Origin of the sequence: Paenirhodobacter hankyongi (assembly GCF_003664585.1) — a bacterium.
Lineage (GTDB): Bacteria > Pseudomonadota > Alphaproteobacteria > Rhodobacterales > Rhodobacteraceae > Rhodobacter > Rhodobacter hankyongi.
Genome location: NZ_RCHI01000003.1, coordinates 55755 through 276602, shown reverse-complemented (window position 1 = coordinate 276602; position 220848 = coordinate 55755). Strand labels below are relative to the sequence as shown.

Genomic DNA, 220848 nt, shown 5'->3' with positions numbered 1-220848 from the left:
GTCGATATAGCCGCGCGCGGGGGGCTGCGGGCGGGGCGGAACGGGCCGTGACGGGGGCTCGGTGCTGGCGGCTCCGTCGCCGGGCCAAGTCCCGTCGCCGCCCCTGGCCTGCCAAAGGCAGTCGGGCCGGGTGGTGTCGAAGGGCAGCGCGCCACCGATCACCGCGCCATCGGCGGGGCCGGCAAAGAAGGGCGCGAGGCGCTCGGCCAGGCTGTCGCGGGTGCCGCGGGCAAGGGCGTGGGCGGGCCCCATGGCGCAGACGCGTCCGGCGGCGTTGCGGAAGGCGAAGGGCTGGTTGGGTCCCGGGAGGGCGCCGGCATCGGCGTGCGAAGCGGGGGAGGGCAGGGTCATGCAGCGGACTCGGCGTTGCGCGCGAGGGCGTCGCTCGCGCCTGGGTTGTGCCCTCGCGCCGCAAAAACGCCGATCGCGCAGGGCGATGCGGTGCGGGGATGTCATGGGAAGGTCGCTCCTCGCTCCGGGGCACCCGTCGCGAGCCTGCCCCTGAGGGCCTTGCTGCCTGCGCAGACCATGTCAGAGCGGGGGGTGGGTTTCAAGATTGAAAATTTACTGAAAGACTCGGACATTCGCCCCGGGGCGCGCCGACAGACTGCGGCGCCGCGGCAACATCTTGATAATTTAAATCAGGAATTGTTGTAGTGACTCACGAAATCGTCAGAACGGGGAGGATGCCTGACGCGCCGCGCGCCGAGGCACGGACACCATCGCCAGCCGTTCCACGCCAGCCAGACACAACTTGAAGGATGAAACATGGAACAGCGGCACATCATCCGCCTTCTGGGCGGGGTGAGCATGGTTGCGCTTTGCGCGCTCTTTCCCGTCGCCGGGCAGGCGCAGGAAAGCTCCTCGGACGGCTATTTCCTCGGCACGATCATCGTCACGGGCGACAAGATGGCCCGCAGCCAGCAGCGCACCGCCTCTTCGGTGACCGCGGTCACCGAGGGCGAGATTGCCTCGGCCAAGGGCGCGAATTCGGTGACCGACGTGGTCAGCGAGATGGCCAACGTCACCTATCCGGCCGAGGGCGGGCAGGGCGGCACGCCGACGATCCGCGGCCAGGACGGCGAGGGCCCGAGCTCGGGCGCGACCGCCTTCTTCGGCGGCACCAGCCCGCGCGTCGCGGTGAATGTCGACGGCCATTACCTGAGCTATTACGAACTCGTCTATTCCAGCGCCTCGATCTGGGACGTCGACACCATCGAGGTGTTCCGCGGCCCGCAGACGATCAGCCAAGGCGCCAACAGCATCGCCGGCGCCTTCGTCGTCAACACCAAGGACCCGACCTTCGAGCGCGAGGGCTCGATGCAGTTCGAATACGGGACGGGCAACCGGCGCCGGGCCTCGCTGATGGCCTCGGGCGAGATCGCCCCTGATCTCGCCGCGCGCATCGCGCTCGATTACACCGGACGCGACAATTACATCGATTACGTCAACCCATCCTTCTCGCTCGGCAAGACCGATCAGGACCTGTTCTCGCAGACGGCGCGGGCAAAGCTGCTGTGGAAGCCGTCCTCGATGCCGCAGTTCGAGGCGATGCTGACCTTCTCGCATGTCGACGGCAACCGCCCGACCTGGGAGGCGGCGACCGCGCCCTATGACGACTATGACAGCACCGCGCCCTCGAATCCGAGCTGGCGCAACATCTCGAACACCACGATCGCCGATCTGAGCTATGCCTTCGACAATGGCGTGACGCTGACCAACCAGCTGCAGTATTCGTCGCTCTTCACCCGACGGACGACCTCGCCGGTGACCTCGGGCAGTGCCGTGGTCGATCAGGAGACGGTGTCGAACGAGACCCGGCTGACCTTCGGCGACGAGCTGAGCGAATGGAGCGGTGTCGCGGGCCTGTACGCCTCGCATGTCGACAGCGACGAGCAGCTTCAGGCGGGCGGGGTGTCGAGCTTCGGGGACACCAAGGACAGCTTCGCGCTGTTCGGCGGGCTGAACTACCGGATCGACGATCGCTGGACGCTGAGCGGCTCGATGCGCTATCAGCGCGACCGGGTGCAGCGCAGCGGCACCAGCCCCTACACCAGCGCTGCCGTCGACTATGACGAAAGCTTCGACGCCTGGCTGCCCAAGCTGTCGCTGTCCTATGACGTCAACGCCGACACCACGGTCGGCGCGATGGTGTCCAAGGGCTACAACCCGGGCGGCGTCAGCCTTGGCCTGAGCTCGGGCGAGTGGATCACCTATAAGCCCGAAACCTCCCTCGATTACGAGCTCTTCGCCCGCACCCGCACGCTTGACGGCCGTCTCGGGCTGAGCGCCAACCTGTTCTACACCAAGTACCGGAACATGCAGCGCTATGTGACCTCGGAGCCGGTCGACGGCATCTTCGAGGCGGTGACGGTCAATGCCGAGAAGGCGAAGTCCTACGGGCTCGAGCTGGGCTTCGACTTCGAGGCGACCGAGGCGCTGAAGATCCGCGGCAGCATCGGTCTGCTCGAGACCGAGATCGACAAGTTCACGCAGGCGACCACGGACTACACCGGCAACGAATTCGGTCGCGCGCCGGGCCGCACGATCAGCCTTGCGGCGGACTGGAAGGTGCGCCCGGACGTGACGCTGAGTGGTGTGGTCCGCCATTCCGGGTCCTATTACTCGGACGACGCGAACCTCGCGGCGACCTTCGTGCCGACTTACACCGTCGCCAATGCGCGCGTGGTCTACGAGCCGCGCGACAATCTGCAGCTCTATGCCTATGTGAACAACATCTTCGACGAGCGGGCGGTGACCTCCTTGCGCGCCAGCCGCACGGTGTCGAGCGGCTATGAGGCGACGGTGGTCGAGCCGCGCGTGGTCGGCGTCGGCGTCAAGCTGGACTTCTGAGCAGGGTCAGAAAACCGCGTTCCGGGAAGCCCCGGGGCGCGTGCTCGTCGGCGTGGCGGCTTTGCGAATGTCTTGGGCCTTTCAGCTTAGTTCTGCGGATCTGGCCCGCGGTTATGAAGAAGCGGATCGGACCCGGCGGCATCGGTGATTGCATGAGACTTGGTGTTCATGGTGCCTTTGCTTCGTCCGATCAGACACCGCCTTTGGGGGCTTTTTCACATGTCGGTGAGAGGGATTCAGTTTGGGAATCCTAAGGGTTAGATCGTTGGGATGGCAAAGCTCTACGCCACCCGCTACCCTACGATGAATTGGTCTGACTATAACGCTTCGCTGAAACGGCGCGGTTCGCTGTCAGTCTGGTTCGATCAGAAGATGACCTGATACGCGAGGAGAAGCGGCAAGCGTGGCCATCCCGAGACTTCTTCTGACAGCACCATCCAGACCCGCCGCACGTTGAAGGCCCTGTTCGGCCTCCCGCTTCGCCGGAGTGAGCCAGTGAGGCGCCACTGGTCCGAGGCCCATGGTGAAGGGCATACGTTTCCGTGGGACGGCGAATGGCTGGCATGTAAGCACGACTCGACGCGCAGGTGCGAATGTCGCAAGGCCCACCTGGCAATGGACACGGTCACCGGCGATATTCGCGCGGTCGAGTTCACCTCGAGCAGACAGGGCGATAGCTCCATCCTGCCGGAGCTGTTGTCGCAGATCCCTGACGGAGAAAATATCGACACGGTCACAACCGATGGGGCTCACGATACAGGCCGTTGCCATGCGGCGATCCTCGAGCATGGTGGGGAGCCAATCATTCCTATCCGTCGCCATGGTGGAGCCTGGAAACCCGATTTCCCTGTGACCTGCGCCCCGTTCGTCCCTCGCTCATGACGAGAGCCCCGGGGTTTGAGAGTGGTCGGTTTCGGGTTGGGCAACCGCGCCGGGTGCACAGCATTCAGATTGCTCAAGTACTGGGCGCGCGTCTGCCGGGGTCTGATTGCCCAGCCAGGAATGGGACCTGACGTTGTTGTCGTCTTGGCGCCAAAGGGGCAGTCTGCAGCGAGCATGTCGGCTACGACATCGCCAGTTTCGCGCCGGACGGTCGTCCGCGCCTGATCGAGGTGAAGACGACGAATGGCTGGGAGCGTACACCCTTCCACATCAGCCGCAACGAGCTGGCCGTGGCCGAGGAGCGGCGTTCGGCATGGAGCCTGTTCCGGCTCTGGAACTTCGCGCGAGAGCCAAAAGGGTGCGAACTTCACCCGCCGCTCGATGCGCATGTCTCGCTGACCGCGACCGCCTTTCAGGCAAGTTTCTATTGAACCGTGTGAACGGCCCGCAGTCTCCCGGGCGCTGGCCCCGTCATGCGGCTTTGCGGATGGGCCCCTTTGCTGTGCCGTGGCCGGATCCATTCGCCCGCACCCGTTCGATGCTCCACGGCCTCCGTGATCTTCCCGGCCCTTGCGAGCCGGGAAGCGGGGCCGGGGTCAGGACAGGTGATGGACCTCCTGCAGCCCGTAGACCTGGGTGTCGAGCCCTTCCATCCGCGCCTTGAGCTGCAGCGCCAGATACAGCGAATAGTGCCGCGACTGGTGCAGGTTGCCGCCCATGAACCACAGGTTCTCCTGCTGCGTCGGTTTCCACATGTTGCGCTGTTCGCCCTCCCATGGGCCCGGGTCCTTCGTCGTGTCCGAGCCGAGCCCCCAGACCTTGCCGACCCTGTCGGCGACCTCCTGGCTGATCAGATCCGCCGCCCAGCCGTTCATCGAGCCATAGCCGGTCGCCAGCACCACCAGATCGGCGGGCAGGCGGGTGCCGTCGGTCAGCACCACCGCGTCTTCCTCGAAATGGTCGATGCCGCCCTTGGCAAGCTTCACCTCGCCATCGATGATCAGCTGGCTTGCGCCGACATCGATGTAATAGCCCGAGCCGCGGCGCAGGTATTTCATGAACAGCCCCGAGCCGTCATCGCCCCAGTCGAGATCGAAGCCCGCCTTCTCGAGCCCGGCATAGAACGCCGCGTCGCGTTCACGCATCTTGTCGTAAAGCGGGATCTGGAACTCGTGCATGATCTTGTAGGGCAGCGAGGCGAAGATCATGTCGGCCTTTTCGGTGGTCACGCCATTGGCGAGCGCGTCTTCGGAATACAGCGCGCCAAGGCCGATCTCCATCAGGCTGTCCGAGCGTACGATATGGGTCGAGGAGCGCTGCACCATCGTCACGTCGGCGTCCCCCTCCCAAAGTGCTGCGCAGATGTCATGGGCCGAGTTGTTCGAACCGATCACGACGGCCTTCCTGCCGGCCCATTCATCCGGCCCCTTGTGCTGCGACGAATGCTGGATCGTGCCCTTGAAGGTCTCCATCCCGGGGAAGTGCGGCATGTTCGGCTTGCCCGACATGCCCGTGGCCAGCACCAGCTGCGTCGGGTGCAGCGTGACCGGCGTGCCGTCGCGGTTCACCTCGACGGTCCAGGTGCCCGCCGCCGGGTCGAAGCGCGCATGCGTCACTTCCGAGCGCGACCAGTAGGGGATTTCCATCACCTTGGTGTACATCTCGAGCCAGTCGCCGACCTTGTCCTTCGGCGTGAACACGGGCCAGTTGTCGGGGAACTTGATGTAGGGCAGGTGGTCGTACCAGATCGGGTCGTGCAGGCACAGCGACTTGTAGCGCGACCGCCACTGGTCGCCCGGCCGGTCGTGCTTGTCGAGAACGATGGCCGGCACGCCCAGCTGGCGCAGCCGCGCCCCGAGTGCGATGCCGCCCTGACCGCCGCCGATGATCACCGCATAGGGCTGGGTGGTGGTGCCAAGGCTCGCCTCCTCGGCCTCGCGCCGCTCCTTCCACGAGCTGCGGTTCTTCTGCGCCCCGTGCTCGGCTCCCATCGGCCGGCGACGGCCGCGCGGCTCCTCGAACCCCTTCAGTTCCTGCAGCGCGGTCAGCAGCGTCCAGATCCGGCCATCGCGCAGCCGCATCAGGCCCCAGCCGCGCCCGGCCTGTGTCTCGAAGGTGATCCAGGCGGTGGTCACGCCGCCCTCCTCGGCGGGGAGCTCTCCGGTCTGGATCTGGAAATTGCCGATGCGGGTGTGGTCGAGCTGGCTGCGCAGCATGTCGGCGACGCCCGCCGGGCCCTCGACGGTCTTCAGGTTCCAGCTGACCGCGACGAGATCGCGCCAATAGCTGTCGGTGGCAAACAGGGCCGCGGCGCGGTCGATGTCGCCGCCCTCCAGCGCGGCGTTCAGGCTGTCGAGCATCTCCTGGGTCTGGTTGGCTGCGGTCGTATCAAGCATCGCGTCTCCTCCTCTGCGCGTGTCTTGAAGCGACTATCGGCGCGGGACGGACCTCCGATCCACGGGTTTGCGCGCTGTGGGGCCGGAAAAGCACGCGCCGCGCCGCGGCATGTTGCGCGCGCAACGGGGCTGCAACGGATCATGCCGGAGGGTGCAACCCGGCCGCCCGGATCCGGCGCAGGATGGTCGAGCGGTTGACCCCGAGGCGCCGTGCCGCCCGCGCCATGTTCCAGTCACAGGCCGCCAGCACCTGTTCGAGCGACTCCCGCGGTGCGGTGGCGGCGGGCGCGGCGTCGGCGCCGGGGTCGATCGCGGCGGGAAGGTCTGGCAGGTCGATCACCGGCCCGACACACAATGCCGCCGCGACGTCGAGCACCTGCTCGAGCTCGCGGATATTGCCCGGCCAGCTGCGTCCCATCAGATCGGCCCGCGCCGAGGGCGAGAGCCGGATCGTGTCGGCCGCGTGCCGGCGCAGATGGCGCGTCATCAGCCAGTCGAGGTCGCGCCGCAGCCGGAGCGGCGGCACCGTCAGAACGCAGCCCGCGAGCCGGTGAAAGAGCGGGCGCGGCAGCCCGATCCGGGCGGGCTCGAGACAGCTCGTCGACAGCGGGCGCAGCTGCGGTCGGCGATCGAGCAGCCCGCTCAGCGCGGTGGCGGTCTCGGGGCTCAGATCCTCGATCCGGCGCAGCACAAGGGTCGTCGGGCCCGCGACATCGAGACAGGCCTCGGCCAGCGCCTGCGCGCTCAGCCCGGCGCATTCGAGGCTGAGGAAGCCCTGCGCCTTGCTGGTCATGTGGATCGCGCGGGCAAGCCGGGTCTTGCCGGTGCCGGTCTCACCGGTGATCAGCAGCGGCACGGCGCCGGGCGCCAGCCGCTCGGCCTGATCGAGGAGCCGCATCATCCCCGGATCGCCGCCGGTCAGCCCCGCGAGGGCACCGCCCTGACGCATCCGCTGGTGGGGCTGGCGCGGCGCCTTCGGCGCGATCGCATGGCCGAACAGCGCCCCGCCGTCGGGCATCTCGATGATCCGCTCCTCGGTCGGGCGATCGCGCATCAGGTCGGGCAGGTCATCGACGCTGACGCCGAGCACCTCGTCGATCCGGTGGCCGAGGATCGTGCTGCCGTCCGGAAACAGCCGCCGCGCGGCCCGGGTATAGCCCAGCACCCGCCCCGCACCATCGAGCCGCACCGCCGCCTCGGGGTCGACATCGAGGAATTCGGGGCTCGAGGACAGCCGCAGCACCCAGTCCCGCGGGCTTTCGGCCATCAGGTTCGCCATCTCGACCCGCCGCGCCGCGGTGGTCACCAGGCTCATCGCGAGGTTCTGGCTGGTCTTCGGCGCGGGCGAGCGCAGCAGCGAGATGTCAAGGACGGCCGCCAGTTGCCCGAGGCTGTCGAAGATCGGCGCGGCGGTGCACGAAAGCGCGATATGCGCGTTGCCGAAATGGTCGTCCTGATGCACCGTCACTGGCTCTTGCGTGACGATGCAGGCACCCACGCCGCAGGTGCCGGCCAGATCCTCGGACCAGTTCGAGCCGAGATAGAGCCCCGCCGAGCGCAGATCCTCGGTGAAGAGATCGTCGCCGAAGAAGTCGACGCAGACCCCCTTGGCATCGGTCAGCAACAGCACGTAATTCTGCCCTGCAACCTGGCGGAACAGCGACTGCAGCCCCGAGCGGGCGGCGGCGATCATCCATTCCGCCTGCTTGCGATGGTCGCGCAGCTCGGCGTCCGTGACGATATGGGCCGGGTCGGCGCGCATCGGGTCCATGCCGTAAAGCTCGACACAGCGCCGCCACGAGGCGGAGACGAAACTGTCCCGCCCGGTCTGGCTGCCCTCCAGGACCCGTCCGATCTCCTCGACATGCCGTGCGGCTTTCATGGCGCGTCGCCTCCCGCGGCGACCATAGCACGGGATGGCACCATCGCAGATGGGACAATGGTCGCAAGACCGCGGGCGATCTTCCGCCGCGGGGCGGTGAACGCTATACCACGCGGATGCAGCGCAACCGCTATCACCACCTGGGCTGGCTTCACGGCATCGAGCTTTTCGAGGCCGCCTTCAGCACCCAGACCTTTGCCCGCCATGCGCATGAGGGCTTTGCCATCGGCGCGATCGCCGAGGGGGCGGGGGGCTATCTGTGCCGGGGCGAGAGCATGGTCCTGCCGGCGGGGTCGCTCTCGCTGATGAACCCCGAGGAGCCGCACACCGGCTATGCCGCGTCCGGGCAGGTGCGCTACAACATGCTCTATGCCTCCGAGGCGGCGGTGCGCGCGATGCTGGGTCTGCGTGACCTGCGCGGCTTCGGGGACATCGCGCCGCGCGATCGCGGGCTTGGGCTGACGCGGGCGCTTGCCCGGCTTGCACTGTGCCTGACCGCCCCGCAGGTGACCGACCGGCGGCTGGTGACCGGGGAGGCGGTGCATGCGGTCCTGGCGCAGGCCTTCGGCCATTACGGCCGCGCCGACCTGCGGCAGCCGGGGCGCGAGCCCGCCGCCATCCGCGCCTTGCTCGAGCAGATCGAGGCGGGCGTCGCGGCCGGTGCGGCGCTGGGGCTGACCGAGCTTGCGGCGGCGGTCGGGCTGACGCCCTCCTACCTGATCCGCGCGACCACCCGCGCCACCGGCCTGACGCCGCATGGCCATGTTCTGCGCGCCCGTGTGGCGCAGGCCCGCCGCCTGCTCCTGGACGGCACCCCCGCGGCCGAGGCCGCCATCGCCGCCGGGTTCTGCGATCAGGCGCATCTGATCCGCCAGTTCCGCCGCCACTACGGGGTGACGCCCGGGGCGCTGATCCGGCACTGAAGGTCAATTTCGTCCAAGACCGGGGCGCGGGCAGGATGGCAGGGAAGGGGCCGAAAGGACCCTGTCATGACCCTCAAACCCGTTCTCATTCTCGATGAAACCCTGCCCGTCGGCCTCAAGGCCAATTTCGCCGCCGTTCTGGGCATGAGCCTCGGGCAGCTGCGCCCCGATCTGGTCGGCGCGCCGACGCCCACGCAGGACGGCGTGGCGCTGGCCGGGATCACCACGGTCGCGCTGCCGGTCCTTGGCGCCCCCGGTGCCGCCCTGCCGGCGCTTTTCGCCGCCGCGGCCGAGCTGCCGCTGCGGCTGGCCTATCTGCGCGCGGCCTTCGAGGCGCGCGATTACGCCGATTACACCGCCCGCATCGCGGCCGCGCCGCTGCCGGAGCATGCGCCGCAGGCGATCCTGCTTGCCGGGCCGCGCAAGGCGGTGGACCGGATCTGCGGCCGTCTGCCGCTGCTGCGCTGACGTCATCAGGCCGTGTCATGGCCGCCGCGGCCCGCGGGCCGGGGAGGGGGCCGCCTGTCGCCCGGCTGCGCTGGCACCTCGATCACCGGGTCCGCGCCGGCCTGCGGTGTGAACCAGCCCACGCCCTCCTCGCACAGGCCGATGAGATAGCGCCCCGTTCCGAACCGGTCGGCGGGCAGGGGGGCACTCACCTCGAGCGTCTCGCCCGGCGCAAGCCGCGCCGGCAGGGGGATCATCCGATCCGGCACGCGCAGCGGGCGTGTGTCGGCCTCGCCGATGTCGAGCGCATGGATCGCCAGCGCGATGTGGCTGTCGGCCCCGGCCTCGAAGGCGATCCCGGTCGGGTTCCGCAGCCGGATGCAAACCCGCCGGTCGGGTTCCGACACGAGCTGCGCCGACAGCTCGGCCCGGCGGGCGCGGGCGGGAAGGAGGCCCGTTGCCGCGGTGGCGTCGATCTCGGCGCGCAGCGCGCCGGCGAGCGAGGCCACATTCCCCGGTGCGAAGAAGTCGCCATGACTGCCCTCGATGATCGCGCAATGACCGTCACGCAGATAGCTCCCCCAGGCCGCGGTCGGATCGGCGAACTGAAAGGCGGGATTGTGCGTGCGGCTGTCGCGCCCGAACAGCATCAGCATCCGTCCGCCATAGGGCACCGGCAGCATCCGTTCGAGCAAGATCAGCGAGGCGACGGCATAGCCTTCAAGCGACAGCGCGGTGGCGATCTGGAAGGCGAAGGGGGCCGCCTGGCAATTGCCGCCGACCGCCACGCGCAGCGGCAGATCCCGCGCCAGAAGGATCTGGATGTAGCGCTCGGCGACCTGACGCGCGGCGCCCGGGGTGGGGGGCGCGCCGCCGTCGAGACCGGCAAGGGAGCGCATCGCCAGCAGCGGCTGGTCCGGGCCAAGCGCGCGCGCGAGGGCCGTTGCCTCGCTCACCTGATTGACGCACCACAGCAGCGGCATCCGTTGCCCGCCGTGATTGTGAAGCCGCACCAGCCCGTCCGGATCGAGGGGGATGCCGGGAGAGGGGGCCATCAGCGCGGCAAGCGCGTGCAGCCGGTCCGCGGCCGGGTGTGCATCCGGCACGCCTTGCCCGGAGGCAGGCCCGGCGGCGGCCCAGATGCGGCGGGGCGTCGCCTGCGGCAGCAAGAGCCCCCGGACCGAGATCTTCAGATCCCGTTCGAGCAGCAGTTCAAGCTCCAGCAGCTCGAGCGAGTCGGCGCCGAGCGCCTCGAGCGTGGCGTCCGGATCGACGGGCCGCTTGAGGATCTTCTCCCACCGCGACAGATAGTCCGCCCGCAGCCCGGCCCGCGGCACGGGATCGGTATCGGCGGCTTCGGTCAGCGCCTGCAGCGCCTTCACGTCGAGCTTGAAGTTGCCAAGCCGCGGCAGCCGCTCGAGAACCACGACGCGCTCGGGGTGCAGCTGCGGCGGCAGGCTTGAGCAGAGGCTGCGGCGCAGGGCGCCGGCCTCGGGCTGTGCGCCCGCATCCGGTTCGACGAAGGCGATCAGCCGGGTCCGGCCCGCCTCGGTGCGGGGCACGATCACCGCCTCGGCGACGCCCGCCATGCGGCGCAGCGCGGCCTCGATCTCGGCGGGCTCGATCCGGAAGCCGCGGATCTTGATCTGCCGGTCTGCCCGGCCGAGAAAGTCGAGCAGCCCGTCCGGGCGCAGCCGGCCGAGGTCGCCGGGCTGGAAGCTGCGCCAGCCCGGCCGCGCCGGATCCTCGACAAAGCAGCTCTGCGTCAGGGCGGCGTCATTCCAGTAGCCGCGTGCGACATGGGGGCTGGTGACGCGGATCTGGCCGATCTCGCCCGCCGCGACCTCTGCGCCCTGCGCGTCGACAAGCCGCATCTCGCGCGCCTCGACCGGGTAGCCGACCGGCACCAGCTCGGAATCGGCGGTGAAATCCCTCGGCACGATCCACTGGCGATAGAGCGTCGCGCATTCGGTGGAACCGATGCCGGTGTAGATCTCGCAGGCCGCGGGCAGGTTGGCACGCAGCGCCTGCAGGTCCTGGGTCAGGAAGCGGTCGCCCGCGGTGTAGAGCAGCCGCGCCTCGGGGCAGATCGGCCCTTCGGCACCCCGGATCAGGCTGCGCAGGACGGGGGGCATCGCGTGCAGGATCGTGACGCGCCGCGCCGCGAGGTCGTGCAGCACCTTGTGCAACCCCTCGCTGCGCAGGTCGGACATGCACAGCGTCGCGCCGTTCAGGATGGCGCCGAAGATGTCGCGCAGCGCACCGTTCACGCAGGGCGAATAGAGCAGGCTGTGGCGGTCGTCGCGGCCCGGGTGCACCATCTGCGTGTATTGCAGGATATCGTGCAGCAAGCCGCGCTGGTCCTGCCAGACCCCCTTCGGCGCGCCGGTCGAGCCCGAGGTGTAGATCACATAGGCGGGGCTTTCGGGGCGGCCCTCGCCGCGAACGGCGATCGGGGCTTGCAGCACCTCGGCCGCGCGCACCGTCTCGCAGGGACCGCCCGCCTGCACGGCAAGCGGCGCAAGGTCGTCGGAACTGTCGCCGATCAGCAGCCGGGCCGCGCTGTGGCCGAGGATGCGGCGCAGGTGATCGGCAGGATAGCCGGGGTCGAGCGGCACATAGGGCCGGCCGGCGAAAAGCGCGCCCAGCATCGCGGCAACCACATGGCGGCTCGTCCTCAGGCACAGGGCGACCGGCGCGCCGGCCGGAACGCGCGCCGCAATGACGCCGCCGTAGCGCAGCGCAAGGCTCAGCAACCCGGCGTAGGAAAGCGCCCCGTCGGCGTCGAGAAGCGCGGGATGAGTGGGGAGTGCCGCCGCGACGCGGGCAAAGCGATGCCACAGCGGCCGGGCGAGGTCGGCCGGGCCAAGCGCGGCAGGGCCAAGTTCGGGGGGCGTCTCCGGCGCGCCGCTCACCGGACGGCTCCGCGTGCGGCCGAGATCGCAGCCAGGACCGCGCGATCGGGGGTTGCCTGGCGCAGGGCGCAGCCCGCGCCGAGGGTGAAGCGGCGCCCCCGCATCCGCCCGAGGAGCTGCGCGGTTTCGCGTGCCACCGCCTCGGCGGGCAGGGTGGCAAGCCGCGCCGGCGCCATCCCGCCGCTCAGCCGCACCTCGGGCCCGGCCCGCCGCCCCTCGTCGAGCGTCGGGTTGGCGTCGAAGGAGAAATGCACGGTGGTGCCGGGGAAGGCATCGAGCAGCCGGGCGGGGATCGCCTCGCCGTGCAGATGGACGAAGTTCAGGCTGTCCGGCCCGGCGGCCGCAAGGCAGCGCAGCCCCTGCGGCAGGCCCATCGTGGCAAAGCTGTCGCCGGGGCTTTCATGCGCTGCGGCATGCTGCACGGCCAGGAAGATCCCGTCCACGCCCGTCTCCATGAACTCCCCGACGATGCGGCAGGTGCGTTCGGTCAGCACCGTGAGCGCGATCGCAAGGACCTCGGGGCAGTCCCGCAGATGGGCCTGCCACAGCTTGCCCGCAAGGATGCGCAGCTGGAAGAGCGGATCGAAGATCGACTGCAGGACCGGGATATGCGCGGGCACCCGGGCGCGGACCAGCCGGGCGGCGATCAGATGCTCGGACAGGTGCCGGTCCTCGACCCGCATCTCGGCGAGGCGCAGCCAGTCGTCGGGCCCGGTCACCGGACCGGGGCCGAAGTCCCGCCGCCCGATCGGATCGCCGGTCCAGGCGTCGGTCTGCCCGAGGTCGCGCAGCTGGAAGCTCGAGGCCGGGGTGATCTTGACCAGATCGCAGTCGAAGCGCGCCTGAAAGGCGCAGGTCGCATCGGCGAGCCGGTCGCCGCGCTGATCGGCAACGGGATGGTGCTTCCAGAAGGCGACCGGCACCGCCGCCCCGTGCCGGCCCTGTGCGGCCTGTTCAACCAGGTCCAGGTAGCGCTGTCTTGCCAGCATCGTTCAGCTGCTCCTGTCGGTGGTCTTGCAAAGGAATGGCCCGCCGCGGCGGAAATGCAGTGTTCCGAAACTCGCATGAGGGGGCGGCGGGCACAACCGCCTCGCGCCGCCGGGAGAGAGGCGGACGGCGGGTGCGCCGGGGGCAGAGGCAGAACTGCCGGTTCCGGTGGCATCCTTGCCGCCGCTGCCGTCCGTCCGGGGGCGATCGCATGGCCGGGGGCAGGCGGGGCGACCTCGGGCAGGGCCCCGGGCCGGTGCGGCGCGGACCGACCCGGGCGACCTCCGGTCAGGAGGGCCGGCTGCCGGAGGGGCGGACGCGCAGCAGGCGCAGGGCGTTCAGCGTCACCAGCACGGTGGCACCGGTATCGGCGAGGACCGCAAGCCAGAGGCCGGTGATGCCCAGCACCGTCGTCACCAGGAAGACCGCCTTCAGCCCGAGCGCGATGGCGATGTTCTGCCGGATGTTGCGCATGGCCGCGCGGGCAAGGCGGACCATGCCGGCCACATCCGTGACGCGGTTGCGCAAGATCGCGGCATCGGCGGTCTCGAGCGCCACGTCGGTGCCCGACCCCATGGCCACGCCGACATCCGCGGCGGCAAGGGCCGGGGCGTCGTTGATCCCGTCGCCGATCATCATCACCCGCGCCCCGTCGCCCAGATCGCGGATTGCCGCGACCTTGTCCTCGGGCAGCAGCCCGGCACGGTGGTCGATGCCGAGGCCCGCCGCGATCGCCTGCGCGGTGCGCGCATTGTCGCCGGTCAGCATCACCGAGGAGATCCCGAGCGCGTTCAGTTGCCGGACCGCCTCGACCGCATCGGCGCGCGGCTCGTCGCGCAGCGCAATGAGCCCCTGCGGCGCATCCGCACGCAGCACGACGACCACCGTCTTGCCCTCGGCCTCGAGCACCGCGATGTCGCCGCGGATGTCTTCGGTCAGCGCGCCGCGCTCCTGGGCAAGCCGCGGGGAGCCGACGCAGACGGTCACGCCGCCGATCGAAGCTTCCGCGCCCTGGCCCGGAAGCACCCGCCCGAGGCGCGCCGGGGCGGCGGCCACGCCCTGCCGTTCGGCTTCGGCACAGATCGCCCGGCCGAGCGGATGGCTTGCGCCGGCCTCGACCCCGGCGGCCAGGGCCAGCAGATCCGCTTCGCTCCCCGTCACAACGATGACGTCGGTGAGGCGCGGGCTGCCCTCGGTGAGCGTTCCGGTCTTGTCGAAGGCGACGCGGGTGACCTGTGCGGCCGCCTCGATCACCTTGCCGCCCTTCATCAGCAGCCCGTGGCGCGCCCCGGTCGCCAGCGCCGAGGCGATCGAGGCCGGGACCGAGATCACCAGCGCGCAGGGACAGCCGATCAGCAGCAGCGCCAGCGCGCGATAGGTCCAGTCGCTCCAGGCCTGGCCAAGCGCCAGCGGCGGGACGATGGCCACCACGAGCGCGATGCCGACGACGGCGGGCATGTAGACCCGGCTGAAGCGGTCGATGAAGCGCTCGGTCGGGGCGCGGGCGCTCTCGGCCTCGGCCACGAGCCGCACGATGCGGGCGATGGTGTTGTCCTCGGCTGTCTTCATCACCCGGATGCGCAGCAGCGCCTCGGTGTTGATCGAGCCGGCAAAGACCCGGGATCCGGGCTCCTTCACGCTCGGAACGCTCTCGCCGGTCACCGGGCTCTCGTCGACGCCGGAGGTTCCCTCGATGACCTCGCCGTCGCACGGCACCCGGTCGCCCGGGCGCACCTGCACGACCTGGCCCAGACCGAGCCGGTCGGCGGAGACCTCGCGGGTCTTGCGGCCGACCTCGAGTTGCGCGGTCTTCGGCACGAGGTTCGAAAGCGCGCGGATGCTGTCACGCGCCTTTCCGGCCGACAGGCCCTCCAGCAGCTCGCCGATGGCGAAGAGGAAGACGACCAGCGCGGCCTCTTCCGGGGCACCGATCGCCAGCGCGCCGCCGACGGCGATGGTCATCAGCATCTCGATGGTGAAGGGCATGCGGGCCCGGGCCATGGCAAGCGCGCGCCGGGCGACCGGGGCGAGCCCGATCAGGGTGGCGAGGACGAAGGCCCAATGCGCCACCTCGGCCGAGAAGGCGAGGCGCGCGCCCCAGGCGACGGCCAGCAGCGCCCCGGTGCCGATCACGAGGCGCCCCTTCGCCCCGAGAAGCCACGCCGCGGCCGGGACCGCCTCGGCCGACGCCGTCTTCGGCGGGGGCATGTCGGTCGCCGGCAGGGCGCCGGCCGCGGGAAACGCCCCGTCGGGCAGGATGAAGCCCGCCTTCGGGCGTTCGGGGCGCGCACCCTTGGGGGCAATGCCGAAGCCGACCTCGCGCACCGCTTTCTCGATGCTGTCGGGAGAGGTCAGGCTGAGGTCCAGCGTCAGGGTCAAGCGCTCGGCCATCAGCCCGACATCCACGTTCTCGACGCCGGGCAGACGTTCGACCGCGCCGCGGACCTTCGCGGCGCAGGAGCCGCAATCCATGCCCGTCACGCGCCATTCGCACTCTGTTCCGTTCCCAACCGACATGCTGCGGCTCCGTTACGATTCCCGATCGGAGCCCGATATAGGAGCCGCTGCCGCCGCAGGTTCAAGCGCTTTCGAGATTTGCGTGGCCTCGAGCCCGGTGATCCTCTCCGCGTGGACTGGGGGCGGCGCTGATGTGCAAATCCTGGAAGGGATTCATCTTGTGAATCCAAAATGATAGAGTGGCCGCATGAGCAGAGTGATCCTTCCTGCCAGCAAGCTCGGGAATTGGCCGGCTGATAATGATGCGCTCCGCCGTCAGGGGCGCTGACGATCTGGCCAGACCCCGAGATGAGCCGGGAGGCAGCTCTGACGGGCCGGCGTGGCCGCCAGCCGAGCAGCTGCGATGCTGCGCCGCAGACGTGTCTCGCGACGAAAGTGCTGTTCGGCAGGGCGTTTTGCGCCGCTGGATGCGAGAGCTGACTGCTGCACCGGGCCTGGCATTTCCCGGGAACGGGCAGATGCGGGCGGATCAGGCCGAGATTGCAGCGCCAAGGAAAGAGGTCGCGCGCTTGCGTGCGGAGCGTGACATCCTCAAGAAAGCGGCAGCTTTTTTCGCGCGCGAGGCGATATGAGGTTCGCCTTCATCGCAAAGCTTGCCGCATCTGGCCTGTCAGCTGGCTGTGCGACGTGCTGGATGTGTCGCGATCCGGCTTCCATGCCTGGCTCAATCGTCCGGCCAGCGGCCGCGAGATCCATGATGCCAAGCTCGTCACGGCGATCGAGACGAGCTTCAAGGCCAGCGACCGGACCTGCGGGGCTCGCCGCGTCTGGCGCGACGTGCTGGACTGGGAGCGTAAAGCAAACGGTCCGGCGGACCGTTTGTAGCGAACAAGGGCTGGTCTGCGGCCTTCACCGGATCGAACGCCTGATGCGGATCAATGCCTTGCGGGCACGCCCCAGACGCCGCGGAAAGCCAAAGGATGATGGGGAACGGTCGGTCATCGCGGACATCGAGCCGGTGAACGCCACCGGTTCGAGTGAACCGGCGAGGCCTCGACCGCGACTTCCAAGTTGATCGGCCGAACCAGAAATGGCTGAGCTGACGTGGATCGGGCCGTGCAGCGCGCTTGCATCCGTCTTCTGCAGGCGGCCGTAATCTGGCAGGAACCGGCAAGCTTTGGCCTCGTTTGCCATTATGTTGGCGGACGCCGCCAATGCTCCGGCACGCCTTGCAGTCTCGCTTGGCACCAGCGAACAGAAGGTGCCATGATGAACAACCGCTCCCGTCTCACCGCCCTCGAGACTGGCGCATCCTCGGGCATAGGCAAATCCATTGCCAAACGCCTGATCGCCGACGGCTATCTCGTCTATGTCGCCGCCCGGAGCACCGACAAGATGGCCGATCTGGCCCAGCTTGGCGCGGTGCCGCTGACGATGGATATCTCGAAGGAGGCCGGGATTCTCGCCGCGGTCGCGACGATCACCGAGCGCTCGGGGGGCGTCGATGTGCTGGTGAACAACGCGGGTTACGGGCCTTATGGACCGGTCGAGGATATCGCGTTGGACGAGGCCCGCTATCAGTTCGAGGTCAATGTCTTCGGCCCTGACCGCCCGACCCAGCTGCTGCTGCCCTCGATGCAGGCCAGAGGCAAGGGCACCATCGTCAACATCACCTCGATGGGGGGGCAAGGTCTATAGGCTTCTGGGGGTCTGGTATCATGCCACCAAACATGCGCAGGAGGGCTGGTCCGACAGTCTGCGGCTCGAGGTCGATCCCTTTGGCATCCGTGCCATCGTGATCGAGCCGGGCCAGATTGAAACCGGGTTCGGCGAGGCGGCCGGGCGCGGCCTTGCGGAGCGGTCACGCAATACCGCCTATGCCAAGCTCGCCGAACGTGTTGCCGCTGTGATGGAGCGCACCTATGGCCATGGCAGCGGCACCGATCCCGAGGTCATCGCCGACGTGTTTGGCGATGCGGCGAAATCCTCCAAGACCAAAACGTGCCGAGCAGCCGGGAAATATGCCAAGAGAGATGATCTGGGTGCGCAAGTGGCTGGGCGACCGCATGTTCGACCGGCTGATCAAGCGCCAGATGTGACGGATCGCGACGATGACCCGATCCACCGCCGACAGATGCAGGCTGCCGCAGGCCTTCTGGCGTGCGGCAGAGCAGATGGGCCTGTCTGCTCCTGCGCTGCTGCGTCAGGCGCGCCTGCCGGCGAACCTGCATGTCTCGCCGGACACATGGCTGACCACCGCGCAGTATTTCGCGCTGTGGCGGGCGGACGAGGCACTGTCGGGCGATCCTGCGATCGGGCTTCTGATGACGATCCGGACCTAAAATGCCGCCCCCCCCGCCGGCGACGATGTCGGCCTTCTTCGCGCGGGACTACCGGACGGGCTGCACCGGATGGCGCGGTTCAAGCGCCTGTGCACCCCCGAGGAACTTGTGATCGAGGAGCCAGCTCCTTCTACGGGGCGTTCAGAGGCTGGGCGGGGGTGCCACCGGCACACTGGAAGGAGCTGCACTGAGGAAGACCTGTCGGACCCCGCGAGGGCCCGGAAGGCCGCAGTGTGTCCGTGTCGCCTGATTGGTCAAGGGGCGCCCATTGCGCCCCGCCGATGTCGCCCTTCCGCAGCGCCGAGTCATCGAAACGGTGGTCCCGCCGTGTTGCAGCATGCTCTGGTGCGCGTGTCTGCCCTGCGGGCCACGCGGCTGATCAGCGCAGCCACCCGTTGAAGATCCGCTCGCCTTCAGGGGTGAAACTGAGGACGCGGGAGGCCGGTAACCGGCGCGCCCATGACCGGGCCAGAAGCTGGTCCAGGATGGCCTTGCCCAACCGCCCGGCCAGATGCTGTCGCCGCTGGCTCCAGTCGAGGCAGGCCCGGCACAGGGGGCGATTGCTTGACGGCAGTTTCTCGAGGTCCAGACCGATCTCGGCCAACTTTTCACGGCCGCGGGTGGTCACGGTCAGATCATCCGCCAGCCAGTGATCCGCCTGCATCCGCTCGAAGAGCCGGACGCCCATCTCTCCCGCCAGATGGTCGTAACAGATCCTGGCCTTGCGCAGCGCCGGATCGCGCGGACCTGTCCGCAAGGGGGGCGCCGCATCGCTGGAAAACACCATCAAGGCTTCAAGCAGGCTGGCGACATGGGGGCCCGCCAGGCGGAAATAGCGGTGCCGCCCCTGCGCCTCGACGACCAGTACCTCGCCCTCCACCAATTTGGCAAGGTGAGAGCTGGCGGTTTGCTTCGTGATCCCGCCAAGGCCCGCCAGTTCGGTTGCGGTCAGCGCGCGTCCATCCATCAGCGCGATCAGCATCGCACTGCGGGCGGGATCGGCCACAAGGGCGGCGATGCGGGCGATATCCGGGCCTTCTCTCATGGTTCGATCCTAACCGAACCATTCGGTGCCTCCAATCGGCCAAGTCCTGTGTCAGCAAAAGAAAGGCAAAGACACATGATCACCTGCGTCATCACCTATGACATCGACCCGAACCGGCGTGAACTCTTCGCGCAATATGCCCGCATCTGGGGGGAATGCAGCCCGCGTTGCGGGGCCGATCTGATCGGCTATTTCGCCCCGCATGAGGGTTCGACCTCCACGGCCTATGGCATCTACTCGCTGCCGACGCTGGCAGAATATGAAGCCTATCGCGCGCGCTTGGCCGTGGACCCGCTCGGGCGCGAGAACTACGAATTTGCGAGACGCGAGGGCTTCATCCGCCGCGAAAGCCGCCTGTTCGTCAAGCTGGCCTCTGCCCCGCATGGGGGTCGCGCATGATCGCCGTCATCTTCGAGGCCTGGGTTCCCGGTGAGGCACAGGCCGACTATCTCGATCTGGCGGCCAGGCTGCGCCCCCTGCTCGCAGACCTCGATGGCTTCCTCTCCATCGAGCGTTTCCAGAGCCTGACCTCCCCGGGCAAGGTTCTGTCGCTGTCCTTCTGGCGCGACGAAGCGGCGGTTGCCGCCTGGCGAAACCTGCCCGAACACCGGCGCGTGCAGGCCGCGGGCCGCGATCACGTCTTTGCCGATTACCATCTGCGCATCGCGGCGGTGACGCGGGACTACAGCATGACCTCCCGCGCCGAGGCCCCGCGCGACAGCCGCGCGATCAACGACGAGAGCACCGATCGTGTTTGACCTCGAGTTTCATCTGGAAAACCGTCCCGGCGCTCTTGCCGAACTGGGCGAGGCGATGGGGCGTGCCGGGCTGTCCTGCGAGGGCGGCGGGGTGTTCAGCCAGGGCGGCCGCGCCATCGCGCACTTCCTGTTTCGCGATGGCGAGGCCGCCGCCCGTGCCGCAAAGGACACCGGGATCGCGGTTTCCGCGATCCGCAGACCGATCATCCGCAAGCTGAAGCAGGGTACGCCCGGCCAGTTGGGCGCGATCTCGCGCGCATTGGCCGAGGCAGGCGTGAATATCCTGGTTCAGTATTCCGACCATCAAAACCGGCTTGTTCTGGTCTGCGACACCGAAGACCTGGCGAGACAGGCGACCGTGGAATGGTTCGCCGGCGAGTGGGCGGTCAGGTGTTCAGTCCCGGCATCTGGTGGATCGGGTTCATCATGAATCTGTCAGGCTCCGAAGTCCAGATCTTGCAGCTGTATTCGTAGGGCGTGAGGCCGCTGAGGGTTTTGAGCCGTCTGGCGAAGGTGTCAGCGGCCATGAAGTCGGCCAGATGCGTGCGCACCTGATCATGGCTCTCGTCATGGTATCGTTTGACGCTGTCCTCTTTGATTGTCTGGTTCATGCGCTCGACCTGACTGTTGGTCCATGGATGGTTGGGCCTGGTCAGGCGGTGCTCGATCCCGTTCGCCTCGCAGATCATGTGAAAGCGCATTGGCCGGGAATGGGCGGCATTCCGGTTCCTGGGCGGGTCGGCGAATTGGATGCCGTAATCAGTCAGGATCGTATGGATACGGTGAGGAACCGCCTGCAACAGATGCTCCAGGAACTCCCAAGCCGTCCGCCTGTCGGCCGTGTCGACGAGTTGGGTCACAGCGAACTTGCTGGTCCGGTCGATGGCAACGAAGAGATAGAGTTTGCCTTCAGCGGTCAGCACCTCAGCACATATCCATGTGGAAGAAGCCGATGGGGTACCGCTTGAACTTCGCTCGTTTCGGCTCGCCACCTTCAATGCCGGCAAGCGTGATATGCCATGGCGCTGAAGGCCCCGATGCCGCGCTGATCTGGTCAGGTGCGGGATCGAAGGCTGCAGGGCATAGAGACAGTCGTCGAGCGGCAACAGCGTGTGTCGCCGGAACGCGACGACCATGGCCTCTTCGGATTCTCAGGGAACGGACGAGTATGGCTCCTTTCGACCGGTCTTGCGATCTTCTACTGTCTCGCGCTTCCGCCACCTGGCGACCGTCTTCGGGTTGATCCCGAACTCCCGGCTCAGCGCCGCGGTCGTCACTTGCGATCATTCGGGCCTGCCCGCGAACCGATGGCGGGCTGGCCCTCATTATTGTTGCTCGGATGGCGTGTGTTGTCGTGGCGCAGCCGTGACGAACTTGTCCCATGGCGCTTCCTTCCATTTCAACGAATGGATCGCACCATCAAACCTTGGGATCAAACAGCAGCGGGGAAATGGGGAACAAGGATTGACGAAACCTCCCGGCCGGTTCGTCAGAAATGATGGCAATACTCTGATATAAAAAGGGGAATGATGGAATTTGGTAGGCCCGGAGGGACTTGAACCCCCAACCAAGGCGTTATGAGCGCCCTGCTCTGACCATTGAGCTACAGGCCCCCAGAGTGGCTTCGGATTACGGGGGAATGCGGGCGTGGTCAAGATTTTCGGCACGGTCGGGGACCGCGGCGGTCGATCGGCCGGCGCGTGTCAGCGCCGATATCGAGCAGGTGATTTCGGCAGTCCGTTCATGGCGAAAGGCGTTTTCGGTGGCCGGGTGCCGTCTGCGGCGCGCCCGCATGGGGCTGCCGGCATGGCAGAAGGCTCCGCGCCGGCCGAAACGCAAGCCGAAGCCTTGCAGGAATGATTGCCTGCCTGCGCCCTTTGCGCTAGGGCTTCGCGCGACGGAATCCCCAAGGAGAAAGCGATGAGCGAGGGCAAGAACGGGCTGACCTATGCCGATGCGGGGGTCGATATCGACGCGGGCAATGCGCTCGTCGAACGGATCAAGCCGGCCGCGAAGCGCACGACCCGGTCGGGCACGATGTCGGGGCTGGGCGGTTTCGGCGCGCTCTTCGACCTGAAGGCGGCGGGGTACACCGACCCGATCCTCGTTGCCGCGACCGATGGCGTGGGCACGAAACTGCGCATCGCCATCGACACCGGCAATGTTGACACGATCGGCATCGACCTCGTCGCGATGTGCGTCAACGACCTCGTCTGCCAGGGCGCCGAGCCGCTGCTGTTCCTCGACTATTTCGCCACCGGCAAGCTCGATGTCGATCAGGCCACCCGGATCATCGAGGGCATCGCCGAGGGCTGCGCGCAGTCGGGCTGTGCGCTCATTGGCGGCGAGACCGCCGAGATGCCCGGCATGTATGCGAAGGACGATTTTGACCTTGCCGGTTTCGCCGTCGGCGCGATGGAGCGCGGCGCGGATCTGCCGGCGGGCGTGACCGAGGGCGATGTGCTGCTGGGCCTCGGCTCGAACGGGGTGCATTCGAACGGCTACAGCTTCGTGCGCAAGGTGGTCGAGCTTTCGGGCCTTGGCTGGGAGGCAGAGTGCCCCTTCGCCGAGGGCACGCTCGGCGCCGCGCTGCTCGCGCCGACCCGGCTTTACGTCAAGCAGGCGCTTGCCGCGGTGCGCGCGGGCGGCGTGCATGCGCTCGCTCATATCACCGGTGGCGGCCTGACCGAGAACCTGCCGCGCGTGCTGCCCGAGGGGCTGGGCGCGACCATTGATCTGTCGTCGTGGCAGCTGCCGGGCGTGTTCCGCTGGCTGGCCGAGACCGCGCAGATGGCCGAGCCGGAACTGCTCAAGACCTTCAACTGCGGCATCGGCATGATCGCCGTGGTCGCGGCCGACCGCGCCGCCGAGCTGAAGGCGCTGCTCGAGGCCGAGGGCGAGACGGTCACCGTGATCGGTGCCGTCACCGCAGGGCAGGGCGTCGCCTACACGGGCGCGCTTCTGTGAAACGCGTCGCGATCCTGATCTCGGGGGGCGGGTCGAACATGATCCGCCTCGTCGAGACGATGCAGGCCGAGGGCTATGCGGCGCCGGTGCTGGTCGCCTCGAACGACCCCACCGCGGCGGGGCTCGCGAAGGCCGCGGCGAAGGGGGTTCCGACCGTCGCCGTCGACCACCGCCCCTTCGGCAAGGATCGCGCCGCCTTCGAGGCCGAGCTGCTGAAACCGCTGCTGGCGGCCGAGCCCGACGTGCTGTGCCTTGCGGGCTTCATGCGGGTGCTGACGCCCGGCTTCGTCACCCGCTTCTCGGGGCGGATGCTGAACATCCACCCCTCGCTTCTGCCGAAATACCCCGGGCTGCACACGCATCAGCGCGCCCTCGATGCGGGCGATGCCGAGGCCGGCTGCACCGTGCACGAGGTCACGCCGGTGCTCGATGACGGCCCGATCCTCGGTCAGGCGCGGGTGCCGGTGCTGTCGGGCGACGATGCCGACACGCTCGCCGCGCGGGTGCTGACGATGGAGCATCAGCTTTACCCCGCCGTGCTGCGTCGCTTCGTGGCGGGGGACCGGACGCCGGTTCTGCTCTGACGCCGCCGCGCCCGGCCGCAAGCCCGGCGCCTCCGGCGGAGGTATTTCCGGCAAGATGAAAGCCGATGGCCCGGTCCTTTCGCGACCGGGCTTTTTCTTGGGCCGAATCCTTCCGCCGGAGGCCCCGGGCCGCGCCGCGGGCCCTGCCGGAGCAGGTATTTGCATGCCGGGTCCCGCAAGCGGCTTTTCTTTCCGCTGACGACTCCCTAAAGGTCGGAAAACAACGGAGTGCGGGATGACCCCGCGGACAGGACGCCGATGCAGACCATCACCACCACCGAAGCCCTCGCCGAATTCTGCGCGAAGGCGAAAGCCCAGCCCTACGTCACCGTCGACACCGAGTTCCTGCGCGAGCGCACCTACTGGTCGAAGCTGTGCCTCGTGCAACTCGCGATCCCGCCGGCCAAGGACGGCGAGGCGGTGCTTGTCGATCCGCTGGCCGAGGGGCTCTCGCTCGAGCCGCTCTACGACCTCTTCCGCCACGAGGCGACGGTGAAGGTCTTCCATGCCGCGCGTCAGGATCTCGAGATCTTCTTCGTCGACGCGGGCCTCTTCCCGAAGCCGCTCTTCGACACCCAGGTCGCCGCGATGGTGTGCGGCTTTGGCGAGCAGGTCGGCTATGAGACGCTGGTGAAGAAGATCGCGCGCCAGGCACTCGACAAGACCTCGCGCTTCACCGACTGGTCGCGCCGGCCGCTGACCGACGCGCAGAAGGTCTATGCCGTTGCCGACGTCACCCATCTGCGGGTGATCTACGAGTTCCTGTCGAAGGAGCTGCAGAAGTCGGGCCGCCATGTCTGGGTCGAGGAGGAGGAGGCGATCCTGCTCTCGCCCGACACCTATACCACGCTGCCCGAAGACGCCTGGCTGCGGGTGAAGACCCGCACCACCTCGGGCCGGTTCCTCGCCGTGGTGCGCGAGCTGGCGCGCTTCCGCGAGGGCTATGCGCAGAACAAGAACATCCCGCGCTCGCGCATCTTCAAGGATGACGCGCTGCTGGAGCTTGCCTCGACCCGGCCCACCACGCTCGACGAGCTGGGCAAGTCGCGGCTTCTGCTGCGCGAGGCGCGGCGGGGCGACATCGCCGACGGGATCATCACCGCGGTGAAGGCTGCGCTCGAGATGGAGCCGGAGAACTATCCGCATGTGCCCGACGAGCAGCATCAGCTGCAGGTGAACACGGCGCTGGCCGACCTGCTGCGCGTGCTGCTGAAGGCGAAATCCGAGGAGACGGGGGTGGCGGCCAAACTGATCGCCACCTCGTCCGATCTCGACCGCATCGCCGCGGGCAAGCGCGACGTGCCGGCGCTGACCGGCTGGCGCGCCGATGTCTTCGGCCGCGATGCGCTGCGTCTGGCGAAGGGCGAGATCGGCCTCACCGCCTCGGGCGGCGCGGTGCGCGTCGTCGTGGTGTAAGACCTTTCGGGCCCGGCTTTCCCGGGCCCGAGTGCCGCTCAGGCGGCGGTGATCGCGTCGATCCCGGCCAGCAGCCGGTCGCAATCGTCGGCGGTGCCGATCGAGATCCGCAGCCAGTCCCGCGTCCGCCCCTTGGCGAAATGCCGCACCAGGATGCCGCGCTCGCGCAGCGCCTGCAGCATCTCGGCCGCGCCGAGGCCCGAGGGGGAGGCAAAGACGAAGTTCGCGGCCGAGGGCAGCACCGCAAAGCCGCGGGCCTGAAGCCCCGCGGTCAGCCGCGCGCGGTCGGCCATCACCTTGTGCCGCGTCTCGTCGAACCAGGCCGTATCCTCCCACGCCGCCAGCGCGCCCGCGAGCGCCAGCCGGTCGAGCGGGTAGGAGTTGAAGCTGTCCTTGATCCGGGTGAGCCCCTCGATCAGCGCGGGCTGGCCGAGCGCAAAGCCCACGCGCAGCCCGGCAAGGCTGCGCGATTTCGAGAAGGTCTGCACCACCAGCAGGTTGTCATGCCGCGCCACCAGCGGCGCCATGCTGTCCGCGCCGAAATCGACATAGGCCTCGTCGACCAGCACCACGACATCGGGATTGGCCCGCAGCACCCGCTCGATCGCCGCCGGGGGCAGGGCGATGCCGGTCGGGGCATTGGGGTTGGCGATCACGATGCCGGCGCAGGGGCCCGAGAGCGCCGCGGTGTTCAGGCTGAAATCGGCATCGAGCGGCACCTGCCGGAACGGGATGCCGTAAAGCATGCAGTAGGTCGGATAGAAGCTGTAGCTGACATCGGGGAACAGAAGCTCCCCCTTGCCGCGGAAGAAGGCGTGGAAGGCATGGGCCAGCACCTCGTCCGAGCCGTTGCCGGCAAAGACGTGATCCGCGTCCAGGCCGAAGCGCGCGCCGATCGCTGCGCGCAGCGCCGCCGCCGTCGGGTCGGGGTAAAGCCGCAGCCCGTCGCCGGTCGCGGCCCGGATCGCCTCGATGGCGCGGGGCGAGGGGCCATAGGGGTTCTCGTTGGTGTTGAGCTTGACGAAGGTGCGGTCCTTCGGCTGCTCGCCCGGCGTATAGGGGACAAGCGCCTCGACCCCCGGGCTCCAGAACCTGCTCATGCTGTGCCTCCGCTTGTGGCCGTTCCGGGCCGCAACCTAGCGCAGGCCCGGCACCGCCACCATGGCGAAAGCGGCACTCAGCGGCTGATCGAGCGCTCGTTCTGCGCGCCGACCACCACGATCTTGCGGGTGTCGGCAAGGCGCACGTTGTTGATGAAGGCGGCCGCCGTCACCGTGCGCGAGCCTGCGTTCATCACCCGCTGCGCGGCGGGCGAGCCGGGTTCGGGCGGGGCCACGACGAAGCGGTAGGTGATCACGCCATCGACCGGGCGGGCATCGTCGTCGGCCTCGAGAGCCGCGCCCCACCAGCCCTGCGTCGGCGGCAGGCCGGTGACCGAGACGATCGCGCCGGTCGGCGTGCGCTTGATCTCGAGCGTGCTGACCTCGGCGACGAGAACGCGGTGGTCTTCCTTGGCCTTGAGGTAGCCGCCCTTCGGTTCGAGCGTGGTCGCGGCCGATTGCGAATGCCCGAACCAGTTCCGCGGGTTGACCCGGCTTTCCTTCCAGCCGCCGCAGCCGGCGAGCGCGACGGAAAGGGCGAGCGGAAGGACAAGGGCGGGGCGAAGCGGTTTCATGGCGTCTCCGGTCTGGTGCGTGCGGCAGGCGCGCGCTTTGCCCTTGGGTAGCCGATCGCGGGGCTTTTGAAAAGCCGCCACTGGACCCTTCCGGCGCACGGGGGTAGGCAGGGGAAAACCCGTGCAAGGAGGGGACCATGGCCAGCGCCGCATTCGAGGAGATCGCCGAAACCTTCGACTTCCTGGATGACTGGGAAGACCGCTATCGCCACGTCATCGAACTGGGCAAGGCGCTGCCGGACATGGACCCGGCGCTGAAGGTGCCGGCCACCAAGGTCGAGGGCTGTGCGAGCCAGGTCTGGCTCTTGCCGCGGATCGAGGGCACCGGCCCCGCCGCGCGCTTCGACTTCGAGGGCGAGTCGGATGCGATGATCGTCGAGGGGCTGATCGCGATCCTGCACGCGCTCTATTCCGGGCTGACGGTGTCCGAGGTGCTGGCCGTCGACGCCAAGGCCGAACTCGGCCGGCTCGGGCTGAACGAGCATCTGAGCCAGCAGCGCTCGAACGGGGTCGCCGCGATGGTCGAGCGGATCCGCAAGCTTGCGACCGAGGCTGCGGCGGGCTGAGCGGTGGCCCGCTGAGCGGGCAGGGGCCGTCACCGATCTGCGGAACGAAAACGGGGGGCCTGCGCCCCCCGGTTTCATTTGAAGTTGCGGCTGTCCTTGAGCTGGTCCCAGGCCCAGACCACTTCCTGCAGCATCTCCTCTTGGCTGCGGTCGCCGCCGTTCATGTCGGGGTGCAGCACCTTGATGAGCGCCTTGTAGCTCTTGCGGATCTCGGCCTTGGTCATGCTGTCCTTGGCATCGAGAATATCGAGCGCGCGCCGCTCGGTCGGCGGCAGCTTGCGGCCGATGACGGTGCGGCCGGGGTTCTGCGTGGCATTCTCGCCCAGAAGCTCCTGCGGGTCCGAGATCCCGTGCCGGGCCCAGCCCATTTCCTCCTTCGAGCGCCCGAAGGGCTTCGTCGGCCGTTCCCAGACCGTCGCATTCTCGAGGAAGCGCTGGAACTCCTCTTCCGACTGACCCTGGAAATAGTTCCAGTTCAGGTTGTACTCGCGCACGTGGTCCTTGCAGAACCAGAAATAGTCGTCGAGCACCTTCGGGCTTTTCGGCGCCCGGTACTGGCCGGGCTCGGTGCAGCCCTCGTGGTCGCATTTGCGCGTCGAGGTCTCGAATGCGCCCGACATCCCGCGCTTGCCCTTGGTCCGGCGCTTCTTGTCGGCTGCCGCCGATATGTTGAAGCCGAAGGGATCGGTCCCGCTCATGTCTGCCTCACGTCCTGTTCGCATTCCCTTGTGGCGGCCCGCTTGACGGGGCCGGCCGACTCGGGCCACGCAGTCTAAGCAATTTGGCACGATCCGAAAGGGGCGCAGCACGATGACGGGCGGAAAATCACCGGTGGCCGACGAGATCCGGGCGCGGCTTGCGGCGCTGGCGCCGAGCACTCTCGAGATCATCGACGAAAGCGCACACCACGCCGGCCATTCGGCCGCGGCGGTGGCGGGGGAAAGCCATTTCCGGCTGCGGCTTCGGGTGCCCTCGCTGGCCGGAGCCTCGCGGATCGCGCGGCACCGGGCGGTGCATGCCGCGCTCGGGCCCGAGCTGCTGGCCCGGGTCCATGCGCTGGCGATCGAGTTCGAGGATTAGACCTCTTCCTCTTCGGCCGGGCCGAGTCGCGGCGCCTTGCCCTCGGGCGCATAGACCGAGAGCATGCGCGCGCGCCGCTCGGCGGCACTTTGCGCGGCAAGCGCGGGGGCCTCGCCGGCGGCATCCGGACCGCGGAACGGGCGACGGAAGACGAGCAGGTTGTGGAACACCGTCGTCTTCGAGGTCAGGCCCGCGCGCTCCTCGGCCGGAAGCGTCTCGGCGCGCCAGTATTCCCAGCCCTCCGCCGCGAACTCGTTCATCGTGAGCGTGAGCGCATGGGCGAAACGTTCCGCCCCGGTCTTCAGCCCGCGTTCCTTCTCGCCCCGTTGCGGGGCGGGGATCACCTTGTATTCATAAGCCTGCATGACGCACCTCTTTGCGGGGCCGTTGTTACCGAGTTGTGCGGGACGGTCAAGGAACGAAGGGGTGAGCCGCGAAAAAGCGGGGCTGCGGTGCAGCACCGCCGCGGCGAACGCCCCGACCGGGAAGGGGCGACCGGGGCGAAAAATCGGCCGCCGGGCCCGGACGGCAGCAGAAGCGGCGGAAAACCCCACTTGCGCTTTTGCCGCGGCAGCGTTGAGCATGGGGTCTGCAAGGCGAGGGGGGCCGGCAATGGAAGAGATGCCGCTTGGCAAGGCGTTCACCCTGCTCGAGCCGGGGCCGGTCACCTGGGTGGTGACCCATGACGGCCGGCGGGCGAACGTGATGACGATCAGCTGGACGATGGTGCTCGATTTCGACGCGCGCTTCGCGATCTGCACCGGGCCGTGGAACAGCTCCTATGCCGCGCTCGAGGCGACGCGCGAATGCGTGATCGCGATTCCCCCGGCCGAGCGGCTCGATGCCGTGGTGGGGGTGGGCACCTGCTCGGGCAAGTCGGTCGACAAGTTCGCCCGCTTCGGCCTGCATACGCAGCCCGCGCGCCATGTCCGCGCGCCGCTCATCACCGACTGCATCGCCGCCGTCGAGTGCCGGGTCGTCGACATCGTCGAGGCGCACAGCATCGTTGTGCTGGAGGGCGTGGCAGCCTGGACCAACCCCGTGCACAAGGGGGCGCGGATGCTGCATGCCGTGGGCGACGGCACCTTCGTCGCCGATGGCGAGCATTTCGACCGCCGGGTGCGGATGGCCTCGAAACTGCCGCCCGGGCTCTGAGCGGGCGCGGAACGGAACAGGGCGCCCGAAGGCGCCCTGACCCAGGTGCGAGGAGGCCGGGATCAGATCCCGAGCTTCTGCGCCACGATTTCCTTCACCGCCGCCGGGTTCGCCTTGCCGCCCGAGGCCTTGATCACCTGGCCGACGAACCAGCCCACCAGCTTCGGGTTGGCCTTGGCCTTCTCGACCTCGGCCGGGCTTTCCGCGATGATCTTGTCCACCGCCGCCTCGATCGCGCCGAGGTCGGTGACCTGCTTCATGCCGCGCGCGGTGACGATCTCGGCCGGATCGCCGCCCTCGGTATAGACGATCTCGAACAGGTCCTTGGCGATCTTGCCCGAGATGTCGCCCGACTTGATCAGGGTGATGATGCCGCCAAGCTGCGCCGGGCTCATCGGGCTTGCATCGATCTCGGCGCCATCCTTCTTCAGCCGGCCGAAGAGCTCGTTGATGACCCAGTTCGCTGCCAGCTTGCCGTCGTCGCACACGGCCACGACCGCCTCGAAGTAATCGGCATTCTCGACCTCGGCGGTCAGCACCGAGGCGTCGTATTCGCTCAGGCCCAGGGCATCGACGAAGCGCGCCTTCTTCTCGTCGGGGAGCTCGGGCATCGCCGCGGCGATGTCATCGACCCAGGCCTGCTCGATCTCGAGCGGCAGCAGGTCGGGGCAGGGGAAGTAGCGATAGTCATGCGCCTCTTCCTTCGAGCGCATCGAGCGCGTCTCGTTCTTGTCGGGGTCATAGAGGCGGGTCTCCTGCACCACCACGCCGCCGTCCTCGAGAATGGCGATCTGGCGGCGCGCCTCGTAGTCGATGGCGGCCTGGATGAAGCGCATCGAGTTCATGTTCTTCAGCTCGCAGCGCGTGCCGAGATGCGAGAAATCCTGCGTTTCCTGGTATTTCTCGTATTGCCCGGGGCGGCAGACCGAGACGTTGACGTCGCAGCGCAGGTTGCCGTTTTGCATGTTGCCGTCACAGGTGCCGAGATAGCGCAGGATCTGGCGCAGCTTGACCACATAGGCCGCCGCTTCCTCGGGGCCGCGGATGTCCGGACGCGAGACGATCTCCATCAGCGCGACGCCGGTGCGGTTGAGATCGACGAAGGACATCGTCGGATCCATGTCATGGATCGACTTGCCGGCATCCTGCTCGAGGTGGATGCGCTCGATCCGAACCTTGCGCGCGATGCCCGGGCCCATGTCGACCAGAATCTCGCCCTCGCCCACGATCGGGTGATAGAGCTGGGAGATCTGATAGCCCTGCGGCAGGTCGGGGTAGAAGTAGTTCTTCCGGTCGAAGGCCGAGCGCAGGTTGATCCCCGCCTTCAGGCCAAGCCCGGTTTTCACCGCCTGGGCGATGCAGAACTCGTTGATCACCGGCAGCATGCCGGGCATCGCCGCATCGACGAAGGCGACGTGGCTGTTCGGTTCCGCGCCGAAGCCGGTCGAGGCGCCGGAGAAGAGCTTGGCATTCGAGCTCACCTGCGCGTGCACCTCCATCCCGATCACCAGTTCCCAGTCGGCCTTGGCGCCGGCGATGACTTTCGGTTCGGGGGTCTTGTAGCTGAGATGGTCGAGCATGGTCCGCTTCCGTATCAGGGTCTGGCTCGCGTTCTAGGACGTCGGCGCCGCCGGGGCAAGAACCCCGGGCGTTTCAAGGCCGGTTCCGTGTGCAAGGGGGCGCTGCCCCCTCGGGCTTCGCCCTCACCCCCGGGATATTTGAGGCAATTGGAAGCGAAAGCCCCTTTGCGCTTTCTCCTTGCCCGAAATACCTCGGGGGTGAATTGGCGCAGCCAAGAGGGGGCAGCGCCCCCTTCTGTCCGCCGGGGTCAGCCGGCGCGGAAATGCTTGGCGAGTTTCAGGCCCTGGCCCTGGTAGTTTGAGGCGATGCCGGTGCCATAAAGCCGTTCCGGGCGGGCGGTCATCCGCTCGTAGACCAGCCGGCCCACGACCTGGCCGTGTTCGAGCACGAAGGGCGCCTCGTGGCAGCGCACCTCGAGCACGCCGCGCGAGCCTGTGCCGCCCGCCGCACCATGGCCGAAGCCCGGGTCGAAGAAGCCGGCGTAATGCACCCGGAACTCGCCCACCATGGCGAGATAGGGCGCCATCTCGGCGGCGTAATCGGGCGGGATCGTCACCGCCTCGCGCGAGACGAGGATGTAGAAGGCGCCGGGGTCGAGGATGATCCGCCCCTCGCGGGTGCGCAGCTCCTCCCAGAAATCGGCGGCGAGGTAATGACCGATGCGATCGAGGTCGATCACCCCGGTGTGCGGCTTGGCGCGGTAGCCGACGAGGTCGCCCGTCTCGGGCAGCAGGTCGACGGAGAAGCCGAGGCCGGCGTCGATCACCGCTTCGCCGGTGACGAGCGGCTCGGCCGCGTGCAGGGCGGTCAGCTCGGCATCGCTCAGCACCGCCTGGCCGCGGCGGAAGCGGATCTGGTTGAGCCGCATCCCGGGCCGCACCAGCACCGAGAACGAGCGCGGGCAGATCTCGGCATAAAGCGGGCCCGTGTACCCTTCGGGGATGCGGTCGAATTCGGTGCCGCCATCGGTGATCACCCGGGTCAGCAGGTCGAGCCGGCCGGTCGAGCTTTTTGCATTGGCGACGGCGGTGATGCCCTCGGGCAGCGCCAGCCCCTCCATCAGCGGCACGAGATAGACGCAGCCCTTTTCCAGCACCGCCCCATGGGAAAGATCCATCCGGTGCATCTCGAAATCGGCGAGCTTGGTCTCGACGCGGGTGCCGCGGCCGGCGAGGAAGGAGGCGCGGATGCGGTAGGCGACGGTGCCAAGGCGCAAATCGAGGCTGGCGGGCTGGATCTGGCCGGAGACGAGGGGCAGGGCGGCGGCAATCTCGCCGCGCTCGACCATCGCGCGGATCGCGCTGTCGGGCAGAACGCCGTGGGTCATCGCAGCCTCCCTCGCATAGACGAACGCCCACCCCGAAGGGTGGGCGTTTCTCGTGATGGTCGGGCCGGAGAGATTCGAACTCTCGACCTTCCGCCCCCCAGACGGACGCGCTAACCAGGCTGCGCCACGGCCCGACACGAGGCGCATATAGAGGCATCCGGGCGGCGTGCGCAAGCGGCAAAACGCAACTTTTTGCAACGGCCTGCCGGAAGCCCGTCGCGGGCCTTCCGGGGCGTGGGAGGGCTCAGCGCGGCAGGGCGCGCGGCGGCTGGCCCATCCGGGCCTGCAGTGCCGAGAGCCGGTCGCAGGCGGCCAGCAGCCGCATCCGGTCGGCGGTGCCGAGCATGGCAAGGTCGAGCCCGGCGAGACCGCGGGCGAGGGCGGCCAGCGGCGCTTGGGTGATCTCGGCGGGCTCGGGCGCCGGTTCGGGCTCGGCCGTGCGGGTGCTGCCGGCGACCAGGAGACTCACCACGCGGGCAAGCGCCTCGGGTGCCTCCTCCTCCTCCTCGACGTCGAGGGCGATCGGCGCCTCGGGCACCTCCTCGGTGAGGTCGGGCCGGGCGAGGTCGGGCGAGTCGTCTTCGATCTCGACGAGCGAAAGGCTGTCGATCTCGGCGATGATCTCGGTCGTCTCCTCGGCCGGCGCGTCGAAGAGCGAGGCCTGACGCCAGGAAGCGACGCGCGGGGTGAGCAGGGTGCCGGTGGGGTCGGCGGGCGGCTCGGCCGTGTCGGCTGCGTCCGTCTCGACCGCGTCGGGGGGCTCTGCCATGATCGGCTCGGCGGGCGCGTCGACAGTGTCGGGCGCCGCGGCGGTGTCGGGCGTGTCGTCGGGGGCAGGCTCGGCCGGGGCCGCGTCGAGGCTCAGCTCGACCCGTGCGGCGATCTGCTTCGCGCCCTGTTCGCGCAGCATCTTCTGCACGCCGCGGATGGTCATCCCCTCGTCATGCAGCAGCTTCTTGATGCCGGCGAGCAATTGCACGTCATCGGGGCGATAATAGCGTCGCCCGCCCGCGCCCTTGACCGGCTTCACCTGCGGGAAACGGCTTTCCCAGAAACGCAGCACATGAGTGGGCGTCTCCAGAAGCTCGGCCACTTCGGAGATCGTGCGGAAGGCATCGGCGGACTTGCTCATCTCGCGGTCCTGGTCGCGGCGCGTCACTTCGCGTTGCCGGCCGCGACGCGATCCTTCATCAGGTGCGAGGGCCGGAACGAGAGCACGCGGCGCGGGCTGATCGGGACTTCCTCGCCGGTCTTCGGATTGCGCCCCATGCGCGAGCTTTTCTCGCGCACCGAGAAGGTGCCGAAGGACGAGATCTTCACCGTCTCGCCCGAGGCCAGCGCATCGGACATGTGGCGCAGCACGCTTTCGACAAGCTGCGCGGATTCGTTGCGGCTCAGACCGACTTCGCGGAACACCGCTTCGCTCAGGTCCATGCGCGTCAGGGTCTTTTCGGACATCGTGTCATCCCCCCGGATGTGACTGCGCCCACGATGGGCGCAAATCCATGCCGGAGTCAATAAGAACGGCTTGTCAACGGCTTGCGCGGCGCTCTGACGCAGCCACAACGCCCGTCTGAGCAGCGCTTACCAGCGCAGCACCACCGAGCCCCAGGCGAGGCCGCCGCCGATCGCCTCGGTCACGACGAGGTCGCCGGTCTTGATCTGACCGCGCTGCTTGCCGACCGAGAGGGCGAGGGGAATCGATGCGGCCGAGGTGTTGCCGTGATCCTGCACGGTCAGCACGACGCGTTCCATCGGCACCTGCATCCGCTCGGCCGTGGCCGAGATGATGCGCAGGTTGGCCTGATGCGGCACGATCCAATCGACATCCTCGCCGCTCATCCCGATCTTGTCGAGCGCGGTATGGGCGGTTTCGGCAAGCTTCTGCACGGCATGCTTGAAGACCGCGTTGCCCTGCATCCGCAGATGGCCGGCGACGCCATTCGTGGAAACGCCGCCGTCGACATAGAGCAGCTCGCGATAGCGGCCGTCGGAATGCAGATCGGTCGACAGCACGCCGCGATCGCTGTTCGCGCCGCTGCCCTCGGCCGCCTCGAGCACCAGCGCGCCGGCGCCGTCGCCGAAGAGCACGCAGGTGCCCCGGTCGGTCCAGTCCATGATCCGCGAGAAGGTCTCGGCCCCGATCACCAGCACGCGTTCGGCCTGCCCCGAGACGATCAGCCCGTTCGCATTCGCCAGCGCATAGACGAAGCCCGCGCAGACCGCCTGCACGTCATAGGCAAAGCCATGCGTCGAGCCGAGCCCGGCCTGCACCATGGTGGCGACGGAGGGGAAGGTGAAATCGGGGGTCGAGGTGGCGACGACGATCGCATCGATGCGGTCGGCGGGGATGTCGGCATCCTCGAGCGCCGCCTGCGCGGCCTTGATCGCGAGCTGCGAGGTGGTCTCGCCCTCGGCGGCGAAGTGGCGCCGCTCGATGCCGGTGCGCGCCCGGATCCATTCGTCCGAGGTCTCGAGCGTCGTCTCGAACTCGCTGTTCTCGACGACGCGCGCCGGCAGGTAATGGCCGACGCCGCGGACGACGGATCTGATCTTCATAGTTCGTTCTCGCTGGATGCCTCTTCCGAGGGCGCATCCTGCCTTGCCGCTGACGCAGAGGCAACCCGTGCCGCGAGCCTTTCGACGAAACCGGAGCGGGCGAGGCGGGCGGCAAGCTCGATCGCGGCCGCGACACCGGTCGCGTCGGCCGAGCCGTGCGACTTCACCACGGTGCCGTTCAACCCGAGGAAAACGCCGCCATTGGCGCGTCGGGGGTCGATCTGCGCGCTCATCCGCTTCAGCGGACCCATGGCGAGCAGCGCGCCGAGCTTGGCCAGCGGTGTCGCGGTCAGCGCTCCGCGCAGCAGTTCGGCCGCAAGCTTCGCCGTGCCCTCGGCGGTTTTCAGCGCAACGTTGCCGGTGAAGCCGTCGGTCACGATCACGTCAACGCGGTCCGAGGGCAGGTCATTGCCCTCGACGAAGCCGACGAAATCGAAGGCACCGGCGTCCTGCGCTGCGCCGATCATCTCATGCGCGAGCTTGAGCTCGGCGTGGCCCTTGTGTTCCTCGGTGCCGACGTTGAGCAGCCCGACGCGCGGCCGGGCAAGGCCGAGCGCGTTGCGGGCATAGGAGGTGCCCATCAGCGCATAGGTCAGCAAATCGGGGGCCTCGGCCTTCACGTCGGCGCCCATGTCGAGCATGACGTTCCAGCCGGTCGGATTGCGCGAGGGCCAGAACGAGGCGATGGCGGGGCGGTTCACCCCGGGCAGCTTGCGCAGCCGCAGCATCGACACCGCCATCAGCGCGCCGGTGTTGCCGCAGGAAACGGCAACCGCCGCCTCGCGCTCGCGCACCGACTCGATCGCCGACCACATCGAGGTGTCCTTGCCGCGCCGCATCACCTGCGACGGCTTGTCGTGCATTGTCACCACGCCCTCGGCATGGTGCAGCACCGCGCAATCGGCAAGGCCGCGCGCGGCGATCAGCGGGGCAAGCTCCGCCTCGCGGCCGTGCAGGATGAAGCGCAGGGCCGGATTGGCCTGATGCGCGATCAAAACGCCGTCGAGCACCGCGACAGGGCCGCGGTCGCTGCCCATGGCATCGATGGAAATGACGATGGCGCCGGACTCGGCCGGCGCCTTGGCCGCGACTTCGCGGCCTTCCGTCTGCGCGGCATCGGTCCGGCCTTCGGCCCGCGTCTGCTCTTGTTCAGGCAGCATGGATCAGAGGCTCGGCCGACGCGCTTACGCGGCGTCGTCGTCCAGATCGACCTCGGCGGCCTGCGCGACGACTTCGCGGTCGTCATAGTGACCGCAGGCGCCGCAGACGTGGTGCGGACGCTTCAGTTCGCCGCAGTTCGGGCATTCAGCCGGATTGGCGGCAACAAGAGCGTCATGCGCACGGCGCATGTTACGACGGGAGCGCGTGACTCGGTTCTGCGGGACAGCCATGTCTAATCCTCGATTGTTCGCGGGCACAGGGCCCTGATTTCCTTGAGTATCGTCACTGGCGCCGGAGAGCGGACCGGGTGCGAACCCAGACTTCGAATGAGGCCGGGAACATACTGCGATTCCGCTCCGTTGCAAGCCCTTTCTTGCACTGCCGCGCCGTGCGGGCGCCGATGTGCAAAAGCCGGGCAGGCGGCGCGCAAACGGGCGCTCACTCGTCGCCCGTCTCGTCCTTCTTCGCCATCAGGTCGCGCAGATTGGCGAAGGGGCGGGTGTCCTCGTCGCGCATCGGCACGGCGCCCGGCTCGGTCACCACGGTCTCGTCGAGCTCGGCACCCGGCGCCCGCGGATAGAGCGGCAAGGCAAGTTCGAGCACCTCGAGCGCCACCGCGGCAAGGTCGACCACCGCGGGCAGCGGCTCGCTGGTGTCGTCCTCGGGCATCTCGACCTCGTCGCCCTCGGGTTCGGGCATCTCGGCGAGGTAGTGGCGCTGCACGCCTTCGCTCAGCTTGGTGGTGACCGGGGCGAGGGTGACGACGCAGGATTGCACCACCTCGGCCTCGAATTCGGCCTGAAGCGTCCAGTCCGTGCGCCCCTGCGGCGTCAGCGTTCCGTTCAGTCGCAAAGAGTTGAGCGCCTCGAGTCCGGCCCAGTCGGCGATTGCCGCGCGGGTCTCGGCATCGGGGCGCAGGTCGAAACGATTGGGCTTGCGGCTCGCCAGTTCGGCGGGGCGGAGCGGCGCGCTCCAGGGAAGGGGGGCATCGGTCATGGCAGCTCCTGGGTGTCTGGTCCGGCCGCCTCTGCATCGTGCTTGAGGGCCGGGCCGGGTTGTTGTAAGCGGGATAAAAGGCCGCAGGCCATGAGGCAAGAGGGGGTAACAGGTGAGCACCGGAACCGTGACGCGGCGCATTGCGCTGGCGATGGCCCTTGGCGCGAGCCTCTTGGCGGCTGGCTGTACGGCGATTTACCAGAATCACGGCTATGTCCCGTCCGACGAGGACCTGTCGCAGGTCCAGGTCGGCAAGAGTTCGCGCGATGACGTGGCCTCGGCCGTGGGGCGGCCCTCCGCCTCGGGCGTGCTCGAGGGCTCGGCGTGGTATTACGTCGGCTCGCGCTGGAAATACTACGGCGCCCGCGCGCCGCAGGAGATCGACCGCCAGGTCGTCGCGGTCAGCTTCGACAAGAACGGCACCGTCGCCAATGTCGAGCGCTTCGGCCTCGAACGCGGCGAGGTGGTGGTGCTGTCGCGGCGCGTGACGAAGTCGAACATCAAGGGCATCGGCGTCGTGCGGCAGCTTCTGGGCAGCCTCGGCCGGGTGTCGGCGACGCAACTCACGCAGTGAGTTTCCCTGGCCCGCGGCGGTTTTTCTTTCGCCGCGGCCCCGAGTCGCCTATGCTTCTCCCCGTTCGGGCCAACCCGGGGAGCCTCCATGTTTTCGCTCGCAAGGGGTCGTTACGCGGCGCGTTTCGCCGCGACCCCGTCCGACCTTCGGGCTGCGCAGGCGCTGCGCTGGCGCAGTTTCCTCGGCGCGCGTGGCGCGGCCGGCGCGGGCTCCGTCCCTCTCGATGCCGATGCGTTTGATGCCGTCTGCCAGCACGTTCTGGTCGAGGAGCTCGTCACGGGACGGCTCGTGTGCTGCTTCCGGCTGCTGCCTTTGAGGGACGGCAGCGAGATCGGCCGCAGCTATTCCGCGCAATATTACGAGCTTTCCGCGCTGCAGGGATTCGCCGGGCCGATGGTCGAGATGGGGCGCTTCTGCATGGAGCCCGGGGTGCACGATCCCGACATCCTGCGCGTCGCCTGGGGCGCGATGACGCGCTTCGTCGATGCCGGGAAGGTCGAGATGCTGTTCGGCTGTTCCTCCTTCACCGGCACCGACTGGGAATATTTCGCCGATGCCTTCGCCGTGCTGGCCGAGCGCCATCTGGCGCCGCGGCGCTGGTGGCCGCGGGTGAAGGCGCCGAAGGTGGTGCGCTATGCCCGGGCGCTGATCGGCCGGCCGGGGAACCCGAAACAGGCGATGCTGCGGATGCCGCCGCTGTTGCGCAGCTATCTGACGATGGGCGGCTGGGTCAGCGACCATGCCGTGGTCGACGAGGATCTGGGCACGCTCCATGTCTTCACCGGGCTCGAGATCGGCGCGATTCCGCCGGCCCGGGCGCGGGCGCTGCGGATGGTGGCGGGGTAGGGGGCTTGCCCCCTCTTCGGCTGCGCCGAATTCACCCCCGGGATATTTGGGGCAATTGGAAGCGGGACGCAGGGCGCTTTGCCTGGGGCGATTCTCTGCGCGGTTCGGCGCAGGATCTCGCGCTGTGGAACGCTTTGGGGGCGCGGTTTTCGGGGGGTGGAAGAATATCCTGAAAACCCGACAAATTTTAGCGTGATTGTTTGCTTGAACCCGGCGCGCGGATCTGGCGTAACACCCGGGACGGGGCGCATCGGGTGTCCCGGGCCCCGGCGCGGGGTTGTATCTGCCGGCCGCTTCCCCTTTATGGGCGGTCAAATCGAGTCCACAGCCATATCGGACACAGGGATGCAACGGGATATCACCAGCGGCGCGGCCATCACCTTCGACGGGGTCGGCAAGAGCTATCCGAAGGCAGGTGGCGGCAGCGTCACGGCGCTCGAGGGGATCACCTTCGAGGTGCCGGCCGGCTCGATCACCGGCATCATCGGGCGGTCCGGTGCGGGCAAGTCGACACTGCTGCGGATGGTCAACGGGCTCGAGCAGCCGACGGCGGGCACGATCACCGTGGCCGGGCGCGACGTCGGCCGGGCCCGCGGCGCGGCGCTGCGCGAGATCCGGCGCGAGGTCGGGATGATCTTCCAGCACTTCAACCTGCTCTCGTCGCGCACGGTCGAGGACAACGTGGCGCTGCCGATGGAGATTGCCGGCATTCCCGCGGCGAAGATCCGCCCGCGGGTGCGCGATCTGATCGCACGTGTCGGGCTTGAACAGCTGGCCGGGCGCTATCCGGCCGAGCTTTCGGGCGGGCAGAAACAGCGCGTCGGCATCGCCCGCGCGCTCGCCACCGATCCGAAGGTTCTGCTGTCGGACGAGGCGACCTCGGCGCTTGATCCCGAGACGACGCAGACGGTGTTGCGGCTTCTGGCCGACATCAACCGCGACCTCGGGCTGACGATTCTTCTGATCACCCACGAGATGGCGGTGGTGCGCGACATCGCGAGCCATGTCGCGGTGATCGAGGGCGGGCGGATCGTCGAGCAGGGGCTCACCTATGACGTCTTCACCGCGCCGCAGCACCCGACGACGCGCAGCTTCCTGGCCGGTGTCACCGGCGTCACCCTGCCGCGCTTCATCGCCGACCGGCTGCAGACCGACCGCCCCGAAGGACCGGCGCGCGAGGTGATCCGCATCACCTTCCTCGGCGACAATGCGACCGACCCGCTGCTGGCGCGGATGAGCGCGACGCTGGGGCTCGATGTCAACATCCTCGCCGGCGCCATCGAGGAGATCGGGCCGCGCCCCTTCGGCAATCTGCTGGTCTCGATCGACGCGGCCCGGGCGGCCGAGGCGCGGGCCTATCTCGAAAGCCATCAGCAGCGCACGGAGGTTCTGGGCTATGTCCTCTAATCTGATCAACCTGCTGATCTCGGCCACCTGGCAGACGCTCTACATGGTCTTCCTGTCGACGCTGATCGGTGCGGCCATCGGCCTGCCGATCGGCGTGTTCCTCGCCTGTTCGCGGCGCGGCGAGCTGTTGTCGGCGCCGGCGGTGAACAAGGTGCTGGGCATCGTCGTCAACGCGACCCGCTCGATCCCCTTCATCATCCTTGTCGTGGCGATCATCCCCTTCACCCGGCTGATCGCCGGCACCTCGATCGGCACCACCGCCGCGATCGTGCCGCTGACCATCGCCGCCGTGCCCTTCATCGCCCGGCTGATCGAGAACGCGATCCGCGAGGTCGATGCGGGGCTGATCGAGGCCGCCCGCGCCATGGGCGCGACGCCCCTGCAGATCATCCGCAAGGTGCTGATCCCCGAGGCGCTGCCGGGCATCACGCTCGGCCTCACCCTCGCCGTCGTCAGCCTGATCGGCTATTCGGCGATGGTCGGTGCGGTCGGCGGCGAGGGGCTGGGCGACCTTGGCATCCGCTATGGCTATCAGCGCTTCATGCCCGACGTGATGGCGGTGGTGGTGGTCATCCTGATCGTTCTCGTCCAGCTCGTGCAGACCATCGGCGAATGGATCGCACGTCGGGTGGACAAACGCGCGCCCGGCAACCGCGGCGCATAATTTTTCAAGCTCAGAGGGAAAATTCCGATGAAAAAGCTGATGACGCTGATCTCCGTGCTCGCGCTCACGGCCGGGACCGCGATGGCCGAGGACATCAAGGTCGGGGTCTCGCCGGGCGAGCATGCCGAGATCATGGAAGAGGTGGCGAAGGTCGCCAAGCCGATGGGCCTTGATATCAAGGTGATCGAGTTCTCGGATTACGTGGTGCCGAACCAGGCGCTCGCCGATGGCGACATCGAGGCGAACTCGTTCCAGCACAAGCCCTACCTCGACAACCAGATCAAGGACCGCGGCTTCAAGCTGGTGCCGGTGGGGACCACGATCACCACGCCGATGGGGCTCTATTCGAACAAGGTGAAGTCGCCTGCCGACCTGAAGGACGGCGATACCGTCGGCATCCCGAACGACCCGACGAACGGCGGCCGTGCGCTTCTGGTGCTGCAGGACTTCGGCCTGATCAAGCTCGCCGACGGCACCGGCCTGACCCCGACCGTGCTCGACGTGACCGAGAATCCGAAGAACCTGAAGTTCCAGGAACTCGACGCCGCGCAGCTGCCGCGTTCGCTTGCCGATCTCGACGCAGCGATGATCAACACCAACTATGCCATCGCCGCCGGTCTGAACCCGAAGACCGACACGATCGCGATGGAAAAGGCCGACAACCCCTATGTGAACATCATCGTGGTGCGCGAAGGCGACGAGACCGCGCCCTGGGTGAAGACGCTGGTCTCGGCCTATCACTCGGACGAGGTGAAGAAATTCATCGAGGACAAGTATCACGGCACGGTGCTGACCTCCTGGTGAGCCGTTCCGGGATCCAATCGGCGGGCGCCTTTCGGGCGCCCGTTTGCATGTGCGGCCCCTGCACGCCCCCGTTGACCTTTCGCCGCCGCCCGGCTAGCGGAGAGCCATGGCACGCGCACCCCTTCTCCAGCTTTCCGGCATCTCCCTCACCTTCGGCGGCGACCCCGTCTTCGAGGGGCTCGATCTCACCGTTCAGGAGGGCGACCGCATCGCGCTCGTGGGCCGCAACGGCTCGGGCAAGTCGACGCTGATGAAGGTGATGGCGGGGCTGGTCGAGCCCGACCAGGGCTCGCGCGTGGTGCCGAGCGGCACGCGCGTGGGCTACATGGAGCAGGAGCCTGACCTGTCGGGCTTTGCGACGCTTGGCGATTTCGCCGGATCGGGCCTCTCCGAGGCCGAACACTACCGCGTCGAGATGGTGGCCGAGGGGCTGAAGTTCCGTCCCGAGACCCCGGTCGCAACCGCCTCGGGCGGCGAGCGGCGGCGCGCGGCGCTGGCCAAGCTTCTCGCCGAGGCGCCGGAACTCATGCTGCTCGACGAACCCACCAACCACCTCGACATCGAGGCGATCGGCTGGCTCGAGAACGAGCTGAAGACCACCCGCACCGCCTTCGTGCTGATCTCGCACGACCGCGCCTTCCTGCGCAACCTGACGCGGGCCACGCTCTGGCTCGATCGCGGCGCGCTGCGCCGGCAGGAGCGCGGCTTCGAGGCCTTCGAGGACTGGCGCGAACAGATCTGGACCGAGGAGGACGAGGCCCGCCACAAGCTCGACCGCAAGATCAAGGCCGAGGCGAAATGGGCGGTCGAGGGGATCTCGGCACGGCGCAAGCGCAACATGGGCCGGGTGCGGGCGCTCCAGGCGCTGCGCGCCGAACGCGCGGGCCAGATCCGCCGCCAGGGCACCGCGGCGATGGAACTTGAAAGCTCGGGCACCTCGGGCAAGCGGGTGATCGAGGCGAAGGGCCTGTGCAAATCCTTCGGCGACAAGGTGATCGTGAAGAATTTCGACCTGCGCGTGCTGCGCGGTGACCGTGTCGCCTTCGTCGGCCCGAACGGCGTGGGCAAGACCACGCTGCTGAAGATGCTGACCGGCGAGATCGCGCCCGACGCGGGCACGGTGACGCTCGGCACCAATCTCGAGATCGCGGTCTTCGATCAGGCGCGTGCCACGCTCGACCTCGACCAGACGCTCTGGGACGGGATGGTGAACGATCCCGACATGCGGGTCTCGGGGCAGTCCGACCAGGTGATGGTGCGCGGCCGGCCGAAGCATGTGGTGGCCTATCTCAAGGACTTCCTCTTCGACGAGAGCCAGGCGCGCGCGCCGATCGGCTCGCTCTCGGGCGGCGAACGGGCACGGCTGCTGCTCGCGCGGATCATGGCGAAGCCCTCGAACCTGCTGATCCTCGACGAGCCGACGAACGATCTCGACGTCGAGACGCTGGATCTGCTGCAGGACATCCTTGGCGAGTATGACGGCACCGTGCTGCTGGTCAGCCACGACCGCGACTTCATCGACCGTGTCGCGACGACGACGATCACGATGGAGGGCGACGGCCGCGCCACGGTCTATGCCGGCGGCTGGAGCGACTATCAGGCGCAAAAGGCGCTGAGCGCCCCGGCGGCGCCGGCCGTCGTCGGCGCCCCTGCCGCGAAGAAGGCCGAGTCCGCCGCCGCCCCGAAGGCCGCGCCGAAGAAGCCGGGCCTCAGCTTCACCGAGAAACACCGGCTCGAGGAGCTGCCCGGTGTCATCGACAAGCTCGAGCGCGAGATCGGCAAGCTCTCCGAACTCCTCTCCGACCCCGAGCTTTTCACCCGCGAGCCGGTGAAGTTCAAAAAGGCCACCGAGATGCTGGGCGAGCGTCAGGCGGCGCTGAGCGCGGCCGAGGAGGAATGGCTGACGCTCGAGGAAAAGGCGCAGGGCTGAGCCCGGCCCGCGGTGACGCTGCGTCACGGCGCGGCCGCCTTTACCCCTTCATCTTGCCGGAAATACCTTGCGGGGGTCCGGGGGTGCAAAACCCCCGGCCGCGCCACCAGAGGCCCGCAGGAGACCAGATGACCACATCGCCGCAAGGCCCGCTTGCCGGGCTCCGCATCGTCGAGATTTCGGGCCTCGGCCCCACGCCCTTCACCGTGCAGCTTTTTGCCGACATGGGGGCCGAGGTGATCCGCATCGCGCGGCCGAACTCGGGCGGCGCGGCGAACCACGTGCTCGGCATCGCGAATGACCCGATCGAGCGCGGCCGCGACGTGCTGGAGCTCGATCTCAAGGCGCCCGCAGACCTCGCCATCGCGCGGCGGCTGATCGCGCAGGCCGACGCGCTGGTCGAGGGGATGCGCCCCGGGGTGATGGAACGCCTCGGCCTCGGCCCCGCTGATTTCCCCGAGAACCCGCGCCTCGTCTATGGCCGGATGACCGGCTGGGGGCAGAGCGGCCCGCTCGCCCAGACCGCGGGGCACGACATCAACTTCGTCGCGCTCTCGGGGGCGCTCGGTGCGATCGGCACGCCCGAGACGCCGACGATCCCGCTCAACCTGGTGGGCGATTTCGGCGGCGGCTCGATGTGGCTGGCCTTCGGCATGATGGCGGCGCTGTGGCATGCGAAGGCGACGGGGCAGGGGCAGGTGGTGGATGCCGCGATCACCGACGGCATCGCCGGGCTTCTGGGGATGATGCACGGGCTCAGGGCCAGCGGGCTCTGGTCCGATCGGCGCGGCGAGAACCTGCTCGACGGCGGCGTGCCCTATTACGGGGTCTATCCCTGCAAGGCGGGCGGCCATTTCGCCATCGGCCCGATCGAGGAGAAATTCTGGGCCGAGTTTCAGCGCCTGATGGGCTTTGCCCCGGGCGAGCTGCCCGACCGCGCCGACCGCGCCCTCTGGCCCGAGCTGCGCGCGCGCATCGGCGCGCGGTTCATGGAAAAGACCCGCGCCGAATGGGAGGCGATCTTCGAGGGCACCGACGCCTGCGCGACGCCGGTTCTGACGGTGTCGGAGGCGGTGACCCACCCGCACAACGTCGCCCGCGGCGCCTATCTGCGCCATGAGGACATCGTGCAGCCCGCGCCCGCGCCGAAGCTGAGCCGCACCCCGGGCGCGATCGGGGCGGGCTCGACGCTGGCCCGGATCGGGCGCGAGGAGGCGCTCGCCCGCTGGCAGGCCTGAGGCGGGCCGCGCAAGAGCCTTGACTTGCGCCCCCCGATCTCCGATAAGCCGCCAACCCGGCAGAGGACTCCCTCTTGCGGGGGGAATCATATGCAACAACGCCCCGGGAGGGGCGCGCTGCCCGAGGCGGGCCCGCAAGGGCCGTGAAACTCCGCAAGGGGCCACAGGGCGCGGCTTGGAAAAGGAAGAACGCATGTTTGCGGTCCTCAAGACTGGCGGCAAGCAATACAAGGTCCAGGCGGGCGACGTGCTCCGCGTGGAACTGATCGCTGCCGTTGCTGGCGACAAGGTCCAGTTCAACGAGATTCTGATGGTTGGCGGCGACACCCTGACCGTTGGCGCCCCGCTCGTCGAAGGCGCTGCGGTCGTCGCGGAAGTCATCGACACCATCAAGGCCGACAAGGTCATCACCTATCACAAGCGCCGCCGCAAGCATTCGTCGCAGCGTACCCGTGGCCACCGTCAGAAGCTGACGCTGGTGCGCGTGACCGAGGTTCTCGCCTCGGGCGCCGCTGCCTCGGGCGTGAAGGAAGCCGTCGGCACCGCTGCTGCGCGCGTCGCCGCGCACGAAGCGAAGTAAGAGGAGACTGACAGATGGCTCACAAGAAAGCAGGCGGTTCGTCCCGCAACGGCCGCGACTCTGCCGGTCGTCGTCTTGGCGTCAAGCTCTACGGCGGTCAGGCCGCGGTTTCGGGCAACATCATCGTGCGTCAGCGCGGCACCACCTGGTGGCCGGGCGAAGGCGTGATGATGGGCAAGGACCACACCATTTTCGCCGTCACCGAGGGCAAGGTCACCTTCAAGAAAGGCCTCAAGGGCCGCACCTTCATCTCGGTTCTCCCGGTTGCGGAGGCGGCCGAGTAAGCCGAACCGCACTCCGGACAGGAACAGGGGGATCGGCTGCAAGGCCGGTCCCCTTTGTCTTTGCTGCGATGCGGCATTGTGATCTCGAAGAATTCATCGAATTTTCAAACGGGTAGGGTTCAAATTGTCATCGTCCCGCCCCATTTCAGGACCAAAGTGAACAGGCCCGCGTTTCGAGGAGGAGCGCAGATGTTTCAGGAAACCCTCACCGCTCAACCCGTGATCGAGGCCGGCCGCTTCGTGCTGCGCCCGCTGCGCCGCTCGGACGCCGGGCTGATCTCGATGTACACGGCCGACCGCCGCGTCGCCGAGGGCACCCGCGCCATCCCGCATCCGCTGCCGCCCGGGGCCGCCGAGAACTTCGTCGCCCGCGCCATGGCCGAGAAGCGGTCGGAAGATGTCTGGGCGATGGACGGATCGGCGAACGGTCTGGCCGAGGTGCTGGGCATCGTCTCGCTCACCCGCGTCGAGCCCGACCAGTCCGAGGTCGGCTTCTGGGTCGGGCCGGGGTTCTGGAACACCGGTTTCGCCTCCGAGGCGGTGGCCGCACTCGTCGCCGCGAACCCGCACAATTCGCGCACCCTCTTCGCCGAGGTGTTCCAGGATAACCCGGGTTCGGCCCGTGTCCTGACGAACTCGGGCTTCGAATATCTGGGCGATGCCGAGAGCTGGTCTGTGGCGCGCGGCGGCCGGGTGCCGACCTGGACCTACCTGCGCAAGATGGGCTGAGGGCAGACGGGAGGGCGCCGCCCTCCCGGACCCTCCCGAGGTATTTATGGCAAGATGAAGGGTGGGTCTCTTTCATCTTGCCATAAATACCTCGGGGGTGTGGGGGCGGCGCCCCCACGCGTGGCTTGAAGAATGCGGCGTGCCGGCGTAAACGGACGCCTTGCAAACAGGGACGACCGCCGATGAAATTCCTCGACCTCGCCAAAGTCTACATCCGCTCCGGCGCCGGTGGCGGCGGCTCCGTCAGCTTCCGCCGGGAGAAGTTCATCGAGTTCGGTGGACCTGACGGCGGTGACGGCGGCAAGGGCGGCTCGGTCTGGGCCGAGGCGGTCGAGGGGCTGAACACGCTCATCGACTTCCGCTATCAGCAGCATTTCTTCGCGCAGAACGGCCAGCACGGCATGGGCAGCCAGCGCACCGGCGCGGATGGTGACGACATCGTCCTGAAAGTGCCGGTCGGCACCGAGATCATCGACGAAGACGAGGAAACCGTCCTTGCCGATCTGACCGAGCCCGGCAGCCGGGTGCTGCTGGCGAAGGGCGGCAACGGCGGCTGGGGCAACCTGCGTTTCAAGAGCTCGACGAACCGGGCGCCGTCGCGGGCGAACCCGGGCCAGGAAGGGGTCGAGCGCACGCTCTGGCTGCGGCTGAAGCTGATCGCCGACGCCGGGCTGCTGGGCCTGCCGAATGCCGGCAAGTCGACCTTCCTTGCCGCGGTCTCGAACGCGCGGCCGAAGATTGCCGATTACCCCTTCACCACGCTGGTGCCGAACCTTGGCGTTGTCGGCATCGACGGCAAGGAATTCGTCATCGCCGACATCCCCGGGCTGATCGAGGGCGCCTCCGAGGGGCGGGGGCTGGGCGACCAGTTCCTCGGCCACGTCGAGCGCTGCTCGGTGCTCCTGCATCTGGTCGATGGCACCTCCTCGACCCTGACCAAGGATTACCGCACCATCATCGGCGAGCTCGAGGCCTATTCGCCGGACCTCGCCGAGAAGCCGCGGGTGACGGTGCTGAACAAGATCGACGCGCTTGATCCGAAGACGCTGTCGAACCGCAAGCGGGCGCTCGAGAAGGCGTCGGGCGGGCCGGTTCTGCTGATGTCGGGGGTCTCGAAGCAGGGCGTGAACGAGGTTCTGCGCAAGCTTTGGGCCGAGATCTCGGAGGATCGGGCCGGTGAGGAAGAGGTGACGCCGTGGCGTCCCTGAAGCCGGATGTGCGGACCGCGTCGCGGCTGGTGATCAAGATCGGCTCGGCGCTGCTGGTGGGGGAGGGCGGTCTCAAGACCGACTGGCTTGTCGCTCTGGCCGAGGACGTGGCGGCCGCGCGGGAGCGGGGCACCGATGTGGTGCTCGTCTCCTCGGGCTCGATCGCACTTGGGCGGCGGGTGCTTGGCCTGCCCGCGGGGGCGCTGGCGCTCGAGCAGAGCCAGGCCGCGGCAGCGGTGGGGCAGATCCGCCTTGCCCGCGCCTATGAGCAGGTTCTGGCCCCGCATGGGGTGACCACGGCGCAGGTCCTGGTGACGCTGGAGGATACCGATGACCGGCGCCGCTATCTGAACAGCCGCGCCACGATGGAGACGCTGCTGTCGCTGGGCGTCGTGCCGATCGTGAACGAGAACGACACGGTGGCCACCGACGAGATCCGCTTTGGCGACAACGACCGGCTGGCGGCGCAGATCGCCGTCACCGTGGGCGCCGATCAGCTGATCCTGCTGTCGGATGTCGACGGCTTCTATACCGCGAACCCGAAGGAAGACCCGAGCGCCGAGCGCTTCGAGATCGTCGAGCATATCTCGCCCGAGATCGAGGCGATGGCGGGTGACCCGATCTCGGGGCTGTCGAAGGGCGGCATGAAGACGAAGCTTCTGGCGGCCAAGACCGCGGTGGCCGGCGGCTGTGCCATGGCGATCATGGAAGGCTCGGTCGCGCGGCCGCTCTCGGCGCTGGCCCTGGGCGCGAACAGCACCTGGTTCCTGCCCGAGGGCGACCCGCAGGTGGCACGCAAGCGCTGGATCGCGGCGATGAAGCCGCGCGGCGAGATCTTCGTCGATGCGGGCGCGGTCGAGGCGCTGATGTCGGGGAAGTCGCTGCTGCCGGCGGGCGTCACCAAGGTCGTCGGTCAGTTCGGCCGGGGCGAACCGGTGGCCGTTGCCGGCCCCGACCGGGCGATCCTGGCGAAGGGCCTTGTGCGCTACACCGCCGAGGAGGCGCACAAGATCGCCGGTCACCGCTCGCGCGAGATCGAGGAGATTCTCGGCTATCCGGGGCGGGCGGCGCTGATTCACCGTGACGACATGGTGGTGGGCTGAGCCGGCCCTGCCGGCCGCGAGGGGCGATGACGTGCCCCTCTCCCGAGCGTGATTTGCAGCGCCCGCCCCGGTGGCGGGCGTTTCGCTGTCAGGGCCTTGGCGCGGCACGAAATCCGGCCCGCGGCGCGGCCGAGGAACGCCGCGCAACACACCGAAATCACGTGGAATTCATTGCTTTCACCAGGGCCGATCACGGTCGATCAAATGGCGAGGCCCCCCCTGCCGGCACGGCCGGAGGACGGCTAATCTGTTCGCCGAAGCCTGGGTCTGTCGGGTGGCGCCGTGCCATTGACGCGACCGGCCATGAAGGTTTCGTCCCACCGGCCCGCAGCAAAAGGGGCCGGCTTCACGGAGCAGATCATGCGTTCCATCCTTCTTCCCGTCGTCACCGTTCTTGCGCTCGGCTCGGCCTCGCTTGCCATGGCCGCGGGCGCGACCACGACCGACGGCACGATCAAGACGATCGACAAGAAAGCGCATTCCGTCACGCTGTCGGATGGCAGCACCTACATGATGCCGAAGACGGTCAAGCTGAAGGAGTTCAAGGTCGGCGAGAAGGTCGCCGTCACCTGGGAACAGAAGGGCAAGGTGAACGAGGCCACGGCGCTCGTCGCCGTCAAGGGCTGAGGCCCTGTGTCGGGGCGGAGACCGCGCGGCCTCCGCCCCCTTTGCTCACTTGGCGATGCGGTCGAGCACGCGGGCCCAGCTGCGGATGCCCTTGTGGAACGACTTCACGTCGTATTTCTCGTTCGGCGAATGGATCGCGTCATCGTCATTGGCATAGCCGATCAGCATCGCGTCCATGCCGAGGATCGACTTGAAGTAATAGGCGATCGGGATCGAGCCGCCCATGCCGACGATCACCGCCTCGCGGTTCCACTCGTCCGACAGCGCCTGACGCGCCGCCTCGAACTCGGGGCGGGCGGTGTTCATCACCGCGGCCGGCGCACCGTCGAGATCGCTGTCCCAGGTGACGCGCGCGTCGACGGGCAGATGCGCCTCGACATGGCGGCGCACCGCGGCGCGGACCTTCGCCGGGTCCATGTCGCCCACCAGCCGGCAGGTGATCTTGCAATGCGCCTCGGCCGGGATCACGGTTTTCGAGCCCGCGCCCTGATAGCCGCCCCAAAGGCCGTTGATCTCGAGCGTCGGACGCGCCCATTGCTGTTCGAGCGTCGAATAGCCCTTCTCGCCATGGGCGACGGTCATGCCGGCATGGGCGAGATACTCGGCCTCGTCGAAGCCGCAGTTTTCCCACTGCCGTTTCAGCTCTTCGGGGACCTCGTGCACGCCCTCGTAGAAGCCCTCGACCGCGACGCGGCCGTCCTCGTCATGGAAGCTCGCGATCAGTTTCGAGATCTCGCGCAGCGGGTTCAGCGCCGGGCCGCCGTAATGGCCCGAATGCAGGTCGATGCGCGGGCCGTGCAGGGTGAATTCTTCCTTCAGCATGCCGCGCAGCTGGCCGGCGATCGAGGGCACGCCGGGCGAGACCATCGAGGTGTCGCAAATGAGCGCAAGGTCGCAGCTCAGCTCGTCCTTGTTCGCCTGCAGGAAGGGGATGAGCGAGGGCGAACCCGATTCCTCTTCGCCCTCGAAGAAGATCGTCAGGTTGCCGGGCAGGGTGCCGTTCACGTCCTTGTAAGCGCGGCAGGCCTCGAGGAAGGTCATCAGCTGCCCCTTGTCGTCGGAGGAGCCACGGCCGCGGATCACCGGGCCGTTCGCGGTTTCCTCGATCGCCGGGTCGAAGGGCTCGCGCGTCCACAGGTTCAGCGGGTCGACCGGCTGCACGTCATAATGGCCGTAGAACAGCAGGTGCGGGCCCGGGCCCTCGTGCCGCGCCACCACCATCGGGTGGCCGGGGGTGGGCCGGATCTCGGCCTTGAAACCGAGCGAAGTCAATTCCTTGACCAGCCAGTCGGCGGCGCGGGCGCAATCGCCCTTCCACGCCGGATCGGTCGAGATCGAGGGGATGCGCAGAAGCTCCATCAGGCGGTCGATCGCCTGGGGCAGCTCTGCGTCGATGCGGGTGAGAACGGCGTCAATGGTCATGCGTGCCTCCTGTATCGGCGCACCCTAGCACCGGGGGCGGCACTGTCCAGTGCGCCCGGGCAGAGGCCGGGGGCTCTCCACCTTTGGTCGGGCTTGGCCGGGCGGGACAAGAGGCGCGACAATTTTTCGCTCCCATCCGGGCTGTTTGACCTCTATCAATGCGCCCACGCGATACAGGCCGCTAAGGCAAACCCAGCGAACCAGGCAAGGGAAACGGAAATGGACTACGATCTCGCGCTCGATCAGGCGATCCAGAAGCTGCACGACGAGGGCCGCTACCGGGTCTTCATCGATATCGAGCGTGAAAAAGGCGCCTTCCCGAAGGCGGTGTGGACGCGCCCCGACGGCTCGAAGAAAGAGATCACCATCTGGTGTGGCAACGATTATCTCGGCATGGGTCAGCATCCGGTGGTGCTTGCGGCGATGCACGAGGCGCTCGATGCCACCGGCGCGGGCTCGGGCGGCACGCGCAACATCTCGGGCACCACGGTCTATCACAAGCGCCTCGAGGCCGAGCTTGCGGACCTGCACGGCAAGGAAGCCGCGCTGGTGTTCTCGAGCGCCTATATCGCCAATGACGCGACGCTCTCGACGCTGCGCGTGCTGTTCCCCGGCCTCATCATCTATTCGGACGCGCTCAACCACGCCTCGATGATCGAGGGGATCAAGCGCAACGCCGGCCCGAAGCGGATCTTCCGCCACAATGACGTCGCCCATCTGCGCGAGTTGCTGGCGGCCGACGATCCGGCGGCGCCGAAGCTCATCGCCTTTGAATCGGTCTATTCGATGGACGGCGATTTCGGCAAGATCACCGAGATCTGCGACCTTGCCAAGGAATTCAACGCGCTGACCTATCTCGACGAGGTGCACGCGGTCGGCATGTATGGCCCGCGCGGCGCCGGCATCGCCGAGAAACTGGGCGAGATGGGCCGCATCGACATCTTCAACGGCACGCTCGGCAAGGCTTTCGGTGTCTTCGGTGGCTATGTCGCGGGCACGGCGAAGATGATGGACGCACTGCGCTCCTATGCGCCGGGCTTCATCTTCACCACCTCGCTGCCACCGGTGATCGCCGCGGGGGCCGCCGCCTCGATCGCCTTCCTCAAGACCGCGGCCGGGCAGGAGCTGCGCGACAAGCAGCAGCTGCACGCGAAGATCCTGAAGATGCGGCTGAAGGCGCTTGGCATGCCGATCATCGACCATGGCAGCCACATCGTGCCGGTGGTGATCGGCGATCCCAAGCACACCAAGGCGCTCTCGGACATGCTGCTCGAGGAATTCGGCGTCTACGTGCAGCCGATCAACTTCCCGACCGTGCCGCGCGGCACCGAGCGGCTGCGCTTCACGCCCTCGCCGGTGCACGATCTGAAGCAGATCGACCACCTTGTGCGCGGCATGGACACGCTGTGGTCGCGCTGTGCGCTGAATCGCGCTGAGGCGAGTGCCTGAGGCGTTTTCTGCGGGTGCACAGCTCTCCGCCTTGTGATAGGAAATGCCCATGAATCGCGGGCGGGGATCGCGATTCGAGAAACTCAGGAACTTGAAGGCAGGATCGGGCACATGATCGGGCGGAGGATTGCTCCTTCGACGCAGGAAGAGGACAAGCCGAAAGGCTTCGACGACTTCGAACTGCGGCTTGGCGACGTGATGCGGGGCGAGCGCGCGACGCTCGCCAAGTCGCTTCTTGATGTGCAGCGCGAGCTGCGCATCAAGGCGGCCTATATCGCGGCGATCGAAAGCGGCGATGTCGCGGCCTTCGAGACGCCCTCCTTCATCGCGGGCTATGTGCGCTCCTATGCGCGCTATCTGGGCCTTGACCCGGACTGGGCCTTCCGCCGCTTCTGCGCCGAGGCGGGGTTCCAGCCGACGCATGGCATGGCCGCCGCCGCCTCCGGCCCGAAACCGCAGCGCCGCCCGGCCGATGTGGCCGAGGCGCTCGCCAATCCCAACGCCACCTTCGTGCCGAAGACCGAGGCATTCTGGAGCAAGATCGAACCGCGGGCCGTGGGCTCGGTGCTGGTTCTGGCGCTGGTCGCCGGCGGCATCGGCTATGGCGGCTGGACCGTGCTGCAGGAAGTGCAGCGCGTGCACCTCGCTCCGGTCGACCAGACCCCCGGCGTGGTCGCCGAAATCGACCCGCTGCAATCGGTGACGCCGGTGCAGACCGCCGACAACGACATGCCGCCCTCCGCCCCGTCGCCCGAGGCGCTCGACCGGATCTATCGGCCGCAGACGCTCGACGTGCCGGTGCTGATCGCGCGTGACGGCCCGATTGCCGCGATCGACCCGAATCAGGTCGGCGTGCTGCCGGGCACCGGCATCGTCTCGTCGCAGACTGCCGTGGCCCAGGCCCAGCCGGGCGAGCCCGCTCAGGGCGTGCAGATGGCCGCCGCGGCCCCGGTGCAGTCCGGCCCCAATGGCGCCGTGGTGCGCACGCTCGGCGCCGATGTGCCGGCGGTCGAGGTGCTGGCGGTGCGCCCCTCCTGGGTGCGGATCTCGGCGGCCGACGGCTCGGTCCTGTTCGAGAAGGTGATGGACGCCGGCGAGCGCTACACCGTGCCGAAGCTGGAAGAGGCGCCGGTGATGCGCACGGGCGAGTCGGGTGCGATCTATTTCGCAGTGAACGGCATCGCGCATGGCCCCGTCGGCAAGCGCGGCGAGGTGACGAAGAACATCGTGCTTTCGCCCGAGGCGCTTGATCAGAAATACGCCGTGGCCGACATCAAGGCCGATGGCGATCTGGCGAAGATGACCGCGATGGCCGATGCCAGCGCCCTGGTGCCTGCCGCGGCCGATCAGGCCGGCGAGTAAGCGCCGCGCACATCGGCTCCCCCTTCGGCCGTTGCCCTCGGGCAGCGGCCGCTCTATGTCTGGGGCAGCAATCGGAGGTCCGACATGTCGCTCAATCCCATCCGTCCCTGGCGCAACATCGAACGCCGCACCTCGCGGCAGATCATGGTGGGCAAGGTCCCGGTGGGGGGCGATGCGCCGATCTCGGTGCAGACGATGACCAACACCGACACCTCGGATGTGAAGGCGACGCTCGATCAGGTGCTGCGCGCGGCCGAGGTCGGCGCCGACATCGTCCGCGTCTCGACCCCGGACGAGGCCTCGACCCGGGCGCTGAAGGAGATCTGCCGCGAAAGCCCGGTGCCGATCGTCGCCGACATCCATTTCCACTATCGCCGCGCGATCGAGGCCGCCGAGGCCGGCGCCGCCTGCCTGCGCATCAACCCCGGCAACATCGGTGACGAGCGCCGGGTCAAGGAAGTGATCCGCGCCGCCAAGGACCATGGCTGCTCGATCCGGATCGGGGTGAATGCCGGCTCGCTCGAGAAGCATCTGCTCGAGAAATACGGCGAGCCGTGCCCCGACGCGATGGTCGAAAGCGCGCTCGAACATATCCGCATCCTCGAGGACAACGACTTCCGCGACTACAAGGTCTCGGTGAAGGCCTCGGACGTGTTCCTTGCCGCCGCCGCCTATCAGGGCCTCGCCGAGGCGACCGACGCGCCCATTCACCTTGGCATCACCGAGGCGGGCGGGATGATCGCCGGCACGGTGAAATCGGCGATCGGGCTTGGCAACCTCTTGTGGATGGGCATCGGCGACACGATCCGCGTCAGCCTGTCCGCCGATCCGGTCGAGGAGGTGAAGGTCGGCTTCGAGATCCTGAAGTCGCTCGGCCTGCGCACCCGCGGCGTGCAGATCATCTCCTGCCCGAGCTGCGCGCGGCAGGGCTTCGACGTGATCAAGACGGTCGAGATCCTCGAAAAGCGGCTTGATCACATCAAGACGCCGATGAGCCTCAGCATCATCGGCTGCGTGGTGAACGGGCCCGGCGAGGCGCTGATGACCGATATCGGCTTCACCGGCGGCGGCGCGGGGGCGGGCATGGTCTACATGGCCGGCAAGCAGAGCCACAAGCTGTCGAACGAGCAGATGGTCGACGAGATCGTGCGCCTCGTCGAGGAGCGCGCGGCGCGGCTCGAGGCCGAGGCACAGGCGGCCGAAGCTGCGGCCCAGTGAAGGGGCAGGTGACGGCAAATCCCCGCCGGTTCCTGTGAAGCACCTGAAATCATTGTGACGGCCGTCTCCGGAACGGGGGCGGCCGTTTGCCGTTTCTCCTCCACATCGCGGCGGGCACGGCGCCCCGCCGCCAGACAGGAGGACAACAGATGTTCAACCGTTCGACCGCGATCCTCGCCCTTGCGGGCTTCGGCCTCGTCACCGCGGCGGGCTCGGCCGCGGCGTTGCAGGCCGTCGTTGCCGCGCCCGTCACCCTTTACGCCGCCCCGATGCCGGGGGCGCAGGCGGTGGCCGATGCGCCGGCCGCCACCGCGCTCACCGTCGAGGGCTGTCTCGCCGACGCGCCCTGGTGCGAGGTCACCTATAACGGCGTCGCGGGCTGGGCCCCGGCGGGCCAGCTCGGCGTGCAGAGCGGCGAGAAGATGGTGATGCTGTCCGAGCGTCCGGCGGGCATCACGGTGAAGACCGTGACCTATCAGACCGGCACCAAGGACGGGCAGGGCGCCGCGGCGCTGGCCGGGGTCGGCTCGGGGGCTGCCGCGGGGGCGGCGATCGGCGGGCCGGCAGGCGCCGTGGTCGGGGCGCTTCTCGGCGGCGTCGCCTTCGGCGAGGCGGCGAAACCCACGACCGAGACCGTGACCTTCGTCGAGAGGAACCCGGTGCCGCCGGTCTATCTCTCGGGCGATCTCGCCCCGGGCGCGGTGCTGCCCGACACCGTCGCCCTCGTCCCGGTGCCCGACAGCCCCTATGCCTATGTGAACGTGAACGATCATCCGGTGCTGGTGACCCCCGAGAACCGCCAGATCGTCTACATCGTGAACTGACCGCCGGCCTCCCCGGCATGACATGACAAAGGGGCGCAAACCTGCGCCCCTTCTGCCTGCTTCCAATTGCCCCAAATATCCCGGGGGGAGCCCGGAACACGGGCGGGGGGGGCAGCGCCCCCCCCCCTTCGCCGTCTCAGCCGCGCTGCTCGGCGACGATCTTCGCCATCGCCTCCTCGGGGGCATAGCCGCGCAGCATCTCGTTGCCGATGATGAAGGTCGGCGTGCCCGAGATGTTCATCCGCTCGGCGAGCTGGTGGTTCGCACGCAGCACCGCCGTCACCTCCTCGGTGTTCATCGTCTTGATGATCGCATCGGCGTCGAACTTGTTGTCCTCGGCCAGACGCTTCAGCCCCTCGAGGCTGATGTCGCCGCGCATCCCGATCAGCGCGTCATGCACGGTCTTGTAGGCCGCATCGCCCGCCACCTGCTTCGTCGCCACGGCAAAGCGCGCGCCCAGTTCCGACTGCTGGCTCAGGATCGGGAATTCCTTCACGATCAGGCGGATGTTGCCGTCCTTCTTGAGCAGGTCCTCGACCTCGGGGAAGGCCTTCTTGCAGTAGGTGCACTTGTAATCCATGAACTCGACGATGGTCACATCGCCCTCGGGATTGCCGCCGATCCAGCTGAAGCCATCCTCGAAGATGTCCTTGGCATTGGTGTCGACGAGGGTCTTGTCATTCTCGACCGCGGCGGCCTGCTGACGCTCCTCGAGCACGTTGATCGCCTCGACCAGAACCTCGGGGTTCTGCATCAGATAGTCCTTCACCGCCTCGCCGAAGGCGGCCTTCTCCTCGGTCGTCATCTTCGACAGATCGAGCGCGCCCGCCGGTGCGGCAAGCGCCGTGGAAAGGGCAAGGGCGGAAAGCAGCGTGCGGGTCATCGGATCATCCTTTGTGTCGCCCCGGGGAAGGCGGGGCAGGTCGCGGCCACACTGGCCAATCGGGCGGGCAGGCGCAAGGGGGCGGGCGCGCCGGCGCGGGGGGCAAGGGCAGACCCCAAGGCACCGGCCATTGACCCCGGGCCCGGGCCGTCCTATCGCCCCTCAAGGATTTTCAGGATGGAGCAGGGACATGCGCTTCTCAACCCGTGGTCAGGTCGATCCCTTCATTGTGATGGACGTGATGGAGGCCGCCCGCGCCGCCGAGGCCGCCGGCCGGCGCATCATCCACATGGAGGTCGGCCAGCCCTCGACGCCCGCACCCGCTGCGGCGCGCAAGGCGCTTGCCGCCGCGCTCGATGAAAACCCGCTCGGCTATACCGTGGCGCTCGGCCTGCCCGATCTGCGCGCGGGCATCGCGGCGCTTTATGCCCGCTGGTATGGCGTCGATCTCGACCCCGGCCGGGTGATTGTCACCGCGGGCTCCTCGGGCGCCTTCCTGCTGGCCTTCTCGGCGCTCTTCGATGCGGGCGACCGCGTCGCGCTCGGCGAGCCGGGCTATCCGAGCTATCGCCAGATCCTGCGCGCGATGTCGGTGACCCCGGTGGGCATGCCCACCAGCGCCGAAAACCGCTATCAGCCGGTGCCTGCCGACATCCCCGAGAACGTGCAGGGGCTGATCGTCGCGTCGCCCGGCAACCCCTCGGGCACGATGCTCGGCAAGCCGGAACTTTCCGCGCTGATGCAGGCGGCCTCGGCGCGCGACATCGCCTTCGTCTCCGACGAGATCTATCACGGCCTCGATTACGAGGGCCGCGCGATCAGCGCGCTCGAGGTCTCGGACGAGGCCTATGTGATCAACTCCTTCTCGAAATACTTCTCGATGACGGGCTGGCGCGTGGGCTGGATGGTGGTGCCCGAGGATCACGTCCGCACCGTCGAGCGGCTGGCGCAGAACATGTTCATCTGCCCGCCGCATGCGAGCCAGGTGGCGGCGCTCGCCGCCCTTGGTGCGATCGACGAGCTCGAGGCGAACCGCGCGGTCTATGCCGCGAACCGGCGGCTGATGCTCGAGGGGCTGCCGAAGGCGGGCTTCACCAAGATCGCCCCGCCCGATGGCGCCTTCTACATCTATGCCGACGTGTCCGACCTGACCGGGGACAGCCGCGCCTTCGCCGCCGAGATCCTCGACAAGGCCGGCGTCGCCGTCACCCCGGGGCTCGACTTCGACCCGGCGCGCGGTCACCGCACGCTGCGCTTCTCCTATGCGCAGGGCACCGCGGAGATCGAGGAGGGGCTCGCCCGGCTCACCGCCTTCATGGCGGCGCGCTGAGCGGTTTCGCGCCGCCCCGGCCCGCGCTATAGTCGCCCGAAAAACGGAGCAGGCATGACACGCATCCTTCGGCTTTTCGCGGCGCTCTGGCTCGGGCTCGCGGGGCTCGCCACGGCGCAGGAGACCGGGCTTTCGGCGCTGGCCCGGCTCGAGCCCGCGCGCAGCGCGGTCACCACCTCGGGCGAGGTGACCGAGGTCGCGCTCGGCCTCACCCAGGCGGTGCCGTTCCGCGCCTTCCTGCTCGACGCGCCGCCGCGCCTCGTCGTCGATTTCCGCGAGGTCGATTTCTCCGCCGGCCGCGCCGAGGCGCTCGCGGACAAGGGGCTGATCGGCCCCGTCCGCTGGGGCCGGTTCCGGCCGGGCTGGTCGCGGCTGGTCGCGGATCTGTCGGCCCCGGCGAAGATCGACACCGCGGTCGAGGAGACCGGCGAGGCGCCGCGCGTCGTGCTGCGCCTCTCGCCCGTCGCCGCCGGGGAGTTCGCCGCCCGCGCCGGCGCGCCCTCCTCGGCGCTGTGGGATCTGCCGCAACCCGCCCCGACCGAACCGCCGCACCGCCGCCAGGACGGCAGCGCGCCGTTGAAGGTGGTGCTCGATCCGGGCCACGGCGGCATCGATCCGGGCGCCGAGGCCGACAATCTGAAGGAAGCGGTGCTGACGCTGACCTTCGCGCGCGCGCTGAAAGAGGCGATGACGCGGGCCGGCATGCAGGTCATCATGACCCGCGAGGAGGACGTCTTCGTGCCGCTGGAAACCCGGATCACCGTCGCGCGCGCGGCGGGGGCCGACCTTTTCCTGTCGCTCCATGCCGATGCGCTCTCCGAGGGCGATGCCACCGGCTCGACCGTCTATCTGCTGGACGACAAGGCGTCGGACGAGGCGTCGCAGAAACTCGCCGAGCGGCACGACCGCGCCGACCTGCTCGCGGGCGTCGATCTTGATGGCCATGACGATGCGGTGGCGGGGGTCTTGATGGATCTTGCCCGCACCGAGACCCAGCCGCGGGCGCTGCGCGCGAGCCAGGTGATTGCCGGCGCGATCAAGTCGGCGCATCTGCGCATGCACAAGCACCCGGTGCAGACGGCGGATTTCTCGGTGCTGAAATCGCCCGACATCCCCTCGCTGCTGATCGAGCTCGGCTTCCTGTCGTCCGAGGCCGACCGCCAGCGCCTGCTCGATCCTGCGTGGCAGGCACAGATGGCGCAGGCGATCACCCGCGGCGTCGCGACCTGGGCGCAGGCCGACGCGGCCGAGGCCCGGCTTTTGCGCCAGTGACGGGCCGGTCAGGGGGCGCTGCCCCCTGCCTTGACCGTCATTTCGCGCCGTAAAGCGGCACCGTCGAGATCGACATCTTCGCCGAGCCTTCGACCACCTGGTTCGCATGGGTCAGATAGATCAGCGTCTGGTGGTCCTCGTCATAGACCCGCGTCACCCGCAGGCTCTTGAAGATCAGCGACCGGCTTTCGGAGAACACCTTTTCCCCCTTCGGCCCGCGCGCGATGTCGCCAAGCGTGATCGGTCCGGTCTGGCGGCAGGCGATCGAGGCATTCGACGGGTCCTCGAACCAGTTGCCCTGTTTCAGCCGGTCGAAGAGCGAGCGGTCGAAATAGGCGATGTGGCAGGTCACGCCCTGCACCTTCGGGTCCTCGATCGCCTCGATGACGATGTCGTTGCCGGTCCAGTCGACGCCGACGCGGCCGACCTCCTCGGCAAGGGCGGGGGACGCGGCGCGGCCCATCAGGGTCGCGGCGATCAGGGCGGCGGTCAGGGCACGCATGGAAACCTCCTTGGTTTTCCCGAAGATGGGGGCGCGGGGGCGGGGGCGCAACCGGTTCAGCCGTCGGGGCAGAGGTTCTCGCAGGGCACGCCGTCCCCGTCGCGGTCGAGCTTGCCGCCCCAGGAGCAGTTCTCGAGCAGCCAATAGGCCTCCTCGCAGCTTTCGACCGTCTTCGAGCAGGTCTTGCGCGGGCTGCACGACCATGACTGCGCCAGCCTGGGCGCGGTGTGGAAGCTGCCATCCGCGGGATCGGGAGCCAGCCCGAGGGCCAGTGCCGCCGCCAGTGCCGTCATCATCGCCAGACCCTCCGTCCTTCCCCTTTCAACGCCTGCCGCGCGCCTTCGGCAAGGCCCGCGCGATGGGACGCAGCGTCGCGGGGGCTTGACGCGAATCGCCGCCTCCCCATAAATGAACGAGTGTTCAATAATCGGAGGGGAGGCCGATGTTCGCAGGTTCCATGCAGTTCGATCTGGGCGAAGACGTCAACGCGCTGCGCGAGATGGTGCACGGCTGGGCGCAGGAGCGGCTGACGCCGATCGCCGCTGCCGTCGATCGCGACAATGTCTTTCCGGCCGAGCTTTGGGCCGAGATGGGCGCGCTTGGCCTGCTGGGCATCACCGTGCCCGAGGAATACGGCGGCTCGGGGATGGGCTATCTTGCCCATGTCATCGCCACCGAGGAGATCGCGCGGGTCTCGGCCTCGATCTCGCTCAGCTACGGCGCGCATTCGAACCTCTGCGTGAACCAGCTGAAGCTGAACGGCTCGGCCGAGCAGAAGGCGAAATACCTGCCCGATCTGGTGTCGGGCGCCAAGGTCGGCGCGCTGGCGATGTCGGAATCCGGCGCGGGCTCGGATGTCGTCGGCATGAAGCTGCGGGCCGAGAAGCGCAACGGCTACTATGTGCTCAACGGCCACAAGTACTGGATCACCAACGGTCCCGACGCCGACACGCTGGTCGTCTATGCCAAGACCGACCCGGAGGCAGGCTCGAAGGGCATCACCGCCTTCATCGTCGAGAAGGGGTTCAAGGGGTTCTCGACCTCGAAGCATTTCGACAAGCTCGGGATGCGCGGCTCGAACACGGCGCAGCTGTTCTTCGAGGATTGCGAGGTGCCGTTCGAGAACGTTCTGGGCGCCGAGGGCAAGGGCGTGCGCGTGCTGATGTCGGGGCTCGATTACGAGCGCGTCGTGCTGTCGGGCATCGGCACGGGCATCATGGCGGCATGTCTGGATGAGGTCGTGCCCTATGCCAAGGAACGCCAGCAGTTCGGCCAGCCGATCGGGAATTTCCAGCTGATGCAGGCGAAGATCGCCGACATGTATGTCGCGATGAACACCGCGCGCGCCTATGTCTACGAGGTGGCGAAGGCCTGCGATCGCGGCGCGGTCACCCGGCAGGACGCAGCGGCGACGGTGCTTTATGCGTCCGAGCAGGCGATGGTGCAGGCGCATCAGGCGGTGCAGGCACTCGGCGGGGCCGGCTTCCTGAATGACTCGGTGGTCTCGCGGCTCTTCCGCGATGCGAAGCTGATGGAAATCGGGGCCGGCACCTCGGAAATCCGCCGTATGCTGATCGGACGTGAAATCATGGAGAAAGCCTGATGCGTTCGATGCTTGCCGCCGTTCTTGCCCTGACCCCCGCCCTTGCCGCCGCGCAGGATCTGCCGCCGTCGGCGACCGAGGGGCTCGAGGAAACGGTGCGTGCCTGCTTCGCCGACTACAATCCCTACGCCGGCGGGCCGAGCTGCCTTGGCCAGGCGGCGCAGGGTTGCACTGCCGCCGCGGGCGACACGACGGTCGCCATCGTCGCCTGCATCGGCGCCGAGACCCTGGTCTGGGACGACCTGCTCAACACCGAATACAAGGCCCGCCGCGCCGAGCTGACGGCGCCAGGGCTGAACGACAAGCTGCTCGCCGCACAGCGCGCCTGGATCGCCTTTCGCGATGCCGAATGCGGGCTCGAGGTCGCGCGCTGGGGCGACGCCTCGGCCAGCCGGATCGTCGGGGCGAATTGCATGATGGAAATGACCGCGGCGCGTGCGGCGCAGCTGCGAGACAAGAAGGCACAGGAATGAAGCTGACCTCCTCCGTCCTGCCCTCCTCCGAGGGCTTCCGCGCCAACCGCGCGGCCCATCTCGAGATGCTCGAAACCGTGCGCGCGGCGGCCATGGCCGCGGCTGCGGGGGGCGGGCCCGAGGCGACGGCGCGCCATGTCGCGCGCGGCAAGATGGCGCCGCGCGAGCGGGTGGCGGGGCTTTTGGACCCCGGCTCGCCCTTCCTCGAGATCGGCGCGACCGCCGCGCATGGCATGTATGACGGCGCCGCGCCGGGCGCGGGCGTCATCGCCGGCATCGGCCGGGTGATGGGGCTTGAGGTGATGGTCGTGGCAAACGACGCCACGGTGAAGGGCGGCACCTATTACCCGATGACGGTGAAGAAGCACCTGCGCGCGCAGGAGATCGCCGAGGACTGCAATCTGCCCTGCGTCTATCTTGTCGACAGCGGTGGCGCGAACCTGCCCAACCAGGACGAGGTCTTCCCCGACCGCGACCATTTCGGCCGGATCTTCTACAACCAGGCGCGGATGTCGGCGAAGGGCATCCCGCAGATCGCGGTGGTGATGGGCAGCTGCACCGCGGGCGGCGCCTATGTGCCGGCGATGTCCGACGTGACGATCATCGTGAAGGAGCAGGGGACGATCTTCCTCGCCGGCCCGCCGCTGGTGAAGGCGGCGACGGGCGAGGTGGTCACGGCCGAGGACCTCGGCGGCGGCGACGTGCACACGCGGCTTTCGGGCGTCGCCGATTACCTCGCCGAGGACGACGCCCATGCCCTGGCGCTCGCCCGCCGGGCGGTGGGCAACCTGAACCGTGCGAAGCCCGCGACGGTGCAGTGGCAATCGCCCGAGCCCCCGGCCTATGACCCCGAGGAGATCCTCGGCGCCGTGCCGGCCGATCTGCGCACCCCCTACGACATCCGCGAGGTGATCGCGCGGGTGGTCGACGGGAGCCGCTTCGACGAGTTCAAGGCGCGCTTCGGCGAGACGATCGTCACCGGCTTTGCCCATCTCGAGGGCTGCCCGGTGGGCATCGTCGCGAACAACGGCGTGCTCTTCTCCGAGGCCGCGCAGAAGGCCGCGCATTTCATCGAGCTCTGCTCGCAGCGGGGGATTCCGCTGATCTTCCTGCAGAACATCACCGGCTTCATGGTCGGCCGCAAATACGAGAACGAGGGCATCGCGCGCCATGGCGCGAAGATGGTGACCGCCGTCGCGACCACCTCGGTGCCGAAGATCACCATGCTGGTCGGCGGCAGTTTCGGCGCCGGCAACTACGGCATGGCGGGGCGCGCCTATTCGCCGCGCTTCCTGTGGAGCTGGCCCAATTCGCGGATTTCGGTGATGGGCGGCGAGCAGGCGGCAGGGGTGCTTGCCACCGTGCGCCGCGAGGGGATCGAGCGCAAGGGCGGCACCTGGTCGGCCGAGGAAGAGGCCGAGTTCAAGCGCCCGACGATCGAGATGTTCGAGCGCCAGAGCCACCCGCTTTATGCCTCGGCGCGGCTGTGGGACGACGGCATCGTCGATCCGCGCAAGACCCGTCAGGTGCTCTCGCTCAGCCTGCAGGCGAGCCTGTGCGCCCCGGTCGAACCGACGCGCTTCGGCCTGTTCCGCATGTGACTTCAATGCCTCCGGCGGAGGTATTTGGAGCAAGGTGAAATTGCATTCATCTTGCCCGAAATACCTCGGGGGGCTCCGCAGGAGCGGGGGCAGGGCCCCCTCCGACATCCAAGCTTGGGAGGAGCCGATGTTTCGCAAGATCCTGATCGCCAACCGCGGCGAGATCGCCTGTCGCGTCATCGACACCGCGCGCCGCATGGGCGTGGCGACCGTTGCCGTCTATTCCGAGGCTGACGCCGGTGCGCGCCATGTCGCCCTTGCCGACGAGGCCGTTCTGATCGGCGGCCCGGCGCCGCGTGACAGCTATCTGCGCGGCGCGGCGATCATCGCCGCGGCGCGGGCCACGGGGGCCGAGGCGATCCACCCGGGCTATGGGTTCCTGTCGGAAAACCCCGAGTTCGTCGACGCGGTCGAGGCGGCGGGGCTGGTTTTCATCGGCCCTTCGGGCGATGCGATCCGGGCGATGGGGCTGAAGGACGCGGCGAAGGCCTTGATGGCGCAGGCGGGCGTGCCGGTGGTGCCGGGCTATCACGGCGCGAACCAGGACCCCGAGCATCTCTCCGGTGCGGCCGAGGCGGTGGGCTATCCGGTGCTCATCAAGGCGGTCGCGGGCGGCGGCGGCAAGGGGATGCGCCGCGTCGACCGGCCCGCCGATTTCGCCGCGGCGCTGGCAAGCGCGCAGGGCGAGGCGCTGACCGCCTTCGGCAACCCCGCGGTGCTGATCGAGAAATACGTCGAGAAGCCGCGCCATATCGAGGTGCAGGTCTTCGGCGACGGCACCTCGGCGGTGCATCTCTTCGAGCGCGACTGCTCGTTGCAGCGCCGCCACCAGAAGGTGATCGAGGAGGCCCCCGCGCCGGGCATGACGCCCGAGATGCGCGCCGCGATGGGGCAGGCCGCCGTGCGCGCGGCCGAGGCGATCGGCTACAGTGGCGCCGGCACGATCGAGTTCATCGTCGATGCCTCCGAGGGGCTGCGCGAGGATCGCTTCTGGTTCATGGAGATGAACACGCGCCTGCAGGTCGAGCACCCGGTGACCGAGGCGATCACCGGCGTCGATCTGGTCGAATGGCAGCTGCGCGTGGCGGCGGGCGAGCCGCTGCCGCGCCGGCAGGACGAGTTGACGATCACCGGCCATGCCTTCGAGGCCCGCCTTTACGCCGAGGACGTGCCGGCGGGCTTCCTGCCGGCGACCGGCACCCTGGCCCACCTCAGCTTCGGCGCGGCGCGGATCGAGACCGGCGTGCGCCCCGGCGACACGATCAGCCCCTGGTATGACCCGATGATCGCCAAGGTGGTGACGCATGGCCCGACCCGCGCGGTGGCGCTGGCGCAGCTTGCGCGCGCGCTGGAACAGACCGAGGTCGCGGGCACGGTGACGAACCTCGGCTTTCTGGGGGCACTCGCCCGCCATCCGGGCTTTGCCGCGGGCGATGTCGATACCGGGCTGATCGGGCGCGAGATCGACGCGCTGACCGCGGCCTGCGAGCCGCCCGCGGCGGCGCGTGCGCTTGCGGTGATCGCCGCGGCGGGGTTGGCCGGGGGAACCGGACCGGGCTTCAGCCTCTGGGCGCCGCTGATGCGCGCCGTGCCCTTCGAGGAGCCCGCGAGCCTTGCGGTGACCGGGCCCGGGCGGGTTGCGGTGACGGTGGCGGGCACCACGCAGGACTGCGTGCTGCGTCCCGACGGCTGGTGGGTCGAGGGCGCGAAGACCGGCGCGCGTTTCCATGTCGGCACCGACGAGATCACCGTCTTCATGGGCGCGGCCTATCGCTTTGCCCGGCCCGATCCGCTCGCGCGCCGCTCGGAAGGGCCGGCCTCGGGGCTGACGCTCGCGCCGATGCCGGGGCTGGTGAAGGCGGTCTTCGTCGCGCCCGGCCAGATGGTGGCGGAGGGTGACCGGCTTGCCGTGCTCGAGGCGATGAAGATGGAGCACACGATGCTGGCCGCCCGCGCCGGCACCGTGGCCGAGGTGCTGGTCGAACCCGGCGCGCAGGTCGAGGCCGGCGCGGCGCTGATCCGGCTTGCCGACGAGACCGAGGAGGAGGCCGCATGATCCGGCTGCATTACGTTCCGGGCTCGCGTTCGTTCCGCGTTCTGTGGCTGCTCGAGGAGCTGGGCGAGCGCGCCGATCTGAAGATCTGGTCGCTCACCGACGGCGGCCTGCGCAGCCCCGAGTTCCGTGCGCTTTCGCCCGCCGGGCGGATCCCCGCGCTCGAGATCGACGGGCGGGTGATCTTCGAGTCGGGGGCGATCGTCGAATATCTGACCGAGACCCGCGGCCGGCTGGCGCCGCGCCCGGGAACCCCCGAACGGGCCGATTTCCTGCAATGGCTGCATTTCGCCGAGACGCAGGCGAACATCTTGCAGAACCTCAACATCCACCACATCTTCCTGCGCCCCGAAAGCGCGCGCTCGGCGGCGCTGACGAAGCTCGACACGAAGCGGCTCGAGGTGACGATGCGGGGGATGGAGGCGCATCTGGCCGGCCGCGACTGGCTGCTTGACGGGTTCTCGGCCGCCGATGTGATGTTCGGGTTCAACCTCGAGGCGATGTTTCGCTTCGTGCGCCCCGAGGCCTTCCCGGCGCTTGCCGTCTGGGCCGACTGCTGCAAGGCACGTCCGGCCTATCGCCGCGCCGTGGCGAAGGGCGGGGCGAGCGCGATCTACACCCAGGATTTCTACGAGCTGAACGATGGCTGAGACGGTCGAGATCTTCGAGATGGCCCCGCGCGACGGGCTGCAGAACGAAAAGCGCCTGATCCCGACGGCGGAGAAGATCGCGCTGGTCGATTGCCTGAGCCGCGCGGGGTTCCGCCGGATCGAGGTGGCGTCGTTCGTCAGTCCGAAATGGGTGCCGCAGATGGCCGACGGGGCGCAGGTGCTGGCCGGCATCGCGCGGGCGCCCGGCGTGCGCTATGCCGCGCTGACGCCGAACCTGAAGGGCTATGAGGGCGCGCGGGCGGCGGGCGTGGACGAGGTGGCGATCTTTGCCTCGGCCTCGGAGGGGTTCTCGCGCGCGAACCTGAACTGTTCGATCGCCGAAAGCCTCGATCGCTTCCGCGCGGTGATGCAGGCGGCGCAGGCCGACGAGATGCCGGTGCGCGGCTATGTCTCGGTCGTTACCGATTGCCCCTATGACGGGCCGACCCCGCCCGAGGCGGTGGCCCGTGTCGTCGCGGCGCTGCGCGAGATGGGCTGTTACGAGGTCAGCCTGGGCGACACCATCGGGCAGGGCCGGCCCGAGACCGTGGCGGCGATGCTCGATGCGGTGCTCGAGGAGATGCCGGCCGACCGTCTGGCCGGGCATTTCCACGACACTGCGGGGCGCGCGCTCGAGAATATCGAGGCGGCGCTCGCCGCCGGGCTGCGGGTCTTCGATGCGGCCGTCGGTGGCCTTGGCGGCTGCCCCTATGCGCCGGGGGCGAAGGGCAATGTCGCGACCGAGAAGGTGGCCGCGTGGCTTGCCGGGCGCGGCTACGAGACCGGGCTCGACATGGAGGTGATCGGCGCGGCGGCGGCGCTTGCGCGGGAAATGAGAGGGCAGGGGCAATGACCGAGACGATCCGGATCGAGATCGACGCGCGCGGCGTCGCGCATCTGTGGCTGGCGCGCGCCGAGAAGCACAATGCGCTCTCGGCGCAGATGATGGACGAGATCACCGCCGTCATCGGCACGCTTGGCGCCGATCCCGCGGTGCGGGTGGTGGTGCTGGCGGCCGAGGGGGCAAGCTTTTGCGCCGGCGGCGATCTGAAATGGATGCAGGCGCAGATGACGGCCAGCGCCGAGGAGCGCGCGGCGGGCGCGCGCCGGCTTGCCGGCATGCTCAGCGCGCTCGATCGCTGCCCGAAGCCGGTGATCGGCCGGGTGCAGGGCAATGCCTTCGGCGGCGGCATCGGCATGATGTCGGTGTGCGACGTGGCCGTCGGCGTCAGCGGCGCGCGCTTCGGGCTGACCGAGACGCGGCTCGGCCTGACGCCGGCGACGATCTCTCCCTATGTTGTCGCCCGCATGGGCCCGGCGAAGGCGCGGCGCGTCTTCATGTCGTCGCGGCTCTTCGAGGCGGACGAGGCCGAGGCGCTGAACCTTCTGGCCCGCGTCGTCGCGCCGGCGGACCTCGACGCCGCGATCGAGGCCGAGGTCGAGCCCTATCTGAGCTGTGCGCCGGGCGCCGTCGCCGATGCCAAGGCGCTGATCCGGAGGCTCGCGCCGCCGATCGACGCCGCGGTGCAGGAGGCGACCGTTGCCGCCCTCGTCGCCCGCTGGGAATCCGCCGAGGCAGGGGAGGGAATCGCCGCCTTCTTCGACCGGCGCAAACCGGGCTGGTGCGCCTGACGAAACGCGCCAGACCCGAGGGATTCTCTCGGGTTTGCCAAGGCTTCGGGCCCGTGCGCAACCGCGTGCGGGCCCTTGTTCTCTTGCCCGCGGGGCAGGGGCGCCCGGTTTGCCGAAGCGGTGTGCAGCGGTATACAAATCGCACTTTTCACAGGCGAAACCGGCGGCACTCGGTTGACCCGGCCGGGAGGCGGCGATATTGCTCGCTCAGCCGGAACCTGCGCGACACTCGGTCGCGTCACAAGGGAGCCAACCAGTGCACGACATGCTGCGTGAATATCTTCCCATCCTCATCTTCCTTGCATTGGCCATCGTGCTCGGGCTTGTCCTGGTCCTTGCCGCGGTCGTGCTGGCCGTGCGCAACCCGGACCCGGAAAAGGTCTCGGCTTACGAATGCGGTTTCAACGCCTTCGACGATGCGCGCATGAAGTTCGACGTGCGGTTCTACCTCGTCTCGATCCTGTTCATCATCTTCGACCTCGAAGTGGCCTTCCTGTTCCCCTGGGCGGTGGCCTTCGGGTCGCTGAGCATGGTGGGCTTCTGGTCGATGATGGTGTTCCTCGGCGTGCTGACCATCGGCTTTGCCTATGAATGGAAGAAAGGGGCGCTGGAATGGGCGTGATGACCTCTGCCAATACCGCGGGAGCCGACAAGGAAGCCGCGACCCAGGCCCTGAACAAGGAGCTGCAGGACAAGGGCTTCCTGCTGACCTCGACCGAAGACCTGATCAACTGGGCGCGCAACGGTTCGCTGCACTGGATGACCTTCGGTCTGGCCTGCTGCGCCGTCGAGATGATGCAGGTCTCGATGCCGCGCTATGACCTCGAACGTTTCGGCACCGCGCCGCGCGCCTCGCCGCGCCAGTCCGACGTGATGATCGTCGCTGGCACGCTGACCAACAAGATGGCCCCCGCGCTGCGCAAGGTCTATGACCAGATGCCCGAGCCGCGCTATGTGATCTCGATGGGGTCCTGCGCGAACGGCGGCGGTTACTATCACTACAGCTACTCGGTGGTGCGCGGCTGTGACCGGATCGTCCCGGTCGACATCTACGTGCCGGGCTGCCCGCCCTCGGCCGAGGCGCTGCTCTACGGTATCCTGCAGCTGCAGCGGAAGATCCGCCGCACCGGCACGCTGGTCCGCTGAGGGGAGAGAAGAATGAGCGACGAAGCCCTGAAGGAACTGGCCGCCCACATCGAGCACAAGCGCTCGGCCGACGTGCTGAAGACCGAGATCGCCTTTGGCGAACTCTGTGTCACCGTCACGCCCGGCTCGATCCTCGAGTTCGTGGAATTCCTGCGCGACGATCCGAACTGCCGTTTCTCGACGCTGATCGAGCTGACCGCCGTCGACTGGCCGGAACGTCCGGCGCGCTTCGACATGGTCTGGCTGTTCCTGTCGATGTGGCGCAACCAGCGCATCCGCGTGAAGGCGGCGCTGCGCGAGGACGAGATGTGCCCCTCGATCGTCGAGGCCTTCCCGAACGCCAACTGGTGCGAGCGCGAAGTGTTCGACATGTACGGTATCCTGTTCTCGGGTCACCCGGACCTGCGCCGCATCCTCACCGACTACGGTTTCCGCGGTCACCCGCTGCGCAAGGACTTCCCGACCACGGGCTATGTCGAAGTGCGCTATGACGAGGTGCTCAAGCGCGTGGTCTACGAGCCGGTGAAGCTTGTGCAGGAATATCGGCAGTTCGATTTCCTCTCCCCCTGGGAAGGCGCGCATTACATTCTGCCCGGCGACGAGAAGCAGGGCTGATCCTCGCGTCGGGCTCCCGTGGCCCGGCGGACAGGACAAGACAGAGGTTGGACCATGGACGGCGACATCCGGCAGAATTCCTACGATGACGGTTCGCACGATGTGCTGACGGGCGAACAGCGCATCCGCAACTTCAACATCAACTTCGGCCCGCAGCACCCTGCCGCGCACGGCGTGCTGCGCATGGTGCTGGAGCTTGACGGCGAGATCGTCGAGCGCGCTGACCCGCATATCGGCCTGCTGCACCGCGGCACCGAAAAGCTGATGGAAAGCCGCACCTACCTGCAGAACCTGCCCTATTTCGACCGTCTCGACTATGTCGCGCCGATGAACCAGGAACACGCCTGGTGTCTCGCGATCGAGCGGCTGACCGGCACCGAGGTGCCGCGGCGGGCGCAGCTGATCCGCGTGCTCTACTCGGAAATCGGCCGTATCCTGAACCACCTGCTGAACGTCACCACGCAGGCGATGGACGTCGGCGCGCTGACCCCGCCGCTGTGGGGCTTCGAGGAACGCGAGAAGCTGATGATCTTCTACGAGCGGGCCTGCGGTGCGCGGCTCCACTCGAACTACTTCCGCCCCGGTGGCGTCCATCAGGACCTGCCGCCGAAGCTCATTGACGACATCGAGGAGTGGGCGAAGGAATTCCCCCAGAAGCTCGACGACATCGACGGGCTGCTGACCGAGAACCGGATCTTCAAGCAGCGCAACGTCGACATCGCGATCATCACCGAGAAGGAAATCTCGGACTGGGGCTATACCGGCGTGATGGTGCGCGGCTCGGGCTTTGCCTGGGACCTGCGTCGCAGCCAGCCCTACGAATGCTATGACGAGTTCGACTTCAAGGTCTGCGTCGGCAAGAACGGCGACTGCTATGACCGCTACCTCGTCCGCATGGCCGAGATGCGCGAGTCGACCAAGATCATCCTTCAGGCGATCGCCAAGCTGCGCCTGCCCGAGAACCAGGGCGACGTGCTGGCGCGCGGCAAGATGACCCCGCCGAAGCGCGGCGACATGAAGCGCAACATGGAAAGCCTGATCCACCACTTCAAGCTTTACACCGAGGGCTTCCACGTCCCGGCCGGCGAGGTCTACGCCGCCGTCGAGGCGCCGAAGGGCGAATTCGGCGTCTTCCTGGTGTCGGATGGCACCAACAAACCCTACCGCGCCAAGATCCGCGCCCCGGGCTATTCGCATCTGCAGTCGATGGATGAGATCTCCCGTGGCCACCAACTCGCCGATGTTTCGGCCATCATCGGCACGCTCGATATCGTGTTCGGGGAGGTTGACCGCTAATGCTCCGTCGTCTTCATCACGAGCAGCCCGCTTCGTTTGAGTTCTCGCCCGCGAACCTCGCCTGGGCGCAGGCGCAGATCACCAAATATCCGGTGGGCCGTCAGGCCTCGGCGATCATCCCGCTGCTGTTCCGCGCGCAGGAACAGGAGGGGTGGCTGTCGAAACCGGCGATCGAATATGTCGCGGACATGCTGGGCATGCCCTATATCCGCGCGCTCGAGGTCGCGACCTTCTACTTCATGTTCCAGCTCGCTCCGGTGGGCTCGGTCGCCCATATCCAGGTCTGCGGCACGACGTCATGCATGATCTGCGGCGCCGAGGACCTGATCAAGGTCTGCAAGGAAAAGATCGCGCCGCATGCCTTTGAACTTTCGAAGGACGGCAAGTTCAGCTGGGAAGAGGTCGAGTGCCTCGGCGCCTGCGCAAACGCACCGATGGCGGCGATCGGCAAGGACTATTACGAGGATCTCAGCGAAGAGAGCCTCGCGAAGCTGATCGACACCATGGCCGCCGGCCAGACGCCGCGTCCCGGTTCGCAGACCGGCCGCTTCTCGTCGGAACGGGCGGGCGAGCAGGTCGCGCTGCTGGACAGCAAGGGCGACCGCGAGGAGTTCAACGGCACCGTGGGCCTTGCGGTCGCGATCGGCGACACGATCAAGCGCATCGACGGCACCGAAGTGCCGCTGCGTGCGCCGTGGCAAATGTCGGGCCAGCGCGCGCCGATCGGCGTGATGGGCACCGAGCGGCCGAAGTCGGCCGTGCAGCAGGTGGCTGCGGAGAAGGCGGCGAAGGCCGCGACGGAGTGAGACCCGGGGCCCGCAGGGGCCCGGGAGACGGCGCAAGGGCCGGAAGGAGACGATGAGCGGGTTCGAGGCGGGCTGCAGGATCAGGGCATGGACATGGGGCGCGATCACGGGCCTTCTGACCGGGCTCCTCGTGCACTCCTCGCTTGGCACCGCGGCGGCGCTCTTTCTCGGCCTGATCGCCTTCCTGCTTGCGGGGGCGGTTTTCGTCTGGGGCTTTTGCGACGGGCTCGACCGTCGCTTCGCCCTGCCGCCGGCGGCGCTTGAACGGGCGCGGGCCGCGGCCGAGAGGAAGACGGCGGACGGGGAGCGGATCGCTCCTCCCGCTGCCGCGACGGGCAAGGACCGCTGAGGCTTCGGCCCGCGGTGACAAGGGATTTCGCGCCGGTTCGGGCGCAACGGGGGCCGGGACACCGGCGGCCGCGCAACTGAGGGAAGTGACATGCTGAAAGATCAGGACCGGATCTTTACCAACCTTTACGGGATGCACGACCGCTCCCTGAAAGGCGCGATGATGCGCGGCCACTGGGACGGCACGGCGAACATCCTGGCCAATGGCCGCGACTGGATCATCGAGCAGGTGAAGGCCTCGGGCCTGCGCGGGCGCGGTGGTGCGGGCTTCCCGACCGGGCTGAAATGGTCCTTCATGCCGAAGCAGTCGGACGGCCGCCCCTCGTTCCTCGTCATCAACGCCGACGAATCCGAACCCGCGACCTGCAAGGACCGCGAGATCATGCGCCACGATCCGCACACGCTGATCGAAGGCGCGCTGATCGCCGGCTTCGCCATGGGCGCGAGCGCCGCCTATATCTACATCCGCGGCGAATACATCCGCGAGAAGGAAGCGCTGCAGAAGGCGATCGACGAATGCTATGAGGCGGGGCTGATCGGCAAGAACGCCTGCAAGTCGGGCTTCGATTACGACGTCTACCTGCACCACGGGGCCGGCGCCTATATCTGCGGCGAGGAAACCGCGCTGCTCGAAAGCCTCGAGGGCAAGAAGGGCATGCCGCGGATGAAGCCGCCGTTCCCGGCGGGCTCGGGCCTCTATGGCTGCCCGACCACGGTGAACAACGTGGAATCGATCGCCGTCGTGCCGTCGATCCTGCGCCGTGGCGCGGCCTGGTATGCGTCCTTCGGCCGCCCGAACAACACCGGCGTCAAGCTGTTTGCCATGTCGGGCCACATCAACACCCCCTGCGTCATCGAGGAATCGATGTCGATCTCGATGAAGGAACTGATCGAGAAGCATGGCGGTGGCGTGCGCGGCGGCTGGAAGAACCTGAAGGCGGTCATTCCGGGCGGCGCCTCGTGCCCCGTCCTGCCGGCGGCGCTGTGCGAAGACGCGATCATGGATTACGACGGCATGCGCGAGCTGAAGTCGTCCTTCGGCACCGCCTGCATGATCGTGATGGATCAGCAGACCGACATCATCAAGGCGATCTGGCGTCTGGCGAAGTTCTTCAAGCACGAGAGCTGCGGCCAGTGCACGCCCTGCCGCGAAGGCACCGGCTGGATGATGCGGGTGATGGATCGTCTGGTGACCGGCGAAGCCGAGATCGAGGAAATCGACATGCTCTTCAACGTGACGAAGCAGGTCGAGGGCCACACGATCTGTGCGCTTGGCGATGCGGCCGCCTGGCCGATCCAGGGTCTCATCCGGCACTACCGCGAAGAGATCGAGGATCGCATCAAGGCCCGCAAGACCGGTCGCATGGGCGCGATGGCGGCGGAGTGAGGCAACGATGAACGCGGCCCTTCCCCTTTCTCTCGGCGCGCTGGCCCTTGCGGCCTGCACCGCCCCGCAGGCGCCGGAAGCGGCACCTGTCGTGGCGGGCTATGCCGCGTCGAAAGGGGAGATGGGGGCGCTTGTCGTCACTCGCAAGGCCCGGGCCTTCGATTATTCCGAGGGCGCCGAGGCGCGGCGTGCGGCAGATGCGCTGTGCGGCGGCCGCGTGAATTCCTCGCCCGAAGACAATTTCCAGGGTGGCGCCTGGGTTTTCCCGGGGGGCTGCGCATGAGCCTCCAACCGAAACACCGCGCGGGTGCCCGCGCCCTTGGCAACTGACGGATCAGAGCATGTCGAACACGCGCAAAATCATCATCGACGGCCACGAGGTCGAGGTTGATCCGAACCTGACGATCATCCAGGCCTGTGAGCAGGCCGGCATCGAGGTGCCGCGCTTCTGCTATCACGAGCGGCTCTCGATCGCGGGCAACTGCCGCATGTGCCTTGTCGAAGTCGTCGGCGGCCCGCCGAAGCCCACCGCGTCGTGCGCGATGCAGGTCAAGGACCTGCGCCCGGGCCCGAACGGCGAGCCCTCGGTGATCAAGACCAACTCGCCGATGGTGAAGAAGGCGCGTGAAGGGGTGATGGAGTTCCTGCTCATCAACCACCCGCTCGACTGCCCGATCTGCGACCAGGGCGGCGAATGCGACCTGCAGGACCAGGCGATGGCCTATGGCGTCGACTTCTCGCGCTACCGCGAGGCGAAGCGCGCGTCGGAAGACCTGAACCTCGGGCCGCTGGTCAAGACCTGCATGACCCGCTGCATCAGCTGCACCCGCTGCGTGCGCTTCACCACCGAGGTGGCCGGCATCACCCAGATGGGACAGACCGGGCGCGGCGAGGACAGCGAGATCACCAGCTATCTGAACCTGACGCTCGACAGCAACATGCAGGGCAACATCATCGACCTGTGCCCGGTCGGTGCGCTGACCTCGAAGCCCTACGCCTTCACCGCCCGCCCCTGGGAACTGACGAAGACGGAATCGATCGACGTGATGGACGCGCTCGGCTCGAACATCCGCATCGACACCAAGGGCCGCGAAGTGAAGCGCATCCTGCCGCGCAACAATGACGCGGTGAACGAGGAATGGATCTCGGACAAGACCCGCTTCATCTGGGACGGTCTGCGCCGGCAGCGGCTTGACCGCCCCTACCTCCGTGAGGGCGGCAAGCTGCGCAAGGCAAGCTGGGGCGAGGCGCTTTCCGCTGCCGCCGCGGCGATGACCGGCAAGAAGGTGCTCGGCCTCGTGGGCGATCTGGCCCCGGTCGAGGCGGCCTTCGCGCTCAAGCAGCTGGTCGAGGGCCTTGGTGGTTCGGTCGAGTGCCGCACCGACGGCGCGCGCCTGCCGGTGGGCAACCGCTCGGCCTATGTCGGCAATGCCGCGATCGCGGATATCGACAGCGCCAAGCAGATCGTGCTGATCGGCACCAACCCGCGCGACGAGGCGCCGGTGCTGAACGCGCGCATCCGCAAGGCCTGGTCGCATGGCGCCGTGGTCTCGCTGATCGGGCCGGCGGTCGATCTGACCTATGACTACACCGCGCTCGGCACCGACCGCGCGGCGCTGGCGAAGGCGGTGGCCGAGGCCACTCCGGTCGAGGGCGCGCTGGTGATCGTCGGGCAGGGCGCCGTCTCGGAAGCCGATGGCAAGGCGGTGATCGCCCATGCGATGGCGCTCGCCGAGAAGCTCGGCGGCAAGTACATGATGCTGCACACCGCGGCCGGTCGCGTCGGCGCGATGGACGTGGGCGCGGTGACCGAGGGCGGGCTTCTGGCCGCTGTCGAGGGCGTGGAGGTGATCTACAACCTCGGCGCCGACGAGGTGGAAATCACCCCGCGCTCGGAAGGCGGCCCCTTCGTGATCTATCAGGGCAGCCACGGCGACCGCGGCGCGAACCGGGCGGATATCATCCTGCCGGGCGCCGCCTACACCGAGGAAAACGGCCTCTTCGTCAACACCGAGGGCCGGCCGCAGCTCGCCTTCCGCGCGGGCTTCGCGCCCGGCGAGGCGAAGGAAAACTGGGCGATCCTGCGCGCGCTGTCGGCCGAGCTGGGCCGCACGCAGCCGTGGAATTCGCTGGCCGGTCTGCGCAAGGCGCTGATCGCGGCGGTGCCGCATCTCGCCCAGGTCGACACCGTGCCGGCGAATGGCTGGACCCCGGTCGCGGCTCGCGACATGGGCGCCGCCACCTTCCGCCCGGCGATCCATGACTTCTACTTCACCAACCCGATCGCGCGGGCCTCGGTGGTGATGGCCGAATGCTCGGCCCTCGCCAAGACGCGCGCGGCCGGTCCGGCGCTTGCGGCGGAGTGACACGAATGGCGCGGCTTTCCACCCTTGCGCGCGTCGCCCCCGGCCTTCTGGCCGGGCTGGCGGCCTGTGCGCCGGCGGAAGGGGCCGCGCCCTCGAAGATCGTCTACGAGGGGGTCGAGACCCGTCTCCTCGAAGGCGATCTGGTCGATTTTCGCGTCGCGCTGCGCGGGGCGAAGGACGATACGGCGGTGGTCGATTATGCCACCTGTGCGGCGGCGCAATATGCGCTGATCCGCGGCTACGGCTTCGCGCGGCACATCCGCACGAAGATCGACCATGAAAACGGAACTTGGCAGGCGGATGCGGTCTATCTGATCTCCGCCGCTCTGCCCCGCGGACTGAAGACGATCGACGCTCAGGTGACGGTCGGCGACTGCGCGGATCAAGGTATACCGACGGTTTGAAAGACAAGGCGGTCTGAGGGACAAAATGGCTGAGTTTCTTGCAACACCTTTTGGCACTTTCCTGCTCATCCTCGGGCAGTGCCTTCTGGTCACGGTCTGCATCCTCGTGGCGCTGGCCTTTCTGATGTATGCCGACCGCAAGGTCTGGGCGGCGGTGCAGATCCGTCGCGGTCCGAACGTGGTGGGCCCCTTCGGCCTGCTGCAGAGCTTCGCCGACTTCCTGAAGTATATCGTGAAGGAAATCGTCGTGCCGGCGGGCGCCGACAAGGCGGTCTACTTCATCGCGCCGATGCTGAGCTTCATCCTGCCGGTGATCGCCTGGGCGGTGATCCCGTTCAACACCGGCTGGGTGATCTCGGACATCAACGTCGCGATCCTCTACATCTTCGCGGTCTCGTCGCTTGAAGTGTACGGCGTGATCATGGGGGGCTGGGCGTCGAACTCGAAATACCCGTTCCTCGGCTCGCTGCGCTCGGCCGCGCAGATGATCTCCTACGAGGTCTCGCTCGGCCTGATCATCATCGGCGTGATCATCTCGACCGGCTCGATGAACTTCGGCGCGATCGTCGAGGCGCAGAAGACCAGCTATGGCATCTTCGGCTGGTACTGGCTGCCGCACCTGCCGATGGTGGCGCTGTTCTTCATCTCGGCGCTGGCCGAGACCAACCGTCCGCCCTTCGACCTTCCCGAAGCTGAATCGGAACTCGTCGCCGGTTATCAGGTCGAATACAGCTCGACGCCGTTCCTGCTGTTCATGATCGGCGAGCTGATGGCGGTGGTGCTGATGTGCGCGCTCGTGTCGCTGCTGTTCCTCGGCGGCTGGCTCAGCCCGATCCCCGGCCTGCCCGACGGCGTGCTGTGGCTGGTGGGCAAGATGCTGCTGTGCTTCTTCATCTTCGCGATGGTGAAGGCGATCGTGCCGCGCTACCGCTACGACCAGCTGATGCGGATCGGCTGGAAGGTGTTCCTGCCGATGTCGCTCGCCTGGGTGGTGATCGTGGCATTCCTGGCGAAATATGAGGTCCTCGGCGCCTTCTGGGCCCGCTGGACGATGGGGGGCTGATCCATGGCTTTCGATTACGCACGCGCGGCCAAATACTTCCTGCTGTTCGACTTCTTCAAGGGTTTCGGCCTTGGCATGAAGTACTTCGTGGCGCCCAAGCCCACGATCAACTACCCGCACGAGAAGGGGCCGATCAGCCCGCGCTTCCGCGGCGAGCATGCGCTGCGCCGCTATCCGAACGGGGAAGAGCGCTGCATCGCCTGCAAGCTGTGCGAGGCGATCTGCCCCGCCCAGGCGATCACCATCGATGCCGAACCGCGCGAGGACGGCTCGCGCCGCACCACGCGCTACGACATCGACATGACGAAGTGCATCTACTGCGGCTTCTGCCAGGAAGCCTGCCCGGTCGATGCGATCGTCGAGGGGCCGAACTTCGAATTCGCCACCGAGACCCGCGAGGAGCTGTTCTACGACAAGGCGAAGCTTCTCGATAACGGCGCCCGCTGGGAATCCGAGATCGCCCGCAACCTCGAGCTGGATGCGCCCTACAGATGACCGAGGAATTCTCGAAACTGTTCTCGGCGATGATGGAGCAGGGGGCCGAGATGGCCCGCCTGTTCAACCCGGCTTTGGAAAGTTTCAATCCCGTCGCCTTCGAAAAGCTCATCCCCACCATGTCGAAGGACATGATGGAGATGTGGTTCGGCAAGACCTTCAACCGCGAGGGGCTGGACGCGCGCACGCGCCTTCTGGTGACGATCGCGGCGCTCACCGTGCTGGGCGCGCAGGCGGATGCACAGCTGCGTCTGGCCATCCGCCACGCGATGGAGGCGGGCGCCTCGCAGCGGGAGATCGCCGAGGTGATCTTCCAGATGAGCATGTTCGGCGGCGTTCCCGCCATGACCCGGGCGCTGGAGATCGCGCGTTCGGTGTTTGACGAAAAATCGGGGGAAAACACATGACGGTGTTTGCATTCTACCTCTTCGCCGCGGTCGCGGTGGTCGCGGGCCTGATGGTGGTCCTGTCCAAGAACCCCGTGCATTCGGTGCTCTGGCTGATCCTGACCTTCCTCTCGGCCTCGGGGCTGTTCGTGCTTCTGGGCGCGGAATTCGTCGCGATGCTGCTGATCATCGTCTATGTCGGCGCGGTCGCGGTGCTCTTCCTCTTCGTGGTGATGATGCTCGACGTCGACTTCGCCGCGCTGAAGGGCGAGCTGGTGCGCTACATGCCGCTCGGCCTGCTGATGGGCGTCATCATGCTGCTGATGCTCGGCATGGGCTTCGGCGCCTGGCAGTCGGCCGACGGCGCGCAGGCGCTGCATGCGGCGCCCACCCCCGAGGGCGTGCAGAACACCGAGGCGCTCGGGCTGCTGATCTATGACAAGTACATCTACCTCTTCCAGGCGGCGGGTCTGATCCTGCTCGTGGCGATGATCGGGGCGATCCTGCTGACGCTGCGCCACCGCACCGACATCAAGCGGCAGAACGTGCTCGCGCAGATGCACCGCGATCCGGCGAAGTCGCTCGAGCTGGTGGATGTGAAACCGGGGCAGGGGCTGTGATGAGCTGCTGCGACGAACGAAACGGGCAAGGGAAAACGGGGCGCGCGCTCCGGAGGGACAGCGATGATCGGACTTGAACATTATCTGGGCGTGGCGGCAGCGCTGTTCGTCACCGGGATCTTCGGGATCTTCGTGAACCGCAAGAACGTCATCGTCATCCTGATGTCGATCGAACTGATGCTGCTTGCGGTGAACATCAACCTCGTCGCCTTCTCGTCCTTCTCGGGCGATCTGGTGGGGCAGGTCTTCACGATGTTCGTGCTGACCGTGGCCGCCGCCGAGGCGGCGATCGGCCTCGCGATCCTCGTGGTCTTCTTCCGCAACCGCGGCTCGATCGCCGTGGAAGACGTCAACGTGATGAAGGGGTAAGTGCTCATGGAAACGATCATTCTTCTGGCACCCCTTCTGGGGGCGGTCGTCGGCGGCTTCGGCTGGCGGCTGATCGGCGAGAAGGGGGCGATGGCACTGACCACGGGCCTCCTGTTCCTCGCCTGCGCGCTGAGCTGGGTCACCTTCCTCGGCTTCGACGGCGTCACCCGCCACATCCACCTGTTCGACTTCATCCGCTCGGGCGCGCTCGATGTCAGCTGGGGCATCCGGCTCGACCGGCTGACCGCGATCATGCTGATCGTCGTCACCACGGTCTCGGCGCTGGTGCACCTCTACAGCTGGGGCTACATGGCGCATGACCCGGCCTGGGGCCATGACGAGGCCTACAAGGCGCGCTTCTTCGCCTATCTGTCGCTCTTCACCTTCACCATGCTGTCGCTGGTGACGGCGGACAGCCTGGTGCAGATGTTCTTCGGCTGGGAAGGCGTGGGTCTCGCGTCCTACCTGCTGATCGGCTTCTACTACAAGAAGCCCTCGGCCGGCGCCGCGGCGATCAAGGCCTTCGTGGTCAACCGCGTCGGCGACTTCGGCTTCCTGCTCGGCATGTTCGCGATCTTCTACCTGACCGGCACGCTGAAGTTCGACGAGGTCTTCGCGGCCGCGCCGACGCTGGCGCAGGAGAACCTGCACTTCCTGTGGCGCGACTGGAACGCGGCGAACCTGATCGGCTTCCTGCTGTTCATCGGTGCCATGGGCAAATCGGCGCAGCTTCTGCTGCACACCTGGCTGCCGGACGCGATGGAAGGCCCGACCCCGGTGTCGGCGCTGATCCACGCCGCGACCATGGTGACCGCGGGCGTGTTCCTCGTTTCGCGGATGTCGCCGCTTTACGAATTCGCCCCGCAGGCGAAGATGTTCATCGTCTACATCGGCGCCACCACCGCCTTCTTCGCGGCGACCGTGGGCCTCGTGCAGAACGACATCAAGCGCGTCATCGCCTATTCGACCTGTTCGCAGCTTGGCTACATGTTCGTGGCCGCGGGCGTCGGCATCTATTCGGCGGCGATGTTCCACCTGCTGACCCACGCCTTCTTCAAGGCGATGCTGTTCCTCGGCGCGGGCTCGGTGATCCACGCGATGCACCACGAGCAGGACATGCGCAACTACGGTGCGCTGCGCAAGAAGATCCCCTTCACCTACTGGATCATGGTGATCGGCACCCTCGCCATCACCGGCGTCGGCGTGCCGCTGACCTCGTTCGGCCTCGCGGGCTTCCTGTCGAAGGACGCGATCATCGAGAGCGCCTTCGGATCCGGCTCGGGCTATGCCTTCTGGATGCTGGTGATCGCCGCGGGCTTCACCTCGTTCTACTCGTGGCGTCTGATCTTCATGACCTTCTTCGGCAAGGAGAAGGGCGATCACCACACCCACGAGCACGCGCATGAAAGCCCGATGGTGATGCTGGTGCCGCTTGGCGTGCTGGCCATCGGCGCGATCTTCGCCGGCATGGTCTGGTACAACAGCTTCTTCGGTAATCACGACAAGATGCTCGCCTTCTTCGGCATGCCGCAGCACGAGGCGCAGATGGCCGAGGCCGGGACCGAGGCGATGCCGGAAGGCGTCGCGACCGAGGCGCCGGCGGCCGAGGGCCATGCCGTTGCCGCGACCGAAGGTCATGCGGTGGCCGAGGGCCACGCACCGCAGGGCGCGATCTACATGAGCGAGGAGAGCACCAAGGTGATGGAAGACGCCCATGCGGCGCCGACCTGGGCCAAGGTCTCGCCCTTCATCGCGATGCTGATCGGTCTGACGCTGTCGTGGCTGTTCTACATCGTCAATCCGGCGCTGCCGGCGAAACTCGCCAAGGCGCAGCCGGTGCTCTACCGCTTCCTGCTGAACAAGTGGTATTTCGACGAGCTCTACAACGTCATCTTCATCCGTCCCGCCAAGTGGCTCGGCGCCTTCTTCTGGAAGAAGGGTGACGGCGCCACCATCGACGGGGCGATCAACGGGGTCGCGCTTGGCATCGTGCCGGCGCTGACCCGCCTCGCCGGCCGCGTCCAGTCCGGCTATCTCTTCCACTACGCCTTCGCCATGGTCATCGGCATCGTGGTGCTCATGTTCTGGGTCGTCCTGACCGGGGGGTCTCACTAATGGAAAACCTTCTTTCCATCATCACGTTCACTCCCCTGGTATCGGCGGCGATCCTGGCGCTGGTGCTGAAGGGCGGGACGCCCGCGGCGGACCGCAATGCGAAATGGGCGGCGCTGCTGATCACCTCGGCGACCTTCCTGATCTCGCTCTTCCTGCTCGGCGGCTTCGACGCCTCGAACACCGGCTTCCAGTTCGTCGAGGACCGCGACTGGATCATGGGCCTGAAGTACAAGATGGGCGTCGACGGGATCTCGATCCTGTTCGTGCTGCTCACCACCTTCATCATGCCGCTGACCATCGCCTCGGCCTGGCACGTCGAGAAGCGGGTCAAGGAGTACATGATCGCCTTCCTCGTGCTCGAGGGGCTGATGATCGGCGTGTTCACCGCGCTTGATCTGGTGCTGTTCTACCTGTTCTTCGAAGCCTCGCTGATCCCGATGTTCCTGATCATCGGCATCTGGGGCGGGCCGAACCGGATCTACGCGACCTTCAAGTTCTTCCTCTACACCTTCCTCGGCTCGGTGCTGATGCTGGTGGCGATGGTCGCGATGTACATGGAAGCGGGCACCACCGACATCGTCACGCTGCTGACCCACAAGTTCCCGACCGACAGCTTCGCCGTGCTGGGCTTCCACGTCGTGGGCGGCATGCAGACGCTGCTGTTCCTGGCCTTCTTCGCCTCCTTCGCGGTGAAGATGCCGATGTGGCCGGTGCACACCTGGCTGCCCGACGCGCACGTTCAGGCGCCGACGGCGGGCTCGGTGATCCTGGCGGCGGTGATGCTGAAGATGGGCGGCTACGGCTTCCTGCGCTTCTCGCTGCCGATGTTCCCGGTGGGCTCCGAGGTGCTGACCCCGGTGGTGTTCTGGATGTCGGCGATCGCCATCGTCTACACCTCGCTCGTCGCGCTGGCGCAATCCGACATGAAGAAGCTGATCGCCTATTCGTCGGTGGCGCACATGGGCTATGTCACCATGGGCATCTTCGCGGCGAATCAGCAGGGCGTCGACGGCGCGATCTTCCAGATGCTGAGCCACGGCTTCGTCTCGGGCGCGCTTTTCCTTGCGGTCGGCGTGATCTATGACCGGATGCACACCCGCGAGATCGACGCCTATGGCGGGCTTGCGGTGCGGATGCCGCGCTATGCGCTGGTCTTCATGTTCTTCACCATGGCCAACATCGGCCTGCCGGGCACCTCGGGCTTCATCGGTGAATTCCTCACCATGATGGGCACCTTCCAGGTCAACACCTGGGTGGCGCTGGTGGCGGCGACGGGCGTGATCCTCTCGGCTTCCTACGCGCTGTGGCTCTATCGCCGCGTCGTCTTCGGCGAGCTGATCAAGGAGAGCCTGAAGACGATCCAGGACATGAGCACCCGCGAGAAGGCGATCTTCGCGCCGCTGATCGCGGCGACGCTGATCCTCGGCTTCTGCCCGAACCTGATCCTTGACATCATCGGGCCTTCGGTGGCCCAGCTGATCCAGAACTATCACGCCAGCCTGCCCGCCGATCTCGCGGCGCTCGCCGGTCACTGAGGGAGAAAAAACGATGACTTCTGCGGATTTCTCCACGGTCCTGCCGGAGTTCCTGCTGGCCGTCTATGCGATGGCGGCGCTGCTCTTCGGCGTCTGGACCGGCAAGGACAAGACCGGCCCGGCGATCCTGTGGGCCACCGTCGCGGTGATGCTGGTCTTCGGGTTCTGGATCGGGGTCAGCGGCTCGGGGGCGCGTGACGCCTTCGGCGGGCTCTTCATCGACGATCCCTTCGCGCGCTTCTCGAAGGTCGCGATCCTGTTCTCGGCTGCCGCCATCCTCGCGATGAGCGCCGATTACCTCGTGCGCCGCGGCCTGCTGCGCTTCGAGTTCCCGATCCTCGTCGTGCTGGCCACCATCGGCATGATGATGATGGTCTCGGCGGGCGACCTGATGTCGCTCTATCTCGGCCTCGAGCTGATGTCGCTGTCGCTCTATGTCGTCGCCGCCCTGCGTCGCGACTCCGAGCGCTCGTCGGAAGCCGGTCTGAAATACTTCGTGCTGGGCTCGCTCAGCTCGGGTCTGCTGCTCTATGGCGCCTCGCTGACCTACGGCTTTGCCGGCACCACGAACTTCGCCGGCATCATCTCGGTGGTCGAGGCCGGTCACCTGCCGCTCGGCGTGCTGTTCGGCATGGTGTTCATGATCGCGGGTCTCGCCTTCAAGGTCTCGGCGGTGCCGTTCCACATGTGGACGCCCGACGTCTACGAAGGCTCGCCGACCCCGGTGACCGCCTTCTTCGCCACCGCGCCGAAGATGGCCGCGATGGCGCTGATCGCGCGGCTTGTCTATGACGCCTTCGGCCATGTGCCGAGCGACTGGGGCCAGGTGCTCGCGATCGTCGCCGTGGCCTCGATGTTCCTCGGCGCCGTCGCCGGGATCGGGCAGAAGAACATCAAGCGCCTGATGGCCTATTCCTCGATCACCCACATGGGCTTTGCGCTGATGGGCGTTCTGGCCGGGACCGAGGCGGGTGTCAGCGCGACGCTGATCTACATGTCGATCTACATCGCGATGAACGTCGGCGTCTTCTCCTTCATCCTGGCGATGGAGCGCGACGGCCAGCCGGTGACCGACATCTCGGCGCTGAACATGCTGTCGAAGGCGGAGCCGCTGAAGGCGCTGGCGCTGCTGGTGCTGTTCTTCTCGCTGGCCGGTGTGCCGCCGATGCTCGGCTTCTTCGCCAAGTTCGCGGTGATCAAGGCGGCGCTCTTCGCGGGCTACACCTGGGTTGCGGTGCTGGGCGTCGTCGCCTCGGTGATCGCGGCCTTCTACTACCTGCGCATCGTCTACTACATGTACTTCGGCACCGAGACCGAGGCGCTCGACAGCCGGATGCCGGCGGTGCAATGGGTGCTGCTGATGGCCTCGGCGCTGGTGATGGTCGCAGGGGCGATGAACCTCTTCGGTCTCGAGGGCGCCGCGCAGGCGGCGGCAGCGGCACTTGTCCACTGATCGCACCGAATGGCCTGAGGGCGTGGCGCGCCACGTCCTCGGCCGGGTGGACAGCACCATGTCCGAAGCGGCCCGGCTGGCCCCGCATCTTGCGGGGCCTGCGTGGATTCTGGCCCTTGACCAGACCGGCGGCCGCGGCCGCCGCGGCCGGCCCTGGCGGATGCCCGCGGGCAATTTCGCCGCCACCTATGTCTTTCATCCGCAGGTGAGCCCGCAGCAGGCGGCGCTTTACTCCTTCGTCGCGGCGCTCGCGCTCGAGGAGGCGCTGTCGCGCGTCGCCGGGCCGCATGCGCGGCTGACGATCAAATGGCCGAACGATGTGCTGCTGAATGGCGGCAAGATCGCGGGGATCCTGCTTGAAAGCCTGGGGCAGGGCGGCCGGATCAGCCAGCTTGCCATCGGCATCGGCGTGAACCTGGCCGAGGCGCCCGATCCGGGCACGCTCGAGGCGGGCGCGATGGCGCCGGTGAGCCTGCGCGCCGAAACCGGCCTGGTGATCTCGCCCGAGGAATTCCTGACCCATCTGGCCGTGGCCTTCGACCGGCTGGCGCGGCAATTCGCGACCCAGGGCTTCGCGCCGATCCGCGCCGCCTGGCTCGCCCGCGCCGCGCGTCTTGGCGAGCGGCTGGTGGCGCGCACCGGAACCGAGACGCATGAGGGCGTCTTCGAGACGATCGACGAGACCGGCGCGATGATCCTGCACACGGCGGGCGGGCGGATGGCGATTTCCGCCGCCGAGATTTTCTTCTGAGGGGGGAGTGATGCTTCTCTGCATCGACTGCGGCAACACGAATACGGTGTTCTCGATCTGGGACGGCGAGAGCTTCGTCTCGACCTGGCGCATCGCCACCGATCACCGCCGCACCGCTGACGAATATTTCGTCTGGCTCAACACGCTGAAGAAGCTGCACGACATCGACGGCAAGGTGACCGAGGCGATCATCTCCTCGACCGTGCCGCGGGTGGTGTTCAACCTGCGCGTGCTGTGCAACCGCTATTACGACTGTCGTCCGCTCGTCGTCGGCAAGCCGGGATGCGAGCTGCCGGTGGCGCCGCGCGTCGATCTCGGCACCACGGTCGGGCCCGACCGGCTGGTGAACACCGTCGCGGGCTATGACCGGCACGGCGGCAATCTGGTCGTCGTCGATTTCGGCACCGCGACCACCTTCGACGTGGTCGATGACGACGGCGCCTATATCGGCGGGGTGATCGCGCCCGGTGTGAACCTCAGCCTCGAGGCGCTGCACATGGCGGCCGCGGCGCTGCCTCATGTCGACATCACCCACCCCGAGCGGGTGATCGGCACGAACACGGTTGCCTGTATCCAGTCGGGCATCTACTGGGGCTATATCGGCCTTGTCGAGGGCATCGTGCGGCAGATCCGGGCCGAGCGCGATCGTCCGATGCGGGTGATCGCCACCGGCGGTCTGGCCTCGCTCTTCGATCAGGGCTTCGATCTCTTTGACAAGGTCGAGGATGACCTTACCATGCACGGGCTGCGGCTCATCAACGATTACAACAAGGGGCTTGGCGCGTGAGTGACCGTCTGATCTATCTTCCCATCGGTGGTGCCGGCGAAATCGGCATGAACACCTATGTCTACGGCTACGGGCCCGAGGGGAAGGAGCGGCTGATCGTCATCGACCTTGGCGTGACCTTCCCGGACATGGACAGCACCCCGGGGGTGGATGTGATCATGGCCGACAGCGCCTGGCTCGAGCAGAACGCGGCGCGGATCGAGGCGATCTTCATCACCCATGCGCACGAGGACCACATCGGCGCGCTGCCGCACCTGTGGCCGCGGCTGAAGAAGACGATGTATGCGCGCAAGTTCACCGCCCGCATCGGCGCGCTGAAGATGGAAGAGGCGGGGCTGCCGAGCGACGTGCTGAAGGTCGTCGAGCCGCGCCCGCAGGTGATCGAGGCCGGCCCCTTCAAGGTGCAGTTCGTGCCGCTGAGCCATTCGATCCCGGAAAGCTCGGCGCTCATCATCGACACGCCCGCGGGGCGGATCGTGCACACCGGCGACTTCAAGCTCGACGGCTCGCCCGTCGTCGGCGAACCCTTCGATCCGATGGTCTGGCACGAGATCGCGCATGAGGGGCAGGGGGTGAAGGTGCTGGTCTGCGATTCGACCAACGTCTTCTCGCCCTCGCCGGGCCGGTCCGAGGCGACGCTGGTCGAGCCGCTGCGCGAGATGATCGCGGCGCAGAAGGGGATGGTGGTCGCCACCACCTTCGCCTCGAACGTGGCGCGTCTGAAGACGCTCGCCGAGGCCGGCAAGGCCGCGGGGCGCTCGGTCTGCCTGCTCGGCCGCGCGATGAAGCGGATGGTCAGCGCGGCCGAGGAAACCGGCGTGCTGATCGGCATGCCCGGCACGATCTCGGCCGAGGATGCGGTCGAGGTCGGGCGCGAGAACCTGATGCTGATCGTCACCGGCAGCCAGGGCGAGCGGCGCGCGGCGACGGCACAGCTCAGCCGCGGCAAGTATCTGGGCCTCGAGATGAAATCGGGCGACAGCTTCCTGTTCTCGTCGCGCGTGATCCCGGGCAACGAGCGCGGCGTGATCCGCATCATCAACGCCTTCTCCGAGATGGGCGTCGACGTGATCGAGGATCACAACGGCCGCTATCACGTCTCGGGCCATGCGAACCGCCCCGATCTCGAGGCGGTGCATGACCTGCTGCGGCCGCAGATCCTGATCCCGATGCACGGCGAGCACCGCCACCTGCGCGAACATGCGAAGCTCGGCACGGCGAAGGGGATCGCCTCGGAAGTGGCGACGAACGGCATGATGATCGACCTGACCGGCCCGGCGCCGAAGGTGGTCGAATATATCGAGACCGGGCGGATCTATCTGGACGGGTCTGTGCTGATCGGCGCGATGGACGGGGTGATCCGCGACCGCATCCGCATGGCGCTGAACGGCCATGTGCTGATCACCGTGATCGTCGACGAGGACGACGCTCCGCTCGGCGATGCCTGGGTCGAGCTGATGGGCCTGTCGGAAACCGGCCGCAACGGCGCCGATCTGGTCGAGCGGCTGGAGGACGAGCTGGCCGAATTCCTCGAACGCGCCTCGGCCAAGGTGGTGGCGAGCGACGACAAGATGGACGAGGCGCTGCGCCGCATCGTGCGCCAGGTGACGATGGAAGAGATCGGCAAGAAGCCCGAGGTGACGGTCGTCGTCTCGCGGCTGATGGCGGAGTGAGGCGGGGGGATTCGCCCCGTCTCGCGCCATGAACTCTGCCCTTCCGGCCGCTTCAGGGCAACCGGAGGGGCCATGGATCGGAGTGCATTGCCCGCTCCGAGCTCTTCGTCTCTTTCGACAGCATACTTCACGCGTGTTTGATATTATCTTATTGTCTTTACTGTGAGCTAAGAGTTTTTGGCGAGCAATAGGTGCGATCATAAGGCTCTTCAGTAGGTATTTGGGGGCGCAAGTATGTGCGTGAATAATATAGATTTTCGCCGGGGAGACTTGTTTCCAAATTTGGTGTTTCTTGGTGCCTGCCCCGGACAGGAGGAAGAGAATGCCGTCCCACAACGCCCATTTGCCGGACGCTCTGGCGCGAACCTATCTATCCTCCTTCAAGTTCTTCACGATTTAGAAAATAAAGGAATCTTTGGGCTTCGCGCGAGTGACTTCAGCACGACGAATGTTGATCATTATACCCTGATGAATTCTCATGCAGCTGCTAGGTGGCCTGCCAGAGACGGAAGATCAATTCCACGGATGTTAGAGGTTCAGGACCCCGAAAATATTCAAAGGCTCACAAGACAACTAAGATTTGTCAACGCGAGAGTCATTATCGGCTTGGGGAGACCAATCGATAATAGACATCTGGCTCAACGTCGCAGAGATAGCGCTCCGATGAGGGCCATTCGAATGTTGGCGGAGAGCAATGCGAATATCTCGTTTCTTGTCACCGGACACCCTTCCCCTAGGGCAATCAATCGCTTCGCTCAGGGAAATGCCGCGCAATGGTTTAGAACAATGTTGCACCGGTTTCCGTGACAATGATCGCCGGCTGCGTCCACTAAGCCGACCTTTATGGGCATGCGGCGGCTCTGTCCTCATAAGCGTCCGGAACGAACGGACCTTCTCAAATGAAAACCCCGGGCGATGGCCCGGGGTCTTGTGTTTTCGCGCTGTGGAAGGGATCAGCCTTCCGAGGTTTCCTCGACCTCCTCGGTCACCGTCGCCGGTTTCGAGGGGCGGAAGGGGCGCAGCAGGAAGTCGGGGACGTGATCGCCCATGCCGACGACGACGGGCCCGGTGTCGCGGTCGCGCGGGCGCGAACGATCCCGCTCGCGGCGGTCGTCGCGACGCTCATCCCGACGCTCGTCGCGGCGTTCCTCGCGCTTCGGCGCCTCGGCCACCGGGGCCTCGACGACGGCCTCGACCACCGGCTCGGCGATGACGACGGGGCGGGCCTCGTCACGGTCGCGATCGCGCGAGCGCGAGCGGGTGCGCGTGCGCGAACCCCCGCGGGCCGAGGACCGGCCGTCCTTTTCCTCGTAGACTTTCGGCTCGCGATGCGTGGCATCGCTCAGCGTGAAGCCCTCGGGCGCCTCGGCGCGCGGAATGGTGATCTTCACCAGATGCTCGATGGCGCCGAGGTATTTCTCGTCCGACGGCGTCGCGATCGAATAGGCGGTGCCCAGACGGCCGGCGCGGCCGGTGCGGCCGATGCGGTGGACGTAATCCTCGGCATGGCTCGGCAGGTCATAGTTGAAGACGTGGCTGACCGCCGGAATGTCGAGCCCGCGCGCGGCGACGTCGGAGGCGACGAGCAGTTGCAGCTTGCCGTCGCGGAACGCATCAAGCGTCTTCGTGCGCACGCTCTGCTCAAGATCGCCGTGGATCGGAGCGGCATCGAAACCGTGCGATTTCAGCGATTTCGCGACGATGTCCACATCCGACTTGCGGTTGCAGAAGATGATCGCGTTGGTGCAGGCCTCGCCCTCGGCCTCGATCAGCGCGCGCAAGAGCTCGCGCTTGGCCTTGGCGGTCTGGTCCTTGCGCGGCGGCACGATCTCGACCAGCTTCTGCGTGATGGTTTCCGAGGTCGTCGCCTGGCGCGCCACCTCGACGCGGGCGGGCGCGTGCAGGAAGGTGTTGGTGATGCGCTCGATCTCGGGCGCCATGGTGGCCGAGAAGAACAGCGTCTGCCGGGTGAAGGGGGTGAGCTGGAAGATCCGCTCGATATCCGGGATGAAGCCCATGTCGAGCATCCGGTCGGCCTCGTCGACGACCATGATCTGCACGCCGGTGAGCAGCAGCTTGCCGCGCTCGAAATGGTCAAGCAGACGGCCGGGCGTGGCGATCAGCACGTCGACGCCCCGGTCGATGAGCTTGTCCTGCTCGGCGAAGGACACGCCGCCGATCAACAGCGCCTTCGTCAGCTTGGTGTATTTCGCGTAAAGGTCGAAGTTCTCGGCCACCTGCGCCGCCAGTTCGCGCGTCGGCGCCAGCACCAGCGAGCGCGGCATCCGGGCGCGGGCGCGGCCGGTGGCGAGGCGGGTGAGCATCGGCAGGGTGAAGGAGGCGGTCTTGCCCGTGCCGGTCTGGGCGATGCCCAGCACGTCCTTGCCCTCGAGCGCGGGAGGGATCGCCCCCTCCTGAATCGGCGTCGGCGCCTCGTAGCCCGCCTCTGCGACGGCCTTCAGCACATTGGGATCAAGGTTCAGTTCAGAAAACTTCGTCATTTGCGTCCTTGCGGCGTGATCGCTTCACGCGGTGGGGGGGGACGCAAATCTCCGGGCGTCCCGGGCGAGAGCCGCCGGGGTGCGGCTGAAAACCCCCTACTGCAAAGCGCGGGAAAGGTCAACAAACTGCACGAAAAATGCGTCCTTTGCGGGGCGGGGCTGCGGGGGCGGCGGTTGACGGCGCGCGCGGGCTCTGGCAGGGGAAGAGGCAACAGAGGAAACCTGAAAATGAACCTGTTTGCCGAGATGCGCGCGGGCGTGATCGCCGCGCTGGACCAGATGACCGCCGAGGGCACGCTGCCCGAAGGGCTCGACTTCGCCGCCGTGACGGTGGAGCCGCCGCGAGATGCCGCGCATGGCGACATGGCGACGAACGCCGCGATGGTGCTGGCAAAGGCCGCAGGCAAGAAGCCGCGCGAGATCGCCGATGCGCTCGCCGCGAAACTGGCTGCCGATCCGCGGGTGAGTGCGGCCGAGGTCGCCGGGCCCGGGTTCCTGAACCTGCGTCTCGCGCCCGCCGTCTGGGCCGACGTCACGCGGGCCGTTCTGGCCGAGGGCACCGCCTATGGCCGTTCGGACCTCGGGCAGGGGATCAAGGTCAACGTCGAATTCGTCTCGGCGAACCCGACCGGGCCGATGCATGTGGGCCATACCCGCGGCGCGGTCTTCGGCGATGCGCTCGCGGCCCTTCTGGCCTTCGCAGGCTATGACGTGACGCGCGAATATTACATCAACGACGGCGGCGCGCAGGTGAACGTGCTCGCGCGCTCGGCCTTCGAGCGCTACCGCGAGGCGAACGGGCTCGAGCCCGAGATCCGCGAGGGGCTTTATCCGGGCGATTACCTGATCCCGGTCGGCGAGGCGCTGAAGGCCAAGTATGGCGACAGCCTGCTGAACAAGCCCGAGGAGGTCTGGCTCGCCGATGTGCGCGAATTCGCCACCGCCGAGATGATGGCGATGATCCGCGAGGATCTGGCGCTTCTGAACGTGAAGATGGATGTCTATTCCTCGGAAAAGGCGCTTTACGGCACCGGCAAGATCGAGGGCGCGCTGAAGCGGCTCGAGGATCTCGGGCTGATCTACGAGGGCGTGCTCGAACCGCCGAAGGGCAAGCTGCCCGAGGATTGGGAGGAGCGCGAGCAGACCCTCTTCCGTTCCACCCAGTTCGGCGATGACGTCGACCGGCCGGTGAAGAAGTCGGATGGCAGCTGGACCTATTTCGCCCCCGACATCGCCTATCACTGGACGAAGATCGAGCGCGGCTTCGAACAGCTGATCGACGTCTTCGGCGCCGACCACGGCGGCTATGTGAAGCGGATGAAGGCGGCGGTCGCGGCGCTGAGCGAGAACAAGGTCTCGCTCGACATCAAGCTGATCCAGCTGGTGAAGCTGTTCAAGAATGGCGAGCCCTTCAAGATGTCGAAGCGCGCGGGCACCTTTGTCACCCTGCGCGACGTGGTCGAACAGGCCGGCGCCGACGTCACCCGCTTCCACATGCTGACCCGCAAGAACGACGCGGCGCTCGATTTCGACTTCGACAAGGTGCTCGAGCAGTCGAAGGACAACCCGGTCTTCTACGTGCAATATGCCCATGCCCGGGTCTCCTCGGTGCTGCGCAAGGCGCGCGAGCTGGGCTTTGACGTCTCGGATGCGGCGCTGGCCGCGGCGGACCTCTCGGGCAACACCCACGAGGCGGAGCTGGTGCTGGCGAAGAAGATCGCCGAATGGCCGCGTCTGGTCGAGATCGCGGCGCGCGCGAACGAGCCGCACCGCATCGCCTTCTACCTCTACGAGATCGCCTCGGACCTGCATGCGCTGTGGAATCGCGGCAATGACGAGACCTCGCTGCGCTTCGTGCAGGAGGGCGACGCCGCCGCCACATCGGCGAAAATCGCCCTTGCCCGGGCCTGTGCCGTTGTCATTTCGGCCGGTCTTGGTATTCTTGGCGTGACCCCGGCGGAAGAGATGCGCTGAAGCGCGCCGCGCCGGGAGAGGCAACATGCCGGGTGAACCGGCGGCGAGGCGAGCATGGCAAGCAATTACGACCGCGACAGCGGCGGATATGGCTATGAGGGCGGCGGGCACGAGCCCGGCGCCCCGCATGGCATTGCCGAGCCGGTCTCCCGCTGGGTGCAATATGCCGGTGCCGCGACCTCGATCGCGCTGATCCTCGGGGTCGTGGTATGGGGCTACAGGCTGGCGGTGCGCGATGTCTCGGGGGTGCCGGTGATCCGCGCGCTCGAAGGCCCCGCCCGCATCGCGCCCGAGGATCCGGGCGGCGATCTGGCCCGCCATGTCGGTCTGTCGGTGAACGAGGTTGCGGGCACCGGCCTTGCCGCGCCCGCGCCCGAGCGCGTGGTGCTTGCCCCCGATCCGGAGCGACTGACCGATGACGACGGCCCGATGTCGGCGCTGCGCCCGCTGCCCGATGTGACGCGGCCGGCGCGTGCCGCCGCGCCGGAAGACCCGGTGCCGGCCGCCGCGCCGGTGGCCGAGCTGCCCGAGGGCAGCGCCGTCGCGATCGATGCCGAGGCGGTGCCCGATCCGGCCGCCGAGGCTGCGGAAGCGGATATCGTCGCGGGTGTTGCCGCGCCCGCCGCCGTGATCCCGCCTGCCGCCAAGCCCGCCGCCGCACCGGCCCCATCCGCCAGCGCGGTGATCCCGAAGACGGTGCCCGGCGTCGCCCGCTCGCCGCGGCCAATGAAGCGCCCGGCGAAGGATCTTGTCGCCAGCGCCGCGGCGAGCGACACCCCGGGCAACCGCCCGACGGCGAAGCCCAGGGCCGTGACCGAGGTCGAGCCGGCGAAGCTGGCCGAGGGCACGCGCGTGGTGCAGATCGGCGCCTTCGACAGCCCCGAGATCGCACGCAAGGAATGGGACCGCATCGCCGCCCGCTTCGACCCGCTGCTTGATGGCAAGCAGCGCATCGTGCAGAAGGCGACCTCCGGCGGGCGCGATTTCTGGCGCCTGCGCGTCGCGGGCTTCGGCAATGTCGACGAGGCGCGCCGCTTCTGTGCGGCCCTCGTCGCCGAGGGTGCGAACTGCATCCCGACGCTGGCGCGCTGATGGCGAGCGGAGCGACGATCCTTGGCTGCGCCGGCGCGCAGCTTGACCGCGACGAGGCCGCCTTCTTCCGCGAGGCGGACCCGTGGGGCTTCATCCTCTTTGGCCGCAATGTCGAGACGCCCGAGCAGATCCGCCGCCTGACCGGCGATCTGCGCGCCGCCGTCGGCCGCGAGGCGCCGATCCTGATCGACCAGGAGGGCGGGCGGGTGCAGCGGCTGCGCGCGCCGCACTGGCGCGAATGGCTGCCGCCGCTCGATCAGGCCCTTGCCGCCGGTGCCGCCGCCCCGCGCAGCTTCTGGCTGCGGGCGCGGATCATGGCGGACGAGCTGCGCGCGCTTGGCATCGACGCGAATTGCGCGCCGACCTGTGACATCGCCGGCCCGCGCACGCACCCGTTCCTGCGCAACCGCTGCTTCGGCACCGACCCCGCGACGGTGATCGCCAATGCCCGCGCCACCGCCGAGGGGTTCCTTGCCGGCGGCGTGCTGCCGGTGATGAAGCACATGCCGGGCCATGGCCGGGCCGAGGCCGACAGCCACCTGCATCTGCCGGTGGTCGACGCCCCTGCGGCCGAGCTGGCCGAGACCGATTTCGCGCCCTTCCGGGCGCTCGCCGACCTGCCGATGGGGATGACCGCCCATATCCGCTTCACCGCCTTTGACGATGCGCCGGCGACGCAATCGTCGCGGATGATCGGGCTCATTCGCGACGAGATCGGTTTCGACGGCCTCCTGATGACCGACGACATCGGCATGGAGGCGCTGGCGGGCAGCATGGGCGAGCGTGCCGCCGCCTCGATCGCGGCGGGCTGTGACCTCGTGCTGCATTGCAAGGGCGACCGGGCCGGGATGGAGCCCGCGGTTGCCGCCGCCGGCCGGCTGTCGCCCGCCGCCGCCGCCCGTGCCGAGGCGGCGCTTTCCCGGCGCCTGCCGCCCGAGCCCGTTGACATCCGCGCCCTTGAAGCCGAGCTTGAGGCTTTGCTGGGCGGCACGGCACATGGCTGAGGATCCGATCCACCTGTTCGAGGCGACGAGCGTTTCCGAGCGGCTGGCCGCCGAGGCGCTGATCGTCGATGTCGACGGCTTCGAAGGGCCGCTCGACCTTCTCTTGATGCTTTCGCGCACGCAAAAGGTCGATCTGCGCAGGATCTCGGTCTTGCAGCTGGCCGAGCAATACCTGCGTTTCGTCGAGGAGGCGAAGGCGCTGCGGATCGAGCTTGCGGCCGATTATCTGGTGATGGCGGCCTGGCTCGCCTTCCTGAAATCGCGCCTGCTGCTGCCGCCCGACCCGACGGCCGACGGCCCCTCGGCCGAAGACCTTGCCGCGCACCTCGCCTTCCAGCTCGAACGCCTCTCGGCGATGCGCGAGGCGGCGGCAAAGCTGATGGCGCGCGACCAGCTCGGTCGCGACTTCTTCGCCCGCGGCGAGGAGGAAAGCGTCGAGCGGGTGCGGCGCGTGACCTATACCGCCTCGCTTCTCGAGCTGATGCAGGCCTATGCCCGGATCCGCACCCGCGACGAGTTCCGCCCCTATGCCTTCGACCGCAAGGACCTGATGACGATGGAGCAGGCGCTAGAGCGGCTGCGCCCGATCCTTGGCGAGGTGGTGGACTGGACCGACCTCATGCACTATCTGCCCGAGGGATGGCAGCTTGACCCGAAGCGGCGCCGCACCGCCGCCGCCGCCACCTTCGCGGCCTCGCTCGAGCTGGCGAAACAGGGCCGGATCGAGATCCGTCAACGAGAGACCTTCGCGCCGATTTCGATCCGCGCAAGAACCACGCCGAGGCAGGGATGACCGGGACACCGCAGGAGAAATCGCTGTTCGAGGCGCCGCCGATCGCCGAGCAGGAACGGATGGTCGAGGCGATCCTCTTCGCCGCGCCCGAGCCCGTGACCCTGCGCGAGATGGAGGCGCGGATGCCGCATGGCTGCGACGCGGCCGAGGCGCTCGCCTATCTGCGCCGCCGCTACGAGGGGCGGGGGGTGCATGTGGTCAGGGTCGGCGACGCCTGGGCCTTCCGCACCGCGCCCGATCTCGGCTTCCTGATGCAGAAGGAGACGGTCGAGCAGAAGAAGCTCAGCCGCGCCGCGATCGAGACCCTCGCCATCGTCGCCTATCACCAGCCCGTCACCCGCGCGGAGATCGAGGAGATCCGCGGTGTGGCGGTGTCGCGCGGCACCATCGACCAGCTTCTGGAACTCGACTGGATCCGCTTCGGCCGGCGCCGGATGAGCCCGGGGCGCCCGGTGACCTTCGTGGTGACCGAGACCTTCCTCGACCATTTCGGCCTCGAAAGCGCGCGCGACCTGCCCGGGCTGAAGGAGCTGCGCGCGGCCGGGCTGCTTGACAGCCGGCCGATGCCGGGCACCGATGAGGAAGACGAGGAAATCACCGGCCAGACCGAACTCTTCGAGGAGGAGTGACGCGATGAACATGAACCAGCTGATCAACATGGTGATCCGGATGGTGATGCAGAAGCTGATGAATTTCGGCATCCGCAAGGGCACCCAGCTTGCGGCCGGCAAGGGCAAGCCCGCGGCCCGGATGACGCCGGCCGAGCGCAAGGCGGCGCAGGACATGCGCGCCGCAGTCAAGCGTGCCCGTCAGGCCGCGCGCATCACCCGCCGCATCCGCTGAGCCCAGGGCCCCGAAAAGCCCCGGCCTTCAGCTTCCAATTGCCCGCAATATCCAGGGGGTGAATTTTGCGCGCAGCGCAAAAGAGGATGAGACGCATTCCCATCGAATGCGCCCCCTCTTTCTCGTTTAGCCCAGCAACCGCGCCGTCATCTCGCTCAGATCCCGGCTCAGCCCCTCGACCGCCGCGATCCGTTCGAGCTCGGCGCGGATCTTCGCCTGCCGCCCCGCGTCATAGCGCGCGCGGGTCTCGAAGGCGGTCGACATCCGCGCCGCGGTCTGCGGGTTCACCGGATCGAGCCGGATCAGCCAGTCGGCATAGAAGCGATAGCCCGCGCCATCGGCGCGGTGGAAGCCCGCGTGGTTGGCCGACAGCCCGCCCATCAGCGCGCGGAAGCGGTTCGGGTTCTTCCAGGTGAAGAGCGGGTCCTCGGCCAGCCGCGCCGCGCGGTCGGCGGCCTCGGCAGGCGGGCAGAGCGCGAGCTGGGTGGTAAACCACTTGTCCATCACCAGCGCATTCTCCTGCCAGCGGGCGCGGAAGGTGGCAAGCGCCGCCTCGCCCTTGCCCTGCGCCACCAGAAGGCCAAGCGCGCCAAGGCTCTCGGTCATGTTGGTCGCACTGTCGAAGAGCGCCGCCGCCCGCGCTCCGCCATCGAGTGTGCCCAAGAGCGCCAGACAGGCCAGGCGCAGCGACCGCCGCCCGGCATCGGCCGCCTCGGGCCGATAGGCGCCGGGCAGGGCGCAGGCGTCGAAGGTCGCGGCAAGCGTGGCCTCGTGACGCGCCGCCAGCGCCTGCATCAGCGCCTCGCGCGCGGCATGGATCGCGTCGGGATCGGCGACCTTGCCGGACGCGGCGATCGCCTGGGCGATCTCGTCCTCGGTGGGCAGGCGCAGCACGAGGGCGCGGAAGGCCGGGTCGGCGCTCTCGTCGGCGATCAGCCCGCCCACGGCGTCGAGATATTCGACATCGGGCGCCGCGCCCGTGGTCATCGCGATCAGCGTCTCGCGCGCCAGGCTGCGACCGGCCTCCCAGCGGTTGAACGGGTCGGTGTCGTTCGCCAGCAGGAAGGCCTGCTCGGCGGGCGAGGTCTGGCGCTCCAGCACGACGGGCGCCGAGAAGCCGCGCAGGATCGAGGGCACCGGCTTCGCGCCGAGCCCCTCGAAGGCAAAGCTCTGCCGCGCCTCGGTCATCTCGAGCACGCGGGTCGGCACCACCTCGTCGCCATTCGGGCCGATCAGCCCGACGGCAATCGGGATCAGCCGCGGCGGTTTCTCGGCCTGACCCGGGGTCGGCTTCGTGTCCTGCGTGAACTCGAGCGTGTAGGTGCCGTTCTCGAAGGTCTCGGTCACCGTCAGATGCGGCGTGCCGGCGTCGGTGTACCAGCGCTTGAACTGGCCCAGATCGCGGCCCGAGGCATCCTCGAACACCTTGATCCAGTCCTCGATGGTGCAGGCCTGGCCGTCGTGGCGCTCGAAATAGAGATCCATCGCCGCGCGGAACCCGTCAGGCCCCAGCAGAGTCTGCAGCATCCGCACCACCTCGGCGCCCTTTTCATAGACGGTCGAGGTGTAGAAGTTGTTGATCTCGCGGTAATGATCGGGGCGCGGCGGATGGGCGAGGGGGCCGGCATCCTCGCGGAACTGGCGCGCGCGCAGCGCGATCACGTCCTCGATCCGCTTCACCGCGCCAAGCCGCATGTCCGAGGTGAAGGACTGGTCGCGGAAGACGGTCAGCCCTTCCTTCAGGCACAGCTGGAACCAGTCGCGGCAGGTGATGCGGTCGCCGGTCCAGTTGTGGAAATACTCGTGGCCGATCACCCCCTCGATGCGCTCGTAATCGAGGTCGGTCGCGGTCTCGGGCGAGGCGAGGACGAGCTTGGAGTTGAAGATGTTCAGCCCCTTGTTCTCCATCGCGCCCATGTTGAAGTCATCGACCGCGACAAGGTTGAAGACATCGAGGTCGTATTCGCGCCCGAACGCCTCCTCGTCCCATTTCATCGAGCGCTGGATCGCGCCAAGCGCATAGTCGGTGCGGTCCTCGTCGCCCGGGCGGACCCAGACGTTCAGATCGGCCTTGCGCCCCGACATCGTGGTGAAGGTGCCACTCGTCGCCACGAGTTCGCCCGCGACGAGGGCGAAGAGATAGGCGGGCTTCGGCCAGGGGTCGTCCCATTCGGCCCAGCCCTTGCCCGCGCCGACCGGGTTGCCGTTCGACAAAAGCACCGGTGCCTCGCCCTCGATCCGCACGTGGAAGCGCGCCATCACGTCGGGGCGGTCGGGATAGAAGGTGATCTTGCGGAAGCCCTCGGCCTCGCATTGCGTGCAATACATGCCCTTCGACATGTAGAGCCCTTCGAGCGCGGTGTTCGCCTCGGGCGCGATCTCGACCTCGGTCTCGAGGGTGAAGGGGCCTTCGGGCAGGGCGGCGGGGTGGATGGTCAGGCCGGTCTCGGTGAGAAGGTAATCGGCTGGCGCGAGCGCCGCCCCGTCGAGGGCGAGCGAGATCAGCTTCAGCTCCTCGCCGTCGAGATGCAGCGGCGCCCCCGCCGCGCGCGGGGCCAGCGCCAGCCGCGCCGTGACCCGCGTCGCGCGCGGCGCCAGCCGGAAGGTCAGCGAGACCGTGCTCAGGGTGAAGGGATAGGGGCGATAGTCGGAAAGATAGGTGGTGCCGTCCATGGAAAGTCTGCCTCCGCAATTGGCGCCAAAGCTAGGCCCCGGGGCCGGCAGGGGCAAGGGGGCGGGCGGCGGGGCGGGCGGTTGCCGCGCTGCCCGGCAATCCGGCACGATCCGGCCGAGCCTGTGCAGGGGGATCGGCCAGACCTCGCGGAAGCGCGGAGGTCACGGCATTTTCGCTGGACAGGGGGGCGGGGCGTGGCAAAAGGTGACGCGCAAAGAAGGAGGCCAGAATGACGGCACGGGTGGAACGCGAAGGGTTGCAGGTGGCGGCGGAGCTGGCCGCCTTCGTCGAGGAACGGGCGCTGCCCGGCACCGGGATCGATCCGGCGCGGTTCTGGGCGGGCTTCTCGGCGCTGCTGCACGAACTTGGCCCGAAGAACCGTGCGCTTCTGGACAAGCGCGAGGCGATCCAGTCGAAGATCGACGACTGGCATCTGCACCACCGTGGCAAGGGCCATGACGCGGTGGCCTATCGCGCCTTCCTCGAGGAAATCGGCTATATCGTGCCCGAGGGCGAGGATTTCGCCATCGAGACCGCGACGACCGATCCGGAATTCGCCAGCATCTGCGGCCCGCAGCTGGTCGTGCCGATCACCAATGCGCGCTATGCGCTGAACGCGGCGAATGCGCGCTGGGGCTCGCTTTACGATGCGCTTTACGGCACCGATGCGCTCGGCGCGGCGCCGGTCGCCAAGGGCTATGATCCGGCGCGCGGCGCGCAGGTGATCGCCTGGGCAAAGGACTTCCTCGACCAGAGCTTCCCGCTGGTCGCCGGCAGCTGGGCCGCGGTCACGCGGCTCTGGGTCGAGGATGGCGGGCTCTTCGCCGAGACCTCGGAAGAGACCGGTCTGCGCGGCCCGGCGCAATTCACGGGCTTTGCCGGCGAGGCGGGCGCGCCGGTCTCGGTGGTGCTCAAGCACAACGGGCTGCATGTCATCGTCGACATCGACCCCGCCCACCCGATCGGCAAGACCGATCCCGCCGGCATCAGCGACGTGCGGATGGAGGCGGCGATTTCCTCGATCATGGATTGCGAGGATTCGGTCGCCTGCGTCGATGCCGAGGACAAGGTTCTGGCCTATGCGAACTGGCTGGGCCTGATGCAGGGCACGCTGGCCGAGGAGGTGACGAAGGGGGCTGCAACCTTCACCCGGGCGCTGAACCCGGACCTGAGCTTCGTCGACCCGGACGGCATCGATTTCACGCTGAAGGGCCGGGCGCTGATGCTGGTGCGCAACGTGGGCCATCTGATGACCACCCCCGCGATCCTGACCCGTGACGGCACCGAGGCCTTCGAGGGGCTGATGGACGCGATGGTGACGGTTCTGTGCGCGATGCACGACCTGAAGAAGGAGACGGGGGCGCGCAACTCGGTCACCGGCTCGGTCTATGTGGTCAAGCCGAAGATGCACGGGCCCGAGGAAGTGGCCTTCGCCGCCGAGATCTTCGACCGGGTCGAGGAGGTGCTGGGCCTGCCGCGTCACACCGTCAAGCTCGGCATCATGGACGAGGAGCGGCGCACCTCGGTCAACCTGAAGGAATGCATCCGCGCCGCGACGCATCGGGTGGCCTTCATCAACACCGGCTTCCTCGACCGCACCGGCGACGAGATCCACACCTCGATGGAGGCGGGGCCGATGCTGAGGAAGGGCGAGATGAAGTCTCAGCCCTGGATCCAGGCCTATGAGGACCGCAACGTCGATATCGGCCTGCGCTGCGGGCTCGCGGGCAAGGCGCAGATCGGCAAGGGCATGTGGGCGGCGCCCGACAAGATGGCCGACATGCTGGCGCAGAAGATCGGTCATCCGAGCGCCGGCGCGAACTGCGCCTGGGTGCCGAGCCCGACTGCCGCGACGCTGCACGCGACGCATTACCACCGCATCGACGTGACGGCGCGCCAGCGCGAGATCGCGGCGATGAACCGTCCCGGCCGGCTCGAGGATCTGCTGACGATCCCGCTGGCGGCCGGGCGGAACTATTCCGAGGCCGAGATCACCGACGAGATCGAGAACAACGCGCAGGGCATCCTTGGCTATGTCGTGCGCTGGGTCGATCAGGGGGTGGGCTGCTCGAAGGTGCCCGACATCCACGACGTCGGCCTGATGGAAGACCGCGCCACCTGCCGGATCTCCAGCCAGGCGCTGGCGAACTGGCTGCACCATGGCGTGGTCAGCGAGGGCCGGGTGATGGAGGCGCTGCGCAAGATGGCGGCGGTGGTCGACCGGCAGAACGCCGGCGATCCGGCCTATCGGCCGATGGCGCCGGGCTATGACGGGCTTGCCTTCCAGGCGGCCTGCGATCTCGTCTTCCTCGGTTCGGTGCAGCCCTCGGGCTATACCGAGCCGGTGCTGCACGCGCGCCGCGCCCAGGTGAAGGCGGGCGGCTGAGCCCCACGGAGGGAGAGGGGGCGCTGCCCCCTCGCCCCCGAGGTATTTCGGGCAAGGAGAAAGCAGGGGGCCGGTTTTTGCCCGGCAACGGGGTGGATTTCCCGGATGCACAGCCCCTGCGCGGTGATGCGTCTTTTCCGGCGCGGCGGGACCGACTAGCTTTTTCCGCGAAGGGAGTTTCATCATGACGAGACCAGTTGTCGGCATCATCGGCAATCGCGGCCTGCTAAACGGGCGCTATCCCGTGCACGAAGGCGGGCAGATGAACTCCTGCGCGGTGAGCCATGTGGCACAGTGCATCCCGCTGCTGATCCCGGCCGACCCGGCCTATCTGTCGGTCGAGGAGCTGCTCGAGGTCTGTGACGGATTCCTGCTCACCGGCGGGAGACCGAATGTGCACCCGAACGAATATGGCGAGGAGGCGACCGAGAAGCACGGCACCTTCGACCGCGCCCGCGATGCGATCACCCTGCCGCTGGTGCGCGCCTGCGTCGAGCGCGGCCAACCGTTCCTGGGGATCTGTCGCGGCTTTCAGGAGGTGAACGTCGCCTTGGGCGGCACGCTCTATCCCGAGATTCGCGAGCTGCCCGGGCGGATGAACCACCGGATGCCGCCCGAGGGCACGCTCGAGGAGGCCTTTGCGCTGCGCCACCGGGTGAAGCTGACGCCGGGCGGGCGGTTTGCGCGGCTGTTCGGTGCGAGCGAGGTGATGACCAACACGCTGCACGGGCAGGGCATTGCCGAACCGGGACCGCGGGTGGTGATCGAGGGGCGGGCAGAGGATGGCACGCCCGAGGCGATCTGGGTGCGCGATGCGCCGGGCTTCACCCTGGCGGTGCAATGGCATCCCGAATGGAATGCCGAGGCCGATCCGGTCTCGCGCCCGCTCTTCACCGCCTTCGGCGATGCGGTGCGGGAATGGGCGGCGGGCAAGGGGCAGGCGACGAAGGTCGCCTGAGCCCTAGAGGTATCTCGCCGCTTCCTTGCGTGCGAAGGGCTTGAGCATGTCGCCCTGCGCCGCGAGCCAGGCGCGCACGCGGGGCGCGTCGTGTTTCGCGAGTTCCCGCAGCCACCAGCCGATTGCCTTCTGGATGAACCAGTCGCGCTCGGGCGCCAGCCGCGCGGCCCAGCCGAGCACACGCTCGCGGATCGCGGCCTCTTCGGCGGTGGGATGGTTCGACTTGGTGAAGGGCAGGGTGATCACCAGCGCCGCGCGGCGGGTCCACATGTTGGGGCTGTCGATCCAGCGCTCGACCCGGTCGAGCCGGGCGGGATCGGCGATCAGGCGACGCGCCCCCGCGGCGCAGGCGGTGTCGGCCACCGCCCAGGCGTCGAACCCCTCGGCCCAGCCGGCGATCATCTCCCAGGCGGCCTCGTCGGGGCGCATCCGGGCCTGGGTCAGCAGCTTCGCCGCGGCGATCATCGCCTCGTGGATGTTGCTGTCCCACAGCCCCTGGGCGAGGGCGAGGCGTTCGTCGAGCGTCGCCTGGGCCCGCCACAGCCGCGCGCAATCCTCGATCAGCGGCACCGGCACGCCCAGATAGCGGCGCTCTGCCTTGTGATAGGCCGCGGCGCCCTCTGCGCGGCCGGCATCGCCGCAGGCCTCGAGTGCCGCGATCGCATCCGCGACACCGGGCGGCGGGCCGAGGTCTTCGGCCGCCTCCGGCTCGGCGTATTGCTCATAGGCGGCGTCCGAGGCGGCATAGGCCGCGGCCTCGGCGGCCAGCTGCGCCTCCTCGGCGGTCATCTCGCGCTCGGGCCCCTGACGGATCAGTTTCGGCTTGCGGCTGCGCCCCATCACTCCACCGTCACGGATTTCGCCAGGTTGCGCGGCTGGTCCACATCCGTGCCCTTGGCGATGGCGGTGTGATAGGCCAGCAGCTGCGCCGGCAGCGCATAGAGGATCGGCGCGAAGGGCTCGGCCACGGCGGGCATCTTCAGCGTCGCCCAGGTGCCCTCCGCCGCCTCGGCGATGCCCTTCGCATCCGAGATCAGCAGCACCATGCCGTGGCGCGCCATCACCTCCTGCATGTTCGACACGGTCTTGTCGAAGAGCCGGTCATGCGGCGCCATCACGATCACCGGGACGGTCCGGTCAATCAGCGCGATCGGGCCGTGCTTGAGCTCGCCCGAGGCATAGCCCTCGGCGTGGATATAGCTGATTTCCTTGAGCTTCAGCGCGCCTTCGAGGGCCAGCGGGAACATCGGGCCGCGACCGAGGAACAGGATGTCCTGCGCCTCGGCCAGCCGCTCGGCGAGCTTCACGATCGGCTCGGAGGTCGCCAGTGCGGCGTTCATCAGGCCGGGCAGCGACCGCAGCGCCTCCAGATGCGCGGCCAGCGCCTCGGGCCCGATCCGGCCGCGGTCGACGCCCGCCTTCAGCGCCATCACCGCCAGCACCAGCAGCTGGCAGGTGAAGGCCTTGGTCGAGGCGACGCCCACTTCGACGCCGGCCAGGATCGGCAGCGCCACATCGCATTCGCGTGCGATCGAGGAGGTGGCGACATTCACCACGGCGACGGTCTTGCGCACCTTCTCGGCGCAATAGCGCAGCGCGGCGAGGGTGTCGGCGGTCTCGCCCGACTGGCTGACGAAGACGGCGAAGCTGTTTTCCGGCAGCGGCGGCTCGCGATAGCGGAACTCGGACGCCACGTCGATCTCGCAGGGCAGGCCGGCGAGGCTCTCGAACCAGTATTTCGCCACGGTGCAGGCGTAGAAGGCGGTGCCGCAGGCGACGAGCGTCAGCCGGTCGAGCCCGGTGAAATCGAGCGTTTCCGGCAGGTTGACGGCATCTTCGCCCAGATAGTGGCGCAGCGCATCGCCGAGCACCACCGGCTGTTCGGCGATTTCCTTCGCCATGAAATGCTTGTAGCCGCCCTTTTCGACGCGGGTGGCGCCAAGGTCGATGCGGGTCTCGTCGCGGTTCGCGCGGCGGCCCTCGGCGTCAAAGATCTCGGCGCCCTTGCGGGTGACGAAGGCATAATCGCCCTCGGCCAGATAGGTGATGCGGTCGGTGAGCGGGGCCAGCGCGATCGCGTCCGAGCCGACGAACATCTCGCCGTCGCCATGGCCGATGGCGAGCGGCGAGCCCTTGCGCGCGGCGATCAGCAGGTCGTCCTCGCCCTCGAAGATCCACAGCAGCGCGAAGGCGCCCTCGAGCTTCTTCAGCGTCGCGACGGCGGCCTCGCGCGGGGGCAGGCCGCGGTCGATGAACATCCGGGTGATGAGCGCGACGGTCTCGGTGTCGGTCTGGGTCTCGGCGGTCAGGCCGGCGGCGGCGGCTTCCTCGCGCAGTTCGCGGAAGTTCTCGATGATGCCGTTGTGGACCACCGCAACCGGGCCCGAGCGGTGCGGGTGGGCATTGCCCACCGTTGCCGCGCCATGCGTCGCCCAGCGGGTGTGGCCGATGCCGGCCTTGCCGGCGAGCGGTTCGTGCACCAGCAGGTCGGAGAGGTTCACCAGCTTGCCCACGGCGCGGCGCCGGTCGAGCCGGCCGCCGTTCACCGTGGCGATGCCCGCCGAGTCATAGCCGCGATATTCCAGCCGCTTGAGGCTTTCCACCAGCAGCGGCGCCACTTCGTGACTGCCAAGAACACCAATGATCCCGCACATTTACGCGCCTTTCTTCAGGCTGGCTTTTTGCGCCCGGAGGCGCTCGAACAATTTCGTGGCAAGGCCCGGTTTCGACACCTGCTTGGCGCGGCCAAGGGCCAGCGCGCCCGGGGCCACGTCATTGGTGATGACCGAGCCCGAGGCGGTCAGCGCGCCGTCACCCACCGTCACCGGGGCGACCAGCATCGTGTCGGAGCCGATGAAGACATTCGCGCCGATGGTGGTGCGGTGCTTGAACACGCCGTCGTAATTGCAGGTCACGGTGCCCGCGCCGATGTTGGTGCCCTCGCCGACGTCGGCATCGCCCAGATAGGTCAGGTGGCCGACCTTCACCCCCTCGCCGAGGATCGAGTTCTTCACCTCGACGAAGTTGCCGACATGCACATCCTCGGCCAGTTCCGCGCCCGGGCGCAGCCGCGCGAAGGGGCCGATGGTGGCGCCGCGCGAGATGTGACAGCCCTCGAGATGGCAGAAGGCCTCGATCGTGGCGCCGCTCTCGATGGTGACGCCGGGGCCGAAGACGATGTTCGGGCCCAGCACCACGTCGCGGCCGATATAGGTATCAAGCGCGAACCAGACCGTCGCCGGATCGGTCATCGTGACGCCGTTCTCCTGCGCCTCGGCGCGCATCCGGGCCTGGAAGAGCGCCTCGGCGCGCGCGAGTTCGGCGCGGGTGTTGATGCCCAGCGTCTCGGCCTCGGGGCAGGTCACGACCTCGGCCGAAAGCCCCTCGGCGCGCGCCGCGGCGACGACGTCGGTCAGGTAGTATTCGCCCGCCGCATTGTCATTGCCGAGCCCCGCGACAAGGCGGGCCAGCACCGCGGCGTCACAGGCGAGAACCCCCGAGTTGCACAGGGTGATCGCCCGTTCGGCCTCGGTCGCGTCCTTGAACTCGACGATCCGCTCGAGCGTCGCACCCTGCGCCACCAGCCGGCCATAGCGCCCGGGATCGGCCGCCTCGAAGCCCAGCACGGTGACATCGGCGGGGCTTGCGGCCAGCGCCTCGAGCGTCTCGGGACGGATGAAGGGGGTGTCGCCGTAGAGCACGATCACCCGGCCCTCGAAGCCCGCAAGCGCGGGCAGGGCCTGCGCCACGGCGTGGCCGGTGCCCAGCTGTTCTTCCTGCAGCACGACCTCGGCCTCGGGGTCGAGCTTGGCCACCGCCTTCGTCACCGCCTCGGCGCCATGGCCCGCGACGACGATCACCCGCTCGGGTTCGAGTGCGCGGCCCGCGGCCAGCGCATGGGCGACCAGCGGCGTCGCGCCCAGCCGGTGCAGCACCTTCGGCAGTTCGGAATTCATGCGGGTGCCCTGTCCCGCGGCGAGAACGATCAGCGCAATGGCCATGAGAGTGCCTTTTCTTCTGCTCGTCCCCGTTTTACCCATAGCTTGCCCCGCCGCAAGTCCGTGCTCTTCACGCTCTCTTTCGCGGTGTTACGAGAAGGAGGCAGGAATGCGCACGGTGGTTTTCGATCTAGACGGCACGCTGGCCGACACCTCGGCCGACCTGATCGCGGCGGCGAATGCCTGCTTTCGCGCCCGCGGGCTGGGCGATCTGCTCGATGCGGGCGCCGATGCGCTGACCGCCTTTCACGGCGGGCGCGCGATGCTGCGGCTTGGCTATGGCCGGATCGGCCACCCCGAGGCCGAGGCCCTGACCGAGGCCGATTATGCGCCGCTTCTGGCCCATTATGGCGCGAATATCTGCGAAAGCACCCGCCTCTACCCGGGCGCCGCCGAGGCGGTCGAGGCGCTGCGCAGCGCGGGGTTCGCCACCGCGATCTGCACCAACAAGCCCGAGGGGCTGGCCCGGCGGCTTGTCGCCGATCTGGGCATCGCGGGGCTCTTCGATGCGCTGATCGGCGCTGATACGCTGCCGGTGCGCAAGCCCGACCCCGCGCCCTATGCCGCGGCCGTCGCCGGCGCCGGGGGCAGCGTGGCGCGGTCGCTCCTTGTCGGTGACACCGCGACCGACCGCGAGACCGCGCGCGCCGCGGGGGTGCCCTGCGTGCTGGTCACCTTCGGCCCCGAGGGGACGGGGATCGCCCGGCTTGCGCCCGAGGCGCTCCTTGACTATTACCGCGATCTTCCTGCGCTCAGCGCGCGTTTGATAGTCTGAACGAGTTTTCCGATGACCGCCGTTTCCGCCTCTGCGCCGGCCCCCGCCGCCGCCCGTCGTGCCACCCTCTTCGCCCTTGCCGTGGTCTTCATCGACATGGTCGGTCTCGGGCTGATCCTGCCGGTCATGCCGCGACTGATCGAGGAGGTGGGCCATATCGGGCTGGGCGATGCCGCCACCATCGGTGGGGCGCTGTTTGCCGTCTATTCGCTCGCCCAGTTCCTGCTGGCGCCGATGCTCGGCGCGCTCTCCGACCGGATCGGGCGGCGGCCGCTTCTGCTTCTGGCCGTGGGCGGGCTCGGGCTTGACTATGTGCTGCATGCGCTGGCGCCCAGCCTCGGCTGGCTGTTCGTCGGGCGGATCATCGCCGGCGGCTGCGGTGCCTCCTTCGTGATCGCCAATGCCTGCCTTGCCGATGTCTCGACACCCGAGAACCGCGCCCGCGTCTTCGGCCTGATGGGGGCGGCCTTCGGGCTGGGCTTCGTGCTCGGGCCGGGGCTGGGCGGCATGCTCGGCACGCTCGGCACGCGGGTGCCGTTCTGGGTGGCGGCGGGGCTGGCGCTGGCGAATTTCGTCTTCGGCCTGATCGCGCTGCCCGAGACCCTCGCGCCCGAGAAGCGCCGCGCCTTCGTCTGGCGCGAGGCGAACCCGCTCGGTGTGCTGACCGTCTTCGCGCGCTACCGTGGCGTCTTGCCGATGGCGGCGGTGGTCTTCCTCTATTTCTTCGGCTCGGCGGTCTATCCGGCGATCTGGTCGTTCTGGGGGATCGCGAAATTCGGCTGGTCCGAATTCACCGTGGGCATCAGTCTTGCGGGCTTTGGCGGCGTGATGGCGCTCGCGCAGGCGACGCTCGTCGGCCCCGCGGTCGCCCGCTGGGGCGAGGCGCGGGTGGCGCTCTTCGGCCTGTTCGTCGCGGCGGTCGTCTGCCTGGGCTACGGGCTTGCGCCCGGGCTTGGCGTGGTACTGGTGCTGCTGCTGCTGCACGCGCCCGAGGGCTTCGTGCATCCGATGATGAGCGCGCTGATGTCGCGCGCCGTGCCCGAGGACGCGCAGGGCGCGCTGCAGGGCGGCATCTCGGCGCTGATGAGCCTCGCGATGCTGCTGGGCACGCTGTTCTTCACCTGGATCTTCGGCTATTTCCTGTCGGGCGCCGCGCCCTGGCGCAGCCCGGACGCGGCCTTCTTCACCGCGGCGGCGGTGCTTGTCGTGCCGCTCGGGCTGTTCGCGGGGCTGATGCGACGCCACAGGATCTGAGGCGGACATGGACGAGATCTTCACCGGAAACTTCACCCAGCAGGAGCCGATCCCCGAGGCGGCGATCGAGGCCGCGGTCGCGGTGCTGCGCACCGGGCGGCTGCACCGCTACAACACCGTGCCCGGCGAGGCGGGCGAGGCCGCCCTCCTCGAAGAAGAATTCGCCGCGGCGATCGGGTCGAAATACTGCCTCGCAGTCGCCTCGGGTGGCTATGCGCTTGGCTGCGCGCTGCGCGCGGTGGGGGTGAGACCCGGCGACACGGTGTTGACGAACGGCTTCACCCTGGCCCCGGTGCCGGGGGCGATCGCCTCGCTTGGCGCGGTGCCGGTCTTCGTCGAGGTGACCGAGGATCTGGTGATCGACCTCGACGATCTCGCCGCCAAGGCGGATCAGGCGCGGGTCTTGATGCTCAGCCACATGCGCGGCCATATCTGCGACATGGACCGGCTGATGGAGATCGCCCGCGCCCACGACCTGACCGTGATCGAGGATTGCGCCCATACGATGGGGGCTTCCTGGGCGGGGGTGCCGTCCGGGCGCCACGGTGCCATCGGCTGCTATTCGACGCAGACCTACAAGCACATGAACTCGGGCGAGGGCGGGCTGATCGTCTCGGACGATCCCGACCTGATGGCGCGGATGATCCTCTTGTCGGGCAGCTACATGCTCTACCCGCGCCACCGCGCCGCGCCGCCCGCCGCCCATTTCGAGGGGCTGAAATACGACACGCCGAATGTCTCGGGGCGGATGGACAATCTGCGCGCCGCGGTGCTGCGCCCGCAGATCCCGACGCTTCCCGAGCGGGTCGCACGCTGGAATGCGCTCTACCGGGTGATGGAGGCGGGGCTTGCGGGCGTCGCGGGGCTGCGCCTCGTCGCCCGTCCGCAGGCCGAGGCCTATGTCGGCTCGTCCTTCCAATTCCTGCTGCCGGGCCACGGCCCCGAGCGCATCGCCGCCCTCGTCGCGCGGCTCGCCGCACGCGGGGTCGAGCTGAAATGGTTCGGCCCGGCCGAGCCCGCGGGCTTCACCTCGCGCTATGACAGCTGGAAATACGCCCCGGTGCAAAGCCTGCCGCGCACCGACCGGGTGGTGGCGGCGCTGCTTGACCTGCGCCTGCCGCTGACCTTCGCCGAGGCCGACGTGGCCCAGATCGCGCGCATCATCGCGCAGGAAGTGCCGCGCTGAGGCCGGGGCAAGGGGGCGCTGCCCCCTCGCGGCCAGGGCCGCTCACCCCCGAGGTATTTCGGCCAAGATGAAAGCAGGGGCCTCTTCCGCTTCCAATTGCCTCAAATATCCCGGGGGGAGTCCGCAGGACGGGGGGCGGCGCCCCCCTGATCCGCGAGGTCCCAGGCGCGCGCGCGGGCGGGAAGATCGGCCATCACCGCGCGCCGTTCCGCGGGCGTCATCCGCGCCCAGCGGCCGATCTCCTCGAGGCGGCGAAAGCAGCCGGTGCAGACTTTCGTCTCGGGATGAAGCGCGCAGAGCTTGCGGCAGGGGCTTTCGATCGCCCCGCGCTCAGCCATCGGCGCGACCGAGATAGCCGAGCCGGTCGAGCGCGCCTTGCAGGATGAACCCCGCCGCGACATGGTCGATGCGCTCGGCGCGTGCGCGGCGCGACAGATCCGCCTCGAGCATCGCGCGCTCGGCCGCGACGGTCGAGAGGCGCTCGTCCCAGAAGGTGATCGGCAGCGGCGTCAGTTTCTCGAGGTTGCGCGCGAAGGCGCGGGTCGACTGGCAGCGCGGGCCCTCCGATCCGTCCATGTTGCGCGGCAGGCCGAGCACGATGCCGGTCAGCGCCCGCCCGGCGATGATCTCGAGCAGCTTCTCGGCATCGAGGGTGAATTTCTCGCGCCGGATCGTGCGCAGCGGCGTCGCGACCGAGCGCAGCCCGTCCGAGACCGCGACCCCGATCGTCTTCGTGCCGAGGTCGAGCCCGGCGACGGCGCCGGCGCGGGGCAGGGCGGTGGCGAAGGCCTCGATCGTGTCGCAGATCACGGCGCCACCTTCGCGGCTTCGGCCGCCTGCTGCACCATGGCAAGTGCCGCGGCATCGCCCGCGAGCGCCACCTGCGCCTTGCCGTAGATCTCCTTCGCGCGCCCCGTGTCGCCGAGCATCGCAAGCGAGCGCACGGCGCGCGCCCATTCCTGCGCCGAGCCGCCCTCGGTCGTCAGCCGTTCGACCAGCCCGTCGACCATGCCGCGGATCATCTGCTGGCGCTCCTCGGGGCTCATCTCGGCGGCATTCTGCACGTCCTCGGCGCTCGGCCCCGGCATCGCGCCGGCCATCGGGGCCCCGGCCGCGGCGCCGCCGCCCATCGGTCCCATCGCCGCACCGACCGGTGCCTGGGTCGCCGCATCGATCTTCGCGAGCGCCTCCTTGTCGGAGACGAATTTCGACCGTGCCTCGGTCGCGATCGCATCGGCGCGCCCGGTGTCGCCCAGCATCCTGAGCGAGGAGACGAGCTTTGCCCAATCCTCGACCGGGCCGCCCTCGGAGGCGAGGCGGTCGTTCAGCTGCTCGACCATGCCGCGGATCATCTGCATCCGCTCCTCGGGCGTCATCTGCGCCGCATTCGCCATGTCGGCGGCCGAGGGGCCGCGCGCGCCCGGCGGAGTATAGTTCTGCTCGCCCGCAAGCCAGGCGAGTTCCTCGATATTCGCCCGGATCGGCGCGTTCCAGGGCGCTTCGGCGGGGGTGTTGCGCAGCAGGCCGTCCCAGAGCAGGAAGGCGCGGTCGGGCCGGCCGTTCTGCCCCATCATCAGCCCAACGTAGTAAAGCGCGAGGCCGTTCTTCGGCTCCTTGTCGAGGGCGGTGGCAAAGGCCGCCTCGGCGTCGCGGGTGACAAGTCCGCCCGCCGCGACCACCATGTCCTCGCCAAGCTGGGCGTAATCCTCGCCGGTCGCCGCGTCGCCCTTCGCCGCGATCAGCCGCTTCTGCGCCTCGTAGCCGGCGCGGAAGTTCCCCATCGCCATCTCGTTGCGGGCAAGCAGGGTCAGGCCTTCGAGGTCGGTCGGCCGCGCGGCCACCGCCTGGCGCAGCTTTTCCATCAGTTCGGCGAATTTCGGATCGACCGCCGGGGCCGGGCCGCGGCTTGCGGCCGCCTGCTTCTCGGCCTCGTCCTGCGAGGGGCGGCTGGCATAGGAGGTGTCGGCCTCGGCCAGACGCTGGCGGATCGGCATGTCGCCATAGCCGCGCGCGCCGAGCACCGCATAGCCCGCGAAGGCCGCGCCCAGAAGCACCACCACCACACCGAAGGCGGCAAGGGTGGCGCCGCGCGGCGCCTCGCCCGCCCGCCGGCCCAGCTCCTTGCCGGCGCGCTCCTGCCGGTCGGCCTCGAGCATCCGGCGCGAGATCTCGATCTTCGTGCGCTCGGCCTCCTCGGGCGAGATCACGCCGCGGGCGCGGTCCTTCTCGAGATCGGAGAGCTGGTCGCGATAGACCTGCACGTCATAGCTCGCGGTCGAGGTCTCCTCCTCCGGGTGCCGGCGCAGCAGCGCAAGACCGAACAGCAGGGCGATCATCGCCACGAGGGCGGCGGTGAGTATCCAGAACAGCATGGCGTCTCCTATCCTCGCCCCCGTTTAGGCGATGTGTCCGGGGCACGAAAGAGACAAGCGCGTGAGGGGGCGCCGTGTCGCATGAGGCGATGTCGCTTTTTTCCCTGCGATGCCGCTTGAGGGGGGCTTTCGCGACAGGGGCGGGTCCATCAAGGTGGGGGAGGGCGGCAGTGACTCGCCGCTTTCGGACAGTCGACGGGCGAAGGAAACGCGATGAGACGGTATTCGATGTTCGCGGTGGCGCGCGAGGCGCTGCGCTACCACGCGGGCTGGGAGCGCGCCTGGCGCTCGCCCGAGCCGAAGAAGCGCTATGACGTGGTGGTCGTGGGCGCGGGCGGGCATGGCCTTGCCACCGCCTATTACCTCGGCAAGGTGCATGGCATCACCAATGTCGCGGTGATCGAGAAGGGCTGGCTTGGCGGCGGCAACACCGGGCGCAACACCACGATCATCCGCTCGAACTATCTGCAGGATGCCTCGGCCGCGATCTTCGAGAAGGCGCTGCAGCTTTACGAGGGCCTGTCGCAGGATCTGAACTACAACGTCATGTTCAGCCCGCGCGGTCTTCTGATGCTGGCGCAGTCCGAGCACGAGATGCGCGGCTACAAGCGCACGGTCTATGCCAACGCCCTGCAGGGCGTGCAGACCGAGTGGATCTCGCGCGAGCGGGTGAAGGAGCTGGTGCCGATCATCAACCTCGACGGGCCGCGCTATCCGGTTCTGGGCGCGCTCTATCAGGAACGCGGCGGCACCGCGCGCCACGACGCCGTCGCCTGGGGCTATGCCCGCGGCTGCTCGGCGATGGGGATGGACATCATCCAGCAATGCGAGGTCACCGGCATCCGCACGGTGAACGGCAAGGTGCAGGGCATCGACACCACCAAGGGCGCGATCGACTGCGGCAAGCTCGCGATGGTCGTCGCCGGCCACTCGGGCGTTCTGGCCGAGATGGCGGGCTTCCGGCTGCCGCTCGAATCCGTCGCGCTGCAGGCCTGGGTTTCCGAACCGATCAAACCGGTGATCGACGTCGTCGTCATGGCGAACCTCGTCCATTGCTACATCAGCCAGTCCGACAAGGGCGAGCTGGTGCTGGGCGGCGGCATCGACCATTGCAACAACTACACGCAGCGCGGCTCGTGGTACACGCTCGAGGAGACCACCCGCGCCCTGGTCGAGACCTATCCGGTGGTGTCGCGGCTCAAGATGCTGCGGCAATGGGGCGGGATCGTCGACATCACCGGCGACCATTCGCCGATCATCTCGAAGACGCCGGTCGAGGGCATCTTCGTCGATTGCGGCTGGGGCACCGGCGGCTTCAAGGCGATCCCGGGCTCGGGCTGGGCGATGGCGGAACTGGTGGCGAAGGGCCATTCGCCCTTGGCCGAGGGCTTTGGCCTGAACCGCTTCCGCGAGGGCCGCTTCATCGACGAATCGGTCGCGGCCGGGGTGGCGCACTGATGTCCGCGCAGCTTTCCGGACCGGCGCTGACGCTGGTGTTTCTCGAGGATGCGATGGTGCTGACGAAGCGTACCTTCGCCGACTGGCGTGCGGTGCAGGAGCATTTCCCGCGCTACAAGGCCAGTCTCGAGCCCGACGTTCCGGCGCATCTGGTCGAGTATCTGAGCTTCGATTACCCCGACATGCCCGAGGCAACCGGGCATGACTGGTCCGAGGTCGTGGCCGCCTTCGTCGCCTCCGGCGCGGAGGAGATGCCGCTCGCGCGTGACGGCGCATGGGTGTGCCGATGCTGACCCTCTCCCTTTCATCTTGCCCGAAATACCTCGGGGGTCCGGGGGCAGCGCCCCTGGCACTCTCCATCAGGAAGGCCCGCTGACATGCTGACATTCACCTGCCCCTACTGCGGCGTTGCCGCCGAGGAGAGCGAACTCACCGGCGGTGGCGAGGCGCATCTGAAGCGCTTCGGCCCCGGCTCGTCGGACGCCGAGTTCGAGGCGTATCTGTTCACCCGCAAGAACCCGAAGGGCGTGCATTTCGAGCGTTGGCGCCATGCCTATGGCTGCGGCAAGTGGTTCCTCGCCGCGCGCGACACCAACACGCTCGAGGTCTTCGGCTCCTATCCGGCGCAGACGACCGAACCGCCGGCCGATCTGATCGCCGCCATCAAGAACAAGCGCCCGGGCTGGGAGGGCTGGAAATAATGAGCACCCGTCTTGCGAAAGGGGGGCGGCTTCTCGACCGCTCGAAGCCCCTCAACTTCACCTTCAACGGCACGCCGCTGCGCGGGTTTCTGGGCGACACGCTCGCCTCGGCGCTGCTCGGCTCGGGCAAGACCCTGCTCGGCCGGTCGTTCAAGTATCACCGCCCGCGCGGCCTTGTCGCCTCGGGCGTCGAGGAGCCGAACGTCCTGGTGAACCTCGGCCGCAACGCGCGGCTCGAGCCCGATCAGCGCGCCACCACCACCGAGCTTTTCGAGGGCGCCGAGGCGGCAAGCCAGAACCACTGGCCCTCGCTCGAGTTCGACATCGGCGAGATCAACGACAAGATCAGCAAGCTGTTTCCGGCGGGCTTCTACTACAAGACCTTCATGGCGCCGAAATGGGCGTGGAAGCACCTGTTCGAGCCGGTGATCCGGCAGGCCGCGGGCCTGGGCGCCGCGCCGAAGGAGGCCGACCCCGACCGGTACGAACAGACCTATGCCTTCTGCGACGTGCTGGTTGCGGGCGGTGGTGTCGCGGGTCTTGCCGCGGCGCTGGCCGAGGCGAAGGCCGGCAAGCGCGTGATGGTGATGGAGCAGACCGCCTTCTGGGGCGGCCGTGCGCCGGTCGACGGCGGCACCATCGACGGGCTGGCCCCCGACGAATGGGTCAGGAACGCCATCGAGGCGCTTGAAAAGATGGAGAATGTCCAGCTTTTCACCCGCACCATGGTGTCGGGCCTCTATAACCACGGCTATGTCATCGGCTATCAGCGTGTGGCCGATCACACCCCGGGCGACGGCCGTCCGCGCCATCGTCTGTGGCGCATCCGTGCGGGTCTCGTCATCACCGCGACCGGTGCGCTCGAGCGCCCGCTCGCCTTTGCCGGCAATGACGTGCCGGGCGTGATGCTGGCCTCGGCGGTGCGCGACTATCTGGTGAACTGGGCGGTGAGCCCGGGCGACCGCGTGGTGATCGTGACCAACAACGACGACGCCTATCGCACCGCGCTGGCCGTCCTCGACGCCGGGCTCAGCGTGCCGGTGGTGATCGACGCGCGCGACAGCGTCACCGGCGCGCTGCCGATGGCGGTGAAGGCGCGCGGCGTGCGTGTGCTCGAGGGCCGCGGTGTCGCCAAGGTGCTCGGCCGCAAGGCCGTCACCGGCGTCGAGATCTGCGCCCAGGCGGGCGAGGGCGGGGTGATCGAGACCGTCGCCTGCGACTGTGTCGCGATGTCGGGCGGCTGGTCGCCGGTGGTGCACCTGTTCTCGCATGTCGGCGGCAAGCTGATCTGGGACGAGGCGGGGGCGATGTTCCGCCCCGACGCCACCCGTCCGCCGATCAAGGCCGACGGCACGGCGCTGGCCCGGGCGGTCGGCGCGGCGAATGGCGCGCTCACCCTCGACGCGCTCTGCGCCGAGGCCGGGCTCGCCGCTCAGGTCGAGCCCGAGGCGCCGCTCGCGCCGGTCTGGGTGATGCCCGCGGGGGCGAAGGAAGCGCTCAAGTTCAAGGCCTTCCTCGACTACCAGAACGACGTGAAGGTTTCCGACGTGCAGCTGGCGGCGCGCGAGGGCTATACCTCGGTCGAGCATACCAAGCGCTATACCACGCTCGGCATGGCCTCGGACCAGGGGAAGCTCTCGAACATCAACGGTCTCGCGATCCTGTCGGATGCGCTCGGTCAGGCGATCCCGCAGACCGGCACCACCACCTTCCGCCCGCCCTACACCCCGATCAGCTTCGGCGCCGTCGCGGCCGAGGCGAAGGGCGAGATCTTCCAGCCGCTGCGCCGCACCCCGATGCACGGCTGGCACGAGGCGAAAGGCGCGCATTGGGAACCCGTGGGCCTGTGGCGCCGGCCCTATTGCTACCCGCGCTCGGGCGAAAGCCACCGCGATGCGGTGAACCGCGAGATCACCAACACCCGCACCAATGTCGGGCTGCTCGATGCCTCGACGCTGGGCAAGATCGTGGTCAAGGGGCCCGATGCCGGCCGCTTCCTCGACATGCTCTACACCGGCATGATGTCGACCCTGCCGGTCGGCAAGTGCCGCTATGGCATCATGTGCAACGAGAACGGCTTCCTGATGGACGACGGGGTCGTGGTGCGGCTGAGCGAGGACAGCTGGCTGTGCCACACCACCTCGGGCGGGGCCGAGCATATCCACGCCTGGATGGAAGACTGGCTGCAATGCGAGTGGTGGGACTGGAAGGTCTACACGGCCAACCTGACCGAGCAATATGCGCAGGTCGCGGTGGTCGGTCCGAAGGCGCGCGCGGTGCTCGAAAAGCTCGGCGGCATGGATGTCTCGAAAGAGGCGCTGCCCTTCATGAGCCTCGCCGAAGGCACGCTCGGCGGTTTCCCCGCGCGGGTGTTCCGGATCTCCTTCTCGGGCGAGCTCTCCTATGAAATCGCGGTGCCCGCGAACATGGGGCTGGCCTTCTGGGAGGCGCTGAATGCCGCGGGCGCCGAATTCGGCGCGATGCCCTATGGCACCGAGGCGCTGCATGTGATGCGCGCCGAGAAGGGCTTCATCATGATCGGCGACGAGACCGATGGCACGGTGATCCCGCAGGATCTGAACCTCGGCTGGGCGATCTCGAAGAAGAAGGACGATTATCTGGGCAAGCGCGCACAGGCGCGGGTCGAGATGGCGCGCCCGGACCGGTGGCGTCTCGTCGGGCTCGAGACGATCGACGGCACGGTGCTGCCCGATGGCGTCTATGCCGTGGCCGAGGGCCACAACGCGAACGGCCAGCGCAACACGCAGGGCCGCGTGACCTCGACCTACTGGTCGCCGACGCTGAAGAAGGGCATCGCGATGGGGCTGGTCGTGAACGGGCCCGAACGGATGGGCGAGGTGCTCGACTTCCCCGGCGATGGCGGGGGGGTGCACAAGGTGAAGATCGTCGATCCGTGCTTCTACGACAAGGAAGGGGAGAAGGCCAATGTCTGAGGCAATGTCCGCGCTGAAGGGCGAGACCCACACGGGCTTCGCCACCGTGGCCGAGGCGGGGCTCACCGGCATGGTGACGATCCGGGCCGACCTTGCCGACCCGGCGCTTGCCGCGGCGCTCGCCCCGCTCGGCCTGACCGTGCCGGCGCTGCGCCAGGTGACGGCGGCCGGCGGCCGCTCGCTCGGCTGGATGAGCCCTGACGAGCTTCTGCTCGTCTGCGGCTATGACGAGGCGCCGGGGCTGGCCGCCACGCTCGCCACCGCGCTGGCCGAAAGCCACGCGCTGGTGGTGAACGTGTCGGACATGCGCGCGCGTTTCACCGTCTCGGGGGCGAAGGCCCGCGAGGTGATGATGAAGCTCTGCCCGCTCGACTTCGCCACCCTGCCGGTGATGGAGATGCGCCGCACCCGTGCCGCCCAGGTGGCGGTGGCGCTGTGGCGCTCGGGCGCGGACGAGATCAGCCTCGTCTGCTTCCGCTCGGTCGCGACCTATGTGATGGGGCTGCTCGAGGTTTCCTCGCGCCGCGGCGGCGAGATCTTCTGATCCTGGCCCGATGCAACATCCTTGCGAGAGACGAATGGGGCGGCTACTGTCGCCCCATTCGCTTAGGAGTTTGAATTCGATGAACCAATTCAACGCGCTCGCCCTGTCCGCGGCGGTCTTTCTTGCGTCCCTTTCCCCGCTCGCGGCCGGAAACGCGGCGGAGTTCACCATCCCGAAGGGAACGCGGGTGCTGCTGTGCGATCTCAAGGTGCCCTCGGCCAACGGCACGACGCCCCCGGTGGTTCTGCTGATGACCGACAAGGCCGGAAAGATGACGGTCTATGACGGGTTGATCGCCGGCAACAATCTTGCCCCGCTTCCGGTCACGGTGATGACCGACAACAACATCCGCACGACCTATGGCTGGACGGTGCCGGCGCATAACGACACGATCAACCAGTACATCCCGTCGATAAAGATGCGCCTGACCGTGCAGAAGGCAGATCAGTCGGCGTTGCTGATGGTCAACCCGGTGGGCTACATGACCGAAAGCGCGCGCGGCAGCTGTCAGGCCGGCGTGGCCGACAAGTAAGCCGCTTCGGGGGCGCCCGGGCCTTTGCTGTCGCTGTCCCGCTTCCGGTCGCCGCACATATCCCGGGGATGAATTCCCCGCGGCGAAAGAGGGGGCAGCGCCCCTTCTCCTGGCCATCGGCCATGCTGCACCCGATCTGTGCGGATGCGCCCTTGACCTCCCGCCCCCGCGCCCTTCAATTAGGGCCAATCGAATGCAACCGAGGACGAGACACATGGCTTTCGAACTTCCTGCCCTTCCCTATGCCCACGACGCTCTGGCCGATCTGGGCATGTCGAAGGAAACCCTCGAATATCACCACGACCTGCACCACAAGGCCTATGTCGACAACGGCAACAAGGCCATCGCGGGCACCGAGTGGGAAGGCAAGTCGGTCGAGGAGATCGTCAAGGGCACCTATCAGGCCGGCGCCGTGGCGCAGAACGGCATCTTCAACAACGCCTCGCAGCACTGGAACCACACCCAGTTCTGGGAAATGATGGGCCCGGGCGGCAAGGCGATGCCGGGCGAGCTGGAAAAGGCGCTGGTCGAGTCGTTCGGCTCGGTCGCCAAGTTCAAGGAAGATTTCGCCGCCGCCGGTGCCGCGCAGTTCGGCTCGGGCTGGGCCTGGCTGGTCAAGGACGTCGACGGCGCCCTCAAGGTCACCAAGACCGAGAACGGCGTGAACCCGCTGTGCTTCGGCCAGACCGCGCTTCTGGGCTGTGACGTGTGGGAACATTCCTACTACATCGACTTCCGCAACAAGCGCCCCGCCTACCTGACCAACTTCCTCGAGAAGCTGGTGAACTGGGAAAACGTCGCCTCGCGCCTGTAATCGTCGCGCGTGCCGGAAACGAGGGCCCGCCGGAGCGATCCGGCGGGCCTTTTCATGTCCGCGCGACGGGCTGCGGCGCTTTGTCCGGGGCACTGGACATTGGCACCGAGCAGGCCCATCCTTGGGGGTAGGGGGATGAGAGGAGGAGGATATCATGCTGCTTTCCAAGGGAATGCGGGTTCTGATCTCGGACGAGACGCGGGCCCTTCTTCTGGAGACTGCCGGCGACACGAAAGCGCCCGAGCTGCGGCTTGTGGCGGAATGCCGGGCGGCCCCGGAGGTGGAATTCGCCGACAAGCCCGGCCGCGAGGGTGACCGGGCGACGGGGCATGGCACCGCCTTCGAGCAGGGCGACCCCGAGCGGGTCGGGCAGGAGCGCTTCGCGCGCGATCTCGTGGCGTTTCTCGGCACCCATGCCGGCGAGCGGCTCGTGCTGGTGGCGCCGCCGCGCATGCTGGCTGCGCTGCGCGCCGTTCTGCCCGAGGCACTGGCCGCGCGTGTCGTGGCGGAGCTCGACAAGACCCTGACCGGCCATCCGCTGCCCGAGGTGGCGCAGGTTCTGGCCGCGGCGCTCGATCCGGTCTGACGGATCGCCGCGCGGGCGGCCTTGACCTCCTTCCCGTGATCCCGTCCGGGATCACGGGGCGGTGAAGCTGCGCCGAAGTGGCCGGTCTTCCCTTTCCTTGCCGTTTCGTGCAGTGCTGGCGCGCAACGGCAGGGGGTGGTCATGCGCGAGACGGTCAAGGGGTTCTGGGCACTGATCGCGGTCTGTCTGACCTGGGGGCTGTCCGGCATCTACTACAAGCTGCTCGCCTCGGTGCCGCCGCTTGAGGTGCTGGCGCATCGCACGGTCTGGTCGGTGGTCTTCTTCGCCGTGGTGCTGGCCTTTCAGGGCCAGCTCGGCCATCTCGTCACCGCGCTGCGCAACCCGCGGCAGGTGGGCGCGCTGGCGCTCGCGGCGGTGCTGATCTCGCTCAACTGGTATGGCTTCATCTGGTCGGTGCAGAACGGCCACGCGATGGAAGCGAGCCTTGGCTATTACATCTTCCCGCTGGTCGCGGTGGCGCTCGGCATGATCTTCCTGCGCGAGCGGATGGGGCGGCTGCAGACGCTCGCGGTGCTGATCGCCACCTGTGCGGTGCTGTGGCTGACCTGGTCGCTGGGCAAGGCGCCCTGGATCGCGCTGACCCTTGCCGCGACCTTCGGGCTCTACGGGCTGATCAAGAAGGGCATCGACCTGCCGCCGGCGGTCTCGGTCTGTGCCGAGGTGGTGCTGCTCGCCCCCTTCGCGCTGGCACTGCTGATCGCCGAGCATTTCGGCTGGGGCTTCGCGCCGCAGTCGGGCAGTTTCGGCGGCGACTGGACGATGAGCGCGCTGCTCGCCTTCTCGGGGGTGCTGACCGGCGGGCCGCTGATGCTGTTCTCCTATGCGGCGCAGCGGGTGCGGCTGGCGACGGTGGGGGTGATGCTCTACCTCAACCCGACGCTGCAATTCCTAGTGGCGGTCATCGCCTTCGGCGAGCCGCTGACCCATGCCTATCTTGTCGCCTTCCCGCTGATCTGGGGGGCGCTGGCGCTCTACTCCTTCGCCAGCCTGCGCGGTGCGGCGCAGGCTGGCTGAGTTCCGGCCTCAGCCGAAGGCGGTGACCAGCGCCGCTTCCAGCGCCGCGACATCGGGCACCGTCACCACGAAGTCGCGCAGGCTCGGCGCGGCAAAGCCCTCTGCCACGATGTTCTCGACCAGCGCAATGAGCGGCTGCCAGTAGCCCTCGGTGTCGAGCAGGAAGATCGGCTTCGTGTGCAGCCCGATCTGGCGCCAGGTCAGCACCTCGAAGAACTCGTCGAGCGAGCCCGCGCCGCCCGGCAGCACGACGATCGCGTCCGAATTCATGTACATCACCTTCTTGCGCTCGTGCATCGTCTCGGTGACGACGAAGGCGGTCAGGTCGCGCTTGCCCACCTCGAGCGGGAAGAGGTGGGCGGGAATCACCCCGAAGGTGGCGCCGCCGGCGGCCTGCGCGGCGCGCGCGACCTCGCCCATCAGACCGACATCGCCCGCGCCATAGACAAGGCGCCAGTTGCGCGCGGCCAGCAGCGCGCCGGTGGCACGGGCGGCCTCGGCATAGGCGGGGCGCGCACCGGGGCGGGCGCCGCAGAAGACGCAGACGGAATGGACGGGCAGGGGCATGGCTGATCCTTCGATGGGCCCGTGCGGGCAGCGGAGGCCATCCGGCCGGCGGTTCGGGCGCGCGGGGAGTTGCTTTGTGCCGTGATACCGGCTCAAGTGGGCAGGCTCAAGCCGTGGCGCAGACCGCGGGCGAAAGAGGGAAAAGGACGACGGCGATGACGGATGGTGCGGAGGGCGGCGGCAAGCGCGCGGGGCTCGGCGGGGTTGCCGCGGGGGCGGCGGTTGCGGTGGCGATCGTGGCGGTCCTGGCGGGATGGTGGGCGGTGAACGGGCCGGTGCCCGGCGCGGCGCCCGAAAGCGCGGAACCGGCGGCGCCCAGGGTGGCCGAACCCGTCGCGCCCGCGCAGGGCGAGGCGACCCCGGCCGCGACCGGGGCCGGGACGGGCGAGACGACCGCCGCTGCAGGGGCGCCGGCACCGGCCGCGCCGACCGGCGCCGCCGAGGTCGCGCACTTCGACGTGCTGCGCGTCACGCCCGAGGGCGGGCTGACGCTCGCCGGCAAGACCGCGCCCGGGGCGAGGGTCGAGGTGCTGCTCGATGGCGCACCGCTCGACACGGTGAGCGCCGATGCGAATGGCGATTTCGTCCTCCTCGCCACCACGGTCGCGCCCTCGGCCGCGGCGCGGGTGTTGAGCGTGAAGGTCACCGGCGCCGATGGCGTCACCCGCGATCTGGCCGAGACCCTGACCGTGGCACCGAGCCCCGAGGCGCTTGCCCAGGCGGCGACGGCGGCGGGTGCGGCGCCCGAGGTGGTGGCCGAGCAGGTCGCCGCGGCCGAGACGCTGGCGGCGAAACCGCTGGTCACCGATGCTGCCGGGGCCGAGGTGCTGGCCGGTGCCTCGGAGGCGCTCGTCATCGATACGCTCGCCTTCGGCACCGGGGGCGCGATCGAGATCAGCGGTCGCGGCGCGCCGGCGGGCGTGGTGCTGCGCGCCTATGTCGACAATGCCGAGGCGGGGCTGGTGCAGGCCGGCGCCGATGGCGGCTGGCGGATGCAGCTGCCGAAGGCCGCGCCCGGGCCGCATGAGCTGCGCGTCGACGCGATCGATGCCGCGGGCAAGGTGGTCGCCCGCGCGGGCACGAGCTTCGAGGCCACGGCGCCCGAGACCCTGGCCGCGTCGGCCAAGGGTGCGGGGGCGGGGGCTGGTGCCCCGGCCGGGGCGCGCGTCGTCACCATCGCGCGGGGCAACACGCTCTGGGCGATCGCGCGCGACACCTATGGCGACCCTTATCTTTACGTGAAGCTCTTCGAGGCGAACCGCGACCAGATCCGCGACCCCGACCTGATCTATCCGGGCCAGGTCTTCACCCTGCCCGAGTGAAGGCGAAAGGGGCTGGACTCCGGCGCGCGGCGGCTTAGGTAGGGTCCGGACGCGGGCGGGCAGGGATGCCTCGCCCGTCTTTTCCGATGCCCCGAACCGACAGAAGGCGCCGCCGCGCCAGCGAGGATTTCATGCCGCCCTCCCAGATCACCCAATCCGGCAAGCTCAGCGCCGAGGACCGGGCGCGCAACATGCGCACGCTGCGCTCGGTGCTGCCCTATCTGTGGCCGGCCGATCACCCGTGGGTGAAGCAGCGCGTGCTGATCGCGATGGTGCTGCTGATCGTGGCAAAGGTGATCTCGGTCGCGACGCCGCTGGTCTACAAGGCCTCGGTCGACAGCCTTGCGGGCACGGCGCGCGACGAAGGCTGGCTGCTGCCCCTGGGCGCGGTGGCGTTGACGGTGATCTACGGCCTGGCGCGGCTTGGCTCGGTGGGCTTTGGCGAGCTGCGCGACGCGGTCTTCGTGCGGGTGGCACAGCGGGCGCTGCGGGCGCTGGCGCTCGAGACCTTCCGCCACATCCATGCGCTCTCGATGCGCTATCACATCACCCGCAAGACCGGCGGGCTGAGCCGGATCATCGAGCGCGGCGTGAAGGGCGTCGAGTTCCTGCTGCGCTTCATGCTGTTCTCGGTCGGGCCGCTGATCCTCGAGCTCACCCTTGTCACCATCCTCTTCGCGGTGCTCTTCGACTGGCGCTATGCGCTCGTGGTGGTGGTCACGATCTGGGCCTATGTCACCTTCACCTTCAAGGTGACCGAGGTGCGCGTGGCGATCCGGCGCAAGATGAACGATGCCGACACGGCGGCGAACCAGAAGGCGATCGACAGCCTGCTGAACTTCGAGACGGTGAAGTATTTCGGTGCCGAACGGCGCGAGGCCGAACGCTACGACGCCTCGATGGCGGGGTACGAGAAGGCCGCGGTGAAGACCGGGCAGAGCCTGGCCTTCCTGAACTTCGGCCAGACGCTGATCATCACCGCGGGGCTTGTCGCGGTGATGGTGATGGCGGCGCTCGAGGTGAAGTCGGGCAAGCTGACCGTCGGCGATTTCGTCATGGTGCAGGCCTACATGATCCAGATCACCATGCCGCTCGGTTTCCTCGGCACGGTCTATCGCGAGATCCGTCAGGCGCTCGTCGACATGGGCGAGATGTTCGACCTGCTGCACCAGCCTGCCGAGATCACGGACAAGCCCGGCGCGCCGGCGCTGAAGGTCACCGGCGGCGAGGTCTGTTTCGACGCGGTGAAATTCGCCTATCACCCGGACCGACCGATCCTGAAGGGGATCTCGCTGACCGTGGCGGCGGGGCAGCGCGTGGCGCTCGTCGGCCCCTCGGGCTCGGGCAAGTCGACGATCGGGCGGCTTCTGTTCCGCTTCTATGACGTCACCGGCGGCGCGATCCGCATCGACGGGCAGGACCTCCGCGACGTCACCCAGCAAAGCCTGCATGACGCGATCGGCGTGGTGCCGCAGGACACGGTGCTGTTCAACGACACGATCCGCTACAACATCGCCTATGGCCGCGCCGATGCCACCGAGGCCGAGATCGTCGCCGCCGCCAAGGCCGCGAAGATCCATGACTTCGTGATGTCGCTGCCCGAGGGCTATGACACCGCCGTGGGCGAGCGCGGGCTGAAGCTGTCGGGCGGCGAGAAACAGCGCGTCGGCATCGCCCGCACGCTGCTGAAGAACCCGCCGATCCTGCTGCTCGACGAGGCGACCTCGGCGCTTGATACCCAGACCGAGCGCGACATCCAGGACAGCCTGAACGCCATGGGCGAGGGGCGCACCGTCATCACCATCGCGCACCGGCTCTCGACCATCGCCGATGCGGATTGCATCGTGGTGCTCGAGAAGGGCGAGATCGTCGAGGAAGGCACGCATGAGGCGCTTCTGGCCCGCGGCGGGCGCTATGCCGCGATGTGGGCGCGTCAGTCTGCCGAGGACGGCGAGCCGGAGGAGAGCGCGGCCTGATCGGGCCGCGCCCATCACATCCCGGCGCGCCCCTGCCGGCCGGCCGGGGCCGGCCTTGGCAAGCGGGCGCGCTTGCGTATAAGAAGGCGCGACAGATCAAGGAGTCCGCCCGTGGATCAGACCGACAGCTTTATCGAGGAAGTCACCGAGGAAGTGCGTCGCGACCGGCTGTTTGCGGCCTTCCGCAAATACGGCTGGATCGGTGCGGTGGCGATCGTCGCGATCGTCGGCGGCTCGGCCTATACCGAGTGGCAGAAGATCCGCAACCGCGACGCGGCGCAGGCCTTCGGGGATTCGCTTCTGGCCGCGGTGCAGGCCGACGACCCGGGCGCGGCGCTGGCCGAGGTCCAGGCCGATGGTCCGCGCGCGGGTGTGGCGAAGCTGATGGCGGCCGCGCAGGCGGTGCAGGATGGCCGCACCGAGGCGGCGCTGGCCGATCTGAAGGCGGTGGCCGGGGACACGTCCCTGCCCGCAAGCCTGCGCGATCTGGCCCGGCTGAAGACGGTTCTGGTCGCCGGCGACACGATGACGGCCGAGGCGCGCCGCACCGAGCTCGAGGCGCTGGCCCAGCCCGGCGCGCCCTATCGGCTGATGGCGCTCGAACAGCTCGCGGTGCTCGCGCTCGAGACCGGCGACCCGGCTGAGGCGATCGCCAAGGCCCGCGAAGTGCTGGCCGATTCCGCGGTCACGCCGGGCTTGCAACAGCGCGCGACTGAGTTGATTGTGGCCCTGGGCGGTGACCCGGCGGCCGAGGCCGCCGCGCAGTAAGCGCGCGGTCTGCGCAGGACCGGCACGGGAAACGAAGGCAGGGGGACGAAAGCGGTGAAGCTGATCCGGGGAATCGCTGTGCTGGGCATGGCCGCGACGGTGCTTGCGGGCTGCGAGAAGGAAGTCATCCTGCAGGGCGAGCGGCTGGACCCGCGTGCCGTGGTGGGCGAGGGCTCGGTTCCGGGCAGCGCGATCCCCGCGGCCGAGGCGCCGCGCGCGCTGTCGCTGCCGCAGGCGCAGGCGAATGCCGACTGGCCGCAGCGCGCGGGCGGACCCGGCCATCTGCTGACCAACCCGGCGATCGGCGCCGGCACCACGCCTGTCTGGTCTGCCTCGATCGGCGAGGGCGAAAGCCGCCGCTATCGCCTGGTGGCCGAGCCGGTGGTGGCCGCGGGCCGCGTCTTCACCCTCGACAGCCGCGGCCATGTGACCGCGACGGCGACGAATGGCGCCCGGCAGTGGCAGACCGACGTAACCCCGGCGGGCGACCGCGCCGACGACGCAAGCGGCGCGGGGCTTGCCTATGACGGCGGCACGCTCTTCGTCACCTCGGGCTATGCCGAGCTGACCGCGCTCGAGGCGGCGACGGGCAAGGTGCTGTGGCGGCAGGGCTTTGACGCCGGCATCGGCGGCGCGCCGACGGTTTCGGCCGGCATGGTCTATGTCGTGGTGCGCGACGGTTCCGCCTGGGCGGTGCGTGCGGCCGACGGCAAGGTGATGTGGCAGCTGGGCAGCACGCCCGCAGGCGCCGGCATGGGCGGCGTCGCGGCGCCGGTGGTCAATGACCGGATGGTGATCTTCCCGTTCTCGACGGGCGAGCTGATCGCCGCGCTGAAGACGCGCGGCATGACGCTGTGGGCCTCGCAGGTGGCGGGCGCGCGGGTCGGTCGCGGCTATGCCACCCTCTCTGACCTGACCGGCGAGCCGGTGATTTCGGGCGACCGGCTTTATGCGGGCTCCTCGGCGGGCAAGCTTTCGGCTTTCGACCTGAACTCGGGCGAGCGGCTCTGGACCGCGACCGAGGGGCCGAATTCACCGGTGCAGGTGGCGGGCGGGTCGCTCTTCATCGTCAATGACCAGGGCCAGATCGAACGGCTCGATGCCGCGACCGGCGAGGTGATCTGGTCGAAGGATCTGCCCTATTTCGTCAAGGACAAGATCAAGAAGCAGAACGAGATCTGGGTGCATTACGGCCCGGTGCTGGCGGGCGGCAAGCTGTTCGTCGCCTCGTCGGACGGTCTGCTGCGGGTCTTCGACCCGGCCAGCGGCAATCTGATCGGCCAGACCGAGATCCCCGGCGGTGCCTCGACCGACCCGGTGGTGGCGGGCGGCACGCTTTATGTCGTCAGCCGGGACGGGGTTCTGCACGCCTACCGTTGAGCCCGGGGCAAAACCCGTGTAAAGCGGCGACTTCGGTCGCACCAAGGAGCGGAACATGAGCTTTACCCTGGCCATCGTGGGCCGTCCCAACGTGGGCAAGTCGACGCTGTTCAACCGGCTGGTTGGCAAGCGCCTCGCCCTCGTCGACGATCAGCCCGGCGTCACGCGCGACCTGCGCGAGGGCGACGCACGCCTTGGCGACCTGCGCTTCATCGTCATCGACTCGGCGGGGCTTGAACTCGCCGAGGACGACAGTCTTCAGGGCCGGATGCGGCGCCTGACCGAGCGCGCGGTCGAGGAGGCGGACATCTGCCTGTTCCTGATCGACGCGCGCGCCGGCGTGACCCCGGCCGACGAGATCTTCGCCGACATCCTGCGCCGCAAGAACGCCCATGTCATCGTTGCCGCGAACAAGGCCGAGGGCTCGGCCGGCGATGCCGGCGCGATCGAAGCCTGGAGCCTCGGTCTCGGCGAGCCGATCCGGATCTCGGCCGAGCATGGCGAGGGGCTCGACGATCTCTATGACGTGCTGCGCCCGCTCGCCGACGGTTTCGCCGAGCGTCACGCCGCCGACACGCCCGAGGTCGATGTCGATCTCGACGAGGAGAACGAGGACGAGACGACGATCCGCATGCCGACGGCGGCCAAGCCGCTGCAGCTTGCGGTGATCGGCCGTCCGAATGCTGGCAAGTCGACGCTGATCAACAAGATCCTCGGCGAGGACCGGCTGCTGACCGGCCCCGAGGCGGGCATCACCCGCGACGCGATCTCGGTCTCGACCGAGTTCATGGGCACGCCGATGCGGATCTGGGACACCGCGGGCATGCGCAAGAAGGGCAAGGTCAACGACAAGCTCGAGAAGCTGTCGGTTGCCGACGGTCTGCGCGCGGTGCGCTTCGCCGAGGTCGTCGTGGTGCTCCTCGACGTCAACATCCCCTTCGAGACGCAGGATCTGCGCATCGCCGATTTCGCCGAGACCGAGGGCCGGGCCGTCGTCATCGCCGCGAACAAGTGGGATCTCGAGGAGGACAAGCCCGAGAAGCTCAAGGAACTGCGCGAGAATTTCGAGAAGTTGCTGCCGCAGCTGCGCGGTGCGCCGCTGGTCACCGTCTCGGCGAAGACCGGCAAGGGGCTCGACCGGCTGCACAACGCGATCATCCGCGCCTATGAGATCTGGAACCGCCGGATCTCGACCGCGAAGCTGAACATGTGGCTGGGGGCGATGACCGAGGCGCACCCGCCGCCGGCGCCGGGCGGGCGCCGGATCAAGCTGCGTTACATGACCCAGGCGAAGACCCGGCCGCCGGGCTTCGTCATCATGGCGACCCATACCGACAAGATCCCGGAAAGCTATGGCCGCTATCTGGTGAACGGGTTGCGCGCCGATTTCGACATGCCCGGCACGCCGATCCGCATCTTCTTCCGCGATCAGGGGTCGAAGAACCCTTACAAGGAGCGCAAGAAGTCGATCCCGTCGCGGCTGACGAAACACGTCGAGGCGCGCAAGGCGGCAGAGCGCAAGGGCAAGTCCGCCTCGGGCGGCGTCGCGCCCTCGGGCACGATGCGGCCCGACAAGCCCAAGCCCAAGGGCCAGCGCCCGCCGAAGAAATGAGAAGACCCCGCCGTCGCGAGACGGCGGGGTTTTTCATTCCGACGGTCCGGCCGGAGCACGGGCGGAGAGGGCGCGTGAGTATTTTTTCCAAGAAAAAGCCGGGGGCCGGAAAACCAGTGGCCGGGCGTTGAAGGCCTTGGTTTGTTTCTGGTGCAAATGCTCCCGCCGGAGGCATCCGCCCTCTCAGCCCGCGCGGCGCACCCAGGCAGTCACGCCAAGGGCGAGGATCGCGACCTCCGCGCCGGCGACCAGCGCCGGGTTTTCGGTATTCACGGCGAGGATGCCGATCAGTGCCCAGATCACACCCGCCGGATAGGCCGCGCCCGGGGCGAGGCGGGCAGTGACGGCAAGTCCCACGATCACCGCCGCCGCCAGCACGACCCAGCTTGCGAGGCCAAGGGGCAGCAGCCCGTAGCCCACCAGCACGGTGCCGGTGGCAACCATGGTCGCGGCGGTGAGCCAGCCGGCATAAAGCCCGATCGGCGCCGCACGCAGGGCGAATTCGGCGCCCTTCGGCACGCGGGCGAGGGCGGCGAGCGCCAGCGCCGCCATGATCCAGATCTGCACCGTGGCGAGCACCGGCGCCTGCATCGCCACCGCAAGCCAGCTTGCGCCAAGCGCCATCGACAGCAGCAGCGGCCAGCGCGGCGCGTCCCAAACTGCGTCGTCGGCCCGCCGGAACAGGCCAAAGCCCGCCTGCACGATCAGCGCGAGGAAGATCAGGCCCCAGATCGAGAAGGCCCAGGGCGCGGGCTGGAACGGCGGGTTCACCACCGGCACCGGGAAGGCCGCCGGGTCATAGCCGCGGAAGTTGCGCGCGCTGTAGGAGGCGGCGGCGAAGGCCAGAGCGGCAGTGAAGGTCAGGATCGCTTTCAGACGCAGCATGATATCCCCTTGGGCTTTCAGCCAAAACGCAAAGGGCGCGGCCAGGTTCCCCCGCCGCGCCCCGATCTTCGGATTTTTTTCGCTCAGACCAGAACGCCGTCGACGAGGCGGGTCTTGCCGCCCAGATAGCGGTGCAGCACGGCGGGCAGGGTGACCGAGCCATCGGCCTCCTGGCCGTTCTCGAGCACCGCGATCAGGCAGCGCCCGACGGCGAGGCCCGAGCCGTTCAGCGTGGCGACGAATTCGGGCTTGCCGCCCGAGGCGGGCTTGTAGCGCCCGTTCATCCGCCGCGCCTGGAACTGGCCGCAGGTCGAGACCGAGGAGATCTCGCGGTAGGTGTTCTGCCCGGGCAGCCAGACCTCGAGGTCATAGGTCTTCTGCGCGCCGAAGCCCATGTCGCCGGTGCACAGCACGATCCGCCGATAGGGCAGGCCGAGCGCCTCGAGCACCGCCTCGGCGCGCTTCACCATGCCCTCGTGTTCCGCGATGGCATCCTCGGGGCGGCAGATCGTCACCATCTCGACCTTCTCGAACTGGTGCTGGCGCAGCATCCCGGCGGTGTCCTTGCCGGCGGACCCGGCTTCCGAGCGGAAGCAGTTCGTATGCGCGCACATCCGGGCGGGCAGCGCCGCCTCGTCCCAGACCTCGCCCGAGATGAAGTTCGTGAGCGTCACCTCGGCGGTCGGGATCATCCACCAGCCATTGGTGGTCTCGTAGCTGTCCTCGGCGAATTTCGGCAGCTGCCCGGTGCCGAGCATGGTCTCGGGGCGGACGAGCACCGGGGTGATCGCCTCGGTCAGGCCATGGGTGTCGACATGCAGGTCGAGCATGAACTGAGCCAGCGCCCGGTGCACGCGGGCGACGCCCGATTTCAGCACCACGAAACGCGCGCCGGACAGCTTCGCCGCGGTCTCGAAATCCATCGCCTTGCCGACCGCCGAGAGCTGGTAATGCTCCTTCGGCGCGAAGTCATAGGCGCGCGGGGTGCCCCAGCGGCGGACCTCGACGTTGTCGTTTTCGTCGGCGCCCTGCGGCACTTCGTCGAGCGGGCTGTTCGGCACCCACAGCAGCTTGTCGCGCAGCTCGGCGTCAAGCCGGCCGGCTTCGGCCTGCATCGCGGCGACCTCGGATTTCTTCTCGGCCACCAGCGCGCGCAGGCGCTCGAACTCGGCCTCGTCGCCCTTGGCCTTGGCGGCGCCCACAAGCTTCGAGGCGGCGTTCTGATCGGCCTGCGCGGTTTCGGCGGCGTGGATCGCGGCCCGGCGCGCCTCGTCGAGCGCGAGGATCTCCGAGGCGAGCGGCGAGAGCCCCCGGCGCGCGAGCGCGGCGTCGAACTGGGCGGGGTTTTCGCGGATGGCGCGGATGTCGTGCATGGGGCTCACCTCTGATGGTTGCGCCAAAGCGTTTAGCGCGGAAAGATGCGGCATGAAAGCCCCGCGCATGCCGCGCCTTGATCCCGGTCATGGCGCAAGCCCTTGCGGGGTGATTGCATAATCGTGTATGGGATCACACATTCAAGAACCAGAATGTAAATGCCCGGACGCGAGCCGGGATCTGGGCGCCGTAGGGAAGGGATGCCGACATGAAAACTTACGTCTTGCCGCTGGCGCTTCTCGCGCTGGCCGTGCCGCAGGGCCTGCGTGCCGAGCAGAGCTTTACCGTGACCCCGACCGAGGTCGTCGACTGGAAGGCGGTCTATGGCCAGATCGAAGCGAAGGATTCGATCGCGGCGCGCGCGCGCCTTGGCGGCACGCTGACCGAGCTGAGCGTGACCGAGGGGGACCTCGTGCAGGCGGGCCAGCCGATCGGCAAGGTGGTGGACGAGAAGATCGCCTTCCAGCTGAGCGCGATCGACGCGCAGATTGCGGCGCTGCAGGCGCAGCTTGCGAATGCCCAGACCGAGCTGAAGCGCGGCCAGGAGCTGAGCGCGCGCGGCATCACCACGACCCAGGCGCTCGATGCGTTGCGCACCCAGGTCGACGTCTACATGAGCCAGATCGAGGCGCAGCAGGCGAGCCGCAAGGTGACCGAGCAGCAGGCGACCGAGGGCGAGGTGCTGGCGCCGATCTCGGGCCGGGTGCTGTCGGTGCCGGTCGCCAAGGGCGCCGTGGTGATGGCGGGCGAGACCGTCGCGACCGTCGGCGGCGGCGGTTTCTTCCTGCGCATCTCCGTGCCCGAGCGCTTTACCGCGACGCTGAAGGAAGGCGACGCGATCCATATCGAGGGCGCGAAAGGCGCCATCGACGGCAAGCTCGTCAAGGTCTATCCGCTGATCCAGGGCGGCCGGGTCGACGCCGATGTCGAGGTGCCCGGTCTTGATTCGGAATTCGTGCAGGCGCGGGTGCTGGTGCGTCTGCCGCTCGCCCGGCGCGAGGCGATCCTGGTGCCGGCAACCGCGATCTCGACCCGCTCGGGCCTTGATTTCGTGCGGGTGCGCGCGGGCGAGGGCACGGTCGAACGCGCCGTCGTTCCGGGCGATCACCGCGACGAGAACGGCACCGAGATGGTCGAGATCGTCACCGGCCTTGCCGGCGGCGAAGAGGTGGTGACGGAATGAGCCAGGACCAGATCCCCGAAGAGGCGCATCCGCTCGGCATTCCCGAGCATCGCCTCGGCATTGCCGGCCGGCTGACGCGGGCCTTCATCCAGTCGGCGCTGACGCCGCTCATCATCCTTGCCGCGCTTGCGGTGGGGCTGGTCGCGCTGATCTCGCTGCCGCGCGAGGAAGAACCGCAGATTTCCGTGCCGATGGTCGACATCCACCTGCAGGCCCCCGGCCTGAAGGCCGAGGATGCGATGAAGCTCGTGACCGAGCCGATGGAGACCATCATCAAGGGCATCAACGAGGTCGAGCACGTCTATTCGCAGACCTCGGACGATTCTGCGCTGGTGATGGCGCGCTTCGTCGTCGGCACCTCCTCGGACGCGGCGATCCTGCGCGTGCACGAGAAGGTCAAGGCGAACATGGACCGGATTCCCACCGGCATCGCCGAGCCGATCATCGTCGGCCGCGGCATCGATGACGTGGCGATCGTGGCGCTGACCCTCTCGGGCAAGCCCGGCGAACAGATCGGCGCGAACGACCTGACCCGCATTGCGCGCGAGCTGCAGACCGAGGTGACGAAGATCGACAATGTCGGTCTGACCTACATCGTCGGCGAGGCGACCGAGGCGATCCGGATCGAACCCGATCCCGAGAAGCTCGCCATGTATGGCGTCACGCTGCAGCAGCTGTCGAACAAGGTCGAACAGGCGAACCGCGCCTTCAACACCGGCAAGCTGCGCGACCAGGGCGAGCAGATCGATCTGGTGGCCGGCAAGACGCTGACCGCGCCGGCCGAGATCGCCGGGCTGTTGCTGACCACCCGCGACTCGCGCCCGGTCTATGTGGCCGACGTGGCGAAGGTCGAATACGTGGGCGACACCTCGGACCACATCGTGGCCAATGTCACCCGCGAGAATGGCACGCTCGACCGCCGCCCGGCGGTGACGGTGGCGATCGCGAAGCGCGCCGGGGCGAATGCCGTGGTCGTGGCCGAGAAGATCCTCGAGCGCGTGCACGAGCTCGAGGGCTCGCTGATCCCGTCGACTGTCGAGGTGCAGGTCACCCGCGACTATGGCGAGACCGCGAACGAGAAGGCGAACGAGCTGCTGTTCCACCTCGGCCTTGCCACGGTGTCGATCATCGCGCTGGTCCTCTTCGCGATCGGCTGGCGGGAATCGATCGTCGTCGCGATCGTCATCCCGGTGACGATCCTTCTGACGCTGTTTGCCGCGAACATCATGGGCTTCACGCTGAACCGCGTCAGCCTCTTCGCGCTGATCTTCTCGATCGGCATTCTCGTCGACGACGCGATCGTGGTGATCGAGAACATCGCGCGGCACTGGGCGATGAAGACCCCGGGCACCCGCATCGCCAAGGCGATCGAGGCGGTGGCCGAGGTCGGCAACCCGACCATCGTCGCGACGCTGACCGTGGTCGCGGCGCTGCTGCCGATGCTCTTCGTCAGCGGGCTGATGGGCCCCTACATGTCGCCCATTCCCTCGGTCGCCTCGGCGGCGATGATCTTCTCCTTCTTCATCGCGGTGATCGTGACGCCCTGGCTGATGGTGAAGATCGCGGGGCGCGCCGACATGTCGTCGCATGCCGAAGGGCCGGGCCATCATGCCGGTGGCAAGCTGGGCGCGCTTTACGAACGGGTGGCGCGGCCGGTGCTGCGCACCAAGCGCACCGCCTGGACCTTCCTGATCGCGGCGATCGTGCTCAGCTTCGGCTCGCTCGGGCTTCTGTACACCAAGCACGTCACGGTGAAACTGCTGCCCTTCGACAACAAGTCCGAGCTGAGCGTGGTGATCGACCTGCCCGAGGGTTCCTCGGTCGAGGCGACGGATGCGGTGGCGCAGAAGGTGGCCGAGGTGGTGACGCAGATGCCCGAGGTGATCTCGGTGCAGACCCATGCCGGCGCCGCGGCGCCCTTCAACTTCAACGGGCTGGTGCGGCACTACTATCTGCGCGAATACCCCTATCAGGGCGACGTGCAGATCAACCTGACGAACAAGGCCGACCGCGACCGCAGCTCGCATGACATCGCGCTCGATGTGCGCGAGCGGATCGCCAAGCTCGACCTGCCCGCCGGCACCAGCCTGAAGACGGTCGAACCGCCGCCCGGTCCGCCGGTGATGGCGACGCTGCTGGCCGAGGTCTATGGCCCCGATCCCGAGACCCGGCGCGCCGCGGCCGCGAAGATCCGCATGGCCTTCGAAAGTGTACCCTTCATCGTCGATGTCGACGACAGCTTCGGCACCCAGACCCGGCGGCTGCGCGCCACGGTGAACTCGGACGATCTCGAGTTCTACTCGGTCGAGGAAAGCGACGTCTTCGACACGCTCGGGTTGCTGAACGGCTCGACCACGGTCGGCTATTCGCACCGCGGCGACGAGCGCTCGCCGCTGCCGATCGTGATGGCGCGGGCGAAGGGCGACCGGGTGATGAACGAAGCGACGCTGTCGACCCCGATCCCGGCGAATGTGCTGCCCGGCGCGCGTGGTGTGGTCGAGCTGGGCGACGTGGTGACGGTGGGCGAGGAGAAATCCTCCTTCCCGATCTTCCGCCACAACGGCCGCGAGGCGGAGATGGTGACGGCGGATCTTGCCGGCACCTTCGAGGCGCCGCTTTATGGCATGATCGCGGTCGATGCGGCGCTCGACAAGATCGACTGGGCGCCGGGCGAGAAGCCCGTGGTGTCGCTGCACGGCCAGCCCGACGACGAGAGCCACGTGACGCTGCTGTGGGACGGCGAGTGGGAAGTGACCTGGGTCACCTTCCGCGACATGGGTGCCGCCTTCGGCGTGGCGCTTCTGGGGATCTACATCCTCGTCGTGGCGCAGTTCGGCTCGTTCCGGCTGCCGCTGGTCATCCTGACGCCGATCCCGCTGACCTTCCTCGGCATCATGCTCGGCCACCTGATCTTCCACGCGCCGTTCTCGGCGACCTCGATGATCGGCTTCATTGCCCTTGCGGGCATCATCGTGCGCAACTCGATCCTGCTGGTGGACTTCATCCGCCACGGCAACCACGAGGGCAAGTCGGACATCGACGTGCTGGTCGAGGCGGGGGCGATCCGCTTCAAGCCGATCCTGCTGACCGCTGTCGCGGCGATGATCGGCGCGGTGGTGATCCTTGCCGACCCGATCTTCCAGGGGCTGGCGATCTCGCTGCTCTTCGGTCTGCTCAGCTCGACGCTGCTGACCGTGCTGGTGATCCCGGCGATCTACCGGATCTTCAAGACCTGATCGGGCCCGAGAGACCGACACGGGACGGACAAGGGGGACACCCGGCGGCAACGCCGGGTGTTCGCGTTTTCGGGCGGGTGCGACATTCGGGCACGGCAGATGTGATCGCCGCCCGCGCGGCGCGGCGCTAGTCTGGACCTGTCACAGAGGTGACGCATGGAGGATGAGATGCGCAGCGTCTTGAAGGCGTCGGTCGTGGTTCTGGCCGTCGCTGCCGGTTTTGTGCCAGTGCGGGTGTTTGCCGAGCCGAGTTGCACTGACTGGATGGATCAGGGCGACGGCACATCGTGGAAGGAATGCGTCGACGACAGTGGCGTGCAGCATTGCTACAAGGTGAACAACACGCCCGGCAGCACGGCCTACGAGGTCAGTTGCTCCGACTGAGCCCTCGGGCGATGTGGCATGGGCGGGCCGCTCCGGGACACCGGGGCGGCTTTTTCCTGTCGGGGGGCGGGCTCAGATGCCCTTGCAGAACATCTCGTAGACGGTTTCGACGATGCGCACCGCCTTCGGGTCGCTCAGCGAATAATAGATCGCCTTGCCCTCGCGCCGGCAGGTCACCAGCCCCTCGAGGCGCAGCCGCGCCAGCTGCTGGCTGACCGCGGCCTGCCGCGACTCGAGCAGGTTCTCGAGCTCGGTCACCGTCTTCTCGCCCGAGGAGAGATGGCACATGATCATCAGCCGGCCCTCGTGCGCGAGCGCCTTGAGCAGGTTCGACGCCTCCTGCGCGCGGCTCATCAGCTCGTCCGCGTCGAGCCGTGCACAGCGCTCGGCCGGGTCGGCCGCCGTCGCTTCGGTCTGGATGATCTCTTGCCCGTCAGCCGCCATGATGCGCTGCGTTCTCCTTCGCTGTCCCTGCCGCTCCGGCCAGGTGAAGCAGCAGTCTGGGCAACGGAATTAGCACGGCTGCACAGGAGAATCGAGTGGGCGGCGCATTTTGTCGCGGGGCGCAGGCGCACAGCCGGGCTGCGCAGGAGCAGATCTGCCTGTCGCTTGGGCGGATTGTCGCCGGAACGGGATCGGAACGGGCAGGAAAACAAACGGCGCCCGCAGGGGGCGCCACAGATGAGGATGACGGCGCCGGCGTTGCTGTGCCGTGGCTCAGGCCGATTTCGGCGCGCGCGGGGCAGGGCGCAGGCGGCGCAGCAGCTCGTTCACGGCGGCCACGGCGATGACCAGAAGGGCGATGGTGTCGAAGCTCAGGTAGGTCATGCGCTCCTCCGGGTGCGGGCCTTGCCGGGCGTTCTGCGCCGGCCGCGATGCGGGACGTTTTCCGGCTACCGGCGGAATGCGGCAAAAACCGGGCAGGGGTGCGACTTTCGCGCGGCTTCGCGGCTTGCCCCTGCGCAGGGGGTTGATTTTCCCGCGCCCGGGCCGATACCCAAGGGGCGAAGCACGCGAAGAGGTCCGCCATGCTGCACGCCTTCACTGCCGGAACACGCGGGCTTGCGCGGATGGGCCAGGAGACGCCGATGGCGCCCGGCTCGCAGATTGCGCATGCGCTCTGGATCGACCTCTATCGACCGCTCGACAGCCAGATCGCGGCGGTCTCTGGGCTGGGCATCGAGGTGCCGACCCTCGCTGACATGGAAGAGATCGAGATCTCGAACCGGCTCTACCGCGAGGACGGCTCGGATTTCATGACCGTCGTCGTGCCCGGCCAGACGCCCGACGGGCGCCACATCTCGGGCCCGGTCACCTTCATCCTGACGCCCGAGCGGCTGGTGACGGTGCGCCACCACGCGCCGCGCTCGTTCGAGACCTATCCCGAGCGTGCCGACCGCTCGACCGCCGGCTGCACCTCGCCCGAGCGGATCTTCCTTGGCCTGATCGAGGAGATCGTGGCGCGCCAGGCCGACCTGCTCGAGGGCATCGGGCGCGGGCTCGACTCGGTCTCGGTCCATGTGCTGGGCGACGCGAGCCCCGACGAGCTGCAGCATGCGCTTGGCGAGGTCGGGCGGCAGGGCGAATTGCTGGGCCGGATCCGGCTGGCGCTGCTGACGCTCGAACGCGCTCTGTCGTTCTATGACCAGACGCTGGCCACCCATCCGCAGGGCAAGGACCTGCACACGATCATCAAGGGCCAGATCCGGGACATCGGCTCGCTCGCGGTGCATGGCGACTTCCTGTCCTCGCGCGTGTCGCTCTCGGTCGACGCGACGCTCGGCATGATCAACCTGGCGCAGAACACCACGGTGCGGATCGTCTCGGTGGTCGCCGCGCTCTTCATGCCGCCGACGCTGATCGCCTCGATGTACGGGATGAACTTTGCCGTCATGCCCGAACTCGACAAGCCCTGGGGCTATCCCTTCGCGATCGGGCTGATGATCGCCTCGGCGCTTGGCACCTGGGCCTTCTTCAAGTGGAAGGACTGGCTCTAACGCGCGCAGAGCTTCGTCTGCGGATCGAGCCGGACATATTCGCGCGCCGAGATCTTGGTCATCTTCAGCGACTTGCTCCAGGTGCTGTTCCATTTCTTCAGCACGCCGTTGCGGTAGTAATTGCCCATCAGCCCGATCATCATCGTCGCCGGGATGTTGGTGCCGATGAAATGCGGCGCGTGGAAGGCCATCACCGATTTCGGCCCGAGGCAGGCATTGGGCAGCGTCGTCAGCATCGTGCAGGCCGAGGCGCAATAGCCGCGGATCTCGACCCGGCGACCCGACCGCTCGAGCTGGTTGCGCCGCGCGATATAGCCCGCCACATTGCCGCCGTCGTCATTGAAGATCACGATCGGTGCCTTGTCCGAGACCCGCACGCTGCCCGCGGTGCTGCCGCCGGCCTCGGTCTCGGTGACGCAGCCGGCCAGCACGAGGCCGGCGACGAGGAGGGGAAGAAGGCGGGTCTTGCGGGTCATCTGTGGCGTCCTTTGCGAAGCTCGGCCAGACGATAGGCGTGGCGCGGGCGCGGGCAAGCCCCGGCCCGCGCCCCCGGCGGGTTTCCGCCTCAGCGCGTCAGCACCAGCCGGTCGCGGTCGAATTCCACCTTCGCGAAGCGGGTCAGATAGCTCATCCCCATCAGCGAGCTGTCCATGTCTGCGCGGTTCACCACGGCGCGCAGGTTGCGGTCGTGGATCGGGCCGAGATCCATCGTCTCGATCCGCACCTGGGCGGTGGCGACGGTGCCGTTCGCGGTATTGGCGCTGCCGATGAAGGCAAGCCCTGCGGTGTCGATGCCGGCGCGCTCCGCATCGCGCCGGGTCAGCACGATGTCGCTCGCCCCGGTGTCGACGACGAAGCGCACAGGCACGCCGTTCACCTCCGCGGTGAGGTAATAATGCCCGTCGGGGCCGAGCGGCGCCTCGATCCGCCCGCCGGTCATCACCGATTGCTGCGGCACGAAGCTCTTGCGGATGTCGCCCCACATGCCGAAGACCGCGACGAGGCCCAGCACGATCAGCGCCCAGACCATGAGCTGTTGCAGGCTGCGCGCCGGATGGCGGCGGAAGGCGGTGAGGAAATAGCCCGCAAGCACGGCCAGCAGCAGCGCGAGATAGACGAGGTTCGGAGAGAAGTCGCTCATGGGGCCTCCTGTCTGCCGGATGTAGGGGGCGGGGACGCCCCTGTCATCCCCTCAGCGGCCGAAGAACGGCCCGAGCAGTCCCGAGCCGCGCAGCCCGTCGAGGATGAACTGCACCGCCAGCGCGGCCAGCAGCATGCCCAGAAGCCGCGTCACCACCATCGTGCCGGTGCGGCCCAGAAGCCGCTCGAGCGGGGTGGCGATCAGGAACATCGCAAGGACGCAGGCCAGCACCGCAAGCATCACCAGATGCACGAAGACCAGATGCACCGTGTCCGATCCGGGCGCGCCGGCCAGCAGAATCATCGTCGCCATCGCGCCCGGGCCCGCGATCAGCGGCGTCGCCAGCGGGAAGACCGAGGGATCGTCGGTATGGGGCTCGGCTGACTGCCCTTCACGCCGCTCGGTGCGTCGCTCGAACAGCATGTCGAGTGCAGTGAGGAACAAAAGCACGCCACCCGCGATGCGGAAGGCGGGCATCGAGATGCCGATTCCCTCAAGCAGCTTGTCGCCGAAAAGCCCGAAGAGCGTGAGCAGGATCGCCGCGATGATCAGCGCGCGCAGCCCCACTTTCAGCCGCGCCCGTGCCGTCATCCCGCGGGTCAGCGCGATGAACAGCGGCGCGAGGCCGATCGGATCGACCACGACGAAGAGGGTGACGAAGGCGGTGACGGTCTCGGCGGAGGTCATGGCGGCATGGTAGCGCGCGGATTTCGGGCGTTCCATGGGCGCGCACACAAAAACTTGCGTGATCTCGCGGAATCGGTCTTTGATTGCCCCCGCGCAGCCCGTAAAAGTTGCCAAGGACACTAATTCAGGTGCGGCCCTCCCGCACCAGCTGGAGACTGAAATGCTCAACAACATCGGCCTTCCCGGCCTTCTTCTGATCGCCGTCGTCGTGCTCGTGCTCTTCGGCAAGGGCAAGGTCTCGTCGCTGATGGGCGAAGTCGGCAAGGGGATCACTGCCTTCAAGAAGGGTGTGAACGACGGCGCCAAGGAGATCGAGGACGCCAAGGCGGACGAGGCGCGCGACGTGACGCCGGCGCCGACCTCGGCTCCCGCGGACAAGGACAAGGCCTGAGCCGTCCGGCCGGGGCGTAGAGGCCATGCTGGATATCGGTTGGAGTGAGCTGTTGCTGATCGGCGTCGTGGCGCTGGTCGTGGTGGGCCCGAAGGACCTTCCCGCGATGTTCCACACGCTCGGGCGGCTGACTGCACGGGCGCGTCAGATGGCGCGAGAGTTCAGCCGCGCGATGGAGGATGCCGCGAAGGAGACGGGGCTGAACGACGTCGCCTCGGATCTGAAGGGCATCGCCTCGAAGAAATCGCTCGGTCTCGAGGCGCTCGAACGCGCCACCGAGAAATTCGAGAAATGGGATCCGAAGCTGCCGGGCACGGTGAAAGCCGCGGCCCCTGCCGCGCTGCAGCCAGATCCGGAGCTTGCCGCCGAGCTTGATGCCGCGGAAGCGGAGTTCGAACCGGAGATGGATCCGCCTCGGGCTCCCGTGACCCCGGCGGCCCCGGCCGACGCGGCCCCGTCCGTGCCGACGGGCGAGGAAGAGAAGGGGAAGGCATGAGCACCGCTCAGGACGAGATCGACGATTCCGCCGCCCCGCTGATCGAGCATCTGGCCGAACTGCGCACCCGCATCCTCTATTCGCTTCTCGCGTTTGTCGCGGCGATGGTGGTTTGCTATACCTTCTGGCAGCCGGTCTTCAACTTCCTGACGCAGCCGATCTGCGTTGCACTCGCAGACCGCGGCCAGCAATGCGGCCTTTACCTGATCAAGCTGCAGGAAGGCTTCTTCGTCGCGATCAACATCTCTTTCTTCGGCGGCTTCGTGCTGAGCTTTCCGGTGATCGCCTACCAGCTGTGGCGCTTCGTGGCGCCGGGGCTCTACAAGTCCGAGAAGCGGGCCTTCCTGCCGTTTCTGTTCGCCTCGCCGGTGATGTTCGCCATCGGCGCGGGCTTTGCCTATTTCTTCATCCTGCCGATGGCCTTCTCGTTCTTCCTCGGGTTCCAGCAGGGGCCGATGACGCCGGAGGGCGAGGCCACCAACCATCTTGCCGCGATCGGGTTTCAGGGCTCTGTTCAGGAATACCTGTCTCTGACGATGAAGTTCATCATCGCTTTCGGCATCTGCTTCCAGCTGCCGGTGTTGCTCACGCTGATGGGCAAGGCAGGGCTCGTGTCCTCGGCGGGGCTGGCCAGCGTGCGCAAATATGCAATCGTGGTGATCCTGATCGTCTGTGCGATTGCAACGCCGCCCGATGTCATCAGCCAGAGCATGCTGTTTTCCGCGATCTACCCGCTTTACGAGGTCTCGATCTTCCTCGTGCGGCGGATGGAGCGCAAGCGCGAGGCGCAGATGCGCGCCGACGGCACCTGGGTCGAGGACGAGGAAGACGGCGAATGACCGATCCGCTGCTGCGTATCGCCGAGGCGCTCGAGCGCCTCGCGCCGGCGGCTGCGCCTGCCCCGGATTTCGGCGCGGCCGACGCCTTCGTGTGGCAGACCGCGCCCGACCGTCTGGTGCCGGTGGCGGCGGTGAACCGGGTCGATCTGTCGCTTCTGCGCGGCATCGACCGGGCGCGCGACACGCTTCTGGCGAACACGCTGCAATTCGCCCGCGGCGCGGCGGCGAACAACGCCCTGCTGTGGGGCGCGCGCGGCATGGGGAAAAGCTCGCTCGTCAAGGCGGTTCATGCCGAGGCGCTGCGCCAGGGGCTGGCCCTCAAGCTCGTCGAGCTTGCGCGCGAGGATCTGCCCTCGGTCAACCGGCTGATGGCGCATCTGCGGGCCTCGGGGCAGCGCTTCGTGCTGTTCTGCGACGATCTCAGCTTCAGCCATGACGATCAGCACTACAAGTCGCTGAAGGCGGTGCTCGATGGCGGCATCGAGGGGCGGCCGGCGAATGTGATCCTCTATGCCACCTCGAACCGGCGCCACCTGATGCCGCGCGACATGATCGAGAACGAACGCTCGAGCGCGATCAATCCCTCGGAAGCGGTCGAGGAGAAGGTCTCGCTGTCTGACCGTTTCGGGCTGTGGCTGGGCTTCCATTCCTGCGATCAGGACGAGTTCTTCGCGATGATCGAAGGCTATTGCGCGGCCCATGGTGTCGAGATCGCCCCCGAGGTGCTGCGCGCCGAGGCGACGGAATGGTATCGCACCCGCGGCTCGCGCTCGGGGCGCGTGGCCTGGCAGTTCTTCACTGATCTGGCCGGTCGGCGCGGTCTCGCGCTCTGACCGACGGCGCCGCGGCCCTGACCGGGCAGGGGGGCAGCGCCCCCCTTACATCAGCAGCAGCACCAGCACCTGCGGCGCAAGGATGCGCAGGCACATCACCAGCGGATAGACCGCGGCATAGCCGATCGACTGCGCCGCGGAATTCGGCGCCATCGCATTCGCGAAGGCGAGTGCCGGCGGGTCGGTCATCGAGCCGGCCAGAACCCCGCTCAGGCTGAGGTAGTTCACTTTCCAGACCATCCGCGCGGCAAATCCCACGATCAGCAGCGGCACCAGCGTGATGATCGCGCCATAGAGCATCCACACCAGCCCGTCGCCATGAATGAGCGTGGCGAGGAAGCTGTCGCCCGCCTTCAGCCCCACCGCGGCGAGGAAGAGCACGATGCCGAGTTCGCGCAGCGCGTGGTTCGCGACCGGCGGCATGAAGAACACGAAGGGGCCGAGGAAGCCGATGCGCGACAGCACGATCGCCACCACGAGCGGCCCGCCCGCAAGACCAAGTTTCAGCGGCGCCGGCAGCCCCGGCACCAGGATCGGCACCGAGCCCACCAGCACGCCCAGCACGATGCCGATGAACACCGCCGAGAACTGCACGTTCTCGAGGCTCTTCGCCTGATTGCCGAAGAGCGGGCGCGCCGCGGCGATCTCCTCCTTGCCGCCGACAACGGTCAGGATGTCGCCGAATTGCAGCGTCAGGGCGCCATCCGCCGGCACCTCGGTGCCCGCGCGCATCACCCGCGAGATGGTGACGTTGTGCGCCTCGAGCCCGAAGTCGCGGATGTGCCGGCCAAGCGCCTTCTTCTCGGTCACGGCGATCCGCTCCCAGGTGAGGCGCGTGCCCTTCGTCGTGGTCAGCGCGCTTTCGGCGCGCTCGCCCAGGATCAGCTCCATCGCATGCAGTTTCGGTGCGGGGCCCACGAGGTGCAGCACGTCGCCGAGGTTCAGCACCGTGTCGCGCGTCGGATGAAGCAGCTCGTCGCCCTTGCGCAGGCGCGACACCACCACGCCCGCGTCGTAGAGATCGGGCACCTCGCCAAGCCGCAGCCCGTCGAGGTTGGGGTTGCGCACCCGCAGGTTGAGCGAGGGCAGCTCGGCCGCGCCGCGCGCGCGGGTGGCGTCGAAGGCGGCTTCCTCGGCCTCGATGCGGATCTTCAGCACGGCGCGAACCAGCAGCATCGAGGTGAGGATGCCGAGGATGCCGAAGGGGTAGGCCACGGCATAGCCAAGCCCCGGCTGCGACAGTGTCGCGGTATCGGCGCCGATGTCTTTCAGCACCTGCGTCGCGGCGCCGAGCCCGGGGGTATTGGTCACCGCCCCCGACATCAGCCCGACCAGCGCCGGCACCGGCACCGAGGTCAGCGCATGCAGGCCGAGCGTCACCAGAACGCCCAGAGCGACGATCGCCGCGGCGATCAGGTTCAGCTGCAGCCCCGATTTCTGCAGCGTCGAGAAGAAGCCGGGCCCGACCTGGATGCCGATCGTGAAGACAAAAAGGATCAGCCCGAATTCGCGGATGAACTCGATCATCGCGCCGTCGAATTTCAACCCCGCGACGGAGGCGAGATGGCCGACGAAGATGCCGGCAAACAGCACGCCGCCGATGCCGAGCCCGACGCCGCGCCAGCTCAGCCCGCCCAGAAGCAGGCCGAGCGCCCCCGCCAGCGACAGCGCCGCGGTGCCGAGCGCGACGCCCGACAGGCCTTGCAGGAAGCCAAGGATCATCTCCATCGCGGGTCTCCATCGTCGATGCTGCGGGTGCGAAATGGTTTCGTCCTCACGCTGCACCCGCAGCCCGCGCCGGTCAATGCGTCAGCGCGTGCGATGCCCAAACCCTTGCGCTCATGCCGGATTTTGCGGCGCAGACGCCACGCTTCCCGGGCCGTTCTTCCTGGCCGAAAGACCTCGGGGGTGAATTTTGCCGCATGGCAAAAGAGGGGGCGGCGCCCCCTCGCGCCGCCGGCCCCGAAGGGCCCGGCCTCAGCGCCCCATCGCGAAGAATTCCGCGTTCGCGCGGATCGAGGCCATGTTCACCAGCCGGTTCGACAGCCCGAAGAAGGCGGTGATCGCGCCGATGTCCCAGATGTCGTCGTCGCTGAAGCCATGGGCGTGGAGCGCGGCATAATCGGCCTCGTCCACCTCCTGCGCCCGCGTGCTCACCTTCAGCGCGAAAGCCAGCATGGCGCGCTGCCGGGGCGTGATGTCGGCCTTGCGCCAGTTCGTGGCGAGCTGATCGGCGAGGATGCGGTTCTTCGTGCGGATCCGCACGATCGCGCCATGGGCGACAACGCAATACTGGCACTCGTTCGCCGCGCTTGTCGCCACCACGATCATCTCGCGCTCGCCCACGCTCAGCCCGCTGTCGCGCTCCATCAGCGCGTCGTGATAGGCGAAGAAGGCGCGGAACTCGTCGGGCCGGTGCGCGAGCGCCAGAAAGATGTTCGGCACGAAGCCCGCCTTTTCGGCCACGGCCTCGATCCGCGCGCGGATGTCTTGCGGCAGCGATGCCAGTGACGGCACCGGAAACCGGCTGATTGGTCTCTCTGTCATTGTGGTCCTCCCTGCGGGCACTGTGCCGCGGGGAGGGGCGCAACGGGAAATGACGTTGCGTCAGCGCTCAGGCGTCAAGCTCGATCACCAGCGGCACATGGTCCGAGGGCTTGTCGCGGCCGCGGATCTCCTTGTCGATGGTGACGCCGCGCAGCAGGTCGGCGGCCTGCGGGCTGAGCAGCATGTGGTCGATGCGGATGCCGTTGTTCCGCTGCCATGCACCCGCCTGGTAATCCCAGAAGGTGTAATGCCCGGGCCCCTCGACCTCGGCGCGGAAGGCGTCGGTATAGCCGAGGTTCACGATCCGGCGGAAGGCCGCCCGGCTGTCGGGCAGGGCGAGCGCATCCTCGCGCCAGGCCTCGGGCCTGGCCGCGTCCTCGTCTTGCGGGATGACGTTGTAATCGCCCGCAAGGATTACCGGCTCCTCGCTTGCCAGCAGCTCGGCCGCGCGGGCGCGCATCCGCTCCATCCAGGCCAGCTTGTAGTCGTATTTCGGCCCCGGCGCCGGGTTGCCGTTCGGCAGGTAGAGCCCGCAGAACCGCACCGCGCGCTTGCCGACCACCGTCGCCTCGATCCAGCGCGCCTGCTCGTCGGCGTCATCGCCCGGCAACCCGCGCTCGACATCCTCGAGCGGCAGCTTCGAGAGCAGCGCGACGCCGTTGAAGCTTTTCTGCCCGTGCGTCTCGATGAAATAGCCCAGCCCCTCGAAGATCTCGTGCGGGAAGGCCTCGTCGGTCGACTTGATCTCCTGCAGCGCGACAAGGTCAGGCTCGGCCTCGCGCAGCCAGGTGACGAGCGCCTCGGCGCGCGCCTTGATGCCGTTGATGTTGAACGTCGCGATCTTCATGGGCGCCTCCCTTTGGGGAAGTTGTAGGGGAAGGGGGCGACGAGGGAAAGGGAGAGGAGGCTCAGTGCTCGGCCTCGTCGAAGAAGCGGTCGAGGATGTCCTGCCCGAAGATCTGATACCTCGGGTCGATCTTGCGGAGCTCGGTGTCGATCAACGGAAAGATGCGCTGACGCAAGGCGATCTCGGCCGCTTCCGGAAAGCTGGACGGGGCGCCGAGCCCCCGCCGATACTGGGTGATCAGCGCCATGAAGGCCTTGTCGACGCGCAGGCTCGCCAAAACGGTTGCGACCTCTGCGTCGGCGAGCCGGAGCAGGACATGACCGCCCCCTTTCGTGCCGACACGGCGTTCGAACGGGCTTCTCACATCGAAAAGCTGATGCCGCAGCCGCACGAACTGGTCGCGTTCGGGTTCACCACCACGAAGCGCGCGCCGATCAGCTCTTCGGTGAAGTCGATCGTGGCGTTTTCCAGGAACGGCAGGCTGACCGGGTCGATCAGCACGCGCTGACCCGCGCCTTCGAGCACGATGTCGTCGGCTGCCGAGGCCTCTTCCAGCGTCATGTCATACTGGAAACCCGAGCAGCCGCCGCCCTCGACGGCGATGCGCAGCGCGCGCGGCGCGTCGGTCGCGCCGTTGATCTCGGCGAGGCGCGCGAAGGCGCGTGGGGTGACTTTCGGCGGCACGAGCATGGCTGAACCCTCCGGGGGCCTGTATTTCCGTAACTTTCCGGATATAGGGTGGGACAGACGAACCGGCAAGACGAGGCGAGAACCGTGCTGCACCCCTATGCCTGCCATCCCGAGGCCAGCCGCGGGCGGCTGTTTCCGGAGAGCATCTCGACCTTCCGCTCGCCGTTCCAGCGCGACCGCGACCGGATCATCCATTCCTCGGCCTTCCGCCGGCTCAAGCACAAGACCCAGGTCTTCGTTGAGCACGAGGGCGATTATTACCGCACCCGGATGACGCATACGATCGAGGTGGCGCAGGTGGCGCGCACGATCGCTGGCGCGCTTGGCCTGAACACCGATCTGGCGGAGGCGGTGGCGCTCGCCCATGACCTTGGCCATCCGCCCTTCGGCCACACCGGCGAGGATGCGCTGGCGGTGCTGATGAAGGAGTATGGCGGCTTCGACCACAACGCGCAGGCGCTGCGGATCGTGACCAGGCTCGAGCGGCATTATGCCGGTTTCGACGGGCTCAACCTGACCTGGGAGACGCTCGAGGGCATCGCCAAGCACAACGGGCCGGTGATCTCGGACAAGGGCGGCTCGCATCAGGTGCCCGACCGCGCGAGCCTGCCCTATGCGCTGGCCGAGATCGACGCGCAATGGGATCTGGAGCTTGAAACCAACGCCTCGGCCGAGGCGCAGGTGGCGGCGGTGGCCGACGATTGCGCCTATAACCACCACGACCTGCATGACGGGCTGCGGGCCGGGCTCTTCACCGAGGACGACCTGTGCGAGCTGCCGATGGTGGGTGAGTGCTTTGCCGAGGTCGACCGGCTCTATCCCGGGCTCGAAGCGACGCGGCGCCGGCACGAGGCGCTGCGGCGCGTCTTCGGCGTGATGGTCGAGGACGTGATTGCGGTGGCGCAGAACCGGCTGGCCGGCCTGCAACCGCGCTCGGTCGACGACATCCGTGCCATGGAGGGGCCGATCATCCGCTTCTCGAAGCCGCTCTACCAGAGCCTGAAGGTGGTGAAGATGTTCCTCTTCCAGCGCATGTATCGCGCGCCGCGCGTGGTCGCCGAGCGGCAGCGCGTGACGGCGATGGTGAACGGGCTGTTCCCGCTCTTCCTCGACCGGCCCGAGCTCTTGCCCGAGGACTGGCAGGGCGATGTGGCGGCGGCGAAGGCGAAGGGCAACGACGGGCGCACCGAGCTTGCGCGCGTCGTGCTGGATTACGTCGCGGGCATGACCGACCGGTTCGCGATTCAGGAATATCACCGGCTGATCGACCCCGACCTCTGAGCGGGGATCCGGCGGGCGGGCAGGGAGGGGGCGCTGCCCCCTCTTCGGCTGCGCCGAATTCACCCCCGAGGTATTTCGGGCAAGGAGAAAGCCGGAAGGAGCGCGTTGCGGCGTGAAGAAAGCCGGCGCGGAACTTTGCGGCGTGGCGTATGTTGATCTTCTGTGGCGCCGCTTCGGCGCATCATGGGAGAGGACAGATGATCCTGAAGACCGGTTCCGCACATTGGGAAGGTTCGATCCGCGAAGGCAGCGGCAGCATCTCGACGCAGTCGGGGGCGCTGGCGGCGCAGCCCTATGGCTTTGCCGCGCGGTTCGAGGGGCGGCCGGGCACCAACCCCGAGGAGCTGATCGCCGCGGCCCATGCCGCCTGCTTCTCGATGGCGCTGTCGGGCGGGCTTGCCGCCGCCGGGGTGGGCGATGTGGTGATCGACACCGTCGCCACGGTGAAGATGGAAAAGCAGGAGGCGGGGTTCGCGATCATCGCCTCGATGCTCACGGTGCGGGTCTCGGGCACGGGTGCGCCGGAGGTCATCCGTGCCGCGGCCGAGGCCGCGAAGGCGGGCTGCCCGGTCTCGAAGGTGCTTGCCTGCGAGGTGGGGATGGAGCTCGAGATCGTCGAATGAGCTCAGGCGGGCGGCAGCGGGCCGCCCGCGTCGAAGCCCGTCTCCATCGCGCCGATGCGGGCCGCCTCGATCCGCGCCCAGACCTCGGGCGCGGTTTCGCCCTGCCAGATCCCGGTCAGCGCGAAGCGGATCCGGGCCGAGCGGCGCGCGGCCTCCTCGAGCCGGTCGATGATCGCGGCGCCATGGCTGGCGATCAGCTCCTCGAGCGGGCCCGCGGCGATCAGCCCGACCTGCCAGGGGTTTTCCGCCTTGCGGATCGCCCGCAGGCAGAAGGCGAACAGTTCCTCGGGATGGGCGTCGAGCTCGAACACGCACAGATCCGACCAGGCCATCTCGTCGGGATCGCCGCGGTCCTCGCGGTGATCGGCGAGCCACAGATCGGCCAGCGCCTCGACGCTGTGCAGCCCCTCGGGGGCGTTCGCGGCCTCGGCGAGGCGGGTGGTCAGATCGGGCGGTAGGGGCGTCACGCCATCATCTCCTTCGTCGCCGAGAGCTTCACCTCGGGATAGTCGCGCAGCACCCGGTCGATGTCCCATTGCAGCCGGGTCAGGAACACCACGTCGCCGTCATGGTCGATCGAGATGTGCTGCTTGTTGGCGTTGACCAGTTTCTCGACCGCATCCTTCGGCCCCTGCACCCAGCGGGCCGAGGTGAATTGCGAGGGCTCGAAGCGCACCGGGATGCCGTATTCGATCTCGATCCGGCTCGCCAGCACGTCGAACTGCAGCGCGCCGACGACGCCGACGATGAAGCCCGAGCCGATCGAGGGCTTGAACACCTTGGCGGCGCCTTCCTCGGCGAATTGCATCAGCGCCTTCTCGAGGTGCTTGGCCTTCATCGGGTCGGTCGAGCGCACCGATTGCAGCAGTTCCGGCGCGAAGGAGGGGATGCCGGTGAAATGCAGCACCTCGCCCTCGGTCAGCGCATCGCCGATGCGCAGCTGACCGTGGTTCGGGATGCCGATGATGTCGCCCGCCCAGGCCTCCTCGGCAAGCTCGCGGTCGGCGGCGAGGAACAGCACCGGGCTGCTGACCGCCATCGGTTTCTTCGTGCGCACGTGCAGCAGCTTCATGCCGCGCTCGAAATGGCCCGAGGCGAGGCGGACGAAGGCGACGCGGTCGCGGTGCTTGGGGTCCATGTTCGCCTGCACCTTGAAGACGAAGCCGGTGACCGGCTTTTCCTCGGGCATCACCATCCGCTCGGCCGCCTTCTGCGGTTCCGGCTCGGGGCCGTATTCGCCGATGCCGTCCATCAGTTCCTTCACGCCGAAGGAGTTGATCGCCGAGCCGAACCAGATCGGCGTCATCGAGCCTTCGAGGAAGCGGGCGCGATCGAAGGCCGGGAGCAGCTCGCGTGCCATCTCGATCTCCTCGCGCAGCTTCGCGAGCAGGTCGGCGGGCAGGTGCTCGGCCAGTTTCGGATCGTCGAGCCCCTCGATCTTGACGCTTTCGGCGACACGGTTGCGGTCGGCGCGGTCCATCAGTTCCAGCCGGTCGTGCAGCAGGTCATAGCAGCCGAGGAAATCGCGGCCCTGACCGATCGGCCAGCTTGCCGGCGCCACGTCGATCGCCAGGTTCTCCTGGATCTCGTCGATGATCTCGAAGGTGTCGCGCGCCTCGCGGTCCATCTTGTTGCAGAAGGTCACGATCGGCAGGTCGCGCAGACGGCAGACCTCGAAGAGCTTGCGGGTCTGGCTTTCCACGCCCTTCGCGCCATCGATCACCATCACCGCGGTGTCGACCGCGGTGAGCGTGCGATAGGTGTCCTCGGAGAAGTCCGAGTGGCCGGGGGTGTCGACGAGGTTGAAGCGGAACTGCTTGAAGTCGAAGCTCATCGCCGAGGCGGAGACCGAGATGCCGCGGTCCTGTTCGAGCTTCATGAAGTCCGAGCGCGTGCGCCGCGCCTCGCCCTTCGCGCGCACCTGACCGGCCATCTGGATGGCGCCCCCGAACAGCAGGAACTTTTCGGTCAGCGTGGTCTTGCCGGCGTCCGGGTGCGCGATGATCGCGAAGGTCCGGCGGCGGGCGATTTCGGCGGGGAGAGGGGCGCGGTTTGTCATGGCGCGCTCATAGCGCGGGCGCGCTCACGGAGCAAGCGGGGCAAGCGTGGGCGGGGCCGGCGCACCGGGCAAAAAACGGGCGTTTCGCGGCCCGCCGCGGGGCGGCAGAGCGGCGCCACGTTCCCGATCGCGTGACATCAAGTTGTTTTGACCCTTGCGCGCCCCCACGCTATAGGGGCAGCCAATCGGGGGCGGACTGCCCCATGGGGGTGACCGTTGATCCGTTTCATTCTGTCCTTCTTCGGGGGGATCTTCTCGTGGATCGTCACCGCGCTGGTCTTCGCGGCGCTGACGATCGGGGCGATCTTCTGGATGTATTCGCGCAACCTGCCGAGCTATGAGCAGCTGGCGCAATACACGCCGAAGACGATCTCGCGGATCTATTCGGGCGAGGGGCAGCTGATCGACGAATTCGCCGAGGAACGGCGCATCTTCGTGCCGATCAACGACATGCCGGCGATCGTGAAGGAAGCCTTCATCTCGGCCGAGGACAAGAACTTCTACACCCACAAGGGCTATGACACCCGCGGCATGCTGGCGGCGATGGTGACGGCGGTGCGCTCGGGCGGCAAGGACGTGCGCGGCGCCTCGACGATCACCCAGCAGGTGATGAAGAACTTCCTGCTCGACGGCTCGCGCTCGATCGAGCGCAAGATCAAGGAGCTGATTCTCGCCTCGCGCGTCGAACAGGCGCTGTCGAAGGACCGCATCCTCGAGCTTTACCTGAACGAGATCTACCTTGGGCAGAACTCCTATGGCGTCGCGGCTGCGGCGCAGACCTATTTCAACAAGCCGCTGAGCGCGCTGACCGTCGGCGAGGCGTCCTATCTGGCCGCGCTGCCGAAGAAGCCGGCCGAGCTGCATCCGGTGCGCAACTACGAAGACGCAAGGCTGCGCCGCAACTACGTGCTGCGCCGCCTCTATGAGGATGGCCACATCGATCAGGCGACGATGGAGGCCGAGCAGGCGAAGCCGCTGAAGACGGTGCAGAACGGCGATTACCCGCCGTTCCGCGATGCGCTGCCGCCGCGCGACTATTTCACCGACGAGATTCGCCGGCAGCTGTCGAAGACCTTCGGTCAGGAGGAATTCTTCGGCGGCGGCCTGACGATCCGCGCCACCATCGACCCCGACATGCAGCGCCAGGCGGCGAAGGCGCTGCAGCACGCGCTCGAGACCTACGACCGCAACCAGGGCATCTGGCGCGGCACCGGCGTGACGATCGCGGCCGACCAGCTCGGCGACGAGCGCAGCTGGCGCGCGGCGCTGGCCGCCGTGCCGACCGACAAGGCGCCGCGCGACGTCGAGGGCTGGCGCCCGGCGGTGGTGCTCGACACCTCCGACAAGGGCGCGCGGATCGGCATCGAGGGGATCGAGGAAGATGCCGACGGCCACTGGATCCCGAACGAGGACGCGACCTGGGCGCGCAAGCTGCGCAAGGACGGCAAGCTCGCCGCCCGGGCGAAGCGGGCGGCCGACCTGGTCGAGACCGGCGATGTCGTCCTGGTGCGCGCGCTTGATGACGATGCCGGCACCTTCAAGCGCTGGTCGCTGCGCCAGGTGCCGCGCGTCGAGGGCGCCTTCATGGCGATGGACGTGAACACCGGCCGCGTCATCGCGATGCAGGGCGGCTTCTCCTATCAGTCCTCGGTGTTCAACCGCGCGACGCAGGCACAGCGTCAGCCGGGCTCGAACTTCAAGCCCTTCGTCTATGCCGCGGCGCTTGACTGGGGCTTCTCGCCCGAGACCATCGTGGTCGACGCGCCGATCGAGGTGAACACGCCGCAGGGCCTGTGGCGGCCGAAGAACTCGTCGAACAAGTTCTACGGCCCGACGCCGATGCGCACCGGGCTCGAGCAGTCGCGCAACCTGATGACCGTCCGCATCGCGCAGACGATCGGCATGGACACGGTGGCGCAATATGCCGAGAAGTTCGGCGTCTACAATCCGATGAGCCATTTCCTCGCGAACTCCCTCGGGTCGCAGGAAACGACGATGTATCAGCTGATCTCGGCCTATGCGATGTTCGCCAATGGCGGCGAGCGGGTCGAGCCGACGCTGGTCGACCGCGTGCAGGACCGCTGGGGCCGGACGATCTATCGCCACGACCAGCGGGTGTGCGAGGATTGCGCGGCGCGCAACATCGCGATGGGGCTTGGCCCGCGGATCGTGTCGAGCCGCGAGCGGGTGATCGACCCGGTGACCGCCTATCAGATGATCTCGATGATGCAGGGCGTGGTGCAGCGCGGCTCGGGGCACGGGGTGAACCTGCCGGTGCCGGTGGCGGGCAAGACCGGCACCACGAACGACGCCAAGGACGTGTGGTTCACCGGGTTCACCTCGAACATCGTGGCCTCGTGCTACATGGGCTATGACCAGCCGCGCACGCTCGGCCCCGGCGCCTATGGCGGCACGCTCTGTGTGCCGGTGTTCAACGAGTTCATGCAGGCCGCGGTCAAGGTCTATGGCGGCAGCGCCTTCAAGGTGCCGCCGGGGGGCTATTGGGCGAAGTTCAACCGCTTCACCGGCGAGCGGCTGGCCGACGATGCCACGGGCGATTTCGTGCAGGCCGAATACCTGCGCGAGGGCCAGGGCATGAGCGGCATCGGCGCGATCGTCGACGGCGGCTTTGCAATGGGGCAGAACCTGCCGCTCTTCGCGCAGGGCGAGACCGACGAGGGCGACCGCTCGGTCACCACCTCGACCGGCCAGACCAAGGTGATCCCGAAGAAGGCCGATTTCGGCACCGTGAGCTCGGGCGGCCTGTACTGAGACCCCTGCACCAGCAGGCATTTCGGCGCCCGGGTGCTTGCCCGGGCGCCAGCTTGCCTGTATCACCGCGACGACAAGACAGGAAGGACAGGACCGATGCGCGCCGAGACGCAGAACATCGTGGACGCGATCCGCAAATCGCTGAAACTTCTGGGCCAGCGGATGGACCTCGAGACCGCGCCGCACCGGCTCGAGGAATTCAACGCGATGATCGAGGATGGTGACCTGTGGTCCGACCCGGCGCGCGCGCAGAAGCTGATGCGCGAGCGTCAGGTGCTGATGGACCAGATGGAGACCTACAAGCGCATCGAGCGCGAGGTGACCGACAACGTCGAGCTGATCGAGCTGGGCGAGATGGAGGACGATCCCGATATCGTCACCGAGGCCGAGAAATCGCTGCGCGAGCTGAAGGCCTTCGCCGATGCCAAGGAGCTCGAGGCGCTGCTCGACGGCGAGGCGGACGGCAACGACACCTTCCTCGAGATCAACGCGGGCGCGGGCGGCACGGAAAGCTGTGACTGGGCCTCGATGCTGGCGCGGATGTACACCCGCTGGGCCGAGAAGAAGGGCTATACCGTCGAGCTGATCTCGGAAACCGCGGGCGACGAGGCGGGGATCCGCTCGGTCGCCTACAAGATCACGGGCAAGAACGCCTATGGCTGGCTGAAGTCGGAATCGGGTGTGCACCGTCTGGTGCGGATCTCGCCCTATGACTCGGCGGCGCGCCGGCACACCTCGTTCAGCTCGGTCTGGGTCTATCCGGTGGTCGATGACAACATCGACATCGTGGTGAACCCGAACGACATCCGCATCGACACCTATCGCTCGACCGGCGCCGGCGGGCAGCACGTGAACACCACCGACTCGGCGGTGCGCATCACCCACCTTCCGACCGGTATCGTCACCACCTCGTCGATGAAGTCGCAGCACCAGAACCGCGAGGCGGCGATGAACGCGCTGAAGGCGCGGCTCTATCAGATGGAGCTCGACAAGCGCAACGCCGCGATCAACGCCCAGCACGAGGCGAAGGGCGATGCTGGCTGGGGCAACCAGATCCGCTCCTATGTGCTGCAGCCCTACCAGATGGTGAAGGATCTGCGCACCGGCTACGAGACCTCGGACACGCAAGGGGTTCTCGACGGAGACCTCGACGGGTTCATGGCCGCGACACTGGCCCTCGGGGTCGAGGGCAAGTCCCGCGCCGACGCACAGGCGGACTGAGGCGATGGCGGCGCGGGTCTATATCACCGGCGCCGCAGGGTCTGGGACCTCGTCCCTCGGGCGGGTCCTGGCCGAGCGCCTCGGCGTGCCGCATCTCGACACCGATGCCTTCTTCTGGGCGCCGACCGACCCGCCCTATACCGTCAAGCGCCCGGTCGAGGAGCGCGTGGCACTGATCGCCGCGGCGCAGCTGGGCGAGGGGCCGGAGGGGGGCTGGGTGCTTTCGGGCGCCGCCGATGGCTGGGGCGAGTTGGTGATCGATGGCGCCGACCTGATCATCTTCCTCGTCACGCCGACGCCCCTGCGTCTGGCCCGCATCCGCCGCCGCGAGGCCGAGAAATTCGGCGCCCGGGTGAAGCCCGGCGGCGACATGCACCACAACCATGCCGAATTCCTGAAATGGGCCGCCTCCTATGACGAGCCCTATTTCTCGGGGCGCTCGCTGACCCGGCACCGCGACTGGCTGGCCGGCCGGTCCGAACCGGTGCTGGAGCTGTCGGGGGCGAAGCCGGTGCCCGAGCTTCTGGCCGCCGTCTGGTGGCGGCTGCAGGAGCTGAACCTCGTCTGAGGTCAGCCCGCCATCACCAGCGGCTGGCCGTTCTTCGCGTGCCGTGCGCTCAGCTTGCGGCCGGTGCGCCCGTCGGTGAAGGGCCGTGCGGCCGGGGCGACGGGCAGGCCCGCGCGCAGTTCGGGAAACAGCGCCAGCACCTCGGCCCGTGCCGCGCGGGTCAGGCTGCGCAGCGCCTGCGTGCCGGTGTAGAGCGATTCCGCCTCGGCACCATTCGCGAACACCACCTCGTGCCGGTCGAAGAGCAGGTGCAGATACTGCACCGGCCCGGGCGCTGCCAGCACCTCGATGCCGGGCAGGCCGACGAGGTGCTTGGCCGCGATCAGCACCTCGCGCGCGCCGCTGACCCGCTCGGCAATGCGCGAGCGCATCAGGATACGGTGCTGCGGCGAGACCAGAAGATCCTGTGCCGGCAGCCCACGGCCAAGCGCGTCGCGCGCGATCCGCACCGGCAGCATGTGCGGCGCGACGGTCAGCGCCGCGCGGTCGAGCGTGCGGCTGCCGATCCAGCGCAGCGGTTGCAGCCCGTGATCGAGCGTGCGGATCAGATCGCCCGCCACCAGCGTCTCGATCGGGCGGGAGCCCTGCGCGGTGTCGATCTCGGTGCCGGCGCAAAAGCAGATCGCGCTGATCGCGTGATAGGCGTCCGAGAAGTCGAGCTGGCGGTCATTGTCGCCCACGGCCAGATCGCCATTCTCGTCGCTGGCGTAATAGGTCAGTGTCGTCGGCTGGGTCGGCAGCCCGCCGTTCAGGTCCAGCAGCAACCAGCCCTTGTTGCCCTCGAAGACGATGTAATCGTCCCCCGCGCCCAGACCCGCGACGAGGTCGTTCTTCGGCGTCAGGCTGTTGTAGCCGTTCACCGGGGTCCAGCCGGCGCCGCCCACGGTCGGATCGCTGTCATTGTCGCCCGAGGCGTCATAGACCTGCAACTGCCAGAACTGGCCGTTCTGAAACTCGGTCGCCGAGCTGTTCTTGTTGCCGGTCCAGACCAGCCGATAGAGCGTGTCCGAGCCGTTCAGCGCCCGCACGTTGCGCATCACCATGCCGAAGTTGCTGTCGCCCGGGTTGCCCTGGTTCGTGGGCTGGCCCGAGACCGAGGCGAGCATGTCCCCCGTCAGGTAGATCGGATCGGTGTAGACCGTGTCTGCCATGCCTGTCAGTCCCCGCACGGTTGACGGCGCGGCGTCCCGGATCGCTCGGGGGCCGCGCCTCCGCGCGTCGGAGGTGCCTCTTGCTCTCGTTACAACTGCTCGCGCGCCGCTTCGGCGGCGCTTTTGTATTTTGATAATCAGGATGCCGGAACGCCGCGGAAATGCAAGGAAAAGCGGCGAAATTGTGACATTTGCGGCCAGCCGTGCCTGTCTTGCCGCGCCGCCACAGGGCCGGCGTGCCGCGCTGCCGCGAGGGATTTTCTTGCCGGGAGCGCCCGCCGGCCGCATCCTGAGACGAAGGGCTCGGGGAGGGGCCCGTCCGCTGGCATTCAGGGAGGGTTGCATGGTGGAAGTGATGAACGGACCGTCGGAGTTGCCCGAGGTGAAGGAGATGCCGCTGTCGATGATCCCGGAGGTGCTGCGCGCGGGCTGGCGCGATTTTCGCCGCGCGCCGGCCTTCGGGCTGTTCTTCTCGGCGGTCTATGTGCTCGGTGGCGTCGTGCTGTGGCAGGTCTTTGCGGCGCGCGGCGAGGAATGGTGGCTCGTGCCCTTCATCCTCGGCTTTCCGCTGCTGGCCCCCTTTGCCGCGATCGGGCTTTACGAGGTCAGCCGCCGGCTCGAGGCGGGCGAGCCGCTCTATTGGCCCGCGGTGCTGGGCGTCGTCTTCGCGCAGAAGGACCGGCAACTGCCGTCGATGGCGATGGTGATCCTGCTGATGTTCATGTTCTGGGTCTTCGTCGCGCACACGACCTTCGCGCTGTTCATGGGCACCAGCGCGCTGACCAATGTCTCGTCCTCGCCCGAGGTGCTGCTGAGCGGCAACGGCCCGGCGATGCTGCTGACCGGGGGCGTGATCGGCGGCATCTTCGCGGCGCTGCTGTTCAGCTTCACCGTCGTCGGCCTGCCGCTGCTGCTGGAGCGCGAGGTGGATTTCATCACCGCGATCATCACCTCGGTGCAGGCGGTGCTGGCGAATGCGGGGGCGATGGCAGCCTGGGCGGCGGTGATCGCGGGGCTGCTGTTCCTCGGCATGGTGCCGCTGTTTCTGGGGCTGTTCGTGGCGCTGCCGGTGCTTGGCCACGCGAGCTGGCACATGTATCGCGCGCTGACGTCGTGATCCCGGCGCGGTCCGCGCCGGACCGGCATGAAAAAGGGCGGCCCGCGGGCCGCCCGATCTCGTTCCTGCGCCTCGCGGCCTCAGGCCTTCGGCGCGGAGGGATCCGGCGGCGCGAGCTTCGGCGCCTGCGCGCCCTGCAGCGGGTCTTCCTGACGCTGCACCGAGCCCTCGAAATGCGCGCCGCTCTCGATCGCGATGGTCTTGTGGATGATGTCGCCCTCGACGCGGGCGGTCGAGGTCAGGCGCACCTTGATGCCGCGCACGCGGCCCACGACGCGGCCGTTCACCACGATGTCGTCGGCGACGATCTCGCCGCGGATGGTGGCGGTCTCGCCCACGGTCAGCAGATGGGCACGGATGTCACCCTCGACCACGCCCTCGACCTGGATGTCGCCGGTAGTCTTGATATTGCCGACGATGGTCAGATCAGAGGACAGGACCGAGGCCGGCGGTTTCGCCCGCGGCGCGCCGGTCGCAACGTCGCCCGCGGGGCGGGGCGCAGGGGTCTCGGCCTTCGGCTTGTCGGCTTCCGGGGTTGCCTTCGGGCCCGGATCATGGATTTTGCTCTTAGAAAACATCTTTTGCCGCCTTGATGAAGGTCATCGGGTTGATGGGGTCACCGCCAACCCGGATTTCATAGTGCAGATGCGGTCCGGTGGACCGACCAGTATTGCCACTATCACCAATCACATCCCCGCGCGACACTTTTTGCCCGACTTTCACGCGGATTCTGGACAGGTGGCCATAGACGGTGGAGACGCCGAATTCGTGCCGGACCTTCACCACATTGCCATAGCCGTTCTCCCATTCGGCAGCGATGACGATGCCATCGGCCGGGGCGTGGACCTGCATGCCGACCGGGCCGGCCAGGTCGATGCCCGCATGCAGCCGGCCCCAGCGATAGCCGAAGGGCGAGGTGAAGCGATAGCCGCCGTAGATCGGGATGGCGAAGGGAAGCTTGTCGACGGCGATGCGATACATGTTCATCTCGTCGAGCCGCTCGAGAATGCCGTTCGCGCGCGCCGCGTCACGGGCGATCGCCGGGTCCTCGCCCTTGGTCGAATAGGAGATCGGCATCAGCGGTCCGCCGGTGCCGGAATAGCCCTTGCGGATCTGGCTCAGGATCGAGTCAGGGTTCATCCCGGCGTTCCTGAACATCCGGTCGAGCGGCGTCATCGACACCTTCACCGCGCCTTCGAGAGTGGTGAAGATCTCGTCGTTGCGTTCCTCGAGCAGGCGCTTTTCCAATGCGATGCGGTCGGCATCGACGCGGGCGTCCTCGGCGTCGCGGGCGGCGGCGTCGCGCTCGGCCGCGGTGTCGTTCAGAACGGTCGACAGCATGTCGACGGTGCTTGCCATGTCGTCGGCGCGCGCGGTGAGCGAGGTGGCCTTGCCGGCATCCTTGTCCTGGGTCTTGGCCAGTTCCGCCCGGGCGTTGTCGCGTTCGGTCATGGTGCGGCGCAGCGTGCCCTGGATCACGTCGATCCCGGTCTCGAGCTCGCGCCGCCGCTCTTCCGAGGCGAGCAGCTGCGACTGCATCTGCGACACCTGGTCAAGCGCGAGCTGGAAGCGTTTCTGCGCCGCCACGGCCTCGCTCGCGCGGCTGTCGCGTTCCTTGGCAAGGGTGACGAGGCGCTGCTCGAAGGCGGCCTGTGCGACCGCCGCCTGTTCGCGCGCAGAGCCCGAGGAAATGCCGGCGATGAACAGCAGCGAGGTCGCCACCACCGCCCAGAGGAAGAACGCCCCCGCCGCGGCCAGCACCCAGGCCTGGGTGATCGGGCGCAGCCGCACGAAGCGGGTGGCGCTGTCGGATTTCATGAAGAGCCGCTGTTCGGGAAGGAACCGTCCGAGGCTCGAATTCACGCGGGCGATGAGGCGCTTGGGCACGCTTTGAGTCCTGTGAAGTGGTCATCAGAACGGGGCCGGGCCCCGAAGTCCGGGGCGGCACCCTGAGGCGCCCCGCAACGGACGGCTTCCGCTTAACAACCGCGGGCGGCGCGGCGCAACCGCTTTCGCCCGGCGGTTCCCGTGTCCGCCGCCGAATCCTGCCCGATGCGCGAGATCCCGCCGATCGCAGCCCGGCTGGTTTCAGCCGAGCGCCTTCACGGCTGCGAGAACCGCCTCGGCATGGCCCTTGACCGCGACCTTCGGCCAGACCTGGGCGACGGTGCCGCTGCCGTCGATCAGGAAGGTCGCGCGCTGGATCCCCATCGAGGTGCGGCCATACATCGTCTTCTCGACCCAGGTGCCATAGGCCGCGCAGGTCGCGCCGTCCTCATCCGAGACGAGGGTGATGCCAAGCCCATGTTTCGCGCAGAACTTCTCGTGTTTCGCGAGCGTGTCGCGCGAGATCCCGACGACGGTCGCGCCCGCGGCGGCGAAGTCGGCGGCAAGGCGGGTGAAATCGAGCGCCTCGGTGGTGCAGCCGGGGGTGTCGTCCTTCGGGTAGAAATAGAGCACCACCGGGCGCGGGCGCAGCGCCGAGAGGGTGAGCGTCGCCCCCTCGGTGCCGGGGCCGGTGCGCGGCAGGGTGAAGTCGGGCGCGGTTTCGCCGATGCCGATCATGTGCATCTCCTTGCGTGTGGTTCGCTGCTAGGTCTAGATCGCAGGACCGGAATGTAAACCGCCGATGGCAGACGAACAGGCATGACGAGCGAGGACGACGAGGGGGCACGCCCCGGCACCGGGGGTGCCGGCGCCGAAAGTGCCGCCGACGAGAAGGCTGTCGACGAACAGTTGCCTGCAGCGTTGCGCCGTGGCGCGTCACGTCGTGGCCGCTTGGGCGTCTGGCTGATCCTCAGCCTGCCGCTTCTCGCCGTCGCGGCGCTTGTCGCCTTCCTTGCGCTCAGCCATCAGCCGCTTGCCGCGCCGGGCTGGGTGATCGCCCAGGCCGAGAGCCGGGCGAACGCGATGCTGGCGGGGCGCGTGAAGGTGGCGCTGACCGGCGGCGCCGATGTCTTCATCGACGAGGGATTCGTGCCGCGGCTGCGGCTGAAGATGGTGCAGATCGCCCGCCCCTCGGGCCTGCCGATCGCGGTGTTGCCCGAGTTGCGGATGTCGTTCTGGGCCGAACCGCTGATGCGCGGCAAGATCGTGCCGCGCTCGTTCCGGATCCGCGGCGCGACGGTCGCGCTGCGCCGGCTGCCCGACGGGCGCATCGACCTCGACCTTGGCGGGGCGGGCGGGATGCAGGGGCTCCAGTTCGCCAATGCTGGCGAGGTCACCGCCGCGATCGAGGCGGCCTTTGCCACGCCCGCGCTTGCCCGGCTGGAGCAGATCACCGCGGATGGCGTGCGCATCCGGCTGGACGATGCGCGGCTCGGCAAGGTCTGGCAGGTCTCGGACGGCCGCTTCCTGCTCAATCAGGATCCGGCGAAGATCGGCCTGACGCTGGCCTTCGACGTTGGGGAAAGCGGCGCGCTGCCGGCACAGGTGGCGCTGTCGGCCTCGACCTCGAAGACCGGGCCCGAGGCCGAATTCGGCGCCGCGGTCACCGATGTGCCGGCCGCCGATCTGGCGATGCAGTCGCCGGCGCTGGCCGTTCTTGGCCTGCTCGACGCGCCGATCTCGGGCACTTTCCGCTCGGGCATCGACGCGAGCGGTGCGCTGAAGCGGGTCGACGCCACGCTGAAGATCGGCGCCGGCGCGATCAGTCCGGCCGAGGGGCTGCGCGCGGTGCCCTTCGAGGGTGGGCAGGTGCATCTGAGCTACGAGCCCACCGGCCAGAAGGTGAGCTTCAGCGAGGCAAGCTTTGCCAGCAAGGCGCTGCGCTTCAAGGCGTCTGGTCAGACGCTTCTGCGCGATTTCGCGAACGGGCTGCCGCGCAGTGCGCTGATCCAGGTGGCGCTGAGCGATGTCGAGGCCGATCCCGAGGGGATCTTCGAGCGCCCCGCGCGGATCTCGGAAGGTGCGGTCGACATCCGGTTGCGGTTCAACCCGTTCCGCGTCGACATCGGTCAGCTGTCGCTGGTCGAGGGCGAGCGGCGGATCACCGGGCAGGGCCGGATCGAGGCCGGGCCCGAGGGCTGGCATGTCGCCTTCGACGCGGGGGTCGGGCGGATCAATCAGAGCGACCTTTTGGCGCTCTGGCCGCCGGCGCTGGTCGAGCCGACGCGGCGCTGGCTCGCGGATAACGTCGCCACGGGCGAGCTGCGCAATGTGCGCGCCGCGCTGCGCCTTGATCCGGGCGAGGAGCCGCGGATGGAGCTTGGCTACGAGTTCCGCGGCGCCGAGGTGACGATTCTGCGCACCCTGCCGCCGGTGCGCGAAGGCCGCGGCTTTGCCACCATCCACGACAATTCCCACGCGCTGATGGTCGAGGAGGGCTCGGTCGACGCGCCGCAGGGCGGCCGCATCGAGGTGGCGGATTCGGTCATGGTGGTGCCCGACATCCGCGAGAAACCGGCCCGCGCCGAGGTGAATCTGATCACCCGTGCGCCGATCCCGGCGGCGCTGTCGCTGCTTGACCAGCCGCCCTTCGAGTTCCTGACCAAGGCCGGGAAAAGCACCGACATCGCCACCGGCTGGGCCGAGGCGCGCACCAACCTGCGCTTCCGCATGCTGCCGAAGCTGACCCCCGAGGACGTGGATTTCGACGTCTTCGCGCGGATGACCGACGTGCGTTCGGACAAGGTGGTGCCGGGACGGGTGCTGACCGCGCCTGTGCTGACGTTGCGCGCCGACCGCGCGGGCATGGCGATCGCCGGGCGTGGCCTCTTCGATGCGGTGCCCTTCGATGCGCGCTGGTCGCAGCAGTTCGGCCCCGAGCACAAGGGCGTCTCGCGCGTCGACGGCTATGTCAACGTCACCCCGGACTCCCTTGAAAGCCTTAAGATTTCCCTGCCCAACGGGGCCGTTTCCGGCTCTGGCTGGGGGCGCATGGCGCTCGACCTGACCGAAGGCGCGCCGGCGCGCTACAGCTTCGAGAGCGACCTGCGCGGCCTCACGCTCGCGATCCCGGAAATCGGCTGGTCGAAGGCCGGCCCGGCGAAGGGCGATCTGACGCTTGCGGGCACGCTCGGCACGCCGCCCACGGTCGAGAAGATCGCGCTCACCGCCCCCGGGCTGAGCGCCGAGGGCAACCTGGTGCTGAACGCCTCGGGCTTCGAACGGGCGCGGTTTGCGAAACTTGCGGTCGGCAGCTGGTTTTCCGGCGGGGCCGAGCTGATCGGGCGCGGCGGCGGCCGGGCGCCCGATGTCACCGTCACCTCGGGCCGGCTGGATCTGCGCAGCGCGCGTTTTGGCAAGGGCGTGCAGGGCGGTGCAGGCGGCGGCAACCGGATCAAGGCGAAACTCGACCGGCTGACGATCACCGACACCATCGCGCTGACCGGCTTCGACGGCAGCTTCACCAACCGCAACGGCTTTTCGGGCGCCTTCGAGGGGCAGGTGAACGGCGGCGCGCCGGTCTCGGGCCTGGTCGGCCCCTCCGAGACCGGGCGCACCGCGGTGCGGATCACGGGCGAGGATGCGGGGGCGGCGCTGGCCTCCTCGGGCATCTTCGGCAAGGCCGTGGGCGGGGCGCTGTCGCTGACGCTGTCGCCGATCGGGCAGGCGAGCTATGATGGCAATGTGAAGATCGCGAACCTGCGGGTGAAGGATGCGCCGACGCTGGCCTCGATGCTCTCGGCCGCCTCGATCATCGGCCTTCTCGAGCAGCTGAACGGCGAGGGGATTCTCTTCAGCGATGTCGAGGCCGCCTTCCGCTTGACCCCGCAGGGGGTCAGCGTCACAAGGGGCGAGGCCGCGGGCGCCTCGATGGCGGTGACCCTGACCGGCAATTTCTATCCGGGCACGGGGCAGATCGACATGGAAGGCGTGGTCTCGCCGTTCTACCTCATCAACGCGATCGGGCAGGTCTTCTCGCGCCCGGGCGAGGGGCTGTTCGGCTTCACCTACACGCTCAAGGGCACGGCGGCGGCACCGAAGGTGGTGATCAACCCGCTCTCGATCTTCACGCCGGGCATGTTCCGCGAGATCTTCCGCCGCGCCCCGCCGAAAATGGTAACGGAATGAAACTTGAAGATTTCGACTTCGATCTGCCCGAGGGGCTGATCGCGACGCGCCCGGCCCGGCCCCGCACGGCGGCGAAACTGCTGCTGGCGGAGGGCGACAGGATCCGCGATCTGCATGTGGCGGATCTGGTCGATCTGTTCCGCCCGGGCGACCGGCTGGTGCTGAACAACACCAAGGTGATCCCGGCGCGGCTGAGCGGCACGCGCACCCGCCTGACCGGGCAGGGCGAGGTCACCGCGAAGGTCGAGATCACTCTGCTGGAGCCGCAGGCCTCGGGCGAATGGACGGCGCTCGCGAAACCGCTGCGCAAGCTGAAGGAGGGCGAGACGATCCGCTTTTCCGACGCGCTTTCGGCCGAGGTGCGCGCGATCGAGGCGGCACAGCTGCGGCTGGCCTTCAACCTGACCGGGCCCGATTTCGATGCGGCGCTGGCCGAGGCGGGGGCGATGCCGCTGCCGCCCTACATCGCCGCGCTGCGCGCGCCCGACGAGGCCGACAAGACCGATTACCAGACCGTCTTCGCCCGCCATTCGGGCGCCGTGGCGGCGCCGACGGCGAGCCTGCATTTCACCAAGCCGCTGCTCGAGGCGATCCACGCGAAGGGCGTCGACTTCACCGAGGTGACGCTGCATGTGGGCGCGGGCACCTTCCTGCCGGTCAAGGTCGAGGACGTCGAGACGCACAAGATGCACTCGGAATGGGGCGAGGTCACCGCGGCGGCGGCCGAGGAGATCAACGCCACCCGCGCCGCGGGCGGGCGGGTGATCCCGGTCGGCACCACCGCGCTGCGCCTGATCGAGAGCGCCGCGGCCGAGGACGGCACGATGCGCCCGTTCCGCGGCACCACCGAGATCTTCATCTACCCGGGCTATCGCTTCCGGGTGACCGATGCGCTGATGACCAATTTCCACCTGCCGAAATCGACGCTGCTGATGCTGGTTTCGGCGTTGATGGGGCAAGATCGCATCCGCGCCATCTATGACCACGCCGTGAAGTCGGGCTATCGCTTCTTCTCTTACGGCGACGCGTCGCTTCTGATACCGGAACGTCGCAAATCTGCCTGATCCTTGGGCGAGATTGCCCTATATCTGGCCTTTCACCGAATTCGGAGTTCCCGATGCTGACCGTTCTGCGCACCTCCTGGCCCCTGCTTCTGGGCGTGCTTCTGTTCATGGTCGGCAACGGCATGCAGGGCACGCTTCTGGGCGTGCGCGGCGCGATCGAGGGCATCGGCACCTATCAGATGTCGGTCGTCATGTCGGGCTATTTCGCGGGCTTCCTGTTCGGGTCGCAGATGACGCCGGTGATGATCCGCCGGGTCGGCCATGTGCGGGTCTTCGCGGCGCTTGGCTCGATGATTTCCGCGGTGCTGATCCTTTACGCGGCGATGCCGCACTGGCTTGTCTGGGCTGCGCTGCGCGTGGTGATCGGCTTCAGCTTCTCGGGCGTCTACATCACCGCCGAGAGCTGGCTGAACGCCTCGAGCACCAACGAGACCCGCGGTCAGGCGCTGTCGGCCTACATGATCGTGCAGATGATCGGTATCGTCGCCGGGCAGGTCCTGATGAACACCGCCGATCCGGCGGGCTGGATGCTGTTTGTCATCCCCTCGGTGCTGGTGTCGCTCGCCTTCACCCCGATCCTGCTCTCGGTGGCGCCGGCGCCCACCTTTGCCGAGGTGCAGCGGCTCAATTTCCGCAAGCTCTTCGCCGCCTCGCCGCTGGGCGTGGTCGGCATGTTCGTGATGGGCGGCGTGTTCTCGGCGGTGTTCGGCATGGCCTCGGTCTGGGGCACGCGGGCGGGGCTTTCGGTGCCGCAGATCTCGATCTTCATCGCCAGCATCTATATCGGCGGGCTGATCGCGCAATATCCGATCGGCTGGATCTCGGACCGGATGGACCGGCGCCGGCTGATCTTCGTCGTCTCGGCAGTGGGCTCGGTCGCGATGCTGGCGGCCTTCCTGCTGGCGCCGGGGTTCTGGCTGCTGACCCTGCTCGGTGCGGTGATCGGCGGTGTGGCGAACCCGCTCTATTCGCTGCTCGTGGCCTATACCAACGACTACCTCGACAAGAGCGACATGGCCGCGGCCTCGGGCGGGCTGCTCTTCGTCAACGGTATCGGCGCGATGATGGGGCCGCCCGTCACCGGCTGGCTGATGGAGGCCGTGGGCACTGGCGGCTTCTTCCTGTTCCTCAGCCTGCTGACCGCCTTCCTCGCCGCCTATGCGTTGTGGCGGATGACCCGGCGCCCGGGGATGGCGCCCGAGGATACCGGTGCCTTCACGGTGATCTCGCCCGCGGCGACGGCGCTTGCGGTGGGCGAGGCGCTCGAGGCGGCACAGGATGAGTCGGGCTCGCAGCCCCCGGCGCAGGCACGCTGAATCCGGCCGTCGCGCCCTGAATTTCCGCAACGCGCGCCCGCTGCGCGGGCATCTGCCCGCAAAGCCGGCGCAGGGTCGCGAATCGTCTGCCGCTGCTGGGAAGATGTCCAGCCTTTGTTCTGCGACACTCTGTCAGGGGGCGCAAAAATCATGGTTTCATCACGAAACCGTGTCATATTGCCCCCACACTCTCTCGACTTGGAAAGCTGCTGACATGGAACAGATCACCTCCGTGATCGCGTTCTGGCACGATGTCGTCGGGCCGGAACGCTGGTTTGCTCACGATCCCGCCCTCGATCTCGAGATCCGAAAACGGTTCGAGAGGCTCTGGCGCAAGGCGATGACCGGAACGCTTGCGCCCTGGGAGCATTCCGCCGAGGGGGCGCTGGCCCTCGTCATCGTGCTCGACCAGTTTCCGCGCCGGATGTTCCGCGGCTGCCGCGAATGCTGGCTGACCGATGAACACGCGCGCGAGGTGGCCGCCCGCGCCATCGAATGCGGGCATGACCTGCAGATCGCCGGCCCGATGCGGCAGTTCTTCTACACCCCCTTCATCCATGCCGAGGACCTGCGCGCGCAGGAGCAGGGGGTGCGGCTGTTCGAGGAGCGCATGCCCGAGGGCGCGATCCACGACGCCCGCGCCCGGCATCTGGTGATCCGCCGCTTCGGCCGCTTCCCCTGGCGCAACGCGGTGGCGGGGCGGCGCTCCTCCGACGAGGAGGCGGCCTTCCTCTGGGCGGGTGGCTATGACTGGGCGTTGAAGGCGCAAGGGCCGCGCGCCGCGGCCTGAGTTCGCCGAAAACCATCGTTGAAGCCCTTTGGAAAATAGTTTAATACCAAACTAGTTTCCAGCGGAGGGTGAGACATGGCTGCCAGAAGCTTCGACATGATCGTGATCGGCGCGGGGCCGGGGGGTTATGTGGCGGCGATCCGCGGCGCACAGCTCGGGCTGAGTGTCGCGGTGGTGGAACGCGAGCATCTGGGCGGCATCTGCCTGAACTGGGGCTGCATCCCGACCAAGGCGCTTCTGCGCTCGGCCGAGGTCTTCCACCTGATGCACCGCGCCAAGGAATTCGGCCTGAAGGCCGAGGGGCTTGGCTATGACCTCGACGCGGTCGTCGCGCGCTCGCGCGGGGTCGCGAAGCAGCTCTCGGGCGGCGTCGCGCATCTGCTGAAGAAGAACAAGGTCACCGTGGTGATGGGCGAGGCCAGCTTGCCCAAGCCCGGCTTCGTCTCGGTCAAGACCGAGAAGGGCGTGGAAGAGCTGACCGCGAAGAACATCATCCTCGCCACCGGCGCCCGCGCGCGCAGCCTGCCGGGGCTCGAGGCGGACGGCGATCTGGTCTGGTCCTACAAGCACGCCCTGGTGCCGAAGCGGATGCCGAAGAAGCTCCTGGTCATCGGCTCGGGCGCGATCGGCATCGAATTCGCAAGCTTCTTCAACACGCTCGGCGCCGATGTGACAGTGGTCGAGGTGATGGACCGCGTGCTGCCGGTCGAGGATGCCGAGATTTCCGCCTTCGCCAAGAAGGCCTTCGTCAAGCAGGGGATGAAGATCCTCGAGAAGACCACGGTGAAGAAGCTCGACCGCAAGCCGGGCGTCGGTGTGACCGCGCATCTCGAGGATGCGAAGGGCGCCACCACCGCCGAGTTCGACACGGTGATCTCGGCCGTCGGCATCGTCGGCAATGTCGAGAACCTCGGGCTCGAGGCGCTTGGCGTGAAGATCGACCGCACCCATGTGGTGGTCGACGAGTTCTGCCGCACCGGCGTGCCGGGGCTTTACGCGATCGGCGACATCGCCGGCGCGCCCTGGCTGGCGCATAAGGCCAGCCATGAAGGCGTGATGGTGGCCGAGCTGATCGCCGGCAAGCACGCCCATCCGATCAAGCCCGGCTCGATTGCCGGCTGCACCTATTGCCATCCGCAGGTCGCCTCGGTCGGTCTGACCGAGGAAAAGGCGAAGGCCGCGGGCTATGAGATCAGGGTCGGTCGCTTCCCCTTCGTCGGCAACGGCAAGGCGATCGCGCTTGGCGAGCCCGAGGGGCTGGTGAAGACGGTCTTCGACGCGAAGACCGGCGAGCTTCTGGGCGCCCACATGATCGGCGCCGAAGTGACCGAGCTCATCCAGGGCTATGTCATCGGCCGCAAGCTCGAGACCACCGAGGAAGACCTGATGGAAACCGTCTTCCCGCATCCGACACTGAGCGAGATGATGCACGAGGCGGTGCTCGATGCCTATGGCCGGGCGATCCACTTCTGATTTCTGACCGTCTGGTCTGAATTCTCTTGACCTCGTGTCGCGCCGCGGCACAGGTTCGCAAGGGGCCCGCAGGGGCCCCTTTCATTTGACGGAGCGGTGCAGGATGCAGACGCGGTGGGGCGCGATTTTCGCGCTGTGGTTCGCGGGGCTCTGCGCCGCGGGCCAGTTCTCGAAAGTGGGCGTGATCTTTCAGGAGCTTGCGGCGATCTGGCCCGAGGCCGGCACGCGGCTTGGGCTGGTGGTCTCGGTCGTCGGGGCGGTGGGGATCGTCTTCGGCACCACGGCGGGGCTGATCGTGGCCCGCGCCGGCGCGCGGCGGATCATCATCGGCGCGCTGGTGGCGGGGGCGGGGCTCTCGGCGCTGCAATGCCTTGGCCTGCCGCTTGGCCTGATGATCGCCTCGCGCGTGGCCGAGGGCTTTGCCCATCTCGCCATTGTCGTGGCCGGGCCGGTGCTGATTGCGGGCGCCGCCGCGCCGCGCGATCAGGCCGCGGCGATGACGCTGTGGTCGACCTTCTTCGGCCTTGCCTTCGCGGTGACGGCCTTCTTCGGGCTGCCCTTCGCGCAGGCGCATGGGGCCTCGGCGCTCTGGGCGGTGCATGCGGGGCTGATGCTGGTCGCGGCGGCGCTGCTGGCCGTCGTGCTGCCGCGCGAGACGATCCTGCCGGCGCCGCCACTTCAGCCGGGCACGGTGCTGCGCGACCATCTGGCGATCTATGCCAGCCCGCGCATCGCCGCCCCGGCGCTCGGCTTCGTCTTCTACACGATGATCTTCGTCGCGGCGCTGACGCTGGTGCCGGGTCTGGTCGAGCCGCGGCTGCGCGGGCTGACCGCGGCGGTGATGCCGCTCCTGTCGATCGCCAGCTCGCTGGGCCTCGGCGTGCAGTTCACCCGCCGCATCGGCGCGGTGCGCACCGCCCAGATCGGCTTTGCCGTCGGCGCGCTGGCCGCGGCGGGATGGGCCGTCACCTCGGGCGTGGCGCAGGTCGGCGCCGCCTTCCTGCTCTCGGCGGGGCTCGGCTTCGTGCAGGGCGCAAGCTTTGCCGCGATCCCCGAGCTCAACGACACCCCCGCCAGCCGGGCGCAGGCGGCGGGCGCGATCGCACAGCTGGGCAATGTCGGCACCACGCTCGGCACGCCGCTGCTGCTTGCCCTGACCGCAGCGATGGGGCCGCAGGCGATCGCGGCCTTTTCGTTGCCCCTGTGCCTTGGCGGCATCGCGATGCACCTGTGGCTGTCGCGCCGCCGCGCGCGGGCCTGACCGCGGGCATGAAAAAGGGGCGCGGCGCGCCCCTTTTCAACGGCCGTGCGCTGCCCCTCAGACGCGCTCGATCGGGCCGCCCGCGGCGTGCCAGTCGTAGAGCCCGCCGAGGTTGAACACCTGCTGATAGCCCATCTGGGCAAGCATCTGCCCCGCCGCCTGCGAGCGCGCGCCCGAGGCACAGTAGACCACCACCGGCTTCTCGACCGACAGCGCCTTCAGGCATTCGGGGCTCGACGGATCGCATTTCATCTTGACCACGCTCAGCGGCACATGCAGCGCGCCCTTCGCCTTGCCCGAGGCGCGCAGCTCGTTCATGTCGCGCACGTCGATCAGCGTGATCTCGCCCTTGGCGGCCTTGGCCACCGCGTCCTTCGGGTTGATGCGTTGCACCTGCGCGCCGCCGCCGCCGGGGCGAAGAAAGTTGAACATGCCGTCATTCCTGTTCAGGGCAGCCCCCCGTGGGCCGCGTCGCCTTCTGATGTGGCAGATCGCCGTGTCAGATCAAGACCGGATGCGGCGTCGCGGCGAAAAATGCATTCACGAAAGCGAATGAGTGACGCCGGCCCCGGCCTCGCTGCCCGAAATTCGGGCCGCACCGGCGATCTGCGGCCGATTGTTCCGCTTCCGTTCTCATATTTCGATTGGAGACTCCCGCGCCATACCCTATCTAGGGGGCGTGGTAACGGGGGCGGTCATGGCCGAGCAGAAGTTCATCGAAATCCGCGGCGCGCGCGAGCACAACCTGAAGAATGTCGATCTCGACATTCCGCGCGATGCGCTGACCGTGATCACCGGGCTTTCGGGCTCGGGCAAGTCCTCGCTCGCCTTCGACACGATCTATGCCGAGGGGCAGCGGCGCTATGTCGAAAGCCTGTCGGCCTATGCGCGGCAGTTCCTCGACATGATGGGCAAGCCCGATGTCGACCATATCTCGGGGCTCAGCCCGGCGATCTCGATCGAGCAGAAGACGACCTCGAAGAACCCGCGCTCGACCGTCGGCACGGTGACCGAGATCTACGATTACCTGCGCCTTCTCTTTGCCCGCGTCGGCACCCCCTACAGCCCGGCGACCGGCCTGCCGATCGAGGCGCAGCAGGTGCAGGACATGGTCGACCGGGTGATGGCAATGCCCGAGGGGGCACGCGGCTATCTGCTCGCCCCGGTGGTGCGCGACCGCAAGGGCGAATACCGCAAGGAATTCGCCGAATGGCAGAAGGCGGGCTTCCAGCGGGTGAAGGTCAACGGCGCCTTCTACGAGCTCGAGGAGCCGCCCGTGCTCGACAAGAAGTTCCGCCACAATATCGACGTGGTGGTCGACCGGATCGTGGTGCGCGAGGGGCTGGAGACGCGGCTCGCCGACAGTTTCCGCACCGCGCTCGATCTGGCCGACGGCATCGCGATCTTCGAGGAGGCGCTTGGCGCCGACGAGATCGAGGCCGGCAAGGAGCCCGCCCGCACCACGTTTTCCGAGAAATTCGCCTGCCCGGTGAGCGGCTTCACCATCCCCGAGATCGAGCCGCGGCTGTTCTCCTTCAACGCGCCCTTCGGCGCCTGTCCGGTCTGCGACGGGCTGGGGGTGGAGCTGTTCTTCGACGAGCGGCTGGTGGTGCCCGATCAGTCGCTGTCCATCCCGGCCGGCGCGCTGGCGCCCTGGGCGAAATCGAAGAGCCCCTATTTCACCCAGACCATCGAGGCGCTGGCGAAGCATTACGGCTTTGACAAGCGCAAGCCCTGGAAGGACCTGCCCGAACCGGTGCAGAAGCTGTTCCTCTATGGCTCGGGCAAGGACGAGATCAAGTTCCGCTTCGACGAGGCCGGCCGCGTCTACGAGGTCAGCCGCAGCTTCGAGGGCGTGATCCCGAACATGGAGCGGCGCTATCGCGAGACCGATTCCGCCTGGGTGCGCGAGGAGTTCGAGCGCTATCAGAACAACCGCCCCTGCGGCGCCTGCCACGGCTACCGGCTGCGCCCCGAGGCGCTGGCGGTGAAGATCGGCGGGCTGCATGTCGGCCAGGTGGTCGAGATGTCGATCCGCGAGGCCCACGCCTGGGCCGAGACCGTGCCCGAGGCGCTGACCAAGCAGCGCAACGAGATCGCCCGCCCGATCCTGAAGGAAATCCGCGAACGGCTTGGCTTCCTGGTCAACGTCGGGCTCGACTATCTGACGCTCAGCCGCTCGGCCGGCACGCTCTCGGGCGGCGAAAGCCAGCGCATCCGGCTCGCCTCGCAGATCGGTTCGGGGCTGACCGGGGTGCTCTATGTGCTCGACGAGCCATCGATCGGGCTGCATCAGCGCGACAACGACCGGCTGATCGCCACGCTGAAGAACCTGCGCGACGCGGGCAACACCGTGCTGGTGGTCGAGCATGACGAGGACATGATCCGCCAGTCCGACCATGTCTTCGACATCGGCCCGGGGGCGGGGGTGCATGGCGGCCGTGTCGTCGCCCATGGCACGCCCGAGGAGATCGCCCGCGATCCCGCCTCGCTCACCGGTCAATACCTGTCCGGAACCCGCTGCATCGAGGTGCCGGCCGAGCGGCGCAAGGGCAATGGCAAGAAGCTCACCGTGGTCAAGGCCTCGGGCAACAACCTCAAGGAGGTGACGGTCGACTTTCCGCTCGGCAAGTTCGTCTGCGTCACCGGCGTCTCGGGCGGCGGCAAGTCGACGCTGACGATCGAGACCCTGTTCAAGACCGCGGCGATGCGCTTGAACGGCGCGCGCGAGACCCCGGCGCCTTGCGAGACGATCAAGGGCTTCGAGCACCTCGACAAGGTGATCGACATCGACCAGCGCCCGATCGGACGCACGCCGCGCTCGAACCCCGCGACCTACACCGGCGCCTTCACCCCGATCCGCGACTGGTTCGCCGGTCTGCCCGAGGCGCAGGCGCGCGGCTACAAGCCCGGGCGGTTCAGCTTCAACGTCAAGGGCGGGCGCTGCGAGGCCTGTCAGGGCGATGGCGTGATCAAGATCGAGATGCACTTCCTGCCCGACGTCTATGTCGAATGTGAGACCTGCAAGGGCAAGCGCTACAATCGCGAGACGCTGGAGATCCAGTTCAAGGGCAAGTCGATTGCCGATGTGCTCGACATGACGGTCGAGGATGCGCAGGGCTTCTTCAAGGCGGTGCCCTCGATCCGCGAGAAGATGGATGCGCTGGTCGAGGTGGGTTTGGGCTACATCAAGGTCGGCCAGCAGGCGACGACGCTGTCGGGCGGCGAGGCGCAGCGGGTGAAGCTGTCGAAGGAACTGGCGCGCCGCGCCACCGGCCGCACGCTCTACATCCTCGACGAACCGACGACGGGGCTGCATTTCGAGGATGTGCGCAAGCTCCTCGAGGTGCTGCACGAGCTGGTCAACCAGGGCAATACCGTGGTGGTGATCGAGCACAACCTCGACGTCATCAAGACCGCCGACTGGGTCATCGACATCGGCCCCGAGGGGGGCGATGGCGGTGGCCAGATCGTCGCGACCGGCACGCCGGAGGAGGTCGCGGTGAACCCGCGCAGCCATACCGGGCGCTATCTCGCGCCGATGCTGGGGATGAAGGCCGCGGCCGAATAGGGCTCAGCGGCTGGTGCGGCGGCCGAGGATCTCGATCACCCGGCCGTCGCGCGCCGAGACCTTGTAGATCACCCCGTCGCGCCGGTAATAGCGCCACGGCCCGTCGACCGGCGGCAGGCCGTAGCGGTCGAGATCCATCAGCATCGACTGTTCGTAGATCGGGAAGGGGTCGCCGACGGCAAGATCGGGCGCGCGGGCCGTGGTGGCGATCCAGCGGTTGCCGAACTTGCAGAAGGTCACGCCCGAGGCCTGCATCACCTTGCAGGCCGAGGCGCCTTCGGGCAGCGGCGCCACCTCTGCCCCTGCGCCCGCCGCGGTCAGTGCCGCGACGAGCAACAGGGGCAGGGCGCGCGCCGGGCCCGTCATCTCAGTTCAGCAGCGCCGAGACCGCGCCGATCAGGTTCAGCACCTTGCCGGTCTGCGGTTCGACCCGATAGACGTAATCGCCGCTGCGCCAGTAGGTATAGCGTCGGTCGAGGCGATAGCGGTCGGGGTCGCGGATGACGATGTAATCGCCGCGGATCCGCTCGCCGCGCTGCCATTTCTTTGCCTGGCCGGGCGGCATGCAGCCGTTGTGCTTCTTCGCGAGGCCGGGCGGGCAGCCCGGTGCCTCGGCATAGATCACCGTGCGGCGATCGTGGCCGCGGCCCTCGTCATGGCCGTGGCCATTGCCGGCAAAGCCGGCCACCGGGACGATCACAGTGCTCAGCGCAAGGCCGAGCGCGGGGATGATCTTTGCAAGACTCATGTCGTATCTCCTTCTGCGCAGGAGATAACCCGAAACCCGGCGCCGTGTTCCCCCGAACTGCAGCGGCCCCGGGGCATCGGCGGCAAGGCGCCGAAGGCCCCGGGGCCGAGGGGTCACTTCTTCATCGGGCAGGTGTTGATGCCGAGGATCGAATAGAGCGGGCAGGTGCCGAGCAGCCCGGTCACCAGCGGGATGATCCCGATCAGGCCAAGCCAGTTCCAGGCGCCGGCCGGGTTGGCCAGGTAGATGCCGATCAGCACCAGCCCCACGACGATGCGCGCCACGCGGTCCACGGTTCCTTCGTTCTTCTTGAACATGGTCAAGCTCCTTTGCCAGGGGCCGCTTTGGCCCGATGCGCACAGGGTAGCGCAGCCGGCGCGTCCTGTCTGTGACCAGATCACGCTGCGGTTGCGAAAAGCTCCGCCGCCGGTCTTCAGGCCTCGGCGAGGGCAAGGCGGGCAAGCGCCGCGGCATCGGTGATCTCGACCCGGCCGCGGCCACGCCGCACCCATCCCCGCCGCTCGAAGCTTTCGAGCCGGCGCGACACCACCTCGCGCGCCGAGCCGATCTGGCTGGCAATCTCCTGTTGTGTCGCCGCAAGGCTGCCGCCCTGCGCCTGTGCCGTCAGGAAGGCCGCCAGCCGGCAATCGACCGACTGGAAGGAGACCCGCTCCATCAGCCGGATCATCCCCTCCATCCGTTCGGCGAAGGCGGCAAAGACCATGCGCCGAAACCCCGGCGAGCTGTCCATCAGTTGCAGGAAAAGCGCCCGCGGCACCATCACCAGCCGGGTGTCACGCGCGGTGACGGCCTCGCCCGAATAGGCGGCCTCGCCCAGCAGGCCGAGCGTCGTCTGCACGCAGCTCTGGCCCGGCTCGACGGCGTAGAGCAGCAGCTCGCGGCCGTTCGCGCCGGTGAGGAACACCTCGATCCGGCCCGAGAGCACGAGGGCAAAGCCCGCGACCGCCTCGCCCGGGCGAAACAGCACCGCACCGCGCGGCACGGTGACGGGCGCCAGCGCGGAAAGGGCGGCGCGAGCGGCGGGCTCGAGGCCGGAAAGGGCGGGGGTGTCGGGGATCCAGTCGCTCATGCACCGGTTCTGGCCTGCCGGGCGCGGGGGTGCAAGCGGCGCGCAAGAGAACGGGGCGGCCGCGGCCGCCCCGTTCCGGCCGTGAGTGACGGTCGTTCAGTTCGAATTCAGGATGGTGCTGAGCAGCCCGACGACGGCCACCACCTTCAGCGTGCTGTCGTCGACCCGCACGACAGTGTTGTCGACGACGCGGTAGTGCTGATGCGCGGGCGGTGCGGGCAGGCGGCTGTTCTTCGCCTGCTGGAAGAGGGCGCCCTTGCGGGCGGAATCACCCACATGCGGTGCGGGCACCTTCTGCGGTGTCGACTTTGCCGGGGTCGCGGATTTTGCCGGGCTCGCGATCTTCTGGCCCGTGGCCTTCTGGGCCGGCTGTGACTTCTGCGACGGCTGGGCCTTTTGCGACTGCGTCTTTTGCGCCGGCGGACCGTCGCATTTGCGCATGCCGTCAGGCAGCAGCACGCAGGCGGAGTGCGTGCCCTGGGCCGCGGCCATCGGCGCGGCCAGACTGACGGCAAGGCTTGCCATCAAGGCGGCCAGGACGGTCTTGCGCGTGGTGATCTGCATGAAACTGCTCTCCCTCATGACGGTGATCATGAAAGAAAACGACCGGGGGAGGACATTCCGTCGCACCCCCGGCCGGATTTTTCGCCCTCAGCCGCGATGACGCGCCGCAAGCCGCGGCAGCATCGCCGAGAAGTCCTTGCCGCGGCCATCCTCGGCCTCGACGAAGGTGGTGTAGAGCGCCGCCGCCAGCTGCCCCATCGGGGTGTCGGCATCCGCTGCCTCGGCCGCCTGCTGGCTCAGCCGCAGGTCCTTGAGCATCAGCTCGGCCGCGAAGCCGGGCTTGTAGTCGTTGTCGGCGGGCGAGGTGGGGCCGACGCCCGGGGCCGGGCAATAGGCGTTCATCGTCCAGCTGTAGCCCGAGGAGGTCGAGACCACGTCGAACATCTTCTGCCGGTCGAGGCCGAGCTTGTCGGCGAGCGCAAAGGCCTCGCAGGTGGCGATCATGGTGACGCCGAGGATCATGTTGTTGCAGATCTTCGCTGCCTGACCGGCGCCCGCGGCACCGCAATGCACCGCCTTCTGGCCCATGATGTCGAACAGCGGCTGCACCGTGGCGAAGGCCGCGTCCGGTCCGCCGACCATGAAGGTCAGCGTGCCCGCCGTCGCCCCGCCGACGCCGCCCGAAACGGGCGCATCAAGCGCCGCAAGGCCTGCCGCCACTGCCTGCTCGGCCACCGCGCGCGCGCTTTCGACATCGACGGTCGAGCAGTCGCACAGCACCGCGCCCTTCGGCATCGCCGGGATCACCTCGACCGCCACGGCGCGCAGGATCGCGCCATTGGGCAGCATGGTGAAAACGACCTCGGCGCCCTGCGCCGCCGCCGCGGCCGAGGCGGCCTTCGCCACCCCCGCCGGCATCGGTGCGCTGAGGTCGAAGCCCGTCACCTCATGCCCCGCCTTGACCAGGTTGGCGGCCATCGGCCCGCCCATGTTCCCAAGTCCGATGAAACCGATCTTCATGTTTCCTCCCAATGTGTTGTGCCGCAACCTTCAAGCAGTTTCGAAGGCGATCTCCCAGTCCCGCGGCAGCGGTTCGAGCAGCGCCGCGACCTCGGCCATCGGCAGGGTCTCGAGGCTGTATTTCCAGGTCGGGCTGCGATCCTTGTCGATGATCTGCGCCCGCACGCCCTCGAGGAAATCGGCCTTCTCGACCGCGCGCAGGGTGAAGCGGAACTCGTTCGACAGGGCGTCGCGGATGGTGGGGGTGGCGCGGGTCATCCGCACGAGGCGCAACGTCGCCTCCTCGGACAGCGCCGAGTTGCGGCGCAGGATGGCCAGCGTCTCGGTGGCGAAATGCGTGCCCGAGGCCTCGAGCGCGGCGACGATCTCGTGGATGTCGCGCCCGCCGAAGGTGGCCTCGATCTGCGGCCGGAGATCGGCAAGCCGCCCCTTCGTGGCCGGGACGCGGCCTTTCGGCAGCACCGACGGGTCGCCGGTCGCGATCAGCTGCGCCTTCACCGCCTCCCACTCCGCCTCGGGCAGGTAGAGATCGGCAAAGCCCGCATAGATCGCATCGGCCGCGCCGATCCGGCTGCCGGTGACGCCCAGGTATTCGCCGACGCGCCCCGGCGCCTGCGCCAGCAAGAGCGTGCCGCCGACGTCGGGGATCAGGCCGATGCCGGTTTCGGGCATGGCGATCTGCGTCGTGTCGCCCACCACCCGGTGATGCGCGTGGCCGCCGACGCCGACGCCGCCGCCCATCACGAAGCCCTGCATGAAGGAGACGACGGGCTTGCCATATTCCGCGAGCCGGGCGTTCATCCGGTATTCCTCGCGCCAGAAGCGCGGGCCGGTGGTGAAATCGCCGGCGCGGCCCTGGTGATAGATCTTGGCGATGTCGCCACCGGCGCAGAAGGCGCGCTCGCCCACGGCGTCAATCACCACCACCGCAACCTCGGGGTCGTCGCGCCACGCGGCCAGCGCCGCGTCGATCGCCTCGGCCATCTCGGCATCAAGCGCGTTGAGCGCCTTCGGCCGGTTGAAGGTGAGCCGCCCCGCGCGGCCCTCCTTGCGCACGATCATCGTCGCCTCGTCGGTCATCAGTCCCGCTCCGCCAGCACAGCGCGGCTGACGATCAGCCGCATGATTTCGTTGGTCCCCTCGAGGATCTGGTGCACGCGCAGGTCGCGCACGATCTTCTCGATGCCGTAATCGGCAAGGTAGCCATAGCCACCATGCAGCTGCAGGCACTGGTTGGCCACCTCGAACGCGGCGTCGGTGACGTAAAGCTTTGCCATGGCGCAGAATTTCGTGGCGTCCGGAGCGCCGGTATCAAGCTTCCAGGCGGCCTGGCGCAGGAAGGTGCGGGCGGATTGCAGCTTCACCTCCATCTCGGCCAGACGGAATTGCAGCGCCTGGAAGCCGTCGAGCGTGCGGCCGAAGGCCTTGCGCTCGCCCATGTAGGTCAGCGTCGCGTCGAAGGCCGCCTGCGCCCCGCCAAGCGCCGAGGCAGCGATATTGAGCCGCCCGCCGTCAAGCCCGGCCATGGCATAGGCAAAGCCGCGGCCCTCCTCGCCGACCAGATTTTCGGCCGGGATCACGCAATCGTCGAATTGCACCTGCGCGGTCGGCTGCGCGCGCCAGCCCATCTTGTCCTCGAGCGCGCCGAAGCTGAGGCCCGGCGTGCCCGCCTCGATCACCATGCAGGAGATGCCCTTCGGCCCGTCGCCACCGCTGCGCACCATCGTCAGATAGGCGTCGGAATAGCTGCCGCCCGAGATGAAGGCCTTGGTGCCGTTTAGCTTCCAGCCGCCCGCGACGCGCTCGGCGCGGGTGCGCAGTGCCGCCGCATCCGAGCCCGAACCGGGCTCGGTCAGGCAATAGGAGAAGATCGTCTCCATGCTGCACAGACCGGGCAGCCAGCGTTCCTTCGTCTCGGGGGAGCCGAACTTGTCGATCATCCCGCCGCACATGTTGTGGATCGAGAGGAACGAGCCCACGGCCGGGCAGGCCATCGCCAGCGCCTCGAAGACCAGCGTCGCATCAAGCCGGCTGAGCCCGGTGCCGCCGTAGTCTTCCGAGACGTAAAGCCCGCCAAGGCCGAGCTCGGCCAGTTGCGGCCAGAGCGTCTTCGGGATCGTGCCTTCGGCCTCCCACTCCCGGGCGAAGGGCGCGATGTTCTCCTGCCCGAAAGCCAGGGCCATGTCGAAGATGGCCTGCTGCTCCTCGCTCAGCGCGAAATCCATGGTTTCCTCCCCGAAACGCTGGAAATGAATATGTGTTCAATTTTCATCCGGCGCGCGGATTTTGCAAGGGGGCAGAGGCGCTGCCCCTGGGCCTTCGGCCTCACCCCGGAGTATTTGGACCAAGAAAAAAGCGCCCGGGCTTTTCTTGGCGCAAATACGCCCGCCGGAGGCAGCCGCGCCCCGAAGGGCGCGGCATCCGTCTCAGTCGAGCGCCTTGAAGTTCAGGCTGGCGCCGTCCTTGATGCCCGAGAACCAGCGCGCGGTGACGGTCTTCGTCTTGGTGTAGAAGCGCAGCGCGTCGGGGCCATACTGGTTCAGGTCGCCGAAGGCCGACTTCTTCCAGCCGCCGAAGGTGTAATAGCTCAGCGGCACCGGGATCGGGAAGTTGATGCCGACCATGCCGACGTTGACGCGGCTGGCGAAATCGCGCGCGGTGTCGCCATCGGCGGTGAAGATCGCGGTGCCGTTGCCGTAATCGTTGTCGATCACCAGCTTCAGCGCGTCTTCATAGCTGTCCATCCGCACCGTCGACAGCACCGGCCCGAAGATCTCCTGGCGGTAGATGTCCATCTCGGGGGTGACGTCGTCGAAGAGCGTCGGGCCGACGTAGAAGCCGTTCTCGTAGCCCTGGATCTTCAGCGCGCGGCCATCGACGACAAGGGTCGCACCCTGCTCGACGCCCGAGCCGATCAGCCCGTTGATCCGGTCCTGCGCCTGCTTGGTGATGACCGGCCCGAAGTCGACGTCATCGCCCGCGGTATAGGGGCCGACCTTGAGCTTCTCGATCTTCGGCACCAGCTTCTCGATCAGACGGTCGGCGGTTTCCTTGCCCACCGGCACCGCGACCGAGATCGCCATGCAGCGTTCGCCCGCCGCGCCGAAGCCCGCGCCCACCAGCGCGTCGGCCGCCTTGTCGAGGTCGGCGTCGGGCATGATGATCATGTGGTTCTTCGCGCCGCCGAAGCACTGCGCGCGCTTGCCGTTCGAGCAGGCACGGCCATAGATGTATTGCGCGATCGGGGTGGAGCCGACGAAGCCGACGGCCTGCACGGTCTCGTTGTCGAGGATCGCGTCCACGACTTCCTTGTCGCCGTTCACCACCTGCAGCACGCCATCGGGCAGGCCCGCTTCCTGGGCCAGCTGGGCGAGCCGGATCGAGGTCGAGGGGCAGCGCTCGGAGGGCTTCAGGATCATCGCGTTGCCGGCAACGAGCGCCGGGCCCATCTTCCACAGCGGGATCATCGCCGGGAAGTTGAAGGGCGCGATGCCGGCGACGACGCCAAGCGGCTGACGCATCGAGTAGAGGTCGATGCCCGGGCCGGCGCTGTCGGTGTATTCGCCCTTGAGAAGGGCCGGCGCGCCCATGCAGACCTCGATCACCTCGAGCCCGCGCTGCACGTCGCCGCGCGCGTCGGGCAGGGTCTTGCCGTGCTCGCGCGAGACAAGCTCGGCCAGCTCGTCCATATGGGCGTTGATCAGGTCGCCGAATTTCATCATCACCCGGGCGCGGCGCTGCGGGTTGGTCGCGGCCCAGACCGGCTGCGCGGCGGCGGCGGCGGCAACCGCCGCGTCAAGCTCCGCGGTGGTGGCAAGCGCGACGCGCGCCTGCACCTCGCCCGTCGCCGGGTTGTAGACGTCGGTGAAGCGGCCGGACGTGCCCGCCACCAGCTTGCCGTTGATCCAGTGTCCGATCTCTTGCATCGAGTGCCTCCCGTGAATTGGTCGGGCAAACCTTAGCCTTGCGAAAATCACCGTAAAAGAGGAAGTCTGGCAAAAGGTGTTTTGCGTTTCTGCAAAGGTTGGACGATGGATTGGGACGATCTGCGGGTCTTTCTGGCGGTGGCGCGGGCGGAAAGCCTGTCGGGCGCGGGGCGGGTGCTGAAATGCGACGCGGCGACGGTCGGGCGGCGGATCGCGCGGCTCGAGGAGGGGCTGGGGGCGAAAATCTTCCTGAAATCGCCGCATGGCTATGCGCTGACCGATGCGGGGGCGCGGCTTCTGCCCCATGCCGAGGCCGCCGAGGCGGCGACGGCGGCGGCCGAGGAGGCGCTGTCCGGAGAGGCCGGGCAGCTGACCGGGCAATTGCGGATCGGTGCGCCCGATGGCTGCGCGAACTATCTTCTGCCGCAGGTCTGCGCGGCGATCTGTGATGCGCATCCGGGGCTCGAGATCCAGCTGATCGCCCTGCCGCGGCTGTTCAACCTGTCGAAACGCGAGGCGGACATGGCGATTGCCGTGTCGCGGCCGACGGCGGGGCGGCTGACGGTGCAGAAGCTGGCCGATTATCAGCTCCATCTGGCCGCCGACCGCGACTATCTGGCGGCGCATCCGCCGGTCACCAGCCGGGCCGATCTGCGCGGGCACCGGATGATCGGCTATATCCCGGACATGATCTTCGACAAGGAACTCGACTATCTCGCCGAGACCGGGGTCGAGGCGGTGGGGCTCGCCTCGAATTCCGTGTCGGTGCAGATGCAGATGGTGCGGGCCGGGGCGGGGCTGGGCATCGTGCATGACTTCGCCATTCCCTTCTGCCCGGGGGTGAGCCGGGTCCTGCCCGACGAGATCGGCCTGCGCCGCACCTTCTGGCTGTTGCGCCATGCCGATGACCGCCGCTCGGAACGGCTTGGCCGGCTCGCCGAGGCGCTCGGTCAGGGGCTGCGCGCCGAGATCGCCCGGCTCGAGGCCGCGGCCGCGGTGCAGTGACCCCGACCTTCGCGTCACTTGACAGACGATCACGCAGTTGTGACGCTGGGACATGGCATGCAAAAGGGAGGTTGCGATGCAGGTTCTGCAGATTCTGAAGTCGAAGGGGGACGACGGGGTGGTGACGGTGGTGCCGGGCACCACGGTTGCAGAGGTGGCGCGGGTGCTCTCGGCCCGCAGGATCGGTGCGCTCATCGTCTCGACCGATGGCAAGCACGTCGACGGCATCATTTCGGAGCGTGACGTGGTGCGCGAACTCGGCCGGCGCGGTTCCGCGGCGCTGAACCTGATGGTCGAGGAGGTGATGACGCGCAATGCCGTGGGCTGCACGCGCACCGACACCACCGAAGAGGTGATGGAGCAGATGAGCGCCGGCGGCTTCCGCCACATGCCGGTGATCGAGGCGGGCGAGATGGTCGGCCTGATCTCGATCCGCGACGTGATCGCGGCGCGGCTGAGCGAGCTGCACGTCGAGAAGGAAGCCCTGACCGGGATGATCATGGGCAACTGACGCCGCGATGCGGCATCACAAGTCTTGCAAAAGGGCGCGCAATCTTGTTGCGTGCCCTTGACCTGTGAGGAACGGCACTGAGGAGGAGCCCATGCGCATCGGCCTGTACCCCGGAACTTTCGATCCGGTGACGCTGGGGCATATCGACATCATCCAGCGCGCGATGCCGCTCGTTGACCGGCTGGTGATCGGGGTGGCGATCAACCGCGACAAGGGGCCGCTGTTCACTCTCGAGGAACGGGTCGAGATGATCGAGGCCGAATGCGCCGAGATCACTGCGCGCTGTGGCGGCGAGATCGTGGTGCATCCGTTCGAGAACCTGCTGATTCACTGCGCGCGCGACGTGAACGCCAATGTCATCATCCGCGGGCTGCGCGCTGTCGCTGATTTCGAATATGAATTCCAGATGGTGGGCATGAACCGCGCGCTCGATTCCAGCGTCGAGACGGTGTTCCTGATGGCCGACGCGCGGCGTCAGGCGATCGCCTCGAAACTGGTGAAGGAGATCGCCCGGCTCGATGGCGAGGTGTCGCGCTTCGTCACCCCGGCGGTGCAGACCCGGCTTCTGGCGAAGCTCGGCAAGGGCTGAGCTCAGCCGCTGAACGAGGGCAGCACGCCGATTGAGACGAAGGCGCGCAGCACCGCATCGACGGCGACGGCGGCCAGCAGCATTCCCATGACCCGGCTGATCACCGCGGCGCCGGTGGTGCCGATCACCCGCAAGAGCGGCGAGGCGGCCAGCATGATGCCCAGCGTCACCGCGAGCACCAGCGCCATCAGCGCCGTCGTCACCGCCTGATGGGCGATGGCGAAACGGTCGTTGTCGGTCAGGATCACCACCGTCAGCATCGCGCCCGGCGAGGCGATCGAGGGGATCGCCACCGGGAAGACCGAGGTCTGGCGCACCCGCTCGGCCTCGGCAATCTCCTCCTCGGGCTTCGAATGGCCGAAGATCATCGTCAGCGCGAAGAGGAACAAAACGATCCCGCCGGCGATCTGGAAGGCCGGGAGCGCCAGGCCGAGGGCGTCGAGAACCACCTGTCCGAGCACGATGAAAAGCGCCAGCACCACGAAGGAAACGATCACCGCGCGCACCGCGACCGCGCGGCGCTGATGCGCGCTCATCCCGGCGGTGACGGCGATGAACACCGGCAGCGTGCCGATCGGGTCGATCACGACCCAGAGCGTGATGAATTCCTGCAGAATCTGCGCGGGGCTGAGCAATGGGCAATCCTTTCAAGGGGTTGCTCAATCTCTAACAGAGGGGTGCCCCCGAGGCCAAGGGATGGGGTGCGATCCCGTGCACACGGGCGATCACATCGCCGTGCGTTGCGCGAAAACCACACCCCGTGCCGGTTTCAGCCGCGCCCGTAGACCGCCTTGCGCGCGATGCGGGCGGCGTCGCGCGGATAAAGATCGACATCGAGCGCGACGTCGAGCGGCAGTCGCGCGATCTCGCGCCGCGTGCGGGCATAGCGGGCCCGCCGTTCGGCGGCGCTGACCAGACGTCCGATGAACTTGCGCATCCTTCCGGACCTTTCCACCTGATGACCGGGGGCCGCGGAAGGCCGCCCCGTGCCGCCAAGATGCGCATCATTGGTAGCGCTAACAAGTGCCGGAACCGGAAGGCCGTATTGCTGCAACCGCATGACTGGCGGCCGTTGACGCGAAAGGGGCGCCCGGGGGGCGCCCCTTGCAACCGGAAGGCCAGATGTCGGTCAGATCAGCTTGCCCATGGCGACCGCGGTGTCCGACATGCGGTTCGAGAAGCCCCATTCGTTGTCATACCACGACAGGATGCGCACCATCGTGCCGTCCATCACCTTGGTCTGGTCCATGTGGAAGACCGAGGAATGGCTGTCGTGGTTGAAGTCCATCGAGACGTTCTTGTACTTGGTGTAGCCGAGGATGCCCTTCAGTGGCCCGTCGGCGGCGGTCTCGATCGCGGCGTTGATCTCCTCGACGGTGGTCGCGCGCTTCGCGGTGAAGACGAGATCGACGACCGAGACGTTCGGCGTCGGCACCCGGATCGCCACGCCGTCGAGCTTGCCCTTGAGTTCGGGCAGCACCAGGCCCACGGCCTTCGCCGCGCCGGTCGAGGTCGGGATCATGCTCAGCGCCGCGGCGCGGGCGCGGTAGAGATCCTTGTGCAGCGTGTCGAGCGTCGGCTGGTCGCCCGTATAGCTGTGGATCGTGGTCATGAAGCCCTTCTCGATGCCGATCGCGTCGTTCAGCACCTTGGCGACGGGGGAGAGGCAGTTCGTCGTGCACGAGGCGTTCGAGACGATCAGGTCATCCTTGGTCAGGCTTTTGTCGTTCACGCCGAAGACGATGGTCTTGTCCGCGCCTTCGCCCGGGGCCGAGATCAGCACCCGCTTCGAGCCGTTCTCGAGATGCGCAAGGCATTTTTCCTTCGAGGTGAAGATGCCGGTGCATTCGAGCACCACGTCGACGCCCGCCCACGGCAGTTCCGCCGGATTGCGCAGCGCCGTCACCTTCATCGCGCCGCGGCCGCAATCGATCCAGTCCTCGCCAGTCGTCACCTCGGCCGGGAAGCGGCCATGGACCGAATCGAAGCGCAGCAGATGCGCGTTGGTCTCCACCGGGCCGAGATCGTTGATCGCCACGACCTCGATGTCGGTGCGACCCGATTCGATGATTGCGCGCAGCACATTGCGCCCGATACGGCCAAAACCGTTGATTGCCACCTTGACCGACATTCCTGCCTCCTTCGATTGCCTTCGCGAAAATTCGCACAACCTAGACTAGGCCTAGGCTGTGAAATTTCCACGAAAGGTCAATGGGAAAACAGGGGGTCAGCGCCAGAAGGCGACCCAGTCGACCAGATCGACGGATTTTCGGGCGAGAAACAGCGATGCGCCCCAGCCGTTGAACAACGCGTCGGCCAGCACACACAGCAGGATCAGGGCGGCAAGCCCGATGGCGATGGGGGTGTTCATCCGCTCCCTCGTCCCGGGCTTGCCCCGGGATTATTTCAGGAGCATTCCGATCGCGCCGGCCACGTCGGCCATGCGGCAGGAGAAGCCCCATTCGTTGTCATACCACGCCAGAACGCGCACCAGGCGCCCGCCGGTGACCTTGGTCTGGTCGGGGGCGAAGATAGACGAATAGGGCGTGTGGTTGAAGTCGATCGAGACCTTGGGCTCGGGGTCATAGGCCAGAACCTTGCCCATGTGGCCGGCGGCGGCCTCGCGGACGATCTCGTTCACCTCGTCGCGGGTGACCGATTTCGCGGCGTAGAAGGTCAGGTCGACGGCCGAGACGTTCGGCGTCGGCACGCGCAGCGAGGTGCCGTCGAGGCGGCCGGCCAGTTCCGGCAGCACTTCGCCGATCGCCTTCGCAGCGCCGGTCGAGGTCGGGATCATCGCCATCGCCGCGGCGCGGGCGCGATACAGATCCTTGTGGCGGCGGTCGAGCGTCGGCTGGTCACCGGTATAGCTGTGCACCGTGGTCATGATGCCCGACTCGATGCCGATGTTGTCATTCAGCACCTTGGCGAGCGGCGCGAGGCAGTTCGTGGTGCACGAGCCGTTCGACACGACCAGATGCTCGGGCAGCAGTTCGCGGTGGTTCACGCCATAGACGATGGTCTTGTCGGCATTGGTGGCCGGCGCCGAGACCAGGACGCGCTTGGCGCCGCGGCCGAGGTGGACGGCGGCCTTCTCGCGCGAGTTGAACTTGCCGGTGCATTCGAGGACGACGTCGACGCCGTCCCAGTTCAGCTCGTCGGGGTTGTAGGTCGACATCACCTCGATCGGGCCCTGGCCGAGGTCGAGCGTCTTGCCCTCGACCTTCACCGGACCGCCGAAGCGGCCGTGCACCGAGTCGTATTTCAGCAGGTGGGCGTTGGTCTCGATCGGGCCGGTGGCGTTGATCTTGACGACCTGAACGTCGTTGCGCGCGGCTTCGGCGATATGGGCCAGCGTGCAGCGGCCGATGCGGCCAAAGCCATTGATCCCGATGGTGACGGTCATATGCGCTCTCCTGACTGGGCGATGCGAGGGGCGATCGCGCGGACTCGATGCAGTTATGGCGAGCGCATACCATGGCATGCAAGGCCGGAAAACCCGTCGTTTCAGCATGATAGCGGAAACATGATGTGGTTGCGGTAACGGTAGCGGCGAAGCCGTCGAAACCGGCGGAAGGCCGCCTGCAGGCCAAACCGCCCGGCGCCGGCAGGGGCCGGGCCAGGGCGCGCGGATGGTGCGGCGCCGGTGGGTGAGTCGCGGCTCAGCCCTGCGTCTCGTCCTCCTCCTCGGCCAGCAGCGTCAGCTCGCCCGCCGCCTCCATCTCGCGGATCGCGGTGACCACCGCGGCCATCGCCTCCTCGACATCCTTCGCGCGCAGCTTGCCAAGAGTGCCCATCTCCTCGCGCAGCGAGGCCGCCATGCGCTGCGACATGTTGGCAAGGATGAACTCGGCCGCCTTCACGTCCTCGCCGGTGGCGCCAGCGAGCGCGACGATCAGCTTTTGCTGGTCGACGTTGCGCAGGATGCGCGGCACGTCGCGGGTGTCGATCCGCTTCGGGATGTTGGTGAAGGTGAAGATCGCCTTGCGCACCTTCTCGGCGAAATCCTGATCCTCCTCCTCGAGGCCGATCAGCACATCCTCGCGCGTGGCCGAGGGGGACTGGTTCAGGATCGCGCCGACGCGTTCGACCGGGCCGGTGTCGAAGGCGCGCGCGGGCAGCGAGTCGAGTTGCTGGGCCAGGGCGATGCCGATGCGCTGCACCGTCTCGGGGGCGACATTGCCGGTGCGCGACACCGCATAGGCGATGCGCCGCGCCCGGTCGCCCGGCAACTGACCGAGCAGATCGGCGGCCTTCGGCACCGACAGTTTCGAGAGCAGCACCGCCGCCACCTCGACGCTTTCCTCGGTCATCACCTGCAGCAGGACCGCGGTCGACAGGCCGGTGATCCGTTCCCAGGGGTCGGTGTCCGCCGTGGCCAGTGCCAGGCGTCGCAACCGGCTGGTCGCGGCCGAGGAAAGCTGTCCGTCGAGCAGGCTGAGCGCGCCGTCGAGCCCGCTCGGGAAGGTCAGCCCCACCGCCTCCAGCGCCTCGCAGAATTCCGCCACCACCGCATGCAGCGTGTCGCGATCGACGAGCTTCATCGCGCCGATCTGCGCCGTCAGCTCGGTCTGCTGATCCTCGCTCAGCTCGGCAAGCGGCAGGCGCATCCCTTCGGACGACAGCAGCCGGACGATGATCGCCGCCTTCTGCTGCGGCGAGAGCGTGATCACGGGTGTCGCCGTGACGGGCTTCGCCCCGGCCTGGGAGCCGGGGGTGATCCGGGCAAGTTCCACGTCCGCCTCCGTTGCGGGTTGCACTGCGGCGCAGCCTGCCACGGGAGGGTTAAGGGCGGGTTAGCCGCCGCTCCCGAAGGTGCGGCGGCAGGTCGGATCAGGCCTCGCCGAAGACGCGGGCGAAGATCGTGTCGACGTGCTTGGTGTGATAGCCGAGGTCGAATTTCTCCTCGATCTCGGCCGGGCTCAGCGCCGCGGTCACCTCGGGGTCGGCGAGCAGCTCGGTCTTGAAGTCGGCGCCGTGCTCCCAGACCTTCATCGCGTTGCGCTGCACCAGACGATAGGCGTCCTCGCGGCTGACACCGGCCTGGGTCAGCGCCAGAAGCACCCGCTGCGACATCACCAGACCTTTGAACTTGTGCAGGTTCTTCAGCATGTTCTCGGGATAGATCACGAGGTTCTCGATCAGACCCGCGAGCCGGTTCAGCGCGAAGTCGAGGGTCACCGTGGTGTCGGGGCCGATGCCGCGCTCGACCGAGCTGTGCGAGATGTCGCGCTCGTGCCACAGCGCCACGTTCTCCATCGCCGGCACCACCGCCATGCGCACAAGGCGGGACAGGCCGGTGAGGTTCTCGCTCAGCACCGGGTTGCGCTTGTGCGGCATCGCCGACGAGCCCTTCTGCCCCTTCGAGAAGAATTCCTCGGCCTCGAGCACCTCGGTGCGCTGCATGTGGCGGATCTCGATCGCGACGTTCTCGATCGAGGAGGCAATCACGCCGAGCGTGGCGAAGAACATCGCGTGGCGGTCACGCGGGATCACCTGGGTCGAGATCGGCTCGGGGCGCAGGCCCATCATCTTGCACACGTGTTCCTCGACGCGCGGGTCGATGTTGGCGAAGGTGCCGACCGCGCCCGAGATCGCGCCGGTGGCCACTTCCGCGCGGGCGGCCGCCAGACGAGCCTTGTTGCGGTCCATCTCGGCGTAGAAGCGCGCGAAGGTCAGGCCCATCGTGGTCGGCTCGGCGTGGATGCCGTGGCTCCGCCCGATGCGGACGGTGTCCTTGTGCTCGAAGGCGCGCTTCTTCAGCGCGGCCAGGACGCGGTCCATGTCCTTCAGGAGGATGTCGGCGGCCCGCGTCAGCTGCACGTTCAGCGTGGTGTCGAGCACGTCCGAGGAAGTCATCCCCTGATGCACGAAGCGCGCCTCGGTCGAGCCGATATGCTCGGCCAGATGGGTCAGGAAGGCGATCACGTCATGCTTGGTGACGGCTTCGATCTCGTCGATGCGGGCGACGTCGAACTCGACATCCTTCGCCTTCCAGACGGCGGCGGCGCTTTCCTTCGGGATCACGCCAAGCTCGGCCTGGGCGTCGCAGGCATGCGCCTCGATCTCGTACCAGATCTTGAACTTGGTGGCGGGCTCCCAGATGTCGACCATCTCTTTGCGGGAATAACGCGGGATCATGGCGGGCCTCTCGGTTGTGGCAGCGTTGCCGGGCTTCTAGACTGCGCGGCACCTTCGGGCAAGGCAAAGGGACGGCAATGCGGCTGCGGCTGAGCGATTTTGCAGGGGACTGGACGATCGCGCGCGAGATCGAGCAGATGGGCGCGCGGCCGGCGCGCTTCGAGGGGCGGGCGCGGTTCACTGCGGACGGGGTGGGGCTTGCCTATCACGAGGCGGGCACGCTGACCCTTCCGGGCGCGGCGCCGATGCGGGCCGAGCGCGCATATCTGTGGCGCGAAGAGGGGGCGGAGATCATCGTGCTCTTCCCCGATGGCAGGCCCTTCCACCGTTTCGATCCCTCCGCACCGGCGGCGCAGCACTGGTGCGACCCCGATGACTACCGCGTGCGCTACGATTTCGTCCCCTGGCCGGAATGGCACGCTGAATGGCGGGTGACCGGGCCGCGCAAGGATTACACGATGCGCTCGCTCTACCGGCGGGGGTGAGGCGCGGATGCGCCGAAGGGACGGAAAGCTCTCTTTCGACATCTCCCCCTTGCGCGGGCGCGGATTCGGCGCTCATCTGCCGCCATGAGCGAGATCCGACAGACCCGACTTCCTTTCGCCCCCTGGGCCGACGCGCGCACCCGCCGCCTGCCCGGGATCGTGCCGATCACCCTCGCCGAGTGGCTCGAGGTCGATGACGCCTATGGCGCGCAGATGGCCGAGCGCGAGCGGCTGATCGCCGCATGCCCCGAGGCGGTGCTGGCGCTCGCCCCCGAGGCGCAGGCGGCGGCGCGCGAGCTTTACGACCTGGTGCTTGGTCTGCTGCCGGCGCTTGGCTTCGTGCCGGTCGCGGGCGGGCTGCGCCGGCCCGATGGCGTCGAGGTGGCACTCGATCCCGCGGCGCCGCTTGCCACCCTCGGCCGGCTGGTGCAGGAGGATCTGTGCCTGATGCGCGAGGGGCCCGACGGGCATGTACTTGCCGGTGCGGTGCTGTGCTTTCCGGCGGGCTGGACGCTGGCCGAGAAATACGGCCGGCCGATGATGGGCATTCACCGCCCTGTCGCGAAATACACCGAGGATGTCGGCGCGCGGGTGCAGCGGCTGATGGACGGCGTGCAGCCGGGCCGGGTGCTGATGCGCGGCACCGCGCATCACTCGAACGCGGCCCTGCACAATCCGCGCCGCGAGGCGCAGGGCCGCGCCCCGGAGGGCGATCTGCCCTTCATCCGGGTCGAGCGTCAGGGCCTCGTGCGCCTGCCCGAAACCCGCTACGTCGCCTTCTCGATCCACACCTATGTGGTCGAGCCCGCGGCCCTCAGCCCCGAACAGGCCGCACTTCTGGCCGAGTTCCCGATCCGCGAGGCGGCCTGAGAGGCGCGACGTGACGCCCTGTCTGCCCGTCTGCTCTTGTCTTGCGCGGCAATTCCTGCAACTCAGGGGGCAGGAAGACGACCGGGGGGATTGCATGACCGAGGGGCCGAGATGACGGAGCCGGTGACGGCATCCGCGCGGCGGGCACGGCTGCGCCATCTGGGGCCGGTGCTGGTGGGGCTCGGTCTTTTCGCGCTTGGCATCTGGGCGCTGCACCACCTGCTGCAGCCGATCCATGCCGCCGACATCATCGCGCAGATGCGCTCGATGCCGCTGCATGTGCTGGCGGTGGCGCTTGGCGCGACGACGCTCGGCTATTGCGCGCTGATCGGCTATGACTTCTGGGCGCTGAAATACCTCGAGAAGAAGCTGCCCCTGCGGGTGGTCGCCCTCGGCGGTTTCCTCGGCTATGCCTTCGGCAACACCATCGGCATCTCGGTGCTGTCGGGGGGCGCGGTCCGCTACCGGATCTATTCCGCCTTCGGGCTGAATGCCTTCGAGGTGGCGGCGCTGGCCTCTTATATCGCGATCGCGATGGGGACCGGGCTGAGCCTCGTGGGCGTCTTCGCGCTGGCACTGCACCCCGCCGCGCTGACCGGGCTTCTGCCGCTCTCCGAAACCGCGATCCGCACTCTTGCGCTTCTGGGCGGCGGCGGCACGCTCGGGCTGCTGTATGCGCTGTCCTTCTCCGGGCGCACGCTGCGCATCCGCCGCTTCGAGCTCGCCATGCCGAGCCCGCGAATCCTGACCGGCCAGATGGTCGTCGCGCTCTTCGACTCGACGATGGCCTCGCTCACCCTCTACATCCTGCTGCCGCAAGGCGCGCCCGACTTCGTCACCTTCCTCGCGATCTATGCGACGGCGACGATGGTCGGCGTGATGAGCCACGTGCCGGGCGGGGTGGGCGTGTTCGAGACCGTGGTGATGGCGGCGATGCCCGCGGGCACGGCGGCGGGCGACGTCGCCGCGGCGCTGCTGCTGTTCCGCATCATCTACTATCTGCTGCCCTTCGCCATCGCCTTCGTCATCGTCTCGCTGAACGAGGCGCGGCTTGCCGGCGGGTGGGCGGTGCGGGTCTTCGGCGAGATCTCCGAGCCGATGCGGCCGGCCTTCAACGCGCTTGCCGGCATCGTGCCCTGGCTCGTCGGGGCCTGGGCCTTCGGGCTTGGCGCCTACATGCTGGCCGTGGCGCTCAGCCCCTCGGTGCGGGCCTCGGCGGTCGATGACAACGACCTGGTCGGCGCGATCCTGCTCGAGGGCGGCACGCTCACCTCCTCGGTGATGGGGATCGTGCTGCTGATCCTGTCGCACGGGCTGATCCGGCGCGTCTCGGGCGCGTTCTGGCTGACGCTTGCGGCGATCGCGGGCGGCGCCGTCGCCTCGCTCCTGAACGATTTCGACTATGAGAGCGCGGCGCTTCTGGCGCTTGGCGGCATCGTCCTGCTGCCCTTCCGGCACGAGTTCTACCGCCGCGCGAAGATCACCGAGGGGGTGCTGGGCCCGTCCTGGTTCGCGCTGGTCGCCGCGGTGATCCTGGCGGCCGGCACCTTCTTCTTCTTCGTCCACGCCGCGACGCCCTATTCGCTGGATCTGTGGACCGATTTCGCACGCTCGGCCAACACCCCGCGCTCGCTGCGGGCGGGGCTCGCGGCCTCCGCGGTGCTGTTCTTCTACACCATCTTCCTCGCGCTGCAGCCGGTGCGCCGGCCGCGCGCCGAGCCCTGCGAAAGCGTGGTCGATCATGCCGCGCGGATCGTGAGCGCGCAGGACGACCCACAGGCCTGCCTGGCGCTCACCGGTGACAAGGAGCTGCGCTTCTCCGCCGACGGGCGCGCCTTCATCATGTATGGCCGGCGCCGCGCCGACTGGATCGCCTATGGCGACCCGGTGGGGGCGATCGACGCGATCCCGACGCTGGGCTGGGATTTCGTCGAGGAGGCGCAGAAGGCGAATTGCCGCCCGGTGTTCTACGAGATCTCGGAACGCCACCTGCCGCTGATGATCGAGATGGGGCTGGCGCTGCACAAGGTCGGCGAAGAGGCTGTCGTGCGCCTGCCCGAGTTCTCGCTTGCCGGCGCGAAGTTCAAGACCATGCGCGCGGCCTATAACAAGCGGCTGCGCGAGGGGCTGGCGGTCGAGGTGCTCGCTCCGCCCCATGCGCCCGCGCTGGTCGAGGAGCTGCGCGCCGTCTCGGACGCCTGGCTCGGCGACAAGGTCGGGCGCGAGAAGGGCTTTTCCGTCGGCCGCTTCGACCCGGCATGGCTCGACCGCACGCCCATTGCCGTGGTGCGCCGCGAGGGGCAGGTTCTGGCCTTCGCCAGCATCCTTGCCCCGGGCAGCGGCCGGCGCGTCGCGGTCGATCTGATGCGCTATCTGCCCGAGGAGGCCTCGGGGATGATCGAGTTCCTCTTCCTCGCGCTGATCGAGCATTACCGTGTCGCGGGGGCCGAGGAATTCTCGCTTGGCATGGCGCCGCTCGCGGGGCTGTCCGACCGGCGTACGGCGCAGCTGTGGCACCGGTTCGGCGCGCTGATGTTCCGCCACGGCGGGGCGTTCTACAACTTCGAGGGGCTGCGCGCCTTCAAGCAGAAGTTCCAGCCCGACTGGCGGCCGCGCTATATCGCGCTGCCGGTCGGCGTGTCGCCGATGATGGCGATGGCCGATGTGGCGCTTTTGATCGCCGGCGGGCCGCGCGGGCTGATCGGCAAGTAGGGGCGGGTCAGGCCTCGCGCCCGGTGCGCAGCCGCCAGCGCATCTCGGCGGTGTCCGAGGCGATCATCGACGGGATCAGGAAGGCATCGAGCAGCCACCACAGCCCGACGAGGCCGAGCGGCAGATAGCCCACCAGCACCGGCGCCAGCACCGTGCCGAGGCCGAAGAGGGCCAGCATGAACAGCCCCGAGACCCAGCGGCCGAGATAGAGGCGGTGCGCGCCGAAGAAGCCGAGGAAGAACCACAGCAGATAGGCCGCCGCCGCCGATTTGCGGTCATTGGCGATGCGCTGTTCGATCCAGAGATCGCGGTCGGTCATGTAAACCTCCTTAACATGTGCGGAGGATATGGGGAGGGGGAAGGGGCTGTGCAAGGGCGCAGCGCGTCAGTGCCCCTTCGTCGCGTAGACGGCGGTCCAGAACGTCGCAGTGCCATCGGCGGCGACGGCATGGCCGATGCCGAAGTCCTGCATCTGCGCGATGGTGATATTCGCCCGATGCTTGGGCGAAAGCGCCCATTGCTCGAGCGTGCCCGTCAGGGTGAACCGCCCCGGGGCGCCGGCGGCGATGTTCTCGGAAATCACCCGCGGCCGGTATCCTTCCTGCTTGGCGCGGGCGAGCGGCCCGGTCGTCGAGGTGCCGGCATGGGTCATCAGGCCGCGGCGGGCCATGTCGCAGGCGTGTTTTTCCGCCACGCGCTGCAGCACCGGGTTCGCGGTGAGCGGGGCAAGACCGGCCTCGCGGCGCACGGCATTTGTTCGGGCCAACGCCGCGCTGACCTCGGCGGCGCTGGTCGTCGGACAGGCCGCCGCTCCGGCCGTGGCAACGGCAAGATCGTCGTGGCCGTCGGTCCAGACCACCTTGCCGGGCAGGGCGGGGGCTGCCGCGACCTCGGGCGCCGGGGCGGGCGGCGCGGCACAGCCCGCGACAAGCGCAAGGGCAAGGATGGTGGGCAGGGTCGGGGGCAGGGAGCGGGGCATGGGACGGGAACCTGTGGCAGACGATGGGACGGCAAAGCGTGCCGCCAGAGTGGCGGCGAGCCCTTAACGCACGGATAAGATCGCGGTTTCGGGCGGACGGAAATGAAAAAAGGCCCCGCAACTGCGGGGCCTTTCCGGTTCCTGAACCCGAAGATCAGGCCTTGGCGAGGTTGCGCAGCACGTAGTGCAGCACGCCGCCGTTCTTCAGATACTCGATCTCGACCTCGGTATCGATCCGGGCCTTGAGCTGGATCGTCTTCACCGAGCCGTCCTTCATGGTGATGGTGCAGGGCACCAGCGACAGCGGCTTGATGTCGCCTTCGAGGCCCTCGATCGTCACCACTTCGTCGCCGGTCAGGCCGAGCGTCTTGCGGGTGTCGCCGCCGGTGAACTCGAACGGGATGACGCCCATGCCGATCAGGTTCGAGCGGTGGATCCGCTCGAAGCTTTCCGCGATGACAGCCTTGACGCCGAGCAGGTTGGTGCCCTTCGCCGCCCAGTCACGCGACGAGCCCGCGCCGTATTCGATGCCGCCGAAGATGACGAGCGGGATGCCCGCCGCCTGATATTCCATCGAGGCGTCGAAGATCGTCGTCTGTTCGCCGTTCGGGCCCTTGGTGTAGCCGCCCTCGACGCCATCCAGCATCTCGTTCTTGATGCGGATGTTGGCGAAGGTGCCGCGCATCATGACTTCGTGGTTGCCGCGGCGCGAGCCGTAGCTGTTGAAGTCCTTCGGCGCGACGCCACGCTCGGTCAGGTACTTGCCGGCCGGGGTGGTCGGCTTGAACGAGCCCGCGGGCGAGATGTGGTCGGTGGTGATCATGTCGCCGAGCACCGCGAGGACGCGGGCAGACTTCACGTTCGAGATCACGCCCGGTTCCTTGGACATGCCGCGGAAATAGGGCGGGTTCTGGATGTAGGTCGATTCGGCCGGCCAGTCGTAGGTTTCCCCCTCGGTGGTCTTCACGCCCTGCCAGTTGGTGTCGCCCTTGAACACATCGGCGTATTTCGCAAGGAAGGCCTCGCGGGTCACGCATTTCTCGACAAGCTCGGCGATCTCGGCGTCGGTCGGCCAGATGTCTTTGAGGTACACCGGCTTGCCGTCCTTCGAGGTGGCGATCGGCTCGCTCGACAGGTCGATGTTCATGTCGCCGGCGATCGCATAGGCGACGACGAGCGGCGGCGAGGCGAGGAAGTTCGCGCGCACGTCGGGCGAGATCCGGCCTTCGAAGTTGCGGTTGCCCGAGAGCACGGCCGCGGCGACGAGGTCGTTGTCGTTGATCGCCTTCGAGATCGCGGGATCGCCGAGCGGGCCCGAGTTGCCGATGCAGGTGGTGCAGCCGAAGCCGACGATGTTGAAGCCGAGCGCGTCGAGATCGTCCTGCAGATCGGCGGCCTTCAGGTATTCCTGCACGACCTGCGACCCGGGGGCGAGCGAGGTCTTCACCCAGGGCTTCGCGGTCAGGCCGAGCGCACGCGCCTTGCGGGCGACGAGACCGGCACCGATCAGCACGTAGGGGTTCGAGGTGTTGGTGCACGACGTGATCGAGGCGATCACCACCGAGCCGTCACCGACCTTGTAGTCCTTGCCCTCGACGGCGACCGACTTGCAGACCTCGACCGGCTTCGTGGTGACATTGCCTTCCTCGGCCATGTCAGCGGCGGCGGCCGAGACGTCGATGCCGCGGTAGGAGGCGACGACCTTCGAGAAGGTCGATTTCGCGTCGGTCAGCGGCAGGTAGTCCTGCGGACGCTTCGGACCCGAGATCGCCGGAACGATCGAGCCCATGTCGAGCTCGAGGGTCGAGGAGTAGACGGGTTCGTAATCCGCACCGCGCCAGAAGCCGTTTTCTTTCGCATAGGCCTCGACCAGGGCGATGCGCTCTTCCGAGCGGCCGGTCTGCTTGAGGTAGCGCAGGGTCTCCGCATCGATCGGGAAGAAGCCGCAGGTCGCGCCGTATTCGGGCGCCATGTTGGCGATGGTGGCGCGCTGCGCCAGCGGCAGCTTGTCGAGGCCTTCGCCGTAGAATTCGACGAACTTGCCGACCACGCCATGCTTGCGCAGCATCTGCACGACCTTCAGCACGAGGTCGGTGCCGGTGGTGCCTTCGACCATCGCGCCGGTCAGCTTGAAGCCGACGACTTCCGGGATCAGCATCGAGACCGGCTGGCCGAGCATCGCGGCCTCGGCCTCGATCCCGCCCACGCCCCAGCCGAGAACGGCGGCGCCGTTCACCATCGTGGTGTGGCTGTCGGTGCCGACGAGGGTGTCGGGATAGGCCACGAGCTCGCCGTTCTGGTCGGTGTCGGTCCAGACGGTCTGGGCGAGGTATTCAAGGTTCACCTGGTGGCAGATGCCGGTGCCCGGGGGAACGACGCGGAAGTTCTCGAACGCGCCCTGACCCCATTTCAGGAACTGATAGCGCTCCATGTTGCGCTCGTATTCCAGTTCCACGTTGCGCTGGAAGGCGCGCGGGTTGCCGAACTCGTCGATCATCACCGAGTGGTCGATGACCAGGTCGACGGGAACGAGCGGGTTGATCTTCTGCGCGTCGCCGCCCAGACCCTTGATGCCGTCGCGCATCGCGGCGAGGTCGACCACGGCCGGAACACCGGTGAAGTCCTGCATCAGCACGCGGGCCGGACGATAGGCGATTTCGCGCGGGTTCTTGCCGCCCATCTTCGCCCAGTCACCGAAGGCCTTGATGTCCTCGACCGAGACCGAGAAGCCGCCGTCCTCGAACCGCAGCAGGTTCTCGAGCACGACCTTGAGCGAAGCGGGCAGCTTCGAGAAGTCGCCCAGCCCCGCCTCTTGCGCGGCCGGGATCGAGTAATAGGAATAGGACGTTCCGCCGACGGCGAGCGTGCGGCGCGTCTTGGCAGTGTCTTTGCCGGTGACGACGGTCATGGGGACTGGCCTCCCTTGCAGTGATCGGATTGAGATCAGGGTTTCGCTGCGGCCGTTCTGCCCCAACGGGGGGAGTCGATCAAGGGGGATGCGGGATTTTTGTATACCATTGCACACTGATTTTGCGGCAGGCCCCGACGTTGGCGCTATCAGCCGGGGGGTGGCTTCCCGGTCGCGCCGCTGCCGCCGCGGAAATCGCAAAACCTTGATTGGCAAAGGCCATGTCCGCAGCTTAGGAAGAGACCTGCAAGGGAAAGGGGCGCCATGGCACTGGCACGCGCGATCATCGGCACCGCCGCCGGAGGCTGGCTGGCACTGACCTGCGCCGCTGTCTGCGGCACCCAGGCTTTCGCGCAGGGCATGGGTGCGGCCAATGGTCCGGGCCCCGGACCGGGGCCGGGCACGATGGTCAGCCCGCCTCCGATCGTCCTTGCCGATGCCGGCACGACCCCGGGGGCTGGTACCGGGGCAGGCGGCACGACGGGCGGCACACCCGCGCCGGGCACGCTGTCCGGACCGTCGCTGATCGAAAACCTCAATGAGGCGCTCGAGAACGCGCTCGAGAAGGCCCGGGTCCCCGATGCCATGTCGCTGATGGCGCGCACCGTCACGCCGGAGCCCTCGCGCGGCCCGGTGGTGGTCGAGCTCTTCACCTCGCAGGGCTGTTCGGCCTGCCCGCCGGCGGACGAGCTTCTGGCGAAGATCGCCGACCGTCCCGACGTGATCGCGCTGTCGCTGCATGTCGACTACTGGGATTATCTCGGCTGGGAGGATCCCTTCGCCCAGCCCGCCTTCACCGCCCGGCAAAAGGCCTATGCCCGCGCCGCGCGCAGCCGCACCATCTTCACGCCGCAGATGATCATCGAGGGCGAACAGTCGCTGGTTGCGCCGAGCGAGGCCGAGCTCGAGCAGATGATCGCGCGCGAATACGAGACCCCCGATGCCGTGGCGCTGAGCGTCTCGGGCTCGAAGGGCAATTACCAGATCGAGCTGCGCGCCGATCCGCCGCTGCCGCAAAATGCCGTGGTGCAGATCGTGCGCTTCGCGCCGCAGGCGCGGGTCGAGATCCTGCGCGGCGAGAATGCGGGGATGGTGCTCGATTACGCCAATGTCGTCACCGCCTGGCACGCCGTTGCCGATTGGGACGGCCGCACGCCGACCCGGCTCAACGCGAAGATCGACGGCGACGAGCCCGCGGTGGTGATCGTGCAGGGCGCGACGCCGGGCAAGTCGGCGCCGCTGCCGGGGCCGATCCTCGCGGCCGCGCGGCTGAACTGAGCCCCCAGTCCCGAGCTGAAGCCGATCGCCGCGCCGCGCCTCAGGGGCGCGGTTTCGGGCCGCGGTTCTTCCAGCGCCGGTGCACCCAGAACCACTGTTCCATATGCGCGCGCACCTGCCGCTCGAGCGCATCGTTCAGCGCCTGCGTCATCGTCTCGGCATCGCTGTGCGGCACCGGCGCCTCGACCAGGATGCGGAAGCTCAGCCCGTCGGGCTGGCGGATCGCATAGATCGGGATCAGGTCGGCCTTCAGCTTGAGCGCCAGCTCGGCCGCCGAGGTCGGGGTGGGGGCGGGCCGGCCGAAGAAGGTCAGCGGCGCGCCCTGGCGGAAATACTGGTCGAAACCGAAGGCCACCATGCCGCCCGCGCGCAGGAAGCGCAGCATCGCCTTCAGGTCGTGGTCGCGGGCGAAGAGCGGCGTCGCGATCGCCGAGATCGCGCGCACGTAATGGCGGTTGAAAAGTGCATTCGCCATCGGCCGGTAGATCGCGCCGATGCGATAGCCGCGCCCGGCCAGCGCGCCGCGCCAGGCGTCGTAATTGCCGAAATGCCCGGCCGCGACGATCACCGGCCGACCCTCGTCATGCGCCGCCTGCAGCGCTGCGGCACCCGGCCCCTCAAGCGGCAGATCGCGCACCCGGGCAAGGAATTCCTCGCCGGAGTAGATCTCGGCAAGCGAGCGGCCGACATTGTCGGGCACGGCGCGCACCAGCCGCTCGACCTCGGCCGTCGTCAGCTCGGGGCAGGTCAGGGCGAGGTTCGCGCGGATCCGCCGGCGCCAGCCCGCGACCGGCGCCACCAGATGCGCCACCGCCCAGCCCATCATCGGCACCCGCCGCTCGTAGGGCAATGCGCGGGCAAGTGTCATCAGGCCACGGAACACCGTGTCGGACAGGCGGTCGGTCAGGCTGGGATGCGGGGTCTCGGTCATCGGTCACTCTGCGGACTTGCGTTCGCGATACCAGACATAGAGACCGGCCCCGACGATCACAAGCGCACCGGCCACCGTCCAGGCGTCGGGCAGCTGACCGAAGAAGACAAAGCCCCACAGGCTTGCGAAGATCAGGCTGAAATAGCCGAAGGGGGCGAGGGTCGAGGCCTCGCTCAGGCTGAAGGCGCGCACGACGAGCGCCTGACCGGCACTGCCCAGCACGCCAAGCGCCAGGAAGATCGGGAAATCGGCCATCGCCACTTCCTTCCAGACGAAGGGCAGGGCGATCGAGCTGAGCACGGTGCCGACCAGCGCCGACCAGATCAGCGAGGTGGCAAGCGGGTCGGTGCGCACGACGCGGGTGAGCAGGTTGCCCGCGGCATAGCTGAAGGCCGAGGCGAAGGCGAGGGCGGCGGCGGGTTCGAAGGCGCCGACGCCCGGGCGCAGGATCACCAGCGCGCCGAGGAAGGCGATGACGATGCCGGCGATGCGGCGCGGCCCGATCCGCTCGCCCAGGAACAGCGCCGCGCCGAGCGTGATGAGGATCGGATTGATGTCGAAGAGCGCATCCGCCTCGGCCAGACCGATGTGACGGATGGCGACGAAGAAGAGCACGATGGTGATCACCTGCATCACCCCGCGCGCCGCCTGCGCGAGCGGCTGGCGGGTGCGGATGCGCGGCAGGAACGAACCGCGATAGACCAGTGCCACCAGCGCCAGGTTGATCGCGAAGCGCGCCCAGATCAGCTGCGCGGGATGGTAGCGGGTGACGAGATACTTCGCCACCGCGTCCATCAGCGTGAAGGTCGCGAGCGAGCCGAGCAGGAACAGCACGCCGAGCCCCGCGGCACGCCGCCGGGCTGCTGCCGCAGGGTCAACGGCAGAGGGGGCCGCTTGCGGCCCCCCCGGTTCATTCTGGATCTGGGTCGGGCTCAAAGCAGGCTTTTCACCTTTTCGGCCACCGCCTCGGCGGTGATGCCGAACTCCTGATAGAGCCGGTCGGCCGGGGCCGAGGCGCCGAAGCCTTCCATGCCGACGAAGCCCGCCTTCTTCTCGGTGCCGCGCTCGCCCAGGAGCCAGCGGTCCCAGGGCTGACGCACCGCGGCCTCGACCGCCACGCGCACCGCACCGGGCGGCAGGATCTTGCGGCGGTAGGCCTCGTCCTGCGCCGCGAAGAGCTCCATGCAGGGCATCGAGACGACACGGGTGCCGATCGCCTGCGCCTGCAGGATCTCGCGTGCCTTCAGCGCGATCTCGACTTCCGAGCCGGTCGCCATGATCACCGCCTGCCGCTTGCCCGCCGCTTCCTCGAGCACATAGGCGCCCTTCGCGGTGAGGTTCGCGCCCGAGTGCTTGGTGCGCAGCGTCGGCAGGTTCTGCCGGCTGAGCGCGAGCACCGAGGGGGTCTTTTCGGACGACAGCGCCAGCTCCCAGGCCTCGGCCGTCTCGATCACGTCGGCGGGGCGGAAGGTCCAGGTGTTCGGCGTGGCGCGGCAGATCGCCAGATGCTCGACCGGCTGGTGGGTCGGGCCGTCTTCGCCCAGGCCGATGCTGTCATGCGTCATCACATAGACCGCCGGAACGCCCATCAGCGCCGACAGACGCATCGCGCCGCGGGCATAGTCGGTGAAGCAGAAGAAGGTGCCGCCATAGGGGCGCACGCCGCCGTGCAGGTAGAGCCCGTTCATCGCCGCCGCCATGCCGTGCTCGCGGATGCCGTAGCGGATGTAGCGGCCCTTGCGGTTGTCGGGCATGAAATCGCCGAGACCCGGTGTCAGCGTCAGGTTCGAGCCGGTGAGGTCGGCCGAGCCGCCGATGGTTTCCGGAATGACCGGGTTCACCGCGGCGAGCACCATTTCCGAGGCCTTGCGGGTCGCGACCTTGGGCGCGGCTTCCGACTGCGCCTTCTTGAAGGCGCGGATCGCCGAGGCGAGCTTCTTCGAGACGCCGCGGCTCATCTGCCGCTCGAACTCGGCCTTCTTCGCCGGCGAGAGCGCGTTCAGACGCTCTTCCCATTCGGCGCGGGCGGTGGCGCCCTTCGCGCCGATCGCTTCCCAGTCGGCCTTGATCTCGGCCGGGATCTCGAACGGGCCATAGGGCCAGCCGTAGATCTCCTTGGTCGCGGCCAGTTCCTTGTCGCCGAGCGGCGAGCCGTGCACCGAATAGCTGTCCGACTTGGTCGGCGCGCCGAAGCCGATGATCGTCTTGCAGTCGACGAGCACCGGACGCTTGGCCTTCTTCGCCTCGGTCAGCGCGCGGTCGATGTCGGCCGGGTCATGGCCGTCGCAGGCCAGAACCTGCCAGCCCGAGGCCTCGAAGCGCTTGTGCTGGTCGGTGATGTCCGACACCGTCACGCGGCCGTCGATGGTGATGTTGTTGTTGTCCCAAAGGACGATCAGGTTGTCGAGTTCCTGCTTGCCGGCAAGGCCGATCGCCTCCTGGCTGATGCCTTCCATCAGGCAGCCGTCCCCGGCGATCACCCAGATCTTGTGATCGACGACCTTCTTGCCGAAGCGCGCGGCCATCGACTTCTCGGCGATCGCCATGCCGACCGCGGTCGAGATCCCCTGGCCGAGCGGGCCGGTGGTGGTCTCGACGCCCTCGAGATGGCCGTATTCCGGGTGACCCGCCATGCGCGAGCCCCACTGCCGGAACGACTTCACCTGTTCGAGCGTCGCCTGCTCATAGCCGGTGAGGTGCAGCAGCGCGTAAAGCAGCATCGAGGCATGCCCGGCCGAGAGCACGAACCGGTCGCGGTCCGCCCAGCCCGGCGCCTTGGCGTCGAACTTCAGGTGGTTGCGGTAGAGCACGGTCGCGACATCGGCGAGGCCCATCGGCGCGCCGGGGTGGCCGGAATTGGCGGCCTGAACCGCATCCATCGCGAGGGCGCGGATCGCGGTCGCAAGTTTCCAGTGGTCGGGGTGAGTGGCACGGAGCGTGGCGATGTCCAAGAGCCTCTCCTTTCGATGCGATGTTGGCGTTAACTTGAGCCCCTGATAGCAGGGATCGGGGCAAGTTCAAGCGCAAGCCCCAAGTGCTTGATGCAAAAGGGTGGGCTGCCCCCTGTCCACAGGATAGACTGGCCGGCGAGGGGACAGTCACGGCGATTCGCCCGTGTCTTGCCCATGTCGCGCAGCGGGCCGGGGGACCAGATGACCGAGATCGCCGAATACGAACGCCGGATCTCCTTCGCGCTCGACCGGATCGGGCGCGGGGTCGAGGCGCTGCTGGCACGGCCGGTGGCCGAACCGCCGGCGCCCGAGCCGGGCCCCGAAGCCGGGCTGCCCGCCGAAGCTGCCGCCGAGCCCCCTGTCGAGATCCCCGTCGAGGTCGCGGCCGAACCTGAACCCGAGCCGCCCGCCCGTCCGCCGATGCCGGCGGCGCTCGAACGCGCGGCGGCCATGGGGGCGGCGCTTGCCGGCGCCGATCCGGCCGAACTCGCCCGCCTGCGCGAGGCCCTCGAGAGCGAGCGGATGGCCAATGCGCAGCTCTCCGAGCGGGTGCGCGCGATCCGCGAAAAGCAGGAAACCACGCTCTCGGCGCTGGAAAAGCGCCTCGCCACCGCGACGAGATCGCTCGAGACCGCGCAGACCGAGGTGACCCGGCTCAAGCGCGCGAACCTCGATCTGGCCGAGGCGAACCGGGCGCTGATCGAGGCCGGCGCCGCGCCGGCGCCGCATCTGATCAACCGCGCGATGCAGGCCGAGCTCGAGGCGCTGCGCGCCGCGCGGGCCGAGGAGGCGGCGGAACTCGCCGAGATCCTCGGCGGTCTCGCGCCATTGTTCGGGACCGCGGCCGAAGGCACGCATACGGGGATGAACGAGGATGCCTGAGCTGAAGATCACCATCGGCGAGCGCGATTTCGCCGTCGCCTGCGCCCAGGGCGAGGAACATTTCCTGCAAAACGCCGCCGGGCTTCTCGATGCCGAGGCCTCGGTGCTGCTCGACCAGATCGGCCGCTTGCCCGAGGGGCGGATGCTGTTGATGGCGGGGCTGATGGTTGCCGACAAGGCCGCCGGCATGGACGATCGCCTGCGCGGTCTTCAGGCGGATCTCGAGGCGGCACAGGGGCAGATCGCGATGCTCGAGGCCGAGATCGCCATGCTGAAGGCGCATCCGGTCGAGATCGAGGTGCCGGTGATCCCGCATGAGGTCGTCGACACGCTGGCCGAGATCGCCGCCCGCGCCGAGGCGATGGCCGACGCGATCGAGGAAAGCGCCTGAGCCGAGCGCGGGCCTGCCGCATCCTGGCGTCCGCCTGTCATCGCCGGCCCCGATCCTGTCGCCGGCGCGAATGAAAAGAAGACGCAAGCTGGCCGCCTGCGTCTTCCAATTGCCTCAAATATCCCGGGGTGAACTGGCCGCAGGCCAGGAGGGGGCAGCGCCCCCTGCGTCACATGGTGCGGCCGCGACCGCGGGATCAGGGGGCCTTACTCGGCCGCCTCCGGCGCGCGCATCTCGAAGCCCTTCTCGATCTGGTCCGAAGGCACCACCGGGTATTCGCCCGAGAAGCAGGCGTCGCAATATTGCGGGCAGGCGTTGTTGCGGCCATTGGCCTCGCCCGCGGCGCGATAGAGCCCGTCGAGCGAGATGAACTTCAGACTGTCGACACCGATCCAGTCGCGCATCTCGTCCTCGGTCATCTTCGCGGCGAGCAGCTTGGAGCGGTCGGGCGTGTCGACGCCATAGAAGCACGGCCAGGCGGTCGGCGGCGAGGCGATGCGGAAATGCACCTCGGCCGCGCCCGCGTCGAGGATCATCTCCTTGATCTTGCGCGAGGTGGTGCCGCGCACCACCGAGTCGTCGACGAGGATCACCCGCTTGCCCTTCACCAGCGACTTGTTGACGTTCAGCTTCAGCCGCACGCCCATGTTGCGGATCTGCTCGGTCGGCTCGATGAAGGTCCGGCCCATGTACTGGTTGCGGGTGATGCCGAGGGCGAAGGGAATGCCCGATTCCTGGCTGTAGCCGATCGCCGCGGGCGTGCCCGAATCCGGCACCGGGCAGACGAGGTCGGCCTCGACCGGCGCCTCGCGGGCGAGTTCCACCCCGATCTGGCGCCGGGTCTCATAGACCGAGCGGCCGCCGATGATGCTGTCGGGACGCGAGAAATAGACATGCTCGAAGATGCAAAAGCGCGGCGTCGCCTGATGGAAGGGGCGCGAGCTTTCGATCTTGCCGTCCTGGATGATGACCATCTCGCCCGGCTCGATCTCGCGCACGAAATGCGCGCCGATGATGTCGAGGCCGCAGGTCTCGGACGACAGCACATAGCCGTTGTCGCCGATCCGGCCGAGCACCAGCGGCCGCACGCCGAGCGGATCGCGCACGCCGATCAGCTTGGTGCGGGTCATCGCGACGACCGAGAAGGCGCCCTCGCAGCGGCGCAGCGCATCGGCGATGCGGTCGGCATGGGTCTTCTGGAACGAGCGCGCCATCAGGTGGATGATGCACTCCGAATCCGAACCCGACTGGAAGATCGCGCCATGCTCGATCAGCTCGCGGCGCAGGGCCTCGGCATTGGTCAGGTTGCCGTTATGCGCGATCGCCGCGCCGCCCATCGAGAACTCGCCGAAGAAGGGCTGGATGTCGCGGATCACCGCGGCCTTCTTGCCGGCGGTCGAATAGCGCACATGGCCGATGGCGAGGGGACCGGGCAGGGTCTCCATCAGCGAGGCCTTGGTGAAGTTGTCGCGCACATAGCCGAAGCGATGCGCCGAGTTGAAGCCCTTCTCGGGATGATGGGCGACGATGCCGCCCGCCTCCTGGCCACGGTGCTGCAGCGCGTGCAGACCAAGGGCGACGAAGTTCGCCGCATCGGTCACGCCGATCACGCCGAAGATGCCGCATTCCTCCTTCAGCTTGTCGTCGTCAAACGGGTGCGACAGGAAATGCGGTTCCGGTTGGGTCATGGGGGGTCTCCGAGTCCGGCTTGCGATGGGGGGCTTGCGCGGCGACATGTAATGCGAAACGGGAGGGGTGTTAAGCCCTCCCGCTGCGAAATCCGTCATCTGTGCGTCACGTTTGCGACGTTTCAGTTCGCCGTTGCGGCGGGAGCGGTCTCAGTCGTGGCCGGGGCGGCCGTGGGCGCGGGGCATTTCGACACCAGCTGTTCGTAACGCGCGACGATCCAGCCCGGCGCATCCGAGGGCATGGTCTCGTCGAGATTGCCGCTGAGCTGGGCAAAGACCTTGGCCGAGCGCGAGGCATCGACCGCCGGGATCGCCTCGTCGGCGACGACGCGGTCGTAGACGACGAAGGCCACCGCCACCAGCACCACGCCGCGCGCGACGCCGAAGAGGAAGCCGAGCGCCTGGTCGAGCCCGCCGATCGCCGAGCGCTGCACCACCGAGGCAAAAAGCGGGGTGATGATCGAGAAGACGACAAGGGCCAGCGCGAAGACCGCGGCGAAACCGCCGATCGTCGCAAGCTCGCAGCTGTCGCCGAGGAACTTGTTGATCACCGGCAGCTGCGCGATCAGCGGCCGCGCCGCATCGGCGAACATGTAGGCCACGACCGCGGCGGCGATCCAGCCGACGATCGCCAGCCCCTCGCGCACGAAGCCCCGGCTGTAGGCGAGGATCGCCGACAGGATGATGACGACCGCCACGATGGCGTCAACGATGGTAAAACCTTCCATGGTCCCCACATTTGCCTGCAGCGCCTCAGCCGGCGCCGAACATGTCCCCGACGAATGTCACGAGGTCGGGCAGCTTGCGCACCCGCATCCCCGCGCCGCCCTCGACCTTGGTCCCCTGCGGCAGGATTGCCTGTGTGAAACCAAGTTTCTCCGCCTCTTTCAACCTGTTTTCCACCTGACCCACGGGACGCAGCGCCGCCGAGAGGGAGATTTCGCCGAAAATCACCAGGTCTGGCGGCAATGCCACATCTTCGCGCGCGCTCAGCAGCGCGGCCGCCAGCGCGAGGTCCGCGGCGGGTTCGCTCACCTTCATCCCGCCGGCGACGTTCAGGAACACGTCAAGCCCGGTGAAGGGAATGCCGCAGCGGCTTTCGAGCACCGCAAGGATGGTCGACACCCGCCCCGAATCGAGGCCCACCACCGTGCGCCGGGGCGAGGCGAGCGAGGAGGGGGCAACCAGCGCCTGGATCTCGGTCAGCACCGGGCGCGTCCCCTCGATGCCGGCAAAGACCGCCGAACCGGGCGCCGGCTGGCCGCGCTCGCTCAGAAACAGCGCCGAGGGGTTCGCGACCTCGGCGAGGCCGCCGCCGGTCATCTCGAAGACGCCGATCTCCGAGGCCGGGCCGAAGCGGTTCTTCACCGCGCGCAGGATGCGGAACTGGTGCCCGCGCTCGCCCTCGAAATAAAGGACCGTGTCGACCATGTGCTCGACCACGCGCGGGCCGGCGATCTGGCCTTCCTTGGTGACGTGGCCGACGAGGATCACCGAGACGCCGCGGGTCTTGGCGAAGGTCACCAGCTCATGCGCGGCCGAACGCACCTGACTGACCGAGCCGGGCGCCGCCTCGACCGTGTCGGCCCACATCGTCTGGATCGAGTCGATGATGACAAGGTCGGGTCGCTCGGCCTCGAGCGTGGTCAGGATGTCGCGCAGGTTGGTCTCGGCGCCAAGGTCCACCGGCGCATCCGCCAGCCCCAGCCGCTGCGCCCGCATCCGCACCTGCGCCGCCGCCTCTTCGCCCGAGATGTAGAGGCATTTCAGCCCCTTGCGGGCAAAGGCCGAGACCGCCTGCAGAAGCAGCGTCGATTTCCCGATGCCCGGATCGCCGCCGACGAGGATCGCCGAGGCGGGCACGAGGCCGCCACCCAGCACCCGGTCGAATTCCGCCATGCCGCTCAGCGTGCGCGGTGGCGGCGCCTCTTCGGTGGCCAGCGTGCTCAGCGCGATGCGCCGCCCCTTGCTGCCGCCAAGCGTGCGCGAGGCGGGGCCGGCCGACAGCGGCGCCTCCTCGGCGATGGTGTTCCACGCGCCGCAAGCCTCGCAGCGGCCGGCCCATTTCTTGTGGACGGCGCCGCAGGCGGTGCAGGTGAACTGGGGGGATGCCTTGGCCATGCCCCCTTGTGCCAGAGGGGCGCTCCGGCGGCAAGCCGGGGAAGGGGGCGCTGCCCCCTCGCGGCTTGCGCCGCTCACCCCCGAGGTCTTTCAGGCAAGGAGAAAGCAGGGGCCTCTGGCTTCCAATTGCCCCAAATATCCCGGGGGAGGCGAAGCCGGGGGGCAGCGCTCCCTCCGCCCGCTCAGCCGCGCCGCGGTGGAAACTGCGAGAGTGCGAGCGAGGCGAGGACGCAGCCGGTGAGCAGGTAGAGCCCCCAGCCGGTCTCGATCCGGCCGACGCCCACCCCCCCCTTCGCCACCACGATATAGAGCGCGATCAGGAAGATATCGGCCATCGCCAGCCGGCCGAGCGCATGTAGCGGTCCGAGCCAGCGCGGCGACGCGCGGCCGAAATCCACAGCGGCGCGGCCGACGATCTTGGTGAGCGGCGCGACGATCGCGAAAAGCGCCACCAGTGCGGCGAGAAGGGGATCGGTGCGGGCGAGCGCGGCAATGCCGGAGAGGACCGAAATCGTGTCGAGGCCGAAGATGGGCAGCAACCCGGCACGCAGGAGTGGTGCGCTCCAGGCGAGGGGGAAAAGCACGAGAAGGGCGAGGTTCGCGCCGCCGGCAAGTCGCGCGAGGCGGCGCGGGGTGCGCCGCATCAGCGCAGTGCGGTGATCGGGCCCTCGGCCCGGCCGTGGATGAACTGCTGAACGTAAGGGTCTGATGTCGTGTCCATTTCCGCGACATTGCCCTGCCAGCGCAGGACCCCCTCGTGCAGCATCGCGACGCTGTCGGCGATGGCGCGGACCGAGGACATGTCATGGGTGATGGTGATCGCGGTCGCGCCCATCTCGCTGACGATCGAGCGGATCAGGTCGTTGATCACGCCGGCCATGATCGGGTCGAGCCCGGTCGTCGGCTCGTCGAAAAAGATCACCTGCGGGTCGGCGGCGATGGCGCGGGCGAGGCCCACGCGTTTCTGCATGCCGCCCGAGAGCTCGGCCGGGAAGAGGTCGGCCACTTCCGGGCCGAGGCCGACGCGCTTGAGCTTGTCGATCGCGATCGCCCGCGCCTCGGCCTTGGGCCGTTTCGCCGGGCCGCGCAGCAGCCGGAAGGCGACGTTCTGCCAGACCGAGAGGCTGTCGAACAGTGCCGCGCCCTGGAACAGCATGCCGAAGCGGGCGAGGAAATCCTCGCGCGTGGCCTCGGTCACCGGCTGGCCCTCGAGCCGGATCTCGCCCGCGTCGGGGGTGACGAGGCCGAGGATGCACTTCAGCAGCACCGATTTGCCGGTGCCCGAACCGCCGATCACCACAAGGCTTTCGCCGCGCTTCACGGTCAGGTTCACATCGCGCAGCACCTGCTTGCTGCCAAAGGATTTTCGCAGGCCCTCGATCTCGATCATGCGGAGAAGAAAACCTCGGTCAGCGTGTAGTTCGCGGCCAGGATCAGGATCGAGGCGGCGACCACGGCGGATTTGGTGGCGGCGCCCACGCCCTGCGCGCCGCGGCCCGAGTTCATGCCGTAGAAGCAGCCCATCAGCGCTACGATGAAGCCGAAGGCCGCGCCCTTGACGAGGCCCGAGCCGACGTCCCAGAACTCGAGGTATTCCCAGGTGTTCTTGATGTAGGTGGCCGAGTTGAAGCCGAGCCGGCCGGTGCCGACCAGCCAGCCGCCCATGATGCCGATCACGTCGCCGATGCCGACGAGCAGCGGCACGCTCAGCGTCGCGGCCAGCACACGCGGCGCGGCCAGGTATTTCAGCGGGTCGGTCGACAGGGTGACGAGGGCGTCGATCTGCTCGGTCACCTTCATCGTGCCGATCTCGGCGGCGATCGAGGAGGCGACGCGCGCCGCCACCATCAGCCCGCCGAGCACCGGGCCGAGCTCGCGCACCATGCCGATCGCGGTGATCGAGGGCACGACGGATTCGGCCGAGAAGCGGGCGCCGCCGGCATAGATCTGCAGCGCCAGCGCCGCGCCGGTGAAGAGCGCCGTCATGCCCACGACCGGCAGCGAGAGCCAGCCGATCTGCATCAGCGCATGCAGGAATTCGCGGCCATAGAACGGCGGGCGCAGCAGGTGCGAGACCACGGTCAGCGCGTAAAGCGCCACCCGGCCCGCACCGGCAAGCCCGTCGAGCACGACACGGCCAAGCGAGGCAAGCCCGCGCTCGATCACACCGACCCCCCGACGTAATGGCGGGTGTAGCGGTTGCCGAGCGAGGTCAGGATCTCGTAGCCGATGGTGCCAGCGACGTCGGCGAGGTCGTCGACGGTCTGATGCGGCCCGAGGATGTCGAGCGACTTCGGCACCTCGGCCAGATGGCTGATGTCGACGGTGATCAGGTCCATCGAGATCCGGCCGACGAGCGGGCAGGGCACGTTGCCATGCCACAGCGTCGCCTTCGAGCTGAGCGTGCGCATTAGCCCGTCGGCATAGCCGCCCGAGACGGTGGCGATGCGCGCGTCCTCCTCGGCAGTCCAGGTGTTCGAATAGCCCACGGTCTCGCCGGCCTGCACGTCGCGCACCTGAATGACCGGCAGCGACAGAGTGACGACGCGCTGCGCCGCCTCGAAGGGCATGCCGCCGTACAGCGCGATGCCCGGGCGGGTGACGTCGAAGTGATAGTCGCGGCCAAGGAGGATGCCACCGGTGGCCGAGAGCGAGCGCGGCACGTTCATGCCGTTGGTCATCTTGCGGAAGGTGTCGAGCTGATAGCGGTTCATCTCGTGCGCGGGTTCGTCCGAGCAGGCGAGGTGGCTCATGATCAGCTTCGGATGCGAGCCGAGCACGATCGGCGCGACGGCCTGCCATTCGGCGGGCTCGAAGCCGAGCCGGTTCATCCCGGTGTCAAGCTGGATGCCGAAGGGGGCGCCGGGCAGCGACTCGAAATGCCGGGTCACCTGATCGAGCGAATTCAGCATCGGCGTCAGGCCGAGGTCACCGATCATCTCGGTGTCGCCCGCCATGTGGCCGGAGAAGATGAAGATCTCGGGGCCTTCGCCCAAGGCCTGGCGCACGGCGGCGCCTTCCTCGGTGCAGGCGACGAAGAACTTGCGGCATCCCGCCCGCGCCAGCATCCGCGCGATGCGCGCGGCGCCGAGGCCGTAGCTGTCTGCCTTGACCACGGCGCCCGTCTCGGTCGTCGTGCCCGTGAGCGCGTCCATCGCGCGCCAGTTCGAAAGGATGGCATCGAGGTCGATGCGAAGGGATGCGGTAGCCATGGGGGTGTTCTTGAACCATGGGCCGCGAAGGTCAAGGGCAATCGCACCCGCATCCCGCGCGATGACGGAACTGTGGCCGGCGGGGCCGCTCAGGCGGCGCCGATCCGCGCAAGCGGGCGCATCGCAAGGGCGCTGGCCAGCGCCATCAGCCCGGCGGTGGCAAGGCAGAGCGGCAGCCCGCCCGCCTGATAGCTGAGCCCCGAGAGCAGCGTGCCCAGCAGCCGGCCCGCGGCATTCGCGCTGTAGTAAAAGCCCACGTCCATCGTCACCCGGCCCTCGCCGGCGAAGGCGAGGATCAGCCAGGAATGGAGCGAGGAGTTGAGCGCGAAGACGACGCCGAAAAGAAGCAGCCCGGCGACCAGCACCACGGTGAGCCAGGGCGCGGGGCCGCCCGCGGCAAGGGCGGCGGCGGCAAGCGCAAAGGGGATCGGCACCAGCGCGTCTGTCCAGCGCGCGGCGGCACGCGGGCCGTCCGCCGCGGCGCCGCGCAGGATCTTCGGCGCCAGCGCCTGCACCAGGCCATAGCCGATGATCCAGGCCGCCATGAAGCCGCCGATCAGGAAGAAGGCGGCGCGGTTGCCGGCGGGCGTGCCATCGGACAGCACGGCGTCGAAATAGACCGGGATGCCGACGACGAACCAGACGTCGCGCGCGCCGAAGAGGAACATGCGCGCCAGCGACAGCCGGTTCACCCGCGGATCGCGCGACCAGACGGCGGCGAATTTCGTGCCCTTCTTGCCCGCGGGCAGACCAGGCGGCAGGAAGGCCGCGACGGCGATCAGGATCAGTGTCAGCACCGCCGCCATCCCCCAGACCGCGGCGCCAAAGCCCGCCAGCGCCAGCAGCGCCGCGCCGAGGAAGAAGCCCACGCCCTTCACCGCGTTCTTCGAACCGGTGAGCGCCGCGACCCAGCGGAAGAGCGCGCCCTCGCCCTTGGGGGCGAGCAGCTTCACCGCCGATTTCGCCGACATCTTCGCCAGATCCTTGGCGACGCCGCTCACGCCCTGCACCGCCATCACGAAGACGACCGAGGCGGTGAGGCTCCAGCCCGGATCGAGATTGGCGAGCGCGACGAGGGCCGCGATCTGCAGCGCCAGCCCACTGTAAAGGGTCGAGGCCAGCCCGAAGCGCGCCGCGATCCAGCCCGCGGCAAGGTTGGTGACGATCCCCGCGATCTCGTAGAGCAGGAACAGCCAGGCAAGCGCCACCGGCGAGAAGCCGAGCGCGTTGAAATGCAGCAGCACCAGCATCCGCAGCGCGCCGTCCGACAGCATGAAGGCCCAATAGGCCGCGGTCACCGCCGCATAGGCGCGCAGGGGCCGGTCCATCACAGCGCCCCCGCCACCAGGCCCAGCACATCGGCGAGACGGCAGGCATAGCCCCATTCGTTGTCATACCAGGCGAAGATCTTCACCTGGGTGCCGCCGGTGACCATCGTCGCCCCGGCATCGACGATCGAGGACCGCGGGTCGTTGACGTAATCCGAGGAGACGAGCGGCCGCGTCTCGAAGCCGAGGATACCGGCGAGCGGCCCCGCGGCCGCGGCGGCGAGAAGCGCGTTCACCTCGGTCACGGTGGTCGGCCGCTCGACCTCGAAGACGCAATCGGTGAGCGAGGCGTTGAGCAGCGGCACCCGCACCGCATGGCCATCGAGCCGGCCGGCGAGATCCGGGAAGATCAGGCCGATGGCGCTGGCCGAGCCGGTGGTCGTCGGGATCAGGTTGGTCAGCGCCGAGCGGGCGCGGCGCATGTCCTTCGCCGGGCGGTCGACGATGGTCTGGGTGTTGGTCACGTCATGCAGCGTGGTGATCGCGCCATGACGGATGCCCAGCCCCTCGTGGATCACCTTCACCACCGGAGCGAGGCAATTGGTGGTGCAGCTTGCCGCGGTGACGATGCGGTGGCGCGCGGGCTCATAGGCCGCGTGGTTCACGCCATAGACAAGGTTCAGCGCGTCGCCGTCCTTCACCGGGGCCGAGACCACGACCTTGCGTACGCCGGTCTCGAAACAGGGCGCGAAATCGGCGGCCTTGCGGAAGGCGCCCGAACAGTCGAGCACCACGTCGATGCCCATCTCGGCCAGCGGCAGGTCCTGAAACCGGCGCGCCGCGGTCAGACGCAGGCGCTGGCCGTTCACCGTCAGGCTGTCGGCATCCTGAGTGATCTGCGCCGGCCAGCGGCCATGCACGCTGTCGAATTCCAGCAAGAGCGCGTGCTGCTCGGCGCTGCCCGTGGGCTCGTTCACCAGAACAAGGCCCTCGGCCGCGCCGGTGTCGATCAGGCGGCGCAGGACGAGCTTGCCGATGCGGCCAAGGCCGTTCAGCGCGATGCGCGGGGAGGTGCGGGTCATCGGAGGGCTCCGTCAGAGGTCATCAAGGCCGATCCGGTCGAGCTGCTGCTGCAGCGCGAGGCGGTCGAGCGTGTCGAAGGGCAGGGCGGCGAAGGCGGCGATGCGGCGGTGCAGCTCGCTGAAGGCGCGGGCGAAGGCAAGGCCGCGCTCGGCCTCGGTGCCCTCGGCCTGCACCGGGTCGGCAACGCCCCAATGCGCGGTGAGCGGCGCGCCGGGCCAGGGGGCGCATTCCTCCGACGCCGCCGCATCGCAGACGGTGAAGACGAAATCCATCCGCGGCGCGCCGGGCAGCTCGAACTCGGCGATATGCTTGGCACGCAGCCCCTCGACCGGCAGGCCGTTGCGGCGCAGCAGATCGACCGCGATCGGGTTCAGTGCCGATCCGGGCCGGGTGCCGGCCGAGAAGGCGCGGAAGCGGTCGCCGCCAAGATCGCGCAGGATCGCCTCGGCAAAGATCGAGCGCGCCGAATTGCCCGAGCAGATGAAGAGCACGTTCAGCGGCCGGTCGCGCGGCACGGGGCGCGCGCCCTGCGCGATCAGAGCCGCCGACAGCTCGGGCCGGCCACGGCCGCAGTCGGCGACGAGATAGCCCACCAGCGCGGTCAGGTTCTCGAGCGCGACCGAATAGAGGATCGCGCGGCCCTGCCGTTCCGAGCGGATCAGCCCCGCCGCCTCGAGATCGGCGAGGTGATGCGAGAGGGTGTTGGGCTTCACCCCAGTGAGGCGGGCGATCTCTCCGGGCCGCGTCGCCTGGGGCACGCGGCGCATCAGCAGGCGGAAGACGGCAAGCCGGCCGGGGTGGCCAAGCGCGGTGAAGGCGAGGGGGGCGTCAATCTGTTCCATGATTCCTGAATAGTGGAATCAATGGCGCGTGCCAAGTGACGTTTCGATGACGGTGGGATGACGCGCGGGACATGGCGGCACTGCTGCATTCCGTCGCACCCCACCCGCTGGGCTTGCCCGGTGCCCGGCGCGGGCGCATAAATGCGCTGTAACGCATATGCGCGAGTCCGGAAATGCCACTGACCATTCTCACCGCCCTTGCCGAACCCACCCGCCTTGCCGCGATCCGGCTGCTGGCGGACGGGGGCGAACATTGCGTGTGCGAGCTGATGGCGCGGCTCGATGCCACGCAAAGCCGGATGTCGCGGCACATGCAGACCCTGAAACAGGCGGGCCTCGTCACCGATCGGCGCGATGCGCAATGGGTGCGCTACCGGCTGAACCCGGAGATGCCGGCCGAGATCCGCGCCCTCCTTGACGCGGTTCTGGCGGCCGAGGCCGCAGAAAGGAGCGCCGCATGAGCGCCGAAGTCGAAGCCCCCCGCCCGTCGCATCCCGCGCCCTGGCCGCATCTGGCGGTGCTCGCGGCGGTGGCCGCCTGGTTCTGGCTTTACGGCCGGTTGCCGGCGATTTCCGAGGCGCTGACCGCGCTGATCCCGGTCGAGCGGCACAGCCACACCGGCGAGGCGCTCGCCTTCTTCTTCTATGACGTGCCGAAGGTGCTGATGCTGCTCGCGCTCATCGTCTTCGCGATGGGGGTGGTGCGCAGCTTCTTCAGCCCCGAGCGCACGCGCGCCCTGCTTGCCGGGCGGCGTGAAGGCGTGGGCAATGTGCTGGCCGCGCTTCTGGGGGTGGTGACGCCGTTCTGCTCCTGCTCGGCGGTGCCGCTCTTCATCGGGCTCGTCTCGGCCGGGGTGCCGCTCGGGGTGACCTTCTCCTTCCTGATCGCCGCGCCGATGGTGAACGAGGTGGCGCTGGTGATGCTGTTCGGCCTGGTCGGGCCGGCGGTGGCGCTGACCTATTTCAGCTTCGGCCTCGCCGTCGCGATCCTCGCCGGCTGGGTCATCGGGCGGCTGCATCTCGAGGGCTGGCTGCAGGACTGGGTGCGCGACATCGCGACCGGCGCCTCTGCCCCCGAGGAGGCGGGCGGCGCGCCGCTGAGCATGGTCGAACGCTATCGCCTTGGCGTTGATGCCCTGCGCGAGATCATGGGCCGGGTCTGGCTCTGGATCCTGCTCGGCATCGCGATGGGTGCGCTGATCCACGGCTATGTGCCCGAGGATCTGATGGTGCGGATCATGGGCGCCGATGCCTGGTGGAGCGTGCCGGCGGCGGTGGCGCTCGGCATCCCGATGTACACCAATGCGGCCGGCGTGATCCCGATCGTCGAGGCGCTTCTGGGCAAGGGCGCGGCGCTCGGCACGGTGCTGGCTTTCATGATGAGCGTGATCGCACTGAGCCTGCCCGAGATGATCATCCTGCGTCAGGTGCTGACGCTGCGCCTGATCGCCGTCTTCATCGGCGTTGTCGGCAGCGGTATCCTGGCCGTGGGCATCCTGTTCAACCTTCTGTTCTGAAAAGGGGTTTTCGATGGAGATCAAGGTTCTTGGCACCGGCTGCGCGAAATGCCGCGCGACCGTCGAGCTGATCGAGCGCGTGGCGCGCGAGGCGGGGCGCGAGGTCTCGGTCGTCAAGATCGAGGATCTGCGCCGGATCGCGGGCTACGGGGTGATGTCCACCCCCGCCGTGGTGGTGGGCGAGAAGGTGGTCCACAAGGGCTCGGTGCCCGCGCCGGACCAGGTTCTGGGCTGGCTGGCCTGAGGAGGGGATGATGAGCGACACCATGGTGAAGGATCTGCCCGAGGTGCGCGTGGCCTGTCCGACCACGAGCCACAGGATGCTCGGCGAGGGCGCGCTGCTGATCGACCTGCGCGTGCCCGAGGCGGTGGCGAAACTCGGCTTCGGCGGCTGTGATCTGCGCGCCATCCCCTTTGCCGAGTTCGAGGATCGCTGGACCGAGATCCCGCGTGACCGGGCGCTGATTCTGGTCGGCGACAGCGGCACGCAGGCGCGCAAGGCCGCCTATTTCCTGATGTATCAGGGATTCGAGACCGTTGCGGTGATGGAGCCGGGGCTTGCGCGCTGGATCGCGCGTGGTTTTCCGGTGACCGGCGACCCGGCAGCACTGGCCGAGGCGAGCGCGGCGTGCTGTTCCGGCGCGGGGTGCTGCTGCGGCTGAGCGCGGCAGAGGGGCAGACGGCCCCCCTTTTGGCGGTCGACGCCCGCGGGGCGGTTTGAAATGCGTGACGCGGGCGGGGGCTCAGTAGCCCTCGCCGCCCTCGCCCTGCCATTGCCGCGCAAGGTCCGAGAACCGGGTGAAGCGGCTCTCGAAGGCGACCTCGACGGTGCCGATGGGACCGTGGCGCTGCTTGCCGAGGATGACCTCGGCCTTGCCGTGCACGCGCTCGGCCTTCTGCAGCCATTCGGCGAATTTCGGGTCGTCTTCCGGCGGCTTCATGCGTTCGTGGTAATATTCGTCGCGATAGACGAACATCACCACGTCGGCGTCCTGTTCGATCGAACCGGATTCGCGAAGGTCGCTCAGCTGCGGGCGCTTGTCTTCGCGGCTTTCCACCGTCCGGCTGAGCTGCGACAGCGCGACCACCGGGATGTTGAGCTCTTTCGCGATCGCCTTCAGCCCCATCGAGATCTCGCCGATTTCCTGCACGCGGTTGTCGGTGCGGCCGGTGCCGCGCAGCAGTTGCAGGTAGTCGACGAAGACCACGTCGAGCCCGTGCGTGCGCTTCAGCCGGCGGCAGCGCGCCGCGACCTGGCTGATCGGCAGGGCGGGGGTATCGTCGATGTAGAGCGGGCAGGTCTCGAGTGCCTTCGCCGCCTCGACGAAGCGGCGGAACTCGCCTTCGGTCATGTCGCCGCGGCGGATCTGTTCCGAGGGCACTTCCGAGGCTTCCGAGAGCACGCGCGCGGCGAGCTGCTCGGCCGACATTTCGAGCGAGAAGAAGCCCACCACGCCGCCCTCGACCGCGCCCTCGGTGCCGTCGTGGCGCTGGCCGCGCTTGTAGGCCTTGGCGATGTTGAAGGCGATGTTGGTGGCGAGCGAGGTCTTGCCCATCGAGGGACGGCCGGCGAGGATCAGAAGGTCGGAGGGGTGCAGCCCGCCGAGCTTCTTGTCGAGGTCGGTCAGCCCGGTCGAGACGCCGGCGAGGCCGCCGTCGCGCTGATAGGCGGCGTTCGCCGATTGCACGGCCTCGGTCACCGCCTTGAGGAAGCTGACGAAGCCCTTCTCGGCGGTGCCGGTCTCGGCCAGCTTGTAAAGCGCGCCCTCGGTCTTCACGATCAGCTCGTCGGGCTCGATGCCGATGTCGACCTTCGAGGCCGAGGCGCTGAGATCCTTGCCAAGGCGGATCAGCTCGCGGCGCAGCGCGAGGTCATGGATCATCTGCGCATAATCGCGCGCGGCATAGGAGGAGATCGCCGCGCCCGCGAGCCGGGCGAGATAGGTCGCGCCGCCAAGCGCCTGCAGGCCCTGATCGTCCTCGAGATAGGCCTTGATCGTCACCGGCGAGGCGAGCGCGTTCTTCTGGATCCGCGCGATCGCGGTCTCGTAGATGGTGCGGTGCACCGGCTCGAAGAAATGCTCGGGCTTCACCACCGAGGCGATGCGGTCGAAGATGTCGTTGTTGGTCAGGATCGCGCCGAGCAGCTGCTGCTCGGCCTCGATGTTGTGCGGCAGCGCCTCTTCCGGCACCTCGGCCGGGGCGGCGGTGTCGTTGCGGATCGCGGTGGTCTCGTTCATCTCTGCCTCATGGCCCGGAGCCCGTCGCATAGCCGATCGGGGGCGGGCCGCGCCATCTGGAAATCTCTGTGGATAACCGGCCGCCGGGGCGGCCACTTGCGGCGTTTGTTGTGGATCTTGGCGATCAGCCTACCACGGATGGTGGGATCGCGCGAGGGGGAAGCGAGTCGGGGGCAGACTGTCCACAGCCTGCCCCCGAAACTGTCCACAGGTTTTTCGGCCTCAGCCCTTCTGGCGGGCGTCCTGCCAGGCGCGCGGCGCCTTCAGGAAGGCCTCGACCTCGTCGAGGGTCTTCGCATCGAAGGCGCCCTGGGCGCGGGCCTCGGCCAGCACATCCCACCAGGTGCACAGGTAATGCAGCGCCACGCCGTGATCGGCGAGCTTGCCCACCGTCTCGGGGAAGATGCCGTAGTAGAAGATCACGGCGGTGTGGGCGCAGGTGGCGCCGGTGTCGCGGATCGCGTCGACGAAGCTGAGCTTCGAGCCGCCGTCGGTGGTCAGGTCCTCGACCAGGAGCACGCGCTGGCCTTCGCTCATTGCGCCCTCGATGCGGGCGTTGCGGCCATAGCCCTTCGGCTTCTTGCGCACATAGGTCATCGGCAGCGCGAGCCGCTCGGCCACCATCGCGGCGAAGGGGATGCCCGCGGTCTCGCCGCCGGCGATGTTGTCGAAGGCCTCGAAGCCCGCATTGCGCAGCACGGTGACGGACAGGAAGTCCATCAGCGTCGAGCGGATGCGCGGGAAGGAGATCAGCTTGCGGCAGTCGATATAGGTCGGGCTGGGCAGGCCGGAGGCGAGGGTGAAGGGCTCCTCGGCATTGAAATGCACGGCCTTGATCTCGAGCAGCATCCGCGCGGTGAGGCGGGCGATTTCTTCCTGGGTCGGGTAGGAGGAGGGGATCATGTCGCTAATCCTTCTGAAGGGACGCCCGGGAGTGCCCGCCGTCGCACGCCATCGGCGCTCCACGGGGGCGGTTCCGGGGCAAAGGTCAGGGGGTCACGTGCCAAAAGACCGGGAAGCCCGGGTCGAAGACGGTGACGGGGCCGGCGCCGCCGAAGATCTTCGCGGGCCAGTGCGTGGCGGTGTCGGTCTTTTCCAGCGTCAGCGTTTCGCTGTTCACCGGCAGCCGGTAGAAGGCCGGGCCGTTGCGCGAGGCGAAGGCCTCGAGGTTGGCAAGCCTGCCCTCGGCCTCGAAGACATGTGCGAGCAGCGGCATCGTGTTCGTCGCGGTGAAGCAGCCGGCGCAGCCGCAGGCGCTTTCCTTGGCCGGGTCGGCGTGCGGCGCGGAATCGGTGCCGAGGAAGAAGCGCGCCTCGCCCGAGGTCGCGGCCTCGACCAGGGCCAGGCGGTGGCTCTCGCGCTTGGCGACCGGCAGGCAATAGTAATGCGGCTTGATCCCGCCCACCAGGATGTGGTTGCGGTTGATGATCAGGTGATGCGTGGTGATCGTGGCGCCAAGGTCCTCGCCCTGGCTGCGGACATAGTCGACGCCGTCCTTCGTGGTGATGTGCTCCATCACCACCCGCAGCCCCGGGGTGGCGCGGCGCACCGGATCGAGCACGCGCTCGATGAACACCGCCTCGCGGTCGAAGATGTCGACGGCCGGGTCGGTGACCTCGCCATGCACGCACAGCGGCAACCCGATCTCGGCCATCTTTTCGAGCACGCCGCGCACCTTGTCGAAGTCGCGCACGCCCGAGGCCGAGTTGGTGGTCGCCCCGGCCGGATAGAGCTTGACCGCGGTGACGATGCCCGCGGCCGCGGCGGCGGCGACATCGGCGGGGTCGGTCTCTTCGGTCAGGTAGAGCGTCATCAGCGGCGTGAAGCGCATGCCCGCGGGCAGCCCGGCGAGGATGCGCTCGCGATAGGCCGCGGCCTGCGCGCCGGTCACCACCGGCGGCACCAGGTTCGGCATGATGATCGCGCGGGCGAAATGGCGCGCGCTCTCGGGCAGAACGGCCTCCAGCATCGCGCCGTCGCGCAGGTGCAGGTGCCAGTCGTCGGGGCGGGGGAGCGTGATCTGGGTCATGGCTCCGACCTACACCGGGCGCGGCAGCGAATCCAGTGGCAGCTTCGCGCCGATGTGACGCCGCGGGCCGGGGAAGGGGGATTGTCGGCGCCCGCGTGCCGGTGCAGCATGGCGCCGCCTTCGGGCCAAAGAGGAGAGCCGCGATGAAGACCCTGACCGCCCTTGCCGGTGCCCTGCTGGTGCTGGCCGCCTGCAACGATCCCGGTTTCCGCGGCGTCACGGGCGTGCGCACCGCCGAGGCAAACGAGGTCGGCAGCTGCCGCTTCGTCTCGACGATCACCATGAAGCCCGGGGTCTATGGCCCGGTGCTGGGCGATCAGGGGATCAAATACGCCCGCAACAAGGTGCTCGACAGCGCGCGCGCAAGCGGCGCGAACACCATCGTCTTCGACCGGGTCGAGCCGGGCGCGGCGGTCTATCTGGTCACCGCGCGGGCCTATTCCTGCTGAGCGCGGCCGCGGCTGACGCGTGCATGGCTTGCCGTGCAGCCATGCGCTGCGCGCAATAGTTATGGCAGTGATTCTGACGTATTCTTGAGGCCATGGGAGGAAGCGGACTGACCCGACATCAGGAGGTTTCCAATGGCATACGTCTTTGCGACAGAACCGCGTGCGCCGCGCGCGTCCAAGGCCCACCCCCTGCTGGCGTCGCTCGCGGCGGCGCTGACGTCGCATACCGAACGACAGGCGCGTCTGGCCGAGATCGACGCGCTGGCGGCGCTTGGTGACGACGATCTGCGGCGCCGGGGGCTGACCCGATCGGGGCTTGCCTCGCATGTGCTGAGCGATCGTTTCTGCTACTGAGCCCGGACGGGGCGGGTGCCTTGCGGGGCCCGTCCCTCCGAAGCGGCGATCCCGGCCCTCGCCCTCGCCCTCGCCCTCGCCCTCGCCCTCGTCGTCGTCGTCGCGGCACGCGGCCGCGCCCCCTTGCGCATCGGCGCGGCGCGGCGGATAGTCGTGCCGGACCGGTCGCACAGGCCGGAGCAGTGCAGGGAGGGGACCGGATGTCCGAGACATCGACGACGCAGACGCTGACCGAAGTGCGGGGTGACCTCGTTCTTGCCGCGCTGTGCGTGGGGCAGTTCCGTGCGCCCTGCCAGATCGAGGGCGACCGGCTTCTGGTGCAGGCGGATGATGCGCTGGCGCAGGCGCTGCACGCGCTCGGGCTCGAGCTGCGGATCACCGCCGAACCCTTCACGCCCGCGCCGCTTTTCGCGCCCGAGCAGACGCTTCTCGATCAGGTCGCGCGCGGCACCGCGGCGCGGCGGGCCTCAGTGCATGTGCATGCCTCGCACGACCATGACGTCGAGGCGCCCGAGGAACCCTCGGGGCGCGGGTCGAACGCCTGACCCCGTTCCCCGGGGTCAGATCTCGGAGGGCAGCGGCAGCGGGTCGGGCAGGGTGACGCCCTTCGCGGCCAGCGCCTCCTCGAGCGGGCCGAGACGCGCGCGGAACCGCGGCGCATTCATCCGGCGCACCACGTTGCGGCACAGCATCGCGGCCAGATAGGTCCGCCCGGTGCCCTCGAGATGGGCAAGCAGGTGGCGCAGATAGCGCCCCGAATTGCGCCGCGTGCGGTAAAGCCGCCAGAAGTTCGCCGCGTCGAAGCTGCCGGCACAGGCCTGGGTCAGCATCGTCTCGAGCACGTCGAGATCGGTCAGCGTGCGCTCGATCGTCGAGCCGGCGCCGAAACAGGCGAGCAGCTCGACCCAGGGCCGCGCCATCAGCGCCGCGTGCATCGCGTCAAGCGTCACCGCCGGATCGAACAGCACATAGGCTTTGCCCACGCCCTCGAGCATGTCGGGGGCAAAGCCGTAGCGGTCGGTGAAGCACAGCCGCCGCATCTCGGTGAAGCGGTCGTCCCAGCCGGTCAGCCGCGGCTCGAGCGTCGCCTGCGGCTGGATCGCGATCACCGTGGCGCCGGGGGCCGCGACCGAGAAGGCCGCGGCGGCATAGCCGCAGGGGCCCGCGCCGTAGAAGACGACGCGGTCGAAATCCTCGAAGAAGCCGTCATCGACCAGCCGGTCGAAGAAGGCATAGACCGCCGGGTCGCGAAACCAGGTGTCGCGGTCCGAGATCAGCGTCAGACTCGAATGATCGGCGGCCTCGGCCAGGCTGTAGCCGAGCGGCACCTGCCCCTCGCCGCGGCTGCGGATCGCGCCGCGCACCTCGAAGCTGACCAGCAGCACCGGCCCGCGGTCGGCGAAAAGCGCGCCATGGGCAGGCCCGAGCGGCTCGTAATAGCCCTCGTCCTCGCCCAGATCCGCGATCTGCCGCTTCCAGTCGCTGTCGCTCATTTCGCGCATCGGTTTTCGGGTTTCCACAATGCTGTCCATGGCCTCCTCCGCTGTCCCGGGAAAGGTGCCCCTCGAGATATTAACCTAGCATTGCCGAATTCAGGCGAAAATCAGGGAAATTAAGGAATTTCAAAGGATTGTCCGCATTTCCGGCGGGAATGCGCCGAATCTTCTCAGACTGTTTCTCCGCGCGCTTTCTGCGCCCGCAGGGCAAGCGCCATCATCCGCGCCGCAAAGGCCGGGGGCAGCGGGCGCGAGGGCGGCGTCAGCAGCAGCCGCCCGAACAGCGCGCGGAACGGTTCGTCAAGCAGCAGCTCGGCAATCCGGCTGCGCCGCCAAGCGACCGCGGCCGCATGCAGGCGCGCAAGCGCAGAATCTGCCATCAGCTCGGCCATGCCGGCGGCGAGCGCCGGGGCGTGGCGGGCAATGCTGGTGTCTTCCTCGGTGCAGAAATTGCGCTCGACCCAATAGCTCATGTCGAAGGTCGAGGCCTCGCGATTCGCCCGGCCGCGGTCGCATTTCAGCACATAGCTTTCCATCGCGCCGAGGGCATAGTGGTTGAGCTGCACAAGGCCGTAATGCGGCTCGCCCGGCGGCGAGAACAGACGCGAGCGGTGGTAGATCTGTGGCAGCTCGACGCCCGAGCCGTCGAACCAGCGCTGTGCCGCCATCCGCGCGGGATCGGGGCTGCGCGGGCGGTGCACGCCGAGCTTGCGATAGCTGCCGTCGTTGCGGAAGAGCGTCTTGAACAGGATCGCGCGCCAGGGCCAGGTCATTGCATCGGGGGCGGCGCGGGTGAATTGCGCGGTGATCGGCGCATCGGTGTAATCGACGACGCCCGCATTGCCGAAGAGCCGCCAGGTCAGCGGGATTGCCGTCGCCTCGGGCAGGGCGGAGAGCAGCGCCGACACCGTGCCGTCGCCCGCGTGGATGTTGACGAATTCGTCGATGTCGAGGAACAGCACCCAATCGGCCTGCCGCATCAGCGGGTGCCGGTCGGCGGTCTTCAGCGCCGCCCATTGCGGGCCCTCGGGCCAGGGCCCCGGGTTCGGCACATGGGTCAGAAGCCCCATCGCCGCCAGCCGGTCGAGCATGACGTCGGTGCCGTCGCTGCAATCGTTCGAGAAGACGAGGAAATCGGTGAAGCCGATGGCGCGGTGATGGGCCAGCCATTCGAGCAGGAAGGCGCCCTCGTTCTTCACCGTCAGGATCGCCAGCACCCGCATCACATCGCCCCCGCGACAAGACGCGCCGAGAAGTGCGCCCAGTCCGGGCGGGCGTGCAGCGCCGCGATGCGGGCGCGGTGCCAGTCGCGGGCATGGGCCTCGAGCCGTGCAAGCTCGGGGTCCGCCCGCAGCGCCGCAAGCTCTGCCGTCACCGCCGCGTCATAGCGGGCAATGGCGTGATCCTCGGCCTCGTTGCGCTCGAACCGCACCCAATAGTCGGCGCCCATGTCCTCGCCCGCGTGGTTCACCCTGCCGCGGTCGCGCTTCACAAGAAAGCTGTCGCGCGCCCGCAGCGCATAGTGATTGACCTGCGCCACGCGGGTGTCGGCCTTCAGGATCAGCCCGCCGCGGCCCTTGCGCCAGGGGGCGCCGCCGGCAATGGCACGCACGACTTCGACGCCCGCGCGCGGGTGCGGCATGTGCACGCCGATCCGCGCCATCTCGGGCAACCGGCGGAACAGCGATTTCACATAGGCCACGCGCGGCGGCGCCTCGCAGCGGGTGAACTGCCGGGTGACGGGGGCGGGGTCATAGGTGGTGATCCCGGCCGAGCCGAACTGCAGCCAGTTCACCCCGATCACATCGGCCCCGGGCGTTGCCCCGATCAGCGCGGCGAAACTGCCATCGCCCGCCTTCACCACCAGAAACTCGTCGGCATCGCAGACCCAGATCCACTCGGCCTGCGTCACCTCCTCATA

General features: G+C 68.1%; 213 protein-coding genes, 2 tRNA genes and 7 pseudogenes (2 of these 222 running past the window's edge). 130 read left to right on the top strand and 92 right to left on the bottom strand.

Translation table 11 applies throughout. The annotated features are described in order from the left end of the window. Nucleotides 1–252: the beginning of an isochorismate synthase gene (locus tag DYS74_RS04900; protein WP_245965195.1), read on the bottom strand. The gene continues 855 nt to the left of window position 1, outside the view; the window shows 252 of its 1107 coding nt (coding positions 1–252); the start codon lies at nucleotides 250–252; its stop codon lies off the left edge, out of view. Nucleotides 253–768: 516 nt separating this feature from the next. On the opposite strand from DYS74_RS04900, the gene DYS74_RS04895 reads away from it, so the two are divergent. Then, nucleotides 769–2853, top strand: coding sequence for a TonB-dependent receptor (locus DYS74_RS04895; protein ID WP_121531481.1), 2085 nt, complete (start codon nucleotides 769–771; stop codon nucleotides 2851–2853). 97 nt (nucleotides 2854–2950) lie between these two features. Here DYS74_RS04895 and DYS74_RS04890 read toward each other — a convergent pair. Further along, nucleotides 2951–3056 (bottom strand): annotated as a pseudogene (locus tag DYS74_RS04890) (IS5/IS1182 family transposase); the annotation flags it as partial. Between the two features lie 67 nt (nucleotides 3057–3123). On the opposite strand from DYS74_RS04890, the pseudogene DYS74_RS18905 reads away from it, so the two are divergent. Both DYS74_RS18905 and DYS74_RS04880 read left to right on the top strand, forming a co-directional pair. Then, nucleotides 3124–3714: pseudogene (locus DYS74_RS18905) on the top strand (transposase); the annotation flags it as partial. Between the two features lie 200 nt (nucleotides 3715–3914). Then, nucleotides 3915–4166: pseudogene (locus tag DYS74_RS04880) on the top strand (DUF3883 domain-containing protein); the annotation flags it as partial. 165 nt (nucleotides 4167–4331) lie between these two features. On the opposite strand, the gene DYS74_RS04875 reads toward DYS74_RS04880, so the two are convergent. Further along, nucleotides 4332–6131: an NAD(P)/FAD-dependent oxidoreductase gene (locus tag DYS74_RS04875; protein ID WP_121531477.1), complete on the bottom strand. Its 1800-nt coding sequence runs from the start codon at nucleotides 6129–6131 to the stop codon at nucleotides 4332–4334. Between the two features lie 139 nt (nucleotides 6132–6270). Further along, nucleotides 6271–8013 carry a sigma-54-dependent Fis family transcriptional regulator gene (locus DYS74_RS04870; RefSeq protein ID WP_121531475.1) on the bottom strand — a complete coding sequence of 581 codons (1743 nt, stop codon included), beginning with the start codon at nucleotides 8011–8013 and terminating at the stop codon, nucleotides 6271–6273. Between the two features lie 116 nt (nucleotides 8014–8129). Here DYS74_RS04870 and DYS74_RS04865 point away from each other — a divergent pair, with 116 nt between their 5' ends. Both DYS74_RS04865 and DYS74_RS04860 read left to right on the top strand, forming a co-directional pair. Beyond that, the gene (locus DYS74_RS04865) at nucleotides 8130–8936 is read left to right on the top strand and encodes an AraC family transcriptional regulator (RefSeq protein ID WP_121531473.1); all 807 of its coding nucleotides are present in this window, start codon (nucleotides 8130–8132) and stop codon (nucleotides 8934–8936) included. Nucleotides 8937–9002: 66 nt separating this feature from the next. Further along, nucleotides 9003–9404, top strand: a complete 402-nt coding sequence (locus tag DYS74_RS04860; RefSeq protein WP_121531471.1) for a DUF2000 domain-containing protein — start codon at nucleotides 9003–9005, stop codon at nucleotides 9402–9404. 5 nt (nucleotides 9405–9409) lie between these two features. Here DYS74_RS04860 and DYS74_RS04855 read toward each other — a convergent pair whose 3' ends face one another. From DYS74_RS04855 to DYS74_RS04845, 3 genes are all read right to left on the bottom strand, one after another. Continuing rightward, nucleotides 9410–12298, bottom strand: coding sequence for an AMP-binding protein (locus DYS74_RS04855; RefSeq protein WP_121531469.1), 2889 nt, complete (start codon nucleotides 12296–12298; stop codon nucleotides 9410–9412). Then, complete coding sequence (locus DYS74_RS04850; protein ID WP_121531467.1) at nucleotides 12295–13287, bottom strand: uroporphyrinogen decarboxylase family protein; 993 nt, start codon at nucleotides 13285–13287, stop codon at nucleotides 12295–12297. The genes DYS74_RS04855 and DYS74_RS04850 overlap by 4 nt, the downstream gene beginning before the upstream one ends. Before the next feature lie 286 nt (nucleotides 13288–13573). Next, nucleotides 13574–15802 (bottom strand): heavy metal translocating P-type ATPase, encoded by a 2229-nt coding sequence (locus DYS74_RS04845; RefSeq protein ID WP_121531465.1) that lies wholly within the window; start codon nucleotides 15800–15802, stop codon nucleotides 13574–13576. Nucleotides 15803–15989: 187 nt separating this feature from the next. On the opposite strand from DYS74_RS04845, the pseudogene DYS74_RS18895 reads away from it, so the two are divergent. From DYS74_RS18895 to DYS74_RS18800, 5 genes and pseudogenes are all read left to right on the top strand, one after another. Next, nucleotides 15990–16195 (top strand): annotated as a pseudogene (locus DYS74_RS18895) (IS5/IS1182 family transposase); the annotation flags it as partial. Further along, nucleotides 16156–16842: pseudogene (locus tag DYS74_RS18890) on the top strand (IS3 family transposase); the annotation flags it as partial. The pseudogenes DYS74_RS18895 and DYS74_RS18890, both read left to right, overlap by 40 nt. A gap of 169 nt (nucleotides 16843–17011) precedes the next feature. After that, nucleotides 17012–17440, top strand: coding sequence for an SDR family NAD(P)-dependent oxidoreductase (locus DYS74_RS18810; RefSeq protein WP_220668821.1), 429 nt, complete (start codon nucleotides 17012–17014; stop codon nucleotides 17438–17440). 4 nt (nucleotides 17441–17444) lie between these two features. Next, nucleotides 17445–17516: pseudogene (locus DYS74_RS19115) on the top strand (hypothetical protein); the annotation flags it as partial. 337 nt (nucleotides 17517–17853) lie between these two features. Next, nucleotides 17854–18084 carry an AraC family transcriptional regulator ligand-binding domain-containing protein gene (locus DYS74_RS18800; RefSeq protein ID WP_220668820.1) on the top strand — a complete coding sequence of 77 codons (231 nt, stop codon included), beginning with the start codon at nucleotides 17854–17856 and terminating at the stop codon, nucleotides 18082–18084. A gap of 379 nt (nucleotides 18085–18463) precedes the next feature. Here the strand turns inward: DYS74_RS18800 and DYS74_RS04825 are convergent, their stop codons facing one another. Beyond that, nucleotides 18464–19129, bottom strand: a complete 666-nt coding sequence (locus tag DYS74_RS04825; protein WP_121531461.1) for an ArsR/SmtB family transcription factor — start codon at nucleotides 19127–19129, stop codon at nucleotides 18464–18466. Nucleotides 19130–19204: 75 nt separating this feature from the next. Here DYS74_RS04825 and DYS74_RS04820 point away from each other — a divergent pair, with 75 nt between their 5' ends. Genes DYS74_RS04820 through DYS74_RS04810 form a run of 3 tightly spaced genes read left to right on the top strand, consistent with a single transcriptional unit; the run spans nucleotide 19205 to nucleotide 20317 of the window. After that, nucleotides 19205–19528, top strand: coding sequence for an NIPSNAP family protein (locus DYS74_RS04820; RefSeq protein WP_121531459.1), 324 nt, complete (start codon nucleotides 19205–19207; stop codon nucleotides 19526–19528). Next, nucleotides 19525–19887: an antibiotic biosynthesis monooxygenase family protein gene (locus DYS74_RS04815; RefSeq protein ID WP_121531457.1), complete on the top strand. Its 363-nt coding sequence runs from the start codon at nucleotides 19525–19527 to the stop codon at nucleotides 19885–19887. Before DYS74_RS04820 ends, DYS74_RS04815 begins: the two co-directional genes overlap by 4 nt. Beyond that, nucleotides 19880–20317 (top strand): amino acid-binding ACT domain-containing protein, encoded by a 438-nt coding sequence (locus DYS74_RS04810; protein ID WP_245965194.1) that lies wholly within the window; start codon nucleotides 19880–19882, stop codon nucleotides 20315–20317. The genes DYS74_RS04815 and DYS74_RS04810 overlap by 8 nt, the downstream gene beginning before the upstream one ends. Here the strand turns inward: DYS74_RS04810 and DYS74_RS04805 are convergent. Together DYS74_RS04805 and DYS74_RS04800 are read right to left on the bottom strand one after the other, a co-directional pair. After that, nucleotides 20274–21270 (bottom strand): annotated as a pseudogene (locus DYS74_RS04805) (IS481 family transposase). The gene DYS74_RS04810 and the pseudogene DYS74_RS04805 overlap by 44 nt on opposite strands. 154 nt (nucleotides 21271–21424) lie before the next feature. After that, a tRNA-Ile gene (locus DYS74_RS04800) sits at nucleotides 21425–21500 on the bottom strand. 34 nt (nucleotides 21501–21534) lie between these two features. On the opposite strand from DYS74_RS04800, the gene DYS74_RS18445 reads away from it, so the two are divergent. The 4 genes from DYS74_RS18445 (at nucleotide 21535) to rnd (ending at nucleotide 24854) form a co-directional block, all read left to right on the top strand. Next, complete coding sequence (locus DYS74_RS18445; protein ID WP_147435448.1) at nucleotides 21535–21747, top strand: hypothetical protein; 213 nt, start codon at nucleotides 21535–21537, stop codon at nucleotides 21745–21747. Nucleotides 21748–21807: 60 nt separating this feature from the next. Then, on the top strand, nucleotides 21808–22854 hold the full coding sequence (gene purM / locus DYS74_RS04795; RefSeq protein WP_121531455.1) for a phosphoribosylformylglycinamidine cyclo-ligase: 1047 nt from the start codon (nucleotides 21808–21810) through the stop codon (nucleotides 22852–22854). Continuing rightward, nucleotides 22851–23438: a phosphoribosylglycinamide formyltransferase gene (gene purN, locus DYS74_RS04790; RefSeq protein ID WP_121531453.1), complete on the top strand. Its 588-nt coding sequence runs from the start codon at nucleotides 22851–22853 to the stop codon at nucleotides 23436–23438. The genes purM and purN overlap by 4 nt, the downstream gene beginning before the upstream one ends. A gap of 258 nt (nucleotides 23439–23696) precedes the next feature. After that, a complete protein-coding gene (gene rnd, locus DYS74_RS04785) occupies nucleotides 23697–24854 on the top strand; it encodes a ribonuclease D (RefSeq protein ID WP_121531451.1) in 1158 nt (385 codons plus the stop codon). Nucleotides 24855–24892: 38 nt separating this feature from the next. Here the strand turns inward: rnd and hisC are convergent, their stop codons facing one another. Then, nucleotides 24893–25954, bottom strand: coding sequence for a histidinol-phosphate transaminase (gene hisC / locus DYS74_RS04780; protein ID WP_121531449.1), 1062 nt, complete (start codon nucleotides 25952–25954; stop codon nucleotides 24893–24895). A gap of 77 nt (nucleotides 25955–26031) precedes the next feature. After that, entirely contained in the window at nucleotides 26032–26529 is a 498-nt protein-coding gene (locus tag DYS74_RS04775) for a hypothetical protein (RefSeq protein WP_121531447.1), read from the bottom strand. Nucleotides 26530–26666: 137 nt separating this feature from the next. Here DYS74_RS04775 and DYS74_RS04770 point away from each other — a divergent pair, with 137 nt between their 5' ends. Then, complete coding sequence (locus tag DYS74_RS04770; protein WP_121531445.1) at nucleotides 26667–27095, top strand: SufE family protein; 429 nt, start codon at nucleotides 26667–26669, stop codon at nucleotides 27093–27095. A gap of 74 nt (nucleotides 27096–27169) precedes the next feature. Here DYS74_RS04770 and DYS74_RS04765 read toward each other — a convergent pair whose 3' ends face one another. Next, the gene (locus DYS74_RS04765) at nucleotides 27170–27793 is read right to left on the bottom strand and encodes a J domain-containing protein (protein WP_121531443.1); all 624 of its coding nucleotides are present in this window, start codon (nucleotides 27791–27793) and stop codon (nucleotides 27170–27172) included. Between the two features lie 133 nt (nucleotides 27794–27926). Between DYS74_RS04765 and DYS74_RS04760 the strand changes: the two genes are divergently transcribed. After that, nucleotides 27927–28175: a BolA family protein gene (locus DYS74_RS04760; protein ID WP_245965193.1), complete on the top strand. Its 249-nt coding sequence runs from the start codon at nucleotides 27927–27929 to the stop codon at nucleotides 28173–28175. On the opposite strand, the gene DYS74_RS04755 is transcribed toward DYS74_RS04760, so the two are convergent. Further along, nucleotides 28172–28540, bottom strand: a complete 369-nt coding sequence (locus DYS74_RS04755) for a DUF4177 domain-containing protein (protein ID WP_121531439.1) — start codon at nucleotides 28538–28540, stop codon at nucleotides 28172–28174. The genes DYS74_RS04760 and DYS74_RS04755 overlap by 4 nt on opposite strands. A 247-nt stretch (nucleotides 28541–28787) precedes the next feature. On the opposite strand from DYS74_RS04755, the gene DYS74_RS04750 reads away from it, so the two are divergent. Next, a complete protein-coding gene (locus DYS74_RS04750) occupies nucleotides 28788–29330 on the top strand; it encodes a flavin reductase family protein (RefSeq protein ID WP_121531437.1) in 543 nt (180 codons plus the stop codon). Between the two features lie 62 nt (nucleotides 29331–29392). Here the strand turns inward: DYS74_RS04750 and gatB are convergent, their stop codons facing one another. The 9 genes from gatB to DYS74_RS04705 all read right to left on the bottom strand — a co-directional run bounded on the left by gatB (nucleotide 29393) and on the right by DYS74_RS04705 (nucleotide 36954). Then, nucleotides 29393–30910: an Asp-tRNA(Asn)/Glu-tRNA(Gln) amidotransferase subunit GatB gene (gene gatB, locus DYS74_RS04745; RefSeq protein ID WP_121531435.1), complete on the bottom strand. Its 1518-nt coding sequence runs from the start codon at nucleotides 30908–30910 to the stop codon at nucleotides 29393–29395. Between the two features lie 248 nt (nucleotides 30911–31158). Then, nucleotides 31159–32238, bottom strand: a complete 1080-nt coding sequence (locus DYS74_RS04740) for a 2'-deoxycytidine 5'-triphosphate deaminase (RefSeq protein ID WP_121531433.1) — start codon at nucleotides 32236–32238, stop codon at nucleotides 31159–31161. Nucleotides 32239–32294: 56 nt separating this feature from the next. Further along, nucleotides 32295–32372: transfer RNA gene (locus DYS74_RS04735), tRNA-Pro, on the bottom strand. Nucleotides 32373–32482: 110 nt separating this feature from the next. Continuing rightward, a complete protein-coding gene (locus DYS74_RS18795; RefSeq protein ID WP_220668819.1) occupies nucleotides 32483–33370 on the bottom strand; it encodes a MerR family transcriptional regulator in 888 nt (295 codons plus the stop codon). Nucleotides 33371–33393: 23 nt separating this feature from the next. Further along, nucleotides 33394–33696, bottom strand: a complete 303-nt coding sequence (gene ihfA, locus DYS74_RS04725; protein WP_121531431.1) for an integration host factor subunit alpha — start codon at nucleotides 33694–33696, stop codon at nucleotides 33394–33396. Nucleotides 33697–33822: 126 nt separating this feature from the next. Then, on the bottom strand, nucleotides 33823–34797 hold the full coding sequence (locus DYS74_RS04720) for a beta-ketoacyl-ACP synthase III (RefSeq protein WP_121531430.1): 975 nt from the start codon (nucleotides 34795–34797) through the stop codon (nucleotides 33823–33825). Further along, nucleotides 34794–35957, bottom strand: a complete 1164-nt coding sequence (gene plsX, locus DYS74_RS04715; RefSeq protein ID WP_121531428.1) for a phosphate acyltransferase PlsX — start codon at nucleotides 35955–35957, stop codon at nucleotides 34794–34796. Before plsX ends, DYS74_RS04720 begins: the two co-directional genes overlap by 4 nt. Nucleotides 35958–35981: 24 nt before the next feature. Continuing rightward, nucleotides 35982–36188, bottom strand: coding sequence for a 50S ribosomal protein L32 (rpmF, locus tag DYS74_RS04710; protein WP_121531426.1), 207 nt, complete (start codon nucleotides 36186–36188; stop codon nucleotides 35982–35984). A 208-nt stretch (nucleotides 36189–36396) separates the two neighbouring features. Further along, nucleotides 36397–36954 carry a YceD family protein gene (locus tag DYS74_RS04705; RefSeq protein ID WP_121531424.1) on the bottom strand — a complete coding sequence of 186 codons (558 nt, stop codon included), beginning with the start codon at nucleotides 36952–36954 and terminating at the stop codon, nucleotides 36397–36399. 151 nt (nucleotides 36955–37105) lie between these two features. Here DYS74_RS04705 and DYS74_RS04700 point away from each other — a divergent pair, with 151 nt between their 5' ends. From DYS74_RS04700 to DYS74_RS04640, 13 genes are all read left to right on the top strand, one after another. After that, nucleotides 37106–37528: an outer membrane protein assembly factor BamE gene (locus tag DYS74_RS04700; protein ID WP_121531559.1), complete on the top strand. Its 423-nt coding sequence runs from the start codon at nucleotides 37106–37108 to the stop codon at nucleotides 37526–37528. 87 nt (nucleotides 37529–37615) lie between these two features. After that, on the top strand, nucleotides 37616–38374 hold the full coding sequence (locus tag DYS74_RS04695) for a GNAT family N-acetyltransferase (protein ID WP_121531422.1): 759 nt from the start codon (nucleotides 37616–37618) through the stop codon (nucleotides 38372–38374). Nucleotides 38375–38719: 345 nt separating this feature from the next. Next, nucleotides 38720–39781, top strand: a complete 1062-nt coding sequence (locus tag DYS74_RS04690; protein ID WP_121531420.1) for a methionine ABC transporter ATP-binding protein — start codon at nucleotides 38720–38722, stop codon at nucleotides 39779–39781. Beyond that, nucleotides 39771–40445, top strand: a complete 675-nt coding sequence (locus DYS74_RS04685; protein ID WP_121531418.1) for a methionine ABC transporter permease — start codon at nucleotides 39771–39773, stop codon at nucleotides 40443–40445. The genes DYS74_RS04690 and DYS74_RS04685 overlap by 11 nt, the downstream gene beginning before the upstream one ends. A gap of 27 nt (nucleotides 40446–40472) precedes the next feature. Then, nucleotides 40473–41249, top strand: coding sequence for a MetQ/NlpA family ABC transporter substrate-binding protein (locus DYS74_RS04680; protein WP_121531416.1), 777 nt, complete (start codon nucleotides 40473–40475; stop codon nucleotides 41247–41249). 106 nt (nucleotides 41250–41355) lie between these two features. Continuing rightward, complete coding sequence (locus DYS74_RS04675) at nucleotides 41356–43179, top strand: ABC-F family ATP-binding cassette domain-containing protein (protein ID WP_121531414.1); 1824 nt, start codon at nucleotides 41356–41358, stop codon at nucleotides 43177–43179. A 128-nt stretch (nucleotides 43180–43307) separates the two neighbouring features. Next, a complete protein-coding gene (locus DYS74_RS04670; protein WP_121531412.1) occupies nucleotides 43308–44417 on the top strand; it encodes a CaiB/BaiF CoA transferase family protein in 1110 nt (369 codons plus the stop codon). A 193-nt stretch (nucleotides 44418–44610) separates the two neighbouring features. Then, nucleotides 44611–44997, top strand: a complete 387-nt coding sequence (gene rplU, locus DYS74_RS04665; RefSeq protein ID WP_121531410.1) for a 50S ribosomal protein L21 — start codon at nucleotides 44611–44613, stop codon at nucleotides 44995–44997. A gap of 14 nt (nucleotides 44998–45011) precedes the next feature. Continuing rightward, nucleotides 45012–45281, top strand: a complete 270-nt coding sequence (rpmA, locus tag DYS74_RS04660; protein ID WP_121531408.1) for a 50S ribosomal protein L27 — start codon at nucleotides 45012–45014, stop codon at nucleotides 45279–45281. A gap of 189 nt (nucleotides 45282–45470) precedes the next feature. Further along, on the top strand, nucleotides 45471–46010 hold the full coding sequence (locus tag DYS74_RS04655) for a GNAT family N-acetyltransferase (protein ID WP_121531406.1): 540 nt from the start codon (nucleotides 45471–45473) through the stop codon (nucleotides 46008–46010). 182 nt (nucleotides 46011–46192) lie between these two features. Further along, nucleotides 46193–47218 carry a GTPase ObgE gene (gene obgE, locus DYS74_RS04650; RefSeq protein WP_121531404.1) on the top strand — a complete coding sequence of 342 codons (1026 nt, stop codon included), beginning with the start codon at nucleotides 46193–46195 and terminating at the stop codon, nucleotides 47216–47218. Beyond that, the gene (gene proB, locus DYS74_RS04645) at nucleotides 47215–48321 is read left to right on the top strand and encodes a glutamate 5-kinase (protein ID WP_394342934.1); all 1107 of its coding nucleotides are present in this window, start codon (nucleotides 47215–47217) and stop codon (nucleotides 48319–48321) included. Before obgE ends, proB begins: the two co-directional genes overlap by 4 nt. A gap of 360 nt (nucleotides 48322–48681) precedes the next feature. Continuing rightward, complete coding sequence (locus tag DYS74_RS04640; RefSeq protein ID WP_121531400.1) at nucleotides 48682–48948, top strand: DUF1344 domain-containing protein; 267 nt, start codon at nucleotides 48682–48684, stop codon at nucleotides 48946–48948. A 45-nt stretch (nucleotides 48949–48993) separates the two neighbouring features. Here DYS74_RS04640 and DYS74_RS04635 read toward each other — a convergent pair whose 3' ends face one another. After that, nucleotides 48994–50370 (bottom strand): dipeptidase, encoded by a 1377-nt coding sequence (locus DYS74_RS04635; RefSeq protein WP_121531398.1) that lies wholly within the window; start codon nucleotides 50368–50370, stop codon nucleotides 48994–48996. 219 nt (nucleotides 50371–50589) lie between these two features. Here DYS74_RS04635 and hemA point away from each other — a divergent pair, with 219 nt between their 5' ends. From hemA to DYS74_RS04615, 4 genes are all read left to right on the top strand, one after another. Then, the gene (hemA, locus tag DYS74_RS04630; RefSeq protein ID WP_121531396.1) at nucleotides 50590–51819 is read left to right on the top strand and encodes a 5-aminolevulinate synthase; all 1230 of its coding nucleotides are present in this window, start codon (nucleotides 50590–50592) and stop codon (nucleotides 51817–51819) included. A 111-nt stretch (nucleotides 51820–51930) separates the two neighbouring features. Then, the gene (locus tag DYS74_RS04625; protein ID WP_121531394.1) at nucleotides 51931–53181 is read left to right on the top strand and encodes a helix-turn-helix domain-containing protein; all 1251 of its coding nucleotides are present in this window, start codon (nucleotides 51931–51933) and stop codon (nucleotides 53179–53181) included. An 84-nt stretch (nucleotides 53182–53265) separates the two neighbouring features. After that, nucleotides 53266–54399: a flavodoxin-dependent (E)-4-hydroxy-3-methylbut-2-enyl-diphosphate synthase gene (gene ispG, locus DYS74_RS04620; RefSeq protein ID WP_121531392.1), complete on the top strand. Its 1134-nt coding sequence runs from the start codon at nucleotides 53266–53268 to the stop codon at nucleotides 54397–54399. A gap of 149 nt (nucleotides 54400–54548) precedes the next feature. Then, the gene (locus DYS74_RS04615) at nucleotides 54549–55223 is read left to right on the top strand and encodes a DUF1236 domain-containing protein (protein ID WP_121531390.1); all 675 of its coding nucleotides are present in this window, start codon (nucleotides 54549–54551) and stop codon (nucleotides 55221–55223) included. Between the two features lie 136 nt (nucleotides 55224–55359). Here the strand turns inward: DYS74_RS04615 and DYS74_RS04610 are convergent, their stop codons facing one another. Then, nucleotides 55360–56106 (bottom strand): DsbA family protein, encoded by a 747-nt coding sequence (locus tag DYS74_RS04610; protein ID WP_121531388.1) that lies wholly within the window; start codon nucleotides 56104–56106, stop codon nucleotides 55360–55362. A gap of 190 nt (nucleotides 56107–56296) precedes the next feature. Between DYS74_RS04610 and DYS74_RS04605 the strand changes: the two genes are divergently transcribed. Both DYS74_RS04605 and DYS74_RS04600 read left to right on the top strand, forming a co-directional pair. After that, nucleotides 56297–57436 (top strand): pyridoxal phosphate-dependent aminotransferase, encoded by a 1140-nt coding sequence (locus tag DYS74_RS04605; protein ID WP_121531386.1) that lies wholly within the window; start codon nucleotides 56297–56299, stop codon nucleotides 57434–57436. 54 nt (nucleotides 57437–57490) lie between these two features. Then, nucleotides 57491–58708 (top strand): N-acetylmuramoyl-L-alanine amidase, encoded by a 1218-nt coding sequence (locus DYS74_RS04600; RefSeq protein WP_121531384.1) that lies wholly within the window; start codon nucleotides 57491–57493, stop codon nucleotides 58706–58708. A 37-nt stretch (nucleotides 58709–58745) separates the two neighbouring features. Here the strand turns inward: DYS74_RS04600 and DYS74_RS04595 are convergent, their stop codons facing one another. Both DYS74_RS04595 and DYS74_RS04590 read right to left on the bottom strand, forming a co-directional pair. Next, a complete protein-coding gene (locus DYS74_RS04595; protein ID WP_121531382.1) occupies nucleotides 58746–59210 on the bottom strand; it encodes a CreA family protein in 465 nt (154 codons plus the stop codon). 56 nt (nucleotides 59211–59266) lie between these two features. Beyond that, nucleotides 59267–59506 carry an excalibur calcium-binding domain-containing protein gene (locus DYS74_RS04590; protein ID WP_121531380.1) on the bottom strand — a complete coding sequence of 80 codons (240 nt, stop codon included), beginning with the start codon at nucleotides 59504–59506 and terminating at the stop codon, nucleotides 59267–59269. Nucleotides 59507–59652: 146 nt separating this feature from the next. Here DYS74_RS04590 and DYS74_RS04585 point away from each other — a divergent pair, with 146 nt between their 5' ends. The 29 genes from DYS74_RS04585 (at nucleotide 59653) to DYS74_RS19110 (ending at nucleotide 87644) form a co-directional block, all read left to right on the top strand. Continuing rightward, complete coding sequence (locus tag DYS74_RS04585) at nucleotides 59653–60813, top strand: isovaleryl-CoA dehydrogenase (protein WP_121531378.1); 1161 nt, start codon at nucleotides 59653–59655, stop codon at nucleotides 60811–60813. Continuing rightward, nucleotides 60813–61286 (top strand): lysozyme inhibitor LprI family protein, encoded by a 474-nt coding sequence (locus tag DYS74_RS04580; protein ID WP_113901036.1) that lies wholly within the window; start codon nucleotides 60813–60815, stop codon nucleotides 61284–61286. Before DYS74_RS04585 ends, DYS74_RS04580 begins: the two co-directional genes overlap by 1 nt. Further along, the gene (locus DYS74_RS04575; RefSeq protein WP_121531376.1) at nucleotides 61283–62887 is read left to right on the top strand and encodes a carboxyl transferase domain-containing protein; all 1605 of its coding nucleotides are present in this window, start codon (nucleotides 61283–61285) and stop codon (nucleotides 62885–62887) included. The genes DYS74_RS04580 and DYS74_RS04575 overlap by 4 nt, the downstream gene beginning before the upstream one ends. A 127-nt stretch (nucleotides 62888–63014) precedes the next feature. Beyond that, nucleotides 63015–64943, top strand: coding sequence for an acetyl/propionyl/methylcrotonyl-CoA carboxylase subunit alpha (locus DYS74_RS04570; protein WP_121531374.1), 1929 nt, complete (start codon nucleotides 63015–63017; stop codon nucleotides 64941–64943). Next, on the top strand, nucleotides 64940–65590 hold the full coding sequence (locus tag DYS74_RS04565; protein WP_121531372.1) for a glutathione S-transferase family protein: 651 nt from the start codon (nucleotides 64940–64942) through the stop codon (nucleotides 65588–65590). The genes DYS74_RS04570 and DYS74_RS04565 overlap by 4 nt, the downstream gene beginning before the upstream one ends. Continuing rightward, nucleotides 65583–66443 carry a hydroxymethylglutaryl-CoA lyase gene (locus DYS74_RS04560; protein WP_121531370.1) on the top strand — a complete coding sequence of 287 codons (861 nt, stop codon included), beginning with the start codon at nucleotides 65583–65585 and terminating at the stop codon, nucleotides 66441–66443. Before DYS74_RS04565 ends, DYS74_RS04560 begins: the two co-directional genes overlap by 8 nt. Then, nucleotides 66440–67222, top strand: a complete 783-nt coding sequence (locus DYS74_RS04555; RefSeq protein WP_121531368.1) for a crotonase/enoyl-CoA hydratase family protein — start codon at nucleotides 66440–66442, stop codon at nucleotides 67220–67222. The genes DYS74_RS04560 and DYS74_RS04555 overlap by 4 nt, the downstream gene beginning before the upstream one ends. Before the next feature lie 256 nt (nucleotides 67223–67478). Then, on the top strand, nucleotides 67479–67844 hold the full coding sequence (locus tag DYS74_RS04550; RefSeq protein ID WP_121531366.1) for an NADH-quinone oxidoreductase subunit A: 366 nt from the start codon (nucleotides 67479–67481) through the stop codon (nucleotides 67842–67844). Continuing rightward, nucleotides 67835–68368 carry a NuoB/complex I 20 kDa subunit family protein gene (locus tag DYS74_RS04545; protein ID WP_183077450.1) on the top strand — a complete coding sequence of 178 codons (534 nt, stop codon included), beginning with the start codon at nucleotides 67835–67837 and terminating at the stop codon, nucleotides 68366–68368. The genes DYS74_RS04550 and DYS74_RS04545 overlap by 10 nt, the downstream gene beginning before the upstream one ends. Nucleotides 68369–68380: 12 nt before the next feature. Further along, nucleotides 68381–68983, top strand: a complete 603-nt coding sequence (locus DYS74_RS04540; protein ID WP_121531364.1) for an NADH-quinone oxidoreductase subunit C — start codon at nucleotides 68381–68383, stop codon at nucleotides 68981–68983. 54 nt (nucleotides 68984–69037) lie between these two features. Continuing rightward, nucleotides 69038–70279, top strand: coding sequence for an NADH-quinone oxidoreductase subunit D (locus tag DYS74_RS04535; protein ID WP_121531362.1), 1242 nt, complete (start codon nucleotides 69038–69040; stop codon nucleotides 70277–70279). Further along, nucleotides 70279–71085 (top strand): NADH-quinone oxidoreductase subunit NuoE, encoded by an 807-nt coding sequence (gene nuoE / locus DYS74_RS04530; RefSeq protein ID WP_121531360.1) that lies wholly within the window; start codon nucleotides 70279–70281, stop codon nucleotides 71083–71085. Before DYS74_RS04535 ends, nuoE begins: the two co-directional genes overlap by 1 nt. Nucleotides 71086–71137: 52 nt before the next feature. Then, nucleotides 71138–71434 (top strand): hypothetical protein, encoded by a 297-nt coding sequence (locus DYS74_RS04525; protein WP_121531358.1) that lies wholly within the window; start codon nucleotides 71138–71140, stop codon nucleotides 71432–71434. Between the two features lie 90 nt (nucleotides 71435–71524). Further along, nucleotides 71525–72820 carry an NADH-quinone oxidoreductase subunit NuoF gene (gene nuoF, locus DYS74_RS04520; RefSeq protein WP_121531356.1) on the top strand — a complete coding sequence of 432 codons (1296 nt, stop codon included), beginning with the start codon at nucleotides 71525–71527 and terminating at the stop codon, nucleotides 72818–72820. Between the two features lie 7 nt (nucleotides 72821–72827). After that, entirely contained in the window at nucleotides 72828–73103 is a 276-nt protein-coding gene (locus DYS74_RS04515; RefSeq protein WP_121531354.1) for a hypothetical protein, read from the top strand. 58 nt (nucleotides 73104–73161) lie between these two features. Beyond that, nucleotides 73162–75186, top strand: coding sequence for an NADH-quinone oxidoreductase subunit NuoG (gene nuoG / locus DYS74_RS04510; RefSeq protein WP_121531353.1), 2025 nt, complete (start codon nucleotides 73162–73164; stop codon nucleotides 75184–75186). A 5-nt stretch (nucleotides 75187–75191) separates the two neighbouring features. Next, nucleotides 75192–75590, top strand: coding sequence for a hypothetical protein (locus DYS74_RS04505; protein ID WP_121531351.1), 399 nt, complete (start codon nucleotides 75192–75194; stop codon nucleotides 75588–75590). A gap of 25 nt (nucleotides 75591–75615) precedes the next feature. After that, nucleotides 75616–76653 (top strand): NADH-quinone oxidoreductase subunit NuoH, encoded by a 1038-nt coding sequence (nuoH, locus tag DYS74_RS04500; RefSeq protein WP_113901020.1) that lies wholly within the window; start codon nucleotides 75616–75618, stop codon nucleotides 76651–76653. A gap of 3 nt (nucleotides 76654–76656) precedes the next feature. After that, a complete protein-coding gene (gene nuoI / locus DYS74_RS04495; protein WP_121531349.1) occupies nucleotides 76657–77148 on the top strand; it encodes an NADH-quinone oxidoreductase subunit NuoI in 492 nt (163 codons plus the stop codon). Continuing rightward, entirely contained in the window at nucleotides 77145–77555 is a 411-nt protein-coding gene (locus DYS74_RS04490) for a carboxymuconolactone decarboxylase family protein (protein ID WP_113901018.1), read from the top strand. The genes nuoI and DYS74_RS04490 overlap by 4 nt, the downstream gene beginning before the upstream one ends. Beyond that, nucleotides 77552–78154, top strand: a complete 603-nt coding sequence (locus DYS74_RS04485) for an NADH-quinone oxidoreductase subunit J (RefSeq protein WP_121531347.1) — start codon at nucleotides 77552–77554, stop codon at nucleotides 78152–78154. Before DYS74_RS04490 ends, DYS74_RS04485 begins: the two co-directional genes overlap by 4 nt. Before the next feature lie 63 nt (nucleotides 78155–78217). Continuing rightward, nucleotides 78218–78523, top strand: a complete 306-nt coding sequence (nuoK, locus tag DYS74_RS04480) for an NADH-quinone oxidoreductase subunit NuoK (RefSeq protein ID WP_121531345.1) — start codon at nucleotides 78218–78220, stop codon at nucleotides 78521–78523. A gap of 6 nt (nucleotides 78524–78529) precedes the next feature. Then, nucleotides 78530–80638 (top strand): NADH-quinone oxidoreductase subunit L, encoded by a 2109-nt coding sequence (nuoL, locus tag DYS74_RS04475; RefSeq protein ID WP_121531343.1) that lies wholly within the window; start codon nucleotides 78530–78532, stop codon nucleotides 80636–80638. Next, nucleotides 80638–82173, top strand: coding sequence for an NADH-quinone oxidoreductase subunit M (locus DYS74_RS04470; RefSeq protein WP_121531341.1), 1536 nt, complete (start codon nucleotides 80638–80640; stop codon nucleotides 82171–82173). Before nuoL ends, DYS74_RS04470 begins: the two co-directional genes overlap by 1 nt. Nucleotides 82174–82186: 13 nt before the next feature. Further along, nucleotides 82187–83626, top strand: a complete 1440-nt coding sequence (gene nuoN, locus DYS74_RS04465; RefSeq protein ID WP_121531339.1) for an NADH-quinone oxidoreductase subunit NuoN — start codon at nucleotides 82187–82189, stop codon at nucleotides 83624–83626. Next, entirely contained in the window at nucleotides 83616–84377 is a 762-nt protein-coding gene (locus tag DYS74_RS04460) for a biotin--[acetyl-CoA-carboxylase] ligase (RefSeq protein WP_281272450.1), read from the top strand. Before nuoN ends, DYS74_RS04460 begins: the two co-directional genes overlap by 11 nt. 10 nt (nucleotides 84378–84387) lie before the next feature. Next, nucleotides 84388–85164, top strand: a complete 777-nt coding sequence (locus DYS74_RS04455; RefSeq protein ID WP_121531335.1) for a type III pantothenate kinase — start codon at nucleotides 84388–84390, stop codon at nucleotides 85162–85164. A gap of 47 nt (nucleotides 85165–85211) precedes the next feature. Beyond that, nucleotides 85212–86837, top strand: coding sequence for a ribonuclease J (locus tag DYS74_RS04450; RefSeq protein WP_121531557.1), 1626 nt, complete (start codon nucleotides 85212–85214; stop codon nucleotides 86835–86837). Nucleotides 86838–87071: 234 nt separating this feature from the next. Then, nucleotides 87072–87644, top strand: coding sequence for a uracil-DNA glycosylase family protein (locus DYS74_RS19110; RefSeq protein WP_121531333.1), 573 nt, complete (start codon nucleotides 87072–87074; stop codon nucleotides 87642–87644). A gap of 146 nt (nucleotides 87645–87790) precedes the next feature. On the opposite strand, the gene DYS74_RS04440 is transcribed toward DYS74_RS19110, so the two are convergent. Continuing rightward, nucleotides 87791–89338: a DEAD/DEAH box helicase gene (locus DYS74_RS04440; protein ID WP_121531331.1), complete on the bottom strand. Its 1548-nt coding sequence runs from the start codon at nucleotides 89336–89338 to the stop codon at nucleotides 87791–87793. Between the two features lie 228 nt (nucleotides 89339–89566). Between DYS74_RS04440 and argS the strand changes: the two genes are divergently transcribed. The 6 genes from argS to DYS74_RS04410 are packed head-to-tail and all read left to right on the top strand — an operon-like array spanning nucleotide 89567 to nucleotide 95044. Continuing rightward, nucleotides 89567–91312, top strand: coding sequence for an arginine--tRNA ligase (argS, locus tag DYS74_RS04435; protein ID WP_121531329.1), 1746 nt, complete (start codon nucleotides 89567–89569; stop codon nucleotides 91310–91312). Between the two features lie 54 nt (nucleotides 91313–91366). Then, nucleotides 91367–92404, top strand: a complete 1038-nt coding sequence (locus tag DYS74_RS04430; RefSeq protein WP_121531327.1) for an SPOR domain-containing protein — start codon at nucleotides 91367–91369, stop codon at nucleotides 92402–92404. Continuing rightward, nucleotides 92404–93408 (top strand): beta-N-acetylhexosaminidase, encoded by a 1005-nt coding sequence (gene nagZ, locus DYS74_RS04425; RefSeq protein WP_121531325.1) that lies wholly within the window; start codon nucleotides 92404–92406, stop codon nucleotides 93406–93408. Before DYS74_RS04430 ends, nagZ begins: the two co-directional genes overlap by 1 nt. Next, nucleotides 93401–94201 (top strand): segregation and condensation protein A, encoded by an 801-nt coding sequence (locus tag DYS74_RS04420; RefSeq protein WP_121531323.1) that lies wholly within the window; start codon nucleotides 93401–93403, stop codon nucleotides 94199–94201. The genes nagZ and DYS74_RS04420 overlap by 8 nt, the downstream gene beginning before the upstream one ends. Further along, nucleotides 94198–94830 (top strand): SMC-Scp complex subunit ScpB, encoded by a 633-nt coding sequence (gene scpB / locus DYS74_RS04415; protein ID WP_121531321.1) that lies wholly within the window; start codon nucleotides 94198–94200, stop codon nucleotides 94828–94830. Before DYS74_RS04420 ends, scpB begins: the two co-directional genes overlap by 4 nt. A 4-nt stretch (nucleotides 94831–94834) precedes the next feature. Then, entirely contained in the window at nucleotides 94835–95044 is a 210-nt protein-coding gene (locus DYS74_RS04410) for a hypothetical protein (RefSeq protein ID WP_121531319.1), read from the top strand. A 126-nt stretch (nucleotides 95045–95170) separates the two neighbouring features. Here DYS74_RS04410 and pepN read toward each other — a convergent pair whose 3' ends face one another. Further along, complete coding sequence (pepN, locus tag DYS74_RS04405) at nucleotides 95171–97717, bottom strand: aminopeptidase N (protein WP_121531317.1); 2547 nt, start codon at nucleotides 97715–97717, stop codon at nucleotides 95171–95173. A 230-nt stretch (nucleotides 97718–97947) separates the two neighbouring features. On the opposite strand from pepN, the gene DYS74_RS04400 reads away from it, so the two are divergent. Both DYS74_RS04400 and DYS74_RS04395 read left to right on the top strand, forming a co-directional pair. After that, on the top strand, nucleotides 97948–100104 hold the full coding sequence (locus tag DYS74_RS04400) for a malate synthase G (RefSeq protein ID WP_121531315.1): 2157 nt from the start codon (nucleotides 97948–97950) through the stop codon (nucleotides 100102–100104). Nucleotides 100105–100288: 184 nt separating this feature from the next. Then, nucleotides 100289–101062, top strand: a complete 774-nt coding sequence (locus tag DYS74_RS04395; protein WP_121531314.1) for a gamma-glutamyl-gamma-aminobutyrate hydrolase family protein — start codon at nucleotides 100289–100291, stop codon at nucleotides 101060–101062. Between the two features lie 3 nt (nucleotides 101063–101065). Here DYS74_RS04395 and DYS74_RS04390 read toward each other — a convergent pair whose 3' ends face one another. From DYS74_RS04390 to glmU, 3 genes are read right to left on the bottom strand one after another with little or no spacing between them, the layout of a single operon-like run. Beyond that, nucleotides 101066–101902: a DNA alkylation repair protein gene (locus DYS74_RS04390; protein WP_342769153.1), complete on the bottom strand. Its 837-nt coding sequence runs from the start codon at nucleotides 101900–101902 to the stop codon at nucleotides 101066–101068. Then, on the bottom strand, nucleotides 101902–103716 hold the full coding sequence (gene glmS, locus DYS74_RS04385; RefSeq protein ID WP_121531312.1) for a glutamine--fructose-6-phosphate transaminase (isomerizing): 1815 nt from the start codon (nucleotides 103714–103716) through the stop codon (nucleotides 101902–101904). The genes DYS74_RS04390 and glmS overlap by 1 nt, the downstream gene beginning before the upstream one ends. Then, nucleotides 103717–105063: a bifunctional UDP-N-acetylglucosamine diphosphorylase/glucosamine-1-phosphate N-acetyltransferase GlmU gene (gene glmU / locus DYS74_RS04380; protein ID WP_121531310.1), complete on the bottom strand. Its 1347-nt coding sequence runs from the start codon at nucleotides 105061–105063 to the stop codon at nucleotides 103717–103719. A 106-nt stretch (nucleotides 105064–105169) separates the two neighbouring features. Here glmU and DYS74_RS04375 point away from each other — a divergent pair, with 106 nt between their 5' ends. The 3 genes from DYS74_RS04375 to DYS74_RS04365 are packed head-to-tail and all read left to right on the top strand — an operon-like array spanning nucleotide 105170 to nucleotide 108275. Next, nucleotides 105170–105835 (top strand): HAD-IA family hydrolase, encoded by a 666-nt coding sequence (locus DYS74_RS04375; protein WP_121531308.1) that lies wholly within the window; start codon nucleotides 105170–105172, stop codon nucleotides 105833–105835. A gap of 12 nt (nucleotides 105836–105847) precedes the next feature. Continuing rightward, nucleotides 105848–107089: an MFS transporter gene (locus DYS74_RS04370; RefSeq protein WP_121531306.1), complete on the top strand. Its 1242-nt coding sequence runs from the start codon at nucleotides 105848–105850 to the stop codon at nucleotides 107087–107089. A gap of 7 nt (nucleotides 107090–107096) precedes the next feature. Next, nucleotides 107097–108275, top strand: coding sequence for a DegT/DnrJ/EryC1/StrS family aminotransferase (locus DYS74_RS04365; RefSeq protein ID WP_121531304.1), 1179 nt, complete (start codon nucleotides 107097–107099; stop codon nucleotides 108273–108275). Nucleotides 108276–108376: 101 nt separating this feature from the next. Here DYS74_RS04365 and DYS74_RS04360 read toward each other — a convergent pair whose 3' ends face one another. From DYS74_RS04360 to ccmI, 3 genes are read right to left on the bottom strand one after another with little or no spacing between them, the layout of a single operon-like run. Continuing rightward, on the bottom strand, nucleotides 108377–108613 hold the full coding sequence (locus DYS74_RS04360) for a DUF1289 domain-containing protein (protein WP_121531302.1): 237 nt from the start codon (nucleotides 108611–108613) through the stop codon (nucleotides 108377–108379). Further along, entirely contained in the window at nucleotides 108606–109085 is a 480-nt protein-coding gene (gene ruvX / locus DYS74_RS04355) for a Holliday junction resolvase RuvX (RefSeq protein ID WP_121531300.1), read from the bottom strand. The genes DYS74_RS04360 and ruvX overlap by 8 nt, the downstream gene beginning before the upstream one ends. Beyond that, on the bottom strand, nucleotides 109082–110647 hold the full coding sequence (gene ccmI, locus DYS74_RS04350) for a c-type cytochrome biogenesis protein CcmI (RefSeq protein WP_245965191.1): 1566 nt from the start codon (nucleotides 110645–110647) through the stop codon (nucleotides 109082–109084). Before ccmI ends, ruvX begins: the two co-directional genes overlap by 4 nt. A gap of 213 nt (nucleotides 110648–110860) precedes the next feature. On the opposite strand from ccmI, the gene DYS74_RS04345 reads away from it, so the two are divergent. From DYS74_RS04345 to rarD, 9 genes are all read left to right on the top strand, one after another. Continuing rightward, the gene (locus DYS74_RS04345; RefSeq protein WP_121531298.1) at nucleotides 110861–112105 is read left to right on the top strand and encodes a sarcosine oxidase subunit beta family protein; all 1245 of its coding nucleotides are present in this window, start codon (nucleotides 110861–110863) and stop codon (nucleotides 112103–112105) included. Beyond that, nucleotides 112105–112398 (top strand): hypothetical protein, encoded by a 294-nt coding sequence (locus DYS74_RS04340; protein WP_121531296.1) that lies wholly within the window; start codon nucleotides 112105–112107, stop codon nucleotides 112396–112398. The genes DYS74_RS04345 and DYS74_RS04340 overlap by 1 nt, the downstream gene beginning before the upstream one ends. Nucleotides 112399–112482: 84 nt before the next feature. After that, nucleotides 112483–112806 carry a sarcosine oxidase subunit delta gene (locus tag DYS74_RS04335; RefSeq protein WP_121531294.1) on the top strand — a complete coding sequence of 108 codons (324 nt, stop codon included), beginning with the start codon at nucleotides 112483–112485 and terminating at the stop codon, nucleotides 112804–112806. Further along, complete coding sequence (locus DYS74_RS04330) at nucleotides 112806–115760, top strand: sarcosine oxidase subunit alpha family protein (RefSeq protein ID WP_121531292.1); 2955 nt, start codon at nucleotides 112806–112808, stop codon at nucleotides 115758–115760. The genes DYS74_RS04335 and DYS74_RS04330 overlap by 1 nt, the downstream gene beginning before the upstream one ends. Further along, complete coding sequence (locus DYS74_RS04325) at nucleotides 115753–116304, top strand: sarcosine oxidase subunit gamma (protein ID WP_121531290.1); 552 nt, start codon at nucleotides 115753–115755, stop codon at nucleotides 116302–116304. Before DYS74_RS04330 ends, DYS74_RS04325 begins: the two co-directional genes overlap by 8 nt. A gap of 79 nt (nucleotides 116305–116383) precedes the next feature. Beyond that, nucleotides 116384–116836, top strand: a complete 453-nt coding sequence (locus DYS74_RS04320) for a hypothetical protein (RefSeq protein ID WP_147435447.1) — start codon at nucleotides 116384–116386, stop codon at nucleotides 116834–116836. A 214-nt stretch (nucleotides 116837–117050) separates the two neighbouring features. Beyond that, nucleotides 117051–117650: a superoxide dismutase gene (locus tag DYS74_RS04315; protein WP_121531286.1), complete on the top strand. Its 600-nt coding sequence runs from the start codon at nucleotides 117051–117053 to the stop codon at nucleotides 117648–117650. 154 nt (nucleotides 117651–117804) lie between these two features. Beyond that, on the top strand, nucleotides 117805–118236 hold the full coding sequence (locus DYS74_RS04310; protein WP_121531284.1) for a baeRF12 domain-containing protein: 432 nt from the start codon (nucleotides 117805–117807) through the stop codon (nucleotides 118234–118236). A gap of 141 nt (nucleotides 118237–118377) precedes the next feature. Next, the gene (gene rarD, locus DYS74_RS04305; protein ID WP_121531282.1) at nucleotides 118378–119271 is read left to right on the top strand and encodes an EamA family transporter RarD; all 894 of its coding nucleotides are present in this window, start codon (nucleotides 118378–118380) and stop codon (nucleotides 119269–119271) included. 9 nt (nucleotides 119272–119280) lie between these two features. On the opposite strand, the gene DYS74_RS04300 is transcribed toward rarD, so the two are convergent. Further along, complete coding sequence (locus DYS74_RS04300) at nucleotides 119281–119838, bottom strand: LOG family protein (protein WP_121531280.1); 558 nt, start codon at nucleotides 119836–119838, stop codon at nucleotides 119281–119283. Nucleotides 119839–119993: 155 nt separating this feature from the next. Here DYS74_RS04300 and DYS74_RS04295 point away from each other — a divergent pair, with 155 nt between their 5' ends. The 5 genes from DYS74_RS04295 to der all read left to right on the top strand — a co-directional run bounded on the left by DYS74_RS04295 (nucleotide 119994) and on the right by der (nucleotide 126896). Next, on the top strand, nucleotides 119994–121160 hold the full coding sequence (locus DYS74_RS04295) for a LysM peptidoglycan-binding domain-containing protein (RefSeq protein WP_121531278.1): 1167 nt from the start codon (nucleotides 119994–119996) through the stop codon (nucleotides 121158–121160). A gap of 191 nt (nucleotides 121161–121351) precedes the next feature. Next, on the top strand, nucleotides 121352–123136 hold the full coding sequence (locus DYS74_RS04290; protein ID WP_245965200.1) for an ABCB family ABC transporter ATP-binding protein/permease: 1785 nt from the start codon (nucleotides 121352–121354) through the stop codon (nucleotides 123134–123136). 111 nt (nucleotides 123137–123247) lie between these two features. Next, nucleotides 123248–123904: a tetratricopeptide repeat protein gene (locus DYS74_RS04285; RefSeq protein WP_121531274.1), complete on the top strand. Its 657-nt coding sequence runs from the start codon at nucleotides 123248–123250 to the stop codon at nucleotides 123902–123904. An 87-nt stretch (nucleotides 123905–123991) separates the two neighbouring features. Further along, nucleotides 123992–125284 carry an outer membrane protein assembly factor BamB family protein gene (locus tag DYS74_RS04280; RefSeq protein WP_121531553.1) on the top strand — a complete coding sequence of 431 codons (1293 nt, stop codon included), beginning with the start codon at nucleotides 123992–123994 and terminating at the stop codon, nucleotides 125282–125284. A 55-nt stretch (nucleotides 125285–125339) separates the two neighbouring features. Beyond that, on the top strand, nucleotides 125340–126896 hold the full coding sequence (gene der, locus DYS74_RS04275; protein ID WP_121531272.1) for a ribosome biogenesis GTPase Der: 1557 nt from the start codon (nucleotides 125340–125342) through the stop codon (nucleotides 126894–126896). 183 nt (nucleotides 126897–127079) lie between these two features. Here der and DYS74_RS04270 read toward each other — a convergent pair whose 3' ends face one another. Together DYS74_RS04270 and serS are read right to left on the bottom strand one after the other, a co-directional pair. After that, nucleotides 127080–127781 (bottom strand): hypothetical protein, encoded by a 702-nt coding sequence (locus DYS74_RS04270; RefSeq protein ID WP_121531270.1) that lies wholly within the window; start codon nucleotides 127779–127781, stop codon nucleotides 127080–127082. 83 nt (nucleotides 127782–127864) lie between these two features. Beyond that, a complete protein-coding gene (serS, locus tag DYS74_RS04265; protein WP_121531268.1) occupies nucleotides 127865–129154 on the bottom strand; it encodes a serine--tRNA ligase in 1290 nt (429 codons plus the stop codon). A gap of 209 nt (nucleotides 129155–129363) precedes the next feature. On the opposite strand from serS, the gene DYS74_RS04260 reads away from it, so the two are divergent. The 3 genes from DYS74_RS04260 to DYS74_RS04250 all read left to right on the top strand — a co-directional run bounded on the left by DYS74_RS04260 (nucleotide 129364) and on the right by DYS74_RS04250 (nucleotide 133958). Continuing rightward, nucleotides 129364–130338, top strand: coding sequence for an efflux RND transporter periplasmic adaptor subunit (locus DYS74_RS04260; RefSeq protein WP_121531266.1), 975 nt, complete (start codon nucleotides 129364–129366; stop codon nucleotides 130336–130338). Then, complete coding sequence (locus DYS74_RS04255; RefSeq protein WP_121531264.1) at nucleotides 130335–133574, top strand: efflux RND transporter permease subunit; 3240 nt, start codon at nucleotides 130335–130337, stop codon at nucleotides 133572–133574. The genes DYS74_RS04260 and DYS74_RS04255 overlap by 4 nt, the downstream gene beginning before the upstream one ends. A 156-nt stretch (nucleotides 133575–133730) precedes the next feature. Then, nucleotides 133731–133958: a hypothetical protein gene (locus DYS74_RS04250; protein ID WP_121531262.1), complete on the top strand. Its 228-nt coding sequence runs from the start codon at nucleotides 133731–133733 to the stop codon at nucleotides 133956–133958. A gap of 72 nt (nucleotides 133959–134030) precedes the next feature. Here DYS74_RS04250 and DYS74_RS04245 read toward each other — a convergent pair whose 3' ends face one another. Then, a complete protein-coding gene (locus tag DYS74_RS04245) occupies nucleotides 134031–134402 on the bottom strand; it encodes an ArsR/SmtB family transcription factor (RefSeq protein ID WP_121531260.1) in 372 nt (123 codons plus the stop codon). A 584-nt stretch (nucleotides 134403–134986) separates the two neighbouring features. Here DYS74_RS04245 and DYS74_RS04240 point away from each other — a divergent pair. Next, nucleotides 134987–135955, top strand: coding sequence for a magnesium transporter CorA family protein (locus DYS74_RS04240; RefSeq protein WP_121531258.1), 969 nt, complete (start codon nucleotides 134987–134989; stop codon nucleotides 135953–135955). Here DYS74_RS04240 and DYS74_RS04235 read toward each other — a convergent pair. The 3 genes from DYS74_RS04235 to DYS74_RS04225 all read right to left on the bottom strand — a co-directional run bounded on the left by DYS74_RS04235 (nucleotide 135952) and on the right by DYS74_RS04225 (nucleotide 137783). Then, complete coding sequence (locus DYS74_RS04235) at nucleotides 135952–136431, bottom strand: hypothetical protein (protein WP_121531256.1); 480 nt, start codon at nucleotides 136429–136431, stop codon at nucleotides 135952–135954. The two genes, DYS74_RS04240 and DYS74_RS04235, sit on opposite strands and share 4 nt — an antisense overlap. An 89-nt stretch (nucleotides 136432–136520) precedes the next feature. Next, on the bottom strand, nucleotides 136521–137096 hold the full coding sequence (locus tag DYS74_RS04230; RefSeq protein WP_121531254.1) for a retropepsin-like aspartic protease family protein: 576 nt from the start codon (nucleotides 137094–137096) through the stop codon (nucleotides 136521–136523). Between the two features lie 51 nt (nucleotides 137097–137147). Then, the gene (locus DYS74_RS04225; protein ID WP_121531551.1) at nucleotides 137148–137783 is read right to left on the bottom strand and encodes a MarC family protein; all 636 of its coding nucleotides are present in this window, start codon (nucleotides 137781–137783) and stop codon (nucleotides 137148–137150) included. Between the two features lie 160 nt (nucleotides 137784–137943). On the opposite strand from DYS74_RS04225, the gene DYS74_RS04220 reads away from it, so the two are divergent. From DYS74_RS04220 to DYS74_RS04205, 4 genes are read left to right on the top strand one after another with little or no spacing between them, the layout of a single operon-like run. Then, nucleotides 137944–138174: a twin-arginine translocase TatA/TatE family subunit gene (locus DYS74_RS04220; protein ID WP_121531252.1), complete on the top strand. Its 231-nt coding sequence runs from the start codon at nucleotides 137944–137946 to the stop codon at nucleotides 138172–138174. A 25-nt stretch (nucleotides 138175–138199) separates the two neighbouring features. Further along, nucleotides 138200–138670: a Sec-independent protein translocase protein TatB gene (tatB, locus tag DYS74_RS04215; protein ID WP_121531250.1), complete on the top strand. Its 471-nt coding sequence runs from the start codon at nucleotides 138200–138202 to the stop codon at nucleotides 138668–138670. After that, nucleotides 138667–139509 (top strand): twin-arginine translocase subunit TatC, encoded by an 843-nt coding sequence (gene tatC / locus DYS74_RS04210; protein WP_121531248.1) that lies wholly within the window; start codon nucleotides 138667–138669, stop codon nucleotides 139507–139509. Before tatB ends, tatC begins: the two co-directional genes overlap by 4 nt. After that, the gene (locus tag DYS74_RS04205; RefSeq protein ID WP_121531246.1) at nucleotides 139506–140342 is read left to right on the top strand and encodes an ATP-binding protein; all 837 of its coding nucleotides are present in this window, start codon (nucleotides 139506–139508) and stop codon (nucleotides 140340–140342) included. Before tatC ends, DYS74_RS04205 begins: the two co-directional genes overlap by 4 nt. Nucleotides 140343–140387: 45 nt before the next feature. Here DYS74_RS04205 and DYS74_RS04200 read toward each other — a convergent pair whose 3' ends face one another. From DYS74_RS04200 to DYS74_RS04180, 5 genes are all read right to left on the bottom strand, one after another. Next, nucleotides 140388–142070 carry a putative transporter gene (locus DYS74_RS04200; protein ID WP_245965190.1) on the bottom strand — a complete coding sequence of 561 codons (1683 nt, stop codon included), beginning with the start codon at nucleotides 142068–142070 and terminating at the stop codon, nucleotides 140388–140390. Between the two features lie 249 nt (nucleotides 142071–142319). Beyond that, on the bottom strand, nucleotides 142320–142889 hold the full coding sequence (locus DYS74_RS04195; RefSeq protein ID WP_121531244.1) for a peroxidase-related enzyme: 570 nt from the start codon (nucleotides 142887–142889) through the stop codon (nucleotides 142320–142322). Between the two features lie 67 nt (nucleotides 142890–142956). Beyond that, nucleotides 142957–143736 carry an exodeoxyribonuclease III gene (gene xth / locus DYS74_RS04190; RefSeq protein WP_121531243.1) on the bottom strand — a complete coding sequence of 260 codons (780 nt, stop codon included), beginning with the start codon at nucleotides 143734–143736 and terminating at the stop codon, nucleotides 142957–142959. 61 nt (nucleotides 143737–143797) lie between these two features. Continuing rightward, a complete protein-coding gene (locus tag DYS74_RS04185; protein WP_147435445.1) occupies nucleotides 143798–143983 on the bottom strand; it encodes a hypothetical protein in 186 nt (61 codons plus the stop codon). Nucleotides 143984–144096: 113 nt separating this feature from the next. Next, a complete protein-coding gene (locus DYS74_RS04180) occupies nucleotides 144097–144426 on the bottom strand; it encodes a HesB/IscA family protein (RefSeq protein WP_121531239.1) in 330 nt (109 codons plus the stop codon). Between the two features lie 84 nt (nucleotides 144427–144510). Here DYS74_RS04180 and DYS74_RS04175 point away from each other — a divergent pair, with 84 nt between their 5' ends. Together DYS74_RS04175 and DYS74_RS04170 are read left to right on the top strand one after the other, a co-directional pair. After that, complete coding sequence (locus tag DYS74_RS04175; RefSeq protein WP_121531237.1) at nucleotides 144511–145707, top strand: deoxyguanosinetriphosphate triphosphohydrolase; 1197 nt, start codon at nucleotides 144511–144513, stop codon at nucleotides 145705–145707. 197 nt (nucleotides 145708–145904) lie between these two features. Beyond that, entirely contained in the window at nucleotides 145905–146330 is a 426-nt protein-coding gene (locus tag DYS74_RS04170; protein WP_121531235.1) for an OsmC family peroxiredoxin, read from the top strand. Between the two features lie 2 nt (nucleotides 146331–146332). Here the strand turns inward: DYS74_RS04170 and DYS74_RS04165 are convergent, their stop codons facing one another. Together DYS74_RS04165 and DYS74_RS04160 are read right to left on the bottom strand one after the other, a co-directional pair. Beyond that, nucleotides 146333–146797 carry a DUF6869 domain-containing protein gene (locus tag DYS74_RS04165; RefSeq protein WP_121531233.1) on the bottom strand — a complete coding sequence of 155 codons (465 nt, stop codon included), beginning with the start codon at nucleotides 146795–146797 and terminating at the stop codon, nucleotides 146333–146335. Continuing rightward, nucleotides 146794–148389: a peptide chain release factor 3 gene (locus DYS74_RS04160; protein WP_121531232.1), complete on the bottom strand. Its 1596-nt coding sequence runs from the start codon at nucleotides 148387–148389 to the stop codon at nucleotides 146794–146796. Before DYS74_RS04160 ends, DYS74_RS04165 begins: the two co-directional genes overlap by 4 nt. A 216-nt stretch (nucleotides 148390–148605) precedes the next feature. On the opposite strand from DYS74_RS04160, the gene DYS74_RS04155 reads away from it, so the two are divergent. From DYS74_RS04155 to DYS74_RS04145, 3 genes are all read left to right on the top strand, one after another. Beyond that, complete coding sequence (locus DYS74_RS04155; RefSeq protein ID WP_121531230.1) at nucleotides 148606–151161, top strand: penicillin-binding protein 1A; 2556 nt, start codon at nucleotides 148606–148608, stop codon at nucleotides 151159–151161. Between the two features lie 96 nt (nucleotides 151162–151257). Next, nucleotides 151258–152382 (top strand): peptide chain release factor 2, encoded by a 1125-nt coding sequence (prfB, locus tag DYS74_RS04150; protein WP_121531228.1) that lies wholly within the window; start codon nucleotides 151258–151260, stop codon nucleotides 152380–152382. A 4-nt stretch (nucleotides 152383–152386) separates the two neighbouring features. Then, on the top strand, nucleotides 152387–152950 hold the full coding sequence (locus DYS74_RS04145; RefSeq protein ID WP_121531226.1) for an adenylate kinase: 564 nt from the start codon (nucleotides 152387–152389) through the stop codon (nucleotides 152948–152950). Nucleotides 152951–152952: 2 nt separating this feature from the next. On the opposite strand, the gene DYS74_RS04140 is transcribed toward DYS74_RS04145, so the two are convergent. Next, nucleotides 152953–154101: a Hint domain-containing protein gene (locus DYS74_RS04140; RefSeq protein ID WP_245965189.1), complete on the bottom strand. Its 1149-nt coding sequence runs from the start codon at nucleotides 154099–154101 to the stop codon at nucleotides 152953–152955. 343 nt (nucleotides 154102–154444) lie between these two features. Here DYS74_RS04140 and DYS74_RS04135 point away from each other — a divergent pair, with 343 nt between their 5' ends. Continuing rightward, the gene (locus tag DYS74_RS04135) at nucleotides 154445–155218 is read left to right on the top strand and encodes a DUF2189 domain-containing protein (RefSeq protein WP_121531222.1); all 774 of its coding nucleotides are present in this window, start codon (nucleotides 154445–154447) and stop codon (nucleotides 155216–155218) included. An 80-nt stretch (nucleotides 155219–155298) separates the two neighbouring features. Here the strand turns inward: DYS74_RS04135 and DYS74_RS04130 are convergent, their stop codons facing one another. From DYS74_RS04130 to DYS74_RS04120, 3 genes are all read right to left on the bottom strand, one after another. Continuing rightward, nucleotides 155299–155796 carry a bactofilin family protein gene (locus DYS74_RS04130; protein ID WP_121531220.1) on the bottom strand — a complete coding sequence of 166 codons (498 nt, stop codon included), beginning with the start codon at nucleotides 155794–155796 and terminating at the stop codon, nucleotides 155299–155301. After that, nucleotides 155786–157105, bottom strand: coding sequence for a M23 family metallopeptidase (locus tag DYS74_RS04125; protein WP_121531218.1), 1320 nt, complete (start codon nucleotides 157103–157105; stop codon nucleotides 155786–155788). Before DYS74_RS04125 ends, DYS74_RS04130 begins: the two co-directional genes overlap by 11 nt. Nucleotides 157106–157306: 201 nt before the next feature. After that, on the bottom strand, nucleotides 157307–157783 hold the full coding sequence (locus DYS74_RS04120) for a peroxiredoxin (protein ID WP_121531216.1): 477 nt from the start codon (nucleotides 157781–157783) through the stop codon (nucleotides 157307–157309). A gap of 81 nt (nucleotides 157784–157864) precedes the next feature. Here DYS74_RS04120 and DYS74_RS04115 point away from each other — a divergent pair, with 81 nt between their 5' ends. From DYS74_RS04115 to DYS74_RS04090, 6 genes are all read left to right on the top strand, one after another. Beyond that, a complete protein-coding gene (locus DYS74_RS04115; RefSeq protein WP_121531214.1) occupies nucleotides 157865–161233 on the top strand; it encodes an AsmA-like C-terminal region-containing protein in 3369 nt (1122 codons plus the stop codon). Next, on the top strand, nucleotides 161230–162297 hold the full coding sequence (gene queA, locus DYS74_RS04110; protein ID WP_121531212.1) for a tRNA preQ1(34) S-adenosylmethionine ribosyltransferase-isomerase QueA: 1068 nt from the start codon (nucleotides 161230–161232) through the stop codon (nucleotides 162295–162297). The genes DYS74_RS04115 and queA overlap by 4 nt, the downstream gene beginning before the upstream one ends. Before the next feature lie 53 nt (nucleotides 162298–162350). Then, nucleotides 162351–163613 (top strand): MFS transporter, encoded by a 1263-nt coding sequence (locus DYS74_RS04105; protein ID WP_121531211.1) that lies wholly within the window; start codon nucleotides 162351–162353, stop codon nucleotides 163611–163613. 214 nt (nucleotides 163614–163827) lie between these two features. Next, nucleotides 163828–164403, top strand: a complete 576-nt coding sequence (locus DYS74_RS04100) for a DUF924 family protein (protein WP_121531209.1) — start codon at nucleotides 163828–163830, stop codon at nucleotides 164401–164403. A 75-nt stretch (nucleotides 164404–164478) separates the two neighbouring features. Then, nucleotides 164479–165876 carry a dihydrolipoyl dehydrogenase gene (lpdA, locus tag DYS74_RS04095; RefSeq protein ID WP_121531207.1) on the top strand — a complete coding sequence of 466 codons (1398 nt, stop codon included), beginning with the start codon at nucleotides 164479–164481 and terminating at the stop codon, nucleotides 165874–165876. A 103-nt stretch (nucleotides 165877–165979) separates the two neighbouring features. Beyond that, a complete protein-coding gene (locus DYS74_RS04090) occupies nucleotides 165980–167137 on the top strand; it encodes an MFS transporter (protein ID WP_121531205.1) in 1158 nt (385 codons plus the stop codon). Between the two features lie 57 nt (nucleotides 167138–167194). On the opposite strand, the gene DYS74_RS04085 is transcribed toward DYS74_RS04090, so the two are convergent. Then, the gene (locus DYS74_RS04085) at nucleotides 167195–167569 is read right to left on the bottom strand and encodes a rhodanese-like domain-containing protein (RefSeq protein ID WP_121531203.1); all 375 of its coding nucleotides are present in this window, start codon (nucleotides 167567–167569) and stop codon (nucleotides 167195–167197) included. 265 nt (nucleotides 167570–167834) lie between these two features. Between DYS74_RS04085 and uvrA the strand changes: the two genes are divergently transcribed. After that, the gene (gene uvrA, locus DYS74_RS04080) at nucleotides 167835–170708 is read left to right on the top strand and encodes an excinuclease ABC subunit UvrA (RefSeq protein ID WP_121531201.1); all 2874 of its coding nucleotides are present in this window, start codon (nucleotides 167835–167837) and stop codon (nucleotides 170706–170708) included. Between the two features lie 3 nt (nucleotides 170709–170711). Here uvrA and DYS74_RS04075 read toward each other — a convergent pair whose 3' ends face one another. From DYS74_RS04075 to DYS74_RS04035, 9 genes are all read right to left on the bottom strand, one after another. Next, nucleotides 170712–171074, bottom strand: coding sequence for a hypothetical protein (locus DYS74_RS04075; RefSeq protein ID WP_121531199.1), 363 nt, complete (start codon nucleotides 171072–171074; stop codon nucleotides 170712–170714). 1 nt (nucleotide 171075) lies between these two features. After that, nucleotides 171076–171456, bottom strand: a complete 381-nt coding sequence (locus DYS74_RS04070; RefSeq protein ID WP_245965188.1) for a hypothetical protein — start codon at nucleotides 171454–171456, stop codon at nucleotides 171076–171078. Nucleotides 171457–171569: 113 nt separating this feature from the next. After that, nucleotides 171570–171773 carry a YgaP family membrane protein gene (locus DYS74_RS04065; protein WP_113899413.1) on the bottom strand — a complete coding sequence of 68 codons (204 nt, stop codon included), beginning with the start codon at nucleotides 171771–171773 and terminating at the stop codon, nucleotides 171570–171572. A gap of 116 nt (nucleotides 171774–171889) precedes the next feature. Further along, the gene (locus tag DYS74_RS04060) at nucleotides 171890–172546 is read right to left on the bottom strand and encodes a Crp/Fnr family transcriptional regulator (protein ID WP_121531197.1); all 657 of its coding nucleotides are present in this window, start codon (nucleotides 172544–172546) and stop codon (nucleotides 171890–171892) included. Between the two features lie 96 nt (nucleotides 172547–172642). Beyond that, entirely contained in the window at nucleotides 172643–173110 is a 468-nt protein-coding gene (locus tag DYS74_RS04055; protein ID WP_147435444.1) for a hypothetical protein, read from the bottom strand. Nucleotides 173111–173197: 87 nt separating this feature from the next. After that, entirely contained in the window at nucleotides 173198–174070 is an 873-nt protein-coding gene (gene mmsB / locus DYS74_RS04050; RefSeq protein ID WP_121531193.1) for a 3-hydroxyisobutyrate dehydrogenase, read from the bottom strand. Between the two features lie 30 nt (nucleotides 174071–174100). Then, nucleotides 174101–175150: a 3-hydroxyisobutyryl-CoA hydrolase gene (locus DYS74_RS04045; RefSeq protein ID WP_121531191.1), complete on the bottom strand. Its 1050-nt coding sequence runs from the start codon at nucleotides 175148–175150 to the stop codon at nucleotides 174101–174103. Then, nucleotides 175150–176295 (bottom strand): acyl-CoA dehydrogenase family protein, encoded by a 1146-nt coding sequence (locus tag DYS74_RS04040; RefSeq protein WP_121531189.1) that lies wholly within the window; start codon nucleotides 176293–176295, stop codon nucleotides 175150–175152. The genes DYS74_RS04045 and DYS74_RS04040 overlap by 1 nt, the downstream gene beginning before the upstream one ends. Before the next feature lie 201 nt (nucleotides 176296–176496). After that, on the bottom strand, nucleotides 176497–177996 hold the full coding sequence (locus tag DYS74_RS04035) for a CoA-acylating methylmalonate-semialdehyde dehydrogenase (RefSeq protein WP_121531187.1): 1500 nt from the start codon (nucleotides 177994–177996) through the stop codon (nucleotides 176497–176499). A gap of 105 nt (nucleotides 177997–178101) precedes the next feature. Between DYS74_RS04035 and DYS74_RS04030 the strand changes: the two genes are divergently transcribed. From DYS74_RS04030 to coaD, 3 genes are all read left to right on the top strand, one after another. Then, a complete protein-coding gene (locus tag DYS74_RS04030; RefSeq protein WP_121531185.1) occupies nucleotides 178102–179001 on the top strand; it encodes a LysR family transcriptional regulator in 900 nt (299 codons plus the stop codon). A 76-nt stretch (nucleotides 179002–179077) separates the two neighbouring features. Continuing rightward, a complete protein-coding gene (locus tag DYS74_RS04025; RefSeq protein WP_121531183.1) occupies nucleotides 179078–179512 on the top strand; it encodes a CBS domain-containing protein in 435 nt (144 codons plus the stop codon). Nucleotides 179513–179603: 91 nt separating this feature from the next. After that, nucleotides 179604–180101, top strand: coding sequence for a pantetheine-phosphate adenylyltransferase (gene coaD, locus DYS74_RS04020; protein ID WP_121531181.1), 498 nt, complete (start codon nucleotides 179604–179606; stop codon nucleotides 180099–180101). 2 nt (nucleotides 180102–180103) lie between these two features. On the opposite strand, the gene DYS74_RS04015 is transcribed toward coaD, so the two are convergent. The 7 genes from DYS74_RS04015 to purB form a co-directional block, all read right to left on the bottom strand. Next, nucleotides 180104–180736: a MarC family protein gene (locus DYS74_RS04015; RefSeq protein ID WP_121531179.1), complete on the bottom strand. Its 633-nt coding sequence runs from the start codon at nucleotides 180734–180736 to the stop codon at nucleotides 180104–180106. A 134-nt stretch (nucleotides 180737–180870) separates the two neighbouring features. Then, nucleotides 180871–181038, bottom strand: a complete 168-nt coding sequence (locus tag DYS74_RS18595) for a hypothetical protein (RefSeq protein WP_183077449.1) — start codon at nucleotides 181036–181038, stop codon at nucleotides 180871–180873. A gap of 192 nt (nucleotides 181039–181230) precedes the next feature. Continuing rightward, entirely contained in the window at nucleotides 181231–182232 is a 1002-nt protein-coding gene (gap, locus tag DYS74_RS04010) for a type I glyceraldehyde-3-phosphate dehydrogenase (protein ID WP_121531177.1), read from the bottom strand. Between the two features lie 96 nt (nucleotides 182233–182328). Continuing rightward, nucleotides 182329–182472, bottom strand: a complete 144-nt coding sequence (locus DYS74_RS18590; RefSeq protein ID WP_183077448.1) for a hypothetical protein — start codon at nucleotides 182470–182472, stop codon at nucleotides 182329–182331. Nucleotides 182473–182502: 30 nt separating this feature from the next. After that, nucleotides 182503–183507, bottom strand: coding sequence for a type I glyceraldehyde-3-phosphate dehydrogenase (gene gap / locus DYS74_RS04005; protein WP_121531175.1), 1005 nt, complete (start codon nucleotides 183505–183507; stop codon nucleotides 182503–182505). Nucleotides 183508–183763: 256 nt separating this feature from the next. Beyond that, entirely contained in the window at nucleotides 183764–184837 is a 1074-nt protein-coding gene (locus tag DYS74_RS04000; RefSeq protein ID WP_245965187.1) for a flagellar motor switch protein FliG, read from the bottom strand. Between the two features lie 97 nt (nucleotides 184838–184934). After that, nucleotides 184935–186242, bottom strand: coding sequence for an adenylosuccinate lyase (gene purB, locus DYS74_RS03995; RefSeq protein ID WP_121531171.1), 1308 nt, complete (start codon nucleotides 186240–186242; stop codon nucleotides 184935–184937). Between the two features lie 77 nt (nucleotides 186243–186319). Between purB and DYS74_RS03990 the strand changes: the two genes are divergently transcribed. The 3 genes from DYS74_RS03990 to mprF all read left to right on the top strand — a co-directional run bounded on the left by DYS74_RS03990 (nucleotide 186320) and on the right by mprF (nucleotide 190309). Further along, nucleotides 186320–186727 (top strand): DUF6314 family protein, encoded by a 408-nt coding sequence (locus tag DYS74_RS03990; protein ID WP_121531169.1) that lies wholly within the window; start codon nucleotides 186320–186322, stop codon nucleotides 186725–186727. An 84-nt stretch (nucleotides 186728–186811) separates the two neighbouring features. Further along, nucleotides 186812–187597 carry a heme-dependent oxidative N-demethylase family protein gene (locus DYS74_RS03985; protein ID WP_121531167.1) on the top strand — a complete coding sequence of 262 codons (786 nt, stop codon included), beginning with the start codon at nucleotides 186812–186814 and terminating at the stop codon, nucleotides 187595–187597. Nucleotides 187598–187708: 111 nt separating this feature from the next. Then, complete coding sequence (gene mprF / locus DYS74_RS03980) at nucleotides 187709–190309, top strand: bifunctional lysylphosphatidylglycerol flippase/synthetase MprF (RefSeq protein WP_121531165.1); 2601 nt, start codon at nucleotides 187709–187711, stop codon at nucleotides 190307–190309. Between the two features lie 7 nt (nucleotides 190310–190316). Here mprF and DYS74_RS03975 read toward each other — a convergent pair whose 3' ends face one another. The 3 genes from DYS74_RS03975 to acnA form a co-directional block, all read right to left on the bottom strand. Continuing rightward, on the bottom strand, nucleotides 190317–190628 hold the full coding sequence (locus DYS74_RS03975; RefSeq protein ID WP_121531163.1) for a TM2 domain-containing protein: 312 nt from the start codon (nucleotides 190626–190628) through the stop codon (nucleotides 190317–190319). A 66-nt stretch (nucleotides 190629–190694) separates the two neighbouring features. Further along, nucleotides 190695–191288, bottom strand: a complete 594-nt coding sequence (locus DYS74_RS03970; protein WP_121531161.1) for a CAP domain-containing protein — start codon at nucleotides 191286–191288, stop codon at nucleotides 190695–190697. A 154-nt stretch (nucleotides 191289–191442) separates the two neighbouring features. Then, nucleotides 191443–194196 carry an aconitate hydratase AcnA gene (gene acnA, locus DYS74_RS03965; RefSeq protein ID WP_121531159.1) on the bottom strand — a complete coding sequence of 918 codons (2754 nt, stop codon included), beginning with the start codon at nucleotides 194194–194196 and terminating at the stop codon, nucleotides 191443–191445. Between the two features lie 264 nt (nucleotides 194197–194460). On the opposite strand from acnA, the gene DYS74_RS03960 reads away from it, so the two are divergent. Next, the gene (locus DYS74_RS03960) at nucleotides 194461–195474 is read left to right on the top strand and encodes a DUF1223 domain-containing protein (protein ID WP_245965186.1); all 1014 of its coding nucleotides are present in this window, start codon (nucleotides 194461–194463) and stop codon (nucleotides 195472–195474) included. Nucleotides 195475–195514: 40 nt separating this feature from the next. Here DYS74_RS03960 and DYS74_RS03955 read toward each other — a convergent pair whose 3' ends face one another. The 3 genes from DYS74_RS03955 to tkt all read right to left on the bottom strand — a co-directional run bounded on the left by DYS74_RS03955 (nucleotide 195515) and on the right by tkt (nucleotide 199356). After that, nucleotides 195515–196405: a lysophospholipid acyltransferase family protein gene (locus DYS74_RS03955; protein WP_121531157.1), complete on the bottom strand. Its 891-nt coding sequence runs from the start codon at nucleotides 196403–196405 to the stop codon at nucleotides 195515–195517. A gap of 3 nt (nucleotides 196406–196408) precedes the next feature. Next, the gene (locus DYS74_RS03950; RefSeq protein WP_245965185.1) at nucleotides 196409–197239 is read right to left on the bottom strand and encodes a DMT family transporter; all 831 of its coding nucleotides are present in this window, start codon (nucleotides 197237–197239) and stop codon (nucleotides 196409–196411) included. Nucleotides 197240–197337: 98 nt separating this feature from the next. Next, nucleotides 197338–199356: a transketolase gene (gene tkt / locus DYS74_RS03945; protein WP_121531153.1), complete on the bottom strand. Its 2019-nt coding sequence runs from the start codon at nucleotides 199354–199356 to the stop codon at nucleotides 197338–197340. Nucleotides 199357–199557: 201 nt separating this feature from the next. Between tkt and DYS74_RS03940 the strand changes: the two genes are divergently transcribed. Together DYS74_RS03940 and DYS74_RS03935 are read left to right on the top strand one after the other, a co-directional pair. After that, nucleotides 199558–200238 (top strand): hypothetical protein, encoded by a 681-nt coding sequence (locus DYS74_RS03940; protein WP_147435442.1) that lies wholly within the window; start codon nucleotides 199558–199560, stop codon nucleotides 200236–200238. Beyond that, entirely contained in the window at nucleotides 200231–200629 is a 399-nt protein-coding gene (locus tag DYS74_RS03935; protein ID WP_121531149.1) for a cell division protein ZapA, read from the top strand. Before DYS74_RS03940 ends, DYS74_RS03935 begins: the two co-directional genes overlap by 8 nt. A 206-nt stretch (nucleotides 200630–200835) precedes the next feature. Here DYS74_RS03935 and purF read toward each other — a convergent pair whose 3' ends face one another. The 10 genes from purF to DYS74_RS03885 form a co-directional block, all read right to left on the bottom strand. Next, nucleotides 200836–202317, bottom strand: coding sequence for an amidophosphoribosyltransferase (gene purF / locus DYS74_RS03930; RefSeq protein WP_121531147.1), 1482 nt, complete (start codon nucleotides 202315–202317; stop codon nucleotides 200836–200838). Nucleotides 202318–202439: 122 nt separating this feature from the next. Then, nucleotides 202440–203045, bottom strand: a complete 606-nt coding sequence (locus tag DYS74_RS03925) for a CvpA family protein (protein ID WP_121531145.1) — start codon at nucleotides 203043–203045, stop codon at nucleotides 202440–202442. A gap of 25 nt (nucleotides 203046–203070) precedes the next feature. Then, the gene (gene radA, locus DYS74_RS03920; protein ID WP_121531143.1) at nucleotides 203071–204438 is read right to left on the bottom strand and encodes a DNA repair protein RadA; all 1368 of its coding nucleotides are present in this window, start codon (nucleotides 204436–204438) and stop codon (nucleotides 203071–203073) included. A gap of 182 nt (nucleotides 204439–204620) precedes the next feature. After that, nucleotides 204621–205082 carry a paraquat-inducible protein A gene (locus DYS74_RS03915; protein ID WP_121531142.1) on the bottom strand — a complete coding sequence of 154 codons (462 nt, stop codon included), beginning with the start codon at nucleotides 205080–205082 and terminating at the stop codon, nucleotides 204621–204623. Next, nucleotides 205082–205828: an ABC transporter ATP-binding protein gene (locus DYS74_RS03910; RefSeq protein WP_121531140.1), complete on the bottom strand. Its 747-nt coding sequence runs from the start codon at nucleotides 205826–205828 to the stop codon at nucleotides 205082–205084. Before DYS74_RS03910 ends, DYS74_RS03915 begins: the two co-directional genes overlap by 1 nt. Next, a complete protein-coding gene (locus DYS74_RS03905; protein WP_121531138.1) occupies nucleotides 205825–206604 on the bottom strand; it encodes an MlaE family ABC transporter permease in 780 nt (259 codons plus the stop codon). The genes DYS74_RS03910 and DYS74_RS03905 overlap by 4 nt, the downstream gene beginning before the upstream one ends. Continuing rightward, nucleotides 206601–207650, bottom strand: coding sequence for an alanine racemase (alr, locus tag DYS74_RS03900; RefSeq protein WP_121531136.1), 1050 nt, complete (start codon nucleotides 207648–207650; stop codon nucleotides 206601–206603). Before alr ends, DYS74_RS03905 begins: the two co-directional genes overlap by 4 nt. An 89-nt stretch (nucleotides 207651–207739) precedes the next feature. Beyond that, the gene (gene arsJ / locus DYS74_RS03895; protein ID WP_121531134.1) at nucleotides 207740–208978 is read right to left on the bottom strand and encodes an organoarsenical effux MFS transporter ArsJ; all 1239 of its coding nucleotides are present in this window, start codon (nucleotides 208976–208978) and stop codon (nucleotides 207740–207742) included. Continuing rightward, the gene (locus tag DYS74_RS03890; protein ID WP_121531132.1) at nucleotides 208978–210000 is read right to left on the bottom strand and encodes an ArsJ-associated glyceraldehyde-3-phosphate dehydrogenase; all 1023 of its coding nucleotides are present in this window, start codon (nucleotides 209998–210000) and stop codon (nucleotides 208978–208980) included. Before DYS74_RS03890 ends, arsJ begins: the two co-directional genes overlap by 1 nt. 12 nt (nucleotides 210001–210012) lie before the next feature. Continuing rightward, nucleotides 210013–210843, bottom strand: a complete 831-nt coding sequence (locus tag DYS74_RS03885; RefSeq protein ID WP_121531130.1) for a metalloregulator ArsR/SmtB family transcription factor — start codon at nucleotides 210841–210843, stop codon at nucleotides 210013–210015. Between the two features lie 173 nt (nucleotides 210844–211016). Between DYS74_RS03885 and DYS74_RS03880 the strand changes: the two genes are divergently transcribed. The 4 genes from DYS74_RS03880 to DYS74_RS03865 are packed head-to-tail and all read left to right on the top strand — an operon-like array spanning nucleotide 211017 to nucleotide 213021. Further along, nucleotides 211017–211304: an ArsR/SmtB family transcription factor gene (locus DYS74_RS03880; protein ID WP_121531128.1), complete on the top strand. Its 288-nt coding sequence runs from the start codon at nucleotides 211017–211019 to the stop codon at nucleotides 211302–211304. Next, nucleotides 211301–212359: a permease gene (locus DYS74_RS03875; RefSeq protein WP_121531126.1), complete on the top strand. Its 1059-nt coding sequence runs from the start codon at nucleotides 211301–211303 to the stop codon at nucleotides 212357–212359. Before DYS74_RS03880 ends, DYS74_RS03875 begins: the two co-directional genes overlap by 4 nt. Before the next feature lie 13 nt (nucleotides 212360–212372). Further along, nucleotides 212373–212603, top strand: a complete 231-nt coding sequence (locus DYS74_RS03870; protein WP_121531124.1) for a thioredoxin family protein — start codon at nucleotides 212373–212375, stop codon at nucleotides 212601–212603. 10 nt (nucleotides 212604–212613) lie between these two features. Next, entirely contained in the window at nucleotides 212614–213021 is a 408-nt protein-coding gene (locus DYS74_RS03865; protein ID WP_121531122.1) for a rhodanese-like domain-containing protein, read from the top strand. Nucleotides 213022–213102: 81 nt separating this feature from the next. Here DYS74_RS03865 and DYS74_RS03860 read toward each other — a convergent pair whose 3' ends face one another. From DYS74_RS03860 to pyrC, 3 genes are all read right to left on the bottom strand, one after another. Beyond that, nucleotides 213103–214599, bottom strand: coding sequence for a replicative DNA helicase (locus tag DYS74_RS03860; RefSeq protein WP_121531120.1), 1497 nt, complete (start codon nucleotides 214597–214599; stop codon nucleotides 213103–213105). 222 nt (nucleotides 214600–214821) lie between these two features. Continuing rightward, complete coding sequence (locus tag DYS74_RS03855; protein ID WP_121531118.1) at nucleotides 214822–215502, bottom strand: orotate phosphoribosyltransferase; 681 nt, start codon at nucleotides 215500–215502, stop codon at nucleotides 214822–214824. An 85-nt stretch (nucleotides 215503–215587) separates the two neighbouring features. Continuing rightward, on the bottom strand, nucleotides 215588–216628 hold the full coding sequence (gene pyrC, locus DYS74_RS03850) for a dihydroorotase (RefSeq protein ID WP_121531116.1): 1041 nt from the start codon (nucleotides 216626–216628) through the stop codon (nucleotides 215588–215590). 143 nt (nucleotides 216629–216771) lie between these two features. Between pyrC and DYS74_RS03845 the strand changes: the two genes are divergently transcribed. The 3 genes from DYS74_RS03845 (at nucleotide 216772) to DYS74_RS03835 (ending at nucleotide 217976) form a co-directional block, all read left to right on the top strand. Continuing rightward, nucleotides 216772–217077: a hypothetical protein gene (locus tag DYS74_RS03845; protein ID WP_121531114.1), complete on the top strand. Its 306-nt coding sequence runs from the start codon at nucleotides 216772–216774 to the stop codon at nucleotides 217075–217077. 132 nt (nucleotides 217078–217209) lie between these two features. Next, the gene (locus DYS74_RS03840) at nucleotides 217210–217431 is read left to right on the top strand and encodes a hypothetical protein (protein WP_121531112.1); all 222 of its coding nucleotides are present in this window, start codon (nucleotides 217210–217212) and stop codon (nucleotides 217429–217431) included. Between the two features lie 200 nt (nucleotides 217432–217631). Continuing rightward, entirely contained in the window at nucleotides 217632–217976 is a 345-nt protein-coding gene (locus tag DYS74_RS03835) for an urease accessory protein UreE C-terminal domain-containing protein (RefSeq protein WP_121531110.1), read from the top strand. 15 nt (nucleotides 217977–217991) lie between these two features. Here the strand turns inward: DYS74_RS03835 and DYS74_RS03830 are convergent, their stop codons facing one another. The 3 genes from DYS74_RS03830 to DYS74_RS03820 form a co-directional block, all read right to left on the bottom strand. Further along, complete coding sequence (locus tag DYS74_RS03830) at nucleotides 217992–218963, bottom strand: phosphoadenosine phosphosulfate reductase (protein ID WP_121531108.1); 972 nt, start codon at nucleotides 218961–218963, stop codon at nucleotides 217992–217994. Between the two features lie 134 nt (nucleotides 218964–219097). Continuing rightward, nucleotides 219098–220150: a glycosyltransferase family 2 protein gene (locus DYS74_RS03825; RefSeq protein WP_121531106.1), complete on the bottom strand. Its 1053-nt coding sequence runs from the start codon at nucleotides 220148–220150 to the stop codon at nucleotides 219098–219100. Continuing rightward, on the bottom strand, nucleotides 220150–220848 hold the 3' portion of the coding sequence (locus DYS74_RS03820; RefSeq protein WP_183077447.1) for a glycosyltransferase family 2 protein. It continues 249 nt past the right edge of the window; only the last 699 of its 948 coding nucleotides appear in the window; the start codon falls outside the window, past its right edge; its stop codon occupies nucleotides 220150–220152. Before DYS74_RS03820 ends, DYS74_RS03825 begins: the two co-directional genes overlap by 1 nt.

Excerpts from the sequence above, each read along its gene's own strand:
- DYS74_RS04895 (WP_121531481.1), top strand. The coding sequence starts at position 769 with ATGGAACAGCGGCACATCATCCGCCTTCTGGGCGGGGTGAGCATGGTT.
- DYS74_RS04875 (WP_121531477.1), bottom strand. The coding sequence starts at position 6,131 with ATGCTTGATACGACCGCAGCCAACCAGACCCAGGAGATGCTCGACAGC.
- DYS74_RS04870 (WP_121531475.1), bottom strand. The coding sequence starts at position 8,013 with ATGAAAGCCGCACGGCATGTCGAGGAGATCGGACGGGTCCTGGAGGGC.
- DYS74_RS04865 (WP_121531473.1), top strand. The coding sequence starts at position 8,130 with ATGCAGCGCAACCGCTATCACCACCTGGGCTGGCTTCACGGCATCGAG.
- DYS74_RS04860 (WP_121531471.1), top strand. The coding sequence starts at position 9,003 with ATGACCCTCAAACCCGTTCTCATTCTCGATGAAACCCTGCCCGTCGGC.
- DYS74_RS04850 (WP_121531467.1), bottom strand. The coding sequence starts at position 13,287 with ATGCTGGCAAGACAGCGCTACCTGGACCTGGTTGAACAGGCCGCACAG.
- DYS74_RS04845 (WP_121531465.1), bottom strand. The coding sequence starts at position 15,802 with ATGTCGGTTGGGAACGGAACAGAGTGCGAATGGCGCGTGACGGGCATG.
- DYS74_RS18810 (WP_220668821.1), top strand. The coding sequence starts at position 17,012 with ATGAACAACCGCTCCCGTCTCACCGCCCTCGAGACTGGCGCATCCTCG.
- DYS74_RS18800 (WP_220668820.1), top strand. The coding sequence starts at position 17,854 with ATGACCCGATCCACCGCCGACAGATGCAGGCTGCCGCAGGCCTTCTGG.
- DYS74_RS04825 (WP_121531461.1), bottom strand. The coding sequence starts at position 19,129 with ATGAGAGAAGGCCCGGATATCGCCCGCATCGCCGCCCTTGTGGCCGAT.
- DYS74_RS04820 (WP_121531459.1), top strand. The coding sequence starts at position 19,205 with ATGATCACCTGCGTCATCACCTATGACATCGACCCGAACCGGCGTGAA.
- DYS74_RS04815 (WP_121531457.1), top strand. The coding sequence starts at position 19,525 with ATGATCGCCGTCATCTTCGAGGCCTGGGTTCCCGGTGAGGCACAGGCC.
- purM (WP_121531455.1), top strand. The coding sequence starts at position 21,808 with ATGAGCGAGGGCAAGAACGGGCTGACCTATGCCGATGCGGGGGTCGAT.
- rnd (WP_121531451.1), top strand. The coding sequence starts at position 23,697 with ATGCAGACCATCACCACCACCGAAGCCCTCGCCGAATTCTGCGCGAAG.
- hisC (WP_121531449.1), bottom strand. The coding sequence starts at position 25,954 with ATGAGCAGGTTCTGGAGCCCGGGGGTCGAGGCGCTTGTCCCCTATACG.
- DYS74_RS04775 (WP_121531447.1), bottom strand. The coding sequence starts at position 26,529 with ATGAAACCGCTTCGCCCCGCCCTTGTCCTTCCGCTCGCCCTTTCCGTC.
- DYS74_RS04770 (WP_121531445.1), top strand. The coding sequence starts at position 26,667 with ATGGCCAGCGCCGCATTCGAGGAGATCGCCGAAACCTTCGACTTCCTG.
- DYS74_RS04765 (WP_121531443.1), bottom strand. The coding sequence starts at position 27,793 with ATGAGCGGGACCGATCCCTTCGGCTTCAACATATCGGCGGCAGCCGAC.
- DYS74_RS04755 (WP_121531439.1), bottom strand. The coding sequence starts at position 28,540 with ATGCAGGCTTATGAATACAAGGTGATCCCCGCCCCGCAACGGGGCGAG.
- DYS74_RS04750 (WP_121531437.1), top strand. The coding sequence starts at position 28,788 with ATGGAAGAGATGCCGCTTGGCAAGGCGTTCACCCTGCTCGAGCCGGGG.
- gatB (WP_121531435.1), bottom strand. The coding sequence starts at position 30,910 with ATGCTCGACCATCTCAGCTACAAGACCCCCGAACCGAAAGTCATCGCC.
- DYS74_RS04740 (WP_121531433.1), bottom strand. The coding sequence starts at position 32,238 with ATGACCCACGGCGTTCTGCCCGACAGCGCGATCCGCGCGATGGTCGAG.
- DYS74_RS18795 (WP_220668819.1), bottom strand. The coding sequence starts at position 33,370 with ATGAGCAAGTCCGCCGATGCCTTCCGCACGATCTCCGAAGTGGCCGAG.
- ihfA (WP_121531431.1), bottom strand. The coding sequence starts at position 33,696 with ATGTCCGAAAAGACCCTGACGCGCATGGACCTGAGCGAAGCGGTGTTC.
- DYS74_RS04720 (WP_121531430.1), bottom strand. The coding sequence starts at position 34,797 with ATGAAGATCAGATCCGTCGTCCGCGGCGTCGGCCATTACCTGCCGGCG.
- plsX (WP_121531428.1), bottom strand. The coding sequence starts at position 35,957 with ATGCTGCCTGAACAAGAGCAGACGCGGGCCGAAGGCCGGACCGATGCC.
- rpmF (WP_121531426.1), bottom strand. The coding sequence starts at position 36,188 with ATGGCTGTCCCGCAGAACCGAGTCACGCGCTCCCGTCGTAACATGCGC.
- DYS74_RS04705 (WP_121531424.1), bottom strand. The coding sequence starts at position 36,954 with ATGACCGATGCCCCCCTTCCCTGGAGCGCGCCGCTCCGCCCCGCCGAA.
- DYS74_RS04700 (WP_121531559.1), top strand. The coding sequence starts at position 37,106 with ATGGCCCTTGGCGCGAGCCTCTTGGCGGCTGGCTGTACGGCGATTTAC.
- DYS74_RS04695 (WP_121531422.1), top strand. The coding sequence starts at position 37,616 with ATGTTTTCGCTCGCAAGGGGTCGTTACGCGGCGCGTTTCGCCGCGACC.
- DYS74_RS04690 (WP_121531420.1), top strand. The coding sequence starts at position 38,720 with ATGCAACGGGATATCACCAGCGGCGCGGCCATCACCTTCGACGGGGTC.
- DYS74_RS04685 (WP_121531418.1), top strand. The coding sequence starts at position 39,771 with ATGTCCTCTAATCTGATCAACCTGCTGATCTCGGCCACCTGGCAGACG.
- DYS74_RS04680 (WP_121531416.1), top strand. The coding sequence starts at position 40,473 with ATGAAAAAGCTGATGACGCTGATCTCCGTGCTCGCGCTCACGGCCGGG.
- DYS74_RS04675 (WP_121531414.1), top strand. The coding sequence starts at position 41,356 with ATGGCACGCGCACCCCTTCTCCAGCTTTCCGGCATCTCCCTCACCTTC.
- DYS74_RS04670 (WP_121531412.1), top strand. The coding sequence starts at position 43,308 with ATGACCACATCGCCGCAAGGCCCGCTTGCCGGGCTCCGCATCGTCGAG.
- rplU (WP_121531410.1), top strand. The coding sequence starts at position 44,611 with ATGTTTGCGGTCCTCAAGACTGGCGGCAAGCAATACAAGGTCCAGGCG.
- rpmA (WP_121531408.1), top strand. The coding sequence starts at position 45,012 with ATGGCTCACAAGAAAGCAGGCGGTTCGTCCCGCAACGGCCGCGACTCT.
- DYS74_RS04655 (WP_121531406.1), top strand. The coding sequence starts at position 45,471 with ATGTTTCAGGAAACCCTCACCGCTCAACCCGTGATCGAGGCCGGCCGC.
- obgE (WP_121531404.1), top strand. The coding sequence starts at position 46,193 with ATGAAATTCCTCGACCTCGCCAAAGTCTACATCCGCTCCGGCGCCGGT.
- DYS74_RS04640 (WP_121531400.1), top strand. The coding sequence starts at position 48,682 with ATGCGTTCCATCCTTCTTCCCGTCGTCACCGTTCTTGCGCTCGGCTCG.
- DYS74_RS04635 (WP_121531398.1), bottom strand. The coding sequence starts at position 50,370 with ATGACCATTGACGCCGTTCTCACCCGCATCGACGCAGAGCTGCCCCAG.
- hemA (WP_121531396.1), top strand. The coding sequence starts at position 50,590 with ATGGACTACGATCTCGCGCTCGATCAGGCGATCCAGAAGCTGCACGAC.
- DYS74_RS04625 (WP_121531394.1), top strand. The coding sequence starts at position 51,931 with ATGATCGGGCGGAGGATTGCTCCTTCGACGCAGGAAGAGGACAAGCCG.
- ispG (WP_121531392.1), top strand. The coding sequence starts at position 53,266 with ATGTCGCTCAATCCCATCCGTCCCTGGCGCAACATCGAACGCCGCACC.
- DYS74_RS04615 (WP_121531390.1), top strand. The coding sequence starts at position 54,549 with ATGTTCAACCGTTCGACCGCGATCCTCGCCCTTGCGGGCTTCGGCCTC.
- DYS74_RS04610 (WP_121531388.1), bottom strand. The coding sequence starts at position 56,106 with ATGACCCGCACGCTGCTTTCCGCCCTTGCCCTTTCCACGGCGCTTGCC.
- DYS74_RS04605 (WP_121531386.1), top strand. The coding sequence starts at position 56,297 with ATGCGCTTCTCAACCCGTGGTCAGGTCGATCCCTTCATTGTGATGGAC.
- DYS74_RS04600 (WP_121531384.1), top strand. The coding sequence starts at position 57,491 with ATGACACGCATCCTTCGGCTTTTCGCGGCGCTCTGGCTCGGGCTCGCG.
- DYS74_RS04595 (WP_121531382.1), bottom strand. The coding sequence starts at position 59,210 with ATGCGTGCCCTGACCGCCGCCCTGATCGCCGCGACCCTGATGGGCCGC.
- DYS74_RS04590 (WP_121531380.1), bottom strand. The coding sequence starts at position 59,506 with ATGATGACGGCACTGGCGGCGGCACTGGCCCTCGGGCTGGCTCCCGAT.
- DYS74_RS04585 (WP_121531378.1), top strand. The coding sequence starts at position 59,653 with ATGTTCGCAGGTTCCATGCAGTTCGATCTGGGCGAAGACGTCAACGCG.
- DYS74_RS04580 (WP_113901036.1), top strand. The coding sequence starts at position 60,813 with ATGCGTTCGATGCTTGCCGCCGTTCTTGCCCTGACCCCCGCCCTTGCC.
- DYS74_RS04575 (WP_121531376.1), top strand. The coding sequence starts at position 61,283 with ATGAAGCTGACCTCCTCCGTCCTGCCCTCCTCCGAGGGCTTCCGCGCC.
- DYS74_RS04570 (WP_121531374.1), top strand. The coding sequence starts at position 63,015 with ATGTTTCGCAAGATCCTGATCGCCAACCGCGGCGAGATCGCCTGTCGC.
- DYS74_RS04565 (WP_121531372.1), top strand. The coding sequence starts at position 64,940 with ATGATCCGGCTGCATTACGTTCCGGGCTCGCGTTCGTTCCGCGTTCTG.
- DYS74_RS04560 (WP_121531370.1), top strand. The coding sequence starts at position 65,583 with ATGGCTGAGACGGTCGAGATCTTCGAGATGGCCCCGCGCGACGGGCTG.
- DYS74_RS04555 (WP_121531368.1), top strand. The coding sequence starts at position 66,440 with ATGACCGAGACGATCCGGATCGAGATCGACGCGCGCGGCGTCGCGCAT.
- DYS74_RS04545 (WP_183077450.1), top strand. The coding sequence starts at position 67,835 with ATGGGCGTGATGACCTCTGCCAATACCGCGGGAGCCGACAAGGAAGCC.
- DYS74_RS04540 (WP_121531364.1), top strand. The coding sequence starts at position 68,381 with ATGAGCGACGAAGCCCTGAAGGAACTGGCCGCCCACATCGAGCACAAG.
- DYS74_RS04535 (WP_121531362.1), top strand. The coding sequence starts at position 69,038 with ATGGACGGCGACATCCGGCAGAATTCCTACGATGACGGTTCGCACGAT.
- nuoE (WP_121531360.1), top strand. The coding sequence starts at position 70,279 with ATGCTCCGTCGTCTTCATCACGAGCAGCCCGCTTCGTTTGAGTTCTCG.
- DYS74_RS04525 (WP_121531358.1), top strand. The coding sequence starts at position 71,138 with ATGAGCGGGTTCGAGGCGGGCTGCAGGATCAGGGCATGGACATGGGGC.
- nuoF (WP_121531356.1), top strand. The coding sequence starts at position 71,525 with ATGCTGAAAGATCAGGACCGGATCTTTACCAACCTTTACGGGATGCAC.
- DYS74_RS04515 (WP_121531354.1), top strand. The coding sequence starts at position 72,828 with ATGAACGCGGCCCTTCCCCTTTCTCTCGGCGCGCTGGCCCTTGCGGCC.
- nuoG (WP_121531353.1), top strand. The coding sequence starts at position 73,162 with ATGTCGAACACGCGCAAAATCATCATCGACGGCCACGAGGTCGAGGTT.
- DYS74_RS04505 (WP_121531351.1), top strand. The coding sequence starts at position 75,192 with ATGGCGCGGCTTTCCACCCTTGCGCGCGTCGCCCCCGGCCTTCTGGCC.
- nuoH (WP_113901020.1), top strand. The coding sequence starts at position 75,616 with ATGGCTGAGTTTCTTGCAACACCTTTTGGCACTTTCCTGCTCATCCTC.
- nuoI (WP_121531349.1), top strand. The coding sequence starts at position 76,657 with ATGGCTTTCGATTACGCACGCGCGGCCAAATACTTCCTGCTGTTCGAC.
- DYS74_RS04490 (WP_113901018.1), top strand. The coding sequence starts at position 77,145 with ATGACCGAGGAATTCTCGAAACTGTTCTCGGCGATGATGGAGCAGGGG.
- DYS74_RS04485 (WP_121531347.1), top strand. The coding sequence starts at position 77,552 with ATGACGGTGTTTGCATTCTACCTCTTCGCCGCGGTCGCGGTGGTCGCG.
- nuoK (WP_121531345.1), top strand. The coding sequence starts at position 78,218 with ATGATCGGACTTGAACATTATCTGGGCGTGGCGGCAGCGCTGTTCGTC.
- nuoL (WP_121531343.1), top strand. The coding sequence starts at position 78,530 with ATGGAAACGATCATTCTTCTGGCACCCCTTCTGGGGGCGGTCGTCGGC.
- DYS74_RS04470 (WP_121531341.1), top strand. The coding sequence starts at position 80,638 with ATGGAAAACCTTCTTTCCATCATCACGTTCACTCCCCTGGTATCGGCG.
- nuoN (WP_121531339.1), top strand. The coding sequence starts at position 82,187 with ATGACTTCTGCGGATTTCTCCACGGTCCTGCCGGAGTTCCTGCTGGCC.
- DYS74_RS04455 (WP_121531335.1), top strand. The coding sequence starts at position 84,388 with ATGCTTCTCTGCATCGACTGCGGCAACACGAATACGGTGTTCTCGATC.
- DYS74_RS04450 (WP_121531557.1), top strand. The coding sequence starts at position 85,212 with ATGAACACCTATGTCTACGGCTACGGGCCCGAGGGGAAGGAGCGGCTG.
- DYS74_RS19110 (WP_121531333.1), top strand. The coding sequence starts at position 87,072 with ATGTGCGTGAATAATATAGATTTTCGCCGGGGAGACTTGTTTCCAAAT.
- DYS74_RS04440 (WP_121531331.1), bottom strand. The coding sequence starts at position 89,338 with ATGACGAAGTTTTCTGAACTGAACCTTGATCCCAATGTGCTGAAGGCC.
- argS (WP_121531329.1), top strand. The coding sequence starts at position 89,567 with ATGAACCTGTTTGCCGAGATGCGCGCGGGCGTGATCGCCGCGCTGGAC.
- DYS74_RS04430 (WP_121531327.1), top strand. The coding sequence starts at position 91,367 with ATGGCAAGCAATTACGACCGCGACAGCGGCGGATATGGCTATGAGGGC.
- nagZ (WP_121531325.1), top strand. The coding sequence starts at position 92,404 with ATGGCGAGCGGAGCGACGATCCTTGGCTGCGCCGGCGCGCAGCTTGAC.
- DYS74_RS04420 (WP_121531323.1), top strand. The coding sequence starts at position 93,401 with ATGGCTGAGGATCCGATCCACCTGTTCGAGGCGACGAGCGTTTCCGAG.
- scpB (WP_121531321.1), top strand. The coding sequence starts at position 94,198 with ATGACCGGGACACCGCAGGAGAAATCGCTGTTCGAGGCGCCGCCGATC.
- DYS74_RS04410 (WP_121531319.1), top strand. The coding sequence starts at position 94,835 with ATGAACATGAACCAGCTGATCAACATGGTGATCCGGATGGTGATGCAG.
- pepN (WP_121531317.1), bottom strand. The coding sequence starts at position 97,717 with ATGGACGGCACCACCTATCTTTCCGACTATCGCCCCTATCCCTTCACC.
- DYS74_RS04400 (WP_121531315.1), top strand. The coding sequence starts at position 97,948 with ATGACGGCACGGGTGGAACGCGAAGGGTTGCAGGTGGCGGCGGAGCTG.
- DYS74_RS04395 (WP_121531314.1), top strand. The coding sequence starts at position 100,289 with ATGACGAGACCAGTTGTCGGCATCATCGGCAATCGCGGCCTGCTAAAC.
- DYS74_RS04390 (WP_342769153.1), bottom strand. The coding sequence starts at position 101,902 with ATGGGGCGCAGCCGCAAGCCGAAACTGATCCGTCAGGGGCCCGAGCGC.
- glmS (WP_121531312.1), bottom strand. The coding sequence starts at position 103,716 with ATGTGCGGGATCATTGGTGTTCTTGGCAGTCACGAAGTGGCGCCGCTG.
- glmU (WP_121531310.1), bottom strand. The coding sequence starts at position 105,063 with ATGGCCATTGCGCTGATCGTTCTCGCCGCGGGACAGGGCACCCGCATG.
- DYS74_RS04375 (WP_121531308.1), top strand. The coding sequence starts at position 105,170 with ATGCGCACGGTGGTTTTCGATCTAGACGGCACGCTGGCCGACACCTCG.
- DYS74_RS04370 (WP_121531306.1), top strand. The coding sequence starts at position 105,848 with ATGACCGCCGTTTCCGCCTCTGCGCCGGCCCCCGCCGCCGCCCGTCGT.
- DYS74_RS04365 (WP_121531304.1), top strand. The coding sequence starts at position 107,097 with ATGGACGAGATCTTCACCGGAAACTTCACCCAGCAGGAGCCGATCCCC.
- DYS74_RS04360 (WP_121531302.1), bottom strand. The coding sequence starts at position 108,613 with ATGGCTGAGCGCGGGGCGATCGAAAGCCCCTGCCGCAAGCTCTGCGCG.
- ccmI (WP_245965191.1), bottom strand. The coding sequence starts at position 110,647 with ATGCTGTTCTGGATACTCACCGCCGCCCTCGTGGCGATGATCGCCCTG.
- DYS74_RS04345 (WP_121531298.1), top strand. The coding sequence starts at position 110,861 with ATGAGACGGTATTCGATGTTCGCGGTGGCGCGCGAGGCGCTGCGCTAC.
- DYS74_RS04340 (WP_121531296.1), top strand. The coding sequence starts at position 112,105 with ATGTCCGCGCAGCTTTCCGGACCGGCGCTGACGCTGGTGTTTCTCGAG.
- DYS74_RS04335 (WP_121531294.1), top strand. The coding sequence starts at position 112,483 with ATGCTGACATTCACCTGCCCCTACTGCGGCGTTGCCGCCGAGGAGAGC.
- DYS74_RS04330 (WP_121531292.1), top strand. The coding sequence starts at position 112,806 with ATGAGCACCCGTCTTGCGAAAGGGGGGCGGCTTCTCGACCGCTCGAAG.
- DYS74_RS04325 (WP_121531290.1), top strand. The coding sequence starts at position 115,753 with ATGTCTGAGGCAATGTCCGCGCTGAAGGGCGAGACCCACACGGGCTTC.
- DYS74_RS04320 (WP_147435447.1), top strand. The coding sequence starts at position 116,384 with ATGAACCAATTCAACGCGCTCGCCCTGTCCGCGGCGGTCTTTCTTGCG.
- DYS74_RS04315 (WP_121531286.1), top strand. The coding sequence starts at position 117,051 with ATGGCTTTCGAACTTCCTGCCCTTCCCTATGCCCACGACGCTCTGGCC.
- DYS74_RS04310 (WP_121531284.1), top strand. The coding sequence starts at position 117,805 with ATGCTGCTTTCCAAGGGAATGCGGGTTCTGATCTCGGACGAGACGCGG.
- rarD (WP_121531282.1), top strand. The coding sequence starts at position 118,378 with ATGCGCGAGACGGTCAAGGGGTTCTGGGCACTGATCGCGGTCTGTCTG.
- DYS74_RS04300 (WP_121531280.1), bottom strand. The coding sequence starts at position 119,838 with ATGCCCCTGCCCGTCCATTCCGTCTGCGTCTTCTGCGGCGCCCGCCCC.
- DYS74_RS04295 (WP_121531278.1), top strand. The coding sequence starts at position 119,994 with ATGACGGATGGTGCGGAGGGCGGCGGCAAGCGCGCGGGGCTCGGCGGG.
- DYS74_RS04290 (WP_245965200.1), top strand. The coding sequence starts at position 121,352 with ATGCGCACGCTGCGCTCGGTGCTGCCCTATCTGTGGCCGGCCGATCAC.
- DYS74_RS04280 (WP_121531553.1), top strand. The coding sequence starts at position 123,992 with ATGGCCGCGACGGTGCTTGCGGGCTGCGAGAAGGAAGTCATCCTGCAG.
- der (WP_121531272.1), top strand. The coding sequence starts at position 125,340 with ATGAGCTTTACCCTGGCCATCGTGGGCCGTCCCAACGTGGGCAAGTCG.
- DYS74_RS04270 (WP_121531270.1), bottom strand. The coding sequence starts at position 127,781 with ATGCTGCGTCTGAAAGCGATCCTGACCTTCACTGCCGCTCTGGCCTTC.
- serS (WP_121531268.1), bottom strand. The coding sequence starts at position 129,154 with ATGCACGACATCCGCGCCATCCGCGAAAACCCCGCCCAGTTCGACGCC.
- DYS74_RS04260 (WP_121531266.1), top strand. The coding sequence starts at position 129,364 with ATGAAAACTTACGTCTTGCCGCTGGCGCTTCTCGCGCTGGCCGTGCCG.
- DYS74_RS04255 (WP_121531264.1), top strand. The coding sequence starts at position 130,335 with ATGAGCCAGGACCAGATCCCCGAAGAGGCGCATCCGCTCGGCATTCCC.
- DYS74_RS04250 (WP_121531262.1), top strand. The coding sequence starts at position 133,731 with ATGGAGGATGAGATGCGCAGCGTCTTGAAGGCGTCGGTCGTGGTTCTG.
- DYS74_RS04245 (WP_121531260.1), bottom strand. The coding sequence starts at position 134,402 with ATGGCGGCTGACGGGCAAGAGATCATCCAGACCGAAGCGACGGCGGCC.
- DYS74_RS04240 (WP_121531258.1), top strand. The coding sequence starts at position 134,987 with ATGCTGCACGCCTTCACTGCCGGAACACGCGGGCTTGCGCGGATGGGC.
- DYS74_RS04235 (WP_121531256.1), bottom strand. The coding sequence starts at position 136,431 with ATGACCCGCAAGACCCGCCTTCTTCCCCTCCTCGTCGCCGGCCTCGTG.
- DYS74_RS04230 (WP_121531254.1), bottom strand. The coding sequence starts at position 137,096 with ATGAGCGACTTCTCTCCGAACCTCGTCTATCTCGCGCTGCTGCTGGCC.
- DYS74_RS04225 (WP_121531551.1), bottom strand. The coding sequence starts at position 137,783 with ATGACCTCCGCCGAGACCGTCACCGCCTTCGTCACCCTCTTCGTCGTG.
- DYS74_RS04220 (WP_121531252.1), top strand. The coding sequence starts at position 137,944 with ATGCTCAACAACATCGGCCTTCCCGGCCTTCTTCTGATCGCCGTCGTC.
- tatB (WP_121531250.1), top strand. The coding sequence starts at position 138,200 with ATGCTGGATATCGGTTGGAGTGAGCTGTTGCTGATCGGCGTCGTGGCG.
- tatC (WP_121531248.1), top strand. The coding sequence starts at position 138,667 with ATGAGCACCGCTCAGGACGAGATCGACGATTCCGCCGCCCCGCTGATC.
- DYS74_RS04205 (WP_121531246.1), top strand. The coding sequence starts at position 139,506 with ATGACCGATCCGCTGCTGCGTATCGCCGAGGCGCTCGAGCGCCTCGCG.
- DYS74_RS04200 (WP_245965190.1), bottom strand. The coding sequence starts at position 142,070 with ATGGAGATGATCCTTGGCTTCCTGCAAGGCCTGTCGGGCGTCGCGCTC.
- DYS74_RS04195 (WP_121531244.1), bottom strand. The coding sequence starts at position 142,889 with ATGACAGAGAGACCAATCAGCCGGTTTCCGGTGCCGTCACTGGCATCG.
- xth (WP_121531243.1), bottom strand. The coding sequence starts at position 143,736 with ATGAAGATCGCGACGTTCAACATCAACGGCATCAAGGCGCGCGCCGAG.
- DYS74_RS04185 (WP_147435445.1), bottom strand. The coding sequence starts at position 143,983 with ATGGCGCTGATCACCCAGTATCGGCGGGGGCTCGGCGCCCCGTCCAGC.
- DYS74_RS04180 (WP_121531239.1), bottom strand. The coding sequence starts at position 144,426 with ATGCTCGTGCCGCCGAAAGTCACCCCACGCGCCTTCGCGCGCCTCGCC.
- DYS74_RS04170 (WP_121531235.1), top strand. The coding sequence starts at position 145,905 with ATGATCCTGAAGACCGGTTCCGCACATTGGGAAGGTTCGATCCGCGAA.
- DYS74_RS04160 (WP_121531232.1), bottom strand. The coding sequence starts at position 148,389 with ATGACAAACCGCGCCCCTCTCCCCGCCGAAATCGCCCGCCGCCGGACC.
- prfB (WP_121531228.1), top strand. The coding sequence starts at position 151,258 with ATGCGCGCCGAGACGCAGAACATCGTGGACGCGATCCGCAAATCGCTG.
- DYS74_RS04145 (WP_121531226.1), top strand. The coding sequence starts at position 152,387 with ATGGCGGCGCGGGTCTATATCACCGGCGCCGCAGGGTCTGGGACCTCG.
- DYS74_RS04140 (WP_245965189.1), bottom strand. The coding sequence starts at position 154,101 with ATGGCAGACACGGTCTACACCGATCCGATCTACCTGACGGGGGACATG.
- DYS74_RS04135 (WP_121531222.1), top strand. The coding sequence starts at position 154,445 with ATGGTGGAAGTGATGAACGGACCGTCGGAGTTGCCCGAGGTGAAGGAG.
- DYS74_RS04130 (WP_121531220.1), bottom strand. The coding sequence starts at position 155,796 with ATGTTTTCTAAGAGCAAAATCCATGATCCGGGCCCGAAGGCAACCCCG.
- DYS74_RS04120 (WP_121531216.1), bottom strand. The coding sequence starts at position 157,783 with ATGATCGGCATCGGCGAAACCGCGCCCGACTTCACCCTGCCGCGCACC.
- DYS74_RS04115 (WP_121531214.1), top strand. The coding sequence starts at position 157,865 with ATGACGAGCGAGGACGACGAGGGGGCACGCCCCGGCACCGGGGGTGCC.
- queA (WP_121531212.1), top strand. The coding sequence starts at position 161,230 with ATGAAACTTGAAGATTTCGACTTCGATCTGCCCGAGGGGCTGATCGCG.
- DYS74_RS04105 (WP_121531211.1), top strand. The coding sequence starts at position 162,351 with ATGCTGACCGTTCTGCGCACCTCCTGGCCCCTGCTTCTGGGCGTGCTT.
- DYS74_RS04100 (WP_121531209.1), top strand. The coding sequence starts at position 163,828 with ATGGAACAGATCACCTCCGTGATCGCGTTCTGGCACGATGTCGTCGGG.
- lpdA (WP_121531207.1), top strand. The coding sequence starts at position 164,479 with ATGGCTGCCAGAAGCTTCGACATGATCGTGATCGGCGCGGGGCCGGGG.
- DYS74_RS04090 (WP_121531205.1), top strand. The coding sequence starts at position 165,980 with ATGCAGACGCGGTGGGGCGCGATTTTCGCGCTGTGGTTCGCGGGGCTC.
- DYS74_RS04085 (WP_121531203.1), bottom strand. The coding sequence starts at position 167,569 with ATGTTCAACTTTCTTCGCCCCGGCGGCGGCGGCGCGCAGGTGCAACGC.
- uvrA (WP_121531201.1), top strand. The coding sequence starts at position 167,835 with ATGGCCGAGCAGAAGTTCATCGAAATCCGCGGCGCGCGCGAGCACAAC.
- DYS74_RS04075 (WP_121531199.1), bottom strand. The coding sequence starts at position 171,074 with ATGACGGGCCCGGCGCGCGCCCTGCCCCTGTTGCTCGTCGCGGCACTG.
- DYS74_RS04070 (WP_245965188.1), bottom strand. The coding sequence starts at position 171,456 with ATGAGTCTTGCAAAGATCATCCCCGCGCTCGGCCTTGCGCTGAGCACT.
- DYS74_RS04065 (WP_113899413.1), bottom strand. The coding sequence starts at position 171,773 with ATGTTCAAGAAGAACGAAGGAACCGTGGACCGCGTGGCGCGCATCGTC.
- DYS74_RS04060 (WP_121531197.1), bottom strand. The coding sequence starts at position 172,546 with ATGAGCGACTGGATCCCCGACACCCCCGCCCTTTCCGGCCTCGAGCCC.
- DYS74_RS04055 (WP_147435444.1), bottom strand. The coding sequence starts at position 173,110 with ATGCAGATCACCACGCGCAAGACCGTCCTGGCCGCCTTGATGGCAAGC.
- mmsB (WP_121531193.1), bottom strand. The coding sequence starts at position 174,070 with ATGAAGATCGGTTTCATCGGACTTGGGAACATGGGCGGGCCGATGGCC.
- DYS74_RS04045 (WP_121531191.1), bottom strand. The coding sequence starts at position 175,150 with ATGACCGACGAGGCGACGATGATCGTGCGCAAGGAGGGCCGCGCGGGG.
- DYS74_RS04040 (WP_121531189.1), bottom strand. The coding sequence starts at position 176,295 with ATGGATTTCGCGCTGAGCGAGGAGCAGCAGGCCATCTTCGACATGGCC.
- DYS74_RS04035 (WP_121531187.1), bottom strand. The coding sequence starts at position 177,996 with ATGCAAGAGATCGGACACTGGATCAACGGCAAGCTGGTGGCGGGCACG.
- DYS74_RS04030 (WP_121531185.1), top strand. The coding sequence starts at position 178,102 with ATGGATTGGGACGATCTGCGGGTCTTTCTGGCGGTGGCGCGGGCGGAA.
- DYS74_RS04025 (WP_121531183.1), top strand. The coding sequence starts at position 179,078 with ATGCAGGTTCTGCAGATTCTGAAGTCGAAGGGGGACGACGGGGTGGTG.
- coaD (WP_121531181.1), top strand. The coding sequence starts at position 179,604 with ATGCGCATCGGCCTGTACCCCGGAACTTTCGATCCGGTGACGCTGGGG.
- DYS74_RS18595 (WP_183077449.1), bottom strand. The coding sequence starts at position 181,038 with ATGCGCAAGTTCATCGGACGTCTGGTCAGCGCCGCCGAACGGCGGGCC.
- gap (WP_121531177.1), bottom strand. The coding sequence starts at position 182,232 with ATGTCGGTCAAGGTGGCAATCAACGGTTTTGGCCGTATCGGGCGCAAT.
- DYS74_RS18590 (WP_183077448.1), bottom strand. The coding sequence starts at position 182,472 with ATGAACACCCCCATCGCCATCGGGCTTGCCGCCCTGATCCTGCTGTGT.
- gap (WP_121531175.1), bottom strand. The coding sequence starts at position 183,507 with ATGACCGTCACCATCGGGATCAATGGCTTTGGCCGCATCGGCCGCTGC.
- purB (WP_121531171.1), bottom strand. The coding sequence starts at position 186,242 with ATGATCCCGCGTTATTCCCGCAAAGAGATGGTCGACATCTGGGAGCCC.
- DYS74_RS03990 (WP_121531169.1), top strand. The coding sequence starts at position 186,320 with ATGCGGCTGCGGCTGAGCGATTTTGCAGGGGACTGGACGATCGCGCGC.
- DYS74_RS03985 (WP_121531167.1), top strand. The coding sequence starts at position 186,812 with ATGAGCGAGATCCGACAGACCCGACTTCCTTTCGCCCCCTGGGCCGAC.
- mprF (WP_121531165.1), top strand. The coding sequence starts at position 187,709 with ATGACGGAGCCGGTGACGGCATCCGCGCGGCGGGCACGGCTGCGCCAT.
- DYS74_RS03975 (WP_121531163.1), bottom strand. The coding sequence starts at position 190,628 with ATGACCGACCGCGATCTCTGGATCGAACAGCGCATCGCCAATGACCGC.
- DYS74_RS03970 (WP_121531161.1), bottom strand. The coding sequence starts at position 191,288 with ATGCCCCGCTCCCTGCCCCCGACCCTGCCCACCATCCTTGCCCTTGCG.
- acnA (WP_121531159.1), bottom strand. The coding sequence starts at position 194,196 with ATGACCGTCGTCACCGGCAAAGACACTGCCAAGACGCGCCGCACGCTC.
- DYS74_RS03960 (WP_245965186.1), top strand. The coding sequence starts at position 194,461 with ATGGCACTGGCACGCGCGATCATCGGCACCGCCGCCGGAGGCTGGCTG.
- DYS74_RS03955 (WP_121531157.1), bottom strand. The coding sequence starts at position 196,405 with ATGACCGAGACCCCGCATCCCAGCCTGACCGACCGCCTGTCCGACACG.
- DYS74_RS03940 (WP_147435442.1), top strand. The coding sequence starts at position 199,558 with ATGACCGAGATCGCCGAATACGAACGCCGGATCTCCTTCGCGCTCGAC.
- DYS74_RS03935 (WP_121531149.1), top strand. The coding sequence starts at position 200,231 with ATGCCTGAGCTGAAGATCACCATCGGCGAGCGCGATTTCGCCGTCGCC.
- purF (WP_121531147.1), bottom strand. The coding sequence starts at position 202,317 with ATGACCCAACCGGAACCGCATTTCCTGTCGCACCCGTTTGACGACGAC.
- DYS74_RS03925 (WP_121531145.1), bottom strand. The coding sequence starts at position 203,045 with ATGGAAGGTTTTACCATCGTTGACGCCATCGTGGCGGTCGTCATCATC.
- radA (WP_121531143.1), bottom strand. The coding sequence starts at position 204,438 with ATGGCCAAGGCATCCCCCCAGTTCACCTGCACCGCCTGCGGCGCCGTC.
- DYS74_RS03915 (WP_121531142.1), bottom strand. The coding sequence starts at position 205,082 with ATGCGGCGCACCCCGCGCCGCCTCGCGCGACTTGCCGGCGGCGCGAAC.
- DYS74_RS03910 (WP_121531140.1), bottom strand. The coding sequence starts at position 205,828 with ATGATCGAGATCGAGGGCCTGCGAAAATCCTTTGGCAGCAAGCAGGTG.
- alr (WP_121531136.1), bottom strand. The coding sequence starts at position 207,650 with ATGGCTACCGCATCCCTTCGCATCGACCTCGATGCCATCCTTTCGAAC.
- arsJ (WP_121531134.1), bottom strand. The coding sequence starts at position 208,978 with ATGGACCGGCCCCTGCGCGCCTATGCGGCGGTGACCGCGGCCTATTGG.
- DYS74_RS03890 (WP_121531132.1), bottom strand. The coding sequence starts at position 210,000 with ATGACCCGCACCTCCCCGCGCATCGCGCTGAACGGCCTTGGCCGCATC.
- DYS74_RS03885 (WP_121531130.1), bottom strand. The coding sequence starts at position 210,843 with ATGGAACAGATTGACGCCCCCCTCGCCTTCACCGCGCTTGGCCACCCC.
- DYS74_RS03880 (WP_121531128.1), top strand. The coding sequence starts at position 211,017 with ATGCCACTGACCATTCTCACCGCCCTTGCCGAACCCACCCGCCTTGCC.
- DYS74_RS03875 (WP_121531126.1), top strand. The coding sequence starts at position 211,301 with ATGAGCGCCGAAGTCGAAGCCCCCCGCCCGTCGCATCCCGCGCCCTGG.
- DYS74_RS03870 (WP_121531124.1), top strand. The coding sequence starts at position 212,373 with ATGGAGATCAAGGTTCTTGGCACCGGCTGCGCGAAATGCCGCGCGACC.
- DYS74_RS03865 (WP_121531122.1), top strand. The coding sequence starts at position 212,614 with ATGAGCGACACCATGGTGAAGGATCTGCCCGAGGTGCGCGTGGCCTGT.
- DYS74_RS03860 (WP_121531120.1), bottom strand. The coding sequence starts at position 214,599 with ATGAACGAGACCACCGCGATCCGCAACGACACCGCCGCCCCGGCCGAG.
- DYS74_RS03855 (WP_121531118.1), bottom strand. The coding sequence starts at position 215,502 with ATGATCCCCTCCTCCTACCCGACCCAGGAAGAAATCGCCCGCCTCACC.
- pyrC (WP_121531116.1), bottom strand. The coding sequence starts at position 216,628 with ATGACCCAGATCACGCTCCCCCGCCCCGACGACTGGCACCTGCACCTG.
- DYS74_RS03845 (WP_121531114.1), top strand. The coding sequence starts at position 216,772 with ATGAAGACCCTGACCGCCCTTGCCGGTGCCCTGCTGGTGCTGGCCGCC.
- DYS74_RS03840 (WP_121531112.1), top strand. The coding sequence starts at position 217,210 with ATGGCATACGTCTTTGCGACAGAACCGCGTGCGCCGCGCGCGTCCAAG.
- DYS74_RS03835 (WP_121531110.1), top strand. The coding sequence starts at position 217,632 with ATGTCCGAGACATCGACGACGCAGACGCTGACCGAAGTGCGGGGTGAC.
- DYS74_RS03830 (WP_121531108.1), bottom strand. The coding sequence starts at position 218,963 with ATGGACAGCATTGTGGAAACCCGAAAACCGATGCGCGAAATGAGCGAC.
- DYS74_RS03825 (WP_121531106.1), bottom strand. The coding sequence starts at position 220,150 with ATGCGGGTGCTGGCGATCCTGACGGTGAAGAACGAGGGCGCCTTCCTG.